The following is a 226,644-nucleotide window of genomic DNA, read 5'->3' as shown; positions in this document are numbered from 1 at the left end:
ATGCGTTTGGTGGCGATGGCGGAGGGGTTCCACACGTACCCATCCCGAACACGACCGTTAAGCCCTCTAGCGCCGATGGTACTTGGACCGCAGGGTCCTGGGAGAGTAGGACGCCGCCAAGCGAACTCTTTCATCATACATAGAAAACAAGCTCTGCATGTGGACGTTGTACGATGGATTGCATTTGCCCTGCAAATGCATATTATTCCCTGATAGCTCAGTTGGTAGAGCACTCGACTGTTAATCGAGTTGTCACAGGTTCGAGCCCTGTTCGGGGAGCCATTAAGGCCCGTTGGTCAAGGGGTTAAGACACCTCCCTTTCACGGAGGTAACAGGGGTTCGAATCCCCTACGGGTCATATAAGATGGAGGCTTAGCTCAGCTGGGAGAGCATCTGCCTTACAAGCAGAGGGTCGGGGGTTCGATCCCCTCAGCCTCCACCATAGTAACTTTATAACGACGCGGGGTGGAGCAGCCCGGTAGCTCGTCGGGCTCATAACCCGAAGGCCGCAGGTTCAAATCCTGCCCCCGCAATTATACTTTCCTTTGAGAAAGTGATCTGGAACCGTGGTGTAGTTGGCCTAACATGCCTGCCTGTCACGCAGGAGATCGCGGGTTCGAATCCCGTCGGTTCCGCCATTTTTAAATTTATTAATACCGTATGCGGAAGTGGCTCAGCGGTAGAGCATCGCCTTGCCAAGGCGAGGGTCGCGGGTTCGATTCCCGTCTTCCGCTCCATTATTTGCGCCCTTAGCTCAGCTGGATAGAGCGTTTGACTACGAATCAAAAGGCCGGGAGTTCGAATCTCTCAGGGCGCGCCATTATAACTTCAAATTTGCCGGCGTGGCGGAATGGCAGACGCGCTCGACTCAAAATCGAGTGGGAAACCGTGGAGGTTCGAGTCCTCTCGCCGGTATATATAACGGGATGTAGCTCAGCTTGGTAGAGCACCTGGTTTGGGACCAGGGGGTCGCATGTTCAAATCGTGTCATCCCGATCTCGAAAAAGTACTATCTTTAATTAGATAGTACTTTTTTTATATTTATCATTACCAACTTCTATAGACTCAATGTAATTTTCAGTATTACGATGACAGGTTCTTTAACCGAACACATGTGGGTTCCCTCTTCAGACGACAAGTTAGTTGTGCATAAAGCCTCGTTCTTTAGGTCACAATAGGTTTAAAAAGTGATAGAAGGGGTTCATGTGAACACGTTTAACTTCAGGAAACAATTCAAGAGACGCTGGCGACGATGGAAACGAACAGTATGGATGACGGCGGCTTTGCTTGCAGTTACGATATTGGCTTACAGCGGGTTGTCTATCTCATCCGCGATTGAGCGTTTGCTGACAACTAATTTCAGTGAGGCAACTAGTGTGATGGGACCTGTTACGCAAGAAACAAGATCTGAACAGGAGATTCAGGCGTTAGTAGAGCAACTTGATTCTGATCCGGATCATTTAACGAGTGTGGTTTTGGAAACACAGTACATCTGCGGAGTGGAGACAGAGCAGTTAGGCAAGATGGCTAGACCGCAGTTGAAGATGCTGCTGGCTCAACATCCGGAATGGGATGCTACCGTTGGAACATCAGATGAGTTGCATTTGAAGCAACGTGTAGATGATCTTTCACCGCTTTGTAAACAGCAGGCGTATATCAGCATAGATGCTGTAGGGAACCTTAATTTGTATGAGGGTAAGCCTGCAGAAGAGAAGGTTATTCGTACGTTTTTTCAGCTGGATGTTGGGACGTTAGAGAGTTCTTTACCTGAAGGAGTGCTGGAGCAATTGCAGCAGGGTATTCGGATTCAGGACAAAGATGAGTATGATAGTGTAATCTCTACGTTTAGTGACTATGCGGTGGATGAAGATCATCATTTAATCCGTAATGGTGGATAATCCCCTTGTCCTAACTTCAACGTTAAGAGGCTGAAGTACTAAAAAGATGGTGGGCAAGACCAATCTCATTGGTGTTTTGCGAAACTAAGCGATAGAAACCAAAATACTTTTAATGTGGTGAAGGACATCGAAGAGATGTCCTTTTTGTCGTTTGTACCGAAGTACACGAAAATACGAATAAACATGAAAAAAATCACGAATAAAGACGAGTAATGGGTTAGACAAAGTTTTTCCTGCCGCAGGGTCTATCTTTTGTTATAATGAAATGAACGATACATATGTTCGCTTTTGTGAGGGAGAGATGGTTTTGCGCTTTTTGGGAATTGACCCGGGGATTGCGATTGTTGGTTTTGGTTTTGTGGATAAAATCGGCAGTAAGGTGGTACCCGTACAATATGGATGTATTCAGACGGAAGCTCATACTCCTGAAGAGGAAAGGTTGCTTCACGTATATGAAGGTATGGTGCAATTAATTGATAAATACAAACCGGACGCAGTAGCGTTGGAGAAACTTTTTTTCAATCGGAACGTTACAACAGCGATGTCTGTCAGTCAGGCTAGAGGAGTCATGGTACTCGCTGCGGCACAGAAGGGTTTGCCTATTGCAGAGTATACACCAATGCAGATCAAGCAGGCCGTCGTTGGGTACGGTAAGGCGGAGAAGAAGCAAGTACAGGAGATGGTCAAAATGTTCTTGCGTCTTCAAGTCATTCCTAAACCGGATGACGTAGCGGATGCGTTGGCTGTAGCCGTGTGCCACGCACACTCTTATACATTAAATTCCAAGTTGAATGAGGTATTGCGAAAATGATTGATTTTCTAAGAGGACAGTTCATTCATGTAGAGAATGATTATATTGTGCTGGATGTTCATGGTGTGGGGTATCGCGTATTCTGCCCGAATCCGTATGCGTTCGCTAAGCAAGAAGGCGAAATTACAGTGTACACCCATCATCATGTGCGTGAGGATGCGATGTTGCTGTTTGGATTTGTTACACGGGATGAACAGCGTTTGTTCCGTAAACTGATCGAAGTATCTGGTATTGGTCCAAAAGTGGCTCTGGGCATACTCGCTGGAGGCACGCCAGAACATGTGGTTACGGCGATTTACCAAGAGAATTTGACGTTCTTGACCAAATTACCGGGTATCGGCAAGAAGACTGCGCAACGCATGATCCTGGATCTCAAGGATAAGCTGGATAGTTTTGGCGCGGCAGCGTATGCAACAGGTTTGTTCGCTCCTCCATCGGAAGAGTCGGGAAGTGGTTCAGCTTGGGATGAGGCACGCGAAGGTCTCAAGGCACTTGGGTATACTGACAGTGAACTTGATAAAGTATGGCTTAAATTGAAAAAGGATGTTACTACAGCGGATTCTGTAGATGTGTTGATGAAAAAGGCGCTGCAAATGCTGTTTACGGGATAATACAATTTGCATATTATAATATAGCTGTAGCCTGCAAAAAAAGGTAGGGATGAACATGGATGATCGGATTATTTCCGCGAACCTGATGATGGAGGACCAAAATGTTGAGTTGAGTCTTCGTCCCCGGTATCTGAATGAATATATCGGACAAAATCAGGTGAAGGAAAATTTAAAGATATATATTGAAGCTGCCAAATTTCGTAATGAGGCATTGGATCACGTTTTGTTATATGGACCACCTGGACTGGGTAAAACAACACTTGCCAATATTATTGCCAACGAGTTGGGCGTTAATTTACGAACTACGTCAGGCCCGGCCATTGAACGCCCGGGCGATCTTGCAGCACTGTTAACCAATCTGCAGGAAGGCGATGTCCTGTTTATTGACGAGATCCATCGTTTGCATCGTACCGTTGAAGAAGTCATGTACCCTGCTATGGAAGATTCGGCATTGGATATTATGATTGGTAAAGGTCCAAGTGCACGTTCTGTTCGGCTGGATCTGCCGCCATTCACTCTGATTGGGGCTACAACGCGCGCTGGCTTGCTGTCTGCTCCACTTCGAGACCGGTTTGGTGTTATCAGTCGCTTGGAATTCTATACGGTTGATGAGCTGGCTTATATCGTCTCACGCTCTACCGAAATTTTGGGTGTGGAGATTGTGGGAGATGCTGCGCAAGAGATTGCATTGCGCTCACGTGGGACACCGAGGATCGCGAACCGTTTACTAAAACGCGTACGCGACTTTGCACAAGTGCGCGGGGATGGAATTATAACACAGACACTGGCGGAAGAAGCGCTGCAACGTCTCCAGATAGATCCGCGTGGCCTGGATGAGATTGATCATAAGATGCTTAAATCGATGATCAACAGCTTCCGGGGAGGCCCGGTAGGGTTGGATACCATTGCTGCTACGATCGGTGAAGAAAGCCAGACGATCGAGGATGTTTATGAACCGTATCTGCTTCAGATTGGTATGATTCAGCGTACACCAAGGGGCAGGATCGTAACAGATCTCGCCTATCATCATTTGGGTCTGCCTGTTCCACCAAGAGACGGGAAATAATCGAGACTATTGAACATTCACGATTTGAACATTAACCATACACATTGAAATAATTACGTGTTAACCCGATATAAAGTGAAGGAAATGCATGGAGAGGAGTCTGAATGTGGGAAAAGCAATACGAACGAAGAAGTGGAGTCGTCGATTGAAGGTACTGGCGGCAGCTCTTTTGACAGTGGGTTGTCTTCAAGTGCCTGCGTATGCAGCAGGTAATGATGGACAGACAATCCGGGTAGCCATGTTTGCAAATCTGGGCAGTACGTATAAATCAACTACACCCCTCATTACAATTGAATCGACGGGACAATGGAGTATCCAATCGGAAAGTGGTGCAAATGTAAGTCTTCCGGCTGGACAGGTCCGTTTCAGTGCAGATGGATTCAGAGTGAAAGTGTTGGAAACAGCGGACTTCAAGGCAGCATCTGCAGCAGCAAAATTGTTGCAGGCAACCGCGGATAAGCCGTTGTTGTTTACAATGTCTGTGAATGGAAATGCCATCTACCAGCTCTACACAGGCAATTACGCAACAGAGGCACTGGCTGGACAAGCTGTTACACGGGTACAAAAGGTAGCAGCAGCTCAATTGGCTGGTCAAAAGCCAACTGTGACCGGAAGTAAGCGCCTGTCTGCTGGAACATATGGTTCGATTCAAGAAGCAGAGGCAGCACAAGCGAACCTTTTATCAACAGGAGTTAGTAGTGCTTATCCAGTCCTTCAACTGAGTGGAGGAAGCCAAGCATATGCGGTATGGATAGGTGAAGCTGCAACAGAAGCGGAATTATCCACATTGAAGAAAAGTGTGGAGGCCAAAGCTCCAGGGGTAAGCCTTTCACCTGTTAACAACAGTGCAGGGCTCATCATCCGTCAGGATGCGGGATTAAGTACGGATGCACTCAAAACAGCTCCGCATTACACGATTGCCGGTACTGATTCCAAAGCATTGGTACATGGGAATAGCAATGGCATCAAAGTAGTGGAACGTTCCCAGCGAACGTATCGTGGAGATATGGAAATCAGCATCGTGAGCGGTGATCTGGCGTTGGTCAATGTCGTTCCACTGGAGCAATATCTGTACTCTGTCGTAGGGGCAGAGGTATATTCCTCCTGGCCTGCTGAGGCTCTGAAAGTTCAAGCTGTAGCTGCTCGTTCTTACGCGCTTCAACAGGGTGAGCGTTTCAAAATTGCCAATGTCGTGGATACGACACTCAGCCAAGCCTACAACGGGATTGGTTCGGAGAACGACAAAGTAACCAGCGCAGTGGATGCAACTGCTGGAGAAGTGGTCAAGAGCGGTGGTAAAATCATCGAAGCTGTGTTCTCCTCCAATGCGGGCGGCCAGACGGCTCACCCTTCTGAAGTATGGAACGGCGGAGCAGGTGTGTTCACCAATGTAGTTAGCTCGGGGGATGCATCAGCCCAGGCAGGATTACATACGTGGTACCATGTGCTGCTCAGTTCAGGCGTTAGCGGGTACATTCGTGAGGATAACATCAAAGAATTAACAACCAAGACCAATGCGGGTCTGGCAAAAGTGACGGTAACGGCTCAAAACACTAATGTACGTCCTGTTCCGTTAATTCAGTCCACCGTGGAACCTGTCGCCAAAATGAATCCAGGCAATGAAGCTGTTGTGCTGGCAAAAGTGGCTCAATCCAACGACTATGCTTGGGTGAGAGGACCATTCACATCTGCACAATTGGTTAAATCCCTTCAGGGTAAAACGACAGCGTCTGTTCCTGCTTCAATCTCAACCTTGGAAGTAACCAAGCGTGGACCTTCCGGAAGAGCACTTGAAGTCACTGCCAACGGACAGGCTATGACGGTGAAATATGCTGATACCTACCGTTCTGCGCTTGGTGGATTACCGAGCACTTTATTTGATATTGCAGGGACCGGAAGTTATACTGTATTAGGCGCTGACGGCAAAACAGCCAGTAAAACCGGTTCTAATGGTGCTGCTGTAATGTCTGCCTCGGGTACAGGCTCATCATCCGGTAATGCGCTTGTAGTAATGAGTGGTGATGGTCAAGCGAGAGCGGTAACGCAGGGTCAAAACTTCATGTTTATCGGTCAGGGCAATGGTCACGGGTTGGGCTTGTCCCAATGGGGTGCCAAAGGCATGGCAGATGAAGGGTATGATTACCAGGCAATATTGAAACACTATTATCAAAATGCGACTATTGTTAAGGAATGAAACTAAAATGAATGTGAACTTATATGATTTTGAATTACCAGAGCAATTGATAGCACAGACGCCGTTGCTTGATCGCACGGCTTCCCGTTTGCTTACCTTGAACAAAGATAGTGGTGAGATTAAACATCAAACGTTTCCTGATATTATCGATTTTCTGGAGTCTGGCGATACATTGATTCTGAATGATACACGCGTTCTTCCAGCCCGTCTTTTTGGTACAAAGGAAGATACCGGAGCAAAAGCGGAAGTGTTATTGCTTAAAAATGTGGAAGGCGACAAGTGGGAAGCACTGGTTAAGCCGGGTAAAAAGCTGAAAGCTGGTTCGGTTATCGTATTTGGCGATGAACTGAAGGCGACCATTGAGGAAGAAGGCGAGATGGGGGCACGTACACTTACGTTTACGTATGATGGAATCTTCCAGGAGATTCTGGACCGTCTGGGTGAGATGCCGTTGCCACCTTATATTAAAGAGACATTGGATGACCGCGAACGGTATCAAACCGTGTATGCAAAGCATGAAGGATCGGCGGCTGCACCCACAGCGGGACTACATTTTACGGATGAATTGTTGGATCAGATTCGTGCCAAGGGCGTTAATGTCGCTTTCATTACGCTTCATGTAGGACTGGGGACGTTCAGACCGATGTCGGTAGACGTTGTAGAAGATCATGTCATGCATGAGGAGTATTACTCCTTATCGCAAGAAACAGCAGATCTAATTAACCAGACCAAAGAGAGCGGTCATCGTGTTTTTGCAGTCGGTACAACAAGTTGCCGGACTCTGGAAACAGTGGGCAGCAAGTTTGAAGATGGAATACTGCAAGCTAGCAGCGGATGGACAAGTATTTTTATCTATCCAGGATACTCCTTCAAAGTGATCGATGGGATGCTTACGAATTTTCATCTTCCAAAATCCACGTTGGTTATGCTGGTTAGTGCACTTGCAGGCAGGGAACATATTATGCAGGCATATGAGGAAGCCATTCAAGAGCAATACCGATTCTTCAGCTTCGGCGATGCCATGTTGATATATTAGTATAATAACGATTAACTTTTAGAGGATGATTAAAACCAATGGCAGCAATTACGTATGAACATATCAAAACTTGCAAACAATCCGGCGCACGTCTTGGACGTGTGCATACACCTCATGGTGTTATTGAGACACCGACCTTTATGCCTGTAGGTACACAGGCGACCGTTAAAACAATGAGCCCTGAAGAGTTAAAAGCCATGGATGCTCAGATTATTTTGAGTAATACCTATCACCTGTTTCTGAGACCAGGACATGAAATTATTCGTGAAGCTGGCGGATTGCACAAGTTCATGAACTGGGATCGTCCAATTCTGACGGACAGCGGCGGATTCCAAGTGTTCTCGCTCAGCGAGATGCGCAAAATTACGGAAGAAGGCGTTAACTTCCGCTCCCACCTGAATGGAGACAAGAAGTTCCTTTCTCCTGAAGTGGCCATGGAAATCCAGAATGCACTTGGCTCCGATATTATGATGGCGTTTGATGAATGTCCACCGTATCCGGCCGAATATGAATATGTCAAAAAATCACTCGAAAGAACGAGCCGCTGGGCAGAACGTTGTCTGGAAAGTCACGCTCGTCCGCATGATCAAGGTCTGTTTGCCATCGTACAGGGAGGCATGCATGAAGATCTTCGCCGTCAGAGCGCCGCAGATTTGACTTCCATGGATTTCCCGGGGTATGCTATTGGTGGACTGAGTGTTGGAGAACCGAAACATTTGATGTATGGAGTATTGGATTATACATTACCTTTGTTGCCAACCAATAAACCACGTTATTTGATGGGGGTAGGTTCGCCCGATGCGTTGATTGAGGGATCCATTCGTGGAGTGGACATGTTCGATTGTGTTCTGCCTACTCGGATTGCCCGTAACGGAACAACGATGACCAGCCAAGGACGTCTGGTAGTTCGCAATGCCAAGTTTGCAACTGATTTTGGGCCTCTTGACCCAGAGTGTGATTGCTACACTTGTCGTAACTATTCTAGAGCTTATCTGCGTCATTTGATCAAAGCAGATGAAACATTTGGCCTGCGTTTGACAACGATCCATAATCTTCATTTCTTGCAGAATTTGATGCGTAACGTACGTAAAGCCATTATGGAAGATCGTTTGCTTGATTTCCGGGATGAATTTTTCGATCAATATGGTCTTCATGACAATGACAAAGGTTTCTGATTGAGTTTTTGAGGAAACCGGCGTAACAAGCAATATCTGTACGTATAGTCGATAAGGGGGAGTTTGAATGTTTCAGGGAATGACTCTAGCAGGAACACAAGCGGGCGGAGGCATTGTATCTTTGATCGTACCGTTGGTACTCATGGTTGCGATCTTCTACTTCTTGATGATTCGTCCACAGAACAAAAAGCAAAAGCAACGGAATTCCATGCTGAGCCAATTGAAAAAGGGCGATAAAATTGTAACGATTGGTGGCCTTCACGGTACAATCGCTGAGATTACGGATGATGTAGTTGTATTGCGTGTAAACGATGTAACTAAACTGACGTTTGATCGTAATGCAATCAGCAGTGCTGTAACTCGTGATACGGCTGTTGAATAGTTACTGTAACATAGAATAACGAGGGTGCGTTTATGTGGCGTATTCCCTAGCAGAGAACCGGATCTCCTGGAGACCCGGTTCTCTTTTTTTGTTTTTATGAGGGAAGGTCGATATTCTTATCTAGTTAGCTAGGAACGATGCGTATTAACGCCGAACATGCCACCGAGAGCTGAAATGAAGAAAGCGCTGAGCAGTTGCAAACTATCTTTCCAATTAAACGAAGCATCAAGCGCGAGAAATCCGATTAATAGCACGAGTAGTCCATATACGATTCCGGTAATTCCTCCGTAGTACCATCCTTTTTCACCAGAACGTTTGCCTGCCACAAAACCACCAACCAATAACGACAAGCCATGAACAACATAAGTATACAACGAGAGGTCCTGTTCCCGCATTCCGCTCACCCAGAGAAAAAAGGAGAGGATTAATGCTCCGATAAACATCCATACAAAAGCCTGACAGAGGCCTGACAGAATCGGATTGGACACTCGAAACGAAACCAAGCGGCGGATCAATTGCATGAAGCAACCCCCTTGTACAAGTTTGAAGTTAATACAGTGTATGGTCAAGCCCTCTGACTTATGAACTGATTTCCATTAAATGAACGGATTATTTCTGCATGAGCCTGTAAGGTTCAGGTCAAAATAGGGATTGCACCACAGCCAACTGTCAAAAACTCAGTTTCGAAGGAGGACCCCTATTGTGAACTTCCCAGATGTCGGAGCACATATCTTTCGAACCATTCTCATGTACTTTCTTGTGTATTGCGCTATTCGAGTTATGGGTAAACGTGAGATCGGCAAGCTATCCATGTTTGATCTGGTTGTGTCAATTATGCTCGCAGAGATGGCTGCCTTTGTCATTGAAGATATAGATAAACCTTTGTCTCATGGCATTGCACCTATGTTGACGGTCATCATCGTGCAAATTGGGATGGCCTTTGTCGGTTTGAAGAGTCGGAGGCTGAGGCTAATGATTGATGGCAAACCAACGGTATTGATCTCCAAAGGCGTTCTTCATCGGGATGAGATGCGGAAGCAGCGATATAATCTGGATGATCTGTTGTTACAGCTCCGTGAACAGAATGTAGACAGTATTGGTGAGGTGGATTTCGCCATTTTGGAGACCACAGGTAAGCTGACCGTTTTTCCCAAAGATCAAAATACTTCCGACGACAGAAGTTCTTCCCGTTCTGACACAGAAGAGTCTTCTTCCAATAAATCCAAAATAGGAAAAAACCAAATCGACGGATTTCCAAATATCAAATACGAAGGTCTGCCGCTGCCCTTAATTATGGACGGTAAGGTCCAGGATCAGAATTTGGAACTCATTCAGAAAACGAGATTTTGGCTAAAAAATCAAATTCAGCAGAATGGTATCCTGGATTTCAAAGATGTTTTTATATGCTCCATCGACCATAACGGTAAGATTTATGTAAGTCCAAAAGATGATAAAAAATGAAATTCATTTGCCTCACCGACGCTTGAACCATGAACCTATTAAAGGAGCACGGGACAGATCATGGAAATCAATCATTTTGGTCCAGCCCATGACGATGAAATACACAATAAGCCCGACAAATGGAGCGAGAAGCATCCGGAGCCAAAAAGGCAATATCATGGCAGTCTCTTCGTACACGAGTAGGGTTGCTGCTCCCATAATAAACATTCCTGCACCCGTCTTGACCCAATCCATAAGTTTGAAGCGGAACTGTAGCAGACTACGTACGCTTTGGGCATGTAACAAGGTAACTACAGTTGAATTCACACAGATGGCGATGACTGCACCGAAGATGCCATATTCGGGCCGGGAAGCGAGCGTTAAAATCAATGTGATTTTGATAACAGCACCGATGAATGTATTTAGCAGTGCTTTACCTGGACGGTCAAGGGCTTGCAACGCAGCTTGAAGAGGAGCTTGAATATAAATGAACAAAGCAAAAGGAGCCATTAGCTTCAGCATGCTTCCGATCGATGCATCATTATACAGAACAAGACACATCGGTTCGGCAAGCACATACATAAACACAGAAAACGGAGCACCTGTCACGAGTGCCAAACGTAATGCCTGATGCATTCTCTTGTGAATGAGTGCGCGATCTCCCTGAGCAGAAGCTTCTGACAGTGAAGGCACAAGTGATGTCGCAAGCGATGAAGTCAGTGCCCCCGGCAGCAGAAGCAAAGGAATAATCATACCCTGTAGTGCACCATATTGTGCTGTAGCGAGTCCTTTGGATATGCCTGCCAGAGCCAGACTTTGGGCAGTAACGATGGTTTCGGCCAGATAGGATAGAGAACCAACCAATCGGCCTGCTGTAACAGGAACCGAGATTGCAAGCAAACGCCGGATTAATCCGGGCTGTGGAGTACTCGTTTCTTTCAGAACCGAAGGTATTGGGTTTAAAGGTTTGGCTGAAGGTTTGGTTGTGAGATTGGACATGTTCTGTTGCATAACGAGCGGTAACTCTTTCTTCTGTCTGTTATACTTCCACAAGAGTACAAGCATACCGCCAAATTCTCCAACGAGCGCTCCCAGCATGGCACCAGCAGCAGCCTGGGCAATACCGTGGGGGAGGAGAAGCCAGGCAAACCAGATGACACAAACGATCCGTATGATGGTTTCAACAATGGATGAAATGGCAGTAGGCATCATGTTTTGCTTGCCCTGGAAGTACCCTCTGTAGACGGCTGATACGGCGATAATGGCAATCATGGGACTCATGCTAACGAACGTATGATACACCCGCTCATCCGTGAGCACGTACTTGGTAACCCAGGGTGCAAAAAGGATGCACAAAAACATGAATACCACACCAAGGGTCAACGTAAAGCTTAAGCTTACTTGCAGGATTCGCTGGGGGGAATAACGATTGGCGCCAGTGTCAGCTTCGGCTACGAGCTTGGCTACGGCCAGCGGAATACCACCCGTAATTAATGTCACCAGTACGATAAAAAAGGGATAGCTCAATTGGTAGATGCCAACACCTTCTGCACCGATGACTCGTGGCAGCGCAATGCGCGGGATGAAACCAAGTATTCGATTAATTATGCCTGCCGCGAGCAGGATCATGGCCCCCTGAATAAATGTCTGTTTCTTCAAGACTACCCCTCTTTCCCGGTTGAAAGTACAGGTTATCATCATAAACGGGACAAAGCCGTTGTTCTTCATCCTATGCCAGTCCTTCATCTTCTCATGACAACTTGGACACGATTAACAAAAAGAACCATAACCAGCAAGAAGGAATATGATCAGGCGAAGTCGAATGATGTAATATTGATGCCGCATAAAGGCTTGGATGTACGAAGGGAGGCTCCCCGTTGGAAGAAATGAATGATGTGGAGTTGGAACAGTCAATAGAGATGCTCTGCCGAAGTAAGGCGGAGGAATTAAGGCTTGTCGGTTACGAATATGTCACCAGCAAAGATGTCTGGAATTGCGTCAGTCATAAATATGAAAAACAGGGCATTCCACCGCTTCACCAGCTGGTGAACGACATTTTGTCACTGAAAGCAACAAGCTTTATGAACTTTATGACCGTGTCTGCATACCGGGGGTCCTCTTTCTAGACGAAAGGGATCTTTTTTGTTGAAAATTGACTGCTTTTTACGGCATCGCTATAATAGGAATATTGAGAACGAAAGGGGATCTAGGAACGGCATGAAAAGAATTATCAGTTTCATTCTGGTCGTGCTTGTCACCACAGGGGTAATGGTGGGAACAAGCCCGGAGCTGCTCAAAAATATACGCTTGGGCCTTGATTTAAAGGGAGGCTACGAGATCTTATATGAAGCAGAGCCGCTCGAAGCAGGACAACAAGTCACCAAAGCATCTTTGGTGCAAACGGCCAAAAGTCTTGAAAGCCGCGCCAATGCGCTCGGAACAAGCGAACCGGAGGTAACCACTGAAGGAAGCAACCGGATTCGATTGAAGTTGGCAGGGGTTACGGATGAGGCTGAAGTTAGAGCTAAAATGAAAGAACCGGCTGTTCTGACCTTCCGTAGTAAAGCTGAGAACGACAAGGAAGGCGAATACACCAAAATCGAACTTCGCGGAAATGAATTTGTTGAGAATGCAGCCAAAGTTGTATTCACTCAATTGAATGAGCCGATGATTGACATTCAAGTGAAAGACAAAGCCAAATTTTCCGAGATTACCAAACGTTTGATCGGACAACCTCTCGCTATTTATTTGGACGATGAGTTGCTCTCTGCTCCAACCGTTAGACAACAGTTGACAGATGGTTCCGCTCAGATTTCGGGTGCCTACACTCGTGATGAAGCAAACCAGCTTCGAGACACCATTAACCTGGGTGCATTGCCACTGAAACTTACAGAGAAGTATTCACAAAGTGTTGGTGCAACACTCGGTAAGCTTTCTCTGGATCAGACTATTAAAGCGGGATTGATTGGTTCCGTTATTATTCTAGTGTTCATGATCGGGCTTTATCGCATTCCTGGTATTATCGCGAGTTTTGCCTTGATTACACATACGTGGCTGGTACTTGCAATCTTCTATTTAGGAGAATTCGTGCTCACCCTTCCAGGTATTGCGGCGTTTATCCTGGGTATAGGGATGGCGGTGGATGCCAATATCATCACGTACGAACGGATTAAAGAAGAGATGCGTAGTGGTAAGTCGATCTTGTCTTCGGTTAAAGCGGGTGGTAAGCATTCCTTCCGAACAATCATTGACTCCAACATCACAACCATTATTGCTGCGGCTGTTATGTTCTTCTTGGGAACAGGTGCGGTTAAAGGTTTTGCACTCGTGCTGATTTTTGATATTGTCACCAGTATTATCACGAATATTTTCTTCTCCCGCTTCCTGTTAACCCTGCTTGTACGGGGTAACGTGTTGAAGAAGCCTAAGTACTTCGGAGTAAAGGAGAGTGAAATTCGTGCGCTTTAATTGGAATTATGATTATGTTAAAGGCAGTAAGATTGCCTATATCTTCTCGATTATTCTGACGATTACGGGCATCATCAGCATTCTGGCTTTGGGTTTGAACTACGCAGTTGATTTCCGTGCTGGATCGAATGTGGATATCACGGTATCCAAGGCGATTACAGCGGAGCAGATTAAACCTATTGTTAAGGACATCGGTGTTGATGAGGGTGATGTTACCATTACACCGGGGGCTGACCGTGTAAATGTTCGTTTCTCCAATGAATTGGATGAGACCCAAGAGAGCAAATTTAAACAGGAATTTACCAAACTGGATGCATCGGCTTCCTATGAAGTAAATACGGTTGATCCGGAGATGGCCAAAGAATTGGAGCGCAATGCGATCTACGCGGTACTTATTGCAAGTATCGGGATCATGATCTATGTTGCAATCCGATTCGAGTGGCGCTTTGCTGTGGCAGCAGTGGTTTCATTGTTCCATGATGCATTTGTCGTCATAAGCGTATTTTCGATCTTCCGCTTGGAAGTAGATCTGACCTTTATTACCGCTGTATTGACCATTGTCGGATTCTCAATTAACGATACCATCGTTATCTTTGACCGTATTCGTGAGAATTTGCGATTTGCTAAAAAGTCTTCTAAAGCAGACTTGCGTGAAGTAGTTAATCACAGTTTGTCACAAACAATGACTCGTTCACTAAATACAACATTTACGGTTTTTGTTGCTTCACTTTGTTTGTTTATTTTTGGCGGAGAATCCATCCGCATGTTCTCACTTGCAATGGTGATCGGAACACTGTTCGGCGCTTACTCTTCAATCTTTATTGCGGCACCATTATGGCTCACGCTCAAAGGTAAACAAGTTAACAAGCCAAAAACAACAGTAGCCAAAGAATCTAACTAAACATCTTATTGTGAAGCCGCGTCTGCCAGGCGCGGTTTTGCAACTTTATGTACAGAAATAAGGGGGAATATTCATGACCAGAGAACATATCCCATCTGCTCAGGCTGCCACATGGAGTGGTATTGCTGGTAATATGGGACTTGCGGTAATCAAAGCGGGAGTCGGTTATATGGCAAATAGCAAATCATTGCTCGCTGACGGCTTGTATTCTGCTTCTGAAGCTGGTTCTGCCCTGGCAGGTCTCTTTCCCTCCAAGTCTGTACGTGATAAGAGCAAGGCTCGCAGGGAACGGTTTAAAGAACATTCACGTGTTGCTAGACCCGGAATCTCCGTATTGTTATCTGTGCTGATCCTCATGGGTGGATTACAGCTTGCCATCTCCGCATTGGGTAGTCTCTCCGGAAGTGAACCGGAAGCACCTGGCAAGTCAGTACTTTTGGTAGCTGTTGCAGCTCTGGCTGTGAAAGAAGCGATTTTTCAATTTCAGTACAGATATTTTCGTAAACGAAACCAGTCTCAGGCGCTAGCCTATGCACAGCAACATCGTCGTGCGCTCTATTGCTCTCTCACCGTGTTAATCGGCATTATAGGATCGATGGCTGGTGAGGAGACGGGTCTGAGCATGCTGCTCTACCTGGACCCTACGTCTGCGTTGATTGCTTCCTGTTTTGTGCTTCACAAGGGTTACCGAATGATTGTGGACACAGTATATGGTTCACTTGTTCAAGAACTGGAGCAGGAGGACGCGTCAGATTTCAAAGAGACTGTACAGCGAGTATACGGCATCATTACCATTGAGCATTTGGTTGCTCGTGAACAGGAGCATGACGTTACGATTGAGTTGGTCATTAGCGTGAATCCAAGAATCTCCATACTGGAAGCACAGGAAATTGCAAATCGGGCCAAGACACTATTACTAACCCGTTTCAGTCATGTGAAAGAGGTACAGATTCAAGCGGTACCTTATGATCCAGGCTATCCCTATAAATCCAATCATGAACTGCCCGATCACGAAGCGACATTAATTCAGTAGTGAAGCGCGGGTCCAGTAGATCAGGAAAGGAGCGTTATCATTGCTTTATTCGCAATACCGGTGGAATACACCAAATATCGATTTGGAGGCGGCTGCGGGACTCTCGCAGGCGCTTTCCGTTTCCCCACTAGTGGGACGTTTGCTTGTGAGTCGAGGAGTGCACAATGAGAAGGAGGCCGAACGTTTTTTGCATCCTGATCTGAATCAGATGCACGATCCCTATCTGCTACTCGGCATGAATGAAGCTGTGCCTCGCATCAAGCTGGCTTTGGAGCGGGAAGAACATATTTTGATTTACGGGGATTATGACGCCGATGGTGTATCCAGTACATCGCTTATGATCCATTTGATGCGTCATCTTGGGGCCTCGTACGATATCTATATCCCTCATCGCTCGAATGAAGGGTATGGGTTGCACAACCATGCGTTGGATTGGGCCCATCAACAAGGCGTTTCATTGATTATTACCGTGGATACCGGAATCAGTGCTGTTGAACAGATTGCCTATGCGGCAACACTGGGCATCGAAGTCATTGTGACAGACCACCACGAGCCACCTGAAATTTTGCCAGAAGCCTTTACTCTTATTAATCCAAAACTTCCGGGATGTCCATATCCTTTTAAAGGTTTGGCCGGAGCGGGAGTAGCCCTGAAACTCGCTCAGGCACTAATCGGAGAAGTACCCGGTGAATGGATGGAGATTGCCGCCATCGGTACCGTAGCTGATCTGATGCCTTTGGAAGGGGAGAACCGGGTTATCGTCAGTTATGGAATAGAATCGATGCGTGGTTCACGTCTTCCCGGTGTGAGTGCATTGCTGGAAATCAGTGGAGTGGATCAGAGTCAGGTGACTTCAATTAATATTGCCTTTGCCATGGCACCTCGTATTAATGCCAGTGGACGTTTGGATCATGCCGGGAGAGCGGTATCACTTCTCACTACCGAGAATCTGGATGAAGCTCATACGCTTGCGGGCCAGCTTGATCTATTGAATAGGGAGCGGCAGCAAGTCGTAGAGGGCATATTACAAGAAGCAACTGCACAGCTGGAACAAAAGATACAGTTACGTTCAGGATCTGTTCCAGATGTAATCGTATTGGCTGGTGAGGGCTGGAATGTTGGAGTGGTTGGTATTGTGGCTTCCAAATTGCTGGAGCGTTATTACCGACCTACGCTTATTCTTGGGATCGATCCAGAGAGCGGTGTCTGCAAGGGCTCTGCGCGCTCCATTGAGGGTTTGGATATCTATGAGGCGCTCACAGTCAATAAACACACCATGGACCATTACGGGGGACATCCGGCTGCAGCGGGTATGACCTTGCATCGGGATCAGCTGAAAGAACTTGAGGATGGCTTGAATGAGTTTGCTGCATCTGTGTTGACTGAAGAGGACTTTGTACCTCAGCGTCTTGCAGATGATGAATGCAGAATCAGTGATGTTCCACTGAAAGTGATCCAGGAGATCGACAGATTGCAGCCTTTCGGGATGAGCAATCCTTCGCCACGGTTTGTCTTGAGAAGCGTGACTGTGAAGGAAACCAGAACAATGGGACGAGAGAAACGCCATCTGAAACTGGTTCTGGAACAGGATGGTCAGCAACTGGAAACCGTCGCTTTTGGCAAGGGAGCGTTAGCAGAGTTCCTTCTCCCAGGTTCCGTTATTGATGTGATGGGAGAACTGTCCGTTAATGAATGGAATGGGATGAGAAAACCTCAACTGATGCTTCAGGACATTCATGTTCCACAGGTTCAAGTGTTTGATATGCGCGGTAATGCCGAGCCATTGAATGCCATGAAGCATTTCTTGAGCTCACTTGAGGTGCATCTGCGATACAAATCAGGTTCTGTTGGCGCTATTGTTCGGAAAGAAACAGACGTTTCCGAGGGAAATTCATTGTATGAACCTTGCCTTTGGGTATATGATAGAAAGGTCGGGTTATTTCCGTGTAATGCTGCTGCACAGCATTATGGACAGGAACAAGTCCGGACGTTATTTGTGTTTGATACGCCGGAAACCCCGGAACAACTTGATGCCATGCTGGCTTTGTTCAGTGGAGCTGAGAATATCATCCTTCTGCACGGATCAGGCAACCGCCGAGATCGCCTTCAGATGCCTTCCAGAGATCTCTTTAAGCGTATTTATATGCAGGTGTTGAAATGGAAAGCTGAACCCGTGGAGGAACAAGAGATTACTCCTGTGCTCAGTCGTCAGTGTGGTTGTTCGCCGCGCATGATTACAATGATGTTGGATGTATTCGAAGAATTATCCTTCATTACCCGTGATAACGGCAAAATTGCGTTTGTGGATAACCCGCCTAAGCGTGAACTAACCGCTTCACGTCACTATCAGGCGCTCGAAAATATGGCCGAGATAGAACAGGTGATGCTGGATGCAGCTACACCGCAACTGACACAATGGATGATATCCCGGATGAAGGGCGTATCTTAGATGGAAGTTTGTGTATTTATTTTAGGAGGAGATTATTTTGGATTTTAAAGATTATATTCGTGTCATTCCTGACTTTCCACAACCGGGAATCAGCTTTAAGGACATTACGACATTGTTGAAGGATGGAGAAATGTACCGCAATGCGATCAATGAACTGAAAATGATGGTTTCTGATCTCAAAATTGACGTCATTGCTGGACCTGAAGCACGTGGTTTCGTTGTGGGCGCCCCTCTGGCGTACGCTCTTGGTGTCGGTTTTGCTCCGATCCGCAAAAGTGGAAAACTGCCTGGAGAGACGATTGAAGTCGGTTATGATCTCGAGTATGGCAAGGATACACTTGCGATGCACACAGATGCGATCGAGAAAGGTCAAAATGTCCTGATCGCAGATGATCTGCTCGCAACGGGTGGAACGATTGCGACTTCCATCAACTTGATTGAACAATTAGGTGGGAACGTTGTTGGTGCTGCATTCCTGATCGAGCTGTCTGATCTGAATGGTCGTGCTAAGTTGCCTGAAAAAATCGATGTATTCACATTGATGAACTATTAAGCTGAAATCTCCACATGTATTGCTGCGATGAAACATGAATTGCTTTTTCCGTTTCCCGGGAAATAATATACAGCATTAATGATTATAAAAAAGCCTGTTCTATCCAACCGTTAAGGTTGGATAGAACAGGCTTTTTTTGATTTATATACGATACGGTGAAATTAATCAGGCGTTTTTTCAGTGATAGGCTGTTTCCTCGAATCGTCATTCAACCAGCCCAGTACTTCAAACAGTTTGAACAACAAGCTCATCAGGATTCCGACGATGGTTGCCAGTGCCATCCCTTTTAGATGAACGCCATAGAAAGTAACTTCTGTACCACTTAGTCCGATGACCAGTACAAGTGTAGTAAGCAGCAGATTGGTCGGTTTGGCAAAATCGACTTTCTGTTCAACCAGAATACGCAGACCGGATGCTGCAATAACCCCGAAGAGAAGTAGTGATACTCCACCCATAACAGGCACAGGAATGTTAGCTACAAGAGCCGAGAATGTTCCTGAGAAGGAGAGTACGATGGCAATAACTGCTGCCCCACCAATGACATATGTGGAGTATACGCGAGTCAGTGCCATAACACCGATGTTCTCACCATAGGTTGTATTAGGAGTAGATCCTACAAACCCGGAAAGAATGGTAGAGACCCCATTACCAAGCAGGGAACGATGAAGGCCAGGGTCTTTTGAAAGATCTTTGCCCACAATGCTGCTCGTTACAAGCAAATGTCCAATATGCTCTACGATAACGACAAGCGCTACAGGTAAAATGGTGAAAATAACGGACCAGTCGAATGTAGGTGTTGTTACGGTAGGCAGTGAGATGAAATCTGCGTTTCCAATAGCTTGTTTATCAACCAGACCCATAGAGTAGCCAAGAACATAACCGATTACAATACCGATTAGAATATGAATGATTTTGGGAAATCCACGGAACGTTACGGCCCCAATGACCGTGATACCAAGCGTAGCCAAGGATAAAATAATGGGTTTGGCTTGAGGCACCCAATTGGGGTTAGCCACGGGATCAGAATTAATCAATCCAGCCATACCAGCCGCAACAGGTACAAGCTCAAGACCGATCAGGGCAACAATGGCGCCCATAACCGCTGGTGGGAATACCACGTTGATCCATCCTGTTCCAGCATATTTGATAATAAGAGCCACGAGGCAAAACACAAGTCCTGTAATGATAAAAGCTCCGAGTGCCATGGAGTAGCCGTTCTCTGGATGTGTTTTCAATACTGAAGTGACAGGAGCAATAAAGGCAAAACTGGAACCCAGATATGCGGGGATCTTTCCTTTACACATCAGTATGTACAATAGTGTTCCAATCCCGTTCATCAGCAGGATCATACTTGGATCGACACCGAACAGGTTAGGCACAAGCACCGTACTACCAAACATGGCGAACAAATGCTGAAGGCTAAGCAGTGAACCTGAGCCAAGTGGCATCTTTTGATTAACCTGAATTTCGCGTTGCAATGAATTTCATCTCCTTTTCCGAAACACAAACTTTCAATAGATTACAGAGTTTCTCTTAATTAAGCAATAACATTTTTGACGTAGCAGAGCGATGGAATTTATATTTTCATGAATTTTCCTTCTATTTCAGCAAATAACGGCAATAATACATAAGAATTAAAGAAATACATTCAATCCCCTGTGAAGCATAGGGAAACGGGTTAACAGTAATACAGATCACCAATATAAAAATTGGATAAGCGCTCTTATTCGTCAGCAGTTGACGGGAAACGGGCGAAGCGTCATAATTATAGGAAATTACTTTTACGGGGAACCTGTGTTGCAGCAATGTCACGGGTTCCATTTGGTATAGAAAGGACACGGAACAGATCAGAATGGGCATAGAGCAATTACTCGAGAAGGCCGGGGCATATATCAAAGAACCCGATCTGGTGCGCATACGAGAAGCTTACGAATTTGCTGATCAGGCCCACCATGGACAGACGCGAAAATCGGGAGAACCGTATATTCTGCATCCGCTTGCGGTTGCCGACATTGTTGTGAACATGCAGATGGACACCATCTCCATAATAGCAGCGCTTCTTCATGATGTAGTAGAGGATACTACGGTCTCACTTGAAGAGATCCGCAATCATTTCGGCAATACGTGTGCCATGCTTGTTGACGGCTTGACGAAGCTGGAACGTATTCAGTTCCGCTCCAAGGAAGAACAGCAGAACGAGAACTACCGCAAAATGTTCATCGCCATGGCGCAGGACATCCGTGTCATCGTGATTAAATTGGCTGACCGTCTGCATAATATGCGGACACTCAAGTTTCAGTCGGAAGAAAGCCAGCGCCGGATTTCATATGAGACGCTGGAAATTTTCTGTCCGATTGCCAACCGCTTGGGTATCTCTGCGATCAAATGGGAAATGGAGGACATCGCCCTCCGTTATTTGAATCCGCAGCAATATTACCGCATTGCGAACCTGATGCACAAAAAGCGTGCGGAACGTGAGCAATATATTGATACGGTTATGGATGGAATTACGAACAAGCTCGATGAGATGGGCATTCAGGCAGACCTTTCGGGCCGCCCGAAACATATCTACAGCGTGTTTAAGAAAATGACCACCAAAAACAAGCAGTTTAACGAAATTTATGATCTGCTTGCTATTCGTATTATTGTGGATAATATCAAGGATTGTTATGCTACCTTGGGAATTATACACACGTTATGGAAACCGATGCCTGGACGCTTTAAAGACTACATTGCGATGCCGAAGGCTAATATGTATCAATCGCTGCATACAACGGTAGTTGGTCCCAATGGCGAACCAACGGAAGTACAGATCCGGACATGGGATATGCACCGGACTGCTGAATTTGGTATTGCTGCCCACTGGGCCTACAAAGAAGGCGCTGCGAACGGAAATCATTTTGAAGATAAGATTACATTCTTCCGTGAAATTCTTGAACTTCAAAACGAAGCACAGGATGCATCAGAATTCGTAGAGTCACTCAAAATGGATTTCTTCTCGGATCTGGTATTTGTATTTACACCAAAAGGTGAAGTCATCGAATTGCCAATTGGCTCCGTTCCTTTGGATTTTGCTTATCGAATCCATACGGAGGTTGGTAATCGGACCATCGGTGCCAAAGTGAACGGTCGAATTGTTCCGCTTGACTATCATCTGAAGACAGGCGATATCATTGAAATTTTGACGTCCAAACATTCTTACGGACCTAGCCAGGACTGGCTGAAAATTGCGAAATCTTCTCATGCACGAGCGAAGATCAAACAATGGTTCAAGAAGGAACGCCGTGAAGAAAACGTTGAAAAAGGTCGGGAGAGCTGTGAGCGTGAACTGAAACGCATGGGGCTTGATCCTTCTGCGTGGATGACGGATGACAAGTTGATGGAAGCTGCCAAAAAATATGCCTTTAACGATATTGAGGACATGCTTGCAGCTGTTGGCTTCGGTGGGATTACTGCTGCACAGATCGTAACCAAAGCAACTGAAAAACTCCGTAAAGAGCAGGAAGAGTCCAGTTTGCTGGAATTAAATTCCGAGATGCGCGAGCTGAAACCTGCACCTGAACGGAGAAATCGACCAACCAACGGCATTCGTGTCAAGGGCATCGATAACCTGCTTGTTCGATTTGCACGATGCTGTAATCCTGTGCCTGGGGATGACATTATCGGATACGTTACACGCGGACGCGGCGTTTCCGTACACCGTAGTGACTGTCCGAATATTCCAACAAGTGCAGACGGAGAAGAAGCTGCACGTGTGATTGAGGTCGAGTGGGAAGAGAATATCGAAGCGAGTTACAGTGTGGATATTGAGATTACAGGCCATGATCGGAATGGCTTGCTTAACGAGGTACTTCAGGCTGTATCGGAAAGTAAAACCAATATTTCTGCCGTTACCGGGCGGACAGATAAAAATAAATTAGCATTGGTGCACGTCACAATTCTGATTCGTAATACAGATCATCTGCAATCCGTTGTAGATCGGATCAAACGGGTGAAAGATGTCTATTCGGTGCATCGGATTATGCAGTAAGGAGCCTGTAAGATGAGGGTGCTTGTTCAACGCTGTAAAGAGGCTCAGGTGACTGTGGGAGACGAACTGACCGGTAAGATCGAATCCGGATTAATGTTGCTCGTAGGTATTACCCATGAGGACACGGAGAAGGATGCTCAGTATCTGGCTGACAAAATTAGCGGGTTACGCATATTTGAGGATGATCAGGAGAAGATGAACCTCAGCCTGCTTGATGTAGGCGGTGCTGTACTGTCCGTTTCCCAGTTCACCCTGTACGGAGATTGTCGCAAAGGAAAGCGTCCTAGCTTTGCAGCTGCGGCCCGACCTGAAGCGGCAGAACGGTTATATGAAACGTTTAATCAACTTTTACGGGATAAAGGTATTCAAGTTGAAACCGGCCGTTTCGGAGCGATGATGGATGTAACATTTACCAACTGGGGACCCGTGACTTTGATGCTTGAAAGTCCGGTTCGTCAGGAACCACGTGCATAATTTCTTCGGGTTCAGGCCATAATGAAGGATAATTCGTTGATGACTATTTCATGATCAAAGGAGTATCCATCCAATTATGCGCCAATCTGCGAAAGAAACACGTATCCGTACAGAACCTTTGTTACTCCCTGGCAACATGTATGAATCATTGCATCTTGCCCGTGCGGCTGCTGAGTGTGTTGCAACGATCTGGGCACTTGAGGATTCCGACAAAGGGAAACAGAGTCATCTTCCGCGATCTTGAATGTTTAGACATGTGTATTGAACATCTGAAATTTGGATTATACAGATTCTGAAAAAGTCCTGATTCCTTACCGAATCAGGGCTTTTTGTCATGAGTTGATCCTTCTAAGTATTTGTTTAAACAACTTGGTCACAAAATGAAATTACATCGAATTGTTATAAATTGCTCTGGTGAGGGTAATAACAAAACGAGGCACAACGAAGTGCCAATGTACTGCAAGGCCCGATTCATAAAGAAAGTTCGAACACGGAAAGGAGAACATACGTTATGAGTAAAGTTGCTTTTTTATTGGCGAATGACTTTGAAGATTCGGAGATGCAGGTTCCGTATGACGAAGTAAAAAAAGCTGGACACGAAGTGGAGATTATCGGATTAAAAGCCGGTGAGACCCTTAAAGGTAAAGGAGGAAAAGCCTCCTATACCACAGATAAGGCGATCTCTGACGCATCCGCTTCAGAGTATGATGCAGTCGTGATTCCTGGTGGATCATCCCCTGAGAATTTGCGAAGTGATGCCCACATCTTGAAGTTTGTCACCGAGATCAACAGTGCGAAGAAACCAATCGCAGCGATATGCCATGGTCCGCAGATTTTGGCTAGTGCAGGTCTGTTGAAAGGCCGTACCATTACATCCTATCCACCACTTAAGGATGACATGGTAAACGCAGGAGCAGAATTCAAGGATCATGAGGCTGTTGTGGATGGAAACTATATTACATCCCGCACGCCTGATGATGAGCCAGCTTTTGTGCGTGAACTGCTAAAAGTGATTTAACTTCACCTGGTTTTAACTGACATACATTGATGTATTGTAACTACGTTACATCGTGACGTTTATAAACTTCACGTTTGCATTTCATTCCGAAAAGGAGGGTTTGACATGACAAAACATATTCAGGCGTATTTTCGAACCGAAGACGAGGCCGAGGGAGCAAGAACTTCACTTCAGACGTTCCGTACAGAGCATTTGGAAGTAGGTCAACTCGATAGTGCGATAGGTAGAGACACGCGTGTTATGGTACCACTGGTGCCATATAATACTGCGGGTGGTGTAGGCACTAACGGAGCAATGGGTGTAGGTGCAGCCCCAGGCGTTCCAGCAAGTGAAAATGTGATCCCCGTGGTAGCCAATGTGGATCGTGACGCAGATCGTGATTCTCGTGACAGAGTGAATGAGGATGGAGACCTGCTGAATGCGGCGGATGTGTCTTCGGCCGATTATGATGATCTGCACTATGTTCTGTCTGCCAAAGTAAGGGATGAGGATTATGATGAAATTGTTCATAAGCTTCGTTCCAACCATGCCTATGTGGAAGAATTGAATTAACGTGTAGATACCTTTTGCCCTTGCACTGCTTGACTACGGAGTCGAGCAATGTGCAAGGGCTTTTAATTATAAATATATTAAAAAAACAAAATATAAAGCGCTATCATTTTTGTAATATTACTGTAATATTAGTTACATAAGCCTTTAACATAGTGGGCTTATAATAACACACATGACCCCCTTTTTTTATATATCTTTTGAGCCTGCACACCGTGTGCAGGCTATTTTTTTGGGATGAAAATGTATATGTTTTGTGTAAAGCTTACCCCTTTATATAAATTTTGCTAGAATAGAGGAATGGATTCGAATATATTAAAGCCAGTTGTTTCATAGCTAAGCTTCATTGGATGGTACATCAAGCATTTAACGTTTGGGCTCAGGCGAATGCAATCCAACGACAGCGTGTATGAGGAACACATCGCCAGAGAGATCGTCTTATTCCACATGAACAGTATAAAAGGAGTTTCAGGTTAGTCTTAAATCCTTCTAATACTCGTAGATACGCCCCCGTCCTTATACAAGGGCGGGGTAGCCGTTCTGCTTGCTCGCTGGAAACTGCAAGTTATATAGAATGCCTGGTACGAGAAATGGCACCTAAATGTTAATGCAACTGTGTTCTCATACAACTGGCTAGTGACAGATTTAAGGGGGAATTAGTTTTGAGTAAGGTTGGAAGAAATGAGTTATGCCCTTGCGGAAGCGGGAAAAAATATAAGAAATGCTGTCTGAATAAGGAGTCCTCACCCGCAGAATCTATACTGCGCCTTATATCAACGGAGCAGCCTGTCCAAGAAGCTACAGTTCAGCCTGAGAGCAAGCTGACTCTGACCAAACTGAACAGGATGGTAACGAAAGAACTGAAATGGGAACATCCGGCTCACGAACAGCTGGCCCTGGAGCTGATTGAGAACATGCGGAACCAATACGAGGGAGAGCTCATTTTGGAAGCTCTGATGTTATGGAACGGTTATTCACGCCAGACTCGCCCCACTGTGAAGAAGACAGGCTCCTTCTGTGCTGCAATTGAGTATTTGCTGTCCGAGGAATACGGCTTCAATGTCTCAAAAGCTGAAATGGCCACTAAATATGAGGTGACGACAGGTACGATCTCCCGGAAGGTCAATGAGATGTTCAGTTACATTGAAGAATACGGAATGGGCGGCGAAACGGACGAGCTAATGGTGCTGAACGGTCCAGGCACACCGAAGGACAAAGCGGAGGCTCTGCTACATAAGGCGCGGGAAGCCAGTTCTGCCAAACGCAGAATACAACTGGCGAAAACAGTGCTGGAGGTGTATCCCGACAGCTCAGATGCATATCTTATTCTGGCTGAGGAATCTGACAATGAGTCAGATGCACGGGCTTACCTCAAGGACGGAATCGCTGCTGGTGAACGCGAACTGGGTGAGTTGTTTTTTGAGAAGAACAAAGGGGACTTCTGGGGGCTTCAAGAGACTCGTCCATATATCCGGATATGTAAAAGCTACGCGGAATCTTGCTGGTTTGGTGGAGATACCCAAGAAGCGGCACAAATCCTGGAGCATATGCTGGAACTTAATACGGAAGACAATACCGGTGCACGTTACCTGCTCGCTGCTGTGTATTTGTACAGCAACCAATTGGAGCAGGCACAACAATTGATGACGAAGTATGGAAAAGGTGGCGCCTCAACTGCCTTTGCCTATGACCAGATCATTCTGGAGTATAAGAAGAATGGAATCACCTCCCAGCTCAAAAAGCTGTACAGTGTGGCTAGGGGGATGAACAAGCATGTGCCGGATTACCTGCTGGGTTTGAAACGCCTGCCGCATAACCTCCCTGATTTTGTCGGAATGGGCGATTCCAACGAAGCGATTGAATATGTTATTATGCACTCCCGTCTGTGGGCGAGCATGCCGGATCTGCTGAAGTGGATGCTTAAACAATAGAGTTATGTAGCGATTGGAGTTGGAATTCACTTGATGAATCCAGCTTCTTTCAGCCATAATTTAAGTGGTACTCCCCATCCCGTGCAGCGTGTGAGTAAAATTTTTTTAATGCTATCTTTTCATGTTAACCCTTGACTTTAGCACTGCGGTTCATTACAATCAGAAAATAATACGTTGACTATAGTCAATACAAGTCGATTTTTGAACTATATTACTGATTTGATGACGGGACCAAGTACTCCGTGCCCACATGACCAGAGAGGAATCCCCAGGCTGTAAGGATTCTCTTGATGAGCGGACGAATGACTTCCCCGAGAACAGACGGCGAACATAGCAGACATGATCTGTTGACCAGTAGCCGGCCTGCGCAGGACGTGCGTTACACGTAGAGCGGAATATCTGCTTGATCAGGGTGCACTAGGCAATCCTGAATCACCAGAGATCACCTGAACGGCTAAAGTGTCAGGTTTCCGGAATGTGGGTGGTACCACGGGTGAATGTATATTACACAATCTCTCGTCCCTTTGTTTGCTGTTTACACAGCGACAGGGCGAGGGATTTTTTTGTTATATAAGTTGATTCTAACATTTATACCATAACGGAGATTGTAGAACCAATCTGTAGAAGCGAAGCGTTCGCCTTTATCCCCGGATTTTCACATTGAAAAAAATTAATTCAAAAAATCTGGGGATAACAGCGATCAAAAGATGGTACTACAGTCGGAGAGTCCAGGTGTAACATTTCTGGATTAACTTTTACAGAAAAAAATCTATGCTGGAGGGATCAAGATGGCTTTTCAAAAACCGACGGGAACGCAGGACTTACTTCCTGGAGTTGTCGAGAAATGGCAGTACGTAGAAGAAAAAGCACGAGATCTGTGTCGACGGTTTAATTACCGCGAGATTCGTACACCGATCTTCGAACAGACTTCTTTATTTGTACGCGGTGTAGGAGAGACTACCGATATCGTTGAGAAAGAAATGTATACCTTTGATGACAAAGGCAATCGCAGCATGACTCTTCGTCCAGAGGGAACAGCCGGTGTTGTCCGTGCGTATGTAGAGAATAAAATCTACGGGGAACCGGATGTGAGCAAGATGTATTACATCGGTCCGATGTTCCGGTATGAGCGTCCGCAGGCAGGCCGTCAGCGTCAGTTCCACCAGTTTGGTGTAGAAGCCATCGGTGCGCTGGACCCGGCGATTGATGCCGAAGTTATCGCACTGGGCTACCAGTTGTGTGTAGAGCTCGGCTTGAAGGATGTTAAAGTGGAGATCAACTCCGTTGGTAATTCGACCAGCCGTGCAGAATACCGCGAGACATTACTTGGGTTCCTCAGACCGATGAAAGACAGCCTGTGCAAGGATTGTCAGTCCCGCATGGAGCGTAATCCGCTGCGTGTACTCGACTGCAAAGTCGATCAGGACAAATTCGTAGGGGCACCGTCCATATTGGATAGCTTGGATGAAGAGTCTTTGAATCACTTTGCCAAGCTACAGGCATACCTGGATGATTTCGGAGTAGATTATGCTGTGAACAATCGTCTGGTACGGGGCTTGGATTATTACACGCTAACTGCGTTTGAATTAAAAGCCCAAGGGATTGGAGCAATTGATACGGTTGGTGGCGGTGGCCGGTACAATGGTCTCGTTGGAGATATCGGCGGACCTGATCAGCCGGGCATCGGCTTCGGTATTGGATTGGAGCGTATTCAACTGATTCTAGAGCACCAAAATATTGAGGTGACTACGCTCGCTCCACTGGATGTGTACTTTGTTGCTCTGGGAGAGGCCGCTGATCGTGAAGTGAACCGACTGTTGTTCAAACTTCGTCAGTCTGGACTGTCTGGTGAACGTGATTATCTGGGTCGCAAGATGAAAGCACAGATGAAATCAGCTGATCGTTTCAAATCCCGCTATACCGCCATCCTCGGTGATGACGAGCTGGAGCGTGGTGAGATCGCCCTCAAGTCGATGGATACGGGAGAGCAACAAACTGTGAAGCTTGATGATCTGGTAGCAGCCATTCGCGAAGGTAAATAAGCACGAACTGTAACATGAAGATTAAAACTTTCGAGTACACAATTGATCCGGCAAAATTACTGAGGTTCACCGACGATTCCAATTAAGCGGAAGTTGGCGGGCCAGAGGTAACATGCCTTTTTGAATACATGGTCTACACGTAACCGGACTGTTGAAGAGCAGGTGATAACTGCCCATACAGAACGGAAATTCACATAATGAGGAGTTTGGTTATGAAAAGAAGTCATCATTGCGGCGCATTAACACCCGCACACATCGGTGAAACAGTAACATTGAACGGTTGGGTTCAAACCCGCCGTGACTTGGGGGGCGTACTTTTCATCGATCTGCGTGATCGCAGCGGAATTGTACAAGTTGTCTTTAACCCGGCTTATTCCGGTGAAGCTTTGCAAATCGCAGATCGCGTACGTAGCGAGTATGTTATCGCTGTAACGGGTAAAGTCGTTAAACGTGATGCAGAAACAGTGAACAAAAACCTGCCTACCGGCGAAATTGAAGTTCAAATCACTGAAATTGAAGTGCTGAACGCAGCCAAAACACCTCCATTCTTCATTGAAGATGGTGTTGAAGTGGATGAATCCCTTCGTTTGAAATATCGTTACCTGGACCTGCGTCGTCCGGAAATGTTCGAAACACTGAAACTGCGTTCCAAAGCTTCCAAAGTGTTCCGTGACTATCTGGATGGTGAAGAGTTCGTTGAAGTGGAAACACCAATTCTGACGAAGAGCTCCCCGGAAGGTGCACGTGATTATCTCGTACCGAGCCGTGTGCATGAAGGTGAATTCTTCGCCTTGCCACAATCCCCGCAAATCTACAAACAATTGCTGATGGTGGGTGGCGTTGAGCGTTATTATCAGATCGCTCGTTGTTTCCGGGATGAGGATCTGCGTGCAGACCGTCAACCAGAATTCACTCAAGTCGACATCGAGACTTCCTTCCTGCAACAGGATGACCTGCTGCCAATGATGGAAGAACTGATGGCCAAATTGTTGCGTGAAACAAAAGGCATTGAGCTGGAACTGCCTTTCCAACGGATTACGTATGCAGATGCAATGGGTAAATACGGTTCAGATAAGCCAGATCTGCGCTTCGGTATGGAACTGGTTGAAATGAACGATATCGTAGCGAACAGTGGTGTGAAAGTATTTGCTTCCGTCATCGAAAAAGGTGGAGAAGTGAAAGTGCTGAACGCTAAAGGCTGTGGCACATGGAGCCGTAAAGAGATCGATGATCTCGGACCATTTGCTGCACGTTACGGTGCAAAAGGTCTGGCTTGGATTCAAGTGAAAGACGGCGAGTTCAAAGGGCCAATCGTGAAGTTCTTCACGCCTGAAGAAATCGAAGCTGTCAAAGAACGCACAGGTGCTGAGGATGGCGACTTGTTGCTCTTCTCCGCAGACACGAAAAAAGTGGTTGCTGATGTACTGGGTGCATTGCGTCTGAAAATCGGCCGTCAACTCGGACTGATCGATGACAGCAAATTCAAATTCGCTTGGGTTGTGGACTTCCCACTCCTCGGATATGATGAAGATGCAAAACGTTATGTGGCAGAACATCATCCGTTCACACGTCCAAAAGACGAAGATGTACATCTGTTCGACACAGATCCGGGTGCTATTCGTGCTCAAGCCTATGACCTTGTTCTCAATGGTTATGAAGTAGGTGGCGGTTCGATGCGTATCTACAAACGTGACGTTCAGGAGAAAATGTTTGCTGCCCTGGGACTCTCTACAGAAGTAGCGAATGAGAAATTCGGTTACCTGCTGGAAGCATTTGAATACGGAACACCACCACATGGCGGAATTGCCTTTGGTCTTGACCGTTTGGTGATGTTGCTGGCAGGCCGCACAAATCTGCGTGAAACGATTGCCTTCCCGAAAACGGCAAGTGCAACGGATCTGCTGATGAATGCACCTTCCGAAGTGGATGACTCGCAATTGGAACAACTTCATATCCGCGTAGCCCGTAAACCGGTAGCGGAAAAGAAATAAAGGAGGCATCGATTCTCAATGCTCCATCAATTTTCAAGAACAGAACTTGCGATCGGACCTGAAGGTCTGGACGCATTGAAAAATAGTACAGTCGCTGTGCTCGGTATTGGCGGCGTAGGTGGAATTGCTGTAGAAGCTCTTGCCCGTAGCGGTGTGGGGCGCATCATCCTGATTGATAAAGACGTCGTGGATATCACCAACATCAACCGCCAGATTCATGCGCTGACCACGACAGTGGGACAGAAAAAAGCGGACCTGATGGTGGAACGTGTGAAACTGATCAATCCTGAATGTGATGCCATTGCATTGAATATGTTTTACACGGAAGAAACGTATGAGGAACTGTTCAAATATGAACTGGATTATGTGCTGGATGCATCCGACACGATTATCTACAAAATCCATCTCATTAAAGAGTGCCTGAAACGTAAAATTCCGATGATCTCCAGCATGGGTGCGGCGAATAAAATGGACCCAACGAAATTCCAGGTTGCGGATATTTCGAAAACAACCATGGACCCGATTGCCCGTGTTGTGCGTACTACACTTCGTAAAGACGGCATTAAAAAAGGTGTGAAAGTGGTCTTCTCGACTGAAAAGCCGATGAAACCGCGTGAGGACGTAACACAAAAAATCGTTCCCGAGAATGCTCCGGAAATTCGCAAGGCCAAACAGCCACCTGCGAGTAACTCATTCGTGCCTCCGGTAGCCGGACTGATTATGGTCAGTGTTGCGATTAAGGATTTGTTAGAAATTGCAGAGAACAAGCAGCAATAACTTGCTGCCAACGGAAGAAGCGTGGATGCCCATAAGGCATCTACGCTTTTTTGTGTGATCATACGTAAGACGGAGCGGATGGAACGTCAAACGTCTATAATAGACGAACTGCATTCCCTGAGAAATGTAAGAGTTACGTCATGTACTTCAAAGTCAAAACCGTGTATGATATTCACTGCTGCGCGAAATGATGATACATACATAATGAATTTGCGGCATATAGGTTCAACTTAACTTTTTACACGAGAACGGAGAGGACAGAAAAAGCTGGAGAAGCGTTCGCCTTTATCACCGGATTTTCCCACTGGAGAAGGAAATTCAAAAAAATCTGGGGATAACAGCGATCGGAAGATTATTCTGTCATCGGAGTGGCAAGTGTAAACATTCTTTAGTTGAATTTATATAGAGAGGGGAATAGAACGAAATGAAACACGGATGGATGGCCAGACGTCTTGGCATGGAGCCGGGAGACCAGTGGAAAAAGGAAGTTGTGGCGGGAGCCATTTCCTATTTTGCCGTAGTCTATATCGTTATGGTCAATGCTACAATACTTTCCGATGCCGGAATGCCCTTGCAGGCAGCTATGGTTGGAACCCTGCTGACATCCATTGCAGGCTGTTTGCTCATGGCATTTGGCGGAAAATCACCGATTATCGTTGTACCCGGAATGGGGATTAATGCATTTTTCACGTATACACTCGTACATTCCATGAAATTAAGCTGGCAAGAAGCGCTGGCTGTTGTAACCGTTACAGGTATACTGTTTGCCATTGTTGCGTTTACGTCACTATACAAAATGATCAGCGAAGCCATTCCCAAAAATCTGCAGCATGGTATTACGGTGGGGATTGGTTTGTTCCTCACATTTATTGGTTTGCAAAAAAGTGGAATCGTTATCGCGCATCAGACGACGTTTGTCGCGATTGGTCACTTTAATGATCCGAATGTCATTACAGCCTGCGTTACGCTGGTGCTGGCCTTGATTTTATTTATCCGTAATGTGCAAGGCGGACTTTTAATTAGTATTCTGGTCGGGACAGGCCTTGCCTATGTACTTGGGGCAGTGAACCCGGGGGAATCCGTATCAGCGATGGATGCGCTGCGTCAATATGGCGGTTTGTTTGGTGAATTGTCCTTGATGAAGCTGGCTGATGTCGCGTTCTGGATTGCGGTATTTTTGCTGCTGCTGATTGTGGTGTTCGAAAATATCGGTTTAATCACAGCTCAGACACAGATGATTGGTCGTCCGGAGCGATTCAAGGGAAGTCTGCGAGCACTATCAATTAGTACCGTGCTGGCAGGCATATTCGGAAGCAGTCCTCCAGTTGCCGCCGCCGAGACGACAGCTGGTATTGCCGCAGGTGGACGCACAGGGTTAACTCCGCTTGTTACAGCCGTGTTGTTTGGGGCAACCTTTTTCTTCATCCCGCTGCTTGGTTATATTCCAGACAGTGCGATAGCACCCATTTTGATCATTATTGGTGGCCTGATGGTGCAAGGTGTGAAAGATATGGATTTTGGTGACTTCACAGAGGCCTTCCCGGCATTTCTGATCATGGTCATGATTCCATTTACATATAGCATCGTGGACGGGATGGCGTTTGGATTTATTGCCTATCCTCTCGCGAAGCTGGCAGCAGGTCAAGGTAAACAGGTGCCTGTGGTCATGTATGGCATATCCATCCTCTTTTTAGCCAATTTTGTGCTGCATGGCATCTTGTAAAGTTGTGTTATATAACAAAAGGCAACGTCATGTAAGTTCATACGTATGATCTCTGGTGAGCAGATGGAGAACGGGAGGAACGGGAATGGAAGAACAGCAACAAGCAGAGCAGAAGGAACCGAAGGTAGGAAAAAAGGGATTTAAGGATTTCGTCAAGCTGATCGCTTCCACGAACCCGCCAAAATTGATCCTGATTCTGGCTCTCATCTTGACCTTAATTCAGACGACGGCTGGACTGATTGTGCCACTGATGACCAAAGGTCTAATTGATGGACTAACCACTTCGGCACTGAACAAATCTGTTATTTTATTGTTGCTCGGTGCATTTGTGATTCAGGCGATTGCCTCGGGCATCAGCATTTATATGTTAAATTACGCAGGACAACGTGTGGTCGCCACACTTCGCACCAAGCTGTGGAACAAGGTATTGTCGCTGCGAATGCCATATTTCGATCGCAATCGGACAGGCGATACGATGAGCCGGATTACGAATGATACAAGCCAGATCATGACATTGATTGCAGATTATCTGGTTTCCTTTGTGTCGAACATCGTTGCTGTTGTAGGTGGTGTGGCATTACTTTTTTATTTGGATTGGGTGATGTCGCTCATTATTCTGAGTCTGGTGCCACTTACGCTGTTGATCCTGTTGCCGGTGGGTAGAAAGATGTATAAAATATCGAAAAAACAGCAGGATGAGATGGCAGGTCTTACGTCCGTACTTAGCCAAGTCATCGGTGAGATCCGATTGGTAAAAGCCTACGGCACGGAGAAACAGGAAGTGGAAGCAGGGGATTCCCGGATTCGTAAAATGTTTGCTTTTGGCTTGCAGGAAGCACGCATCCTTGCACTGATCGGTCCCTTGTTTACATTTGTCATGACTGCCGTGTTGGTCGTTATTCTGGGTGTGGGGGGAATGCGCGTAGCGTCTGGCATGCTGTCACCTGGTGAACTGGTCGCGTTCATATTACTGTTGTTCCAGGTCATTATGCCAATGGGGCAATTCACAACACTATACTCCCGTTTGCAAAAAGTTGTAGGTGCAACAGAGCGTATACAAGCTATTCTTGCTGATGAGGAAGAGCCGCATCGCAGCACCAAGGTAGCTCCAAAAGGGAATGAGACAATTGCATTCCATGATGTACACTTTTCCTATGTCACAGGTGAGGAAGTGTTGCACGGAATCAATCTGACGGTACCTACACGTAAAGTGACGGCGATTGTTGGTCCAAGCGGTAGCGGTAAGTCAACACTGTTCTCTTTGATGGAGCAATTCTATATGCCCGATTCAGGCCATATTTCGTATGGGGGACAAGCGATAACGGAATATTCTTTGTCTTCTTGGCGCAGCAAGATCGGGTATGTGTCTCAGGAAAGTCCACTTATGGCGGGTACGATCAAAGACAATATCACGTACGGATTGGACCGTGAGGTCACGATGGATGAGATCCGTCGAGCTGCTGAGATGGCTTATTCTGCCGACTTTATCGACAAGTTGCCACAGGGATATGAGACGGAAGTGGGCGAGAGAGGAATCAAGTTATCCGGGGGACAACGTCAGCGGATTGCTATTGCCCGTGCCTTACTACGCAGTCCGGATATTCTCATGTTGGATGAAGCAACATCTAGTTTGGACAGTACATCAGAATACGAAGTACAGCAGGCATTGTCCAACCTGATGGAAGGCAGAACCACGATTGTAATCGCGCACCGGTTGTCCACAGTGGTGGACTCCGATCAGATTGTTGTATTGGAGCACGGACATGTTACGGGAACGGGAACTCATGCAGAGTTGATCAGTACCCATCCGGTATACCGTGAATTGGCACAGAAGCAGTTTGTGGCACAGGAAGGTCAAAATTGAAATCAGAACTAGATCAATTACTGTTTTTCAAAGATAAGGTTCAAATATAGTTTTACTTAAGACTGTTGTTCATTCGTTCAGTACGAGCGTGAGCAACGGTTTTCTTGTATGAGTTCATTCAGGTTGCTGTAGCTTTTTCCACATCAATATGATATAGTGGGTATCCTTTTGCGTCGTCAGTGATTGGCGATGCAGAGCAAAACATATTCTTAGGAGGTAACTGAAACATGTCAGACAGCTTTCAAAGTGCCTATCAAGAAGAAGAGTACAGGTTAGAGCGAACGATGGAGGAAGTGGACAGTCAGCTGGAACGACTGCAAAATATTCCGGTGTATACCGGCCACGACTTCACAGAACAAGTGCTGGAAGCCGGACGCGAAGAGCGCCGCACCGCCTTGTCCAAGAGCGCGCAGCAACCCTATTTCGGACGCTTGGATTTCGAAGAACAGGGCAGTGGTGCACGGAAACCGCTGTATATTGGCAAAATCGGCGTAGACCGCGAAGAGGTGGGAGAGCATCCGCTCGTCATCGACTGGCGTGCTCCTGTCGCCAGCCTGTTTTACTCATTTACAGGAGGCGAAGCCTCCGCTACGTATGAAGCCCCGGAAGGGCTTATTGAAGGTCTGGTGTACCTGAAACGAAACGTTGTCATTCGGCAGCGGATATTGGAACGTGTGGCGGATACATACAACCGTGACAGCGACCAGCCAGCGGTATCTGATGAATTCCTTGTTTATCGTCTGGGAGAGAACAAGGATAACAAGCTCCGTGACATCGTATCGACGATTCAGGCGGAGCAGGATCTGATCATTCGTGCGGCGAGAAACACCGCATTGATCATTCAGGGTGTGGCTGGATCCGGGAAAACAACGGTTGCCCTGCATCGGCTGGCCTTTTTGCTGTATCAGTACAAGGAGCAGGTATCTGCGGAGAAGATGGTTATTTTTGCACCCAACCACATGTTCCTGGATTACATCTCGGATGTGCTCCCGGAACTCGGAGTAGGGGACATCCAGCAGCGGACATTCCCGGATTGGGCGATGAACCTGCTGGGGCTGGAGATGCCTTTGGCGAATACGTCGGATACGCTCAACACCTGGTTCGAAACACCAGATGCACGGCCTGAATTGAATGATGATGTACCTGGACGTTACAAAGGATCGATCCGTTTCATGGAGCTTATTCGAGAGTGGCTATCGGGGATGGAAGCGGATTCCGTACCGGATATGGACTTCAGTCCATGGGATGGTAAGGTGCTTAGCAAGACGGAGATTGAGAACTGGTTCGGTGAGGAATACAAACATTATCCGCTGGCCAAACGCAAAGAACGGGTTATGGCGCGGGTTCACCGCTGGATTGAGATGGAACTTAAGAAACCGATGCCAGAAGCTGTGCGCAAAGAACGCAAGAAAAAAGGATCTACTCGTGAGAAAGCCTATGCCAAAAAATGGCCTCAATACGAGCCGCTTACTTTATACAAACAGCTGTTCAAAGCGGCAAAGGGTGGCTCAGTGCCAGCCTCGCTCGGCGGGCTTATTCCAAAATTAGTCATGAAACAAACGGCAGCAGATCTGAAGCAGGATATCGTCCGTGAAGAGGATCTGCCTGCATTGGTATACATTCATACATTGGTTCATGATATTGAGGGTTCGGAGCGGTTCGATCATGTCGTGATCGATGAAGCGCAGGACTTTTCCCCTTTTCATGTGGCGTTATTGGATCAGTTCGTCAAAGGGCACTCCTTCACCATACTGGGTGACTTGTCCCAAGGGATTCATGAGTACCGTGGTGTTCATGCGTGGGATGAGATGAGTTCTCTGTTTCCTGAGGAACAGAATGCATACTTTGCATTGACCCGAAGTTATCGTTCAACGATGGAAATTATCGACTATGCCAATACGATTCTGGAACGTGGTGTCAAGAGCGGAATTACGGCGATTCCTGTTTTCCGTAGTGGTGATCCGGTTCGGACATTGGCTTATGGAGGCGAAGGGCGGACGGCAAGTCTGGATCAGGCTTTGAAGGTGCTAACTGTCAAAGACTACCGAACGGTCTCCATCTTGACTCGTACACTGCATGAAGCAGAGGAACTTCATCGTGAATTACAGGCCGCAGGCTGGGATCTGAACCTGATCGACGGTGGCAAAAAGCAGTACACGGGGGGACACTCCGTTTTACCAGTTTATCTGTCCAAAGGGTTGGAGTTTGATGCCGTTATCGTGGCAGACGTAGATCAGAAGCATTATCTGCCGAATGCCGGTGATGCAAAGCTGTTGTACGTGGGTTGTACACGGGCCTTGCACGAATTGTGGCTCTTCCATGATGGTGATTTGCCAGAATACGCGGCTGCAACACATAATCCCGACGGCGAGTCCGTAACCATTCAGGGTTGGCCAGAGCTTGGGTGAATAAAGTTTGCTATACAAGAAAAGGCATGATGTTCATGGGATATTGTCCCATAAGCGCATGCCTTTTTCTGCTTTTGTGCAAGAATGCTTAAGCTTCCGAAAAAGAACGACGGTGGAAGTTCAGGGTTATGTTACTCTATTTCTCATTCTGGACGAGCGACGGTTCACCAGGAATATGCCAACACCAATGAGTAAACCGCCTGCCAATGCAAACCACTGAACATGTTCTCCCAGTAAAATCCAACTCGACAATACACCAAAGAATGGTGCTAGAAACAGATAGGAACTGGTTTGTGCCGGATCACTATGTTGCAGCAAATAAAACCAGAGCGAGAACTGGATGATGGAGCAAACAAGCGTTAACCAGAGCAGCACGATAACTGAGGTGGTATTCACTATAAAGTGAGTATGTTCAGTCCATACGCTCAGTAGAAGAAGTGCAGCACCTCCCGCGAGCATCTGATAGGCTGTTAAGACAAAAGTATCGTATTCATCGCCCCAGCGTTTGATGAGCAATGTAGACACGGCAAAGGAGATCGCACCAGCGAAACCAATCCAGGTTCCAGGGCTAAAACTCATCTGCCATCCAAAGGTTAACATAATCCCCATGAAACCGAGCATAACACCGATCCACTGACTGAAGCGGTAGGTCACGCTATATAAGAGTGCACTGAGGATAATGACCAGCAACGGATTGGTAAATGTAATAATGGCCGATTCGCCAGATGTAATCCAGTTCATGCTGTAATAGGCGCAGCCCATTACTCCTGCGGATTGGAACAGGCCAATGAGGATTATTTTCAACCATGACTGCCACTGGGTAGGTAATGGACGTTTGCGTAGATACCAGGCCATCAAGCTGCCTGCCAGTACATAACGTAGACCCATGAGCAGGAAAGGTGGAGCATATAACATACCGATCTTGCCGACTGGAAAAGAAGTACCCATGATTAGCGTTGTCAAAATGATCAAAATTGTATACTTCAAGGGTTGGATGGTACGGGTACCTGCGTCATGGCTGGAGTTCATAACGTCTGTCCGCTATCTACAGTAATGAGCTGCCCGGTCATGGATTGCTGTTCAAGCGCAGCACAGATCATGTGTGCGATATCCTCAGGTGAGGCAATATGCTGCAATAACACTTCTCCACCGAGACGATGCATTCGCTCCTCATTTCCAGCCCACCACCTTGTAGCAACTGCGCCAGGGACGATAGCATTCACCCGAATATGTGGTGAGAGTGCGTGCGCAAGTGATAAAGTTAGACCGTGAACTGCCGCTTTGGAGACGGCGTAAGGGAGGGATGAGCCAGAACCCGTACTGCCTGCAATGCTGCCCAGATTTACGATGGAACCCCCGCCAGCCTGTCTCATACCTTCCGTCACCGCACGAGCGCAATGAAACATGCCTTTCACATTCACATCAACCAGCTCATTCCAGACGTCATCTGTAACAGACTCCAGATCGTGCATGGGGATGTGATGCGTGATTCCAGCGTTATTTACAAGTACAGTGATCGGGCCATAGGTTTCAGTTACTGTAGTGACCATCCGCCGGACATCAAGATCATTGGCAACATTAGCTTGAACGGCGAATGCATGGCCTCCCGTATCCAAAATGTGTTGAACAGTCTCGCTTGCTGCATCTTGTGAGCGAGAATAGTTGACAGCGACCAAGGCTCCGCGTTCAGCGAGCATCTCACTTACAGCACGGCCTATACCTGTTCCACCACCTGTGATCAAAGCAACTCTATTTTTCCAGTATGTCATGCTGAACACTCCTTATCATCATCCAGTCAGAGGACTGGTTAGGGATCTACATGAATTGTAGTCCGGTTTACACATGAAGTATAATGATTGGTAATGAAGCGGATATCATTTTGAATGATGTCAGAGTGGGGGGACCATGGAGAGCGGGGATCTTAGAATATTTCAGTGTGTTGCACAGGAAGGGAATCTGACCAAAGCTGCTTCTAAACTGGGGTATGTGCAATCCAACGTAACCGCACGAATCCGGCATCTGGAAGTAGAAGTAGGTACAACGTTGTTCATTCGTCATAACCGAGGCATGACGTTATCTCCAGCCGGAGAGATGCTGTTGACTTATGCGGATAAAATTATTGGTTTGCTGAATGATGCTTCCAATGCGCTTCGGGCGACGAGCACACCATCGGGTCCAATGCGAATAGGGTCTACGCAAACCGCAGCGGCCGTGCGACTACCTGAACTTTTCGTCAGATATTATAAACAGTATCCAGATGTCTCCTTGTCACTGGTTACTGGCAATTCGCAGATGCTTATGGATCAGGTTATTGGGTATGAATTGGAGGGAGCATTTATAGGCTGTCCCTGTGAGCATCCTGATATCGTTTCTATTCCCGTATTTGATGAGGAACTATTTGTTGTCTATTCTGGTATGGGTCCTACGGATGAAGATCTTAAGAGTAAACCCATTCTTGTCTACAGCATGGGGTGTTCCTATCGTCAGATTTTGGAGGAATGGTTAGAGGTGGGTGGTGTTACCCGCCCAGTAATAATGGAATTCGGAACCCTTGAAGCGATTATCAGTGGGGTTACGTCCGGCATGGGAATTTCCTTATTACCTGAGATTGTGATTAGAAATCAGATCAAAAATGGATTACTGCTCACGCATACACTTCCCGTAGGTATGAATCGCATGATGACTCATTTTATTACTCGCAAGGATGCCTTTGTCAGCAGTGCACTTCATGCATTTATGGCTATGTTACCGCGAGAGTATGATATGATAGAGAGTGGAGAACCATCAGAAGTGTAATTGTAATCAAGGCAAGGCAATCCGTTAAGGAAGTGATGAGCAATGGATTTATTTTCGTTTCAGCAGGACTCAAAACCACAAGCCAGATTGCTTGCGGACCGCATGCGGCCAGAGCATCTGGATGAATATATTGGACAGGAACATATTATTGGACCCGGGAAATTGCTCCGGCGTGCCATTGAGGCGGATCAAATTTCGTCCATCTTGTTATACGGCCCTCCGGGATGCGGCAAGACCACCCTGGCACATATTATTTCTCAGCAAACGCAGGGACAGTTCGTTCGTCTGAATGCAGTGGAAGCTTCCGTCAAGGATGTGCGTGAAGTCATCGAACAGGCGCAAACGAACAAACAACTGTATGGAACCAAAACCATTCTGTTCCTCGATGAGGTACACCGGTTTAACAGTTCACGTCAGGATGCGCTTTTGCCAGCGGTAGAGAAGGGCACGATTATTTTTATCGGCGCGACAACAGAGAATCCCTTTCATTATGTCAATGGGGCCCTAATGAGCCGTTCAACTCTGTTCCAGCTGGAATCGCTGAACAAGGATCATTCCCTTATTGCGATGCGCAGAGCATTGAGCGATGCGGACAAAGGTCTGGGGTTCATGGAACTGCAGGCAGACGATGAGGCGCTTGAACATATTGCCACGATGGCCAATGGGGATATTCGGCGTGCGCTTAACGCACTTGAACTGGCTGCATTGACGACGCCACCGGAGAAGGATGGATCCATTCATATTACGCTTGGTGTAGCTGAAGAGTCTATTCGGCGGCCTATTGTGAAGGCCGATGAATCTACCCAGTATGATGTGCTGTCTGCTTTTCACAAGAGTATCCGGGGTTCTAGTGATGCGGCGCTGTTCTGGTTTCTATACGCGGTGGAGAAGCTCGGTATGGACCCAATGACCTTCATTCGGCGTTTGATTGCAGCAAGCAGTGAAGACATTGGACTTGCGAACCCGCAAGCCATGACCCAGGCCATTGGAGCACTTGATGCATACCGGAATAACGGTTGGCCTGAAGCCAAGCTGAACATCGCACAAGCGATTCTGTTCGCGGTCGAAAGTCCAAAATCCAATGCGGTATACACCGCCATTTCCAAAGCCATGAACGCTATTGATGAAGTGAAATCGGCAGAAGTTCCGCTTCACTTGCGAGATACGCATTATTCGGGTGCCGTGAAACTTGGACATGAGGGCTACCAATATCCGCACAATTACCCGGGGCATTATGTGAAGCAGGAATATTTACCAAAACAGCTTTCACGTAGAGTATTCTATGAGGCAACGGAGCAAGGCAACGAATCGAAGATCAGGCTGAACCAGCAGCGGCGCAGGGAATTTTAAGAACAGACAGATCATTCGGGAGATGCACACAACATGAAAGAGCTTTTGTATATAGGGGCGGGTGGATTCCTCGGAACATTAACCCGATATGCCATACAGTTAGCGATACCAACTGTCCATGGGGGGTTCCCTTGGGCGGTGCTGCTAATTAATGCAATCGGCAGTCTTTTTTTAGGGTGGTTCTTTACCATAGCTGTTCCAGGCAAAATAACACCACAACTTCGACTGGCCATTGGCACTGGTTTTACTGGCGCATTTACAACATTCTCCACGTTTACACTGGATATTGTTCGTTTATCCGAAGGGGGCGAGTGGGTCAATGCCGCCCTTTATATGATCGTAAGTCTGTTGGCAGGATTAATACTTTGTGCGTTGGGAATGAGCATCGGACAGCGTATGTTGGGAGCGCCAAGACAAGAGGGTGATGCCTCATGATCTTATGGATTGGTTTGGCGGGTGTACTGGGTGCGGTACTGCGTTTCAGTCTGGGCAAATGGGTCTCGGGCTTGCTGGGAACGGCTTTTCCATGGGGGACATGGATCATTAACATCAGTGGTTCACTATTGCTTGGGTTGTTATACGGGGGGCATCTATCTGGAATGATCTCAGATGTAATTTGGGTGATCTGGGGAACCGGTTTCTGTGGTGCGTACACCACATTCTCCACTTTTGGTTATGAAACGTTAGGACTTATGGGTCGACAACGATACGCAAGCGCGGCGCTCTACGTCGTCAGTTCGGTTGTAGTTGGGGTGTTAGCCTCCTTGGTAGGAGTCTGGTTGACTGCATAACGAACTATTTTTATTTTTTTTGCAAAGAAAGCAGGAAAAAAGCCATCCTTCATGGTATACATGAAAGACGGCTTTTTTAATAGGGATACACGGTATTGTGTATAATCCGCATTTTAATGGACAAGCTCTATTATTGCATTGCGGGTACAGGTACCTTTTGCACCTGATCGATCGTACCCCCACCCAGACAGATTTCTCCGTCGTAGAAAACAACGGCTTGTCCTGGCGTAATGGCTTTTTGCTGCTGATCAAATTGTACATCCACACTTCCATCTTCCTGCCAGGTCAGTGTAACACCTTGATCCGGCTGACGATAGCGGAATTTGGCAGTACAACGGTATGGCACATTCGGCATGTGCTCTGTACCAGCAATCCAGTTTACACCCGTTGCGGTTAGACCAGTAGAGTAGAGGCTTGCATGGGCATCGCCCTGAACAACAAGCAGTTGATTTTTCTCCAGATCCTTGTCAGCCACGAACCAGGGTTCACCATTGCCGGAACCACCAATGCCAAGACCTTGGCGCTGTCCAAGTGTGTAGTACATCAGACCGTCATGGCGGCCTTTGACTTCACCGGTCGCGATATCAACCATGTCTCCACCTTTGGCAGGCAGATAGTTACTCAGGAACTCTTTGAAATTACGCTCACCGATGAAGCAGACACCTGTACTGTCTTTTTTCTTGGCAGTATACAAGCCAGCCGCTTCTGCGATTTTGCGTACTTCCGGTTTGGGCAGATGACCAATCGGGAACATGGCTTTGGACAACTGGTTCTGATTGAGTGCGTTAAGGAAATACGTCTGATCCTTATTGTTGTCCACACCACGCAGCAGCTTGAATGTGCCATCTTCTTCAATCAGACGAGCATAGTGTCCTGTAGCTACATAATCTGCGCCGAGATCCAGAGCTTTGTTCAGGAATTCACCAAATTTGATCTCACGATTACACATGACATCCGGATTTGGCGTGCGACCCGACTTATATTCATCAAGGAAATAGGTAAATACTTTATCAAAATATTCTTTCTCGAAGTTGACAGTGTAGTAAGGAATGCCGATCTGTTCACATACGCGGCGTACATCCTCTGAATCTTCTTCAGCGGTACAGTGGCCGAACTCGTCGGTGTCATCCCAGTTTTTCATGAAAATGCCGATGACATCGTAACCTTGCTCTTTCAGCAGCAACGCGGTAACGGAAGAATCGACACCTCCGGACATGCCAACGACGACCCGTGTATTTTCAATTGTTTTGGACATCGTTATCACCATTTCTATATATAAATGTGTTTCGTTTCTTATTCTAGCATAACCGGACTCAAGATACGATACACCCGGCCAATTTTGGATAGTGTCCACCACAGACGCACATTTTGGAATATCGTCAATCTTTCTTTTCCATAAAGCATGCAGATATGTTAACATTAGCTGAGGGTTATGATCGGAATACGGAGAATTAGAAAGTTAAAAATGAGTTCTATGAATCTCTGCTGTGGACAGATCGTGAAACAAACGGTCATGGACTGCAGGATAAAATATAAAGTTTCCAATCGTTACTGAAAATTGAAAGAGGTGACTCCTTTGAAAATATCGACAAAAGGCCGTTACGGCCTCACAATCATGATGGAGCTTGCTGCCAGAACAGGCGAAGGCCCTACATCACTTAAAAGCATTGCCGAGCGCAACCAGCTTTCGGAGCATTACCTGGAGCAACTGATTGCTCCACTACGTAATGCAGGACTGGTGAAGAGCATTAGAGGTGCTTACGGCGGTTATATCCTTGCAGGTGATCCTGCAACCGTAACTGCAGGCGATGTCATCCGTGTACTGGAAGGGCCAATCTCTCCAGTAGACTTCACAGAGGAAGATGATCCGGCGAAGCGTGACCTATGGTTGCGTATCCGTGACGGCATTGCCGAAGTGTTGGATTCCACAACACTGAAAGACCTGATTACATTCCAGGATCAAGAGAAAAAAGATAGCTACATGTTCTATATTTAACAATGACTGCGCTAGCATGACATGCTAACTTACTTGAGCCCCCATTTGGGGGCTTTATCCATGCCTTAACATATGTTCATACAAAGGCTTGAGGTTGGTTAGCATTATGAGGCTGTGAAACAGATATCGTAACAGCAAAATAAGATAATTTAACATATAACGGGGTGGAGATAAATGAAACGAATTTATTTGGATCACGCCGCATCGACACCTATGCATCCACAAGTCGCAGAAGCGATGATGAACGTCATGACAGGACAATATGGCAATGCATCAAGTATTCATGCCTTTGGGCGTGAAGCCAAACGGACTGTCAGCGGAGCAAGGGATGTCATTGCGGCGTCTTTGGGCTGTTTCCCGGACGAATTGGTATTTACCGGTGGCGGTACGGAGAGCGACAATCTGGCCATTTTCGGAGCAGTCTCAACAAGGCAGGATAAGGGGAAACATATCATTACGACCGCCATTGAGCACCATGCTGTTTTGCATACGTGTCAAGAATTGGAGCGGCAAGGTTATGAAGTAACCTATCTATCTGTGGATCATCAAGGACGAATAAATCTGGACGAGTTGCAAGAGGCCATTCGGCCGGATACGGTGCTGATTACCATGATGTATGCCAACAATGAAGTGGGCACTATTCAGCCGATACGTGAGGTCGGTGAGCTTGCACGTAAGCATAATATTCTGTTCCATACCGATGCAGTTCAGGCTCTGGGCAGCCAGGATATTTATTGTAAGGAATTGCCTGTGGACCTGATCAGCTTTTCAGCGCATAAAATTAATGGACCTCAGGGTGTGGGTGTACTCTATGTACGGAGAGGAATTGTGCTGGAAGCAAGAGCTCACGGTGGGTTGCAAGAGCGTCAGCGGCGAGCTGGTACGGAAAATATCGCAGGTATTACCGGATTTGCCGAGGCTCTCAAGATTGCATCAGCACAAAAGGAGACGCATCGTCAGCATGATTTGGAATTGCGCAACCTTTTGTTGGAACAGCTTGAAATCCATGTGGGGACGGAGCACTTTCATGTGAATGGACACGCGGAGCATACGCTGCCGAACATCCTGAATATCAGCTTTCCGGAAGTGTCCACAGAGACAATGTTAATGAATCTGGATATGGAAGGGATTGCTGTTGCAAGCGGTTCGGCCTGCACTTCCGGTTCACTTGAAGTCTCTCATGTGCTCAAAGCGATGAAACTGCCTGAAACATTTTTACACTCTGCGATTCGATTTAGCTGGGGATTGGGTAATACTACGGAAGAAATCATGATAACCGCCGAAAAAATTGGAACCATTCTTGGACGACTGCGTAATAGACCCTAAGGGGAACTTTACACATGGAACAAAAGGAGGGAAGAAGTTCCATTTCATCGGTTGGATAGAAGCGGTTTTGATGATCGGCGTCTGATTGCCACTCATCAACTTTGGGCATACCTAGCAATAGCGCCGCGCCTATTTAATGATAAGAAGATGAGGGGGACCCAGCGATGAAGCTTCAGGAAATGATCGGACTTGCCGTTTTTGATGTTGAGGACGGGAAGCAGGTCGGTAAAATCCAGGATTTCATTGTGAATGATGATTGGGAGATCGAAGGCATTGAGCTTGAGAACAAAGGTCTGTTTACCAATCATGTCAAAATCGTGCAGTGGCAAGATATCGTTGCCTACGGCGAAGATGCCGTCATGATCCGTAATCAACAGGCTGTCCGCAAGACGGGAGCCGACGACATAAAATACACGTACCTCCTCGGTCGGTCTAAATTGAAGGAGATGTCCGTGCTCACCGAAGAAGGTTTGCTGCTTGGGCGTGTCTCCGATGTTTATTTTGACCAAGAGTTGGGAAATACAATAATAGGGATTGAAATTACGGACGGTTTTGTGTCCGATCTGATCGAGGGCCGCAAATGGCTGCCATGTACAAGCGATATGTCCATCGGGGAAAGTGCCATCATGGTGCCGTCTCTGAGTGAACAACGCTTGGAAAATGCCATTCATTCTGTTAATGGATAGGTGAATGAATTATGAAATGTCCAAACTGTAGTTCCAAAGATATCGGGAAAATTGGTTCCCACCAGTTTTATTGCTGGGGATGCTTTATCGAATTAACGGTGAACGGTGAGAAAATGTCTGTATATCAGGTGGAAGAAGACGGTACGCTGAGCTCCCTGGATGATCTGTTTTTCGGGGACGAGCTGCCACAAGACTTCCCTCATCTTCACGCTTCTTCTTAATAAGCAGAATAACTTCCTCTATATGCGGTTTCATGACAATGCATGTCATGGGATGCTGTCGTTATATGTTGGCAGATGTATATAGATGTGGTTACATAATGGTTCGGGTAGCACATGAATGATTATATGCTACTCTGTACTGCAAAATGCGCTTCCTTCTCTGATGAAGGAGGCGTTTTTTGGTTTAAGAAAAAATGTTCGGATTGCTCCTTCCACTTCTGCGCTGTGTTAATAAATATTACCTTTCCTACATATACTGACTCTCAGAGCCAGTCCAAAAGGAGAGATACAAGTGGAGCAATTAACCAAAAACAAGCTGTTCCGTTACGCGATCTGGCTGCTGCTCGGATTGATTATTCTATATTTTATCTGGTTGCTGCGGCCTTTACTGCTTCATATATATGCTTTCCTGAAAACAGTGCTGGCACCCTTTATCGTAGCCCTTATCATATCCTATGTACTTAATCCGATTGTCAGCATGCTAGGAGGGCGCAAGGTGCCGCGCACGATTGCGGTACTGCTCATATATGCCTTTTTCCTGACCTGCATCGGTGTCATTCTGATGAATGTGATTCCGGTATTGATTGAGCAGCTGGAGGAACTCAATGAACATATGCCGGAGCTGTCCATGCGTGCCCAGAGCCTGATGAACAATATGGATCACAAATTAATGCCGCCAAGTGTGCGAACAGGCATGAACAGTTGGTTCTTTCAGATGGAGGATCGACTAACTCAGGGCATTACCGTACTAATGGACAATATCGGGGCGACCATTAATGTGTTATTCAATGTGTTCATCGTGCCATTTCTGATATTTTATATGTTAAAAGACTTTGAGGTGTTTGAGCGCACCATTGTGGCATATCTTCCGCGTTCACGCCGTAAAGCGATTGTCTCCGTGATGAAAGAGATTGATACTGCACTGGGGAACTACATTCGGGGCCAGTTTATTGTCTGTGTCATTGTTGGCATCTTTGCCTATATTGGTTATATCGTCATTGATATGCCGTATGCCCTGCTGCTTGCAAGTATTGTAGCTGTGTTTAATATTGTGCCTTACTTGGGGCCGTTCCTTGGTGCTGCTCCTGCTGTGGTTATGGCATCAACCGTATCTTTTAAAATGGTGCTGCTTGTTGTCATTGTGAACACATTGTGCCAAGTGCTGGAGAGTAACGTTATTTCTCCTCAGGTGGTGGGACGTACGTTGCATCTGCACCCACTGTCAATAATATTTGCCCTGCTCGTCGGAGGCGAACTGGCAGGCATTGTAGGTTTAATTCTAGCAGTACCCGTTTTTGCCGTACTGAAGGTAATTGTGCAACACTTTTTCGCCTATTACATCAAACGAAGGATCGACTAATTAGGAGGGGGAAAACATCAGCTAGCCCGCGTTGACACCCGCTTATGCTACCGATATAATGAGTGTGTATGTTTAGAACATGAAATCGATGATGAAATAAAGTACGCCGAGGGTTCCTTTCCTCAGAGAATAGACTTCTTCGGATCAGGGTGAGCCTGAACTGATGGCTGGAAGAGTCTTGAAAGTTGAAACGGCGGAAAGCTAATTTCGGAGTGCAGGACAACCCTGCCGGGAGCGACCGTTATTTCGCATGAACGAGGAGATTGTTTGTTTGTCCGCGCAGCAAGGGATGAACAGCAATAACCAGGGTGGTACCGCGATAACATCGTCCCTGATTATTCAGGGGCGTTTTTTGTGTTTATTTTTACCAAAACAATGTTGACCAACCGGAGCGAATACGCAACGGACTATTATAATTTAATGGGGGCATCCAGTATGAAAGCCAGTGAAATCCGGTCCAAATGGATAGAGTTTTTTGCAAGTAAAGGTCACAAAATCGAGCCGAGCGCATCGCTCGTGCCTCACAACGATCCTTCCCTTCTATGGATCAATGCAGGTATGGCGCCGCTCAAGCCTTATTTTGACGGACGTGAGAAGCCGGAGAACCCGCGTCTTGCGAACTCCCAGAAGTGTATCCGTACCAATGATATCGAGAATGTCGGCAAAACGCGTCGTCACCATACATTCTTCGAAATGCTCGGCAACTTCTCTATTGGAGATTACTTCAAGGAAGAGACCGTAACATGGGCGTGGGAGTTCCTGACCAGCAAAGAGTGGATCGGTTTTGATCCGGAGCGCCTGTCCGTAACGGTATATCCGGAAGATGAGGAAGCATTCAAACTGTGGAACGAAAAAGTGGGACTGCCTGCTGAGCGTATCATTAAATTGGATGAAAACTTCTGGGATATCGGCGAAGGCCCATGTGGACCTTGTACCGAGATCTTCTATGACCGCGGCGAAGCTTACGGTAACGACATGAGTGATCCTGAGATGTATCCAGGTGGGGAAAACGAACGTTATCTGGAAGTATGGAATCTGGTATTCTCCCAGTTCAACCATAACAAGGACGGCAGTTATACACCTCTTCCTAACAAAAACATTGATACAGGTGCAGGTTTGGAGCGTTTTGCTTCCATTCTGCAAAATGTGGATTCCAACTTCGACACAGACCTGTTCCAACCGATGATTCAAAGAACAGCCGCTCTTGCCGGTGTGAAATATAACGACAGTGTCGAAATCGATGTTGCACTGAAAGTCATTGCCGATCATATCCGTACCGTTGCCTTTGCAGTAGGTGATGGCGTTCTGCCAAGTAATGAAGGACGTGGATATGTTATCCGCCGTTTGCTCCGTCGTGCAGTTCGTTATGGAAAAGTCCTTGGACTTGACCGTCCATTCCTGTATGAACTGACTACAACCGTTGGTGAAGTGATGGGCATGTACTACCCTGAGGTCGTAGACAAACAAGAGTTTATCGCCAAAGTGATTAAAACCGAAGAAGAGCGTTTCCACGAGACACTCACAGATGGTTTGGCTATTCTGGCTGATATCAGCGGCACAGCCCAATCCGAAGGACGCACGGTTATTAGCGGACCTGAAGCTTTCAAACTGTATGATACGTACGGTTTCCCGTTTGACCTGACAGAGGATTATGCTGCAGAGCATGGTCTGACTGTGGATCGTGAAGGGTTTGATGCTTCCATGCAGAAGCAACGTGAGCTTGGACGTGCTGGGCGTCAAGAGAGCGAGAGCATGAAAGTTCAAGGTGGACCACTTGCTGAGCTCGAGGTTAAAAGCGAGTTTGTTGGTTATACTGACCTGTTGACGGAAGCAAAAGTGGTAGCCATCGTAACTGGTGACGCCCTTGTTGAAACCGTAGGCGAAGGACAAACGTGTCAGGTTGTTCTGGACAAGACTCCGTTCTACGCGGAAAGTGGCGGCCAAGTGAGTGATCAGGGCTTGCTGCGTGGTGCTAGTGTAACAGCAAAAGTACAAGGTTTGTTCAAAGCTCCACTCGGACAACACGTACATCTGGTGACTGTAGAGTCCGGTGAACTGCGTGTAGGCGATGTGATTAACGCTGAAGTGGATGCAGCCAAACGTGGCGACATTATCAAAAACCATACGGCAACACACTTGCTGCACAAGGCACTCAAAGATGTGCTTGGCACACACGTAAACCAGGCAGGATCGCTCGTAGAACCACAGCGTCTACGGTTTGACTTCTCTCACTTCGGCAGCATCACGCCGGAAGAGTTGACAGAGATTGAGCGTCAGGTGAACGAGCAGATCTGGAATCGTCTGAACGTGAACATCGAGCTGAAAGCTATTGATGAAGCCAAAGAAATGGGTGCGATGGCCCTGTTTGGCGAAAAATATGGAGATATTGTACGTGTTGTTCAAGTCGGAGACTACAGTTTGGAACTTTGTGGCGGCTGTCACGTAAATAATACTTCAGAGATTGGAATCTTCAAACTGGTGAGCGAGAGCGGAATCGGCTCCGGCGTTCGTCGGATCGAAGCTGTAACTGGCCGTGGCGCATATCTGTATGTGGAAAGCCAGTTGGAACTGCTCAAGCAATCAGCAGCACTGCTCAAAGCAAATGTGGCTGATGTACCTAAACGGATTGAAGGTCTGAACCTGCAACTGAAAGAAGCAGCAAGAGAGACTGAATCCCTGCAAAGCAAGCTGAGTGCCATGGAAGCTGGTCAATTGACCGATCAAGTGGTACAAGCAGGAAATACGCAATTGCTGGCAGCACGCGTAGATGCTCCGAACATGGATGCACTGCGTACAGTGGCAGATGAGTTGAAAGTGAAATTGCCTAATGCGGTACTCGTATTGGGTGCTCCAGCGGACGGCAAAGTGAATTTTGTTGTAGCTGTACCTGCTGAACAAGTAAAACAAGGACTGCACGCAGGTAAAATCGTCAAAGAAGTCGCAGCAGTATGCGGCGGCGGTGGCGGTGGACGTCCAGATATGGCGCAAGCCGGAGGCAAGGATGCTACCAAGCTGGATGAAGCGCTGAAACTGGCGGTTTCATTGGTTAGCGGGCATACTGCATAATCCATTGAGCAGTTTATCATCGTCAAAATATAAATCGAAATGGTTCTGTTCGTTTGTATTTTGTACCTGAGAACGTCTGAAATCCAATGATGCAGTATGCTGAAGCCAGTAAAGGACAAGCAAAAAACACAATTGCCTTATCCTTTGTTTACTTGTGGCAGTCAGAATATGTTATTATATAAACAGAAATCAATTCGGCAGGACATGGTCCCCATGTTCATGCAGGAGCGAGGTGTCATCAATGGACTCCATGGATAAGACGGTTAAATTTAATGTGAAAGGTGACGAACAGGAAGCATCATCCAAAGAGATTCTTCTCACGGTATATGATGCATTGGTCGATAAGGAGTATAATCCGATCAACCAGATTGTTGGGTATCTGATTTCAGGAGACCCGGCATACATTCCTCGTCACAACAACGCACGTAGTCTGGTCCGTAAGAAGGAGCGCGATGAGCTGATTGAAGAGCTTGTACGTTCCTATCTGGCCAATCACCGGTAATGTACGCCGCTTCCGCTGTGTTGCAGCCATGCAGGCAGCGGGAAATGAACCGACAGAAGACAGCCTGAAGCTTGATAAGGCGATGTTGAATCGACCTGAGCAGGCCCAGGATGGGAGAGCATGGATGAAAATATTAGGTTTGGACTATGGGGACCGAAGAATCGGAGTTGCCGCGAGTGACGCCTTCGGTTGGACTGCCCAGGGATTGGAAGTACTTGAACGCCGCCGTGATGAAGGCGAGTTCGCTCGGATTGCCGAACTTGTGCGTGAGCATGAGATTAGTGAGATCGTAGTCGGACTTCCCAAAAACATGAACGGCACCGTAGGACCGCGCGGTGAGATATGCATTGCTTTTGCCGATCGCCTGCGGGATGAACTGAATTTACCTGTTCACCTTTGGGATGAACGACTGACAACCATGGCAGCAGAACGTACGCTGATTGAAGCGGATGTCAGTCGGAAAAAACGCAAACAGGTTGTGGACAAAATGGCCGCAAGCTTGATTTTGCAAAATTATTTGGATGCCAATAGTAGAAGGTGAGGGGGATCAACAATGGCTGAAGATCAACTGGGTATGGAAGAAGAAGCGGAAATTATTTACATTGCGGATGACGAGGGTAATGAAGAGGAATTCGAAGTCATCATGAAGTTTGAAGTAGACGGTTCGGAGGCCAAGTACATGATGGTTGCTCCGGTTGAACCTGAAGATGGCGAAACGGATGTATATGCATTCCGTTATGAAGAAGAGGGCGACGATATCAAACTTTTCGTTATCCAAGATGATGCCGAGTGGGATATCGTCGAGGAGACGTTTAATACATTTCTTGCTGAAGATGAAGAGGAAGCGAACTAAATGACGGAATATAGCCGCAAAGACCTGAAATGGACAGATTCACTGCGTCTGGCATTCGGTGCTCATGTTGAGCTCGAGGAAGAGAACGGTAAATCACAACCGTATGACTTGTTGGCTGAGTTCGAAGTGAACGGTCAACAGTACGCGGTGCTCCGCAGTTCGTTGCGACCTTATGACGAGGTTGAACTTCTGCGGGTATCACCTGGAAGTGAAGGCCAGATCATGCCAGAGTTAGTTACGATCGACGATGATGATGAGTGGGAGAACATCTCTGAACTGTATGATGAATGTACACTCCCCATTGACGAAGATTAATCAGCTTCAAATTGAAGAAACCGGGAGGGCGGAGAAGTCCGCTCTTTTTGGTTGTGTAAAGGAGTTGTTTCTTTTTTGAAAGGGAAAGCAATAGTAGTCATACTGCTTATCATTGTAGTTCTTGCCGGAGGCGCAGGCGGTTACGTATGGAGTATGATGCGTCCTGTGGAAGCTTCTACAGAACCGGTCGTATTCGAGATTAAGAGCGGATCGGGAACTTCAAAAATCGCGGATCAGCTTCAAGAAGAAGGCCTCATTCGAAGTGGGTTAACCTTCAAAGGGTATTTAAAGTGGAAAAAACTAGGGTCTAATTTCATGGCGGGTACATATTCTATGAATCCTGGCGTGACATATGATGAGATTGTTAGCAAGCTGAGTAGTGGTGAAGTAGTACCGGAGGAAATGGTGAAATTTACGATTCCGGAGGGTTATACTGTTCTGCAAATGGCGGGTAAGCTTTCTTATGAGCATGTTGTCGATCGGGATGAATTCATCAAGCTGGCCAATGATCCTTCGGCCTTCGATGTAGATATCCTCAAAGATATTCCAGTGGATGAAGAACTTCGCTACGTATTGGAAGGGTACCTGTTCCCGGAGACCTACGAGCTGAAAAAGGGAAGTTCCGCGCATGATGTGATGCAACGGATGCTGGAAGAATTCCAGACCAAGATCAATTCTATCCCGGATTTGGAAGCCAAGCTCCAAGAGAAGAATCTTTCACTGCACGAGCTGCTGACCATTGCTTCACTGGTGGAGAAAGAAGTTGTAGTGGACGAGGAACGTGCTCTGGTTGCAGGTGTAATCTACAATCGGATCAATCAGGATATGAAGCTGGAGATCGATGCTACCGTGCAATATCTGCTCGACAGGCCAAAGGAGCGATTGTTCTACAAGGATCTGAAGGTGAAAAGTCCTTATAATACGTATCTGAATAAAGGCTTGCCACCTGGTCCAATTGCCAGTCCAAGTCTTCCGTCCATTGAAGCAGCGCTAAATCCGGAAGCTTCGGAGTATCTGTTCTATGTGACGAAAAAGGACGGCTCGTCTGGACATCTATTTGCCAAAACGTATAAGGAACACCAGCAAAATATAGCCAAAAGTAAGGCTGCGCAATAAGCGGAGGGGATTATATGAGTAAGAAACATGAACTGCTCGTTACAGCAGCGAATGTGAAAGAGGCAGAAGTGCTGCTCCAGGCTGGAGCAGATGCTCTGGTCATTGGAGATGATCGATTCGGCATGCGTCTTCCAGGTAGCTTCAGCGTGGAGGAGACAGCAGAGGTGGTTGCCATTGCAGCCAAACATCAGGCGCGTGTATATGTATCCATGACTAATCTGATGTCCAACGAGCTGTTGAAAGAATTGCCTGAGTATGTTCAAGCACTTGGCAGAATCGGTATTGATGGTGTGGAATTTAATGATCCATCCGTATTGGCTGCGATTAAGGAGTACGCTCCACACGTGAAGCTGCACTGGAATGCGGAGATGACTTCAACGAATTATGCAACGGCCAACTATTGGGGAACCAAGGGAGCGAGTCGCGTTGTGCTTGCCCGTGAGTTGAATATGGACGAGTTGACGGAAATGGTTCCTTTTCTGAAGGTGGAAGCGCAGGTTCAGGTGCATGGCATGACGAATATATATCATTCCAAGCGCAGTCTGGTGCAAAGTTATATGGCTCATCAAGGACGGCCAGTCGAGGGACATCTAGGGAAAGAACGTGGATTGTTCCTGATCGAGGCTGAACGCCGGGATGAGAAATTCCCGATCTATGAGGACATGAATGGCACGCACATTATGAGTTCGGAGGATATATGTATCCTCGAGGATCTTCATCTGTTGATGGAGGCGGGTGTGCACAGTTTCAAAATTGAAGGTATCTTAAAATCACTAGCCTACAATGAAGCTGTTGTACGTGCATATCGGACAGCGATTGACAGTTATGTTGCCGATGCTGATGCATATGCGTTCTCTGAAGAGTGGCTCAATGAGGTGCGGGAGTTACAGGACCCAGAACGTGAAATGTCATTTGGATTTTTCTATAAAGAACAAGTGTATTAATAGACGAGGTGAACAGAATGGAAACAGTGGCGGTACAGCGGAAGTTCTCGGGTAAACGTAACCGTCTGGACAAACCGGAGCTGTTAGCTCCGGCGGGTAATCTGGAAAAACTGAAATTTGCGATCCATTACGGTGCAGATGCCGTATATATCGGTGGGCAGGCCTATGGACTGCGTTCCAACGCGGATAACTTCAGCTTTGAAGAGATGCGTGAAGGTGTAGAGTTTGCCAAGAAGTATGGAGCCAAAGTGTTCGTAGCGACGAACATCTATGCACATAATGAGGATATTGAGGGTATCGAAACATACCTGCAAAACCTCTATAATGCGGGAATCTCTGCGATCATCGTAGCTGATCCAGCTATTATTGAAGTAGCCCTACGTGCTGTGCCAGGTCTTGAGGTACATCTGAGTACGCAACAATCCACACTCAACTGGCAAGCTGTGAAGTTCTGGAAAGATGAAGGACTTCCACGGGTTGTTCTTGGACGTGAGACCAGCTTCGAAGAGATTGAAGAGATCAAGGCAAATGTGGACATTGAAATTGAAGCCTTTATTCACGGGGCGATGTGTTCCTCGTATTCCGGACGTTGCGTGCTCTCCAACCATTTTACGGATCGGGACTCCAACCGGGGCGGCTGTTGCCAGTCTTGCCGCTGGAAGTATGATTTGTTTGAAGATGTGAGAGAAGATACGGTGTGGGTTAGCGAAGAGGACTTGCAGATGAAGGCACCTGCGCCATTCAAACTGGGTGAGAACCAGCTTCCCCTGTTCCAGGAACAGGATAATTCATTCTCCATGGGATCAAAGGATCTGTGCATGATTGGCCATATTCCCGAGTTGATTGATGTGGGTGTGGACAGTTTCAAGATCGAGGGACGTATGAAATCGATTCACTACGTGGCAACCGTGGTTAACGTATACCGTCAAGCCATCGATGCCTATATGGCAGATCCGGAGAATTATGTTCTGAAACCTGAATGGGTTGAAGAAATGAACAAAGCGGCGAATCGCCCGCTGAATACCGGATTTTTCTATGATACACCAGACCATGAAGATCATATCTATGAACCGGAAGAAAAGGCTGTGCCTTTTGACTTCGCTGGATTGGTCATGGGGTATGATGCTGAAACAGGCATGGCAACCATTCAACAGCGCAATCACTTCAAACCAGGACAGGAAATCGAATTTTTTGGTCCGGGTGGTCACTTTTTCAAACAGGTGGTCGGCGAAATACAGGATGAAGAAGGCAATGTTCTAGATGCTGCTCGTCACCCTTTGCAACTGGTTAAAATGAAAGTGGATCAGCCGGTTTCGTATTTTGATATGATGAGAAAAAAGAAGTAGGCTCAAATACCTACAATGTGCCAATATTGTATTATGATTTAACAAAATAGTGTTATGAAATCAACATGTAGGGCCTCCGTTTATCGGCATATGGGGGTCTTTTTTTTATAGAAAAATAGGAATAAAGTTGTAAAATATTTCTGGGATATGAAAGGGGAACGAAGAAAGCTGTCGAATACTACATATTTATAGGGGAGAGAAAGAAAAATCCAACAAGTAAATAACTGGCAGGTGAATGGGAATGGTTCAAAAGAAGCAGAAAGACAGTGGGGAGCAAGTGACAAAATCCGATCAGGTTAACCCTGAGCAGGTTCAGAAAGTAAAGAAAGAAAAAGTAGGTAAAAGTAAAATTACAGGGAATGGGAAAAAATTACTTAAGTTTGACCGTAGTAAATTAAAGCTGGGCTGGATCAAGACCGATTGGGTAAAAAAACAATTCAAAAACCGGGATTGGAAAAACCTTGGAGGGTCTTCTTTCAAACAAATTAGGAAGGCAAATCCGGTTAAATCCGTAGGGGTTAAACTGTTCTTGATCTTTTTTGCGGGGATCATGATTTTTGTAGTGAGTTTAGGTCTATTATCCTATTCAAAAGCCAAGGGTACGATAGAGAAAAATGCTTCGCGTGCCAATCAGGAGACCATTGATCAGACCAAACAAAAAATGGACATCATTTTGGAGAGATTTGTGGATACATCCACACAGATTTTCTTTGATCCAGAGATGCAGTCCTTGCTACAAAAAATGTCAGATAAGAATCTGACTGCGTATGATACATTCGTAAATTCAAGTTCGATCAACAAACAATTGTCCAATATTGCATTTACGAATAAATCCATGGAAGCGATTTATTTGGTACCTACGGACGATACGAAGTCCATTATGGGTACCGGTAGCAACAGTTCATCCATGGGCAGCATTCGCCAGGAAGCATGGTACAGTGAGTTGATTGAGGCGGGCGGTTATCGCTGGCTTCCAACAGAGATTAAGGAAGATGGCTCAACGCCAACATTCAAAATTGCACGTTCCATGAAAAACCTGCAAGGTACTACTCAGTCGTATGTTCTGGTTATTGAACTGAAACTGGAAGTTTTGGAGGAACAATTGAAATCGCTTGATCTGGGTCCGGGAGCTGTTCTTCAACTGATCGCTCCGGATAATAAAGTGGTGGCATCCTCCATCTCGGATGGTACGGGACAAGATACAGAGCTTGCATTTGTCAAAGAGTTGACCGAACCAGCAGGTAGTACGAATACGGAGTATATGGTAGATGGCAAATCTACGGAAATGCTGGCTGTATATAGCACGATGGATACATCCAATTGGAAACTAGTTGGTATGATACCTACCTCTGTTTTGGTTCAGGATGCAAAAGGCATTCTGACTCTGACCCTGTGGATGGCGCTGATTGATGCGGGGATTGCAGTATTGATCGGGGTTTGGATGGTGCGTATGATCGCTCGTCCACTCGGCAAATTGAAAGACCTGATGCAGGAAGGTTCTAAAGGTAATCTTAAAGTTCGTACACCATACAGCTCCCAAGATGAAATCGGTCAGCTCTCAACCGCCTTCAATCTGATGATGGAGCAGATCACGAAGCTGGTTGAACAAACGAATCGTTCTGCGCAGGAAGTATTGGATACGGCCTCTGAGCTGAGCAGTGCATCCAAGAAAACGGCTGTATCTGCCTCGGAGATCGCCGTAGCTACAGAAGAGATCGCAGGCGGTGCAGGCAGTTTGGCGACCGAAGCGGAACGTGGTAATGAATTAACTGACAATATCTCTCGTCAGATGCAGAGTGTAATTGCTGCTAATGAACAGATGGGTGATTCTGCTCGTCATGTAGAGAAGTCCAGTCAGACAGGAACACAACATCTGAACCAGTTGATGACCAAAACCCAGAAGACAGAAGAAATGATTGGTGCACTGGTGAATAAAGTTGATTCGCTGAAAGAGAGTACGTCTTCTGTTCTGAAAGTGCTTGAAGTGCTGCAAAACATAACGAAACAGACGAATATCCTTTCCCTGAATGCGACCATTGAAGCAGCACGTGCCGGTGCAGCCGGACGCGGATTCATGGTGGTGGCTGATGAGGTTCGTCAGCTTGCGGCTCAATCCAGACAATCCATTGAGATGGTTGGAGAGATCACTGACAAAATCATGACCGAAATGAATGAGACCGTGGATGCTTTGTCTGCAGCCTATCCGTTATTCAAGGAACAGATGGATGCGGTTAAAGATACCAACGTCATCTTCGCTTCCGTACAGGAACAGATGGGGGCATTTGTGGAACGTTTGGGCATGGTGACAGGTTCTATTGGAGATTTGAACAAATCTCAAGGTACGTTGTCTGAAGCCATGAGCAATGTCAGCGCTGTAGCTGAAGAATCTTCTGCAACGTCCCAAGAAGTAGCTTCCTTGAGCAGTGAACAGCAAAATATCAGTAACCAGCTGGTAAATCTGTCTGGCAAACTGGAGAATGTGTCCACTGAACTGAAAGAAACCTTGTCACGCTTTACGGTGTAACAAGCCAACATTGAAATGAGGAGAACCTGTCCCGTACATGGGACAGGTTTTCTTTTGGTTTACCGGATAATTCCAAGCCTTATCAGCAATAATATGTCAAAACGACAAAAGGTGAGATTTGGATGCATCTCCTTGCGAAACGGCGAATCTATATAACTTGTATTCTTCTAACTCTTGTCTTTGGATTGCTTATATTGCGATTGGGATGGGTCCAGATCGTTCAGGTGAATCAGACCATGCCTGGATTTCACCGAACGGTACGTGAAATGTCCGTATTGCAGCGTGAACGCGGGGTGATGCTTGATACGGGCCGGGGGCAATTTACAGATTACAAGGGTGAGGCGTTGACCGGTAAGCTGCAATGGGGCTTAGTTCTTTTTCCACAGGCAGTGCCATTAGAGAAACTACGCAAGCAAGGAGCATTAGAAGGCTCAGAGATGACACAGTTGGCAGCTATATTACATACCGATCTGAATCAATTGAAGAAGGAATGGAATCAGGAAAGTGTACCTCATTTCTGGACAGCAGGTGCAACTCAGCCTGTTCATTTGACCCCTGCTCAGGTGGAGCGCCTACGTAGTTTGCACCTGCAAGGAGCTGGCATCTATCCAATGATGACACGGTATCTTCAGGGGCAGACGGGAATGCAGTGGATGGGATATCTGGCTGAACAGCCTGAGTTCTCCAAAGTTCTAACTGGGCATCGAGATGAAGTGAAACAGCCATTTGCCATGAAATCAGGGGCAGCTGGACTGGAGAGGACACTCGAACCCCTGTTGAGGGGAATTGGTCCTACGCTTGTATCACGTATGGTCTCGGGTGGTGGGGAGATTATCCCTGATCTTCAGCCGCACGTCATTGCACCGGCTAATAGCCATTATCCTTTACGTGTAGAAACCACTGTGGATGCCGGGTTGCAGCGTGGGTTGGAGCAGTTGACAGAAGAATCTGGATTACAAGAAGGGGCCGTTGTTGTGTTAGATGCGGCTAACGCAGATGTTCGCGCCATGATCTCCCGCCCTTTCTATCAGCCACAACATGTGGACCCCAAGCAATCGGCCTGGGGAAATCGTGCAGTACAGGGAGCCGTCCCGGGTTCCATTTTCAAAATTGTCACTGCGGTTGCTGCGTTGGAATACCATGCGGTTTCTCATGAAGAAGAATTTCATTGTGGTGGTGAGTATGGAAAGTATGGTTTGTCCTGCTGGAAAGAGCATGGGCATGGAAACCTGAGTCTGGAACAGGGCTTCGCGGAGTCTTGCAACATCGTATTCGCGGAAACGGCGCGCAGGCTTAGTATGGAGCAACTGGAGAACACGGCAGATCGTCTGGGACTGGCACGTCCTGTTGGTTGGGAGGGGAAACAGATGGCCGGGATGCCCGTGTTACGACATTTTGATCATGAAGATTACGGACGTGTGCGAACAGAGGCTGTTTCTTCTGGTGATGAAGGTGCGAAAATACAGACAGCCATCGGTCAGCGAGACGTCTTGGTCACACCGCTGCAAGCCGCCAATCTGATCGTGACACTGTTACATGATGGAAAGGTTAGTGCCCCACGCCTCGTTGAACGGATCCGATATGCGGATGGTGGCATCATGTTGGAGATGCCCTTGCATGATTCACCTTCAGCCGCAGGACAGATTGCTCCCGCAACTGCGCATAAACTGTTATCCTGGATGAATAAGGTAGTCCGTGAGGGAACAGGAAAATCCCTGCAGCGTGCTCGGTGGCATGTTGCAGGGAAATCAGGTACAGCTCAGGTACAGAAACATGGGGAGAAGCGTAATCATCAATGGTTCATCGGTTATGGACCGATAGAAGAACCCAAGTACGCCGTAGCTGTTCTTGTTCAGAATGTCTCTCCAGACAGCCATCATCAGGCGACAGCTCTCTTCAAGAAGGTCATGGACTATTTGGCTGGGTCCTCGTGATCCTTCACAGGAACAGGCGTATGCATCGCGGACTCGGCAGAACTCGCTGAGGCCGTGCTAACGGGTGGGTCCATAACCAATGGAGAAGATTCAAATTCATCTTTTGGCAGGTGAATCCACTTTTGCAGGTACCCTTGTTGTAACAGTTCTTTCAGAAGGATCAGAAGCACTGGAGATAACACTACACCAGCCAGGCCGAAGATCGAAAGGGAGATCAGCATAAACGAAAGCATTAAGTACGCCGAAGATACGCCAATCGAGTTACCCGATATTTTTGGTTCCAGCAATTGTCGTGTCAGCATCGTCACTGCAAGAATCACAATCAGACCGATGGCCAGGCTACTATTGCCTATAATGAACAGGTAGACGATCCATGGAATGAATACAACAGGAACGCCAAGCAATGGTACCAGATCAAAAACCGCACAGACCGCTGCAATGGTAAAGGCGTTAGAGGTTCCCAAAATCAACAAACCTGCATAGATCAATACGAACGTAATGAGCATCATGATCATCTGCGCCTTCAGATACGAACGGATCGTCTTGAACACGTGATTACGCATGAATTCAATAGCTAACTTCAAGGTTTTGGGTGTCTTCGCACGGGCGAACTTGCGCCAGGATTCAATCTCGATACTGAGAAAGAAGGCCAGAATAATCGCAATTCCGAAGTTCGTAATAAACGAAGAGAATGAACTGAGGAAACCTACAATGAATTGCGCTCCGCTCGTTACCCATTTGGATAGGAAGCCGGTCAGTGTTGCAAAATACTCATTCGCTTTATCCATAATCCCATCAGGGAGAGCATCTGACTTGTCCTGAATGAATAACACCAGATTGGTAAATTCACGCTGTATCATTTCAATGTATACAGGAAAATTATCTTGAAGATTGGATATCTGTGAGATAATAATCAAGCCCACACCAAAAAAGGCCGCGATAATTATCGCGAGAAATAACAGGACGGATATGGCAGCTCCAAGCGTCTTGGGCAGCCCTTTGCGATGTAGAAATTTGGCTAATGGCTCAATCATCCAGTACACAATAAATGAGAGAAAAACCGGTGCAGCGATTTGATATAATTGGCTAAAACTGTACATGATTACGTACACGGTTAATACGAGCAAAGCGATATCAAAGACAGTTCGCCCGTATTTTTTGTAAAGCGGTAGCATGGACATGGCTCCTTTGCAGGCAGATCATTATAATGTATATATTGTACACGATAGCTATCTTTTTGGGAAAACAGGATTCAAGAAAAGTCTAAACTATGATAAAATTAAAGGCGGTTTATTTTGGATAGTGACATAGCGCACCGTAATTCAGCAGGAGAAGTGGGGAGCTTGCAACATGACAACGATACTTCAGAGTATTTTACTGTGGTTATTGTATCTTTCATCTTTTTACGCCTTTATTCCAAGTTTGATCAGCAGGCTTTTCGGTTTTCGTGTATTCCGACGGGGGAGAAGTGATACACAATTTGCATTAACGTTTGACGATGGGCCAGATCCACACTATACGCCGAGATTGCTCGATCTGCTTCGTCAGCATCAAGCAAAAGCAACATTTTTTGTCGTTGGAGAACATGCCGCGAGTCATCCTGAACTCATTCAGCGCATACATGACGAAGGCCATCTTATTGGCATTCATAATTATATTCACAAAACGAACTGGCTCATGCGGCCGCGTACGGTTCGTGACCAGATTCAGCGTACAGGTCAGATTATCCATGAAGTAACCGGCGTGAAGACTTGTTATTATCGTCCACCATGGGGGATTATGAATCTGTTTGATTTTTTCAGCAAGAAAGAACGAAAGATTGTACTGTGGTCTTCCATGTTTGAAGACTGGAGAAGCCGAGTAGGTGCCGAGAGATTGACCGAACGGATGCTGAAAGAGCTAAGAGGCGGAGAGGTTATGCTGCTGCATGATCGAGGAACAACCCTTGGTGCTGATGCACACGCGCCGGAGCAGATGCTTCAGGCGCTGGAAGTCGTATTGGAGGAAGCGGAAAGGCTAGGTCTGCATAGCGTACGTGTCGATACGTTGATGGGAGGTGTTACAGTGAGCGAATCTCAGAACAAGAATCAACGACAGACAACGTTGAAGTTATGGAAGCGAATCGTTGTTGCCTTATGGCTGGGCTGGGAGAAGTTGTTCCACTGGGTATATCATCTGCGGACGGCTTCGCCAGAAAATCCAATGTTACACTTTCGATCTCGTGTATATCACGGAGCACGAATGGAGATGAGTGATGGCCATGTCATTCAAAACGGAGATCCGGTCATTGAACTGCATTTTGACAATCAGAAGCTGTTCGAACTTGGGGTGACTTCGCGTTCCAGTATGCATCTGGCTATTCGCATGATTCGGACGATGGAACAGCAATTGCCGGATTTGGCACGCATGGTAGCACTCGAACCTGAGTTACGCTCTGCCAAAGCCATATACGGTGTGAGTATGATTAACAGAGGCCCGGAAAAATTCGGATTTACCATACAAGAATTGCCCCCTGGACCGTTCAGCGCTGCATCCAAAGTATACCTGAAACTGCTCTTAAGTGTGATCCATCCGGCAGGAACCAAACGTCTGAAACAGCGTACAGAACAATTGGTACCCAAGATGATTGCCATGCCGCTGGATATATTGTTGGAGCGTTACGGTCAACATACGACGAAGGTGGCAGCAACGATGGAAGAATCCAGAGATGAATCGTTGTTAATTGACCAAGAGATATTGCCAGAGCGAAACTAAACGGACTAATTATACCAACTAGCAAAAGAAAAGGGTTGCCCTTCGCCAGATTTGGCAGAAGAGCAACCCTTTATTTATTAGATTGTTTCTAATAGCTCCAGTAAGGGATAACGTAAATTAGATACTCAGTACGCCACCGTTGCTTGCATTGGTAACCAGTTTGGAATAACGAGCCAGGTAACCGGTTTTTACTTTCGGTTCAAAGCCTTTCCAACCTGCGCGACGACGTTCAAACTCTTCGTCACTGATGTGCAATTCGATGATACGGTTGTTCAGATCCAGCTCGATGATATCTCCTTCTTCAACAAAGGCGATTGGACCACCTTCAGCTGCTTCTGGTGAGATATGTCCGATACTGATTCCGCGGGATGCGCCAGAGAAGCGTCCATCGGTGATCAGACCAACTTTGGCACCCAACCCCATACCTACGATCTGGGATGTAGGAGCTAACATCTCAGGCATACCTGGTCCGCCTTTCGGTCCTTCATAACGGATAACAACAACATGTCCTTCTTTTACTTTGCCGTTAGCAATGCCTTCGAGCGCTTGCTCTTGGGAGTCAAAGCAGATGGCAGGACCTTTGTGGTATCCGCCAACTGATGCATCAACCGCACCAACTTTGATGATAGCTCCTTGTGGTGCAAGGTTACCAAACAATACAGCCAGGCCGCCTTTTTCGGAATGCGGGTTATCCAGATGGTGAATGACATTTGTATCCTGGATTTCTTTTCCTTCAACGTTCTCACGGATTGTTTTACCAGTAACCGTAATACAGTCTCCATGAATCGCGCCTGGTTTCTTGAGCAATTCGTTAAGCACTGCGCTTACGCCGCCTGCATTGTGTACGTCTTCGATGTGAAGATCGGAAGCAGGTGCAAGTTTAGCAAGATGCGGAACACGGTTAGCTACTTCATTGATGCGTTCGATTGGATACTCAATGCCCGCTTCATGAGCCAGTGCCAGCGTATGCAGTACTGTATTTGTAGAGCCGCCCATCGCCATATCGAGTGCAAACGCATTATCGATCGCTTCTACAGTAACGATATCACGCGGTTTCAGATCCATTTTGATAAGTTCCATCAGTTGTTTAGCAGATTGTTTAACAAACTCACGACGCTCAGGAGCAACAGCCAGGATGGTTCCGTTGCCTGGCATAGCCAGTCCCATCGCTTCAGCCAGACAGTTCATGGAGTTTGCTGTGAACATACCGGAGCATGATCCACAAGTTGGACAACCGAACTGTTCAAGTTCAAGCAAGCTCTTATCATCGATTTTACCTGCTTGGTAAGCACCCACGCCTTCAAATACGGAAGTCAGGGAAAGAGCTTTACCATTGCTGTCACGACCGGCTTTCATTGGTCCACCGCTGACAAACACGGTAGGGATATTACAGCGGAGTGCACCCATCATCATGCCGGGTGTAATTTTATCGCAGTTCGGGATACATACCATGCCGTCGAACCAGTGAGCAGATACAACGGTTTCCACGGAATCCGCAATAATGTCACGACTTGGCAGCGAGTAACGCATACCAATGTGTCCCATGGCAATTCCGTCATCTACACCGATGGTGTTGAACTCGAATGGGACGCCACCGGCTTCACGAATAGCATCCTTTACAATTTTACCGAATTCCTGCAGGTGAACGTGGCCGGGTACGATATCAATGTAAGAGTTACATACGGCAATAAATGGCTTGCCGAAATCCTCTTCTTTAACGCCCGCTGCGCGGAGCAAACTCCGGTGCGGTGCACGGTCAAAACCTTTTTTGATCATATCGGAACGCATCTTCTTGGCTGACATGGTGTGTTTCCCCCCAAATATATAATATTGAGCAACATGAATGGAAAAGTAAATGGCAGTGCATCTGTCGTTTAATTTCATCCGTACTCTAAAAAAAAGATCGGTTTGCCGGTGTCGAGCTCCCCGTAGTTTGTGAAATTCTTTGCTGCTTTAAACCCGTGAACACCCGGTTTTTCTATTGAGTCTATCACAACCATCGTCATATTTCTACAATCAATAGAAAGAAGCCTCAAACCATTTTCATGGAATCAGACTTCTTGATTTGCGGGAAAACTATGATCATGTTTCGATGTGGTGAGCGGAAATCATTAGTTGCTTCCGCCTTTGCGTCCAATCTCACGATAGAATTCCTTATTATGGGTTTCGGAGGTTGCTTCGCCGCCCTTGCGTCCAATCTGCTTGTAAAAGTCAGTGTCATGGGCATCTGAAGTCGCTTCTCCACCTTTTTTTCCAATCATCTGATAGAAGCTTCGATCATGGTTCTTGGAAGTGGCTCTACCACCTAATCTACCGGCTTCCTCACGGCTCATCTTGCGTTCTGACGTCGGTTGACGTGCCATTACAAATCACTCCTTACAACAATAAGTTGTTTTTTGTAGCGCGTATCCCTAAATTACCACATCATTTCCAGCCTGAAACAACAAACCAGGATAGAATCGATGATAAAGAGATCCGTCAGAGTGTTAGGCCGACCGTTTAAACACCTCATGCCGATTGAAAGAAAAGCGGGATATATCCGGTTCAATCAAGGGTTTGAACGTGTGACGTACAGCCGGCAGGGCCAGTGTGACTGCGAAGAGTACGGCGATGACAAGTATGATTGGAATATACGCCGAGCTTCCCATATAACTGTAGACCCCAGACCAGATCGCGAGACGAACGAGAAAACCATGCAGCAGGAATACATAGAGTGTGCGTCGTCCAAGGTCCGTTAGTCTGGAAGTCAAGGATGGTACCCAGGCCAGGAATAGTGCTGCCGATGTGATTTCCAGCAAGTAGATGCCAAGTCGGAAGAAGCCTGCATACCATTCGTGGTGGCCCAATTCGGCGTATGTCATGCTGCCGAGTAACCATCCTGATGTAATATTCAAACCGCCATACCCAATCCACACCAGCAGTGCAGCGGAGAGGATTGCTGCGGTTCTTCGCCCCCAACCGGATAATAAACGAGAACGGATGGATGCCCCATAGTCATAACCGATGACAAAGAACGGCAGGAACACAAACGTACGGCTGAAGCTGAGCCAGAATCCGTCTATGGGCAAATACCCGGCAATTACACCGAGCGCAATCGATCCAATCAGCCGATATATCGGTTTCCATGAAATCGTGAGACGAAGCAACAGTCGCCAACAGAAATGACTCGCGAGAAACCATAATAGCAAGTAAGGTGCAAAGAAGGATAGCCGCATATGGGGTGTGTGGAACACAGTAAAGTCCATTAATGCGTATAAGGACTGAAATAGCACATATTGCAAGGCAATCTGCTTCAGGACGTTTCGCCCCGAGGCCCCTTGAAGTGAGTGTGTCGCAAAATACCCGGTCACCCATACAAAGAGTGGCATGTGAAACGTATATATCCACAAGAACAGAGCTTCTGCTCCTGCAAAGCGTGTAATGAGTGGTTCCAGTGCATTACCGGCAAGGACACAGACGATAAGCATAAAGCGGAGATTGTAAAAGAAAGATTCCTGATCATCCCGGATCAGTGTCTGATTTTTCATGGTGTAGCCCCCTTATAGACCCTAGCTGCAAGGTCATTTGCATCTGTAATAAGGGTAATACGGATGTACATTATCTATTGTGATTTAATTCACATTAGTAAGCGTTATCTTTTCTCAAAGCTGTGACAACAAAATGAACGCTCCGGGATTGACAACGGTTGCATAGAGGATGACAATAGTAACAGAAGATGAGGAAATGTAACGATAAGGAGGGAAGAAATCATGTCAACGAGTCCCAATCCAAGCCCGGAAATTATTACGTTTGGGGAGAGTATGGGTTTGCTGACTGCCAAAGATACAAGAGGGCTGGAATATGCAGCCACACTGGACAAGTCGTTTGGGGGTGCCGAGAGCAATCTGGCTATTGGGGTATCCCGGCTCGGGCATACCAGTGGCTGGTTTGGACGTTTGGGCAATGATCCGATCGGCAACATGATTCTGAAAGCCATTCGCGGTGAAGGCGTAGATGTATCACGGGCAAGGTTAAGTGATCACGAGCCCACTGGTTTGATGATTCGTGAGAACGCTTCCGGGAAAGCCTCGGTACATTATTATAGGAAGCTATCGGCAGCAAGTGCGATTACACCAGATGATCTGGATCCCGCATATATTGCCGGAGCTAAGATATTGCACGTTACAGGAATTACAGCCGCGATTAGTTCGTCTGGACTTGAAACGGTAGAAGCTGCCATACATATTGCCAAACAGGCAGGTGTGAAAGTAAGCTTTGATCCAAATCTGCGTCTCAAACTGTGGTCAGCGGATGAGGCTCGTCCGGTTTTACTGCGTCTGGCTGAACTGGCGGACTACTTTTTACCGGGTCTCGACGAGATGAAACTTCTATACAACGAAGAAAATGATCAAAAAGTACTTGAGCGTTTATCTTCCATGAATGCTGTGTGCATCGTGAAGGGTGGCCCTGATTTGACCTACGTATTGGCGAATGGTACCCTAACGGAAGTTCCGTACTTTAAGGCGGATCATGTTCTGGATACGGTAGGAGCAGGAGATGGATTCTGCGCGGGATTTTTATCGGGGTTGTTAAAAGGATACTCCCCGCAGGAAGCAACCCGTCTCGGCAATTTGACCGGTTCCATGGTTATACAGGCTGTTGGCGATTGGGAGGCGCTCCCGACGTGGGGGCAGGTCGAGGCCAAGCTGAACAACGTTGCCCATGTTGAGCGCTAGTCGCTGCTGAAATCATATATGGCTCATCTTCGTTCTTCAAATGTAAGGCTTGTATACACAACCACCACATTGACAAGGGAGAGAATGAAATGAAGAAGCTTCAGCTGTTGCAAAAGATTACGGACAATGGGGTTGTGGCAGTTCTGCGTGCAGATTCTGCGGATCAGGTCATTGCCATGGCCGAGCAAGCGATTGCGGGTGGTATTAAAGTTATCGAGATTACGATGACCGTACCCAGTGCACTCAAAGCCATTGAAAAATTAAGCCGTGTATACCATTGGAACACACAAGATCCAGAGAAATTCGCGATTATTGGTGCGGGAACGGTGCTAGAACCACAAACGGCAAGAGCGGCCATCATGTCGGGTGCCGAGTTTGTTGTCGGTCCTTCCCTGAATCCGGATACCGTTCAGATCTGCAACCTGTATCGAATTCCGATTCTGCCCGGTGTGATGACGATTGCTGATGTTCAACGCGCATTGGAACTTGGTGTGGACATCGTGAAGTTGTTCCCGGGTAATCTGTACGATCCTTCAATTATCAAAACAATGAAGGGTCCTATGCCGCAGGCGAATTTTATGCCAACTGGCGGAGTATCTTTATCTAATCTGGGGGATTGGATCAAGGGTGGAGCAGTGGCTGTAGGTATCGGCTCTGACTTGACATCGGAAGCTGTGAAGACGGGTGACCTGAGTCATGTCCGTCGCAAAGCGGAACAATATATGGATGCTTACCGTAAGGCCAAGGCTGAATAATATTTTTTCAATTCGGAGAAGGGGAGCCTGATTAACGAAGGCTCCCAATTCTGTGAGCCGCGGCACCTGCGGAAGTGGAGAAAGGTGATTAACGTTGAGAAATCGGTATAATACAGGGCGCAAGAAGAGGGGCATCGGGAAATTCCTGCTCGTACTTCTGGCGCTCATTGTCATTGGATGTGGATTTGTTGCGTGGAAATTATTCACACCCTACGGTCCACAGGAAACAGCTCAAACGGCCATGGAAACAGCCAACCAGGTGACGGTGAGCGAACAAGAGAACTGGATTGATTTTGTGCCAGAAAAACCGGTTGGCAAGAGTGTTCTTTTCTACCCTGGCGGACTGGTGAAACCGGAGAGTTATGCACCACTTGCCCATGAGCTGGCTGCTGCCGGTCATCACACGATTATTGCCAAGATGCCAGTTAATCTGGCAGTGCTCAAGCAAAACCTGGCAGATGAGATTCTGGCCGCATATCCAGATGAACAATTCGTCATGGGTGGACATTCTCTCGGTGGGTCCATGGCTGCACGTTATGCAGCATCGCATCCTGATGCACTAAAGGGCATCTTCTTCTTGGCATCATACCCGGATGAAAAAGGAAGCGTAAAGTCACTTGGAATACCTGCTTTATCTATTCTGGGTACCAAAGATGAGGTTGTGAATGCCACGAAGTATCAGAGTGGACGGATGTATCTTCCGGAAGACACGGTATATTACACCATTGAAGGTGGTAACCACGCCCAGTTTGGTGATTATGGTCATCAAAAAGGGGATGGCGAGCCGGAAGTGAGTGGAGAAGAACAACTGAATCAGACCGTCAAGACGGTTCTGGGTTGGTTAAGTACCATTAAGTAGAGTTTGATTATTCTGCATTAAGGGCTGTATGCATTTATAGCATAACTTGATGGAGGTGATGCGGATGACCATGCTTCAAGTGAATGGAGCGCAGATCCCATGTAAAGGTATCCTGTTGGATAAAGATGGAACACTGCTGGAATTCCTCCAGTTATGGGGGCCATGGGCAGAGACGTTACTGGATCAGTTACAATCACGTATGAATGAACTTGGTGCTTCATTTACGGTTGAACGGGAGCACGTTCTGGGCACCACCCATAATTCACAAGGTCATATTATTGGATATGATCCGCAAGGCCCGCTGGCCATTGCAACTGTGGATGAGTGCACGGGATTGCTTGCCGGGCAGCTATACGCAGCAGGCATGCCGTGGAATGAAGCGATCACAACGATACGCCAATTTTCAAGTGTAGCCATGCGAGAGGTACGAGAGCGCAAGTCGGCTGAACCAATGCCAGGATTGCTGGCTTTTTTGCAGAGTTGCCGGGCAGCGGACATACCTCTGGCGGTCGTCACTTCAGACAGTACAGCGGCAGCGGAAACACATCTGGATTGGATGGGGATCCGTTCCTTTTTTACATCCATCGTGGGCTGTGATCGGGTGACCCAGGGCAAACCGGATGGAGAAGCAGCACTCTTGGCTTGCCGTGAATTACATATCGATCCTGCGGTGGCCGTTGTAATTGGAGACAGTAATGGGGATATGCAGATGGGACGGCATGCTGAGGTATCCTATACGCTGGGTTACTGTCCGCAGTTAGATCAAGGATCGCACCTGGTTGATGCCCATACCATTATCCGTCATTATAATGAGCTAAGCGTTATTATATAAGTCACTCTGGCCAGATTGAACTATATAAATTGAACAACTAATCATTTACACAAAACGGAGAGGACAGAAAGAACCTGAAGAAGCGAAGCGTTCGCCTAAAAGCTTTCTAAAAGAAAGCTACATCGGAAGCATATGCTATCCGGATTTCCCCTTTATAAAAGGAATCAAAAAATCTGGGGATAACAGCGATCAGAAGGTTGTTCTGTCATCGGAGTGGCCAGTGTAAATATTCTTTAGTTCAATTTATATTGTATATAAAAGGAGGAGAGAGGATGAACGCAACAGAACAACTGGCTGCCTGGATTCAGGAAAGTTCCCGTATTGTTTTTTTCGGAGGGGCCGGGACTTCAACGGAAAGCGGGATTCCCGACTTCCGTTCGGCTGCGGGTCTGTATCAGACGGAGCAGCATTCGCCTTATCCACCGGAAGAGTTGTTAAGCCGGCATTTTTTTGATCAACATGCCGATATTTTTTATGATTTTTATCGAGGCAAAATGCTTCATCCAGATGCGGAACCGAATGGGTGTCATCGACTGTTAGCCCGTCTGGAGCAGGAGGGCAAACTTCAGGCAGTGATCACGCAAAATATCGACGGACTGCATCAGAAGGCAGGCAGCAGCACTGTCTTGGAGCTACATGGCTCAGTTCATCGTAATGCCTGCATGGATTGCAAGCAGTTTTATGCACTGAATGATATTATACAATCCCAAGATACCGTACCTCGCTGTACCGCATGCGGTGGTGTTATCAAGCCGGATGTGGTGCTATACGAGGAGGAGCTGGACCAGACGACATTGTATCGCTCCATTGATGCATTGTCTTCGGCAGACCTGTTACTCGTGGGCGGCACGTCACTGACGGTATATCCAGCAGCCCAGTTAATTACGTATTTTCAGGGAAAACATACCGTTCTGCTCAATGCTACACCGACCGCTTACGACAGCAGGGCGGATTTGCTGATTACAGAGCCGATTGGTGAGGTAATGAATCATGTGGACCAGCTTCTTGGTTAAACGTATGGACTGAATAACCGCATTCTCCGGTGTTGACCGGATCAGGAGGCGGAACCTGGGGAAAGAAGGGATTCATGATGGTCTACGTAGCAAGCGATACTCGCTATGAAACGATGAAATACAACCGCGTTGGACGTTCAGGTTTGAAACTGCCAGCGATTTCACTGGGGCTGTGGCATAATTTTGGTGGTATCAATAACGCTGAGAATGGCCGTAATATGATCACTCGATCATTTGATCTGGGTATTACCCATTTTGACCTTGCCAACAATTATGGCCCACCGGCAGGTTCGGCAGAGCAGTTGTTTGGACAGGTGCTTGCCCAGGATCTGAAACCTTATCGGGATGAACTTGTGATCTCCACCAAAGCGGGATATTATATGTGGCCCGGGCCGTATGGCGAGTGGGGCTCACGCAAAAATCTGGTATCCAGTCTGAATCAGAGCTTGAAGCGTATGGGCCTGGATTATGTGGATATCTTCTATTCCCACCGTTATGATCCCGAAACGCCTTTGGAAGAAACGATGATGGCACTGGATCATATTGTTCGCTCGGGTAAAGCCCTCTATGTAGGAATCTCCAACTATCCCGCAGACCAGACGAGAGAGGCCGCTGAGATTCTCAAAAGTTTGGGTACGCCGCTGTTGATCCATCAACCGAAATACTCGATGCTGGATCGCTGGATTGAAGATGGTTTGCAGGACGTGCTGGATGAGTATGGAACAGGCAGTATTGCTTTCTGTCCACTGGCACAAGGTGTACTCACGAACAAATACTTGAATGGTATCCCGGAAGACTCACGTGCCAAAGGACCGTCAGTATTTCTGAATGAGAGCAACATCTCTCCAGAGACGCTCCGCAAAGTGCGTGCGCTGAACCAGATTGCAGCAGCCCGTGGTCAGAGCTTGGCCCAATTTGCACTTTCATGGGTTCTGCGTAATGGCAGGGTAACATCTGCGCTGATTGGCGCGAGCCGACCTTCCCAGATTGAAGAGAATGTGGCTGCACTCAGCCAATTAGACTTCTCTACAGAGGAATTGGAACGGATTGAGTCCATTCTGTCTCCGAAGTCTGATGACAAATAAATAAAGTGTAAAAGGTGCATCTTAGCCATAATGGCGGAATGCACCTTTTTTGTCGTATGTGGTTCTTTGTCCGTTATGTTGATCACCACCCGTTATATTGCTTACCGTTTGTTTGGTTGATCATTCTTCTGTAACCCCTGCTGTCGTGGACGAGAGAGGATTTTCTCTCGATACAAGCTGGGCGCTTCACCGTGAAATCGTTTGAACTGTTTGGAGAAATACAGCGCGTCTGGCAGTCCGACCGATGCAGATACCTGTTCGATGGACAGATCTGGGCGTTCTCTTAGGAGTTGGCGCGACTTGTCGATCCGCAGTTTTAGCAGATAAGTGACTGGCGAAAGTCCGGTTTCCTGTTTGAAAATGCGGGAAAGATACGCACGATTATACCCGAGACTCGCAGACATCTGTTCAATGGAGACAGGATAGGCATATTGGGTGGACATATATTGAATCATCTGTTTCACCGTACGTCGGATGGATGATTCACCTGGAATTAAGGTTTGCCCCTGCGAAAGGTGATTCTGTGCTTCGGCTAGAATCATATATAACGTACCCAGTGATGTGAAATGGGAGCTTTCTTTGCGCTCGGCAAAAGCATCCTGCATCACGGATAACCAATCAGATATTCCACAAGAGGGTCCGGCATGAAAAACGGACTTCTCCGGGCGGAATCCTGCCTCCTCGGCATGCTGGGCAGCCTGGCTGCCCGTAAAGGCGATCCAGCGGTATTGCCATGGGTTACGGGCATGTGACTGGTAGCTCACCAGTTGCCCGGGGTGAATGAGGAAACAATCACCTGCGGATAACTCGTAGGTGTGCAGTTCGGTACGGAACGTACCCGCCCCTTTTTCTACATAATGCAGCAGATAATAATCAAACAATTTAGGTCCAAGGGCGTGACCCGGAAGGGTCTGGCTTGCTCCGGCAAACAGGACATGCAGTGCGCCTTGCTCATAATAGACCGGATTGGAGGCAACCGAATAACTGAGTGCTCCACTTTTACCGGAAGGAGTTTCCTGTATTTTTTCTATTGAAGATGCAAGCGGGTCTTTCTTGGCGTTGGATTGATCTGCCATAGTTGTTTCCTTCTTTCCGGGATGCTCTGATCATTATACGTCTTAAGGTCACATTTATCCATATGAAACACACATGGTTGCATTACATGAGGCACCGCTTTCTTATATAATAACATTAAGAAAAACACAACAACGAGGCGAGGTGCAGCAGCAGTGAACGTAACTGAATTGAAACAAAAGTTTATTGAGAAGTACGGAGAGAGTGGAGCGGACATCCGTGTATTTCATGCCCCTGGGCGTGTGAATCTGATCGGTGAGCACATTGACTATAATGGTGGATACGTGCTTCCGGCAGCACTTGAATTCGGAACAACATTAATAATCCGTGAGCGTCAGGACAACAAGTTGCAACTGGCATCCACGAACATGTCTTATGAAGGAGCACTGGATACTTCCACTATTGGTAAGGAGAAAACGGGTGAATGGACCGATTATCCTGTTGGTGTCATGGTTGAATTGCAAGGCAAGGGTGTGAATGTAACGAAAGGGTACGACTTCCTGTACCACGGAGAGATTCCAAACGGGGCAGGACTTTCATCGTCTGCGTCTCTGGAGGTACTTACCGGATTTGCGATTCAGTCTCTGGAGGGCGTGTCGGATATTGATACGGTTCAATTGGCACTTCTGTCCCAGAAAGCGGAAAATGAGTTCGTAGGCGTCAACTGTGGAATCATGGATCAGTTCGCTGTGGCAAACGGTGCGCAGGATCACGCAATCCTGCTGATGTGTGACACACTGGAGTACGAAAAGGTTCCTTTCCGTACAGGCTCTTACAAATTAGTCATTGGGAACACAAACAAACGCCGCGGTTTGGTGGATTCGGCGTACAATGAACGTCGCTCCCAATGCGAGCAGGCACTTGCCATCTTGAAGGAACAGCTGCCTGCACTGAATTATCTGGCTCAATTGACGCCAGAGCAGTTCGTCACACTACAGGATCAGATCAAGGATGAGAAAGTTAGACAGCGTGCGCAACATGTTGTGGAAGAGAACGCGCGTGTGCTCGCATCTGTCGAAGCATTGCAGCGTAATGATCTGGAAACCTTCGGCCAATTGATGAACGCTTCTCATGAATCGCTTCGCGACTTGTACGAAGTAAGCTGTGATGAGCTGGATGTTATGGTTGAAGAAGCTCAGCGGATTCCTGGCACACTTGGTGCCCGAATGACTGGCGCGGGATTTGGCGGGTGCACCGTATCGCTGGTGCATGAAAATGATGTCGAGCGTTTTGTAAGCGAAGTGGGCGCTGCATATGAAGCACGTACCACTCTCAAAGGTGATTTTTATGTATGCGGCGTAGGTGACGGTGTTAAAGAATTGAAGGAGGCGAAGTAAAATGGCAATTTTGGTGACAGGTGGAGCAGGGTATATTGGATCTCATACGGTAGCGGCTTTGTTGGAACGTGGAGAAGAGGTTGTCGTACTAGATAACTTGCAGACAGGGCATCGTGAGGCGCTGCTCGGCGGTAAATTGTATGAAGGAGATCTGCGTGACAAAGAAATTCTGGCGAAGCTATTCGCTGAAAATTCAATTGATGCAGTCATTCATTTTGCAGCCAACTCACTCGTAGGCGAAAGTATGAAAGACCCGGTTAAATATTATGACAACAACGTGTTTGGTACACTGTGTCTGTTGGAAGCGATGAATGCAGCAAATGTACGTCGCATCGTCTTCTCTTCCACGGCAGCGACCTATGGTGAACCTGAGAAAGTGCCAATCGAAGAAAGCGATCGTACAGAGCCGACCAACGTATATGGTGAAACGAAACTGATGATGGAACGCATGATGTCATGGTTCGATAAAGTACAGGATATCAAGTACGTTTCCCTGCGTTACTTCAATGCAGCCGGTGCTCATGAGAGCGGCAAAATTGGTGAAGATCACCAGCCAGAGAGTCACCTGATCCCACTCGTACTGCAAACGGCTTTGAAACAACGCTCGCATATCGCAGTATTTGGTGACGACTATGCAACAGAAGATGGAACATGTATCCGTGACTATATCCACGTGAGCGACTTGGCTGATGCACATCTGCGTGCAGTAGATTACCTTCGCAAAGGTGAGAACAGTAACGTGTTTAACCTGGGTAACGGTACAGGGTTCTCGGTAAAACAAGTGATTGAAACAGCTAAAAAAGTGACTGGCCTCGATATCCCGGTTGTACAGGAGCCACGTCGTGCAGGTGATCCGGCTGTGCTGGTAGCTTCATCTGCGAAAGCGAGATCCGTCCTGGGCTGGAATCCGAAATGGACCAATCTGGAAGATGTCATTCAAAGCGCTTGGAGCTGGCACCAATCACGTCCTGACGGCTACGGAAAAAACTAGGAGGCGAACACCTTATGTCACAGACTCATATTGCAGCAGGTGCCACAGAGCGGACACCGGAGCAGCAGGAAGCACTGCATGCCATTGAACGTCTGGTTGCATTTGCCTTGCAGAAACAATTAATTGAGGAAGCGGATTGGGATTATAGCCGCAACCTCCTGCTTGAACAATTCGGATTCTCCGAGCCTTATGCCGGCGAGTTGGACACAACTGTGCCCGCTGGTCCACAGGCGATGCTGGATACATTGATCGATTATGGATTTACCATTGGACTCATTCCTGAAAATAGCGATACGTTCCGTGATTTGCTGGATGCCAAAATCATGGGTCATTTGATGGCACGCCCATCCGAAGTGGTACGCGCATTCCGCCACACCGAGCAGACGGAAGGCATTGAGGCGGCCACATCCCAATTCTATGACTTATCCATTAACTCCAACTACATTCGGATGGATCGCATCTCGAAGAACGCCTATTGGACGCAGGATACGGCTTATGGGGAGATGGAGATTACCATTAACCTCTCCAAGCCGGAGAAAAGCCCGAAGGAAATTGCCATGGCGAAATTGCTTCCGCCACCGGTATATCCAAAATGCCAGCTGTGTCGTGAAAATGTAGGCTACGCTGGTCGGGTGAATCACCCGGCCCGCCAGAATCTGCGAGTCATTCCGCTGAATCTTAACAACGAGCCTTGGTTGTTCCAATACTCGCCATATGTGTACTACAACGAGCACTGCATCATTTTCCATCATGATCATGTGCCGATGAAACTGACCAAAGATACGCTGCGCAGGCTGCTTGCCTTTGTTGGGGAGTACCCGCATTACTTTATCGGGTCTAATGCAGATCTGCCGATCGTTGGCGGTTCTATCCTTACACATGACCATTTCCAGGGCGGACGTCATACGTTTGCGATTCAAAATGCACAGCCAGAGGCGGTATTCCGCCATGCGGATGCACCTGGACTTACATTGAGTCTTGTGAAATGGCCAATGTCCGTAATGCGTCTGGCCTCACACGATCCTGCAGAGCTGCTTGAAGCGGGTAACGCAGTGTATGAGGCGTGGAAGGTTTACAGTGATTCGGCTGTGGATATCGAAGCATTCAGTGAAATAGACGGCGAGCAGGTACCACACAATACGGTAACACCAATTGTTCGTCGTAGTGCGGACGGTGGCTACGAGATGGATCTCGTATTGCGTAACAATCGCACGAATGATGTGCATCCTGAAGGGATTTTCCATCCTCACCGTGAAATGCACCATCTGAAGAAAGAAAACATTGGTCTGATCGAAGTGATGGGACTTGCCATCCTGCCTGGCCGTTTGAAGGAAGAGCTGGACAGTATCGCAGATATTCTCGCTGGAGATGCCAAACTTGCTGAAGCCGCCAAAGCTTCTGATCATGTGTTGAACAAACATCTGGGCTGGGCGGAAGAATTGATTGAACGATTTGGTCCTAATTTGGACAAAGAACAAGCTATTTCCATTGTACAGCAGGAAGTCGGCTTAAAATTTGCCGAGATTCTGGAACATGCAGGTGTCTACAAATATGATGAAGCAGGACGCCAGGCTTTCCGTCGTTTTGTAAGCAGCATGGGATACACGGAATAACAGTCAACCAACAAGAACACCCGCCCATTCATGAGCGGGTGTTCTTGTTGTTCCTGACATTTGTGTGCATTGGAATGAACTTCCGAGCCAGTTATAATGGGAGTGAAGTCCTAGAGTACCACAATGAATTGAGGAAATGGGGTTAATATCTTGGAAAAGCAGGCATTGGATATTCCGTTGATTACAGATGCTGAGGAACTGCGAGGCATGGTAGGTGAACCGCATGAACATGTGCGTAACAAGGCAATCTCATTTGTGGATTCACATGTTCAGAACTTTATATCCATGTCACCATTATTTTTCCTCTCCACGTCCGATCATGATGGAAAAAGTGATGTGTCACCACGGGGCGATGGAGCGGGATTCGTAAAAGTGTATGATACATATCGACTCGTTTATCCTGAGCGCCCAGGTAATCGGCGGATAGACTCGTTGTTGAACATGTTGTCTAACCCTGGCATCGGTATGCTCTTTTTGATTCCGGGAATGAATGAAGTGCTGCGTATCAATGGTACAGCATCCATCACCAAGGATGAAGAATTCATCGCCAGCATGGGTTGGAGTGGTAAAACCATAGGTGCAGCTGTCATTGTGGATGTGGAAGAGTGCTTTATTCATTGTCCGCGGGCATTCAAACAGGCTGGGTTATGGGCCCATGAAACATGGGTAGATGCTGAGGATTTGCCTTCAACGAGCGAGATGTTTAGAGCACATTTGGAGATTAACGGATTGTTATAAAGTGAGTGGCTATCGATTTGTTTTTCTATAAACGGGGTACTATAATTGGAGTTGCACTAAAAATTCTAAACTCCCTTGGAGGCGACAATAGATATGAGATCTTTCCAATTCTATAATCCAACCCGTCTGATATTCGGTAAAGGACAACTGGAAGCATTAAAGACAGAAGTACCGAAATACGGTAAACGGGTTCTGCTTGTATATGGTGGCGGTAGTATCAAACGTAGTGGGCTGTATGATCAAGTGATCGGATTGCTTAAGGAAGCTGGAGCAGAAGTGACTGAACTGGCAGGCGTGGAACCGAACCCACGTCTTTCTACGGTGCACAAAGGGGTAGACCTTTGCAAAACGAATAACATCGACTTGATCCTCGCTGTAGGTGGCGGTAGTGTACTGGACTGCTCCAAAGCGATTGCTGTAGGTGCTAAATATGATGGCGACATGTGGGATTTTGCTCAGCGCAAAGCTGTTGCACAGGACGCTCTTCCCCTTGGTACCGTATTGACGATGGCAGCAACGGGTTCGGAGATGAACTCCGGTTCAGTTATTACAAATCAGGATACACAAGAAAAATTGGGCTGGGGTAGCGCATATTCATTCCCTGCATTCTCCATCCTGGATCCGGTGAATACATACACTGTTCCACTGGACCAAACGGTATACGGTATGGTGGATATGATGTCCCACGTATTAGAGCATTATTTCCATCTGGATGAGAACACGCCGGTTCAACTCGGCTTCTGTGAGACGATTCTGCGTACCGTGATGGAAGCAGCCCCTCGTCTGGTTGAGGATCTGGAGAACTATGAACTGCGCGAAACGATTCTGTATTGCGGAACGATGGCATTGAATGGTGTGCTGAATATGGGTCTCGCTGGAGACTGGGCAACACATAATATCGAACATGCAGTATCCGCAGTGTATGATATCCCGCATGGTGGCGGACTGGCGATCTTGTTCCCGCACTGGATGAAGCATAATCTGGATGTCAATGTGGATCGATTCAAACGTCTGGCAATTAATGTATTCGAAGTGAATCCTGAAGGCAAGTCAGACAGACAGATTGCTGAAGAAGGTATCGATGCGCTCAGCAAATTCTGGACATCCATTGGTGCCCCTAACCGTTTGGCTGATTACAATATCGATGATAGCCAGATCGATGTAATGGCTGATAAAGCTATGCTGTTTGGCCCATTTGGTAACTTCAAGAAACTGCAACGGGAAGATGTTGTATCCATCTACAAGGCTTCTCTGTAATTCTATAATCACTGACAAGTGAACGGACACTTTTTGTTGTCCAAAAACCGCAAGTCTCCTTTATGGGGGCTTGCGGTTTTTTCTATGTCTAGGATGCGTGCATGAATGAGGGAGGATCTTGAAGCATGAACTAAAGAATGTTGTGATAATATCCATTATCGGCTCCAGAATACATTTGAGGAAAGATTTTGAAACATTTTGATGTTAGCTACGTATTTATTTACATGTGGAATGCCCAGTTAGGATGAATTTGCGGCAGAGAGAGGAGGAACAGGGGATGGAGACGATTTATTGGGGGTGTCTGATCGGAGGGGCCATATTTGCGGTTGTCAGCCTTGTGCTGGGTGACTTGATTGACGGCTTGCTGGACGGAGCTTTTGAGATGCCAGGTCTTGATTTTTTCAAACCCGTTGTGTTAGCTGGTTCCATTACAACCTTTGGTGGGGCAGGCATTATGCTGACACGTTATAGTTCATTAAGTGCAATGTCCGGTCTAATACTATCCCTGCTTATAGGTATTGCTGCAGCCATGCTGGTATTCTTCGCATATATCAAACCGATGCGTAACAGCGATGTCTCGATTGCATTTTCAATGAAAGAGTTATCTGGAAAAATTGGGGAAATTACCATTCCGGTGCCGGAAAAAGGTTTTGGCGAAGTGATGATCCGTTTTGCATCCGGTAGTACGATTCAAACGGCATCCAGTTTTGAACACCTCCCCATTGCGGCGGGAGCCCGTGTTGTTGTGGTGGATGTTGTAGATGGCGTACTGCGTGTGTCGGAATGGGATGAAAATGTACTTAAAGATTTATAAAGTATTCTTATCACCTAAGTAGCTTAAGCACTCATCATGAATGAATAAGGGGAGAGATGTGGAATGAATTTAGATTGGGATGTGTTGTTGATACCTGCCGTTGTTGTTGGTGTGATTCTGATATTGGGATTGGCTTTTTGGGCGAGATACAAAACGGTTGGACCGGATGAAGCGATGATCGTTACGGGGTCGTTCCTAGGTAGCAAGAATATCTCCGATGATGATTCTGGCCGAAAAATTAAGATTGTTCGTGGTGGCGGTGCATTTATCCTGCCCGTGTTCCAGCAATCCGAGTTTATCTCCTTGTTGTCCCACAAGCTGGATGTCTCCACACCTGAAGTGTATACGGAGCAAGGTGTTCCAGTAATTGCAGACGGTGTCGCTATTATCAAGGTTGGTGGCGCAGTAGAGGACGTTGCTACGGCAGCTGAGCAATTCATCGGTAAACCTGTAGAAGCGCTGAGAAGCGAAGCACAGGAGGTACTGGAGGGGCATTTGCGGGCCATCCTCGGTACAATGACGGTGGAAGAAGTATATCGGAACCGGGATCGGTTTGCGCAAGAGGTTCAAGGCGTAGCCGCTAGAGATCTGAAGAAAATGGGACTGCAAATTGTCTCCTTTACCATCAAGGATGTTCGTGACAAACAGGGCTACCTGGATGCTCTCGGTAAACCAAGAATTGCGGCTGTGAAGCGTGATGCCGAGATTGCCGAAGCGGAAGCGATGCGTGATGCACGTATTCAGAAGGCCAATGCGGAAGAGCAGGGTCAAAAAGCAGAGTTGCTGCGTGATACCAATATCGCTGAGGCAGCCAAAGAGAAGGAACTGAAAGTAGCCACGTTTAAGCGGGATCAGGATACAGCCAAAGCGGAAGCCGATCAGGCATACCATATCCATGAAGCGCGTGCGAGACAGACCGTGGTGGAAGAAGAAATGAAAGTTGAACTCGTTCGTAAAGAACGTGAGATCGATCTCCAGGAAAAAGAAATCGTCGTACGTGAGAAGCAATATGACGCTGAAGTGAAGAAAAAGGCAGAAGCGGATCGTTATGCGGTGGAACAGGCTGCCGAGGCGGATAAAGCCAAAAGAATGCGGGAAGCCGATGCTGTACAGTATTCCATCGAAACACATGCCAAAGCAACAGCTGAGCAGAAGCGACTCGAAGGTCAGGCCATGGCGGATGCAGAACTTGCCAAAGGTACAGCGGATGCAGAAGTTATTCGTTTGCGTGGTCTTGCCGAAGCAGAAGCGAAGGAAAAACTGGCCGAGGCGTTCCAGAAGTTTGGTGAAGCTGCTGTACTCGATATCATTGTCAAAATGCTGCCTGAACTGGCTGGCAAAATTGCAGAGCCAATTGCCTCTATTGATAAACTGACGGTGGTAGATACAGGTAAAGGTGAAGGTGCAGCGCGAGTGAGTAACTATGTTACCGAACTTATGGCGACGGCTCCAGAGATGCTTAAGAGTGTATCCGGCATCGATGTAGAGCAACTGATTAAAGGCCTTACCAAGTCCAAAACACCTGCGCCAGTTGCCATTCAACAGAGCGAGGCTGTTACAACTCCTTCTATAATCGACAAGATTGTGGAAAGAGCTGGAGTTGACGAGTAAAGAAGTACTTAAATCTTGCAGGGTTGCTCTATTGACCTTAAGACGAATTTTTGTTACTTTTTAAGCGAGACGTCCGGCGCGGATTGCCCGCTCCGGGTGTCTTTTCGTTCGTAACAGGGTGTGACTTAATCACACCTAAGATGGTGTGAAAAAAGAGGTGCAAACAATGAGCAGCCTGCATGTAGATAAAGCGCTAAATAATAATGTAATCATTGCACAGCATCCTGAACACGGGGAAGTCGTTGTTATTGGTAAAGGCATTGGCTTTAACCGAAAACCGAGTGATCACATTCCATTGATGGCTGTGGAGAAAATGTTCATTTTGAAAAACCAGCAGGAGCAAGAGCAGTACAAACAGCTTCTTCCACAGGTGGATGAAGCACTGATCGAGATTATTAACGAAGTTATTACGTATATTGCAGAGCGTACGGATGTTCCTCTGAATGAACATATCCATATTGCATTAACCGATCACATTTCTTTCGCGTTAAAACGCAAGGAGCAGGGCATTGTCATACAAAATCCTTTTTTATATGAGACTCGCGAAATTTATCCGGAAGAATATCGAATGGCAGATTACGCGGTTCGTCTGATCAAGGAGAGAATGGGTGTAGATCTCGGGATGGACGAGATTGGTTTTGTTGCGCTCCATATCTATAGTGCAATGACCAATCAAAATATATCCCAGGTACGTGAACATTCACAATTGATCACGGATTTGGTGAACCTGGTGTCCAATCAACTCGAGTATTCGTTTGAAACGGAATCGCTTGATTACTCTCGTTTGTTGACTCATCTTCGTTTCGCCCTTGAGCGTGTTCGCCGTGGAGACAAAGTGGAAGAGCTTCATAAGTTGGATTCCCTGCTGAAGTTGGAGTATCCTGAAATGTACTCGCTTGCATGGAAACTGACCAAAGTGATGGAGAAAAGACTGAATCTGCCTGTTTATCCTGCGGAGGTAGGCTATCTGACCATTCACCTGCAACGGCTGAATCAACGGAAGGAAGAAGAGAGTAAGTGAGATCATTCCAGTGATAGAAAGCGGAATTTATTTTTTTGGTGTAAAGGCTTGCAATAGATTAGAACTGGTGCTACAATGATTTCCGTAATCAAGCAACTGAATAAACATAAGTGACGTGTTACTGACTCGATCAGGCATGAGTTAATTAAAGTGTGATTGTTCTTTCCTTGTACAGGGTATGCTATACCCCAAGGTTGGCACAGTTTACTTTATTAATTCATGCCTTTTTTGTGTTCCCTTGCTTGCATCACAACATATAACTTAGACGAAAGGGAGATACGACGCGATGTTTAAAAAGCTTTTTGGTGTATTGCAAAGAGTAGGTAAAGCCCTCATGTTGCCTGTAGCCATTCTACCAGCGGCAGGATTGCTGCTCGGAATCGGTAACATGCTGGTTAATCCAGATTTCTTGCAATATGTAACGGCGCTCGACACCCCTTGGGTGAACTCGATCGCAACAATTATGATGAACGCGGGTCAGATCGTATTCGATAATCTGGCATTGCTGTTCGCCGTCGGTGTAGCCGTCGGATTGGCCGGTGGCGAAGGGGTTGCGGGACTTGCAGCCATCATCGGTTATCTAGTCATGAACGTCACATTGGGTACAGCCGTAGGGGTTACACCAGCAATGATCGGCGAAGTACCGGGTTATGCCAGCATCCTGGGTATCCCAACATTGAGTACAGGCGTATTTGGAGGTATTATCATAGGTATTGCCGCCGCGCTCTGTTACAATCGATTTTTCAAAATCGAACTGCCGTCCTACCTGGGTTTCTTTGCAGGTAAACGTTTTGTTCCGATTGTCACTTCGGTTGTTTCCCTCTTGCTGGGGTTAGTTCTGGTGATTATCTGGCCACCAATTCAAAATGGATTGAATGCTGTGTCTCACTTCATGGTCGATACAAGCCCGACGTTGTCGGCATTTATCTTCGGAGTCGTGGAACGGTCATTAATTCCGTTTGGTCTTCACCACATTTTCTACTCCCCATTCTGGTTTGAGTTTGGTGAGTATGTGAACAAAGCTGGAGATGTCATTCGTGGTGACCAACAAATCTTCTTCAATCAATTGCGTGATGGTGTTAACCTCACAGCGGGAACATTCCAAGTTGGTAAATTCCCGTTCATGATGTTTGGTTTGCCAGCGGCCGCTCTTGCGATGTACCATGAAGCAAGACCGGAACACAAAAAGTATGTTGCAGGTATCATGGGTTCAGCTGCACTGACCTCATTCCTGACAGGGATCACAGAACCACTTGAATTCTCGTTCCTGTTTGTAGCACCAATCCTGTTTGCAGTACACTGTATCTTTGCAGGTTTGTCTTTCATGACCATGCAAATTCTGGGTGTGAAGATCGGTATGACCTTCTCCGGTGGGTTCATTGACTTCCTGATCTTTGGTATTATTCCAAACCGTACACCATGGTGGGACGTAATTATTGTCGGATTGATTCTTGCGGTAATCTATTACTTCGGTTTCCGGTTTATCATCCGCAAATTCAATCTCAAAACACCAGGACGTGAAGATGCAACACCTGAAACCGAATCTGGCGGAAGCTCCGGTTCAACGGATGACCTGCCCCATAACATTCTCGAAGCTTTCGGTGGCAAGGAAAATATCAAACATCTGGACGCTTGTATTACTCGTTTGCGGATTGAAGTCAATGAGAAATCCAATGTGAAAAAAGATCGTTTGAAACAATTGGGTGCATCCGGTGTGCTTGAAGTGGGTAATAATGTTCAAGCCATCTTCGGAACACGTTCCGACACGATTAAATCTCAAATGCAGGATATTATTGCAGGACGAACACCAGCACCAACGCCAGTAGCAGCCAAACCAACTCCTGAAGAGGAGAAGGCACAAGGTGAGCAAGGCGATCGTATCGTTCCTGAGGACATCGTAATGCCAGTCAATGGTGAGTTGATGGACATTACGAACGTACCTGATCCAGTCTTTGCTGAGAAAATGACAGGTGATGGATTCGCAATTTTGCCACATGATGGTACAATAACTTCTCCTGTGTATGGTAAAGTGTTTAATGTATTTCCAAGCAAACATGCCGTGGGCATCATGTCCGACGGAGGCAAGGAAGTGCTTGTTCATATAGGTGTCAATACGGTGAAGCTGAAGGGTAAGGGCTTTAACGTACTGGTACAGGAAGGTGATCTGGTATCGGCTGGTCAGCCGATTATGGAAGTGGATCTGGAGTATGTCAAAGCAAACGCTCCATCCATCATCTCGCCAGTTATTTTCACCAACCTGCCAGAGGGCTCCACGGTAACCCTGAAGAAGAGTGGAGTGCTGAAAGTTGGCGATCAGCCAATCATTGAGATAAAATAAGAAGTGTTACGACGATGGCAAGCTAGTGTAAATATATGCAATGCCAAAACCAAATTACTGAAAGTGAGATGATTGTAATGCAACAAACATTCAGAATTACAGACGAAGATGGTATCCACGCACGTCCGGCGACAGCCCTGGTTAATACAGCAAACAAATTCAAAGGTGCAGAATCCTTTGCAGAAGCTAACGGTAAAAAAGTAACGTTGAAATCCATTCTGGGTGTTCTTTCCCTCGGATTGGAACAAGGCGACACAATCAGCATTATCGTTGAAGGCGAAGGCGAAGCTGAAGCTCTTCAAGCTTTGACTGACGTTATGGTTAACGAAGGGTTGGGCGAAATTAATGCTTAATGTCTCCGGGATCGCGGCTTCGGCGGGTATTGCTATCGCCAAGGCGTTTATCTTGGAGCATCCTGACTACTCTGTAGAAAAACGCCAAATTAACGACGTTGACGCAGAGATCGCAAAACTCGACTCAGCTCTGGGTAAATCCCAGGCTGAGCTTGAGGCGATCAAAGAGCGTACTTTACAAGAGCTTGGCGAGAAAAAAGCTGAGATTTTTGCTTCGCATTTGCTCATTCTGAATGACCCGGAACTGATTGATCCGGTTAAAGCTAGAATTGCAGATGACATGATCAATGCAGAATTTGCTTTGAACGAAACGGCATCGCAATTTATCTCCATGTTTGAGAACATGAAGAGTGCATACCTGCAGGAACGTGCAGCAGATATGCGTGATGTTACCAAACGTGTGCTAAATCACTTGCTTGGTATCGACTTCATGAGTCCGGCTGAGATTAATGAAGAAGTGATCGTGCTTGCGGAGGATCTGACGCCTTCCGATACGGCTCAATTGAATCGCCAATTTGTTAAAGGTTTCGCAACGAACATTGGTGGACGTACTTCTCACTCAGCGATCATGGCTCGCTCTCTTGAAATTCCTGCTGTCGTTGGAACCAAGGACATCTTGGCTCAAGCGAAACAAGGCGATATGATCATTGTTGACGGTCTGGATGGTCACGTGCTGGTTAACCCTACTGATGAAGTTATTGCTGAATACCGTGCCAAACAGGAACAGTATGATGCACAACGTGCAGAGTGGAGAAAACTGCGTGATGAGCCAACGGTAACCGTGGACAACGTTCATGTTGAACTTGCAGCCAACATTGGTACACCAAATGATGTAACGGGTGTTCTGGAGAATGGCGGCGAGGCTGTAGGTCTGTACCGTACCGAGTTCCTGTACATGGGCAGAGACAAGCTTCCTTCCGAAGACATTCAGTATAATGCTTACAAAGCGGTACTGGAAAAAATGGAAGGCAAACCTGTTGTTGTTCGTACACTCGACATCGGTGGAGACAAAGAGCTTCCATACCTGGATCTGCCAAAAGAAATGAATCCCTTCCTCGGCTTCCGCGCAGTTCGTCTGTGCCTGGACCGTCTGGATATCTTCCGAACACAATTGCGTGCATTGCTGCGTGCAAGCGTACATGGAAACCTGCGTGTCATGTTCCCAATGATCGCAACACTGGGTGAATTCCGTGAAGCAAAAGCTGTCTTGCTCGAAGAGAAAGAGAAGCTGGTTGCTGAAGGTATTGCTGTTTCTGACAGCATTCAACTCGGAATCATGGTCGAAATTCCTTCGACCGCAGTTCTGGCGGATCAGTTTGCCAAAGAAGTGGATTTCTTCAGTATCGGAACGAACGATCTGATTCAATACACAATGGCTGCAGACCGTATGAACGAACGAGTAGCTTATCTGTACCAACCTTACAACCCAGCCATTTTGCGTTTGGTTAAAATGGTTATCGATGCAGCACATCGTGAAGGCAAATGGGTTGGCATGTGCGGTGAGATGGCAGGAGACGAAACAGCAATTCCATTGCTGCTAGGCCTTGGATTGGATGAGTTCAGCATGAGCGCAACATCCATTCTGCCAGCTCGTAGTCAGATCACCAAGCTGTCCCGTACGGATATGCAGGAACTGGCTGCTAAAGCTCTGGATATGCAAACAGCTGAACAAGTCGTTGAATTGGTTCAAAGCATTCAAGCGTAATGTAATTTTACGGGGTTTCCACCCGATTTTAAGGGTTTCTTTTTCCGATAAAAAGCTGCAGTCGTGCAGCAATTTTGCCGGTATCCGCGATTCATTGTGGATATCGGCTTTTTTTGTTATCAACAGGATAATGTGATTCGGAGGGAAGGCAACTCGAAAAGCTCTTGCTGATTGGAATGTCAGCAAGAGCTTTCGTGATGACAATGATTTGATTAACTACAAGCACAGTTCAGTACAGGTTTGCGGGCGGCGGTGGTCTCATCCAGACGAGTGACCGGTGTTCCGTAAGGTGCGTTTAGGACCAATTCAGGTGTCTCTTCCGCCTCTTTGGCAATCCGTATCATCGTATCAATAAACCCATCCAGTGTTTCTTTACTTTCGGTTTCCGTCGGCTCGATCATGATACATTCCTCAACGTTGAGCGGGAAGTACACCGTAGGCGGGTGATATCCAAAATCAAGTAATCGTTTGGCAACATCCAGTGTACGCACACCATATTGTTTCAATCCCCGACCAGACATGACGAATTCATGTTTGCATACCCCTGGATACGGAATCTCATAGTAAGGTGCGAGACGGGCCATCATATAGTTGGCATTCAGTACCGCACACTCAGATACACGGCGCAAGCCTTCCGGTCCATAGGTGCGAATGTAGGCATAGGCACGTACCAAAATACCGAAGTTGCCATAATACGCTTTGACCCGACCAATGGATTGATCTCCTTCACGGTCCAGTGAATACACACCATCATCATTCTTGATCACCATCGGTTTAGGCAGGAACGGGATCAGACGTCTCTTCACCCCGACGGGGCCGGCACCTGGTCCACCGCCGCCATGAGGCGTGCTCATCGTTTTGTGCAAGTTCAGATGCACCACGTCAAAGCCCATATCACCCGGACGGGTAATGCCCATAATGGCATTGGAGTTCGCGCCATCGTAGTACAGCAAGCCACCAGCCTGATGTACGATGGATGCAATCTCCTGAATGTCTTTCTCGAACAAACCAAGTGTATTCGGGTTCGTCAGCATCAATGCTGCTGTATCCGAACCGACGGCTGCACGGAGTGCGTCCAGATCGACCAGTCCGTCTGCACGGGATGGAATTGTCACAGTCTCAAATCCTGCAACGGTTGCACTTGCCGGGTTGGTACCATGAGAAGAATCGGGCACGATGACTTTGGTACGTTGTTCACCACGACCTTCGTGGTAGGCACGAATCATCATAAGTCCAGTCCATTCTCCATGGGCACCAGCGGCTGGTTGTAAGGTCACAGCGTCCATGCCTGTCAGCCCCGCAAGGTCATTTTGCAACGTATATAACAGTTCTAGTGCGCCTTGAATGCTGGATTCATGCTGGTACGGATGGATTTTGGCAAAACCATTATAACGTGCAACATCCTCATTAATCTTGGGATTGTATTTCATCGTACAAGAGCCCAGTGGATAAAATCCATTATCTACCCCGAAGTTACGACGGGACAGGGCTGTATAATGTCGAATAACATCTACCTCGAATACTTCCGGCAGTGCCGCTGCTTCCGAACGGAGCATTTCCCGGGGAATCAACGTATCGGCAGCCTGGCGAGGAACGTCACATTCTGGCAAGGAATAAGCGACACGTCCAGGGCTGCTGAGTTCAAAAATCAATGATTGTTCCGGAGCAGGAGATAGGGTCTGTGTACTGAATGTTGTATCCGTCACAGGTTGAGCCGAAGTGGAGAAAGAGGTACCTTCTTCAGAGTGTCCTTGTACCGATGTTGTCGTTGTTGTCGTTTCCTGAGTCACAGCGATCCCTCCAATACTCGTGCGAATTCGTCGATCTCTTCTTTGCTTCGTCGTTCGGTTACGGCGATCAACATATGTCCGGCAAGCTCCGGATAATCACGTCCGAGTTCATAGCCACCAATAAAGCCAGCATCCAACAGTTTCAACTGAAGAGCATCCACGTCTATTCCTTCAGGAAGTTTAATCACAAATTCATTAAATGTTGGCGCATTAAACGTCAGGCTAACACCGGAAATCGCAGTTAATGTATTCAAGGTGTAATGACTCTTTTGCAGATTCAGATCCGCGACATCGATCATGCCTTGTTTACCCAGGATGGACATATATACAGATGCGCTGAGCGCAAGCAGAGCCTGGTTGGAACAGATGTTGGATGTCGCTTTTTCGCGGCGGATGTGCTGTTCACGCGCTTGCAGTGTGAGTACAAATCCACGCTTGCCGTTGCGGTCCGTTGTCTGGCCTACAATTCGGCCGGGAATTCGGCGCATATGAGGCTGGGATACGGCGAAATATCCGCATGTCGGGCCGCCGAGTGAAGCGGCGATGCCGAGGGGCTGCGCATCGCCAACGACGATGTCGGCACCCAGCTTGCCTGGGGCTTCCAGCAGACCCAGCGATAGCGGGTTAGCACTTACGACGAGCAGGCCTTTGTGCGCATGCACGAGGTCGGCAGCTTGCTTTACATTTTCCACGGCACCAAAGAAGTTCGGACTCTGGATCATGACAGCTGCGGTATCATCCGATATGGCGGCTTGCAGGGCATCCCAGTCCGTGACTCCATCCTTATAGCCAATCTCGACAATCTCCAGACGGAGTCCGTGCGCATACGCCTGCAATACCTGACGAGCTTCCGGATGAACGGTGCGGGATACGATGAGCTGTTTGCGACGAGTTGCCGCTGCGGCCAGATTACCTGCTTCAGCAAAGGCAGTTGCGCCATCATACATACTGGCATTGGCTACAGCCATGCCAGTTAATTCACAGATGTAGGATTGAAATTCGAAAATGGCCTGCAGTTCACCTTGGCTGATCTCAGGCTGATAAGGTGTGTAGGCGGTGTAGAACTCGGAACGGGAAATGACATGATTGATGACGGAAGGAACATGATGATCGTATATGCCTGCGCCGAGGAAGCTGGCGTGTGTTTCAAAATTGGCGCCGGCGCCGGCTTGTTTGGACATATGACGTGTCAGCGCATATTCATCGAGTTTGGAGGATACGGGCAGCTCACCCTGATAACGAATCTCTTTGGGAATGTCCTGGAACAGTTCCTCCAGCGAATCCACACCGATGGTGGCGAGCATGGCGCTCTGATCCTGCTCGGTCATGGGAATGTAACGGTGCTTGCTCATGCTTGATCAGCTCCTTGAGTAGGTGTCTTTGACGTTCGTGTCCGTTTATGAAAAGGGGTCTTCACGACCTCGGCCTTCAGTTTCTTACCTCGGATCTCAATCTCAAGCGGGGTTCCGAGCGCAGCGTATTTGCTGTCGATAAGGGCAAGCCCCAGATTACGCTTCAATGTAGGTGATTGCGTACCTGTTGTCACTTCGCCAATCTGTACGCCTTCTGCGTAAATCGGATAGTGCGGGCGGGGGATACCGCGTTCCAGGACTTCGATGCCAACCAATTTGCGGGCAGGCCCGTCATTTTTTTGCTGTAACAAGGCTTCGTGTCCGATAAAAGGTCCGGCATTCAGCTTCACAAACATGCCAACACCAGCTTCGAGCGGAGAGATGGTTGCCGACAATTCCTGTCCGTACAATGGGAGCCTCGCTTCAAAGCGCAATGTATCCCGGGCACCAAGTCCGGTTGGCACCAGTCCGTGACCTTCACCAGCTTGCATTAATCCATTCCAGACCACAGCGGCCTGATCTGCAGGAACATATAGTTCAAAGCCATCTTCTCCGGTATAACCCGTACGGGACAACAGCAACTCTACACCACATACTTCGGCATTCTGCACAAAACGAAACGGTTCAATCGCCGATACATCTGTATTTGTAACTTTTCCGATAATATCTACAGCCAGTGGACCTTGCAGGGCGAGTAGCGCCGTCTGCTCCGAATCGTTGGTCATGCTCACGCCAGGGATCAAGTGTTCTTGCAGCCACGCCCAATCCTTGTCGATGTTGGAGGCGTTAACGACGAGCATGTAATGCTGATCTTCCAATTTATACACGAGCAGATCATCCACCACACCGCCATCTGGATAACACATCAGGGTATACTGGGCTTGACCCGGAACCAGCGTAGTCACGTCATTGGTCATCATTTGTTGCAAAAATGTTTCGGCTTGCTCACCTCGTACGGTGAATTCGCCCATATGGGATACATCGAACAGTCCAGCACGCTCACGCACCGCTTCATGTTCTTTCTGGATTCCGCTGAATTGCACTGGAAGCTCCCAGCCTCCAAAATCAATGCACCGTACGCCTTCATATTGCTGATATAGGGGAAAGAGTGGTGTTCTAAGCAAATCGGACATCAAATCACCTCGTCTTGGGCCGTCAAACGGCCGAATATGCAATCGTGGATCAATGAACCAGGGTATTTTTTAATTTTTCAGCTAGAAGTCATTCGTAGATAAGTATGGTAAGGCAGCTATGGCAGCGCCGATTGAAATCCTGCTTTTCGTTTTTTTGGGAAAAAGGAAAAGGACAGGCCAAAGAATCGGCATGCCAAGTAGCACGCTGTATTCTAAGGCTCTGTCCCTTGTACCTGAGAGTTACCCCGCTGTGTTGTACAACAGGTTTCCCCTTGGGTGATCATAACGCCCGCACAGGGCGAATAGATGCTCTCCAGAGTTGCGTCCCGTAAAAGTCCTTTTGCCTGAGAGATTCACCCCCGCTTATCGGTGGTTTACTCCTTCGGCGTTACCTCATGTACATCCCGAATCGGGTGTCATGGGTAATCTCTCCCTTTACATTCATCCGCGGGTATAACATAGTCCAATAAACACATTTACTCCTCTCATTAAAACGTGAATCCACTGCCAATGTCAAGAACGATATCATCAAAAATAATTAAAAACCGAATATTTATTGTTTAATCAATATAATCGTTCGTGTATTTAAAAAGACTGCGCTTACTATTCTAATATTCACCAGTATATGTAGAAAGAGTGTATTCAGGTTACGGTTTGAGGAGGCGATTATCAAATAAATTGTGAGGTATCTTGACATTTGAATCCGAAATATCATACGCTATGTTTTGGGAAAAAGGTTAAGGTCAAAGAACGCATGCACTCATTAATGAAAAGCGAGGCGGATATCGATGAGCGAATTGAAAAGTGATTTCCTGTACAGTGAAGAGCACGAATGGGTGCAAACCGTAGGGGAGGATACTGTACGTATTGGCATTACCGAGTTCGCTCAGCATCAGCTGGGTGACATTGTGTTTGTGGAATTGCCTGACCTTGAATCCAATGTAAAAGCAGAAGACAGCATTGGAACGATTGAATCGGTCAAAACGGTGTCGGACTTGTTTTCTCCCGTCACAGGTTCAATTATTGCAGTCAATGATTCGTTGCAGGACTCACCTGAACTTGTGAACAGTTCTCCTTACGAGGAAGGTTGGATGATTGAGATCCGTGTTGAGGGAGATCTGACAGCAGCGTTGTCTACATTGATGAATGCAGACGCGTATCGTAAACATACGGAAGAATAGGATCAACGAACTTGTACTTATTAACATATATTTGATAACAAAATGAAATATGCTTCTTATTGTTTCGACCTGTGTGAGCCGGATGCTTGCACAGGTTTTTTGTGTTTTCCAAGAATGATGTTGGATGAGGATTCAAGCAGATTGAGGATGTAAATCACCTGCTTGGACCAAACTATAGGTTAGAAAATGATTTTGGAAATGACAAAAGTCATAGGCGGGAAAAGCCTTGTGTACCAATGGGTTCAGCCATTATGCATCGGTTAAAACGATTACATAACCTAATGTTGTCATCATTGTTCATGACGAAAGTACGCTTTCATTTCATTGAACAGGAGAGCATTCTCGCTTAGGATTACAGCAGGGGAGAAATGATACCCCTTTCATAAATCATAATCACTTGATCCAAGGAGGATAATACAATGAGTAATTTGGACCAATCGTCCAATTCCAAAGGTGGGCTACGGGTAGGTGTGCAGCGTTTTGGCCGATTCCTGAGTGGTATGGTCATGCCGAATATGGGAGCGTTCATCGCCTGGGGATTAATTACGGCCATGTTCATTCCAACAGGCTGGTTCCCTAACGAGACACTAGCACAGCTAGTCGATCCGATGATTAAATATTTGCTGCCACTGTTAATTGGTTACACCGGGGGTACGATGGTGCATGGTCAGCGTGGTGGTGTCGTAGGTGCCATTATGACCATCGGGGTCATCGTGGGTAGTGATATTCCGATGTTCCTCGGTGCCATGATTGCCGGACCACTGGCAGCATGGATTATCAAAAAATTCGATAAATCAATCGAAGGTAAAGTTAAAGCCGGATTTGAAATGCTGGTTAATAACTTCTCAGCCGGTATTATTGGCGGCATCTTGGGGATCATTGCTCTACTAGGCATCGGGCCTGCTGTAGAAGCGATTAGCAAAGTATTGTCTGCCGGGGTACAAGGCTTGATGAATCTGGGCTTGCTACCGCTGGTCAACCTGATTATCGAACCAGGTAAAGTATTGTTCCTGAACAATGCAATCAACCACGGGATTCTGACACCAATTGCAACAGATCAAGCAAGAGAATTGGGGCAATCCGTATTATACATGCTTGAATCGAACCCAGGTCCGGGACTTGGAATCCTGCTTGCTTACTGCTTCTTCGGACGCGGAATGGCGAAATCTTCTGCACCAGGTGCCGTTATCATTCATTTCTTCGGGGGAATTCATGAGATCTACTTCCCTTACATTCTGATGAGACCGATTCTGATTCTTGCTGCAATCGCGGGTGGCGTTGCAGGTACATTAACATTCATGCTCACCGGAGCAGGACTTGTTTCGGCACCATCACCGGGTAGTATTATCGCGTATTTCCTGTTAACACCAAAAGGTGGATACCTGCCGATGCTCGCAGGGGTGCTTGTAGCAGCAGTCGTTTCATTCCTGATTGCAGCAGTGTTGCTGAAAACGGGTAAACAAAAGGACGAAGATCTGGAGTCCGCATCCAGTCGGATGAAAGACATGAAGAGTCAAGGAACTGTGCCAAACGCAGGCATTACGGCTAATAATCATCGTGAAGCAGACAGTGCTTCAAATAAGGCTTCTTCTACAGTGAAAACAGATGTGAAGAAGATTGTCTTCTCCTGTGATGCAGGTATGGGATCGAGTGCCATGGGCGCTTCCATTCTTCGCAAGAAGATGAAGGCAGAGGGGATTGACGTTACGGTGACCAATACGGCCATCAGTGATATCCCTCCGGATGCAGATGTGGTAATCACACAACAAATATTAACGGATCGTGCCCGCTCTGTTGCGCCGAACGCAGAACATATATCCATCGACAACTTCCTAAAAAGCCCGGAATACGATGCGCTCGTTGAACGTCTAAAGTAATTGCATGCATTCGTTTTCCCTGAGCCGGAGGCTGAGATATGAGTATTACCAAAAGACAACGTGAGATCGTGGAGTTTCTGCTGGAGCATCCACATGAAGTCACTGCCGGCGAAATCGCCGTTGAAGTCAAGGTTAGTACCCGAACGGTTCACCGGGAGCTTCAAATGATTGAACAGTGGCTGGAACCTTTGGGCATGAGGCTGGAAAAAAAATCAGGAACCGGTATCCGAATTGATGCCAGTTCCGATGATCTGGCTGTATTGCGCCAGCAACTAGAGGGTAAAGAATATGTAGAGTTTACGCCGGAAGAGCGTAAGCTCTTCATGCTTTGCATCCTGCTTGATGAAGCGGAGCCTGTAAAGTTACTCGCTCTGGCTTCGGATCTGAAAGTGACCGTATCCACCGTAACCACGGATCTGGACGATCTGGAGTCACGAATTCGTCAGGCGGGACTGAAGCTGGTTCGCAGACGTGGATATGGCGTCAAAATTAACGGAAGTGAGACGATTCATCGCACAGCCATAGCTGCACTTGCTTTGGAATTTCTGGATGAATCCGACCTGTTCGGAAGACAACCTGAACAAGGCGGCTCCATCGTAAACCAAAAATTGCTGGATATGATTGGACACGGTGATGTGCTTACGGTCGAAAATGCGTTATGGCAACCAGATATCGAATGGCTGGAGAACATTCCGGAACGTCAATACATGAAGCTGCTGATTCAATTATCCGTCGCAGTTGTACGTATTCGTAAAGGCTTTGGCATTGGCCGTATTTCTCCACGAGAGAACACCGAAGATGCAGCTGTAGAGCAGGATGAGATAAAGGTTCCACCTTATATGGCTTCCCGCTTATGTGGTGTGTTATCCACCCAGCTGGGGCTGTCATTCTCCCAAGATGAGCAAGCTTATTTTCACAGACTATTAGTTGAGACAGAGCAGCGGATTCACTCTTCGCGGCTGTTGCCAATAGACGACTTGATCTTACTAGACAGGGTGCATTCACTGATTGATCAGATGCAGGCAAGAACGCATTACACCTTTCATGAGGATCGATTGCTTCGTGAAGGTCTGCTTGGTCATATGCAACCTGTTATGGAGCGAATTGAAGGGCAACAGATCATTCGTAATCCGCTACTGCAGCAGATTCGCAAGGATTATGACTCCCTGTTCGAAGAGGTCAAACAATCTGTTGGGCAAGCTTGGCCAGGCACAGACGTTCCGGATGAGGAGATTGGTTTCCTGGTCATGCACTTTGGGGCTTCCATCGAGAGGTTACGTACATTGAAGCGGGAGATCAGGGCGATCATCGTGTGTACAAGCGGAATTGGATCATCACGCATGCTATCCAGCCGATTGTCCAAGGAGATTCCCGAGATTCGAATCATGGATAGCGTGTCCTGGTATGAAGCTGCCCGGATACCTACAGATCAATATGATCTGGTGTTATCGACGGTCGATCTGCCGATGGATGAGCATCAGTATTACAAAGTGAGTCCACTGCTTACGGCAGAAGAGAGCGAACGTCTGCGTCATTTTATCCGAACAACAACATTACAACGACAGCATAATAAGCCCCGTGAAGCAGAGGTTCAGACAACAAGTCGTTACTCGGACCCTGATGGAATGGAAGCTATTCTAGTTGAAATCGTCCGAATTATTGGCAAGTTTCAGGTGTACCCGCTGGATAATCAGGATATCGGGTTCTATAAAACGGCGTATGCGATGTGCAACGTACTCCATGGTTCTGGTGTGTTGAAGGAACCAGAGGAGATCGCAAAACGGTTGGAGGCACGTGAAGCAGTGGGGAGTCAGAAGATTCCCGGCACAAGACTTGCACTGTTTCATACACGAAGTGAGGGGATATACAGGCCGTCTATCAGTCTGTTTCAGCTCACGGAGCCACTCCTTCGTACGCCGGATGATCCGGCAGGAGTTACCCATGTTCTTTTGATGCTGGGTCCTCGAGAATTATCCAAGGAAAGCTTGGAGGTTCTCAGTGAGATAAGCGCTCTGTTATTGCAGGAAGAAATGATTACATTGCTGGAAAAGGGAATCAGGGATGAACTCATTCATTACCTGTCCCAGGAACTTGTTGGATTTTATCGCAGTAAAACCGAAATTGGAGGTCAACCATTATGAGTATGTTAACAACAGATAAAGTCATCATGAATGCGACGGCTCAGGACAAATACGAAGCGATCCGTATGGCAGGACAGATTCTGAAGGATGCGGGACATATTACCGCTGATTACATTGAGAAAATGATTGAACGTGAAGAGATTGTCTCGACCTATGTAGGGAACGGTCTTGCGATTCCACACGGTACGAAGGAATCGAAAGCATTCATTTTATCCACAGGCATCTCCGTTATTCAGTACCCACAGGGTGTTGATTTTGGCGATGAAAAGGCTTATATGGTCATTGGTATCGCGGCTCAAGGCGGGGAACATATGGAGATCTTGACTAGCATCGCGGTGATCTGTGCTGAGGATGAGAACATGGAGGCCCTGCGTCTCGCGAAAACAGCTGAAGAAGTTATCGCTATTTTGGAAAGTGAAATGGAGCTATGAAGGCCCTACACTTTGGCGCAGGTAACATTGGACGCGGATTTATCGGATTAATCCTCTCCCGGGCAGGGTATGAGGTGATTTTTTCAGACGTGAATCAGACCTTGGTAACAGCTCTCCAGCAACGGGGTCAATATACGGTGGAACTGGCTAACGAGAGCAAGGATCAGGAGACCGTGACAGGTGTAAGTGCGATCGATGGAACCCAGCTGGAGACGGTTGCCCAAACCGTTGTGGAAGCTGATCTGATTACAACCGCGGTGGGCGTGGGCGTGCTAAAACATATTGCACCAGGTATTGCGAAGGGACTTGAGAAAAGACTGAATTCCGGTCCTGCTCAAAACCCTCTTCACATTATTGCTTGCGAGAACGCAATTGGAGCCAGTACGCAATTGAAAGAGCATGTATATGCTCTGCTTGATGAAAAGGTACGTACACTTGCTGATCAGTACGTTTATTTTCCAGATTCGGCCGTAGACCGGATCGTGCCTATTCAGCATCATGAAGATCCCTTACATGTACAGGTGGAGCCTTTTTACGAGTGGGTGGTGGATCGTTCCCAGATGGCACCTGCATTCAAACCGGTTGAGGGCATTCTATATGTCGATGATCTGGAGCCGTATATCGAACGGAAGCTGTTCACGGTTAATACAGGACACTGCGTTGCAGCATATATCGGTCATGTGCACGGGTATGACACGATTCAGAAGGCTATTGCCGACGAGAAGGTGAAATCGATTGTCTACGGTGCTTTGCAGGAAACTGGAAAAGTTCTGGTGAAGCGTTTTGCATTTAACCCGGAAGAGCATGAGCAGTATATTGTCAAAATATTGGGACGGTTCGTCAACCCGTATCTCACCGATGAGGTTACTCGTGTTGGTCGTTCCCCACTGCGCAAATTGTCTCCGAATGATCGTCTGGTTCGCCCGGCCCTTCAGGCATATGCGGATGGAGCCGAAACCACCTATCTGGCTATGGGCATGGCAGCAGCCTGCAAGTTCGATGTCTCCGATGATCCGGAAGCAGTGGAACTACAGGACATGATTCGTCAGAAGGGAATTACAGCTGCGCTCCACCATTACACGTCCATGGATGAGCATCATCCGGTGCTTGAACAGGCTGTTGCCCAGTATAACCAAATGTAAGAGCAGTGGTAGCCAGCTAACAGTATAGATGAGGCATAATGAAGAAGAGCCATACAGTTGTTAACTGTGTGGCTCTTCTTTTGGTTGGCGTTTATCGGCATATTCATCCAAACAGCGTTGACATATGCACGATTTTCGGCGCTGTTCTGCCGGAATGCGGTCGAATACACCTTCGGGGAAAGTAGCCCGGTTACACCAACATTCCGAATGAGGACGTCCTGCGGCATAGGAACAGCGATTAGCTTCCCCGCATAACGGGCAGACAAGAACATCGATAGGGATGTGCTCTTGATCGTCTTGTTCTGCAGACATGGGGTTCTTCCCTCCCTGTGGAATAGCTACGAGCTTAATTTTGAACATACTGGTCCCAGTATAACAGAAATGCGCCGGTGATTATGGATTTCACTCTGTATATATGACTTCCAGTTCACCACATCTGTTTCTCCCATCGGCTATTCTTCAGGCGGTAATTCGATCTGTAGGCCTTCCACATGTTTGCGTCCCATCAACTTACGTTTCTTTCGATTTTCCTTTGTTTCTAGCACAATGTCCAAGTCATAATCGTCACCTGGATATAGCTCATTGGCAGATATATGCAGGGCCAGGCGTTTCTTATGGATTTTGACTTTGCGTCCTCGTAGCATGACCCCGATATTTCCACGGCTATCCTCCACATCACATACGATACCCGACTGATTGAGATAGGCCGCATACACCCGATCTCCTTTGCGAAACGTTTTGGCAGGAGCAGGAGAATCCGACTCTCTATTTGTTGTCTTTTTGTGGAAACCGATTGAATCCTTTGACTGCTTCTTCATCTGATTCCGTTTGGATAACTCTACCGGGTCGTCTGCCTCCTTAACGGAACGCTCAGGCGTCAGGGTCGGAGTTTCCAAAGGAGGTGACGTGAACACGAATGTACGATCTCTCGAAGTACTATGATCTGACAGGGACTTGGATCGCTCAATAATTCGCCGTGGCATGCCCAGCTTTAATGCGATGGAATAAGCATAACTCTCACCTGCTTCTCCGATACGCAATCGATACAGCGGTTGGAGAGAAACGGTGTCAAATTCCATACGGGCATTTTCGAATCCTGGCGTGGCAGCTGCAAAATGTTTGATTTCACCAAAATGCGTTGTCGCCACAACGGTTGCTCCGCGGCTGTGCAGCTCCTCCAGCATGGCGATGGACAGTCCGACGCCTTCACCGGGATCTGTGCCGGAAGCCATCTCATCGATGAGCACCAGAGTTGATGTATTGGCCTGTTCCAGTATGCCAATCATATTGCGAATATGTGCTGAGAATGTACTGAGCGCTTGTTCCAAACTCTGCCCGTCACCAATATCAACCGCTAACTCGGTATAAACAGCCATCTCGCCGCCTTCATCTACCGGAATAAGCAAACCGGATTGCATCATCAGGGTTAGTAAACCAAGTGTTTTGAGTGCGACCGTTTTCCCCCCGGTATTCGGGCCAGTAATAATGAGTGACGAATACGTTCTGCCGATTGCAAAATCAAGGGGAACCATGGAAGAACCCATGAACGGATGACGTGCACGTTGAAGGCTGATATGGCCTTGAGTATTGACTCGAACGGTATGTCCGTCCATGGTGGCCGCATATTTGGCTTTGGCAAAGAGGAAGTCTAGTACACCTACCGTTTCGGTGTTCAGGGCAATTTCACGGTTATACGATTCAGCCAGTGAGGTTAAATCACCGAGAATTCTCATCTCCTCTCTGGACTCCTCCGCTTGTAGAGCGGCCAATTCCATCTGTAAACTTACTAACTCAACAGGTTCGATATATACGGTTTGCCCGCTCCCGGATTCATCCAGCACACTGCCTTTCACCTGTTTGCGGAACTCTTTCTTAATGGGCAGAACTGTTCTTCCTCCGCGTTGACTGATGACATGCTCCTGCATAATGGAGCGATGTTTGCTAACCAGAGAATCCAGCTTTCGTTTCATGCGTTCTCCATTCACCGTCATTTTTTTGCGAATTCGAATCAGTTCCTTGCTTGCTTGGTCCTGAATGCGTCCACTATGGATGCAGCGCTCGATCTCACGCAGTAAAGGTTCGATCAGAATCATGGATGCAGCGTAGCGACTAACGGTGGGAGCGGCCCCAGATTTGCCCTCCATGTACTTCATGAGTTGTGCACAGCTCCGCAGGAACTGAGCGAGATGACTGAAATCGCGTTCACTGAATAGATAACCGGTGCCAAGCAGATCCATAATTGTTTCCATGCCGTCCAGTGAAGGGAGGGGGATACTGGCCCCGAAGCGAATCAACGCAGCCGCTTCTGCTGTTTCTTCCAGCCGCAGCTGGATCAGGTGAGCATCTACCATCGGTTTTAGTTCTCTGGCATAACGTTTACCCAGATAAGACAGGGCGCAGTCTGCAACATTTTTTTGAATTTGTGGATAACCCAGACTGTTTAATGTGTTCTCATTCATGCGTAATCTCTCCTTGAATTTGAATTGGGATTGCAGTTGACACGCGAAACATATTCCTGAAAACGCAAAAAGGGCGGAGAATGAACAAACGTCATTCTCCGCCCTAAATATATGGGAAAGCAAAGTCCACTACAGGTCTATAATAAAAAATCCGCGCTGAACTCAGCGCGGAAATAGACCCGGACAATGACAATCCCGGAGGCGATTTATGATATCCGCTGTTCTTAACTAAGTACAGGGATCTGGCGCATCATGAAATACACGTATGCCATATGGGCACAAACGCAATGAAAGGCCAAACTCCTGAATATGAAACTTGGTTAGTTAAGAACATTCACCGACATTAAAAATCTCTCCTTTGATTGAGGAATATGCAACCAATATATACTGGAAATTGGTTTGAAGTCAACCTTAGAATAAATGAGTGGACTTGAATAAGAATGGGTTTTAAAATAACAATAGTAAAATAATCCAATGAAAGCGATTTAATTTAATAAACATACGTATAAAGGAGGATGCTCTTCTTGCCTAAGTATTTACTGCGTTTGCTCTGCTTTACCCTGATCCTCGGAGCCCTTCCAGTCATTGTTATTGGTTCGGTCTCGTATACGATTGCATCACGTGACATTGAACAGAAAGTACGTGAAAGCAACCTTCAGATATTGCATCAGACCCAAATGCGGGTAGAACAAGTTCTGCGCAGCCTGCAATTATCATCCATCCAGTATGTCAATTCGCCCTTGGTACTTCAAGCGATGAAGAAACCGCTGGATAGCAGCGAATTTCAAGAGATTCGTGACCTGACGTCAGGCTTTAACAACTTGCAAGCGGTTACGAACATTGACCAAGCCTATCTGGTTAATCTGGACGAAGATTGGGTTGTTTCGATGCGTTCTTTTGGCAAATTGGATGATTTTAGCATTCGGGACCGGATTGGTTCTTATCTGACCTACACTAACAGCCTGTTCTGGGTTACTCAGAATGCCAGTTCAGCTAAAGAAAGTGTACCCGTTTCAGCTGGCATGGGTGAACTGACACCCGAACAGGCACCTGCCCTTATATCATCGGATAATGTGGTCAGTATGGTATTCAAAATTCCGATGATACCAACCAATGTGAAACCAAAGGGATTTCTTGTGATTGATATCGCCGATACGGAACTGAGTACGTTTTTGAGCCGAAATACGAATTCCGGAGATATGTATGTTCTGGATCGGGAGCAGAAGTATTTTCTGAACGATATGCAGCAAGACGGGAAGTATGACACGCTGAATAAGGAAATTCATGAAATGGTGCAAACGACGGGGGAGCCAGAAGGTTTCTTCAGTGCAGAGGTGGAAGGTAACCAAGTGGCGGTTAGCTATAGGCAATCTCCACTCAATGGCTGGTTATACGTGTCCGTTGTATCTCTTGGACAGATCACGGCCCAGTCACAGAAAATTGCATTGGTTACCGGTGTTGCTACACTGGTCATGTTATGTGTAACGGGATTGGTCGCCATATACGGCAGTCGGCGGATGTATTCACCGATCTCCAGACTGCTGCAATTTACGAAGGGGTTGGATTCTCCAGTTACTCCATCAGGACGCCGTCAGGATGAATTTATCTATATTGAGGAGCAATTGTCAACACTGTTCAGTTCGGAGAAAACGATGCGTGAGCAGATGAAGGGGCAGCATGTGCATCTTCAAGAGTTTTTTATGACCAAACTGCTAACAGGTAAAATCTCGGAAGAAGATTTCAGATATCAGGGAGAATTGTATGATTTCCCTACAGGGTGGGCGAGTCTTGGCGTACTCATGCTCCAGATGGATACCTTGGAAGGAACCCGATATGAGGAACAGGATCGGGACCTGCTTCTGTTTGCTATCAACAATATGGTAGGTGAACTCCTTCCTTCGGCAGTTCGGTTCACCCCGGTCATGCTGGATGATGCACAGGTCACCGTACTTGCCTCCGAACTCACGGATGAGGTGAAGCTGAAGGAGTGGATGCACACCCAGGCAGACTGGATTCGCGAACGTGTCGTAACCTATCTGAATCTGCCCGTGAGTATTGGTATCAGTCGTTCTTATACTTGTATTGGTGATACGCCCAGAGCGGTTCAAGAGAGCCGCGAGGCTCTGCAAGGCCGGGTAAGTCTGGGCAGCCGTATTATTTTGCATTATGAGGATATACAGCCACGTGGTCAGATGGAGGCTGCGTTGTATACTCAGTTACGCATGATTGAAGATCAGCTGGCTTCGGCGCTCAAACAAGGGGATGAGGAGAAGTCAGACGCCTATTTTACGCAATATTTGGGGCTGCTTGCCGACAAGAAGCTTCATTTCAGTGAATATCCCGTCATTATGGTTCAGTTATTATCTCGTGTATATCAGCTTGTGCAGGAGCAAGGTGGAGATGTGGCTGAAGTACTGGGTGAAAAAGCATCCATGTCCCATTTGCTGAAATTGTCCACATTGGACGAAATGACCAATTGGTTCCGCAAACGGCTGTTCCAGCCCGTCATCCGTTTTTGGCGAGAGCAGGAAGAATCTCAATACATGAATATTGCAAGGCGCATGATTCGTTTGATCGAGGAACGTTATGATCGTGAATTGTCGCTGGAAGCCTGTGCCGCTGAGCTTAATTTTCACCCTGTCTACCTAAGTCGGGTATTCAAGAAGGAAGCAGGAGTCAATTTTACGGAATATCTTGCAGAGTACCGTATGGAAAAAGCGAAGACCTGGCTGCAAACAACCAATCTTAAAATATCGGAGATTGCGGAGAAATTAAACTATACCAATCCAACCGCATTTATCCGAACGTTTCGCAAAATCACAGGAACTACCCCCGGCAAGTACCGGGAGCAGCAGCGATAAAACAAGCCTGCTCTGCCTGCCATGGCAGGCAGGCTTTTTCATGTCCAGGTGCAGGGAGAAGACCGTATTAATCCATGAAGTTAAGACAGGAATATGGAGGTTGAAAGCAGTTCATTGCGTTGTCAGATTATATGAGGGGAATGAGCTAAACCCTTGCTACATAAGGAAAAACAAAAGGCTAAAAGGAGATGATAGCCAGTCATTCGTTTATCCTCCACAATGAAGACATGAATTCAGGAAGTGATATTTTGTAATCGTTTCCAATGTGGGGAGGAAGACAATATGAAAGCCGAAACGGCGGCTCGAACACGGCCCGCTACCCGCAGTGACAAAAACCTGCTGTGGAGGGACATTATCAAAAACCGGTGGCTGTATATCATGTTAATACCGGGAGTGCTTTACTTTGTTATTTTCAAATACATACCCATGTATGGCATCACGATGGCTTTTCAGGATTACACGCCTTACAAGGGCATCTTGGGAAGTGACTGGGTAGGCTTCAAACACTTCCAGCGTTTCTTCGGAGAACCGCAGTTCTGGACATTGTTTCGAAATACATTTTTACTTGCCATTTATAACATTGTGTTCTTTTTCCCACTGCCAATTGTACTGGCACTCATGATGAATGAGGTTCGCCGTGAACGCTTCAAACGATTTGTACAGACTCTTGTTTATGTTCCACACTTTGTTTCTTGGGTTGTTGTTGTCGGTGTATTCTACATGCTGTTCACAACCGAGGGTGGTGCGATTAATGAATTGCTCTATAACCTGACTGGTCAAAAAGTGGCGTTCCTGCTTGAACCAGGTTGGTTCCGAACCATGATTGTCGGACAATCCATCTGGAAAGAAGTCGGTTGGGGCACGATTATCTTCCTTGCTGCACTTTCCGGTGTTGATACCCAGCTCTATGAAGCTGCACGGATTGATGGTGCCAATCGCTGGCGCCAAACCTGGCATATTACGTTGCCGGCCATTCGCAGTACAATCGTCATCTTGCTGATTCTGCGTCTGGGCAATTTCCTGGATACAGGCTTTGAACAGATCTTCCTGATGCTGACTCCGACGAACCGGGATGTGGGCGAGGTATTTGATACCTACGTGTACACGAAGGGTCTCACACAGGCACAGTACAGTTATAGTGCTGCTGTCGGGTTGTTCAAATCGGTTGTCGGGCTGGCGCTTGTCCTTGGTGCCAATACGATGGCCAAAAAATTCGGGGAGGAAGGCGTTTACTAACCCTCGGGAGCAGACGTTCTTCACCAGACAGGAGTGAACATTAAGATGCAACAGGATAAAACGTGGGGCAACCGGATCTTTGATTTTGTGAATCACGGCTTGCTGCTGTTGATTGGAATTGTGACGGTCATCCCGTTCATTTATATTTTGGCCGTCTCGTTTACCAGTCCACATGAAGTGGCTAAGGGAGGTTTTATTCTTTTTCCAAAAGAGTTCTCTCTGGCTGCGTACCGTTACATTTTCTCTACGGATACCTTGATTCGCAGTCTGGGTGTATCGGTCTATATTACGGTGATTGGTACCTTCATTAACCTGCTGTTTACGTCCCTTATGGCGTATCCGCTCTCCAGAAGATATTTGCGTGGGCGCCAGCCCATTTTGCTGGGTGTATTGTTCACAATGCTCTTCAGCGGCGGGATGATTCCAACATACTTTGTCGTGAAATCCTTGCACCTGACGGATACGTTATGGTCGCTGATGCTGCCTACTGCTATTAGTGCATTTAACTTGATCGTACTCAAAAACTTCTTTCAGGCCATTCCCGACGAACTGGAGGATGCAGCCAAAATTGATGGATGTAACGATGTCAGCGTATTGTTCCGGATTGTTCTGCCTTTGTCCATGCCAGCCATGGCGACATTTTCACTCTTTTATGCAGTGGCCCACTGGAACAGTTTCTTCAGCGCTGTGATCTATATTAACGATAGTGAGAAGTGGCCTGTCCAAGTCTGGCTGCGTGAGATTGTCATTCTGGCACAGAGCCGAATCGGAGACACGAGTATCGAAGAGACTGAGATCCAGCCGCTCACCATTCGTATGGCGGTTATCGTATTCTCCACAATCCCGATTATGCTGGTGTACCCATTCCTGCAAAAGCACTTTGCAAAAGGAGTGATGCTGGGTTCGGTGAAAGGTTGAGTCGTCACATGCTTCAAAGCCAGTACATTTTGACCATATAACTGCATAAAAAAGGGAGGTTTTCATGTTATGAAAGCAACAAAAAAGAAAGCCGTAGCTGTCTTGAGCACACTGGCACTTGTGACAGGTTTGCTGGCAGGGTGCGGATCAGACGAGGGTCAGGCTGCTGAGGGCGGCGTACAAAATGTGTCCATAGCCATTGCACAGGTGGGTGATGTGCCAAGCAAAGGCAATGAAATTCAGCAAAAGATTGAAGCGTATACCAATACCAAGCTGGATATCCAGTGGATTCCGGCTTCGGCCTATAATGACAAAATTAATGTGATGATCGCTTCAAGCGATATGCCGAAAATTGTGAAGGTGCAGTATAACCCTACCGTGACCAGCGCAATGCGTAATGACGTGTTCTGGGAAGTAGGGCCTTTGCTGAAAGACTACAAAAATCTGTCGGCACAGAACGAGCGTTTTTTTGACAACATCAAGGTAGAGGGCAAAATCTATGGGGTTCCAGTTTTCTCGGATATCGCACGGGCTACGGTGATCTATCGCAAGGACTGGTTCGAGAAGCTGAATCTTAAGGTGCCAACCACACCGGATGAATGGTATGAAACGATTAAAACACTGGCAACCTCCGATCCGGATGGAGATGGTCAGGATAATACGTTTGGGCTGATGCTTTTCAAAAAATATAATGAGGACCAATATTCCTTCACGACGCGCTTGGGCGTAAGTTTTGGTGCACCTAACAAGTGGAAAGTCGAAGAGGATGGCAGCTTCACGCCTGAATTCATGACGCCGGAATATATGCAGGTGCTGGATCTGTTGAAACGGTTGTATGATGAGAAACTGCTGAACCAGGACTTTGCCGTATTCGACTCTACGGAAGCGGAGAAAAAGTATGATTCCGGTGTTGTGGGTATCCGTGTTGGTGTCGCCCAGAACGGAAAAAGTCAGCAAGAGCGTCTATCCAAAAACAATCCGGATGGTGTGGTAGACATCGCTGGTTTGCTTGGACCAAACGGAGATCGTGTTGCAGGACAGACGGGTAATTCGGGAATTCTGGCATTCCCTAAATCGACGGTGAAATCGGAAGAAGAACTCAAGAACCTGCTCTCTTTCCTGGATAAACTGATGGACCCTGAGATGGCTACCCTGTTGATGCGTGGTATGGAAGATAAACATTACACCAAAGTGGGCGAAGATCAGGTGGAGATGAGTGACTTCGATGCATTCCAGCGTGAAGTGAAGCCTTACCGTGACAACCTTCCTTATGTCGAAGGGTATAACGTACCGAAATTGAAGGATACGGAACTGGGTGAAAAAGGTACGGGGCTTGCCAAGGAACTGGCTGAGCACGCTGTGCCAAACCCTGCGCTGACGTTATATTCTCCAACATATGGTGACCGCGGGGCGGATCTGGATCAGGTCATTGCAGATGCGCAAACCAAATACATTATGGGCAAGATCGATCAAAGTGGCTGGGAAAAGGAAATCGAGAATTGGGGCAATGCGGGTGGAAACCAGATTCGTGAGGAATATGCCGAAGATTATAAAAAACAGGCTCAATAAAGAGCCGGAAGCGGAGGCTTAATCATGAAGGAAACATTGCAATTCACATCGGTGCGCATGGCACAGCAATTCATGGAAAGTTATCGCAACCATGAGCTGTACTCCACATGGCATTATGAGAATGGTTGCTTTCTGAAAGCACTGGAGGAGCTGTACACGCACACCGGGGAGCAAAAGTATTTTGACTACATCCGTGAGCTAATGGATCACTTTGTTCAGGAAGATGGCTCGATTCGTTCCTATACGGTTGAGGAATATAATCTGGATCAGATCAATCAGGGAAAATCACTGTTCCTGCTGCATGAGAAAACGGGTGAAGAAAAGTACCGCAAAGCTGCGGATTTGCTTATGATTCAGCTCAAGGGACAGCCACATACGAGTGAAGGTGGGTTCTGGCATAAGAAGATTTACCCTTTCCAGATGTGGCTGGATGGATTGTACATGGCCACTCCCTATCTGACCCAGTATGGCGCGGTGACGGGTGAAGAGAAGTGGTTCGACAAGGCGGCTCTGCAGCTCTTGCTGGTGGAGCAACGTACACGTGATCCGCGTAGTGGTCTCTTGTACCATGCCTGGGATGAGAGCAAAGAGCAGCGTTGGAGTTCGGGGGATACGGGATGTTCTCCACATGTCTGGAGTCGTGCGATGGGCTGGTATGTGATGGCGGTTGTGGATACATTGGATCATCTGCCGGTAGATCATCCGCAGCGCGGGCAGATTGTGGGCATCTTCGAACGGGTAGCAAACGCACTAGTGCATGTACAGGATCAACAGACCGGATTATGGCCACATCTGCTGGATCAGCCGGGACGTGAGCGGAACTATCTGGAGGCTTCCGGCACCTCAATGTTTGTCTATGCATTGGCCAAAGGTGTACGTAAAGGATATCTAAGCGGCAAGTTCAAAGCGGTTGCGGAAAAAGGGTATCAGGGTCTGCTGCAGCATCTGCTGCAAACGGACCGTGAAGGCGTGCTGTCCTTGACGCAGTGTAACGGCGGAGCCGGTCTTGGAGGAAGCCCGTATCGTGACGGGTCCTATGAGTATTATGTGACCGAATCCATTCGGATTAATGATCCGAAATCGGTCGCTCCGTTCATTTTGGCAGGGGTGGAGATTGAACTTTACAAGTCCAACTAACATGTACATGAGAACGGAGAGGGCAGAAATAATCTGAGGAAGCGAAGCGTTCGCCTTTATCCCCGGATTTTCCCCTTTTAGAAGGGAATCAAAAAATCTGGGGATAACAGCGATCGGAAGGTTGTTCTGTCATCGGAGTGATCTGTGTACATAACCATATCCAAAAGGAGAGATGGTTCATGAGTCCAAAAGGTCCAATGTCCCGTTTAGGCGGAATCGTTGTAATTGGTGCAATGTCCGCTGGATTGCTTGCAGGTTGCGGGGGAGAAAAAGCGCCTGCTGCAGGGGAAGGTAAACTTCCCATTTCCATCTCTTTAATGCAGGTAGGTGATATACCGGCCAAGGAGAACGGGATTGAACAGAAGATTGAGGAATATACCAATACGGATGTCAATGTACAGTGGATTCCGCAGTCTGCTTTTGATGATAAAGTGAACGTTATGGTTGCTTCAGGCGAGATGCCGACCATTATGCGTGTGAATTATGTGCCGACAACGTTTAATGCCGCCAAAACGGGACTGTTCTGGGAACTGGGGCCTTACTTGAAGGATTATAAAAACCTGTCTGCCCAATCCGAAGCTTATTTTAACAATATCAAAATTGAAGGCAAGGTCTACGGTATTCCGAACTTCCGGGATATTGGACGGACTGCGATAGTATATCGCAAGGACTGGTTCGATACATTGAAGCTGGATATACCCAAGACGTTGGATGACTGGTATGAAGTGATGCGCTCGATTCGTAAGGATGATCCGGATGGGAATGGTAAGGAAGATACGTACGGTGCACTGTTATTTAAGAAATATAACGAGGGTGTCTCTTCGCCGCTGACGCGGATTGCTGTAAGTATTGGCGGTGTCAACAAATGGGGTGTGGATGATGCTGGGAAACTGACCCCGGAGTTCTTGACCCCGGAATATGTGGATACGATGAAACTTTTCAAGCGACTGTTCAGCGAGGGTCTGATTAACAGTGACTTCCCTGCCCTTGATCCTTCTGATGCAGACAAAAAAATGGATTCGGGCCTGGTAGGCATGAAGCTGAATGGTGTGGCTCAGAACGGAAAATCTTCTCAGCAACGGCTTACGCCAAATGCACCGAATGGAGAGATTGATGTAGCTCCGTTCCAGGGGCCCGATGGTATTCGCATCGCCGGAGAGCCTGGGAACTACGGAATGTTGGTCATCCCCAAAGCATCCGTTACGGATGAGGAGCAATTGAAGCAAGTTCTTACGTTCCTGGATCAGTTGATGGATGAGGAACTGAGCACGTTGCAGCTCCGTGGATTGCTCGATGTGCACTATACCAAGACTGCGGATGGGAAAACCGAACTCAAAGATTTCGACGCTTATCAGCGTGAAGTGAAGCCATATCGGGATAATTTGTTAAGCATTGAAGGATATAACGTGGCTGAACTGATCGATGTTCCCATTGGTATGAAAGGTACAAAGATGGCGCGAGAGAATGAGCAGTACGCCATTGCCAATCCAGCACTCACCTTATCTTCGGCGATCTATACCGAGCGTGGTCAGGAGCTGGATCAGATGATCTGGGATGCGCAGACCAAGTACATTATGGGTAAAATCGATGATGCAGGTTGGGAGCAGGAAATCGCTAGCTGGAGAAAAGCCGGTGGTGATCAATTGATTACGGAATTGGAAGCTTCCTATAAAGAATTGAACGGAAAATAAAGCTGAGTGAAATAAAAAAAAGGTTGATCAAATGGAATGATATGGTTTATTCTATGAGTGAGTTTATTTTCCAATATCATAAGAAAGACCACACCCTTAAAGCATAAGGCTATGAATCTGCGGATTCATGGCCTTTTTTTGTGTTTTAGGCGAATGAAGTGGGTCTATGGAAGGAGGGACGCACGCCTTGAAGTGATGGGGATGGACGAAAAATAATACCAATAGCCTAGTACAACATGGTAGAATATTGATTATTATGGCAAATTTAGGTTTCGTTTATGAAGAGAAGTGACTAGGTTGACCAAGTAAAGCATCCCCATACTAAGGTACATAGGAGCGTGAGTAGATTGAAGAAACAAATTGAAGGACACGAGAAGAAGAAAAAGCGGAATGTTTGGATCGTCGGGTTGGTAACGACAGCTGTATTGGCAGCAACACTATTACCGATTGGCCCCGTACATTTGACGTCAACAGCGAATGCGGCGTCGGTAACAAGTGACACTGCCCTTAGCAAGTTGAAGGATATCAAGGGGCATTGGGCTCAAGCGACAATTGCCAAAGCTTATGAAAAAAATCTGATCTCTGGTTACCAGGACGGAACGTTTCGTCCCAATGGCAAAATCACGCGTGGGGAATATGCGACAATACTTGCCCGCGCGACTGGACTAGAAGAGGTACAGGGGCAGAACCCGTTTTCTGATCTCAAGGGGCACTGGTCTGAAGCAGCAGTTAGCCAGCTTGTAGGACAAGGATTCATTAACGCTGGCGATTATGCCAAAGGCTTCAATCCAAATGCGGAGCTAACGCGTTACGAGATGATGAAATGGATTGCCAATGGACTGATCAAGTCCGGAGCCAGCTTCCAAGATGCGTTTAACGATACGACAAATACGCTACTTCCCACGCCGGAAGTGAACCGAGGAACCATTCGTAGCGAGCAGATTCCGTATCTTGCCCTTGTTCGTGGGACAGGCATTGTCGGTGGATTCCAGGATGGCACATTAAAACCCGCGGATTCTACCACTCGTGCAGAAGTATCGGCTATTTTGCTGCGTTATATGGACGTGGAGGGCACGGATGCCGGTAAGTACAGTGACCTGAATGAAATGAGAGAGGTCGGCACGACGGGTACGAATTTAACGACAATTAGTAATTATAAGTATAGTTCAGGTTCGATCATGATATCCGATTTATCCAAAGGAAATATCAATTTAAGCAATAAATCCGGTGTATTAAAAATTCATCGTTTTATCGTTGTAGATGCTACTCAAAATAAGCCGAAGGGTATTTACGCGAAGCTCTTTCTTCCGGATAAGTACGCAAGTGGCTCCTATAGGACTTTTGCAGATGTGTCATTTACATCTAACTTAGAAACCTCGAATTTAATTACATTTAACCAAGGTCTTTCGGATTCCTTAATACAATTTAATCGTCTTGATTTAGACTTGGCTAAGAAACAAAGTAATGTGACAATTCCTATGGACTCAGGAGAACTTATAAAAAAAGGATTACAGCAAAGATTTTGGACTACATCGACTTTAAGGAATAAATCTTGGTCTTATTTTTTGAAATCAGATACAGAAGGAGAATTTAAAATTCAAAGGTAGCCTTATCAGGATGGTGAGCAAGTTGTAATGAAAAAGCTTAATTATTTTTCAGCTATTATTTTAGTGAGTATATTTATTTCACAAATATTATTATTGTTAGCATTGTACTTACCTATGGAAGTTGTTCATGCTGCTACAGATGAGTATGGACCTAAGTCTATGAAAAACCCTCGGAAGGTTACAATATTAGCGACTCCTACTGTAGGGAGGCCAGGGGTATATTGGTACCAAGTGGATAGCGGACAATTTAGAGCTGACCATGCTGGGGGACCAACTTATGCAAGTAATGCAGGGAGTTGTTCCAGTCCATTTCCTGCTGCTACAGAAGTTCCGGATAGTGTAGATTTCAGTAGATGGCCTGCAGAAAACTGGCCTGATTATAATTCCAGACGAGTCGAAGACTCAAGTATCTTTAATGTCCGAATCCATGATGTTAATTATCAGGGGAGAGCAGATCAAGATTCATATACTGGTGTGGGAGACCCTAGCCCACCTTTTCCTTCAACAATTGTTGCAATAAGAACAATTACTGGAGGGTACCATATACCAACCGAGAAGAGCCCTTTCGCAAATGGTGGTCAAACAACTGCGGGCTGTCCTAAATACAATGCTTCTTATTTTACACCCATGGATATCATCTGGGAAGGTGATTTGGAAGAAGAAAAAGAGATAACTGTAGAAGAGGATTCAACCCTCACAATAGGGCAAACCCAGCAGATGGTAGCAAAGGTAAAGACGAAGGGCTATGGTGCGGTAGCTTTTGGTGAGGGCATCGACGTATCCCGAAGAGAAGCAGAGATCAAATGGTTTTCTTCTGACGAGACAATTGCGAGTGTAGAGTTGAAAACAGGGATGTTAACGGCCGAAAGTCCAGGCACGGTCACTGTGCGTGCGATCTGGAACAATGGTACATACTTGATCTCGGATACCGCTACCATAACAGTTACGTCTGAGCCAGGACTCGTTGTGAATCTGCCGAATGCATGTAAAGCCAATACGACACCTCTACAGGCAGAAGCAGTTCTAACCAAACCGGATCGCTCTATTCATAAACTGACGGCTCATCCCAAATTGACGTGGCAGAGCTCGAATCCAACTATAGCCACGATCGGTGCTAATGGCAAAATCACGACAAAAGGGATCGTGGGTAACACTACGATAAAAGCCCATTTTCTTGATACTGCTCAGCAACTGGATGAACAAGGGACTCAGGTGCTTGAAGTTAAGGATTGTACGGATAATGGAGAAGGGGGGAATGATGGCGATCCGGGGGGCGACCCTGCAAACGCTTGCCCTGTGACCATCAGCCCACCTAGTAGAGGCACGATTATCGAAGCATCGGTTATAGACCCATCTGTTCGCGGTGTGTTGAAGGCAGACGAGCGTGGATCTGAGAAGTTCGATGTTACCCGTGGTATTCCAACTTCGGAAGATCTCTATGCTAATGTCTTGGCCAAGGAATATCTGTTTCAGCACCGTTGGGTTAACATGACAGGAACGGTGACTTACACGGTTCCTGTCAAAAGGGTTTATCATAAAACCTGGACGATTCCGGGAAGAGCGTCTAGTGGTGAGGGGGATCCAGGAACACCTCCTGAGCCCAGAGAACTTGACGTCCCTGGGGATAAAATCATGCAAGTAACAAGGACATATAGCTATTGGCAGATCGATAACCTGGAGGTATACAAGTTAAATGAGGCCAAGGTATCTAACTATGCACTAGGTGGTTATGGTGAAACCGTGACCCTGATGCCCAATGCATATACACCGCCGACTTTGCAATCGGCTATGGATACTGCGGTTACCAATCATGTGAAACCTGCGCCATGTCAAGAAATTGATCTTGGCATCCAAGGGGTTCCGGGTGGTTCTGCTGAACCGCCTACGCCGGATGAAACGTCATTGTTTCAATCTGAAGCTGAAGCGAAGGTTAGAGAGAACACTGTTAATAACGACAAGGTGGCCTTTAATGGAGCGACAATTATGGATCCTGCCCCATTGGAGAAAACCGCTCCAAGACCTGGGACGATCCCGCAACCTGGCGTGATTGGAGATGATGTTCTGTACCAGAACCGTCTGACGATCAAAAACACATTGATGAACAAAGCTAACCAGCCAACCACGGGTGAGATTACGTATGGACTTCTCCCTGGCAATGTTAACGGAGGGCAGGATCAGAAGTTCCCCATTGTGGGCATCAACTCGGTGACAGTACATACTCCAGTTGTGAACTATGCTTGGGTATCCGATGATCAGCCGCATAATCAGAAGACTACACCCGATCCGACCAGAGCTGCACTTATTTTAGAGCGTCCGTTTATTGTACGAATCCCAACTTCAGGGCAGCATCTGGATGTAGCGAGTTACCCTGGTTATGGAAACCATGATTATGCGAAATATTTCCGGATCAAACAGGTTCGTTTCCCATTCGATGTTTATAACGGTGCCAGAAGTCAGTTTATTCCGGCCATGACATGGGTGGATATTCCGGTAAATCAGTTGGACACCCCTTTTTATCTTCCTGTATGGGTAGATGAAGGAAATTACCAGATTGAGTTTCGTAATATCGCTGAAAATGCACCAGCAAACTTGACAGAACAACAGGATGCCAACACGAATCTGACCCATCATGTCGCAGCAGATACCGTTGCTGTAGAGGTTATCGGACGGTTGTATGATTTTCACATCACCGATATTTCAGACTACAACTGGGAAAATGTGTTCCGCAAGCGGATGGGCAGCCCCGAACCAACGGGTGTGAGCTACTGGACCGGTAGAAACAGTATCGACGGAGATCCCCGAGGTAATTTGGCTCCCTATGTCCTGCCTATTCGTCCCGGCAGTCATCCGGTACAGGGTTTCCGAAATGCAGCGGTGAAGACGGGTTACCATTTCAAGTTTGATCTGAAGACTAAAGGCAATATGTTTGGGAAACAGGATGGTATCCGAATCACGCCAACGTTCTCTTTTGTGAGTAAAGATGGCACCACCCGACAAGAAGTGGATTTATACTACCATCGGGGACAGGAACGACTCATTCGTATTGGATCCGCACAAGATTTAGAAAAACGCTTTGTTGTCCTGAACTCACGGTTGCGGAATGTACTTGGTACAGAGTTAGGTGATACAGCGCGCCACCAGTATACTTATGAACTGTCGGAGGAGGAACGCAATCAGAGTACAATGGCTGAGCATATGGTTCGTTTCGTGGATCAGACCTCTCATCATAAAACGTGGGTAGGTCGTTATGACTGGATGATTCTTCCTTCACAGATCCGCACACTCATTGGCCCAAAAACAGATATTCCCTCCAGTGTTAATGTGGATCGGGCGAATGCAGCGATTCAGCGTTGGTATGGGGAATATAGCTTGCCAGCGGATGTATATGCAGTGTCCAAAGGAACCGATCTCGAATCCCTTTCCAGACAAAATCGGTTGGATGACAAGGCAACGGTATTTCTGAGGGATGGTTACATTGTAGTTAACTTCAATATCGAAACTTTGCGCAGTGGCAATACGAATGCACCCCATCTGCAATATATTCATGCGCCGTTGATGAATCAATGGCAAATGGAAGGTTTTGATAACAGCCCGGTAGATGGCCAGGGAAGAAGTTGGCCGATGCAAGATGGGGACGTGGTCTTGTACCACGCCGATCAATCCAGCCGGAATGATTTCCAATCCCAGGTACCACATTAGAGAGAAGTCGTTTTACCCATAAAGAAGGCAGGCGTAATGTGAATCTACATGACGTTTGTCTTCTTTTGTTCAATTCGGATTATGGTTGGGCAGCAGAACGGGTATAAAGAGTAAGGAGCACTCGTTCCGTCCAATTCATTAATTTTCTCAACGAGAGGGGAACAATACACATGATTGAAGAGGGTAAGCAGGAACTATTGATTTTAGAAGATACATACAAAGGAAGAGACTTAGGTGTCACATTAGAAGCACAAGCCTGTCGCTTCAAAGTCTGGTCACCTTTAGCCGTTCAGATGGAACTACTTCTGTATCCACCTTTGACAGGGGGGACCCCGGAGGATGAGCCCAATCAACGGAAACAGCAGGCGATACCTATGCAAAAGAAAGAACAAGGCACCTGGGTTCTGGAACTGGAGGGCGATTTAAGCGGCTACCGTTACATGTACATGCCTACTTTCGAAGATGGACATTCAACCCAGGCAGTAGATCCCTACGCACGAGCCGTGACCATGAATGGAGAAATGGGTGTAATTGTCAGACTGGAGCAGACACATCCGAAGGGATGGAGTGAGGATATTCGCCCGAAATTGACCAGTCCTGTAGATGCAGTCCTGTACGAACTGCATGTACGTGATTTTTCCATTCACCCATCATCTGGTATTACGAATAAGGGCAAATACATGGCTTTTACCGAGACGGGTCTGCTTGATTCGGGGGGCAACACATTGGGAATCGATCATTTGGTTGAACTCGGGATTACCCATGTGCATTTGCTACCCGTATTTGATTTTGCGACGGTGGATGAATCCAGAGTAGATGGTGATACGACGGATTCATCCAACTATAACTGGGGATATGATCCGCTCCATTATAATGCCCCGGAAGGTTCCTATGCATCACGTGCAGACGACCCGGAGACACGAATTCGTGAATTCAAATCCATGGTGCTTGCCCTTCATAACAAAGGAATAGGTGTCATTATGGATGTGGTATACAATCATACGTTTGATACGGCAGGCAGCTCTTTTGAAAAACTTGTACCAGGGTACTACTATCGTCAAAACGCCGATGGGACCTATAGCAATGGTTCAGGTACAGGCAATGAGGTGGCTACTGAACGCGCCATGGTTCGCAAGTTTATCATCGACTCGGTCCGTTACTGGGCAGAGGAGTACCATGTGGACGGTTTTCGCTTTGATCTGATGGGCCTGATCGACACCACTACGATGAAACAGCTTGCAGCGGAATTACACACCGAAGTGTCACCTTCCATATTGTTATATGGTGAGCCATGGGGCGCACTGGATTCGCCTCTTGGGGATGATATGACCCTAAAAGGAACGCAACGCGGGGCGGGTTTTGCTGTGTTTAACGATAATTTCCGCGGAGTGATCAAGGGAGACAGCGATGGAATGGGTACGGGATTTGCGACGGGGGCGGACGGGAAAGAAGACGAATTGTGGACTGGCGTCCGGGGAGCCGTTCAGGATTTTACGGATGGTCCATCCGAGACGATCAACTATGTAACGGTGCACGATAATCTCAACCTGTGGGACAAAGTCGCACGTACACAAGGACTCCACGATACCTTGAATTTCCTCACCTATGACGAGGATGGACGTATTCGTGGTTGCGAAAGTGTGGAAGAGGCTGTGGAGAAGGCTAAGCCTTACCTGCAGATTGATCCGGAACACATTCTGGAGAATGAGACCGTTAGGCGTTGTCTGCTTGCCAATGGTATTGTTCTTACCTCCCAGGGTGTTCCCCTGATCGCGGCTGGAGATGAGCTGCTTCGCAGCAAATATGGGGATGCCAACAGCCACCAGAGTGGAGACGCAGTCAATGCCATTCTTTGGGAGCAAAAACAGCTGTTCAAGCCGGTATTTGACTATTATCGTGGGCTGATTCTTCTTCGGCGAGAGCATCCAGTATTTCGGTTTCGTACACGGGAAGAGATCGAGAAGAATGTTCGTCTAATTGAAAAAAATAATGGGCTGCTGGCGTATGAACTGAATGGTACAGAAGCCAAAGATTCGTGGGACCGCATTGTTGTGATCTATAACGCGGCAAAAGAAAACCGCGACATCTCTGTTCCCACAGGGACATGGAATGTGATTGTAGAAAAAGGACAAGCAGGCGTGGATACGATACGTACCGTACAGGACGGACAGGTAAATGTGAACGGGTTATCCATAACGGTGATGTATTCCAATTCCTGACCGCCCCTAATCCCCAAGCAAGGAAATGTAGTGTACTCGTAAGAGAAAGAGTGCTTACAAAGGCATGTCCAAATGTCCTACAGCTTGGGTGAAAAATGAAAATGAGTCGCCCTTCCAATCGGAAGGGCGATTTTTTGTCGAGTTAAAGTGCAATATATTCTTGAATTTTTCGAACTTTTTTTGTCAGGACAGGTACAAATGCTGTCAATCTATGGCGCATGTTTTCATATCTATATTTTGAAAGCGATTGCTAATTGAATACGCAAATTGAACCGATATGATGAGTACAGACAACCCCGGGTTGACAAATCACGTCCCGCTCCGTAACATCGGGACAACACGAAAACAATGGATATAAAGGCGGTGGGAACGATGCCGGAATGGACTTCTTTTCGTTACGAAGGCAACGATCTTGGCTTAACATATACTCGTGCTGCAAGTACATTTAAATTGTGGGCACCTACGGCACAACAGGTTTATATATTGATTTTTGAAGATGAAGGGCATTACAACGAGGAAGGTAAGGTGCAAGATCATAAGGGTGGAAGGGAACATTCCTTGACACGTGATGCGGACGGAATATGGACTTTAGAGCTTTCAGGCGATTGGGCAGGACATTATTATATGTACCGAATTATCCATGATGATCAGCGGATTGAAGTAGTTGTTGATCCTTACGCCAGAGCGGTAACAGCTAATGGTCAACGAACGGCTATTATAGATCCTGAGACCACCAATCCGGTCGATTGGGACCTGGATGTTAAACCTGCTTTTCTGCGTCCTGTCGATGCCGTGTTATATGAGTTGCATGTCCGTGATTTCTCCTCGGACCCACATGCAGATATTCCGTATAAGGGAAAATATCTGGCATTCACAGCATCCGGTCTGACGGATCAAGCAGGCAATAGCATTGGCGTAGACCATCTTGCCGAACTGGGAGTCACTCATGTACATCTTCTGCCTGTGGCGGATTATCAGACGGTGAATGAACTCGCTACAGCGGATGCTGGTTCGAATGTCAGAGCACCATACAACTGGGGATATGATCCACAACATTATAACGTTCCCGAAGGTTCTTATGCTACCGATCCTCGTGATCCGGCAGTTCGAATTCGGGAGCTCAAATCACTCGTACAGTCGCTGCACAGACAAGGCATTCGTGTTGTACTTGATGTTGTCTATAATCATACGTACAGCGTGGAAGAAGGACCGTTTGAACGGATTGTACCAGGCTATTATTACCGTTATCGGGAGGATGGCACCCTCAGTGATGGTTCCGGTGTAGGCAATGAATTGGCGACAGAACGTCCAATGGTGCGAAAATATATATTGGATTCTCTCCGATATTGGGCGGAAGAATATCATGTGGACGGATTTCGATTTGACCTTATGGCCCTGATCGATACGGAAACGATGAATGAATTGACACGCGAATTGCGGGAGCAGATCGATCCGGCATTTCTGATCTATGGGGAACCTTGGACGGGTGGAGATTCACCTTTGGTCAACAAAACATTAAAAGGAACCCAGCGTGGTCAGGGATTTGCAGTATTTAATGATCATTTTCGCAGCGCAATCAAGGGGGATAGTGATGGAAGTGGCAGAGGGTTTGTCACGGGTGCCGGAGGACAGGAATATGAGATTCTCAGAGGATTGGCAGGAGCACTGGATGATTTCACATCTTCACCTGTGGAAGTTGTCAATTATGTAACTGCCCATGACAATCTCAATCTGTGGGATAAAATTGCCACAACCATGAATCTAAGACATGAATTAGGATATCCCGTATGGAAGGACGGACAGCCCGTGGGTGGTGGGAGTGCTGAGTCCGCTGTAAAAGCAGCAGATCCTTATCGGTATGTGGATGCAGATGATGTTTTGGATCATGAGATGGTTCGTCGCTCGTTACTGTCTTCCGGCATTCTGCTTACTTCTCAGGGAATTCCGTTTCTGCATTCTGGGGATGAGATGCTCAGATCCAAAGCCGGTGACCATAACAGTTACCGGAGCGGGGATGCGGTAAACGCCATCACATGGGCGAACAAATCACGGTTCAGACCGGTGTTCGACTACTATCGTGGTCTTATTCATCTGCGTCGCACACATCCCGCTTTTCGTATGATTGATGCTGAACAGGTACGAAATCACCTTCGTGTAATTCGTGCGGATGGCAATGTAGTTGCCTTTATACTTCAGGATGGTGCCAATCAGGACACCTGGAATCAGATTATGGTCATCTATAACGGAACGGAACATGAGCAGCATGTGGATTTGGGAGAAGGGGACTGGCATGTCGTAGTCAATGATCATCAGGCAGGTACAGATCTGATCGAGACGGTTCGTGGTACTGTGCAGATAGAACGATGGTCATTAATGGTACTGTATGACACAGAGCGTGCTGGAGGAGCTGAGCCGTCAACAGTGGAGATTAGTTTTCCTCGCCAGGTATATAGTCCGAAGGAGACCACTCAACTGCGAGCGATCGTACGGGACAGCATTGGCAATGTGGTAGAAAAAGCTCCGGTTACCTGGACTTCTTCTGATCCGGATATTATTCAGATCCAGCCTGATGGAACAATCCATGCACTGGAACGAGGGGAAGCTTTGATTACAGTCCACTGTGGGGACATAACGGCAAGCTGTATGTTACAAGTGGATTATCGTCATGCTGAACGAATCGAAATTGTGGGCGAACCAGTCATGTACATGACTCGAATCAGTCGCTTCCGTGCCTTGGTCCTTGATCAATTTGGTCAGCCGCTTCAGGATTCGAATGTACGCTGGAGCTCTTCTCATCCAGAACTTGCAGCGGTGAGTGCAGCAGGGATCGTACGTGCGATGACACCTGGAGTAACTCATATTATTGCTGAAGCTGGAGGAATTCGGGCAACTCTTGCCGTGACGATTCATAGACAGATTTCGCGAACGGTCACGCTTCGATACGAACGGGAAGACCAGCATTATGAAGGTTGGGATGTCTGGGTGTGGGGCACCGGTATGGAGGACGGAGCAGTACAGCTGGAACGAGTCGGAAATGCCGCTGAAGCCCGCTTCCGCGTTGCTCCGGGTCTGCATCATCTGGGATTGATCATTCGATTGAACGAATGGGAAGCTAAAGATACGTGCGGAGACCGTTACGTGGACATTGTACCTGAAGATGGGGACGTCCACATTATTGTCCGTAGCGGATCAGATGAGATGCAGATCATTCGCGAAAGCGAAAAAACGGAGGATCGTGATAGCGCATAGTTTCTTTATTTATAACTTTGAACAAAGTTCGTCAAACCCTTGATAAACCAGCAGTTGGAAGAGATTCCGACTGCTTTTTTGGTCTGATTATACGAAGCATAGCTTAGCCAAAAATAAAGAATTGTCCTGTTTCGTGTTTGAGATCCTCTATCATTGGGGTAAATATAGATATGGCCCACGATTCGGCCAAAGGAAAAAAGACCATTATGGTCTATAAGCGAAGCTCTAGCGCTTTCCAACAAATATAATGTAGTGATCCCTTGAAGGAGGATGTTCAATCATGAAATCCAACGGAAAAATGGCTCAACTTACAGCAACGCCAAGAACGGAAAAGAAAGGTGCAGCACTGCGCTTGTTAAGACAAGGCGGACGAGTTCCTGCAGTCGTTTACGGCCCAGGACTTGAAGGTGCTTCAATACATGTAGATGAAAAAGAGATGCTGAAAGTAGCACGCACAGGCCGCTCCGAAATGTTCAACCTGAATGTTGAGGGTGGTAAAACGGTTCCCGTACTGATCAAGGATCAGCAAGAGCGTAACGGACGTTTGCTGCATGTAGACTTTTTGCAAATTTCCAAGAACAAGCCTATCAGCGTAAGTGTATCGATCGACTTCCAGGGTACAGCGGCCGGTTCGAAAGCTGGCGGTGTATTCCAGACACAGGAGACACAGCTGGAAGTAGAAGGATTGCCTGCGGATCTGCCCACGTCCATTGAAGTTGATGTTAGCGGATTGGATATTGGTGATCGCTTGACTGCTGCGGACATCAAACTGGATAAAGGTTTGACACTCGTAACATCACCTGATTCGATCATCGCGTCCGTCATGCCGCCACAAGCGGCTGAGGAAGAGCCAACTGCTTCTGCTGAGGAAGCTGAACCGGCAACTGAAGAAAAAGCTACAGAAGAATAAGCCAGGCTTAGGGATCTATCAGATCCCATGCTTAGTCGAAGCCCAGTCCTAGTGACTGGGCTTTTTATATTTCCAGAACAAGAAGTTACAATAGTCGCATGAAGAAAAAGAATGTACTACAATACATGTTAAAGGGTAAGAAAGTAGGTATATTTCAATGTTTGATCCAACGGTGTATGACAATCTGAAAGTCGGGTTTGAGAATTATCTCTATGATATGGATAACCTGGATGAACGTATTCAGATTACGGGGCGTAAAGATCGGCTGGAGATGGCAGTGATGTCCCGAGAGTTCACATTACAGTTCTGTCTCAGGGATCATCCGGAAGTAACAGGAGAGGTCATATTAAGCAGTTCCCTTGAGGAGCTTGCAGCGGAGATACTGGAGACGCCTGGTGCGCATCCGGGTTGCCGTTTGGAAATACGCTTTGGTATGGTTGTGAAGGAGCCTGAGACGCAGTGCCCGGCTATTCATTCGATATTGCAGACGAGCTGGCCTGAGCAGAGGATGTGCCTAAACATCCGCTATATCTTTGATGAACAGCCAATCAATTACAACGTCACGGCTCATGTGTACTTTGACCGTAGTGTGAATGAAGACCAGATGGGTGATATTCCTGAACTATGTGAGCATATGGTGAATGTGATGAATCAATTATTAAAGTTTCATAACCAGTAATTCCAAGAAAGCCTTGTCTCTTTGAAGAGATTAGGCTTTTTTTTATATTTTTTTAAAAGTCTATGTAGGCTTTCAGGCTTAGGTTTAAGGTCTTTTGGGTTAATATTTTACGCAAGCAAGTAAGAGAATGTATATTAAAAGGGGGTAAGAGTGCAATTGGACTATACAAAAACGGTGAAATTGCGAAAACAATATTGGGACTAAAGATTTAGTTCTGTACTAAAGGAACTAGTTTTCCTTGCCGATAAAATATCGAAGGGGAGAAACTACATGACAGAGAAATTAATTCGTCTGCTGCGTATACTTCAGGCTATACAAGCAAATCCTGGAATTTCGGCCAAGGAGTTGGCGCTGAAATGCGGTACGACTGTACGCACAATATATCGTGATCTCCGGATTTTGGACAGGGTTGCCCCGATTATGAACGAAGGATACGGCAAGGGTTACCGATTTATTGGTGATTTTGCGTTGTATCCATTAGATTTTACTGAACAGGAGGCAATGGTCTTTTCCATGCTTCCGTCCGTAGTTGATACCTCCAAGTTACCTGCTGAGTTCGATTCGGCTTTTGACAAGGTCATGTCGGCTCATACCAAATTAAAATCAAGAAACAGTGACATTGTAGAGAATATTGCGGGAATTATTCGCATGGGCACGCCAGCTTATCGTGAGGAAGGAAAAGACCCTAATTTGCTGATTCCCATCATCGAAGCTATTCTAAGCCAGCAAACCATTCGTACTCAATATCATACGCTGACAAAAAATGAGATCACAGTTCGCGATATCGATCCTTATTATCTCATTCCACGTGATCAACGTTTTTATCTGATCGGATACTGTCATTTGCTGCAAAAAGTTCGATTGTTCCGAATTAGCCGGTTTTTGGATGTAACACGAACAAATGTCGGTTTTGACAAGGGTGATTTCAACATAACGCAGTATATGAAGAACACATGGTCCATTGACCGTGGAGACGAGCATATCCATTTCAAGGTAAGATTCTCTGAGAAAATAGCCCCCTACATAAAAGAAGAAGAAATGTTTGTTCGCCCGCGAATGACGAATATGTCGGATGGGGGATTGTTATTTGAAGTGACACTGAATAGCAGCCGGGAATTTTTGAAATGGTTGTATCAATTTGGGCCCGAGGCAGAGGTACTTGAACCTCGTGAGTTTCGTAGAGAGATACGCAGGCAACTTGTCGAGTGGTTGGAACATTATGAAACCGATGTATCTTTGTAAAAATTTAATCATGGAGAAATATATGAAAAGGAGCAGGTAATATGAGCACTAAATTATTCGCAGCTATGTATGGGATGGACCACTACCATGGAGTACAGGTTTTACATGTGGGGGATACCGTGTATCTCGTCAAAGATCCAGATAATCGTTTGGATCAACAAGCAATTAAGGTTGTTATTCCACCGATTGGAGCCGTAGGCTATATCGTTAATGATCCGCTTGTCGTACCTCATGGATGTTGGACCGGGACGGCATTCTACGATGTATTTCATCAACTAACGTGTGCCAAAGTACGATTCATGATGAAAGATATGGTTATTATGGAGTTAATTGAGATGAGTTACATTCCTGTTCCGCAGATGGATTCTTTGATTACCGGATGGCAATTTCGTGAAAAAGCTTGATCATCTTAAAGAGCAGGTTGACATGGATCAAAAAGATCCTCATAACAGAAGAAGGCTCATTGACGGATGAGCCTGGTATAGGTGGCTTCCAGATGCATGGCAGTCCTGGCCCAACTGAAATGTTCAATTGCACTGTCTCGGCCAGCCTTCCCTAACGTCTCGGCGAATGTGGGATTGCTTGCAAGTTTGTACAAGCAAGAGGTGAAACGTTGGGGACGCTTATAATCGGTGACAAGGTATCCATTGATACCTGATTCAATAATCTCACGAATGCCTCCGTTATCAGAAGCAATGACGGGTAATCCTGAAGCCATAGCCTCAACATTAACCAGGCCAAAAGCTTCATGTTCTTGGGATGGACAGACCAGACAATCGACGGCCCGATACAACTGATCGATATGCTCGTGGTTTATCTGACCACGGAAGGAAACATGGACTTTTTGTTTATGGGCAAGTTCGCGAAGTTTACGCATGTAATGCGGAGGGCCTTTGCCCGCAACTACCAGTTGGACAGGCATCTGTCGCTGAAGGAGGACAGTCGCACGAATTAATACGTCTACGCCTTTACCAGGGATGAGCCTGCCGACATACAGAATAGAGAATGGTTTAGTCACTCCAAATTGTGTACGCAGATGAATCTGTTCTTCGCTGGATTCAGCAGGCCTGAAGCGGCTTAGATCTGCACCCAATGGAACCACACTCATCCGGCGTTTTACCAACGGAAATCTGCGGCCAAGCCTTTGTCTCAGAGATTGGCTGTTGACGGCAATCCAATCCGCTTTTTTCATCAATGTGAGTCTGGAAGTTCCAGGCTGAGCAAATGTTAACGAGTGAAGATAGAGTACAACGGGAGTGCTTGGAAAAGCTCGTTTGATGGTCGCCATACTTCGTGGCCTGTTGTCCACTTGAATTACATCGTAGGGTTGTTTGGATAACAGACGTATGACGGCTTTGGTGTACCTGAGAGGGCTCAATGCAGGGACACGTTGAATGGTGATGCCATCGATCTGTTCTGTGGTAGCTAGACCTTCCATTTGACGAGTTATGATGGTCACCTGATGGCGGTGTGCAAGTTCACGGGCGATCCCCAGTATACAGATTTCCACGGAACCATTACCAGGCAAAGGTAATTTCTCGGGTGCTACCATAGCAATTTTCATTAACTGGCTCCTCCTTGTCCGACATCGGTAACAATCTTCGTCGTATATCTTATGAGAAGCTGAGACGTTTGGCTCCTGCAAAAAGGTAGGTAAAACACCCATATCACATGCAGGAATAATCTGCTGCATGGAAGGAAGCGGAGATATTCGGCTTTTGTGATATACTGTACGGGAATAATTGAATTCGTTACATGTAGAGAAGCAGGAGGAAAATAATGTTACATTCTATGCTGGGGCGCTTCCGGCTGATGTTGTGGTTGCAAGGCATTTCGTATGTGTTGTTACTGTTTGTTGCTTTTCCGTTGAGAGATGCCGGGGTTATGCCGCAGGCTGTCACATGGTTTGGGAATTTGTACGGTTTTTTATTTTTAATGTACTTGTTATTTATGGTGAGTATGTACACCTCACAGAAGTGGCGTTTGCGTCGTCCAATTGCTCTGTTCTTCGTTTCTTTCATTCCACTGGGGAATATGATCTACGATCTTATCGTATTCCGTAAGTTGTACCGTCAACGAAATAAAGCTTGACTTTATTTAATGTTATGAAATATGATGAGTACAGGTTAAACAACCCGTTCCAACTAAAACTACATATTCCTGTTAAAGGGGAGTAGCTTTTACAGTAAAGTCGTCAATTCGGGATCATATCCCCGGCTTTATTGGCAGCAAATTTGTTGTTAGCGAGACCTTTACCAAGTTTTCATGCTCGGTAAAGGTCTCTTTTTGTGGATATAAAAGGACCTTACCAGCGATGGTAAAGGTCCTTTTTTTTGTACATCATAAGGATATTAAGGAGGAGTCAACGTTGGAAGTTTCATTACTATTGGAATATGGGTGGGTGCTGGCTGTCTTAGTAGTTCTAGAAGGACTACTTGCAGCAGATAATGCATTGGTACTTGCAATTATGGTCAAACATCTACCTGAAGAGAAGCGCAAAAAAGCATTGTTCTATGGTCTGATGGGTGCATTTGTTTTCCGTTTAGGTTCATTGTTCCTGATCTCTTTCCTCGTCGATGTGTGGCAAGTACAAGCGATCGGGGCCTTGTATCTCCTGTACATTTCGATTAACCACATCGTTAAAAAGATACTGGGTAATCGCAATAAAACAGATGAAGCTGCTGATTCGACGCCAAAGAAACCGAAAAAACAATCTGGTTTCTGGATGACCGTATTCAAAGTCGAAGTAGCCGATATCGCATTCGCAGTCGATTCCATTCTGGCTGCAGTTGCCTTGGCAGTGGCGTTGCCACCAAGTGGATTGCCTGCAATTGGTGGACTTGACGGAGGACAGTTTATCGTTATCTTCCTCGGTGGATTCATCGGGCTTGTGATCATGCGTTTTGCAGCCTCATACTTTGTAAAATTGCTTCATTCCCGCCCAGGGCTTGAAGTTGCGGCTTTTGTGATCGTAGGTTGGGTAGGGGTTAAACTGGCAGTTATTACACTCGCACACCCTTCATTGGGTGTTCTGGATGAGCATTTCCCGGAAAATAAAATTTGGAAATTCGGATTCTATATTGTACTGATCACCATTGCGGTATGTGGTTGGTTCCTGTCTTCCAAAGTTCCTGAAAAAGAAGACGAAAATCCGGTTGAAGAGTTGGAAAAACAAGCAGGACTGTAATAATCATGTTACGCTAACAACATCATTATTATTAAGAAAAGAGGGGACTGTCCTAGGACGGTCCCCTCTTTTTGTTTATACGTAAAATCTGCACCATGGACCAATTTCCAAGAAAAGGGTTGACACATGAATTTCAGTCCCTTTATTATAAGACTTAACATTAACGAAGGGAGGCCGAGAGACATGATGTTTGCTTATGATCTGAATCAAACAGCGCGCAAGGTAGATACAACTGCATATCAGGCTCATCGTCTCATTGGCCTCATACGGTCGACATAGGGGATAGGCATATCGTTTAGCGGGTTTTATAATCGATATGCGTTCTTCGCTTATATTATAGCGATGGATGACAGACACACAGCATGTTTACGCTGTTCTGTTCTCCGTTATTGTCATTCAGTAGAAGTCATGGGCGACTAGCCTATGGCTTTTTTTAGTTTTATTTTATAGATGAATCAGCAAACCGAATTTGCTGAACGTACAGGAAGGATAATACACTTTTATGAATCCAGACTTTAATTTATTTACTAATCAAAATGAAATCGCAGGTGGCTACCGCCATGAAGTGAAATTGCCTGCAGGCGACCTAACCGTATATGCAGCGCAACAACTCTTTTCCTCGCTCGATTACAAGGTATTCGAGATGGCGAACAATAATCTGCAGATTCCGGGAATCTCTTATATGAGTTACACGCCAGACGTACACGTCGGTGTAGGTACATGTATTGGAACGACAGCCGTGTGGGATGCACAGAGCGGATACGTTTCTCCCTCCATCGTTGGCAGTGACATTGGCTGTGGCATGCGAGTGCATATGACGAACTTGCACAAGGACGAATTGAAAGACATCAAGCTTCGCCGTAAACTCGTCAAAGCCATTGAGAAAGTATTGCCAATGGAGGCGAACCAGCGAGGTCATTACTCGGATATCAGACTGGAGCATATTGTTCGTAAAGGGCTGCATGGTTTACCCAAAAAGTATATCCCTGACAGCTATACACCGAAAAAATCAACCTCGATGACCCATGTGGAAAGCAGCAAATTCAGTTACGATGAGGATGTGTTAAATCACGTTCCTGATATGACGTGGCATCGTTCGCATCGTCAGCTCGGTACACTGGGCGGAGGGAACCATTTTGCCGAGATCCAGGCGATTGAGATCGCTGAAGAGAATCGTGAAATCGCCGAAGCTTGGGGATTGTACGATGGACAGATCGTGGTCATGATTCATTCCGGCTCGCGTGCATGGGGCGGATATGTAAGTCAGACAAGTTCTTCAGCGATTACCAAAGTCATGCAGCGCCTTAACCTGGGCACATCCGATCCGAGACTGGTATTTGCACCGCTGGAGCATGCGGAAGGTCGTCATTATGTGAACATGATGTATTCTGCATTGAATTATGCAGTTGTCAATCGGCACCTGATTGCGTATGCTATTCGCGAAGCATTCCGGGATGTGTTTGGCTCCAAATGTGAATTCCGCACGTTATACGACCTGATGCACAACTATGCCTGGGAAGAATCCCATGCAGACCAAGATTCCGTTTTTGTACATCGAAAAGGGGCGACACGTGCGTTGCCGGCAGGTCACCCGGACAATCCCAAGCCTTATCTGGCAACTGGACATCCGGCGCTTATTCCCGGTTCGATGGGAACTGCTTCATATATCATGGTGGGTCAGCCACAGGGTGCGGATAATTATTATTCAATATGTCACGGTGCGGGTCGCATACGTTCCCGGACAGCAACGAAACGACTGGTTTCTGTAGAGGATTTTGCTACGGCCCTTGGCGTCGGCACAGAAGATGAAATTGTGGTAAACCAGCGCTCACTTGAATCCATTATTGATGAATCACCACAGGCTTATAAAAATGTAGACGAAATCATAGACAGTATAACCGGCGCAGGCCTGGCTCAAGTTGTAGCCAAATGCAAACCGCTTGCTGCGGTAAAGGGAGCGAAATAATGACAATACACGAACAACAAGTAGATCCTACCCGGGCAATCTATAGCTACGACGAACAACATGATACCCGTATTCGAGTAGAAGGGTACGCCATCTATTCAAGGCTGATTCGTGGAATCAGTGAGGCACTCAATCAGCGCTATGGAGTTGAATACAAACTGTATGCCAGTTCTGACCCGAACAATGAATATTGGGAGTTACTCCGGGAAGACTTGCAAAATGGCAGTGCCGAAGTGGAATTGGTAGCCCGCATATTCGAGGATCTGGAGCTTCAGACGTTGCATTACGATGATGATGGTGATGTGCCTACTTATGGTGTGCATTACTCCATTCGCAACAACGTATTTGCCTATCCGAAATGGGGCGTTGCACTTGTGCGGGTTCCATTTTTCAGAGAGAACGGCATCTATAGCGAAGACTTCGTATTTGCTGTCGGGGATGAGGAGATGAAGCAATTTCTGGGAAGTGTCCGGGAACGGGAACGTCAGCAAAATATGAAAAAAGTGACGGTATATACCGATGCCCGCAATGGCAGCGATCGTCATGTTGAATCCATTACTCGCTCCGTAGGAAGAGAGGATGTTGTTCTCTCGGCACAGATCAAGCAGGATATTTTCCGCTCGTTGGATCAGTTCTTCGAAGCGGATCGTTCCTTTTACAGAGATTATGATATCCCGTACAAACGGGGCATTCTATTGTATGGACACCCCGGAAACGGTAAGACCACATTGGTGAAATCCATTGCAGGAAGTATTCCGGGACCGGCTGCCTATTGGCAGATAACGGAGTATACCAACAGTGAATCAGTGCGTGAAGTGTTCGAAGCTGCCAAGCGGCTCGCACCGATGGTACTGATCATTGAGGATATCGATTCGATGCCGGATGAAGTCCGTTCCTTTTTCCTGAATACACTGGATGGAGCTACGTCCAAAGAAGGCATTTTCCTGATCGGTACAACGAATTATCCTGAGAAAATAGATCCTGGCCTTATGAACCGTGCTGGACGGTTTGACCGGGCTTACGAAATTCCGCTGCCAGATGAAGCGCTGCGCCTGCAATATTTACGCCAACGAGGCTTCACAGTATTCGCGGGTGAAGAGGGCACGGTAGAAGCAGCTCGTCTGACCGACACGTTTTCTCTTGCGCAGCTAGGTGAGTTGTATGTGAGCGCTGCGCTGGAATGGCATCAGAATGGACAGACAGACATTGTAAAAGTCATTCAGTCGATGCGTGGCGAGCTGGACAAGAGTCACAAACATACGTGGCTGGCGCAGCCAGGTAAGGGCCGTGCAGGCTTTTATTGATCAGATCTAACCCATCCATCCTATAATATGACGCAAACTTATAAATAATCCTACCTCAATTGGTGATACTAACCTTGTCTGCTCTAACATACAATGACTTTCGGGAGGTACATAACGCAGCCCTGAGCTGGTGAGATGCCGGAAAGTAACGCGATCTGTTTCCATACCTGGCTATGGCTTGTTTTGCAGAGAATGATGCATCGGGACAAAAGGTAATATGCAAAAATTTTTATGCCAATTGTTTAAATGCTTCTGTAGCGGTTAATAGTAGACAGACAACAACAAAAACTTTTAATTAGAGGTGAATGATATGGGTTGGTTATGGTCATTAATTATCGGTGGTATCATTGGTTGGTTGGCAGGTTTGATCGTTGGTCGTGACATTCCAGGTGGTGTTATCGGTAACATCATTGCGGGTTTCATCGGTGGATGGTTAGGTGGAGTAATCTTGGGCGATATGGGTCCTGAGATGGGCGGATTCCACATTGTGCCTGCATTGATTGGTGCGATCGTTCTTGTAGCCATCGTAAGCTTGATCTTCCGTTCGATGGGACGTAGTCGCGGGTAACTCATTCAAGATCAGTTCTTGAATAAAGTTGTCAGCTAAATTGCTTTACCAAATGAATAAAATGAATTACCAATGAAGAGGTTGATTGAGAGCCATAACGATGGCTTTCAATCAACCTCTTGTTGTTTTAAAATATAAGAAGGTATGCGTAATAGCTATCTATATTCATATGTAGTTTAGATAAGAAGGGATGAACGGAATGGAAAAAGCTACATTCGCCGGCGGATGTTTCTGGTGTATGGTTACACCGTTTGAAGAACAACCGGGCATTCATGGCATTATATCGGGTTATACTGGCGGTCACGTCGAGAATCCAACATATGAGCAGGTCAAAACCGGGGAGACCGGTCATGTCGAAGTGGTTGAAATTACATTTGATCCGGATGTATTTCCTTATGAACAACTGCTAGAGCTATACTGGCCTCAGATTGACCCAACGGATGACGGAGGGCAGTTCCAGGATCGGGGGACACAGTATCGTACGGCGATCTTTGTGCATAATGAACGTCAACGTGAGCTTGCTGAACAGTCAAAGCAGGGACTGGCAGCCAGCGGACGATTCAGTCAACCGATTGTTACGGAAATTCGTGATGCAGCTGTGTTCTATCCGGCTGAAGACTATCACCAGGATTACCACAAGAAAAACGAGAAACACTATAAGGAAGACCGTGCGTCATCCGGACGGGACGAATTTATAGACGAGAATTGGAAATAGGATAATTCTATCCTACCAATGCAATAAGCCGGGCGAGCTCCTTATGGAACTCGCCCGGCTTATTATTAAATCGAGATTTTAGTTTGGTTATTAACCTACGATAAAGAGCCGGAAAGTCTCTTTTATTATTTTGCAGGATGGGACTTCAGTACATATTTGGACAATGTCTCATCGTTCATGGAATAGATGACATCATCCACATAGGTAGACACACCTTCTAATGAAGGAACTGAGGCACTGGTCGTGTAGATATGCACGTCTTCCAGTGTCTGCGGATCAAGAATGTATCCTGTTTTGGCAAAATCAAGTTGGTACTGACCATCCTGTGTCTGGTCGACATGCATCAATGCAGGCTGTGCGTCCTTGAATGTACGCTCGGTCACTTTGCCTTTCATCGTGTACAATTCCAGCTTCTGCCCTGTAAAGACGGCATAACCGTTGCCAGCTGTCTGAATGTAGGCATCCCCAGCAATGGCACGTCCCCAAGCAAGCTTGCCATCGATGCCAAAGCCAATCAAACGGTTACCCGTGTTCTCAAAATTGGCACGCATAATAATGGAACCATCGTCCAGAATAGCCAGTGATTCACCGCCGCCATCTCCCAGTGTATTGGCATTGGCAGGGAATTGGTAGAAGGACAGACGATTCAACGTACGATCATAGATCTCCACTTTGGGATTCGCAGCTTGCTGCCAGAAGTTGCCTACCTTGGTTTGTTTACTGGCATCCACTACAATTCGACCATGGTCAGCCTTAAGCACGTTACCGTTAATGGTCTTTTCTGTAATCAGCTTGCCCTTTTTGTCATATAACGAGATGGCTGAGCGAACGGAACCATTCGATTGCACGCCCTGACTTGAAGCAACCATCAGCGTATCGTTATCCAATAGGGATATGTTTGCAGGTGAATTCACCGATTTGATCCAGTTGGTCTTACCAGATGTATTGAATGAGTACAATTTTTTGGTTTTGTCCGAATATTCCATATACACATAAGCTGTACCGTTGCTGGCATATACCGAATCGGAGTAGGTGGTATAAGGACCACTTTTCTCATGAAATATCGTATTCCACTTCAATTGTCCAGTTGTAGCATCAAATGCTTGGAGAGAGTCCAGTTGCCAGTCCAATGTTGTTTTGCTGCTTGTTTTCGTTACGGGCTGGGAGGCATGTACATATACAAGATTTTTGGATGGCACGGCATGGATTCCCTTGATCAGGACATCTTTTTCCGTATTGGCCTCAGATAACATCAGAGAAGATGACGTCCACGCCGGTTTGGGCATGGATTCGGTTGAGGCAGCGGCGTAACCTGTTGTATTCATGGTGAAGAGGAGCATGCCGCTAAAAATGAGGGCAGCCCATGTTTTGGACTTGTGTTTGGTCAATGTATGCAAGTGATAAACCACCTTTCTTCTTCGATTCAAAAGAGAACCGATTGTTGAATTTTACCATTGAAGTGAAGTGCAATTCAACCGAACACACTGTAACCTTTTATCATGGATTTGTCGAAATAACCATGTTTGGAGAAGTGTGAGGGTTACAGGGAATTCATCTTCTTTCGATGAAGGTGGAAGTCTGATATATTTAGTGCGGTGATAAGCCATATCTGCGTAAGATGTTGGATAGAACATAGGGAAAAGAACAAGGAGAAGAGCTATGAACTGGAGTGAAAATGTGACCCTATGGGTCATAGGAATTATTGTTATATTACTACTGCTGGCCTGGATTATTCGGCGCGTTATCGGGCGCGGGCAGCGGATACGAAGTGAAGCCAATCCCAGGAAGATTACGATAAAGGACATCGACAAGATGGAGGATGGTTCGGAATTTGAATTATATCTCTATCATCTATTCGAAGAACTCGGGTACGATGAGGTTCATAAGACGACGAGCAGCCGGGATTTCGGTGCGGATCTTGTATTTGTTGATAGACTCGGCAGACGAAGTGTTGTACAAGCGAAGCGATACGGTGCGAACCATCCGGTAGGATTGAGTGCAGTGCAGGAGATATATACATCCATGCGTTATTATGAAGCTGACCGATCAATTGTATTAACGTCCGCCCGTTACACCGAAGCTTGCCGGACGCTTGCAGCAGTCAATGGAGTGAAGCTGCTGGACCGGGAAGACCTGATGGAATTAATCCTTTTATTCAAGGCGAGAAGAGTAGAAGAAGCATTGGAACTGATCGAAGAAGATGATCATGAACCAATCGAAACGTGGCAGTCTCGGCGAAAGCGTCAATCCCGCTAGATAGCATGGTATTACTGTGCTTTAACGTAGATTTTTTTTAATATAATCGAAAGTAGTAATGTAGTCTGGATTAACGTTTTAAACCGTGGAGGCTCCCTCAAAAAAACTGATGACTGCAAAAGATGCAGATTTTAAAACAATTATAACCAATCGCTAGGTAAATATAGGCGACTGGTTATTTTTCTGGAAGATATTTCGAGCTCCGTTTGTTCATCTGTTGGTTTTAGCATTCTGAATATTTGATTCAACCCCCCTGGTATCGACAATGTTCACCGCAAGACCATGACATTTAAAATTGTGGTTAGGATTTTTCCTAACCTCATCTTTTTGAAGTTCATACATAGCTAATTTATAATTTATTTCTTCCATATGTTTCAAACTTTCTTCGATTTTCTTTTGTAATTCAATTTTATGTTTCTTTAACATTTCCTCTCTTTCTGAATAGGTGGAGTTCCCCATCTCATAAGATTCCTTGTAGTCTTTAATTTTAGAAAGTGGCATTCCTGTTTCTTTGAGACAAAGAATAAAAGAAATCCAATCGATTTGTTGTTCGGTATAAATTCTATTCCCTTTTTCGTCGCGCGAAATATTTGGTAATATCCCTTGCTCTTCATAAAATCGAAGTGTCTTTGCAGTTATATTATAATTCTCCACCACATATTTCATTGAAAAAAACATTTGATCGCCTCCATAGTTACAGTTACTGTAACTGTTATTTTATCACAATAGAAAATTATTAAAAGTAAATCGTCTTAAATTACGTGTCAAATTCCTGCTTTACTTCCCCTTAGGTTAACCTGATATTCTTGAGTAGAACTTGTTGTTGGGATGAATGAGCGTAGGGTTACCTTCATCTGTTTCATAAATAAGCACTTAGAAATCAAAATATAAAGGAGAACGTACAATGAGTAAATTTAATAACTTGTTTGAACCCTTTACATTCAATAAAGGGATTACCTTAAAGAACCGAGTGGTTATGTCTCCGATGACGACATGGTCAAGTAATGATGATTACACGATTTCCGATGAGGAAGTTGCATATTATAAAAAAAGAGTGAATGGTGTAGGTTTAGTTATCACGGGCTGTACTCATGTCCTATCCAATGGGATTGGATTTACACATGAATTCGCCGCATATAATGATTCATTTATTCCTAGTCTAAAAAAATTGGCAGATGCTGCTAAGAGTGGAGGAGCTCCAGCAATTCTTCAATTGTTCCATGCTGGAGATAAAGCGATTGCTGAATTAGTTCCTAATGGTGACGTGGTAAGTCCGAGCGGTGTTGCTCTGACTGAAGCAGTATCCCCTAGAGAACTCACACATGAAGAAATTCTGGAAATTATACATGCGTTCGGTGAAACTACAAGACGTGCAATTGAAGCTGGTTTTGATGGTGTTGAACTTCATGGAGCCCACGGTTTTTTACTTCAAAGCTTTTTATCTCCATTCTTCAACAAACGTCAAGACCAATGGGGGGGATCACTGGAAAAACGTCTGAGTTTTCCACTAGCTGTTATTCGAGAGGTGAAAAAAGCTATTGAGAGATATTCGACAAAACCGTTTATTTTAGGTTACCGAATTTCCCCAGAAGAACATCAACAAGATGCCCTTAGAATGAAAGATACGTACGCGCTGATCGATAAACTGATTGAAGAAAATGTTGATTATGTTCATGGTTCCTTGGTTCAAGCCCTTACATCAAAACCGAAATATAACCAAGATAACAAAAAAACGTATCTTGAGCTGATTGTTGAACATGCCAATAATCGGATTTTTGTAATTGCAGCGGGTTCCTTGGAAAGCCCAGAGGATGTCTCTGAAAGCTTGGAGAAAGGACTTTCGTTAGCGGTAATTGGACGTGTATTAATCTCCGATCCAGAGTGGATTGAAAAAGTTCAACAAGGAAGGGAGGCGGAAATCCAAAACGTGATTAAATCATCTAACGTTAGAGATCTTGTGTTGCCAGCGAAACTATGGGGTGTCATACAAAATGCAGGTCCATGGTTTAAAGTTGAATAATAAAGAAATTGAATGATCAAAAAGGGACGTTAATATTAGCGTCCTTTTTGATTTTAAGAACTTTTGTACTAATTTATATATTGCATCAGGTTTACTCAGTCTTCTTTAAGAAAATGGACAATTTGCGTCGGAGTTTCTCTTTGCCATGGTTTAAATAATTATAATTTGATGACACAGTCTAATTATCCGCTTTATGTCTCTTTTATTGAAGCTTCACCTTCACTTGCGTAGCTGCACATGATATATTGAGTGTATATCAACCAAAGGAGTGTGTAATCCATTATGGCACGTACACAAACACAAAAAGCATTACGCAAAGCAGAGCGATCAGGTCAATGGTGCTCGGAACAGAGCCGAAGAGTTAACGGAGATTATGGTGCGTTATCACAACATGTACGGCTCATGCCTACGAAGCAGGAAAAATTGCAAAAGGTCAAACACAAGAAGCAGATCATCCAGGATGGTGGTGCTTCTTTTTATTTTGTCTATGAGAAACGGATTGCTGGTTAAGTAAGACGAATAGAATCCTTTCTTTGGTTGTAAAGTAATCATCTGGACTGTTAGAATCAATCTTATAAGTTGGACTATAATTCTTGTATATTTAATGAAGGGAAGAACCCATACATATGACAACAGCGCTGCACATGAATAAAAAAATCGTTCGGCGTTTTTTGCTGCAAACACAAGCTTTACTGGGACGTTGGCCCGCAGTTTCCTTACCTTCGGGCCCCGATCAAGTTTTGAGTTTGATTCGCTCCCTTGGTTGCGTGCAGATCGATCCTGTGGCTGCTGTAACCGGAAACCAGCATTTGGTGCTGGGTGCTCGTGACCCGGGTTATACTGCTGACAGCTTAAATTCGCTACTGAGTGATCACAAGGTGTTTGAATATTTTGCAAATGCTGCTTGTGTCATTCCGATCGAGGATTATGCTCTCTTTGAACCTGTTCGTGCCCGGTTAAGGGAGCGTCTGGCTCCGTCCTTGCAAGGTCTGGAGAAAACAGTACAGCATGTGTTACAGCGTTTGAAGGAGGAAGGCCCGTTACCTTCAAGAGCCTTCCGTGCTGTAGAACGGGTAAGTGGTTATTGGGACAGTGCAGATGTGCCGAAGACGAAGGATACCACACTTGCACTGAATCTACTGTTAGACTCTGCTGTGATTCGTGTGGTGGCGAGGCAGGGGAACGAACGTTATTTTCATATTACCGAATCCGTATTGCAGCAACAGGGACTTCCATTGGAAGAAGATATGGATATGTTGGTCCAGAGGCAGGCTCTGCTGGATAAATACATTCATGCGTATCGTATCGTAGATGCCCGTGATCCCCGTCTGGGTTGGCTGAAATCTACAGCGGCTGAACGACGCGCCGATATTGCTGCCCGTGTGTCAGATGGGAGAATGATCCCGCTTAAGGTGGAGGACGTGGCGACGCCTTATTATATTCGAGCTGAAGATGAGGATTTGCTATTGCACATGGAGAGGGAAGAGCCACACTATGATCCATCAGGCCCGGTACGTTTCCTGCCGCCACTGGACAACCTGTTATGGAGAAGAGAACGGATTGTCGATTTATTCGATTTTCATTATAAATGGGAGATATATACGCCAGAGGTGAAAAGAACCTACGGTTATTATGCCATGCCGATTCTTCACGGTGATCGGTTGATCGGACGTATGGACCCGCGACTTGATCGTAAAACTGGAGTACTTACCGTTCGTTTGTTATCAATGGAAGAGACTGCTCCACCTGTGGAGGAATGGATTACGGATTTTCGGGATGGGCTTCAATTCTTTGCGTCCATGCATGGAGCGCGTTCTATCACTATTGAGAAGACGGTACCAAAAGAGCTGAAAAAACAGCTTAAATCGATTTGATTAGGGGATAGACATGAAATCATGAAGAGGTAAAAGAAGTAATAAGAAGCAAAAAAAGAGGAGCCAATGGCTCCTCCCTCATTGATAGTACAATCAGATCTTTAGCATGACATCAGAAGTGCTAACGAAAACCTAAGTTTACATCCACGCCAAAACTTCTTCAGTTCACCAGATGGGGCACTTCAACGTTTGGATCAACGTCTGCTTCATAATCCACACCATCGGTTTCAAAACCAAACAGTTGGAAGAATTCGCGACGATAACCATCCAGATCGGACAGATCGTAGATGTTCTCTGTGGTCAATTCATTCCAGAGCTTCGCCACTTCTTCCTGAACATCAGCTCTCATCTCCCAATCGTCAATGCGAATGCGTCCTTCGGCATCGGTTGGAACTTCTCCTCCCGCATACAGGCGTTCAGCGAACAGACGCTGCAATTGCTCGATGCATCCCTCATGCAAGCTTTTTTCTTTCATGACTTTGTACAATGCTGAGATGTACAGTGGCACCACTGGAATCGCGGAGCTGGATTGAGTCACCAGCGCTTTGGCTACAGTTACGTAAGCACGTCCGCCTTTGGCACTTAGACGATCATTCAGCTTGAGTGCAGTCGCTTCCAGATGATTCTTGGCCTGACCGATGGAACCATCACGATAGATGGCATGGGTAAGTTCAGGACCGATGTAGGAGAAAGCAATCGTTGTTGCATCATCCGCAAGTACGCCGCCTTGTTGCAAGGCATCCATCCACAGTTCCCAATCGTCTCCACCCATAACCGTTACCGTCTGACGAATTTCCTCTTCGGTTGCCGGCTCCAGCGTAACGGAACTGATTTCACCTGTGTGGAAGTTTACTGTTTTATTCGTGTAGGATTGTCCGATAGGCTTCAGCACAGAGTTGAATACTTCACCCGTGTTTGGATCGGTACGGCGTGCCGAGGCTACGCTGTATACGACCAGATCCACTTGACCAAGTTCACTGCGAATCAGTTCAACGGCTTTGTCTCGTGTTTCGTTTGCGAATGCATCACCTGTGATGCTGTACGATTTGAGGCCTGCTTCTTCAGCGGCTTTTTCGAATGCAGCAGAGTTGTACCAGCCTGCTGAAGCTGTACGTTTTTCTGTAGAACTGCTCGGACGGTAAATTCCGATCGTATTCGCTCCTGCTCCAAAAGCAGAGACAACGCGTGACGCCAATCCGTATCCGGTGGAAGCACCGATCACGAGCACATTACGCGGTCCTTTCAGTTCCGGCTGTGATTTTACATAATCAATCTGTTCCTGCACTTGCGCAGCGCAACCTACAGGGTGGGAAGTGGTACAAATAAAACCACGTGTTCTTGGTTTAATAATCATTTATTTGCATCCTTTCATATTCAGCTCATGTTTCAGCATTTCGATAAAATGCTCGTATACATACCTCCTTATTGTAAAACAATTACCTCGGAAACGGAAACCGTTTCGTTTGATTTCGCCGGAAGGGTGGCGTTATCTCTCTAATTTTGCGATGATGTGAATAGAATGTACTCGCTTGTTAGGATAGAAAGGATAGGGATACCATGCTGAAGGAACGCATTGAACTGCTAAGCAAAAGAAAACAGATCTCCCGTAAAGACCTTGTGGATGGTCTGGTCACGCAGGCCCATTTTGCAAATATCCTGGCGGATCGTTATCCGCTCCCTGAGGACTTGGCAGAAGCTATCGCCGGGCGTCTTGGGGTATCCCCTTCCTATATTATGAAGGCTGCGGCTCAGGACGAGGAAACACTCGAACGGGCAGAGGCCATCTTCGAACAAATGTCTGTTCCAGCGTCGGCGATATCCGAAGATACGGTGCATGCACTGGCAGATCGGGATGACACGCTGACTGTAGAGCTGACAACGGCTTTGATGAAGGCAGTCTATTATCAGCAGTTAAACGATGCAACGGCACATGAATATATACATACGTCCTACCTTAATTTTTACCTGGAGAAGTATGGTCGCCCAGACGATATTGATCTGCCGCGCCCGTTAGTCAAGGCACTTTTATTCTATAAAATACAATATTATCGCTCCAAAATGGCCTTTGTAGATGTACTAACTCACGCAACAAGGCTCAGTGAGCTGGCGCTTCCTGGCAGTGAATTCTGGCTGTCTGTGCAAAATATCAAGATGGAAGCCTACATCCAGGTTAAACAGTATGAAGAGGCGAAACAGGTATTTGAGCTTACGATGCGGCATGTATATGATCAACGGATGTTTCATCGGTTGTCCGGGTTATATGTGGCATATAGTGGCTATTGCTTCGCAATGGGGCTGGTTCAGGAGGCACTCTCGGCATTAACCATGGCAGAGGCAAACCTCGTGTATGCCGGCAACCAGGGAGATCTGGTGACGGCGATTGCCAACAATCGGATTGTCATGTTAACGATGACAGGTGAACTGGAACAGGCACAGGCTGAGATTGAACGATTTGAGTCGCTATTGCAGCAGGAAACCGAAGAAACACAGCTCGCGATGCGGCCGCTCGTCAATGTATATCAATGCGAAGTGGCTCTGGCGCGGAAGAACTGGGGCGTGCTCGCGCAAAGTGTAGATCAACTCTTGAAATGTGCATCAACACAGGATCAGCAGATGAGCGCAACCTTCTACCAGAGCCATCTGGCTCTTGCGCATGGAGATCGCGAAGTTTTCATGGAGCGGGCGCTTGCCTGTCTGCCTTATTTTGAATCCGCACAGCATGTCATGCGACTTGAACCGTTATATGAGGGGATGGCTGTAGTATCCGAGGATCAGCGGAAATACAAGGAAGCCGCCATGTATTATCGGAAGCTGGTGTATCTGTTACGCAAAAAATAGAATGAATCAAAAGTAATTTTAGTATGAAATGGTATTAACCAGGAGGAGTACAAATGTTGAATAACGCTACTGACATACTGTTGTCAGTAGCGTTATTTTATCATCACTTAAGTAAACATATTTGAAGTAAATATAAAGGGATAGAAGGCCGATTCAGGCCCCACACAATGATCGGGTACTTTTATTCTATAACAGGAAGGGTGTATTTTATGTATTTTGCTTCTGTACGCATTATTACCGACGACGTGAATCGTCTTGTTGAGTTTTATGAGAAAGTCATGGGTGTTTCGGCGGTACGTCCCGCGCCTGTCTTTGCCGAACTCGTCATGCCATCGTGCACCCTGGCAATTGGCCACTCCCAGACGGTGCCCCTGTTTGGCGTTGATTCTGCCGTGGCAGCCAACAATCACACGGTCATCCTCGAGTTCCGTGTCCACGATGTTGAAGCCGAATATGAGCGCTTGAAGCCGTTTGTGGACGAGTGGGTAAAGGAACCGACCACGATGCCGTGGGGGAATCGCGCTGTGCTGTTCCGTGATCCTGATGGAAATCTCGTTAATCTATTCCAGCCAGTGACCGAGGAAGCGATCAAACGTTTCAGCGGTAGGGGCTGATTCCGGGGAACAGCTCGCTCAGTGTAAAAGGTTGAAAAAGTGTGTATTCGTAATACTTATGCTTATGGGCTAAAATTCTACTGTTTTTGGCATGATGTTGTGCGTTGCTAACGCACTTGGTACAAAAAATGGCTCGCAATCGTGAAATGAAGATCAGATTAGCGGATCTTTTTTTGTGAAATTGGCTTCGATCCTTACTTAAGAAACGATTATCCGGTCATTCAATTACCGGATTTTTCGTTTTTTTTGTATGCCGCCAGAAGGGTATTCAAGGACAAGCCGCAGTGTTTATAATTTAACTATAAATAAAAATAAAACAAATGAGGTGCTTACTATGGGATGGTTCGGTAAAAAGAACAAACAGGAAGATGCGATTGCTAAAGCGGATAAAATGATGAATAAAGGACTCACTGGCATGATGATGAAAGGTTTCGTATCCAAGGAACATCGGGAGGCAATCAACCAAAGTCTGGATTCGGCAAAGCAGGCACAATTGGCCGCGAGTGGTTCGCTTCCATTAACGGCAACAGCAACGGTGGTGACGATCACCGATACAGGCAAACTGATCAACTTTGATCCGATTGTTGTGCTTGTATTGGATGTGACAGAGACAAACGGTAACCAGTATCAGCGAACATTGGAGACACTGGTGTCCAAAATGCAGATTCCACGAGTTGGAGATCGGGTGGGATTGGGTCAGAATCCAGCGAATCCGTCCGAACTGATCTATATGGGACTGGTGTCCATCTAGAAGGTATATGCTTATGAGACAGTGAAACTCCATTTATGAAATACGTATAACAACGGTGAATAGATATATCGTTAGAGGTATGGATAGAGATAGTAAGAGAAGGATTAAGAGAGGGTGGATCATATGGTAGGTTTCCTGAGATTCATTGGCGTATTAACTGTGTTCGGAGTGGGGTTCTCCCCATTTCTGGCACAGAAGATGTGGGATGATCCGTTTATGATTATGCAGGCATGGTGGTATACTCCGGCGATCTTTGCTGGGTTTGCACTGATCTTTGTTCCTGCGATTTTGAGCAACATTTTCGGCGTAGGTCGAGTCAAGACAGGTTTACCGGCAGTGGGGGTCATTAAGAGCGTACAACAGACAGGCACGTATATTAATGAACAACCGGAGGTTCGATTGGGTCTGACAGTTTCACGTAAGGGGCGCGAGAAATACGATACGGAGATGAAAACCGTTATTCCACTGACCTCCATGGCGCAGTTCCAGCCAGGCAGTTTCATTCCTTTAGTGGTCTCTGTGAAAGATGAGCGCAAGGTAGGGCTTGATATGAAAGGGCAATTATCACAGGAGGATATGCAGCAATTGCTGGATGAAAAGATGGTACAGCAAGGCGTATCCCCTGAGATGATGGATATCGCAAGAACAGGTGAAAAAGCGATGGCCAAGATCCTCGATGTCACTCCACTTGGCAGTGGAGGCAGTAATAAGATCAAGCTTCAACTCAAACTCAGCATAACAAAGACGAATGGTGAAACCTTCAATGTGACAACGCAAAAAGAAATTTTGTCATCTGCGCTGCCGCAGGTGCAGCAAGGCCATATCATTAACGTCATTTATTCAAGACAAGACCCGACAAAATTGGTGTTGGCATTGAATGTACAAGAGCGACAATTAAGTGACCTATTCTCTTCATGAGGATATAGACAAAAGGAGGTCGTACAGGTCATGGTTATGACGTGTACGACCTCCTACGGCATTTGGTATGTAGAAGAGATGCAAGCGACGTACTACTTTTAGACAATACCGAGGCGCATGCGATAAGAAAAGAGGACTCTTCTGGATTCTCCGTCAAATACACGATTAGCCAGCGCTCTGAACTCGTCGGCAGCAGTTAATAGATCATCTGCTCCGAGCTTCAACGCCGTTTGCAAGCCGCCTTGGCTCAAGGCCAGGTTCACGTATCGGTCTGCATCAAAGGTCTCGTGGTGATGAAACACGATTTCCCGGACATATCGGAACAGACCCGACTCCTGAATCTGCTGCAAATGTCCATCCTTGCTCCATTTGTGTGCCTGACTATCCTTGGGAGCCAGACTGGCTGCTCGTTGATCTGCTTCCTTATTCAGCTTCAGATAGGCTTGTTCCAACTGCCAGTTCAGCATTGGTGGCCAGTCACAATCGTAGGCAGCAAATATGCCCCCTGTACGAAGTACTCGTGCAAACTCACGCAGTGTGGGTTGCGGCTCCATCCAGTGAAATGATTGGGAGCAGGTCAGCACATCAACACTGCCATCTGGTAGTCCGAGGTCGTGAGACAAGCCGGACACAAACCGCAAGTTATCCGGCTTCCCGGCAGATTCCCACTTGGATTCTGCTACAGACCTCATGTCATCGCTGGGTTCGAAGCCGATGATGCGTTCTGCCTCATTAAGCCAGATCCACGAAGATAAGCCGGTGCCACAGCCAACATCTGCGACCATGCGCAGAGTGCCGCCAAGATATGTCGTTAGAATATCCACCACTTCAGTGGGAGCAGCTGGTCGGTTCTGATCGTATAACGTACCAAAACCTTTGAAACGTTCCACATTGTTGCGTCTAATGTCTTGCATGGATAAACCTCCTTCGGTCGGATGGATGATGGAGAGTCAGCTGTGATCAAAAGTTGTATAGGCCTATATTATATCATTCATTGTTGGGTAGTTTGTTCATGACGTTCTGCAAATGTTCAACGGCTAGGATATGACGTCTGAGCAATTCCTGTCCAACATGAACAGGCTCGATTACGGTCAGCTCTGAACCAAACGACAGCAGGAAAGAGTAGAGCCATTCCCCTACATTCAGTTCGAGAGACACACGGAGCCTGCCATCAGGCTCTTTTTTAATGAGGGAAGGTTCGAAAAAATCATACACCCGGTATGCAATATTACTGGAGAATGAGAGTGTCAGAGGAGTCAGGATAGGAGCTGCCTCTGATTCAGGATGTGTTGACCCCACATCAACAGGGTGATCGAATTTTCTCGTTAGAAAGGTCAATTGGGTGATCCGTTTCATCTTGAATGTCTCGAATTCTCTCCGATCAGGATCATCATGGATATATCCTTTGAAGTACCATGTACTGTTTTTGAATATAAGCTTCTGTGGCTCCACCGTTGGAATGCTCTTCTCCCCATCCGAATTAACATAGTGAAACGTAATCAGTTGATTGGTTAAAATGGCTTGTTTCACTTGATTAAAAAGTTCTCTCTCTTGCAGGGGGATGCTGCCCCATGGTGAGAAATTGAATTCGATCCAATCCAGCTTATGATCAAACAGGGCGGTCAGTCGTTGCAGCATATGAGCACTATTAAGGTGTGGGATTGCACTGATGCTGTATAGTCCCATCAAAATTTCATTCTGGTCTTCTTCCGACAATAGGGACTTGTCCATGACATAGTTGTCCATCAGATGAATACCGCCATGCTTTCCGGTCGTGGTATAGACGGGAATGCCCGCAGCGCTTAGCCGGTCGATATCACGGTACACCGTACGTACAGAAATCTCGAACATACGGGCGAGTTCGGGCGCAGTGGCCTTCTTTTTCTCCAATAACAAAAGCAACATTCGAAATAATCGGTTATTTTCCATGCTCTGATTATACCATGACAATAGGTGTCAGGGTATGGGTGGTACACTGGTTACATAGTCTTGTTGAGATATGAAGGAGGAACTGGTCATGACAATGAAAGAAGGATTTTACTGGGGTGGCGCAACGGCTGCCAATCAATTCGAAGGTGGATGGAACCAGGGTGGCAAGGGGCCAAGCACGTCTGACATGATGACAGGAGGAACCCACACGATTCCACGCCGGATTACGCCTGTACTGGAAGAGGGCACGTATTATCCAAGCCACGAAGCGGTTGATTTTTACGGGCACTACAAAGAAGACATTGCCATGATGGCAGAGATGGGTTTCAAAATGTTCCGCATGTCCATCAACTGGTCCCGGATCTATCCGAACGGTTACGAACTGGAGCCAAACGAAGAGGGATTGCAGTTCTACGATAATGTCTTTGCCGAGTTGAAAAAATACAATATCGAGCCGCTCGTAACGATCTCCCATTATGAAACGCCATTTGGTCTGACACAGAAGTATAACGGCTGGGCTTCCCGTGAAGTTATCGACTGTTATATCCGTTATTGTACAACTCTCTTCAACCGCTACAAAGATCAAGTGAAATACTGGCTGACATTTAACGAGATCAACTGTCTGACGATGCCGATGGGTGCTTATATGGCTGCAGGTATTCTGTTTGAAGGCAAAGAGACGCTGGTCGACGGAGTGGATGATCCACAGACTCGATTCCAGGCATTACATCACCAATTCGTTGCTAGTGCCAAAGCGGTGAAGCTGGGACACGAGATCAACCCTGATTTCCAGATCGGCTGTATGGTTGCGTTCATGACCACATATCCAAACACATGTAACCCGGACGACATGCTGCTTGCACAGAAGAAAGACCAAATCTCCAACATGATCTGTGGTGATGTTCAGGTTCGCGGGGCGTACCCTGGATTCGCTAAACGTTTCTTCGCCGAAGAGGGCATTAAAATCGAAATGCAACCAGGAGACGAGCAGACACTGCGTGAAGGTTGCGTAGACTTCTACTCCTTCAGTTATTACATGTCTCTGGTAGAAAGTGCAGATGAGTCCCTAGAGAGAGCTGAAGGCAATCTGCTGGGCGGTATCAAAAATCCATATCTCGAAGCTTCCGACTGGGGATGGCAGATCGATCCAAAAGGATTGCGTTACACGTTGAATCATCTGTATGATCGTTACCAGATTCCACTGATGGTCGTTGAGAATGGCCTGGGTGCTGTCGATGTGGTTGAGGAAGATGGCTCCATTCAAGATGACTATCGCATTGATTATCTGAAAGGTCACATTGAACAGATGAAAGAAGCGGTAGCGGATGGCGTAGACCTCATTGCCTACACGATGTGGGGATGTATCGACCTGGTTAGTGCATCCACTGGAGAGATGAAGAAGCGTTATGGCTTCATTCATGTCAACAAGGACAACGACGGTAACGGAGACTTGAGCAGAACACCGAAGAAGAGCTTCCACTGGTACAAAAAAGTTATCGAATCCAATGGTGAAGTGTTATAATTTGGTATAAAAATCAAGACCCGTCTGTTCCTTGAAATAGGACAGGCGGGTTCTTATAGGTTCTGAACTCGTTCAGGATGGATTCAGGATCAAATATAAGAATATAAAAATACCCGGCAATCCTTCAGTTAAGGAAAGCCGGGTATTTCTATAGGTGCGTGGGCTGTAGGAGATTATGCCAGCCTTCTGCTTTGCAGTTGGGACATGCGCTCCAAATGCCGCCCATAAAACCATATGCATGTGGAGAGCCAGCATCCACTTAAGAAGTATCCGCCAACGATATCACTTGGATAATGAACACCCAAGTAGATACGACTTATACCAATGGTCAGTATAAAGACGGCACTGGCAATGATCATCAGTACACGTCCGGTGACGGTGGGTACATGTTTCCAGATGAGAAAGGCCAGTCCGCCATACAGGCTAAATGCGGCCATGGAATGTCCACTGGGGAAGCTATATCCGCTCACTTCAATAATTCGGTTAATGGTAGGTCTGGCACGTTGGAATACCAGCTTGAGCAATGCATTTAACAGGGTTGAACCGGCGAGCACACAAGCGAGGAAGAGTAGTTCGCGTTTGTGTCGCAGGCAAACGTATAACACAATCATTGAAATGATTGTAATGATAACTACAGGCATTTCACTGCCGATCCAGGTGAAAAACTGCATGAATTGTGTCATGCCGGGGGATTCCAACCCCTGAATCCAGCCGATCAGCGTATCATCAAATCGATGAATCTGGTTATCGCTGATGGATAGGGCGATGCTTATAAAAGCGATCATGCATAACGCTGCAACGAGCAGCGGGAATGAGATGTTCTTTTTCCAGTTGTGCATCAAATGTTGAGATCCTCCGTGATCGTTAATTTCGTATGTTGTCTCCTTGCGTATGTTGGACATAACGATATTTGTATTGTGCTATAATTTTACAATAAATATAGCAACAATAAAAATATGTAACCTTTACAACGTTTGTTCAAGCAGAAGATGTAGGAGGGGAGCAGACGGAATGAAACGATGGTTCGTGATGTTTATGTTGGTCTTACTGTTGGTTACATCTGGGTTAGCTCTATTTCCCGGAGAGAAAGTGTACGCTTGCAGTTGTGCCGAGAGTGATGTTCAGAAGAGGTTGGAAACGTATACAACGGTATTTACAGGAGAAGTGGTGAAAAAAGGCGGATCGCAGATATACCGGTATAATGGGGTGAGAGAGTATACCTTTGATGTAGATTCTGCATGGAAGGGAGTCAGTGCCAAAAAGATGAAAATTGTGGGGAAGGGCGGAGGGTCTGACTCCTGTGGCATCCAATTTGAAAAGAATCAGTCTTACCTGATCTTTGCCAGTCTGGATGAACGAGACAACAGGCTGCATACGAATCTGTGCAGTGGGAATGTTCCAATTGAACAAGCTGGAGACGATCTGAAATTGCTGGGTGCGGGAAAGCTTGTAAGTAAAGAAGATTTTGGAGAAACCAATGATGGTGGTGGTGGGCGAAGTGGGCCTTTCTATCTTATCTTATACAGTGCAGTCATTTTATTAGCAGCATTGGCAGTACTGTGGGTCTGGAGACGAAAGAGAAGAATCTGATTGCCCAATGAAAAAAGAAGCCAATCCCGTATAGAGCGTTAAGGAACATTGACGTTCTATACGGGGATTTTCAAGGTGAGGGTCAAAACTGTATCCCATTGGAGTTGGACTATCGTTCCGATAGATCTAATTCAATTGCAACATGTATTCATAAGCTGTGACACCAAAGACCCGTTTGAAATGCCGGTTCAGATGGGTCAGATCAACGAATCCGCAATCGGCAACAGCAGCGTAGACGTCCTTCTGCATTTCGATGGATTGACGGGCACGCTCCACCTTGCAGTTTAAGAAAAACTGGTAGGGGGAAATACCTGCTTGTGACTTGAATTCACGGATAAATTGAAACTTGGACATGCCAAATTCGGCGCTCAGGTTGTCCAGCTTGAGCACATCTTCGGTGCTGCAAAACATCATTTCCTTAGCTTTTCGAACCAGGCTGTCCTGAGGCACCCAGAGCTTGGGATGCATCTCCTTCTGAGCCAGAAGGTGAACCAGATCGAAGACCCGTTCGCTGCACTCGGCTTCGTCCTGTCTGTGCTGAACGGCATCGTTCAGCAGCAGGATCTTCCGCGCAAGCTCGGGATCATAGACGATGGGACTTCCAAAACGCAATTCCTTTTTGCCTATAATCTCCTCTACTAAATCCGGCTTCAGATACAGCATCACGTAATCAATGCCTTCTCTATCATAGGAGCTACCATCATGGGACTGCTCACGATTGAACAACATGACACCATTTTGGTGAGATGCCTGATATCGTCCGTCCAGGTTGTATTGTTGAATGCCACGCAGGGTTACGCCAACCGCGTACTCTTCGTGGCAATGTTTTTTGTATGCAAAATCAGTAAAGCTGGCGGATAGTGCCAGCACGTCTTGTGACTTTTTATAGTTGAACCGTTCCATGCAGCACACCTCCCAAGCTTTAGATCAATCCGGATACTATAATGGCTGAGTATAACAAAAAAAGGGCCATGAGAATACTCAGTAATTTTTGGTGGCGATTCAGCAACGTTCTGAAAACCGTGCCAAACACAACCCAACTGGAGTAGGCCAGAAAACCAATGAAGGTAATGAGCAATACGAACAGGAACGATGAAAATGAGCTTTGGTAAAAGGGAAATACATAGCTTGGAAGGACTGTGAAGGTAAACAAGACCACCTTGGGATTGACAAATTGCATGATAAAACCGTTCCCAAATCCGGTAACTTGTTTCGGTGCATCCTCAGTGGTACCCATCTTGTAGATCTGATACGCCAGATATACCATATAGATGCCGCCGACAATCTGCATCACCTTCAGAATTCCGGGCAACACGTCGGCAAGAAGATGATTAAGGAAAGCTGATGCGGTAAGCAGCAGACCAAATGCCAGCGTAGCTCCCCACACATAGTTCATCGTTTTTCGCGCGCCTACCTTCTGAGTGGACGATAGAATGACGATATTGCTAGGCCCGGGGGTAAAGGTAACGACGATGCAATAGATTAAAAAAGATGCAATATTCATGACGAAGCGCTCCTCTGGTTGTAGTCTAGTTCCATGATCATACGTCCAGTGGGAAAAACCATATAGTACATTATTGCAGCAGGTACACGGATAGCAGCAGGGCTCCGTTTAAAAGATAAGGAGTAGTTTTCTTTTTTTATGATTGCGTTTACAATTTAAACGGAGCATAAGATGATCAGACCACTTGAGGAAGTGAACGTAATGAAGAAAATGCTGCTAGTCTATATTTTGCTAATCTCGGCATTTGCGCTGTATGTGTTGAGATTCGAATATACCAGTCAGGTTAACAGTTCATGGGAGGACCGGGGGCTGCGCGGTGATATCGGAGAGACGTATATCATGATTACATTCCAGTCCGGGCTGGAGTATTGGAAGAGCCCGCTTAAAGGCTTCGAGGATGCCGCGGATGCGCTTGGTGTGACCGTAGAATATCGCGGAGCTACCCGGTATGATGCGAAGGAGCAGACGATGGTGATCGAGCAGGCCATCGCTCGCAAACCCGCAGGCATTGCCATATCTGCGATCGATCCGCAATCGCTAGTTCCAGCGATTAACAAGGCAATCGACGCAGACATCCCTGTTGTATTATTTGACGCGGATGCACCTGATAGCCAGGCCTATTCTTTTCTTGGGACAGATAATTACAAGTCGGGTGTAATGGCTGCCGATAAAATGGCTGAACTGCTGGGTCGTGAAGGGAAGGTTGCAGTTGTAACCCTGCCAGGGCAACAAAATCATGAAGAGCGCACAAAGGGCTTCCGCGATACAATCAAGGCGAGATATCCTTCCATGCAGGTCGTTGAAGTTGCAGACGGACACGGTGATGCGATGGTATCCAGAGACGAAACCCTGAGAATGATGAAGGAACATTCGGATCTGGCAGGAATTTTTGTGACTGAAGCTACCGGAGGAGCAGGAGTGGGAGAAGCCGTTCAGACTTCGGGGGACAGACATCCATTGCAGATTATTTCGTTTGATACCAATAAGGATACATTGGACATGATCAAGAATGGTACAATCTCAGCTACGATTGCACAGGGAACCTGGAATATGGGGTATTGGTCACTCCAATATTTGTTCCATCTGCATCACCAATTAACGGTTCCTGCCCCTTCCTCATCCGGTGAGAATGCACCGCTTCCGGTGATGGTAGATACAGGAATCTCTGTGGTGACACGCTCCGATGTGGATGATTACTATGCCAAATAACATGGGGGATGTTAAGGGTCCAAGGCCTTGGAGCAGGAGAGCGATCCGTTCAACCTTCAGGAATGGAATTCGGCGTTTACGCTTGCGTAATATGCCCCTTCGCTACCAGCTGATGCTGCTTTTTCTGCTATTTGCCATTGTACCTTCCGTAGGACTCGGGTTGCTTGTGAACTGGACGGTGGAGCGGGTTGTTGAACGACAGGTTGAAGGGCATACCATGCAGCTGATTGGCAAAGTGAATGAAGCGTTGAACAGCAAAATGGAGAATTTGCAGAACATGACCTATTTGATTGCATTTGACCCGGATATTGCTGCTTTTATGGACGATAAAATGCCGTTGAATGATGATGATGCAGACAGTGAACCGATGAACATGGGCACAATTGCCGAAACGGAGCAAAATCGGTTATATGGTATCAAGCAAACCTTACAGGGGTTCACAACGTTGTATCCTGAAATAGCCGGAATTGTTCTCGTCAATGGAAGTGGTGACTATATTAGCAACGAGATGTATCCCCGAGCAGAGCAGAGCCTGATCCAGGAAAATTGGTACCAAGAAGCCGCAGCCAATCCGGGCATATTCATGGTATTGGGTCAGCCCAAAGAGCGTAATATCACGACACATGTACGGTATAAGGATGATGAGATTGTATCGGTTGCGCGTTCCATCACGGATGAAGCGTCAGGGCGTGTGCGAGGTGTTATTATGATTGATCTTAAACTAAGGTCCGTCTCTCAGGCTGCTCGCAATGTAACCTTGGGTAAATCTGGTTATGTGATGGTGACGGATGCGCAGGGTCAAAGTGTATACAAGCCGGAGCATCCGTTAATCGAACACATTCCCGCAGATTGGTTCCCCTCCGGGGAGAGTGGCACGTTTACCGCCGAAACCAAGGGTGGAGCGTTATTATTCATGTATCAGTCGTCCACCTTTACGGGGTGGAGAACGGTAGGGGTATTTCCCACAAGAGACTCGATATCCGAAGTACGCCAAATCCAGTTTTACGTGGTTAGCTTTGTATTTGTGGTGTGTTTATTCGGACTGAGCGCCTCTTTATGGTTCTCGCGTTCCATTGCCCAGCCGATCTTCCGGCTCATGTCCTATATGCGCAGGGCGGAGACCGGTAATCTCAGACCAGGCCGGTGGAGCGATCGGGCGGATGAGATTGGTATGCTTGGCAACAGCTATAACCGAATGCTGGCACAGATTCGAGAACTGATATCGCTGAATGAATTGCGAGAACGGCAGAAGCGAGATGCTGAAATGCGAAGTTTGCAGGAGCATATCAAACCACACTTTTTGTACAATACCCTGGATACAATTCATTGGATGGCACGCAAAGAGGGTGCAGACGATGTATCCGGCATGGTTGGCGCGCTATCTCGATTATTTCGGATCGGGCTTAGTAAAGGACAGGATTACATTCCGCTGCACTCCGAGCTTGAGCATATGACCAGTTATCTGCAAATTCAGCAGACACGATACCGCGATCGTCTTCAGTATACATTGAATATTCCAGAGGAACTGCGGGACCTTTTTGTGTTAAAGCTGCTGCTTCAACCCCTGATAGAGAATGCAATTTATCATGGAATCAAGGGCAGGCGTGGGCCGGGACACATTCGGGTGGAGGCCAGATCGGAACATAGCAGACTGCTGCTGACCGTTCAGGATGATGGAGCAGGGATGTCCAACGAAAGGCTTGCCGAAATGTTGCATCTGCTCGAAGCTCCTTTGGCAAGTCTGGAAGCGTCTTCGCCTGGGATCACAGGCAAAAGTTATGGGATGTTGAACGTGCAAGCCCGTCTCCGGCTGTCCTTTGGCGATGAGTACGGTATTGTGCTGGAGAGCGAAGAGGGTCAAGGGACGAGTGTGACCATCATTCATCCGTTGATGCGAGAGCTGCCACCAATCCAGCAAATCAATATCAAAGAGAGGCAGGAGAGTGAATGGGAAAATTCATAAAACCGATAGCGATGACTTTCGCTGAAACGGACGAGACATCTGCATCGAACACGGTAATGGAGATTACGTCGGATAGCCACGTCGCGAAGAAGTATCGCGTGCTCATTGCTGATGATGAACCGATTATTCGGGAGGGGATTCGGGATGCCATTGACTGGACAACGCTCGGGATGGAGGTTGTAGGTGAAGCGGAAGATGGCGAGGAAGCGCTGGAACGGGCAGATGACTTGGATGTAGATATTGTTCTCGTTGATATGAATATGCCATTTCTGAACGGAATCGAACTCATTCGTGCCCTTCAGCAGAAGTGTCCAGGCTGTCGTTACCTTATCATTTCGGGACATGATGAATTTGCATATGCGCAGGAGGCGGTTCGTCTTGGCGTAGAGGATTACATCTTAAAGCCTGTACAAGCAGAACAATTACATGCTGCGCTTGAGCGATTACATCAGCGACTTACGGAAGAGCACCAGAGGACGGTCTATGTACAACAGGCAGCCCATCAGATTGAACGTAATATCCCGCTGCTTCGCCAGCGATTTATGCTGGAGTGGCTGGAAGGGCAGGCTGCAGGGAAGGTTCTGACGGAACAGCTTGAGTTTTTGCGTCTGCCCGCAGTTCCACCTGTGCAGATAGGGATTGTGCGGTGGCCTGCCGCTGAAGCACGTCAGACGATACTGAGAGAGAATGATCGTCAGTTGTTTCTGTTTGCAGTGGAAAATATAATCAGTGAACTGCTGGCAGACCTGCCACATGTTCTGTTTCGGGACGTAAGCGGGTTGATTGGCATATGTCTGTGGCAAGAAGCTCCCGAAGAAATAGAGTCCCTTCTGGAACAGCAGATCAGTTCATGCCTGAATATTGCCATTCATGCTCATCTGGAGATACATGCAGGGACACTGGAAGAAACGCCGGATACGTACCGTCATTGCCGTGAACAGGTATACGAAGAAGTGCAGTTGTCCCCTCTGGTTCGCCGGGCAAAACAACTAATTCAAGAAGAGTATGCTGAGCGGGAACTAACGTTGGAATCGCTCGCTTCCCGCCTGCAAGTATCTGCCGTATATCTTAGTCGTGTGCTGAAGAAAGAGCTGAATGATTCTTTCGTCACGCTTGTCACGCATGCTCGCATTCGCAAAGCCATACAGCTGTTGGACTCCACAACATTGCCGATGCACACCATAGCCGAGCGTGTAGGTTATGACACCCAGCATTATTTCAGCACCGCGTTCAAAAAAACAATGGGTATTTCGCCAGTACAGTATCGAAAGAACGGAGGAACAGCTTATCGTCCTTCGGCGAATTGATTATGGTTGTACAGTTGTTCATTCAGCCATGTGGTACATGAGATGGATGTGTTCTACTTCGTGTGAAGCGAAGCGGAGCATGTCCTTTTTTTAATCCTAAACTGATTCTTTATGGACCAGGCTTACAACTGAAAGTTCCATCAAAAGTTAAATTTTTATAAAAAAGGTTCAAAACGTGCAAAGACCTTGGGGCTCCTGCAATGCTACCATTGGTTTCAGACAGGAACAGCAAGGAACAGGATGACTACATGTATTGTAAGCGTTATCTTATAACTCATTTAGAACCGTATGACGTGAGGAAAGGGGAACTTCATATGAAAAAAGGAGCAATGCTCATCTGGCTTCTGGTGATGACTCTGATGCTCTCGGCCTGCAATCTGGCAGAGAGTGGTCCAGGCAGCAAGGAAAAGGGATATGTCGGTATATCGATGCCGACCAAATCATCAGAGCGATGGGTGGGAGATGGGGAGAATATGGTCCGTCTCTTCCAGGAGCAGGGGTACAAAACCGATCTCCAGTATGCTGAGGATGTAGTCGAGAATCAGATTTCACAGATTGAAAACATGATCACCAAAGGTGTGGATGTGATGGTCATCGCGTCTGTGGATGGCAACACACTGACAGATGTAATCAAGAAGGCGCATGATGAAGGGATCCAAGTGATCTCGTATGACCGGCTCATTCGCAATACGCCTTATTTGACCTATTATGCTACGTTCGACAATTTTAAGGTGGGTGTGCTTCAAGCCTCCTACATCGAACAAAAGCTTGGACTCAAGGATGGAAAAGGACCGTATAACATTGAGTTGTTTGGCGGCTCCCCAGATGATAATAATGCCTATTTCTTCTTCGACGGCGCGATGTCTGTGCTTAAGCCGTACATTGAATCCGGCAAACTGGTTGTACGCAGCAAGCAGATGACGATGTCTCAGATTGCGACCTTGCGCTGGGACGGTGCACTGGCCCAGTCACGGATGGATAACCTGCTGAGTGCCTATTACTCAGGTGATCATCTGGATGCCGTGTTATCTCCTTATGATGGAATCAGTATTGGTATCATCTCATCTTTGAAAGGGATCGGTTACGGTACTTCGAACAAGCCACTGCCTGTTATTACAGGACAGGATGCCGAACTTGCCTCGATCAAGTCGATTGTGGCCGGGGAACAGACGCAGACCGTGTTCAAGGATACGCGGAAGCTAGCCGAGAAGACGGTGGAGATGGCCAATAGTATTTTGCAAGGGAAACAGGCGGAAGTTAATGATGAAAAATCATATAACAACGGAATTAAGATTGTTCCAGCGTATCTCCTAGATCCTATCTCCGTGGATCGTACCAATGTGGAACAGGATATCGTGGGTACCCAGTATTACACGAAGGAAGAAATCGGACTGAAATAATAAATGAAAGGAGCACATCCCATGGCCGGAATCATTCTGGAAATGAAAAACATCACCAAGACCTTTCCTGGCGTTAAAGCGCTGGAAAATGTCAATCTGAAAGTCCGTGAAGGCGAAATTCATTCGATATGTGGTGAAAATGGTGCAGGTAAATCTACGTTGATGAAGGTGTTGAGTGGAGTATATCCACATGGCACGTATGAAGGCGACATTTTATTTCAGGGCAAGAAATGTGAGTTCAAGGATATCAAGCAGAGCGAGGATCTGGGAATTGTCATTATACATCAGGAGTTGGCCCTGATTCCCTACCTTTCGATTGCGGAAAATATATATCTGGGCAATGAACGGGCCCACAGAGGCATTGTGGACTGGAAAGAGACATTTGTGGGTACACGGGAGCTGCTCTCGAAGGTGGGGCTGAGCGAAAATCCGAATACACTCGTATCCAGTATTGGGGTAGGCAAACAGCAACTGGTCGAAATTGCGAAAGCGCTATCTAAAAAGGTACGGCTGCTCATCCTGGATGAGCCAACCGCTGCGCTGAACGAGGACGATAGTGAGAATCTGCTGCAATTGATGCTGGAATTCAAGAAGCAGGGCATCGCCTGTATCCTGATCTCGCACAAGTTGAATGAGGTATCCAAGGTGTCTGATTCCGTGACCATTTTACGGGACGGCAAGACGATTGAGACGTTGGATATGAAGAAGGAGAAAGTGACGGAGGACCGGATTATTAGCGGGATGGTAGGACGTGATCTCACCAGTCGTTACCCGGAGCGTCATGCCACCATAGGTGAAATTATCCTTGAGGTGAAGGACTGGACGGTATATCACGAACATCATGCCGAGCGAAAAGTACTGGATCAGATCCATATGAATATCCGACGTGGTGAGATTGTCGGGATTGCCGGGCTGATGGGGGCTGGGCGTACCGAGCTGGCCATGAGTATCTTTGGCAAATCTTATGGCCGGAATATTACGGGACAGCTTATCAAGAATGGTAAGCCGATCCAGAACAATACCGTCACGGAGGCCATCCAGAACGGGTTTGCTTATGTGACAGAAGACCGCAAGGAATACGGACTCATTCTGATGGATGACATCAAGCGCAATATTTCACTGACGGGTCTCAGCAAGTTGACGCGAAACGCGGTAGTGAACGAGCGCGAAGAAGTGCTGGTAGCGGAAGAGATGAAGAAAAGCATGAACATCAAAGCCCCAAGTATTTTGCAGAAGACCGGTAATTTGAGTGGTGGCAACCAGCAAAAAGTGGTGCTCAGCAAATGGATTTTTGCGGGACCGGATATTCTTATTCTGGATGAACCTACACGTGGGATTGATGTGGGAGCGAAATTCGAAATCTATACCATCATTCATCGGCTTGCTGCGGAAGGCAAGGGCGTACTGGTAATCTCATCCGAGCTTCCGGAGGTTCTTGGCCTGTGTGACCGGATCTACGTAATGAATGCCGGACGAATCACCGGTGAAGTCAGCCGGGAGCAAGCATCGCAGGAAACATTGATGAGATATATGACCAAGTCTGGAGGCGGCAAGCATGGAAATGATAACTAAACTGTTTAAAAATAATATTCGTCAATATGGCATGATTATTGCCTTGGTTGTAATTATGCTTTTGTTCGAGGTACTCACGGGTGGATTATTACTCAAGCCGATTAATATAACGAATCTGATCTTGCAGAACAGCTACATTTTGGTGCTGGCGATCGGAATGGTGCTGGTCATCATTACCGGACATATTGACTTGTCTGTTGGTTCCATTGCAGCCTTTGTCGGTGCTGTTGCCGCAATTATGATGGTAGATTGGCAGCTTCCGGCCTGGCTTGCGGTCATCGCATCCTTGCTGGTGGGCGCTTTGATCGGGGCATGGCAAGGCTTCTGGATCGCATATGTACGAATTCCGGCATTTATCGTGACGCTGGCAGGGATGCTTCTGTTCCGCGGTTTGACGATGATTGTGCTGGAGGGACAGTCGATCTCTCCTTTTCCGGGTGGATTCCAGAAAATAAGCTCGGGTTTCCTGCCGGACATTCACTTCTCAGGCTTCGGTCTGGTATCCATTATTGTAGGTCTTGTACTCACCGTCTGGTACATTGTCAATGAACTGCGTGAACGCCGTTCCCAGCGAAAATATGGCTTCGAGGTTGTGTCACAGGGACTATTTCTGCTCAAATTGATTGTGGTGGCTGCCGTGACCAATCTGTTTACATTTGTACTCGCGAGTTACGCGGGGATTCCGAATATTCTGGTCCTGCTGTTTGTCCTGATCATCGTATACTCCTTCGTAATGAACCGTACCGTTATGGGACGGCATGTGTATGCGCTTGGAGGTAATGAGAAGGCCGCGGGACTGTCCGGAGTCAAAACAAAAAAAGTAACCTTCTGGGTTTTCGTGAATATGGGTACGCTTGCCGCGGTATCCGGGTTGATCTTCGCCGCACGTCTGAATGCCGCTACGCCAAGGGCGGGTACCAACTTTGAGCTGGATGCCATTGCGGCCTGCTTCATCGGGGGTGCTTCCGCAGCAGGGGGCATAGGTACTGTATTTGGTGCCATCATTGGTGGTTTAGTTATGGGTGTGCTGAATAACGGGATGTCCTTGATTGGTCTCGGCATTGACTGGCAGCAGGGAATTAAGGGATTGGTACTGCTGCTCGCTGTGGCGTTTGATATCTATAATAAAAATAAAAGATCGGCGTAACACTGGACAAAATGAAAAAACAGACCTTGATCTCAGGATCAGGTCTGTTTTGCTGTATGCACCACTTATTTACATCAAGGCATCGAGGAAACGTGTGGCGATTCCAAAATAGATAAACAGGGACAAGATATCATTCAATGTGGTGATTAACGGACCAGAAGCGACAGCAGGGTCAACCTTGAAACGACTAAGCAGAAGCGGAATACATGTGCCGGTCAGTGTACCAATCACCAGAGTGAAGAATAGAGAAACCCCAATAATGGCGCCGAGCAGCCAATCCCCTTGCCAGAAATAAGCAATGACGGTGATCAGTAATCCACAGACCAATCCAATCATGATGCCCACTTTGATTTCCCGACCAATCAGTGCGAGTACGGTGGCCTTGTCGAGTTTGCGTCCGATTAGTCCTCGTACCACGACAGCCAGAGATTGTGTTCCTGTATTACCGGTCATACCCGCGATCATCGGCATAAAGAATGCCAATGCGACAACCTGATTCAGTGTGTCCTCGAAGAAATCCACGATGCTTCCCGAGATTAAACCAATCAGCAGAAGCAGAATGAGCCAGGGGAGTCTGCGTCTCACGGCAACGAGTGGTTTGGTATCAAAGTCGATATCTTTACCGCCACCCCCCATCTTGGCCAAATCTTCACTGGCTTCATCCATAATAATATCGATGACATCATCCATTTGGATAATCCCGCATAACCTGTGATTCTCATCTACCACTGGAAGCGCCATAAACTCATAGCGTTGCAGAAGCTGTGCTGCTTCTTCCTGGTCCATATCGACCGTTGCGTGGATCACCCGCCGGGTCATCAGTTCTTCAACCTGGGTCTTGTCGTCAGCCAAGGCAAGGGATCGATAACTCACGACACCGACCAGTTTACCTTCATTATCGGTCACATAGAGGTAACTGGAGGCGGAGATATGCATGGTGCCTTGCGATTGTCGCAAGGCTTCCTTGGCTGTCTCATGGGCGAGCAAGGTCCGATATCGGTCTGTCATGATGCGTCCAGCCGTCTCCGGCGGATAATTAAGCAGGGACCGGATAATGGCAGAGTGGTCCAGATTCATGGTGGACAGCAATTCTTCTCTGCGTTTGGCAGGCAAATCGTGCATGAACCGGATCAGATCACTTTTGTCCATCTGCTGCATGACTTCAAGCGTTCGTTCCGGCCCGAGCCGTTCAAACAGTTGGATCTGTTCGTGCAGCTTCAGGGTCTCGGCGAGATCCGCCAGAGCATCGGGTTTGAACAGGAGCAGAAACCGATTGGTTTCTTCTTCAGGAAACTTTTTATATACGAGTGAGAGGTCGTAGGGATGCAGTTCTTTCACCAATTTATAGAAATCGGGAAGGTTCCGGGATTGCACATGTTGCACGAGTTGTTCGGTGATCTCCTCCACGGAGAAATCTTTCTTGGTATGAGATCCGTTCATATCGACACTCCTTTCTAAACGATCAGCTTCATATTTTTAAACGAAATGGGTTGGCGGTTAAACAAATGGAGGGAAAAGAGAGTAGCCAAAATGATATTGTAATCTTGCTCAAACATTCGATATGGGCTTACAAACAGGCGCTGCAAGGATATACTTGTTATATAGCAACAGACGAGGAGGACGTGTGCGGGTGGAAGCAGAAAATATAAGAACACAATTGCTCAGTCTGGCTGAGCCGGAGTATCAGAAATTCTCGGCTGCGCTTATTCCCAACATCACAAATGTGTTAGGTGTAAGATTGCCAGCCTTACGAAAGATTGCCAAACAGATCGCCGCCGGGGATTGGCGCACGTATCTGGACACGGCAGCGGATGAATACTTTGAAGAAGTGATGCTGCAAGCCATGGTCATTGGACATGTCCAGGCCGATCTGGACGAACTGCTGAAGGCCATTGAAGCATTTGTACCCAAGATCGATAACTGGTCGGTGTGCGACAGCTTCTGTGCGGGATTGAAATATACGAAGGTGCATTCGGAGCCGATGTGGGCATTCTTGCAGCCGTATCTGAGATCAGATCAGGAATATGAAATTCGGTTTGGCGTGGTCATGCTGTTGAATTTTTATCTGGATGAGAAATATATTGATCGGGTTCTAATCGCATTGGATCGGATTCGACACGAAGCGTATTATGTGAAAATGGCGGTTGCGTGGGCGATCTCCATGGCTTATGTGAAACAACCTGAGGTGACTCTGCGTTATCTGAAACATAATACGCTGGACGACTTCACGTATAATAAGGCACTTCAGAAAATCACGGAATCGTATCGGGTTGATCCGGAGAGCAAGCAGATGATCCGCAGTATGAAACGTAAGGTGAAGAAGCAGGTCATCTCCTAGTCCTAGCATGAAGCATTCCACCGGAGAGAGGACAATAAACGGATGAGAAAAAAGTTGATGTACACTACGATGCAGTTGGACGGTCGACCATGGGTGCTAATCGCTACGGAACAAGGATTGTGCCGAGTGGTCATGCCTAACGAAACACTGGAAGACTGGAGCGGCTGGATACAGAAAGTTGCACCTGGCGTGGAACTGGAAGAGAATGAGCATGCGCTGAAACGAACAGGCATGATGGACTGGTTGCAGTCCTATTTTGCAGGGAAACCGATGGCTTATACCAATGAAATTCCACTGGACTTGATTGGAACGAACTTCCAGCAGGAGGTATGGAGAGAACTGGGCCGCGTCCCCTACGGTGAAATTCGGACCTATGGTGACATTGCCACTGCGATTGGAAGACCTTCGGCTGTACGAGCAGTTGGTGCTGCAAATGGGGCCAATCCGATTCCGGTTCTATTACCCTGCCACCGTATTATTGGGGCTAATCGCAAGCTGACCGGGTTCCGTGGAGGGTTGGAGATGAAGCGCAGACTGCTGGATATCGAACAGATTGAAGGCGTGACCGATGGAGGGCATGCACGGTTTCATTTTTAGTAGCTTGGCGTAATCTAGAAGATTAAAGTGATTGGACAGGGCAGGCACGTATTGTGCCTGTTTTTTCGCATGTATTAAGGTAGAGTAATACAAACGTTCCGCATATGGAACACCAACGTTTTACGTATTTTTGCCCGATGAAACGGTATGGTACCATGGATCATAGATCAATCGGTATCCGGGGGACGTAATGCCGGGTAAGAAAAGAGGGATGATATGATGAAGCAGGCTTATTGGTTAACAAACGTGACTATGGAGCGGGGATATGTTCGGGAAGAGGAGCAAGTGACAGGCACACGGACAAGCCCCGCTCATCTGCAGATTGAAGATGGACGGATTGCGGCGATTGTGGAAGGAAACAACCCACTGTCTAACGATCTGCCACAAGTAGATGGCAAGGGACTTTTATTGCTGCCTTCGTTCGAGGAGGCACACATTCATCTGGATAAAACCTACTACGATGGACCATGGACAGCGGTTAAACGGATATCCAGTATTTTCGATCGCATTGAAGAAGAGAAGGTTCTGTTGCCCAAGCTGCTACCAGATGCAAAGCGTCAAGCGGAGCGTATTCTGACCTTGATCCAGGGATACGGCTCCACTCATGTACGTAGTCATTGCAATATTGAACCTGTCAGTGGGTTGAACAGACTGGAAGCGACGCGGAAGGCTCTGGAATCATTTTCAGGGAAAATCTCTTCGGAAATCGTGGCTTTCCCGCAGCATGGACTACTTCGCTCGAATTCAGTGGAGCTAATGGGAAAAGCGATGCAGGAAGGTGCAACGCATGTGGGTGGGCTCGATCCCCATACCGTGGACGAAGACATCGAGAAATCACTGAATGCCATGGTTGAACTGGCTGTTCAGCACCAGGCGGGCATTGACATACATCTGCATGATGGAGGGCAGGCCGGCAAACAAACGCTGCTGGAACTCGTCAATCTGACCGAAGCAGCAGGGCTTCAGGGCAAAGTTACCGTGAGTCATGCGTTCTGGTTCGCCCGTGCAGAACAGCAGGAAGCGAAAGATATGGCGCAGCGAATGGCTTCGCTCGGGATGAGCATCGCTTCCACGGTGCCCATTGGCAGAACGATGATGCCTCTTCCCATGCTCCAACGTATGGGCGTGAACGTGAAGCTGGCCACAGACAGCCTGACGGATCATTGGTCTCCTTTTGGCAATGGAGATCTGCTTGAGAAAGCGGGACGTTTCGCGGAACTGTATGGATATAGCGACGAACTGTCCTTGTCTCAATCTCTGGCATTCGTAACAGGGGGGATCACACCGCTGGATTCAGAAGGAGAACAGGTGTGGCCGAAGGTGGGAGACACAGCGAGCTTTGTATTGGTGCATGCAAGTTGTTCGGCGGAAGCCGTTGCGCGGCGATCGGCGCGGCAGGCTGTATGGTACAAGGGGCAATTGGTGAGCGGATCGACATCGGATTGAGAAAAATAGAGCGGGTACAGCCACGGGGAACCGTGGTTTTTTGGCATGGAAAAAAAGAGGAAGGAACTGTTCGCAACTGCCACATTTTGGGTTATGATGGACGTAGTTATTGAAGGGAGCAATACGAATGAAGATTGAATATGCAACGGAAGCTGACTACGACTATATCATGGATAGAGATCGGCATATCCATCATGCACTTGTGAAAACGAAGATCAATGAGAAAGAAATATTCATCCTATGGGACGAGGACGAGGGATCAAGAGTTGGATGGATGAGGTACGGTTACTTTTGGGACAACCTTCCCTTCATGAATATGATCTGGATAGATGAACCCTATCGAAACGGCGGATATGGCAAAAAAGTAGTGCATCACTGGGAAAGTCTAATGAAGCAACAAGGCTTCGATACCGTGATGACTTCAACGCAATCAGACGAACATGCCCAACACTTCTATCGGAAGCTGGGGTATGTTGACGCAGGGGCTCTCTTGCTGGATACACAACCTTTGGAGATTATATTGATCAAGAAAATATAGTAAATAAGCTGCAAGGAGAGATGATTGTGGATATAGAGCAAGTAACCCTACAACCCATAACCAAAGAAAATGAACTTGAGTGCATCCGCCTTAAACCACGGGAAGATCAGCTGGAGTTGGTCGCAAGCAATGCGGATTCATTGATTCATGCAACGAAGGAAATTACGTCCAAGCCATACGGTATTTTTGCAGAAAATCAGATGGTCGGGTTTATTTTATTTGATAATGAGATCTACAATGACGGGTATTACTGGATTCTGCGCTTCATGGTTGACGAGAAGTACCAGGGGAAGGGTTACGGCAAACTTGCTATTCAAGAAGTGATTCGTATGTTGCAAGAGAGAAGTGATTGCCAGCAAATCAGGGTATCTCATGTTCCGCATAACATTGCGGCAAATGCGCTGTATAAGCGGTGCGGATTTCAGGACACGGGTGAACTCGAGGACAACGGTGATATCATTTTAAGTTATCAAGTGAGGTAACAGGGAGGGCAAGCTCTGATGATTAGAGAGGCAGAGGCTAGGGATGCATCGGTGATTGAAAGGTTGTACACAGAATTATTGCCTAATAACTTAAACACAAAGGTACTGGCAGAACGGATTGAAGAGGTTCGGAATAATCCAAACAGTTTCTTGTTCGTTTATGAACTGGGTGATCAGGTGATCGGCACGGCTCATTTACATATTTGTCTGGATGCTTTGGTGGAAAATAGACCCTTCGGCGTCGTTGAGCGGGTTATTATTACGGAACATGTGCAGAGCAAGGGATATGGTTCTGAATTGATGAAATATGTGGAAGACGTATGTGTACAGAAAAGTTGTGTGAAGGTGTTTCTTACCAGTGGATCATCCAGAAACGAAGCACATCATTTTTATACGAAATTGGGGTACAACGGAGAATCCAGCAAGGCATTTAAAAAGTATTTATAACTTATAACATTCATAAGGAAAAGGAAGTAGAAGCAAAGAAATGAAAGATAACAAACATCCGGTGCAAGATCTCCGACTCATCGTTACCTTGTTCGTGGCTACTTGTTGTTGTTTAGGTGTTGTGATGTATTTACGGGCCCAAACAGATACGAATATGTATCGCTTTTTAAGTTGGGATATGTTTCTGGCGTGGGTACCATTCATTATCTCATCCTGTATTAGATACATATTCAATAAGAAATCAACCACAACAAGCGTTATATGTATGTGGTTGATGTGTGCAGTATGGCTCTTTTTTCTGCCCAATGCGGCCTACCTTTTTACAGAGATTCTGCACTCATTCAGATATTTTGATGCTCAAGGGGAGGTTAGATTTTGGGTTAATATTGATTTTTGGTATGGACTCACCCTGACGTTTGCCGTAGCGATCATCGGATTGCTGCTCTCGACTTGTTCGATTATTCAAATCCACGGAATGTTAAACCAATTAATAAATAAGTACATTAGTATGATGGTTGTCGGTGTTATTTTGCTATTGAGCAGTATAGGGGTCTACATTGGCAGATTTAATCGGTGGAATTCGTGGGATATATTATCCCGACCGGGGAAGATCTTTGTGGATCTTGTGAATGATTTTAATGCAGCGAACAGCATAATGGTTAAGTTTGTCGCCATTGTATTTACGGTTCAACTTTTTGGATACGTTATCTTCTCTTTGCTAACCGCAAGGTCTAGCAGTTCATCTTCATTGGAAAGGACAAAGGATCTGAAATGATAAAATCGATAACACAGGAAATCAACGAAAAATTATTAATGGCAATGGATATGTACCAAAAAATTGCGCGGCAATTGATCGACCAACTGATATTGGAAACCGATCAGCCTGATCGAACGGCAATTCTCGCAGGGGCGTACCATCTGCTGTCCAATGCGGATGTAATCCATGGAGAAGAAGAATTAACGGGAAACTGGTATTTTGATGTTCATGGCGAGCACTGTATGTTCAAGAATACGGAAACAGGGCAGACATTGGAGGTTTTCCTTGGTAGTCCAGAGGATGTGGGCAACATGGACCCCTACTTTTTTTACAATTTCATCAAAACAACACCTGAGCTTGCATACTTGACTTCGTATTTCGAGAATCCGTTTAAGGACATGTTGGATTTCTTCGAACGTTTGGAAGCGGAGCATTTGTTAATTCATGTTCACGGGGTGGCATATAGAAAGGTTCTTTGATTGCTGTACATGTAATTAGAATTAAGGAGGAATGACGTATGAGTATAACGGAATGGTCCACAGATATACTTCAATATGATCTGTCGGATGAATATTCGATTCGCAGAGCTGATTTTGCCGAATGGGGATTATTTTGCACGGTTTATTATGATATGCGTTATGTCGGATTTTTCAGGGAAGAAGAGTTCAGTTCTTCCAAGATCAGTGCCTACTGGATTTACAAAGGGGAAAGCAAAATAGGTGGCGTGAGAATGGAGCCTAACCGGATGTATCATTTGTTTTTTATCCCGCCATTCCAGCAGTGCTTTGAGGTATTGAAACTTCTGAAGCATACATTAGTAAAGTGGTCGGATCGCACGAAACGCATTCTGACCTTTGAGATTCTCCCGGACCAAGTCGATCTGTTCGCCAGAGCTGGGTTCTGGCCAGTGGAGTTCAGATGTCGCTGGATGCAGCGGCCTACTGATCATTTTGACATCGAATGGGACAGCAGGGTAACTGTGAAGAGTCCAGAGATTATCGAGAGCGAAACCGGCAACAGAAGATATGTGAATGAAGATGAGATTGCCAGATGTGACATGGAGAGTTTTGCAGGAAGTCTTGAAGCTACGCGAAGAAAACATACCTCTCTTTCAGATTTTATACCTAGCGATGACCCTAATTATACGAATGAAATGCTGACCCAAGCTTCCACGCTTGTATACGATAAGGAAACGGGACAGCTTATTGCCAATTGTCGCTTGTGCTTGCAGGATAATCAGGCTGCCGTATATAGCATCGGGGTTCGGCCGGCATATAGGGGCAGAGGGCTTGCTACACTGATGTTACAGAGAGCATTAAATGAACTTAAGGGTAAATATCCTGTTCTGCGATTGTATGTGATGCAAGGGAATGATGCGGAGTCCGTATATCTGAATCTGGGGTTTATTCCGGGCGTACAGGAGATTCAGACGATGTACATTCCAGAGGAGGAATCACAATGAAGGTTGCCATCTTAACCGATATCCATGGGAATGTTCCTGCGCTTCAAGCGGTATTGGCTGATATGGATTCCAGAGGAGACATTGAGCATACATTTTGTTTGGGGGATATGATCGGCATTGGCCCTTACTCTAATGAAGTGATTGAGATGTTGTACAGCCGTGAAAATATGATAGCGATCTCCGGGAATCACGAAGAGGCCGTATTGAGTTTGCTCAAACATAAGGGACCATTAGAAGGGCACAAAGGCATGGCTGAACACCACGAATGGATAGGTCAACATCTAAGTGTAGAGTCGATCAAGAGAATTCAGGCTCTACCGAAGTTTGTTGAAAAAGAGGTCGAAGGACGTCGGTTCCTTTTGACTCACTATCATATGAGCAACGACAAGCTGGATGTCATCGATAAAGAATCATCCGGAACCAAATTGGATGCGAAGTATCAAGGGACGGCCCATGATTTGGTTTGTTTTGGTCATCATCATATTCTTCATTATTATAGGACAGATCAACGAATCTATATGAATCCGGGAGCTTTAGGCTGTAATGATCTTGCCATTGCCAGATATGGCATTGTGGATCTCCAAGAGGGGAACATTGATGTGAAATTCATTGGCGTTCCATATGACAACAGGGAGTATCTGCAATCGTATGAACGGTTGAACGTTCCGGATCGGGCTTTTATTTTGAAGGCATTTCATGGGAATCAGTTGGAGAGAGAGTACATGGGAGAGTGATTCTCGTAACAGCGTTTTGTTTTTTGGGAAGGAGAAATGCACATGGGAATGATCATTATGTTGGTGGTTTATCTGTTCCTCGGTATTTATGTTGTGAAAGTTGGAATAGATAACTCAAAAAATAGTCAGCACACAAAAGAAATATTATCAGAGTTAAGGGAAATAAAAGACTTATTGAAAGAGCGAAGGTAAAGGAGGAGTGATGACTATGATTCACGACCTACAAGGGGAAGCCAATATGACACCTGTTGTTGGGATGTTATTATCCGCTGTAACAGAAAATAGCCAACGACTTAAATCAATTACAGAAGGTATGTCGCAAGAAGAAGTGGATTACAAAGGGGAAAACAACCAGTTTAATAGTACAGCTCAATTAATCCGACATATTACGTTCGTTGATATGAATTGGGTTTATAGAATAAAGGGAGCTGTCCTTCCTCAGCGTTTAATAGAGCAATATGGCCCTATGATCGATGCAAATAATAGACTCCCGCTGGTTCAAGGTGTGGCACGTGACACACTTATCTCTCAATATGAGGGTGTATTAACCCTTCTAAAAGAGACATGCACACATTTAGCGGATGCTGATCTAGATCGAGTCGTTACTTTTGGACATCAGAACGAAAAGCAAGCTACGATCCGTTGGGGATTATGGCACATGGCTGACCATAACCGTTATCATCAAGCTCATATTAATCAGTTAAGAAGATGGTTCCAAACATAAACTGATTACTAGTACAAAAAGGGGGAGGGCGATTAAGCACTTGGAAAATAAAATGGTAACTGTCATAAAAGGACTAATCGAGAATGAAGGCAGAGTGTTAATTGTAAAGCGCTCACTAGTGGATGAGGTAGGCGCGGGAAGTTGGGAGACAGTAGGGGGGAAACTTCACTTCGGAGAAGAATTGGAAGAGGCTCTGATTCGTGAAGCTAGAGAGGAAGTTGGCATTAAAGTTCAAATAGATGAATTACTGTTTGCTAATACGTTCTTTACCGATCCTCATCGACAGGTCATTCTTCTAATGTATTTGTGCAGAACCAAAGATCATCAAGTGAATCTTTCAGAAGAACATAGTGAATACAAGTGGGCAACCAGATCTGAATTATATCATTACCTGCCCTATGCAATTACTTCAGATCTGGAGAAATATAATGTTTTTGAGAAAATCAAGTTAATCGATTAGGTGAAAAAATTAACCCAATACACGAATAACAATATCCTGATCATGATTACCAAAACCGGCACCATAAATCGTTAATCCGCCTACGTTGGGGCTTTCCTCGTCAACTGTAAATCGAAGCGTCCAGAATGGCTCATCCAGCTTAATATCCGCAAGTGTGATGTCAGACATCCGCTCTCCATCCATGTAAGTACCGGAGGTATCGATACGGATGGTCTTCAATAATCCATACTGATTCACATTGCGATGCCACCATTCTGGTGTATACTTGCCTCGCGCTGCTCTGCCGAAGTCGGCAGGGCTTGTCCACGTTCCAAGCGGAATACCGTTAAAGGTGAATTGAATATCTGAAGGCCAATGGTCCCGCAATCCCGGAGCTTCAGATGCCAGTTCCATTGAAATCTCTATTGCATCTGTAGTCTCGTCAGGAAGTAAGAAATTAGATGTTTTATACTCAACATAACCTTTCCCAAACCACAGAATTGCAGCGTGTACCCGCTCGGGATCAAGGAAGTAACGCGGATCATCCCACACGCCGATCTCTTTCTCAAGTGTGCCTAGCCCACAGGTAGGGTGAATATCAAAAGCAGTATAGTGACCGACGGATATCGTCTGCTCTCTGGTTCGTGAAGTTCGATTGACGGATGGCAGCTCAATCTCAATATGATTTTGCTTGAGGTAACATAATTTGTGTGTTCCTCCGTTGATCCGAACGCGTCTGCTCCCAATGAGACCCGCATCCTCCAGTTTACGAATGTGCATCGTGACAATGGACGGGCTAAGCTCTAATGCTGCCGCAATATCTTTCACATTCTTCTCACGATCTGCAATCATATCCATGATTCTCCATCTGACTTCGCTTGCCAGCGCCTCATATAAAGGAAGGAACCGGGGCTCTCCATTTGCTTTGATCATCTGTACAACAACTCCCTACTCTCAATCTTCTAAAATCACATATATATTAATTTAATTAAATTAGCTCGAAGATGCAATCCAGATTCATTGCAAGTTTATGGCTAATGGTGTTTAATTTTTTTTAGTTGCTACAAAGTTAAATTCTTATATTTGTGAATTATAAAATAAGAGATGGAGTGGAGTAATGAGATACAATAACCCTGTTGTAAAAGGTTTCTATCCAGACCCTAGTGTGATTAAAGTCAACGATACGTACTATATGGTGTGCAGTTCTTTTCAATACTTTCCGGGCGTGCCGCTCTTTGAAAGCAAGGATTTGTTGAATTGGAAGCAGATTGGTCATTGCCTCACTCGTAAAAGCCAGATTCAGCTCGAGACGGTGAATAGCTCCGGAGGCGTATTTGCTCCAACGATCAGGCATAATGACGGGCGTTTTTATATGGTCACAACCAACGATACGACGCATCAGAATTTTTATGTCTGGACGGACGATATCTACGGAGAATGGTCTGAACCTATCTATGTGGATCAAGGTGGAATCGATCCGGATTTGTATTTTGAAGACGGAAAGACCTTGTTTATGAGTAACGGGGTTGATGATCAAGGCATTGGCGGGATTGTCCAGAGTGAGATTGAGATTGAAACAGGTCGCAAATTGACGCCAGGTCGGACCATCTGGAACGGAACAGGTGGACGATATCTGGAAAGTCCGCATCTGTATAAAATGAACGGCTACTATTACCTGCTTGCAGCCGAAGGCGGCACCGAATATGGTCATATGGTTACGTATGCTCGAGGCACTTCTTCTTCAGGTCCATTTGAAGCTTATGCGCACAATCCGGTTCTGACCAATCGCAATCTGGGCGGTTATGAGCTTCAGGGTGTGGGGCATGGTGATCTGGTTCAGGATGATCGGGGGAACTGGTGGCTCTTTCACCTGGGATTCCGACAGATTGGCAGATGGGCTACGTACCATCATCTGGGCCGTGAGGTGTTCCTGACGCCAATTACATTTGATGAAGACGGATGGTTTACAGCCGGGCATGAAGGCACGACACTGACGAGTTTTGAGACTAATCGTATTCCTGAAACGGTGATCCAGCAGGATAAGAAGCATTATACGTTTGAAAATACAAACTGGAACCTCGACTGGTGTTACCTTCGTCATCCGAATACAGAGCATTATCAGCTTGAATCAGACAAGCTTACGCTAACAGGGACCGATGTAACGCTGGACGTTCCAGCATCTCCGACGTTCATCGGGTTACGTCAGAAAGACTTTAATGCCACCATCTCAGTCGATGTTAGTCTGACAAGTGGAGAAGCCGGTATCACCATCTATATGGATGAAAATCATCATTATGAAGTGGCTATTCGTCAGGAGCAGGATGGCTATAAGGTGATTGAGCGTCTGAATATCGGTGATATCAAATCCATTGAACATGGAGTGGATCTGGGAAATAAACAGCATGCAACGCTGGTCATCCGCTCAAGTCAGGAACGCTACAGCTTCTTGTTTCAAGCAGAGGATGAAGAGATTCTGCTAGGTACGGCACAGACGAGATATCTTTCCTCGGAAGTAGCAGGAGGATTCACAGGCGTACTTATTGGTTTATACGCGAGTGGACAAGATGCTTCGGCTGAGTTTACCAATTTCAAGTGTGAATATCATTAAGAAGTGAAGAGGAGGGCCTAAGGGACCTTCCCTTTTTTTTGATTTATGAGAAACTAAATATTATCTATATGGCATCACTAAATAATCTAACTGTAACAAAAGGTTGAAAGAACGTGTTATTTAATTATATGGCTTGATTGAATAACCAAGGAGGAGTTGTATGGAGGATCAATGGAGAATTGCAAAGTATGATCCGGCATGGCGTGATTTGTTTCTCGAAACGGGTTCGAAATTAAGAGCAGCATTAGGAGAAAAGGCTGTGCGGATCGATCATGTTGGCTCTACTTCAATTGTCGGAATGGACGCTAAACCTATTATCGATATACAAATATCTGTTTCTAATTATGAGAATCTGTTGGACTACAAGCGTGAGATCGAAACCGTCGGATTTGTATTCAGAGCAGATAATCCAGATCAGACCAAACGTTACTTTCGGGAAGTGCCAGGGAGTAGAAGGATACATACGCACGTTAGACAGGCAGGAGGTTTCTCCGAGCAGATGACCTTGCTGTTCAGAGACTATCTAAGGGAGCATCCAGAAGATTGTTTGAAATATGCGGAAGAAAAGCACAGACTCATGTCATTGTATAAAGATCAGCGTCCCAAGTATGTTGAAGGAAAAGGACCGACGGTGTGGAGCATATTACAGAAAGCACATATTTGGTCTCAAGAAATTGGATGGCAACCGGCAAAATCTGATGCATGAGCACATCCAATGAATAGAGATAACTCTATTGGAGTGATCACATGAGCATGGGAAGGAAGCTGATAACAACCGTTCTAACCATCATTTGTTTTACTTTGGCTGCAAGTCTCATATCAATGAATGAATCATACAGTTTTGATTTTTACATTATTATTTATCTGGTATACGCGACTCCGCTGATCCTATTGATCGGGCTGCCGTTATCGATATTGCTGGACTATCTTCTCAGCCGAATACAATTCGTTAATCATGTGTTGTATCTAAGTACAAGGATATTAGGTTATGCATGTGCTGGAGTTTTAGGTATGTATATCTATTATGTGCTCATGGGGGCAGGGGAAGAAATACTGAATATCAAAGAGACGTTAGTTCTGACCTTATTCGGCGTCCTTGCTGCTATTCTATTTGTACTGATTGATATGGGATTGGAAGTTTGGTTAAAGATGCGAAGCAGAAAGAGTTGAATTAAATTGATTCGTCAGGAGGAGAGGTATTGGCAATTAACAAAAGAATAATGAATCTATCAGCCTGGCTTGCTGTATTAGCCGTCATATGTATTCCTGGAACTTTATATACAGATGATGGACCGCTCCGAACAGAGTATGGTTTCCCGATCCGATTCTTTACGGATTATCATGATGCCAACTCGGACGGAACAATCTGGTTTATATCTGGCATCTCTTTAAATGTACTTCTATATTTGTTCAATGTCCTGTTTATTTATGCAGGTATTCATGTAATCTTGTATATAAAAAAGAAATTAACTAGAACGTAAAGATGGAGTGATGACGATGAAACAACTTCCAGTAGAATGGAACTCAGACAGGCTCATGATTTCGGACGTGAAAGAGTCTGATATTCCTGAACTTGAGTCCATATATGAGACTAGTCGGTACCTACATCAATGGGATGGACGAGAGCATGATCTGGATTATGTGAAAAAATGTTTTGAAGAAGGCCACCTTCCGCCGGGAGGCAGGCTGGAGAATTATCGAATTCAATCCATTCGCACGAATGAGGATGACCGCTATATTGGTTTGTTAAGTGTGTACCATGGGTATCCCTCCGAGGATTCAATCTATCTCGAATTTTTATATATCCAGAGCGAGATCCAGAAGCAGGGATATGGACAAGAATTAATTCAGGCACTGACTCTCCATTGTTCCGAGCTAAGTTACAAGGAAATTCGAATTAACGTGGCGCTCAAAAATTGGCCTGCATTACGCTTCTGGATCAAATCCGGATTTAGTCAGATCAGCGGAATTTATGGTGATCTTGAACATTCTACTGATACCTTTGCCAATACAGAATTGATCAAATCTCTCTGAAAGCACAAATGAAAAGGGGAATATACCAATGGAAACTTTCTTTCGTTACAACTGGATCGTGCGTGAGCAATGGTATGTCTGGTGTGAAGATGTACCGCTTGAAGAATTGCTTCGGCCTCGTACGGGCGGAGTAGGTAACATATTACAAACGTTGTTTCATATCATTGATGTAGAGTGGAGCTGGCTTCAGTTGCTTCAGGGCAAACCGGATGTTGCGGAAGATTTTGCAAACTACCAGAACCTTGAGGCGGTAAGGCGATTCGATCACAAGTTACGTCCGGATGTGGAGGCATTTGTAACAGCATGGGAGCCGAGTATGGAAAAACGAGCTTATATTGATCATCGCTCAGGTGGCAATGTCGCTACAGATTCATGGGGAGAAGTCATGCGACATGTGATCGCCCATGAGATTCACCATATGGGACAGCTATCGGTATGGGCCAGAGAATTGGGCAAGCAGCCGGTATCCGCCAATGTCATTGGCAAAGGACTTATTCTACCTGACTAAATGGAAAGATCGGCAGGAGATGGAAGGATGGAGGGGAACGATGATTACCGGACTTAGCCAGATAGATTGGATACAACTGGATGATCGTGTCCAGCAGGTGATTGAACAGGAGCTTCAGATCATTCCCTTGTCACCTGGACTGGAAGCTAGTGTAATGAGAATTGAAATGGGTGAGCAGCGGTACGTATTGAAGGTCTGGGACAAGGATTCCAAGCCGGATATCGCCAAACAATATCGATTATTATCCAAGCTCTATCAAAGTGGAATTGGTGTTTCTCAGCCCTGCGGTTGGGGATTAGACGACCAACAGAATCAGGTGCTGTTAACGAACTATGATGGAGAGCCGGTTACCCAATTAACACAACCCAAACTGACACAGTTGGCTGAGCGATTAATGGAGGTTCATCGTTATCCGGTGAATAGAATGGGTGCTGGAGAAGATGAAGCATACATATCCAGATGCGATTTTGTTGAATACTTTTTTCCTCAGATTGAGTCACATGGAGATATAAATGATCTTCTAGCAAACTTGACCCAGCATGTCCAGATCAGACAGGAATGTCTGATTCATGGCGATTATAATCTGGGAAACATTCTTGAAATGGACGACCACTACACCATTATCGATTGGACCAATGGGCAATACGGTGATCCAAGGTACGATATGGCATGGTCTGTTTTTCTTATCACCATCTATAATGGGGTAAGTTACGGCGAGATGTATCGGGCTGCATTTGCATGTTCTGCAAGTTACACGTATACGCAGGAAGAAGGGCGGGTCTTTGAAGCCATAGCATGCCTGCGCTGGATTCTGTTAAGGCGCGTTGGGCATGTACCCATGGGGCCAGATGTAATGGAAAGGGTTCACAGCATGGCTGTGCATAATCCATATTTGAATGAACACCTGCTGTAATCATAGTCACGGAATATCAATGACGACAGTATACGATTGAATGAGAGTAAGACCGCATTTGTGTGAATAAAATAAACAGCCCCTGTCCTAAATTAGCGATCCTCGCATACCTATGTTAATAGAGGAGCGTGATCGATATGGAGCAGAAAGTACAAACCTACTTTGACCTGAAGCAGCAGCAAAAAGATATTGAGCAGCAGTTGTCTGTACTACGAGATGAGATTGTCGCGTATTGTGCAGAACAAGGGGTCTATGAGACGCAGGTTGGTGGTTACACCGTGAAAACAGTGCTGCAGAACCGGAAGGAATACGATGATCAGAAGCTGTATGCTTCTCTTCCAGACCCGGACATCTGGCGATTGTTGTCCAAGGTCGACAGCCATAAGCTGAAAAGCCTCATCAAGCTGAACATTCTGTCCGAGGAGCAAATTAACCCGGCATGTACAGTGAAACAGGTGACCTTATTACAGGTGGACAAGCTGTAACGCTTCATACTATCTTCGTATAGCAGTTGAATTTAAATAACATCACGATCACAAAGCACCTTCGAAGAAATGTTCTGTTGCGATGAGCAGCGGAACGAACGTGGAGGTGTTTTTGTTTTGCGAACAGGGCCCAGGATTCATAAATAGTTAAATATGAGGGGGAAGAAGTATAATTTGTTCATTGTAAGCGCATTCAACAAAAGATATGATGAATAAAACTGGGCAGGGAGGAATTGTAAATGCCAACAGAAATTCCATCACTACATGCTGCGTACGCTAATACGTTCAAAATAGGTGCTGCTGTACATACAGGCATGTTGCAATCCGAAGGGGAATTTATCGCCAAACACTTCAATAGCATCACGGCTGAAAATCAGATGAAATTCGAAGAAATTCACCCGGAAGAGGAACGTTATACATTTGAGGCGGCAGATAAAATTATTGATTTTGCTGTTGCACAAGGAATTGGGGTTCGCGGACACACCCTTGTTTGGCACAATCAGACATCGAAATGGGTCTTTGAGGATAGCTCCGGTGCTCCCGCTTCCAGAGAATTGTTATTATCTCGCTTGAAGCAACATATCGATACGGTAGTAGGTCGGTATAAGGGGCATATATATGCGTGGGATGTCGTCAATGAAGCCGTTGAAGATAAGACTGACCTATTCATGCGGGACACGAAGTGGCTAGAGATTTTGGGAGAAGACTATCTGCTGCAAGCATTCAGTATGGCTCATGAAGCAGATCCCAATGCGCTTCTTTTCTATAATGACTACAATGAGACCGATCCGGTAAAACGGGAGAAGATATACAATCTGGTTCGGTCTTTGCTGGACAAGGGAGCGCCTGTACATGGAATAGGCATGCAGGGACATTGGAATATTCATGGTCCTTCGATTGAGGAGATCCGAATGGCTATTGAGCGTTATGCTTCACTCGATGTGCAATTGCATGTTACCGAGCTGGATATGTCGGTGCTCCGTTATGAGGATCGTCGAACCGATCTTACTGCACCAACTTCGGAGATGGCTGAGCTACAGGAGCGTCGATATGAAGAAATCTTCGATCTGTTCCGTGAGTATAAATCATCCATTACCTCTGTGACGTTCTGGGGAGTGGCCGACAATTATACTTGGTTAGACCACTTCCCAGTTCGCGGACGCAAAAATTGGCCCTTTGTTTTTGATCAACAGTTGCAGCCTAAGGAATCATTTTGGCGCATCATTAATCCTATGTCCTGAACATTAGGTAAGTGGAGAAAATCGGTCACGATGTGGCCGATTTTTTGCTGTACTCAATATACATTATAAAGACGGCTATTCCGTGTGTGATTGAACACCATATTCGTAGCTAAATCAAAATATGGTTCTATATGGAAATATATGATAGAGTAAGGTAAGAAATGGCGACCAAATTCTGTCCTGAAAAGAGATGAGAAGATGGATTACATCCGCAACTATTTAATTACTTTTGCCGGGAACTTTACATTTAGTTATTATATCTTTGAAGAGGGCACTTTTGCCAAACCGCTGATGTTTGCTACATTCATGCTGTTGCTGATCATGACAATCGATTACATGAAAAGTAGAAACAAATATACATTGGAATAGGGTATGTCCATGTTTTTAAACGATTCTGGAGCGCAGGGTCGTTTTTTTATTGCAGATAGAACAGCTTCCATTTACATCAGGACCATTGTTCATTACACTTGATAAGTAAGACCTCATTAACTCAATTGAGATCATCAGGAGGATATCATTATGCATCAATCCGAACATATTCAGGAAGCAAGAGATTACATATTAAACCGAATCCATTCCAAACCGGCCATAGGCATGATTCTGGGTTCGGGGCTGGGAGCGCTCGCGGACGAGATTGAAAATGCGACGGTTATTCCTTACACAGAAATTCCTTATTTTGCACAATCCGAGGCAATCGGTCATGCCAATGAATTGGTTATTGGTGAACTGATGGGCAAAACGGTTGTAGCGATGAAAGGCCGCCTTCATTACTATGAAGGGTTTACATTGGATGAAGTGACTTTCCCTGTTCGTATCATGAAGGCGCTGGGTGTCGAGCAGTTGCTTATCACCAATGCCTGCGGAGCCATCAACACAAGCTTTGAGCCGGGACAACTGATGCTGATTACAGATCATATTAACTTGGTGGGCAACAACCCGTTGATGGGACCGAATAATGCTGAACTGGGTGTGCGCTTCCCGGACGTATCACAGGTATACAATCGCGAGCTTCGCAGCATTGCGCTTAAGGTTGCAGAAGAGCAAAATGTTGGTCTGCAGCAAGGTGTCTATGCATGGTGGAGTGGTCCGGCATATGAGACACCAGCAGAGATTCGCATGATTCGTACGATGGGTGCGGATGCAGTGGGGATGTCTACGGTACCTGAAGCCATCGTTGCCATCCATGGCGGTATGAAGGTACTGGGCATCTCCTGTCTGACCAATATGGCCTGTGGCATTCTGGATCAGCCGTTAAGTCATGACGAAGTCATTGAAGTGGCTGCCCAAGTGAAAACAACCTTTATTGGTTTGGTAAAAGGCATCTTGAAAGAAATCTAATCGCGAGATGATTTCTATTCTAGGCCGCGCTGGATAGGATAGAGTTTCCATCCAGCCAAGTCGAAACCACAAAAAAACGTATGCTTCACGAGCTGTTACTCGTGAGACATACGTTTTTTTTTATTTTGCAGAACTATGAACCATCTGAGAAGGATCGGCCATGATTGCTGGCGTAGACTCCCTGATGATGGGATTGGTTACAATATGGGAGACCTGATACGGCTGTGTCGGGCTATTAATCCGGGATAACAGCATCTCCGCAGCCTTGATGCCCATCTCATTGCTGTAAATATGAACTGTCGTTAATGCAGGCTCAATAATTCGGGATTGGGGGGCATTATCGAATCCGCATATCGCAACATCCTGTGGTACAGCGACATTTCTGGCTTTCAAAGCCCTAATCAGATCGACTGCTAAAAAATCATTAGCGCATACGTAAGCGGAAGGTAAGGAAGTCAGCTCTGCGACCCGCTGGTTCAACCATCCTGGCTTGGAGAAGCATAGGCGATCATTATCTACAATGCAATGAGATAGGTCTACCTGCAACCCCGATTCGAGCATAGCCCGGTGATATCCAACCCATCGTTCATTAAAGCTCTTGCAGTGATTGTAATCTCCAACGAATCCGATACTTGTGTAGCCGCTCTCAATTAATTTTGTGGTTATCTGATAGATGCTGTGTTCATTCTCCATAAGGAGCAAATCTGCCTGAAATTCGGGATAACATATGTTGGAAGCGCAATCGATAAAGATCGTGGGGATGCCCAGATCGGTAATCAGCTGAGTGTATTCCAGATCAAATAATTCAATGCAAATGATGCCGTCTACTTTGGCAATATCAAAATTGTTGGGAAGTGTAAGCGCATCTTGATCTTCTTCACGCACGATATGAATCGAGAGATTGTATCCCTCCGCACTGATTCTTTTCTCCAAACCGCTGATTAACAACGAACCAAAGTGAGATGTATTAGGCAGATTTTCAGTTAACAAGGCGATATTGCCCGGGGCCTTGGTTAGAACAAGCTCATTTTCCATATAGGCGAACTGTTTATATTTAAGTTCAATTGCTTTTTTAATTACACGGTTTCTAGTCTCATCCGGGATGTTTCCGCTATCGTTCAATGCTTTGGAAGCCGTATTCCTGGAGATCCCCAAAGCATCAGCAATGTCTTGTATCGTGACTTTTTCCTTTGCCATCTCATGCTTCACCTCTACTAATCAATAGTCATCCATATTCTTCTCTAAGTCAAATGTATAATAGAACGGGACAAATAGCAATCTTTACTTTACAAATGCACAATTTTGTTTACAATTCGAAACATACATCTCATTTACATGATTATTCCAAAATTTTTGTTACAAGTGTAATGTGATTGGATGAATATCAGCGGTGATAAAGAAATATCTATGTTTATATCACCGATTCAGTGCGAATTATATGCAATTTCAGTGCGATTTAGTTACATTAATGCAAAGATAAAATAATCAAATGCACAAATATTTTTTACAAAACGTATTGACTAAATCCGTTGAAACCTGATAAATTGTAAATTATTAAATAGGCAATTGTAAATGTTGAAAGCCCTTACCGAAAACAATTGTCAACTTCTAGAATGAACGGGGGTATCGTGTTGGATAACATAGCCGACAGCAAAAAGGGCGAAGGAAGGGTACTGAAAGTGAGGACGACAAGCGGTCATAGGTTGCAGCAACTCAAAAAAAATTACTTTTTATATATGTTGCTTGCACCAGCCTTAATTTTGACTCTTATCTTCAAGTACATTCCGATGTACGGAGCCATCATTGCGTTTAAGGATTTCAGTCCGATCAAAGGCATCATGGGAAGTGATTGGGTAGGACTGAAGCATTTTGAGAAATTTATAGCTTCACCCAATTTCGATATCATTTTAATGAATACGCTTAAACTCAGCTTTTTGGGATTGATATTCAGTTTCCCGGTGCCCATTTTGCTGGCACTCATGCTGAATCAGGTACGCAAAGCTGGCGTGAAGAAAAATATCCAGTTGTTTCTGTATGCACCTAATTTCATCTCGGTTGTTGTCGTGGTAGGTATGTTGTTCATCTTCCTCTCACCGACAGGCCCAATTAATCAATTAGCCACATGGATTACAGGTCAGCCGATCATGTTCATGTCTGAACCGGAATATTTCCGCTGGATCTACATTTTGTCCGATATCTGGACCGGAGCCGGCTGGGCTTCCATCATATACGTTGCGGCTTTGGCCAATGTTGACCCCGAGCTTCACAATGCGGCTAATCTGGATGGAGCCAATCTCCTTCAGCGTATTCGCCACATTGATCTTCCAACGATTCGCCCGATTATGGCCATCGTCTTTATCCTGGCAGCTGGGGGCATTATGTCCATTGGATTTGAGAAGGCCTATCTGATGCAGACATCGATGAACCTGCCTTCCTCCGAGATTATTGCCACGTATGTCTACAAAGTGGGGTTGCAGTCTGGAGACTACGCTTATTCTGCGGCTGTGGGATTGTTCAACTCGGTTATCAATGTGATTTTGCTGGTGACGGTGAATCTGATCGTGAAGAAATTGAATGAAGGCGAAGGCCTCTATTAGGAAAGGAGTATTATCCATGGTTGTTAAACACACAGGGATGGATCGATTGATCCTCACACTCAATGCCATTTTTCTCACTTGTGCTGTACTGGTTGTGGTTGTTCCCCTGATTTATATTGTTATCGCCTCATTCATGGACCCCACTGTGCTATTGAATCGTGGACTGTCCTTCAATGTATCGGATTGGAGTCTGGACGGATATCAGATGATTTTGTCTAATCCAGCCATGATCCGGGGGTTTGCAAATGCGGTATTGTACTCGGTTTCTTTTGCACTGATCACTGTGACCGTATCCATATTTGCAGGTTATGCATTGTCGGATGATAGGCTCGCGGGACGTGGTTTTTTCATGATTATCTTTATCATTACGATGTTTTTCGGCGGGGGATTAATACCGACCTATCTACTTATTCGTAATCTCGGCATGCTGGATACGGTGTGGGCGATCATTATCCCTGGAGCCGTTAACGTCTGGAACATCATTCTCTCCAGAACCTTTTTCAAAGGAGTCCCTCGAGAACTGAAAGAAGCCGCAAACGTGGATGGCGCTTCCGAGATGAAGATTTTCTTCCAGATCGTCATTCCGTTGTCGAAGCCCATCATATTTGTACTCGCCCTCTATGCGTTCGTTGGGCAATGGAATTCCTACTTTGATGCGATGATCTATCTGGATAATCCGAATCTCCATCCGTTACAGCTCGTCCTGCGCTCCATTCTGATTCAGAATCAGGCTGCACCAGGCATGATCAGTGACCAACTCGCGATGGCGGAACTGAAAAGGCTCTCCGAGATGATTAAATATTCAGCCATTGTCATTTCGAGTCTGCCCCTCATCATCATGTACCCGTTCTTCCAGAAGTACTTCGAAAAAGGTGTCATGGTCGGTTCCCTCAAATAGTGAACAGCCTGCGATACAGTAAGTTGATCCAATCCAACTCATGGAGGTCATTAATATGAAAAAAGTGAACAAGTCCAGAAAAGCCGTTACAACGGCATCCATTTCCATGTTATCTGCAATGCTCTTTCTAACCGCCTGTGGCGGGGGTGGAGGAGGCGCAGCAAGTGAGGCGCAATCACCTGATGGCAAGGTGACATTGAATTTTATAACACAGAGCTCTCCGCTGGCTCCCGCTGATCCAAACGACAAGCTGATTAACAAGCGACTCGAAGAGAAAACCAATGTGCATATCAACTGGAAGAACTATACGAGTGATGTGTTTGCAGAAAAAAGAAATCTGGCGGTTGCCAGCGGTGATTTGCCGGATGCCATTTTTGATGCAGGTTATGGGGATTATGATCTCCTGAAACTGGCGAAGGACGGGGCGATCATTCCACTTGAAGACATGATTGAACAACACATGCCCAATCTGAAAAAGGTGCTGGAGGAAGCTCCTGAATACAAGAGCATGATTACAGCTCCGGACGGACATATCTATTCATTCCCATGGATTGAAGAACTCGGAAGTGGCAAACAACGAATTCAGGCAGTGGATAACTTGCCCTGGATTAATGTGGAATGGCTGAACAAGCTCGGACTGAAGATGCCGACGACTACCGAAGAGTTGAAAGAAGTACTGATCGCGTTCAAAACCCAAGATCCTAACGGCAACGGCAAGGCTGACGAAATTCCACTGTCTTTTATTAACAAACCAGGCGGAGAAGATCTGACATTTCTCTTTGCCGCATTTGGACTCGGGGAGAACTGGGATCATACCGTAGTAACGAATGAAGGGAAAGTAGTCTTCACAGCAGCCGATGCAGGTTACAAGGAAGCAGTTAAGTACATTCACGAACTGGTTCAGGAAGGTCTCATCGATGTTGAATCGTATCAGCAGGATTGGAACACGTATCTGGCAAAAGGCAAGGACAACAAGTACGGTATGTACTTCACATGGGATAAAGCCAACATTACAGGCATGAATGATACGTATGATGTTCTGCCTCCAATTGCCGGACCTGATGGAGAGATTAATGTCACAAGAACAAATGGCATCGGTCTTGATCGTGGTCGCATGGTCATTACCAGCAGCAATAAAAATTTGGAATCCACAGCAAAGTGGGTAGACCAATTGTACGATCCGCTCCAATCTGTGCAGAACAACTGGGGTACGTATGGAGACGAGAGTCAGCAAAATATATTTGAATTCGATGAAGCCAAGGGCATGTTGAAGCATCTTCCGCTGGAAGGCTCTGCACCTGTGGAACTCAGACAAAAGACAAGTATCGCGGGACCATTGGCCATTCTCGACAGTTATTATGACAAATACACCACCAAACCGGAAGATGCTGCATGGCGTATGGAACTGCTCGATAAATATATGGTTCCACACATGAAAGCAGATAACGTCTATCCAAGCGTGTTCTTCTCAATCGATGAACTCGACCGCCTTTCCACCATTGAGACTGATTTGTTCGCCTATGTGCTGCGTCTGCGTACAGAATGGTATCAGAACGGGAAAGTAGATCAGGAATGGGATGCTTATCTGAAAGAGCTGGATCGCCTTGGATTGCAAGAATGGCTACAGATTAAACAAGCGGGATATGACCGTAATAACCAATAAAGAAAAGTACGGAGGAGAAACCATAATGTCGACGATTCAACAACAAGATTACCGAAATGAATACCATTTTTCACCGAAAGAGAAGTGGATGAACGACCCTAACGGCATGGTGTTTTTCAATGGAGAGTATCATTTGTTCTATCAGCATCACCCACATGGAACCACATGGGGCCCCATGCACTGGGGCCATGCAGTGAGCAGGGACCTGATCTCCTGGGAGGAACTTCCGATAGCCTTACTCCCCGATGAGAATGGCACTATATTCTCGGGAAGCGCCGTAGTGGATTGGAAGAATACGACTGGATTCTTTCAGGGTGAGCCAGGACTGGTTGCTATTTTCACCCATCATCTTGAAGTTAAAAACCAAGATGCCATACAAACCCAGAGTCTGGCATATAGCAAAGACAGCGGCAGAACCTGGACCAAGTACGAGGGTAATCCGGTATTGAAGCATGAGTCCTTTGTTGATTTCCGTGATCCCAAAGTGTTCTGGCATGAGCAGACCAAAGAGTGGATTATGATTATCGCTTGTGGTCAAACGGTATGTCTGTATCGTTCTCCCAATCTGAAGGATTGGACGTTAGGAAGTGAATTTGGCGCCGGGATTGGTTCACACGATGGCGTGTGGGAATGCCCCGACCTGTTCCCACTTGCAGTGGATGGAGATTCAGGGCAGGAGAAATGGGTGATGCTCGTTAGCATCGGTGCAGATCCTGCTTTTATTGAAGGCTCCAGAACACAATATTTTACCGGAGATTTTGATGGAACTACATTTGTCCCAGACGAGGCATCCCATACGGTTCGCTGGATTGATTATGGTCGGGATAACTACGCAGGAGTTAGTTGGTCTGACGTTCCTGAGGAAGATGGAAGACGCCTCATTATCGGCTGGATGAGCAACTGGATGTATGCTAACCAGACGCCAACCAATAATTACCGTGGAGCAATGACCATTGCCCGGGAGTTGACACTGGAGACAAGAGCGGGAGAAGTTATATTGATTCAACGTCCTGCACGTGAACTTGAGCAAGCCCGTACGCCAGTATTGTCCCTACAGGATGCTTCGATTCAGCAAGTGAGTGAGCAGTTGAACGCTTTGCAACTAGTGAACTATGAGATCCATGCAGAGTGGGCTCAGGATCAGTCGTTCCATTTTGCGCTAAGAAGCGGCGCAGATCACGAGACGGTCGTTGGTGTAGACTCGATCCGAAGTGAAGTGTACGTTGATCGTAGTCGATCGGGCATCGGCAATTTTCATGAACTTTTCCTGAGCCGTCATACAGCTGAATTAAAAGAAGTGAATGGAAATCAAAGTTTGCGTATCTTTGTAGATCATTCATCTGTGGAGGTATTTGCAAATGATGGTCAGGCCGTTATTACGGATCTGATCTATCCCGATGTGGATTCCAAGGGCATCTTTGCTCATGCCGAAAATACTGATCTGGTATTCTCTTCACTTCATATCTATGAGATATCATCGCCTAAGGCTAAAGGTTAATTGTAATGAAGGGAAGGAGTGCAGAACGATGCGTATTGGAGCCATAGAAGCGGGCGGAACGAAGTTTGTATGTGGTGTAGGGAATGAGCATGGACACATAGAAGATCGGATCAGCTTTCCAACAGAACACCCTGAGACAACACTTACCAAGGTAATCGACTATTTCAGGGATAAAGGTGTGGAAGCCATGGGGATAGGCTCCTTTGGTCCGATTGATCTGCAACCGGATAGTCCGACCTATGGTTATATTACAACAACACCTAAGCCTGGGTGGGGGAACTGCAATGTGGTTGGAACCTTGAAGCATGAATTTCCGGTTCCTATCGGATGGGATACGGATGTGAATGCTGCCGCGCTGGGAGAAGTGACGTGGGGAGCAGCGCAAGGACTGGACAATTGTGTATATTACACGATTGGCACAGGCGTTGGTGTCGGACTTGTGGCAGGGGGCCAACGAGTACATGGGTTGTTACATCCCGAGGGTGGACATATTCGCACAAGACGCCATCCGGACGATCATTTTAATGGATTATGCCCTTATCATGGCGATTGCCTGGAGGGAATGGCAGCAGGGCCAGCCATTGAAGCTCGATGGAAGATCCCTGGTAGTGAACTGCCGGCAGATCATCCGGCGTGGGAGATCGAATCCTTTTACATTGCGGAGTCGATCACCACGGCCATCCTGTTTCATTCGCCGCAGAAGATCATCTTGGGTGGCGGTGTGATGCAGCAAGATCATCTGTTTCCACTGATCCGGGAGAGGGTTATACGGAATCTCAATGGTTACGTGAATGCTGCTCCAATCACGCAACATATTGACCAATATATCGTCCAGCCCGGATTAGGCCAACATGCAGGTCTATGTGGTGCGCTCGCATTGGGTCTGGAAGCATTGCAACATGCGGCACAAGTTTCACATGCTTCGTAGTTTTATTAAATAATGTGCATCCCGGAAGGGACGGCTGCGGATTCGCTTATTTGTATAAGCAAGACTGCACTGTCCTTTTTGGGCTTTTTTTTATTTTTTGAGGAGTTAATGAAGTTTGAAAAATATAATACATTCTAAAATCCGATGTTGCTCAAGTCAGCTGCCAAAGGTATGATTTTGAGTGTCTATCCCTATCGTGCGATAAGACATTCAAAATTTAGCGTGTCTTCAATGGAAAGGAACCCAATCTATGAACCAAATAATAATGCGTCAAGCTGTGCAGGCAGACCAAGAGCAACTCGCTGATTTAAGGGCGTTGGTATTATACGATGATCTAACCAGGTTGGGAAGGTACGATGATGTGAAAGTGCGTGAACGTTTCCGAAATACCTTCGACCCTGTCCATACGCGGATTATTGAAGTAAAGGGTTCAATGGTAGGTTGTGTCGCCTTGAAGCCCAAGGCTGAGGTATATCTATTGGAACATTTCTACATACATCCCGATTATCAGGGTCAGAGAATAGGAACTCAGGTGCTGAACATGCTGTTGGAACAGGATGAAGTTCAGGGGAAACAGGTTGTTTTAAATGTTTTGCAGGGAAGTCCTGCTCGGCGATTGTATGAACGATTTGGATTTATATTGGATAGTGAAGATGAGATCGATGTATTTATGTCGGTTCAATTGCAGTAATTTTTACTGTACATCTATATAAGTTGAACTATTCTTTTACACAGAAACGGAGAGGGCAGAAAAAAATCTGGGGATTACAACTTATCTAACAGACCCATTCATTTAATTGTTGAATGGGTCTATTGAACTTTTCTATTATACTTTCCGATGACGGTACCCTAATATGGATAATAACCTACTTTTTATATAGGAATTATATATTATGGAGAATGCCATGATGCCACAATGGAAGCGAAATCTGTATATTCTGTGGTTCGGCCTGTTTTTCAATCATATGGCGTACTCGCTGTCCGTTCCGTTCTTTCCTATATTCCTTCAAAATGATCTCGGTATCCAGAGTGGTCTGGAAGCTTGGTCCGGTATTTCGATCTCCATCAGCTTTCTGATCAGTGGATTATGCGCCCCCTTCTGGGGATCCATGGCTGATCGATATGGCAGTAAACTGATGCTGGTTCGTTCAGGAGTTGGGCTAGGCATTGCACATCTGGCTAACTTCTTTGTTTACGATCCATATACGTTTATTGCGGTGAGGGTCTTCCAGGGTCTTATGGCTGGTTTTCATCCCGCCTCGATTACACTGATCGGCACCAATACTCCGGAGAAACATGTGGGTTATGCACTTGGGGTGATCTCCACGGCCAGTGCTGCGGGCGGGATTCTTGGTCCTCTTGCCGGTGGTGTGTTGAGTCACTGGATTGGACTGCGGGGGTGTTTCATTGCATCGGCTGTCATTACATTGATCGCGGCTCTGATGGTCCTCGGTGTTAAGGAGGCACGACAAGCTCGTACAATCGTTCCAACGAAGATCATGGGGGATTTGAAAAGAGCAGCTTCCACGTCCGGCTTGATGCGAATCTACGGTTTGATTCTCCTAGTCTCGACCTCCGTGCTTATCATCGAACCGGTGCTAACGCTCTATGTCGTCCAGATTGGGGGAGATGTTGGCAGTGCAACACTTAGTGCGGGCATTGTCTTCTCGGCGATTGGTGTGGCTACCGTCATTATGGGACCCCGATGGGGGAAGATTGGTGGCAGGATCGGATACGAGAAAACGCTGTTTATCGGTCTGATCGGCGGTGGAATTGGCAGCCTGCTGCAAATGACAGCAACGAATCTGATTTATTTTGGCAGCCTGCGATTTGTCTATGGTCTGTTCTTTGCCGCGGTTTATCCTGCGCTTAATGCGCTGATCATCAAGTATGCTGATCACGACTTTCGTGGGAGGGCTGTCAGTCTGAGTCAGACGGCGAGTCAGTTCGGTATTGTACTCGGACCGTTAATCGGTGGTTTTCTGGGTGGATGGATCGGCATTCCGTTTATTTTTCTCTTCACAGGGATTGTGCTGCTGGGAGCGGCTTGGGCAGTCCGGGTAAGTGATGTGAAACCGGCGGATGCACCGGGATTAAGCATGGCAACATCAGAAGCTGGCGGAAACGGCATAAAGAAATGATGAAATGACTCTATAGATAAAAAGGATATTCGAACTGAATGGTCATTACCACAACTTAGGGAGGGATATATATGTCGCAACGACAATTGAAATTGGGAGCCAATCTGAACGGAGTGGGTAACAGCATTTCCTTTTGGCGTCACCCGGATATTCCCATTAACGCGAGCGTTAGTCTGGAGTTCTACAAGAAGCAGGTACGTATCGCGGAAAAAGGGAAGTTCGATTTGCTCTTTATTGCAGATGGCCTCTTCATCAATGAGAAGTCCAATCCTCATTTTCTCAATCGCTTTGAACCTTTGACACTTCTGTCCGCACTCGCCGGAGCCACTTCCCATATTGGGCTGGTTGCTACATTGTCTACTTCCTATAGTGAACCGTTCACGGTTGCGCGGCAATTTGCTTCGCTGGATCAATTGAGCGGCGGGAGGGCTGGATGGAACGTGGTTACTTCACCTTTGGAAGGATCGGCACTGAACTTCGGCAAAGGCGAACATCCAAACCATGCGCTGCGCTACGAAATTGCGGAAGAACATCTGAATGTGGTCAAAGGCCTCTGGGATTCCTGGGAGGACGATGCCTTTGTTGGGGACAAGGAACAGGGCGTATTCTTCGACCCTGCCAAGCTGCATACGCTGAATCACAAGGGAAAGCACTTCTCCGTACAGGGTCCCCTTAATGTGGGACGTTCGAAGCAGGGTCATCCGGTGATTTTCCAAGCAGGCTCATCCGAATCTGGTAAAGATCTGGCTGCCCGCTCGGCGGATGCCGTCTATACAGGACATGAGACGCTGGAGGAAGCAATGGAGTTCTACCGGGATGTGAAGGCAAGAGCAGTGGCATATGGACGTCAGGCAGCGGATATCCTGATCTTCCCTGGCATCGGCCCCATTGTTGGTAGAACAGTGGAAGAGGCTGAGCAGAAGTATCAGGAGATTGCCGAACTGGTGAGCATAGATCAGGCGCTGAATTATCTGGGACGTTACTTCGATCATTACGACTTCTCCCAGTTCCCGCTGGACGAACCTTTCCCCGAGATTGGGGAGATCGGCAGCAACAGCTTCCGCAGTACAACAGATAAGATCAAGCAGCAGGCACGGGAACAGGGTCTGACCCTGCGCCAAGTAGCATTGTTAGCATCTACCCCGCGTACATCGTTCATTGGTACACCGGATCAGATCGCTGATCAGATTCAGGAATGGTTTGAAGGCGAAGCGGCAGACGGATTCAATGTTCGTACTGTGGTGCCTAATGGATTGGAAGATTTCGTGGAGCTCGTTGTTCCGGTTCTGCAAGAACGAGGGCTGTTCCGTACAGAGTATGAGGATGAGACACTCCGGGGAAATCTGGGGCTTAAGATTCCACGTAACCGGCATACGTTTGAAGCTGTGAAATAGAGAATTTAGAGCGGTAATGACGTTAAATTAACGTTGTTGCCTCTTTTTTTTATCAGTAGAGGATCAGATGTTAGAAAGGGCTGTAATAGCGTGCTTTATTATACAAGAATGAGATATGATGGTTTCTTTTTGAGAGAGTACTGTTATTATAAAATGATAGCCTGTTCAAGCCCGAGTGTTGGTTAAGGGAGACAGGAAAGGTTGGACAAGCTGTAATTCCAGACGAGTCACAGGAGGAGATTGGGATGATTAGAGGGTTAACGAATGCGGGACTGGGCAACATCAAGTCTGATGAACAATATATCACAGATGCGGCCAAGCACGGATTCGGATCTGTAGATTTGAATCCGCTCTCATTGATTGAAACGTATGGCAAAGAACAGGCACAACATCTGCTGGAAAGCAATCAGGTGATCATCGGTTCGTCGGGCCTGACGGTGGAGTGGCGGACAACAGATGAACAATTCCGTGAGGGATTGCAATCGTTGGTCGCTATGGCCGAAGCTTCTGCTTCGCTGGACTGTTACAGCTGTTGTACGTATATTTTACCGTCAACGGATCAACCGGCAGCGCAATTTATGGCAGCGGCTACCAAACGCCTGAGACTCTGCGCAGACATCTTGGATGCATACGGGATTAAGTTGGGTCTGGAGTTTGTAGGATGCCATCATTTGCGGACGCAATGGAAGAATCCGTTTATCTGGCGTGTAGAGGATACGCTGGACTGGATCGAGACGATCCATGCGCCTAATGTAGGCTTGCTCGTAGATTCTTATCACTGGCATACGAATGGTTTACCGATGGAAGATCTGTTGAAGCTGAAGAAAGAGCAGGTTGTACATGTGCATATCAACGATGCTTATGATCTTCCTGTTGAAGAATTGCTGGATTATGAGCGTTTGTATCCCGGCGAAGGGGTCATTGATCTGGGCGGATTTCTGAGAAATCTGCAGGCGATTGGTTACAATGGTGTCGTGGCTCAGGAAGTACTGGCACCGGCATCAAATCTTGGTACGAATGAACTATTTGCCAAGTCGAAGGCTGGGTTCGATAAGGTGTTTGCGACAATATAATGTGTGAGAAAATGTGCGAAAAAAGCAAGGGCCCATACATTACGTATGGGTCATTTTGATGTATTTAATCATATGAATGTGTTGATATGAAAACATTGACAATTTGTTAACGATTCCAGGAATTCCCGTTTACAATTCGCTCCTATAATTACAAACGTAATAGGTCATTTTTACTATGAACGTGGAAGTTAAGGGGGATGAGACGGACAAGCTCTCATATGGATGATACATGCAGCATACCAGACAGCAGGGCACGGCATACAAGGCAAATTATATGGAGAAAAGAAGGGTGACCAAAGCCAATGTCAATGAAAAAGGTGTTAGTAGTGTCCATGGTAGCCACAGTGTTAACCACTTCTGTGGTCAGTGCAGTATCAGCTGCTCCAGCAGTGAAACCTGCGGCTAGTACAGCTCAGGTGCAGAACTCCACGCTTACAATAAACGGAAGTAGCGTTATCGTTCGTTCCATCGTGAAGAATGGCGAGACACTGGTATCGCTTCGTGATGTGATCAAGGCCATCGGTGCGCAAGCGGAAGTACATAGTGGAACAACGGTGATCAAGCTAAATGGTCACACGGTCACACTCCAGAATAATGCCAAACAACTTCTGGTTGATGGCAACCAAGTCAATTTGAATCAACCGGTTACAATCATTGGAGGTACAAGCTACGTTGCGCTCCGACCATTGGTATCCAGCGTTGGCGGTACAATCGTCAAGAGAAGCGGACTGCTTGAGGTTAGCACGGTCGCGTTGCTCGAAGGCGCGGAGAATCCCCGTTTTGCCGGAGCGGACAGGCTGATCGCTTCCAAAAGTGATGACAATGGTCGAACGGATTATCTCGTGAATACGACGAGTGGTAAATATGAGCTGTTGTTAACGACAGATGGCGGATCGGATCTGGTGGTTTCCCCGAGTGGCGATCAAGCGGCGTATACGAATGCGGAAGGAGCCGTCTACGTTATCGATCTGAAGACAAAGGCTTCGAGATTGATCACAAATGACACGAGCATCAAACCGGAATTGGTATGGTCTGCGGACGGAAGTGCAATTTATTTCCTGCAAGGAGATAAGGGATCCGTGATTGCGAGTCTAAATCTGGCTGATGGCACAATTAAGAAACTGGTTGAAGATAAAGTGGATTACAAAGAAAACCTGAATGTGTCTGCGGATGGCAAAAGATTCATCTACACGGTGACGACACTTGGCAAAGTAACCTCAGATGTTACCAACGTAGATGAAGACAACGTGTCTATCGACTTTTCAGCCAATCAACAGCAAATATTTTCGTATAACAACGGTATATCAAAGCCAGAAGCGGTGCAGTTAACGACTTCAACGGATGACAAAGTGTTTGTATGGTCCGTTGACGGGCAGAAAGCCTACTACGTAAGTGTACCGTCCGAGGACAGCAATGCTTCGCTGCAATCGGTGGATTCATCCCAGAAGGCAACAACGGTGTATGGCGATCTGGATGTAGAGCAAGTGATTCTGTCGGGCGGCGTCTTGTACGTACTGGCTGCGCAGGATGACAGCAATAGCGTCATTCTTTCCATCGACACAGTGACAGGCAAACAAACCAAACTATACACGGTATCCTCCGATGTATCCTCCATTACCGTTGCTGGATCACAAATCGCCGTGATTGAAAACGACCGGGTTTTGGTTCAAGCGGGTGGTAGCTGGAGAGCCGTTACGAAGTGAGATTTTGATCCATGAGTGATAAGTACGTGTTGATATTAAATAATGATTTATAATTCGAGAGGAGTTTCAACGAACATGAAAAAATGGATCAAACCCTTCACGGCCATGCTTATGGCTGTATCGCTAATTGGTGGACTTGGAGGCGCAACGACGGCATCTGCTGCCAAGAGCACGGAGAAAGGTAAAATTGTCATCAACGGTTCCTCGGCATTGCTTCCTTTAACCCTTCAAGCTGCGAGTGAATTCAAGAAAGATCATCCCAAAGTCAAAATCTCGGCTTCTGCCGCAGGTTCCATCACAGGCCCTCAATCTGTACGTAAAGGAATTGCCGACATCGGTGCTGTGGACTGGGACGCATCCAAGGATGTGCCTGGCTTCAAGAAATTTGATGGAATGGTTGCTAATCCAGTAGCAGTGACAGTATTTACGGCTGTGGTTAACACCAATGTGGGTGTAAGCAGTCTGACGACGAAACAATTGCAGGATATCTTCTCTGGCAAAGTGACCAACTGGAAAGACGTTGGCGGTGCGAACGCCAATATCGTGGTTGTTAACCGCAAGTTCGGTTCTGGCACACGGGTCAACTTCCAGCAAAAAGCGCTCGACGGTAAAGATTTCATGAGCAAAGGTGACAACTACAAAGAAGTTGGCTCCAGCGGCGATATGAAAACAACCATTGAAACGACACCGAATGCGATTGGTTATATTGACCTTCCTTATGTAACCAGCAAAATGAAGGCTGTATCCATCAACGGCGTTGCACCAACAGAGAAAAACGTATTGAACAAAACTTACAAAGTATGGGGTATCGGATATTACATGACCAAAGGTCAACCAACCGGTGCAACCAAAGCGTTCATCGATTACATCCAAAGCAGCAAGTTCCAGAACGGTTCCCTGAAAAAGCTGAAATTCATTCCGCTTGCGGCTGTAAAATAACGGAGTTTCAAACGTTCGTCATTCTCACATTTCATAAGAAAAGGGATAGCCAGCTTCTGCGCACGGTCGCGAGCTGGCTTCTCTATGTGAAAGGAAGAGCCTTCATGATCGATTTGAATCCCTCCCCGAACAGCCCTGCCCCCAGTGAGCTTGGTACAAGCATTGGTAAGGCCGCTCAATCGGGCACGCGGTTTAACCGTAAGGCGCGTTTAAGGTGGTCTAATAACCTGTTTCGCATGGTATGTATCGGCAGTACGATTTTTGTATGTCTGGTCCTCTTATGTATCTTGATCCTTATGCTGCGCACGGGTGTGCTTACCTTTGCGGATGTGTCGCTGCGTGAATTCTTTTTCTCCACCAACTGGGACCCGGAAAATGAACACTATGGCGCACTGACCTTCATCCTCGGCACACTGGCTCTTACGGGTCTCACCATGTTGTTCGCCATTCCGCTCTCTGTCATCATTGCCGTATTCTTGGCTGAAATGACACCCAAATGGCTTCGCCATATTTTGCGTCCCGTATTGGATCTGCTGGTGGGTATCCCTTCTGTGGTATACGGTTTCTTAGGGTTGACGATCCTCATCCCTTGGCTAAGGGATATCAGTGGACGTGATCTGGCTGACGGCTTACTCGCTGCGTCCATTGTGCTGACTATTATGGTGCTTCCGACGATTAGCCGGATCAGTGATGATGCCATATCTGCTGTGCCGAACAAATACCGTGATGCGGCCTATGCACTTGGTACGAACCGATTCCAAACCGTGACTCGTGTGGTCTTACCTGCTGCAAAAGGCGGGATTATGTACGCCGTCATTCTTGGCATGACGCGTGCGATCGGTGAGACGATGGCGGTGGTGATGGTCATTGGTAATACAGCACAGCTCGCGAATAGTCTGTTTACGCCAACAGCCGTGCTGACCAGTAATATCGTTATGCAAATCTCTAGCGTCGAATTCGATTCCACCTGGAATCATGGTCTGTACATGATGGGCTTTATCCTGCTCGCGATTTCGATCCTGATGATTGTTATCGTAAGACTGCTTCAGAAGAGAGGGGACCGCAACGTATGAGTGTGAAGAAGCAGGCGAACGCTATCGTCCCATCGTATTCTTTTGGCAAACGGAGAAGTTCATCCATGCTGATGGATCGGCTCTTTACAGGTATGGTATGGGGCGTTGGCATTGTCGTCATTTTGTTTATTGTTGGACTGTTATTTCTGTTGCTGAACAAAGGATTGCCTCTGCTCAGCTGGGATTTCCTATACGGTGTTCCTAGTGAGATTGAAGAAGGGGGAGGGATCGGACCGGCGCTATTCAACTCGTTCTATGTGTTAATTCTGTCCTTGCTCATCTCCATCCCTATTGGTATGGCGGCAGGCATATATCTGGCAGAGTTTGCACCAAACAATAAGCTAATCGAGACCGTTCGTATTTGCGTGGAGGGATTGTCATCTGTGCCATCCATCATCTTTGGATTGTTTGGTATTGCCCTGTTTGTGGAGTTTTTCGAAATAGGTCTTACCATTCTGGGCGCAGCCGTCAGCCTTGCTTTCCTGAACCTGCCTGTGCTTACCAGGGTAACAGAGGAATCCGTCAGGGCGGTTCCGGTGGAACTTCGCAATGGATCATTCGCACTGGGTTCAACGCATCTCCAGACGATCCGCCAAGTGTTGTTGCCGGTGGCTATTAACGGGATAATGACAGGCATTTGCCTGACCGCAGGCCGGGCATTTGGTGAGAGTGCTGTCATTATTCTAACCGCTGGGGTGTCTACCTCCGGGGAGATGTGGGACTTTAATTTGCTCTCGCCGGGAGGAACCCTTGCGGTACATCTCTGGTACATTCAATCGGAAGCCATTGTACCGGATGCGCAGGAAATTGCGCAGAAAACAACAGCGGTGCTGATCTTTGTAGCGTTACTCATTAATGTGCTGTTCCGTGTGCCCCTGTGGCTGAATGCTCGCAAAAATCAAGCATGATGAAAAGAGGTACTGTTAATCGGTATCGTCTCTGGATCAACGCCAACTGTCTAAGCTGAATCTGCAAATCAATCCATTTCAACCGGGGAGGGCACCTTGTGCAACCTATTATCGAGATCAACAAATTGAATTTGTACTACGGTCAGTTTCAAGCGTTGAAGGAAGTGTCCATTGAAATTCCCGAGCGTGCAATTACTGCTTTTATCGGACCCTCGGGTTGTGGCAAGTCGACCCTGCTGCGTACGCTGAACCGCATGAATGACCGGATACCCGGCACACGGATTGAGGGTAAAGTGGCCGTAGGGGGAACCGATATCTACAGTGGTGAAGTTCATGTGGAGACCCTTCGCAAGAAGATCGGCATGGTCTTCCAGCAACCGAATCCTTTTCCGAAATCCATTTACGACAACGTGGCCTTCGGCCCCAAACAGCATGGTATTCATGGCAAAAAGAAGCTGGATGAGATCGTAGAGCAGAGCCTGCGTTCCGCAGTCTTGTGGGATGAGGTAAAAGACAACCTGAAACGCTCCGCGCTAAGTCTGTCCGGAGGTCAGCAGCAACGTCTCTGCATTGCGCGTGCGCTGGCAGTAGAGCCGGATATTCTGTTGATGGATGAGGCAACCGCTTCGCTTGATCCCGTCTCAACCTTCAAGATTGAGGAGCTGACGCATGAATTGAAGGAGCGTTATACCATTGTGATGGTGACTCATAACATGCAGCAAGCCGCTCGCGTATCCCAGCAGACCGTGTTCTTCCTGAACGGTGAAGTCGTGGAGTATTCCGCTACCCAGAGCATGTTCGCAGAGCCAGTCGATGTGCGTACGCAGGATTATATTAGTGGCCGGTTTGGTTGATTGTTTTATCGTTGAGAAGTGTGAAAGTCTTTCAGATCTGATCTGAAAGACTTTTTTGCTGTTTGCAATTAATCCAGTAACCCCCGTTGTTCCATCAATTGTGTCGTAACCATCCACAGTTTGTTTTGCATGGCCTCATCTCCGCCAGGATGTATAGGAATAATAGATGCTCCATTTCCCACATTGAAATACCCTCCCGAAACCTCTCCATACTTCGGTTCCACCGCCAACCGAGTTATGATATCCGCACCCCGTCGTGGGTTGCCGATGTGCAAAAAGGTTAAAATGCGCTCAAGAACACTTGCAAACCATAGTTCTCGTCCAAGACCTGTCACATTAAAGCCTGGATTCAAGGCATTTACACATATCCCGGTTCCGCGCCATTGCCTAGCTAGTTCACCAGTAAACATAATATTGAGCAGTTTGGTTTTGCCATAGATTGCAGAGGAACCGCGTGCAGTAAAAGGAGTGATATCCGTCAAGTCATCAGGCAGCAACAGTGTGCCATGATTCCGCGAAGCTTCAGATGCAACATTGACGACTCGGGCATGGCCTGACTGGGTCAGGGAAGATTGTAATGTGTGCGTTAACAGCCAAGGTGCCAAATAGTTCACGGCAATCATCTCGGCATATCCTTCGGACGTGACTCTCTGTTCAAAAGCATGAAGTCCGGCATTATTCAAAAGTACGTCTATACGCGGATAAGCGGCTGCAATCTCAAGCCCCACACGTTTTACATCACTAAGTAAGGACAAGTCTCCAAAGAAAAATTCGATGTTGGCAGAAGGCATGATTTCCTTGATTTTGTACCTGGTAGCTTCTGCACGTTCCTTGCTTCGAGCTGTGAGTATAAGGTGTGCACCGCGTTTCGCGAGTTCGATTGCAGCGAGCTGCCCTAAACCACTTGTTGCTCCGGTAATCACAATAATGGGTTGTGGTGTTTTCATGATTAGATCTCCTTTTGACACGAATAGAGTCGAAATATATAATGGACATAAATCAACTATAATAATTAATTGATATTTGTCAACTATATTTCCGGAAGTCTACTTTCGTGCATTGGGGAAAGGGAGTTAACAGTAATGAGTGAAAATCCAATCAAAACCAAAGACAGAGAAACCCTGGAGCTAGCGCTGGGTGAGCAGATTCATGCACTGATCAGTGCTTCCCATGCGCTTAACGTTCGGTCTGCCGAGCGTTTTGATGCGAACCTGCAACCTGCCGCCTTTCACCTGGTCCGGTGGCTTTACTCCTATGGCCCAACAAGCGCCGCTGCTTTGGCAGACGCTACTGCGATGGACCGCAGCTCGGTCAGCCGGTTAATCAAACAACTCGAAAAGTCGGGATATGTAAGCAAAGAGCCAGACCCCGAAGATCGGCGTGGGGTTCTACTGGCTCTTACAGAACTTGGTCAACAATCGACGATTGGTGCGCTCAAGGAGAAGGAATCAGCTTTTTATGACCGTATATCCAGATGGGATGATAAGGAACTGGAGCGTTTTACCACCATGCTTCGGCAGTTTAACGGATTGGATGGTTAGTGAGAGGTTCTATGGTGGATTGTATTCGATACGCGAACTAAGTGGGATATGTCACCATTGAGCGAGAAAGGCTATAAAATCATAGCAAAAGCGGACATCTTGTGATGTCCGCTCGCGATTGTAAATCAAATTTAAATCATTTTATAGTTTCCAAGGGAGCTGAGGGACCATATAACGGTATCCCTGATTGTTTTCTTTTCTCACATATACCCAAGGTGGTGGGACAGGGGTGCCTTGTGCTTTATACAAAACCGTCCCTTCATCGCTTAGAGAATATTCTTCGATACTACTTTGGATTTCCTCCCAATGAATCTTACCTTGGTAAGACAGTGTCTGCCCTTGAACGATAACATGAGGTGCACCTGAAATAACTCTCTGCGTTATGTTGAGAACCCCAACCTTCCCTGAGTACAACATCACGAATTCGCTCATGAAAAGTATGATAATCAAACTGATTATGCTCATAATCCATCGCTTTTTTCTCATTTTGTGACCTCCACTACCTAGGGGATCATTCCCTCGTAGTTAATGTCTTTTAATGACATAATCTCGTCAGAGATGGTATTGATTTTGACTGAATAGGGCTTAATAGCTTGCAGGAATTCATTTATGATTTTCTTGCGATCTTTATCAAAGACAGCAGATGTTATGTGATTCTCCTTTAATACGTTATCGTTCATTATGACTTGTTTAGAATAACTAACTGAATTACTATAATCGATTAGATGTGTAACCCCCGTGAATTTGCCACTAGTTAATGTACCTTTGGAGAATTCGGATGGTTTAATCCCAATATATTTTTCAGAAGAACCGTGTTTCTTTTTATAATTGATAATCGTGTCAAAAAAGTCCTTATCCCCGGTTAACTTTTCGTTGAAATAATCATTTTTGAGAGCAATCGTAGTCGTATGATCAGTATATCCTAGTGAGACAGTATCTGAAGAGTGGATTGCGTAATATCCCTGAGACATCTTGCCCTGATTGAATGTTCCATCGTTAATGGTGTTGTTGTAATGGTCATGTACAGGGTAAACCCTGCCATCAGAAGTAAGATACTGTACTTCTAACCATTGCGTAATTTCTTTTCCTTTACCATGATATGTATCATTAATCCATGATCCGGTGTAGGTTTTTGTAGTGAATTCACCTGTTCCATGGCCCATATTAGATTCATTGTAATCCTCAAAGGGGACACCTCCACCTTCAACTAATGTATATGTATACTTGCCTTTTCCTTGCCGCGTACCACTCACCCAATCTCCAGAGTAAACTTCGGTTTCTCCCCATCTTGCGGTTCCTTTACCATGAGGTTTCCCGTTTAAAACTTCACCATAGTACGTCCCTCCATCTGACAATTTTAAGTTTACTTTCTTCGATGCTGCTTCTGTTGGAGTAGAGCTTGATAATAGTCCAATGATAATGGTGATCGTTAATCCAAAACCTAGATAGAATCTTTTCAAAAGTGTGCAACTCCTTCAATGAATAATGATCTTTGCGTTGTTAGCCATCTTCAACATTATCGGTTTATGAATCGTATTATTCCAGTTTAAGTATAAAGTGGAGATCGGTCTGATTTCACAAACAACTCGTCCCTAGTTCACAAAAGTAAAGATGTAAAGGCTGAAAGAAAATCCTGCTTAACCCAAATTACCTGCGGCTTCAGAGCATATTATGCCTATGGTTCGTGAGTGCTTTTTTTATACTCAGCATATGCGTAACCCTGATCTTTTTTACAAAATCCACTATGTTCTCCGCTTGATGATTCCTCCTACGCGTGTTCTCCTCCTAATGATGCACAGCAGTGGTGGAACTTTCCTGAATCGTGAACAATCTCTGAATTTTGTATCACCTCCTAATTGCTGCGTTATCCCTGGATTCACTATCCCAATATGGAGCAGCGCAGAGTATGACTCTGTTAGAAAAAGCTTGAGAAACCTTTAACGGAATATGAAAGAATGCAGCTATATGTAAAATTTTAAATACACGCTCCCAGGTCGTTGACCCTGCCCCCAAAAGTCTCTTATATTTACTCCCGACACAACAACTCAGAACGGGTGGTGGGACGATTTTGTTCACTAATAAACGCAAGAAGATACTCGCTATGCTTACACTTATACCCTTGGCTACAGGGATGGTCATGGGAGCTTTCCCTGCTGCAATAACGTATGCAGATGCAGGAGAGAACACACCGACCAACAGCCTGGCAACAGGTTCTTGGCAAACGGGAGATTTGCATGTACATACGTTTGAGTCCGATGACGCACAGGTATCACTGGAGAACGTGCTCGATGCGGGTTTAACGAAATATGGGCTGGACTGGATCGCGCTTACGGATCATTTGCGGTTATCCAAGCGAGATCACAACGGTAACGACATTTCGGGTGGACCAATACCCATGTCCCAAGGAATGAATGAATATCAGGTACCACAGATCAAGGCCCTTCAGGATGCAGGCAAATACGCAGGTAAAACAATCTTCTCCGGTTTTGAATGGGACATGCCAACACATGAACACGTTGGGGTGGGGATTCTCACGGATGAGCCTAACTCAACCGAAGCGCTGAACGCTGCCAAGGAATTCGAGTACCGTTTCACGAATCGCGCAGCGAACCTGTTTAATGCGGCAGAGGTAGCGAATTGGGATCAGGACGGAGGTCGTGCCTACACGACTCATCAGGATGCGCTAACCGCCATCAATTGGCTCGCAACGAACTATCCAATGACCAGTTATGCGATGATCAATCATCCTTCACGCGGGAAAAACAAATATACGGTCGCAGACTTCCGTGAGTTCAACGATCTGGCTCCGCAAGTGGTATTCGGTATCGAAGGCATGCTGGGTAACCAGATGGAACCGGATCGTGGAGGGTACAACTCAAGCTACAATGTAGCTAATCCGACCGCTGATGATGGATACAAATATCGTACATACGGCGGTGTAGACTATATGGTCGCCAAGGTTGGCGGACTATGGGATGCATTGCTTGGAGAAGGACGTCACTTCTGGAACTATGGCAATTCGGATTACCACTTCAAGACGATTGGCACGAATTCCAGTGGTTATTTCCCGGGCGAATATGCCAAGACGTATTCCTGGGTTGAGGGTACAGGTATGCAGGCTGTTCTGGATGGACTGCGTTCGGGGAAATCATTTTCCGTATTCGGTGACCTGATCAACGCACTGGACTTCACAGCTTCCGGAGCGGGTGCTCAGGTTGAGATGGGTGGAGACCTTAATGTGACCCAAGGCGATGAAGTAGAGCTGAAGATTCGTTTCAAGAGTCCAACGACGAGCAACAACTATGAAAATCCAATCAACAGTGGTACGTCCGCTGGACAAGTACCCGTGGTGGATCACGTCGATCTCATCGCTGGGGATGTGACAGCTAAAGCCCAGAAGGGTACAGCCGCTTATACCAAAGACACCAACGACTCTACCAAAGTACTGGCTACCTTCACATCCAACGATTGGACGACAGATGCCGAGGGCTATAATGTCATCACGTACAAGATCAAAGCTACAGACCAGGACAAGTATTTCCGCCTGCGCGGTACGAATCTGGGCATGAACGTGACAGGTGAGACTGTCAATGGTGAACCGCAGCTTGATCCGAAAAATACGACAGCCGATGCAACGACACGTTTTAATCAAATTAACGATAGCAACTATCGCGATCTGTGGTTCTATTCCAACCCAATTTTCGTGAGTGCCACACCGTACAGTGACGCACAGGCGGTAACCGATACGCTTCAAGCAATCGATCTGGGCGATCTGAACGCGGTTCATTCCGATCTTACCCTTCCTGTTGAAGGGAAGCATGGTGCAACCATTAGCTGGTCCAGCTCCAAACCGGAATTAATGAATAACGAGGGCAAGCTGCTATTGCAACCGGACAATAATGAGCGACTGGAACTGACGGCAACCGTACAACGTGGCACGGAGTCTCAACCCAAAACGTTCACTGTCATTGTGGAAGGCACGAATAATCAGGTGCTAGTGTTAAAAAGCAATATGACAACCGCTGACGGCCAGCCGTATCACACGGATACATGGACGAACCAGTCCGTAACGGTTAGTGTAATCAGCGCAGTATACGCACCTGCTACTTCTGCGATCATCGAGTTGTCTCGTGATGGGGGACAGACGTATGAACCATATACAGAGAATACGCCTTTGGAGGTAACGGAGCCGGGAGAGCATAACCTTTTATTCCGGGCAACCGATGATCTGGAACAAACGTATACTTTACCTCTGGTCATTAAAATAGACCGTGAGATTCCCGTCATCACCCTGCAAGGTAGCAGCCAGATGACGCTGAATGTGGGAGACGCGTACAATGAGCCTGGAGCACAGGCTTCTGATAATGTGGGCATCCGTGGTTCCGTGCAGGTGGATGGCACGGTGAACACACAAGCAGCAGGAATCTACACCCTTCGGTATAACGTGAAGGATATCGCTGGTAATGTAGCACAGGAAGTTATCCGTACCGTGACTGTACAAGCCCGCTCGGGCAATGGTGGCGGGGGTTCAGGTGGAGGTAATGGAGGCAACTCTGGTGGGAATTCAGGGGGAAGTACATCAAGTGTGCCAACAACGCCTACCGTTCCAACCACACCAACGAACCCTGAAACGGGATCAGACTCATCCACTGAAGTGAAGGTTGAGGTGGAAGCGAATCAGCCGGTGCAAACGGGATTGAAAGACATCGTACAATTCAACGCTCCAGCGGGAGCCATTGGTTCCAAGGATACGTTGCAAGTGTCCGTGGTTGCCAAGGACAAGTTGCAGAATACAGCTTCCCTGAATGTACTTGGACAAGCTGTACAGATCAGCCGCAGTGGCGGAAGAACGTTGAATGATCAGGCGGCATTGAGCTTGAAAGTGGATTCGGCAGAACTGCCGAATGGCACTCAACCTGCAATCTACTATTATAATGAAGCTCGTCAGAGCTGGGTATTTATCGGTGGCAAGATGAATGCAGCAGGAAGCATAACGGCCAATGTGAATCATCTGGGTACATTTGTTGTGTCCAGTTACACACCGGTGAATCTGTCTGACCTGAATGGACACTGGGCTTCCGACTACGCAGATCGTTTGCTGGGCATGAACGTGATTCAAGGTTACACAGATGGTACGTTCCAACCATCGAAGAAGATCACACGGGCAGAGTTTGTTACGTTGCTCAGCAAGGCGCTGGCATTGAAGTCCGTGGAGTCAGATCTGACATTTGCAGATCAAGGTAGTCTGCCAGACTGGGCAAAAGGTGATATTGCCGCAGCCGTGCAAGCCGGAATTGTGAAAGGCTACGGTGATAATACATTTAAGCCCAATCGGACGATTACGCGTGCCGAGATGGCAGTCATGATGGCGAATGCGCTGAAAGTAAGTTCAGATGCACAGGCCGGCATGTCAGGCGATACATCCGTTAAACCAAGTTTCACGGATGCATCGCAGACGCCATCTTGGGCACAGGAAGCACTGGATGCAGCGGTGCATGCCAAAATTGTGAGCGGATATACGGACCATACGGTTCGTGCAGGAAGTGAAACGACCCGAGCGGAAGCTGCGACGATGATTTATAACTTGTTGCTCGCCATATACGTGTAAGAAGTGTAGAAAAGATTTAACTGTATGTAAATTAGATGGGAATAGATGGAAATAGACGAAAAGTAGCTAAAAAGTAGAAGAAAAACTGATATCCTTTTGGGGTGTCAGTTTTTTTTCGGATAAAGACTGTCTCATCTTGGTGGCATGTAAGGCATTCCATTGCTGTAATTCACGAAACGAAAGGACAAGTTAATGTGATAGAATGAGTTAAGTCTGGATGATGAAACGGTGGGGGCTAGAAAATGAACAAAACGGAGCGGCAGCTTGCGATTACGCTTGAATTGCAGCGAAGAAAGATGTTAAGAGCAGAAGATTTAGCGGCTCAATTGGAGACAAGTGTACGTACAATATATCGAGATATTCAGGCATTAAGTGAGGCTGGTGTTCCGATTATGGGAGCGCCTGGTCATGGGTATTCCCTCATGGAAGGATATTTTCTGCCCCCGGTAAGCTTCAGCGCAGAAGAAGCGGTATCCCTGCTTATGGGAGCTGATTTTATTGAACAGAGATTGGATACGGAATACGCGATGCAGGCTAAATCGGCTCAACGGAAAATTGAAGCCATCTTACCTGAATCCGTTCGTAACGAGTCCACACGTGTCCGGGAAACGATGCGAACGCTTCATACGCTTGAACCCTTAACCCGAGTGAGGGTGAAGACATACCTTAACCAGATTCGTAATGCCATTTTGGAGCAACGTAAGATTAGCTTTATGTACCTGAAGAAAATGCCGGGAGCGGATGGCACTCGGTATAACATGCGTGAGGTTTCACCCTATGGACTCTCGCTTGTCCAGGAGAATTGGGTATTAATTGCACGTTGTGATTTGCGACAAGACATTCGTCATTTTCGTTTGTCACGCATGACTGAACTTTCAGAGCTTGAGGATCACTTCACTTTACCGCCGGATTTTGATCTGAACAGTTATCGACCTCCTGACAACCGTAACGAACAGGTATTAATTCGGGCTAAACCTGAGATTGCTGACAAAATTATGGAAGCCCTTCATTTCTATATGGATGCATTTGAGGAGCAACAGAAAGGTGTCATTTTTCATTTTCGTGTCCGCTATCCGGAGGAAATATTGCATTATTTGCTGGGCTGGGGTGGAGATATCGAGGTCCTGGAGCCGGAATCTTTACGCTTTCGAATGCAGGAAGTAGCCAAAAACATCTTAAAACACTACTGACATACACCTGTCAGTAGTGTTTTTTTATACTTGGATATATCACAGATCAAAAGGAATTGGAGTTGGTTGAAGGATGAGAAGTACAACGGAAGTATTGGAATCATTGGAAACGAGTGTAGAGAGATATTTGGCAGAACTAAGAAAATTGGATATGGATAGCTTACATAGAAAACAGAGTGAGGAGGAATGGTCCATTGGACAGATGTATGTACATTTGATTCAATCAGCGCTTTTCATGCAGCTTCATAATATTGAGCAGTGTTTGAGCAGCAAGGATTCGACATTAAACTCGGATGAGAAAAAAACAGAATTAGGTAGGCAAGTGTTTGAATTAGGACAATTCCCTCCCGTCCCTGTTAAAGTACCTGCTTCCCCGCAGTACACCCCGCAACCACCCGAGAGCAAGGAGTCCTTGAGCGAGGGGCTTCACATGGTCGTGGAACGGATGAGGAATACAGAACCCCTTTTACACCAAGCGTCCGAAAACAACAAAATACTTCATCCAAGGCTTGGCGCTCTAAATGCTCAGGAGTGGTTTTTGTTGATAGAGATGCACTATAGACATCATTTTTTGCAATTGAATCGATTGATATCGAATCTGGAGATGTATACGAGAGAAGGGGATGGGATGTATCTATGAAACCAAATCAGGACAGTAGATATTGGATTGGTGTTGTATCAGCTTCTCATGTGAATGTAGCCGTAGAGGGAGGGTTTGCGCAGCTGTGCCATGGCAAGTCAGCGATGTTGCGGCAGATGTCCCCGGGTGACTGGATGATATACTATTCTCCACGTACAGAGATATCAACAGGCAAGCCACTTCAGGCTTTTACCGCTATTGGTCAGATTATCGACGACAGGGTTTACCAATATCAGATGTCGGAATCATTTGTACCCTTTCGCCGAGATCTCCGTTATCTTCCATGTCGAGAAGTCAAGATCGCAACGTTGTTAGACCAACTCAGTTTTACGCGCGGGAATCGCAATTGGGGGTTTCCATTTCGTAGAGGTCACTTTGAAATTGGGGCTGAAGACTTCATGATGATAGCTTCCTCCATGTTGGAAGATGAGACACAGTCACTACTGGATATTAGCTTAAGCCAGAAATGTTAACCAAAGCAAAAGGCCCATAGATTGTCTATGGACCTTTTTGCTTTATGGATAATCATATCCTCCTCCATTGTTATCGCATTTCTGAAGAAGTTGGTCTTTGTTGTTCTTAAGGTTTAAATTCAAGTGGAAAGGTCAATAAAAGCTCTGTAAGCAACGCTGTACAATCCACTGAAAACCAGTACAATTGAACCTATAAGAACATGAGATAAAGAGAGGTACTTCTCCATGACAGAAACAAGTGGAAATCGCAAAGTTGACGGCTATATAAAGAAACTTAAATCGTGGCAGGAAGAGTCCGCGAAGCTGAGAGAGATTATTCGAGATTTTGACCTAACAGAGGATATGAAATGGATGCATCCTTGTTATATGCTCGATGGGAAAAACATCGTTCTCATCCATGGATTCAAAGAGTACGTCGCGATCCTGTTCTTCAAAGGTGCTCTGCTGAAGGATACACACGGCATTTTGGTTCAGCAGACGGAGAATGTACAGGCAGAACGCCAGCTTCGCTTCACCAGTCTGGAGCAGATTGTGGAGCAGGAGGCTTGGATTAAAGCCTACATCCAGCAAGCGATTGAAGTGGAACAGGCCGGACTGCAAGTGGAAATGAAAAAGACTGCCGAATATAGCGTTCCTGAGGAACTTCAGCAGCAGTTCGATGAAAATCCTGCTTTCCGAGATGCATTTGAAGCACTCACACCCGGACGGCAGCGGGCCTATCTCTATTATTTCTCACAACCGAAGCAATCCAAAACGAAAGTATCACGAATCGAGAAGTACATGCAGCCGATCCTGGAGGGTAAAGGGTTGAATGATTAATCTTATAACAATGTATTTGAGGGAAATGAAAAGTTAAACGAATTGAGAGCCTTTCAGATATTATCCGAAAGGCTTTTTGCTGTTTTTGCTAGAAGTTTAGATAACAGGAGGTGTCCCATATGATTCGAACTTACCAATACTACGCAATTTTTAATTTTGCTGAGGATGGAATTAATGTTACATTTCCTGATTTGCCTGGATGTATCACCTGTGGCGATTCAGTTGAAGAAGCATTATTGATGGCGAAAGAAGCACTTGAATTATTTTTGGATGGAGAACCTGTTGAAAATATTCCGCCACCTCAAAGCATAATGCCTGAATTATTGAAGCCTAAAGATAAAGCATATTTAATTGAAGCCAATATTACGTAGTACTGATCGACTCTATGTTTATATATCTGAATTCACCAAACTGAGTTTAGAACATCGTCGACTTCTTTGATTTTGGTGACAGATGGTGTTTGAATTAGATTTCCTTTAACCATGACCATAGAGATGTCCGACAAGGCCTCGATATGTTCCAGCGGATTTTGCTCCATGATAATCAGATCGGCATGTTTGCCGATATCCACCGTCCCTGTTACATCATCAACGCCCAGGATCTTTGCATTGGTTCGGGTCACCATGTCGATGACCTGTTTGTTGTTCAGGTTGGCCTGTCTCATGTAGTGGTCCATCTCTCTCCACATATCATAGTGAGTCACGTAAGGCATGGCGGCATCGGTGCCTATACCAATGATGATGTCGTTTTCGATCGCTTGCTTCACACCTTTGAGCATGGAATCGTAGACGAGTCTGGAATTCTCTTTTACCGTTGCACTTACCTTCGTTACGCTGATATCCAGTGAGGCGGATGGATAAGCGGCTTGCAGGGTGGGGATGAGTGCGGTGTAGCCATTCAGGGCATTGGGATTATTTTTGTACAAACGAATGATTTCGTCATCCATCTCCGAACCATGCTCGATTGTATCGACGCCACCTTGTAACGCAACGCGTACACCTTCCGTGCTTTCCACATGGGCTGCCACCCGCAAACCAATCTTATGCGCTTCATCGCAGATCGCCGCAACTTCCTCCACCGTCATCTGTAAACGACCAGCTTCGCCCACCATTTTCGCATCCGTCACGCCACCCGTCACACAGATTTTGATCAGATCCACACCGTGTTTCACATTGATCCGCACATTCTTTCGTGCTTCCCACGGGGAGTCGCCAACCAGAGCCAGGAATGGAGCACCATGTCCGCCCGTGACACTTAGGAAAAACCCAGAGACAAGCAGATTAGGACCGACAAAGTCGCCGTTATTAATCTCGTCCCGCAGCTGGACGTCGGTGTAAAAGAATTCCCCCACACTGCGCATCGTTGTTACACCCGCATGAAGTGCGGTCAGTGCGTTGCGTTTCATGCGTTTTTTCAAAACGTTTCTGCCGAGTTTGGTATTCAGGATTCGATCATATGCGAACTTCAACATACCTTCGCTGACCGAAAGACTGAATGGTTTACCATCTGCAAAGAGGTGCACATGGGCGTTGATCAGTCCTGGCATTACGTATTTTCCTGAGAGGTCGATGGTTGTGTAGTGACTTGGGATATTGAGTTCATGATCTCGGCCGATATCCTGAATAAGACCTTGTTCATTGACGAGAATCGTCATGTTTTTTTGCAGATTGCGGCTTGAGTCGCCGTGGATCAGAAGGACGTTTTTTAATGCGTAAGCGGTGTTCATATTGTGTTCCTCCTTAGAATTGTGGGTGAAGCGAGTAGATAGGGTATATAAGATACCTGATTCAATAATGAATAATTAATTCATTTTTAAGTTAAAAAAATAGGCTGATTTATGATGAAGTTTTTTTGCGTGCAAACCAATTGGAGTTGATATGATCTGCACGCTTTGTCTACCCGGCATAAATGATGAGATGGAGCGTTATTCGTTGAGACTCTTCATGCCGTACAGTCTGTAGACATACAAAGCTTCGAAAATTTGCTTCCGGCTGTCCTCACTCATATCCCGCTTCAATAGATCTAAGTTCATGTCGATCACGTTGTGTGCGAGGATGTTCAACAGGATCATGTTTTCCTCCGTGCCAATCTCATAACGTTTATATTGATTCTTCAGATAGGCCTTCTTGGTTTCAATCATCAGCTCGACAAGCTCATTCTTTGCGTTGGTGTAGATGGTGCCTTTATTCTTTTCGAAGATGATGACAATCTGATTCCGGTATTTACGTAATACATCCACCTGTTCCTGCAATAACGCTGACTTTCGCTCGCTATCCGTTTCCTCGAACAAGGTCTGGTTATCAAAGTGAATCGTCTCCACCAGCACATTTTTCAAATAATCCACCAGATCCGGCGGCACGACAGCGTAGAATAATTCTTTCTTGTTCTTGAAATAAGTATAGATATTGCCTACGGAAATATTGATCTCATCGGCGATATCGCTCATCTTGGCATCCACATAGCCTTTTTCAAAAAAGACCTTGAGCGCCGCGTATTCAATCTCTTTCCTGACTTCGTCTTTCTTGGCTTGCACCATAGGGAACGACTCCTTAATAGTGAATGGGTGGTTCGTTATTAGGATAGATCTTTTTGAGGTGGGTGTCAAATAGGGGGAGGAAATGCCAACAATAATGTAACAAATATGCTATCTAAGTTGTAGCTAAGTGGATATTTTTTATATTGTGGGACTCGAATACAAGAAAAATTAAGCAGCTTTATAAGTGAAACTTGAAGAACCTTGATGATTGTTACAATCAACAGAGTATCCAGAAGATTCTCCATTCGAGTGACAAGTATTAGGAGACTTATGTGCATATGCATTTATAGGAACAAGAGTTGATAAAAGAAGAGAAGTTATCGACAACTTTACTAGGAATTTTCTCATATTCTATAACCCATTTCTTTCTCTTTGTTAATAATTATTTAGTTACTGATTCTATTTTCTTAATGAATGCTTCTTCGTTGAGCACTTGTGTGTTAGTCGTTTCATTGAGATTTAAAGTATGGTTGTTCTCAACATCATAAAGTTCTTTGTCAATATACCCTAATTTTTCAACAGTGTTATTTCTAATATTTTTATACATATTAGTCTCTTCACCCAGTATCCAATAAAGGTTTGGATATTCTTCTGCCACAGAACCAACAGCTTTTTTCAGGAATAGAATATATTCTTCATTTTCTTGGAATAGCGGATTATCATTAAACAAGACTTCACGATTACCTTGTTGCATGATACTAATAGTTTCTGATACTAGTGTAGGGTCACTTTTTTGTGTACTTAGAATTTGAGCATTAAATATACTTTTAGGCACGGGTTCGGTAAGTTCACCAAGGTTTTCACGTAATACTACTTTGACAATTAAATCTGCTTGTTTAACCCCATCCTCGAAGGGAAATACCTCTAGTTGACCTTTGAAGGTTTTCTTTTCATCCGTTTCTTGATTATTTATAGGTCCTGAAGTCTGAGCATCCCCATTAACGACTGACCCTGAATTCCTTTGATCAAGTGTACCTGAGTAAATCATTCCACCTGCCATTAAAGAGAGTATGACTGTTGAAAAAACTAATTTTTTATTCATAAAGCTAACCTCCAATCTAAATATATGTTCTTTCCAATAATTAGACAGTGGAACTTCTAGGAATGTTTCACATATTTATATAAAAACTGAATTAATGATTCTTATGTTGGAAATCTATAATAATAATACTTCATAAAGCCGCATGTGTAGCAGGCAAAACTTAAAGATTACTATAAATTCAGTCAAATATATGATTACTGTAAATAAACAATGATGCGAATAGGAATACAATGGTACGTTCTCACGTACCACATCTTTTCTAGTGATATGTTACCCTCTCATTAAAAAAGGAGAGGTTAACATGCCAAGTACCAACAGCGAAGACCTGTCTTCCCAGTACGCACAACTAGTCCGACAAGAAGACGATTACATCGATCAACTGGTCACATGCAACAAACTCATCCTAGACGCTATGGACATCATTGCGAAGCAGGCAGGTGTGCTAGACATGGATACCGTGAAACAAGCAGCATATCACCTTCATTCCATGGAACAGGATCTAAACCGAAAGTTATTTGAAGTCCGACTGGAGAAGAGCATCTTGGCAAATCATATGAGTCAGTCTACATAAATTTACCTTAACTAAAGGACAGTGCAGGATCACACAAGATGATCTTGAACTGTCTTTTTGTCTTTCCATCCAAACGATTCCCGCTTCCAATTAAGCATTGACTTTCCCCACAAATCCCCCTACACTTCAATTATTAAAATACTTTTAAAAACATTCATTGAATGGTTCGAAATGAACGAAAGGAGGCATATAACTAACGATGTTACCTACATCACACAACACCCACCAGGTTAAGCGCATTAACGTTGAATTGGTAAAGAACACACTTAGATCCATGGGCGTAGGCACCAAGGCTTCCATCGCGAACCTGACCAAACTCAGCGTTGCGACATGCGGCACGATCCTTAACGAATTACTCCAAACGGGTGAAATTATCGATCTGGGCCCAGATGAATCGAGTGGGGGAAGACCTGCGAGTCGGTATCAGTTTAATGCGGAGTACGCCAGTGTGCTGTGTCTGATTATTCGGACAGAGGGCGGCATTCACTCGATCACACATACATATGCCAATCTGAACGGAGAGATGGCTGACGAACAAACACTCTTTTTGGATGAGATTAATGTCGCGGTGGTAGAGGATCTGATTGCGAACCTGATCGAACAACACCACAATGTGCAGGCGATTGGTATTGGCATACCTGGGGTGGCGCACAACGGTGTGATTGGAATTTGCGATGTACCGGAGCTGATGTATCAACCGCTTGGGCCAAGGCTCAAGGAGCAATATGAAGACGTGGAAGTGGTCATTGGCAACGATATGAACCTGACGGTCTACGGACTTTATAACCAGCAGCAATTTGAGGAAGAGAAGAACTTTGCGGTGGTTACGTTTCCGGAGAACCATTTTCCGGGTGCGGGCTTTATCATCGACGGTCGTCCATTGACCGGGAATACGCAATTTGGGGGAGAAGTATCCTTTTTACCTTTTGGCGTGTCACGGGAAGAACAGCTGCGCATGTTGAAAACGACAGAAGGGTTGCAGGAACTCGTCACAAAGACGCTGATCTCCATCATTGCGATTATTAACCCGGCAGCGATTGTCGTTACGGGCGATACAATGGACCCGGCTATGCGGGATGACCTGTTACAAGGCTGTCGGGATCACCTGATCCCACAGGAACATATGCCGGAGTTAATCATCCAAAGAGACACTCGGCGGGAGTATGTGACTGGACTAGTCGCTGTTACACTGGAGAGCCTGACCTACCGCATTCAGGTGGTTGAAAAGCAGTGGTAAAGCTTAACCATGTTACCTATTTCAAATGTACAAATTATTGACACGGTAACGGAGAGGGCAGAACCAATCTGAAGAACGCCTTTATCACTGTATTTCCACCTTTAGGAACGATTCAAAAAAATACAGGGATAACAGCGGTCGGAAGATGGTAATGCAATCGTAGTTATAACGTGTAACCATTTTTCCGAACACAATGGAGGAACTTATTTTGAATCAGCAAGCAGGTACACAAGGGAACAAACGAAAGTTCAATAAGCTGTACGCCATGCAACTGGCAACGATCTTTCTGGGATTTATCGTATTTGGGATATCGGAAAATATTAAGGGGCCGGCCATTCCGCGCATTCAATTCGATTTTAATCTGGATGAGAAACAGCTCGGGACATTATTGTCTCTTAACGCACTGGGGTACCTGATCGCCTGCTCGTTCACGGCTATTCTTGTTCGCAAATGGGGCATCAAGGCCGTCAGCATCATATCTTTTGCATCGATGATCTTATCGGGTGTGTTCATTTACATGTCTCATAACTATCCGCTCTTTGCTTCATCGTACTTCTTCATGTACATCGGAAACGGCATGCTGGAGATTGCTTTGGCGATTCTGGGTGCGCGGATCTTTGTAAAAAACACAGGTACGATGATGAACCTGTCCCATTTCTTCTATGGGTTAAGTTCAACGGTGGCACCTTTGCTCGCGACAGGGGTGATGTCCTTGAGTGTGTTCGGACACGTACTGGACTGGCGCGGCATGTATCTGGTCATGTTGTCGCTCTGTCTTCTGCCAATCATTGCGGCGCTGCGCAGCAAATTCCCGGGAGACGATCTTCCACATGAAGATCGGACCTCGCTCAAGACGTTAACACGTGATCCAGCCATCTGGCTGATGGTGCTCATTCTTTCTTTTGGCGTGGTATCGGAGCTGGCGGTTGGGGGTTGGCTCGTTAACTTCCTGGAGAAAGCCTACACGTGGGACACGGTGAAAGCTTCGGGGTTACTGTCAGCATTCTTCCTCACGTTCTCGCTTGGACGTTTGCTGCTGGGTCCTCTAACGGACCGGATCGGATTTGTACTGTCGCTGATAATCTTCTCTGCGTTCTCGGCCATTTGTACGTTTATTGCGCTTGCCGGAGGAGAGAGTCTTGCATTCTTCTTTGCGGTATCCGGTACAGGTATAGCGATGATCTATCCAACAGTAATGGCGTTTATCGCACGCAGATATCCGAACGGCAGTGACACTGCGATTACATTCACGGTTACGCTCATGGGTGTGGGCAGTGTGATCGGTAACTATGTGATTGGCTGGGTCATTGAAGGTGTGAAGAATATATACGGTTCAACGACTCAGTTGGGGTTGCTGCGCGGACTTCAGGCGGGATATGGATTCATTGGTTTATGTGCGGTAATCTGTGCGGCATCTGGCGTAGTGTTGTATGTGTATTTGAAAAGAAGGCAGGAATTGATTTAGTTATTTGAATTACTAGCAATAAATTAATCTAAGGACTTTAAACTTGATTTTTTTACTTGTTCACATTTTTTGACGAAAACAAAAGAAGAGAGGGAAACATTCCCCCTCTTCTTCGTTGACTACTGGAACAGTCTCTGGATAAGGATCAGTATTAGACCCGCACTTACGCTCGTAAGCACTCCCATCACATATTGCTCCAGCCTGTCTTGCTTTTGTTGTCTTCTCTTTCTGCGTTTTCTCATACGCTACCTCCGTAAAGAGGCACGTATCCAAACTGGGCAGAACACGATTTTCTTTCCACGTAGTTTTACAGGTTCCTAATGTTACTTATAAATTACGAATTTTTAATTTCTTACATTTGATCAGCCTAGAGCTAATCATACTTTTCATTCATGACGAGTGCATTACCAATTTCTTGGTTTTTTATTGTCCGTTTCGGAATACATATTAGTGTCCTAGTGGACTTTCTCCTCTGTGCTGCAATAGTTAAGAATACTTGCCTTGAGTTAGAATCAGTGGCCACTAATTCTTCTATAGTTTATACTAAATTCCCCAGTTAAACAATGACTCTCGATCGTTTCTTTATGCTCAGATACAAACTAACAAATGGAATACAATGTTCTACTGAAATTAGATATAATAAATTCAATTAACAATGGAGCAAGGGGGAGAATGAATGCCACAATGGCAGCTAAAACATAGCAGTGGCGAATTATATCCAGCTAAATTTGAGGTTTTGAAAGTAAACGAAACAAGAGCACTTAAGGATCAAGGATGGGAGCAAGAGTTTGATTGGTCACTATACATAGGTTCACAACATCCAGCTACTCCGTATAAACTTCTCGTAGTTGGTAATAACAATATCCAAGGAGCAATTGCTTATCAGATTAAAGATGATCATATCTTTGTTGATCTTTTGGAGAACGCCCCCTTTAATCGCTACAACCATCCCAATCGTGAATTTGTAAACTCCACTGATGTACTTCTTGGGGAAGCTTGTTTGCAGAGCTTTTTACATAAGAAAGATGGTTTTGTTTCCTTCATTCCCAAATCAAGATTATATCCTTACTATGCTCAAAGGTTTAATGCTAAACGTGGTGGGCTGGGTTTAATGTATCTGGATACTGTTGCTGCGTTACGATTAATTGAGTTATACTATGTATAAGGAGATGATCTAATGGAAAGACAAGTCAAAAAAACTTTCAGAAGTCTCTCTCCACAAAAGAAGCGACTTTATGCTTCACGTACTGCCTTAGGCATTCGAAGAACAAGAAAGATTTCAGATAGTGTAATGATTGTACCACCACCGATGGGGTCAGAACGCTCTATAGAGCTTGAAATGAAAAGGATACGTGAGGCTTACAGGGGTGACCTCGGTACGGTAGGTTACGAAAAACATATAAATAAAGTAAATCAAGACTTTAAGTCGATAATGGCTAAAAAAGGAATCCGCATATAGTGGATTCCTTTTTTTCTAAACCAAAGCCCTGTTGATCCTTTACGATCGCAGGGCTTTACATGTATTCTTATTGGTCAGTGAGTAACAAGCACCTCGGACTTCTCATCTCATTTCCTTACCTCACCAAGCCTATGACTCGCTTTGAGCCGCTCTTCTTTTCCAACGTTTCAAAAGCACATACAATCCAAATGCGCCCAAGAAAACCACCGCTGCTGGAACGATATAAGGTTTAACAATTTCGTCCACGTGCTCCCATTGAGCGCCTAATTTGAAGCCTAAGTAAATGTACAATGATGTGATCGGAAGCATGGCCAAGAATGTAAAGATACTGAATTTAAACACATTCATTTTCGCCATACCACATGGGATCGAGATCACGGTCCGAATGCCAGGTACAAAACGGCCATAGAAAGCGACCCCGCTGCCATATTTCTCGAAGAATGTATCGGAAGCGTCCAGATGGTGGGGGCGAATCAAGAAATACTTGCCGTATTTTTCGACCATCGGTCTGCCGCCGTAACGTCCCAGGGCATATAATGTCAGAGGTCCAAACGTTCCGCCTATGGTACCCGCTAGTATAGCCAGCCACAGCTTCATATCTCCAAGATACACCCAATAGCCCGCCATGGGCAGTACGAGTTCAGCAGGTACGAATTCAAACGACAAGGCAAGAACGAGACCTGCGTACGACAAATCTTTGAAAAAAAGTATAAATTGCGTGATCCACTCCGTCATGCTTTCCCTCCACGAATCTATCTATTTTTTATAGTTAAGAAACACTCCTCTACAAAGAGTAACAATAGCGAATAGAGCTTGTCAAAACTCACATGCATATCCGATTTAGCCCGTCACAGCGGGATATGTTAGACCATACATAAGATAACTGATCGCCCCTAACAATCTGACACCAATATAACACTCTGAAAATGTTTCCAATTATAGTATGATAAGACTATCACTAGCTTCTTCACCATCCTATACATACAGAGAAGGAGATCCGAACATGACCGTAACTTCGATTATCGATCAAATTCACATTATTGAATACGATCCCTCTTACGCTGCCGCACTCGCGGATATGTGGAACCGTAGTAATGAGAGCTGGGGAGGTGGCACCAACCTTAGAACAGAGGAAACAGTTCGCCGCGAGATGGAGAGTTCGTCCAATCTTCATGCATTTCTAGCCGTTCATGGGAAAGAGGTAGTTGGCTTCTGCAGTTTTGCTCATTACCGTTATGACGAGAGAGCGTTATATGTACCGCTGCTTAACGTACGCCCCGATTATCACGGTTACAAAGTCGGACGCAACCTGATCCTGAATGCTGTGCGCAAGACCGTAGAGGCCGGATGGCCCCGTCTGGATCTGTTCACATGGGCAGGCAATACGAAGGCTGTACCGATGTACAAGAAGTGCGGATTCTTCTGGGAGAAAAAAGATGAGAATGTGCATCTGATGAATTTCATTCCCACCATCTTGCAGACCGAAGCACTCGCTCCATATTTCGAGGAGCTGGATTGGTATGCAGACAGCACGCGTGAACTCGTCGTCGAGCCGGATGGCCGACGGGAGCGTGGGTTTGATTTCTTTGACTATACGTGGAAAAAGGGAGAGGTCTCCCTGAGGGCTGAGTTTGAAAAGTCGGGTCGCGGGCTGACTGCCCTCGAAACACCGGATTACGAAATCGCTACAGAGGTCGATGATCATGATTTGGTTTTCGGTTCCAGCTATAAGGTTCGCTATCGCATTAAGAACACTTCTGCGTCTGAACTGGCGATCGAAATCAAGGGTCAGGATAACAAAAACATTCGATTTGCGCTAGACGTTGCACGAGCAGTTGCTCCGGGAGAAACCATTACCGTGGAAGGTGAGTTTCACCTTGATCCGATTACAGAGGAACAGAATAACAATAAGACCCATCCCGTTGTTGCCAGCACATGGTTGATCGGTGGTAAGAAAGCGGAGTTCAGATTGGGTGTCGCCCCGAAATTCCCAGCCAAGATCAAGACCGTTTTGCCCGTGAAGGAGCTCTATCCAGGTATCCCGGCGGAGTTAATTCTGAATGTGGAAAATAATGTGGATGCAGAAACGGAGTTCAGCCTGAACCTGCCTGAGGATGAATTCCTTGAATGGGCGGAGCGTTCGATACGCTTTACGGTGCCTGCCAAAGGCAAAGTGTCTGTGCCAGTACGCTTCACCTTGCGTTCATATGGTCTATATTTCCAAGAAGTAGAAGTGACGGCTGTCCCCGTGGGGAGCCATGCGATCTCTTTTACAAGCAAAATTTCTGTCCTGATGAAGGGGATCGAGGGCAAATATGGCGGGCAGATTGAGGATCAATGGGTGGCTGTCAACGGCGCATTCTCCATTCATATGAGCAAGCAAGATAATAACATGTGGGTTGAATACCCGGGCTCCCGTCATTCATTCTGGTGGACTTATCCGAAGCTGGGTAAGCCGTTTGCCGAAGAGTTATCCAAGAAACAAGCCAAAGAAGTGAATATTTATCCCGAAGGGGAACGTCAGGTTCTTGAAGCGCTGTATGACTCTGAGGATTTCCCTGGCCTACAGATTAAGTCCGTGGTCAAGCTGTCTGCGAATGGAATCGCCGAATTCCACCACGAGGTGGAAAATACACGAGACACTGCTTGGGAAGAGGACCTGTATCTAATGAATAACTTCGGGTTCTATGGTAACAGGTTAATCCTTCCTTATCAGGGGCGCTTCGTGGACATGGGCGATGATTATGCGGGTGATCCGAACCATTGGAATAGCTCACAGATTACGGAGAACTGGCTGTTCTGCAAAGAAGAGTATGGCGCGTGCGGCATCTATTGGGACCCATCCCTGAAGCTTCTTCGTCCGGAATACACGCTGGGGTTGCAGCATGAACTGGGACGTTTGGAGGCAGGGGCTGTAGCACGAACCAAGGAAACGGTGTTTGCTCTGAACACGTTCGCCAAATGGCATGATTTCCGTGCGTTTGCACGGAAACAGCGTAACCCGGTCATTCCATTGCTGGACAGTCATCTGGATCTGACACTGAGTGAGGGGAATCCATTTGCCCTGGATGTGCTGCAAGCAACGTTGACTGAACATAAACTGGTTCCGCTTGCGGGCAAGCTGGAGCTGTATGTACAGCTGGGTAGCGAACCGGAGGTTATGGTAAAAGCGAAGGAATTCAATCCGGAGCAGAATCTAAACTCCGCCAAGCTGACATTTTCACCAGACGAAGTGGACCGCCACCAGCATGTGAGTGGTTGGAAAGTTCGTGGGCTATACCGGGGCGAAGATCGGATTCAGGAGCGAACGGCTCTTTGGTTCCCGCAGAGCGGAACAGAGGTGAAGCAGAAGATTGAAGAAGGTTCTTCGGGACCCGTATACACTGTAGACAATGGCGTATTGTCGATCGCCGTTGCTCCAGAATTCGGCAGTGTAGTACACTCACTGAAAGTTGCAGGCGAAGAATGGCTGGACAGCTCGTACCCTGAACCGGCTCCACGCTCATGGTGGAATCCGTGGTACGGCGGGTTGGGAATGGGAGTTCCGGGCATGAATGGTTTCAGCCGCCAGTTGGAACAGAGAGTCGCTTCCTGGACAGAGCAGAAGGATCAATACGGCAACGTCTGGAAGGGGATTAAGCTGACTACACGAATTGAGAAGCATGAAGCAAATCGGGGAATCACGATCCACCAGCATTATCTGATGCTGCCGGGTGTTCCTGTGCTCTGCACGCTGCTTGCGGTGACAAACGAAAGTGGCCTGACGCTGACGGATTACTCGCTTGCGGAGGAACGTTTCCTCCAGCCATCCTCTGTATATACGGAAGGATGGATAGAGCAACCGGGTAAAGATCGATTCCCACTAGGCAAGGTGGATGTGGGCCTGCCACTTGAAGACCTTTTGCGAGTCGGATCGGTTTCGCGTGAGAACATGCTGCATGCGGTCCATCGTTACCCGAATCAGAGTGCATGGGCTTTTGCCAACAATCAGGTGACGGGTCTGCACGTGAATCATCATCTGACACTTTATCACGGGGAGACGGTCTGGACGGAGCCGACCTATCTGGTTCTGGGACCCATCCCGCTGAGTTCAGCGGATGTGCATGACCTTCTCAAACTGAATTTTGTAACTTCTACCGATAAAAAGGAGGCTTCACATGCCGATCATTGATATTCATATTCATCTGTCGGACATCGACAGCTTTCACCGAACAGCGATCGATCTGTCCAAAGTGGATTACTCAGCCGCAGGTCTTAAGGCGGAATTCGATAAAAACGACGTCATTCTGGGCATTGGAATGGGGGTTACGGAGCAGACGAAGGGAGCGTTCCCGGATTCCAGTTCCCCCAACCCGATGGGGCTTGATTTGGAAGTGAAGGTTCCGTCATTCCTCATGGAATGCGTGGGCATTAATCCCAATGCGCTGGATGGAAAAAATGCTCAGGACGAACTCGACCGGATTGAAGCTAGACTGCAATCCCCTGAGGTAGCCGGAATCAAACTCTATGCCGGATACTATCATCACTATGTGTATGACAAAATCTATACCCCTGTCTATGAACTTGCAGCCAAGTACAACCTGCCTGTCGTGATTCATACAGGAGACACGTACTCCATGAACGGGCTGCTCAAGTATTCGCATCCACTGACCGTGGATGAATTGGCCTTTCAGCAGCGCGGTGTGAACTTCATGATCTGTCATCTGGGTGATCCCTGGGTGATGGATGCAGCTGAAGTGGTGGCGAAGAATCCGAACGTGTATGCGGATCTGTCTGGTCTGGTGGTGGGGGATCGGCCTCATTTTGAACGCTTCATGAACGAGCCTTTGTTCATGGATCATTTCCGCCGGGCTCTGGTCTATTCGGATCATTACGAGAAAATGCTGTTTGGCACGGACTGGCCGCTTGCCCCTATCGACCTGTATGCCGAATTTGTCCGTCGACTTGTACCGGAGCAGCATCATGATAAGGTGTTCTACGAGAATGCCTTTGGGCTGTTTCCGCGAATTGCACAGCGGATTACCGAGTTGGGTTAAAAGGGAAGTAATGAAATTTTAATATTTGAGGTAATATCATCCGTGTATGTCATTCAAGAAAGTATGCGATGTTCACGCTGAATTCCTGCCGTATAAGCTCCTGCCACTTTGCTGGCAGGAGCTTTTTGGTTTCAGGATGACAGTGAATTCATCTTACGTCTAATCTTAAATGAAGGGCTCAGGAGAACAAAGGTTCAGTCACCATTTTCATATATTTTTTTAAGTCGTCTTTGGCTTGGGGGGAGTGTTGCCAAACTCCAAGGTTCCAACTCATATAACGAATTCCGAGATATCGGGATGCCGAGGAGAAGTACTTTTCAAATTGATTTTGTGGAATATCGTATCCTTGAGAACTAAGAGCCTCACGATAGATCTCAACTTGTCTCATATGTGCACAGCGCAGAGGGATATCGAAGAACAGGGAGCCATACCTTGCTTCCTCCCAATCGATAAAATAAACGTCCTCATTGTTGTGTACCAATACATTGCCGGGATTCAGATCATTATGAATCAGCGTATGCGTATGTTCGTCCTCGATAAGAGTTTCAAGATCATTTGCGATGCTACTTGCTACAGCTTCAATCTCCCCAATGAGCGTTGAGCCAAATTCCTCAATGAAGTATGGACTTTCTATGGCGTTTTTCCAAGAAGGTCTCCAACGAGTTTCTATCATATCAACGATATGAGATCGATCCACATTAGATATCCAGGGCAATTCTTTTTTTGCCCCCATATTCGTTTCGTGTATGTAAGCCAATGCTCGTAATTCTTTATTCTGAAGCAGATTTATATCCAAATGACTATAATCGGTTTGGTAGTCCACATCCTGGATACTGATCAGGCTGCGATCCTTGTTATTGGGTTCATTTGTTAGACTATAAGGTACATTTGCTCCTTGTAAAGATAATCTGGACAAGGCAGAGCGTTCAATAAACGTGGCCTTCTTGGTCACGAGAGAAATATCCCTGTTCACTCCATTTACAAGGAATTCAATATAATGTCGAAGCAATTCAACGGCTTGAGATCCCGTCCCGGAGGGTTACTTTTAATACTTTGAATGTGAACATCCGAGGATACATATTGATGAATGGTTTGTTTTATTAATTGTTGTAATGTGAGAGACTCCATGCTCATCTGTTATCTCCTTTTTGCCTGTATTTGTTTTTACGAATAAAGAGAACTATAATGGTGGATGCACAAAATTTCAGACTTTTTTGGAGGAACATACGTAATGAGATCTTTTCAGTTTTATAATCCGACCCGGCTGATTTTTGGCAAAGGGCAACTTCAAGCACTACAAACCGAAGTTCCAAAATACGGAAAGCGTATTTTGCTTGTATATGGTGGTGGAAGCATCAAGCGCAGCGGCCTGTACGATCAGGTGATCAGCCAGTTGAATGAGATTGGAGCAGAGGTGACGGAACTGGCTGGGGTAGAACCGAACCCTCGTCTGTCTACGGTTCATAAAGGTGTAGAGTTATGCAGAACACATAATATTGATCTCGTTCTTGCGGTTGGCGGCGGCAGTGTACTTGACTGTGGTAAAGCCATCGCAGTAGGGGCCAAATACGATGGTGACATGTGGGATGTTGTTGTGCGCGAAGCAACTCCGCAAGGCGGACTTCCACTAGGTACAATTCTGACGATGGCAGCAACAGGTTCCGAGATGAATAACGGTTCAGTGATTACGAATCAGGATACGCAGGAGAAATGGGCATGGTTCAGCGAGTATTCATTCCCAGCGTTCTCGATTCTTGATCCGGTAAACACATTTACCGTACCACTGGATCAGACTGTATACGGCATGGTGGACATGATGTCGCATGTGTTTGAACATTATTTCCATCTGGATACGAATACACCGGTTCAGCTTGGGTTCTGTGAGACGATTCTTCGTACCGTTATTGATACGGCCCCTCGCCTGATCAAAGATCCGGAAAACTATGAACTGCGCGAAACCATTCTCTACTGCGGAACAATGGCGCTTAATGATGTTCTGAATATGGGGCTTGCTGGAGACTGGGCATCTCACAATATTGAACATGCCGTGTCGGCCGTGTATGACATTCCTCATGGGGGTGGCCTTGCCATTCTGTTCCCACACTGGATGAAGCATAATCTGGATGTGGATGTAGATCGATTCAAACGTATGGCCGTTAATGTATTTGATATCAATCCTAATGGAAAATCAGACAAACAAGTGGCTGAAGAAGGCATCGAAGCACTGCGTAATTTCTGGACTTCGATCGGTGCCCCTAGCCGTCTGGCTGACTATGACATCGACGACAGTCAGATTGACGCGATGGCTGATAAAGCGATGCGATTCGGCCCGTTCGGATTCTTCCAAAAATTGCAGCGTGAAGATGTCGTGCAAATCTATCAAGCCGCACTGTAATTGGAAATTCACTTATATAGTGAATGTAGTAAACAAGGACCTTCCTGTACTTCTGAGGAAAGTCCTTGTTTTTATTTTAACATCATTTATTGTACCTTCAACGGTATATTCCAGATCATGTCTTGCGAGCACTTTAAGATTGTTCAACGGCTGCCTCATTGCCACCAGTATACATCCGTTTCAGATACAACTTGCTTGGACGGTGCACGAGCACGATGAGCAGGGCGAAGAGATGAATCAGGATAAACAGGTTACTTTCATTGGGAATAGCGACAAGTAGCGCCAAACTTAGAAATGTGACGGTGAGCTTGAACTTTCTCTTGGTAATGAATATAACGGCGAGCAGGCTTGGTCCAATCATAAACAACATTCTGCCTACGATTACGCCAGAGGCGTAAGCCAGATCATCTCCTTTGCGTGAGAAAGCAAGATAGGCCTCCATGTTCTGGTTAAAATCGATGAGGAACACAATAAAGGACACCATCACGTAGATCAATTTTACACTCAATAAAATGCGCACGACATTTAAAAGTGTGGGTAAAGCTGTTTTTACCATACCACTTCTCCTCTTCTACTTCGAACCTATAACCTCAGATTCTCCTGGTTGTCATCTCGCGAAGGAGCTTCCTGCTTAAGATACACCTTAGAGCCTGGCTCATGAACGTAATGGTTAGCTTATAGCTTCGTCTTGTGATCCATACGATGGTCAGAATCGGAGGACGACATGTATTACAGACATTAACCGATGTTGATGTCATATTTTGTATTAACCCAAAGTCTACATTTTCCAATCGTCAACACCGGCCTTGGACCTACAGTTATCCGCTTCATAAGAATAAGGAAAATATTTTTGAAAGCGTTTTCTGTACTGGACGTTTATTTAATAACAACCGATATAAAGTTATCCCATATTATATGGGGCCCAACAAGAATGAGGATGGATGGTGAATGTATTCATGTTATTTGCAAAAGCGAGGCAACGCTTGACCAACATGTCTTTTCGGTTCAAATTGCCAATGATGATCAGTATTCTGGTCTGCATCGTACTGGCCGTGACGGCTGTGCTGTGTTACAAAGTGGCAGAAGAGATCACACTGGACAAAAGCAAGGATGAGATCCAGTCAACTTCTGACCGGATTGGAGCAGGTTTATTTACTTCACTAAGTCTGGAGGAGCAGTCCGCGTTTCTAATCACAACACATCGGACCTTCCAAGATTTGCTGGAGATTCGAGATACAGCAGGACAGAGTGATGACGCGTTTTTTTCGGAAAATAGCGAACTGGTGAACAAGGCCAATGGCATATTGGCAGACAGCCTGACAGGAATGGAGGGCAGTAGCGTTATAATTCTCCTGGATCGGGAAGGCGTTGTAGTTGCAGCAAACAATCCCGAAGTGGTCGGCGGGGAACGTGCCACACGCACGTATTTTCAGCAGGCACTTCAAGGGCACAACTATGTCAGCGAAGGTGTGATCTCTGAATCTCTGGGAACGCTGGGGACCGTCTTTGCGATGCCGATCTACGGTGATAACAAGGAAGTGAAAGGCGTGCTTGCGACGACTGCCTCGACCTCATTTTTCGTCAACCAGTTACAGAACGTCAAGATTAATGAAGAAGGAAAAGTTATTATTCTGGATCGTTTAGGCCTGGTTATTTTTAATTCAGCAGATGAGAAAATGATTGGTCAGAAGATGGATTCCTCTGAGTATCAGTCGCTGATTGATCTGCCTGCCAATGAGCAGTTGCAACAAGGGGAGGCGAGCACGGAGGAAAAAGTGGTGTTCTACTCCAAAATTCCGAAATCCGATTGGACTGTCATTGTGGAGGATACGTATGAAGATGTGAAGAAGCCGCTGACAGGTATGGCGAATCAAATGTACATTGTTCTGTTCAGTGCTATTGCGGTGTCGATCATTGCAGGCATCCTGATCTCGCAACTGGTAACCAGACCGATTAGCCGAATCACACTGTTGTTTAAACAGTTGGCTGGAGGAGATCTTACTGTACAGGCACAAGGGAAGTATAGTGGGGAATTTAAAGTATTGGCAGATAGCTTCAACACGATGGCCGAGGGGAACAAACAACTGATCTCCAGCATGAACCATTCCATCGGCATCCTGAAAACAAGTACATCCGAGCTGGAAAAGTCCACTCAGCAAACCTCGACCACTATTGCTGAAACAACGACAACAGCATTTGAGATTTCACGAGCTATGGAGTCCCAGGCGAACGATACCGAATCCATTGTTGATAAATTCATGAATGTCGGCAACAAGATTGAGAACGTGAATGAGATGTCGCAGTCCGTTATGCTCAAGGCAGATGAAATTACGGATGCATTCAAAAATAATCATGAAGTTATTGATGCGCTCATTGCGGTAAACGGGCAGAACGAAATCGAAGTTGGCAACATCTCCAAAATTACAGTGCAACTCGCTGAAAGCTCCTCGGGCATTCACCAGATTACAGGTACGATTGCCGAAATTGCGAATCAGACGAAATTACTTGCGTTGAATGCTTCCATTGAGGCTGCAAGAGCGGGTGAGCAAGGGCGCGGCTTCGCCGTGGTTGCTTCCGAGATTCGCAAGCTGGCAGAACAGACGACAGCGCAATCGGAGGATATCAACCGAATTGTCATGCAGACCATTAATCACGTGGAGCAGAATAACCGAAGTGTTCAGGCTATTGAGGAGATTGCGGAACAGCATAAGAGCAGTGTTAGCCAGACCAAGGAGACATTCAATTTTGTCACAGAGAATATGAATGAGATGATGAGCCAGGTTCAGGCCATTGCCACTGAGATCCAATCCATTGAACGTGATAAGGATGACGTCATTGGAGCTGCACAGAATCTGTCCGCTTCCGGTGAAGAAGTATCCGCTTCTGTGGAAGAAGTCACAGCGACGATGCAGGAGCAGTCCGGTATGACAGAACACTTGGCGGATATGGTGCAGAGAATTGATGGACTGACCAAAGAACTTGCCGAAGAATCATCCCGCTTCAAAATAAAGTAGCATAACAGCCTGCGTAGTGAGGGGCAGTATAGCTAGTCTGTGTGAGACGCAGCGTAGAGTTTCTTCAGTTTGCACAGTTAAATGAATACGAAAGAAACCCGTTTCTCAAAAGAGAACCGGGCTTTTCCAAAATGTGAGCACCTGTAGCCATTTATGGCTTCAGGTGCTCTTTTGTGATGTGCTACTCTCCTCGAATGGAAGGCGCATACGCCAGCACTTCCATCTCAATTAAATAAGGGCCTAACCCGCTGAATACGGTAATGCGGGCGGGATAGGGCTGCTTAATCATTCGCGCATACACTTCGTTGTATTCGGGCTGATCCTCCACTCGTGCCAGATGAGTCGTTACCTTCACGATATGATCCAGTGTAAGTCCGGCTTCTTGCAGGATAACCTCGATATTGCGAATGCACTGCTCAGTCTGCTCCTTAATGCCGCCGATAGGCTCAAGGGTCTGTGGATCAACGCCTACCTGACCTGCGACGTAGACCATATCTCCTGCACGGACAGCGTGGGAGAAAGGAAGTGGGAACTTGGGTGCTGTACTGGCATGTATGATGGTAGACATAGAAGTTATCATTCCTTTCCTAGTGAGGGTGTATATTGGGTGTTAACTGATGCCAGTTCGTAGCCTGCTGATAATGATGGGCGATGCAGAACAAGCGGTCTTCTCTCAGGAGTGGACCAGCAAGCTGCATGCCGATAGGCAATGGCTTTCCTGAGGAAGGATCAAACCCAATGGGAACGGTAATGGAAGGTAGCCCTGTATTGGTAAAAGGTCCGTTGAAAATGGGACTACCGGTCTTGTAGCCATAGGGGGCCACATATGGCGTGGATGGAGTCAATAACACATCCACTTCATCGAAAAGCATCATCATCTCGCTGCGGAATATCGTTCGAATGCGCTGTGCCTGCAAATAATCAACAGCACTCGTTTGAAAGCCGAGTTCAAGCTGCTCCCGCATCGTGTGACCGTAGCGATCAGAGACTTCCGCAAAGCGTTCCTGATGGAAGGCGGCTGCTTCTGCCCGCATAACTGTACGATGAGCAGCAATGGTCTCTTCCATATAAGTAGGCAGATCAACTTTCTTCCATTGCATGCCCAGCTTCTCAAGTACAGTGAGTGCCGACTCTACCGCTAACAAGATCGCCGGTTCATCGGTCTGGAAGAAGTTGCTTGGTAGCCCGATCACCATTCCTGAAACAGGATGCTCAAGAGCGCTTATTAAGTCCGGTTTGTCGTGAGGCAGTGTGAAGGAGTCCAGCTCATCCTGCCCGGCCATCGCTTCCATAACGATTGCGTTATCTTGTGCGGATCGAGTGAAGGCGCCAATATGATCCAGACTCCAACTGGCTGTGATGACACCGTTACGGCTAACCCTGCCGTAAGTTGGCTTCATACAGGTTAATCCATTGTAAGCTGCGGGTCTGAGCAGAGATCCAAAGGTCTGAGTTCCGAGAGTGAAGGAGGCCATACCAGCAGCTACAGCAGCGGCGGAGCCTGAACTGGAACCACCTGGGGTGTGCTCCAGATTCCACGGGTTGCGGGTTGGTGGTTCTCCTCCCTGGAAGGCATATTCCGTCGTTGTTGTCTTGCCGAGCAGGATAGCGCCCGCAGCGTGTAGCTTATCTATCACAGTAGCATTCGTCTCTGGTACGAAGTCAGGATAGGTATTTGATCCAGCCGAGGTGCGTATGCCAGCGGTATGGATAATGTCTTTGGCTCCATAGGGAATGCCATGCAGAGGGCCGAGATAGTTGCCATTCATTAGCTTACGCTCAGACTCTTTTGCGGCCTGCAAGGCTTGTTCCGTGGTGACCGTAACGAAGGCTTGCACAGCAGGCTCTACGTGCTCAATGCGATTCAAATAGGATTTCGTAAGCTCAACAGGAGATATCGTCTTGTTTTTAATCAATGTTGCGGCTTCCGTAATCGTCAGCTCGTTCAGTGGTTTCGTAATCATCGCCGAGGCACCCTCCTATGCGGAGCATTGGGGCCGACTTCTTCTGGCAATTTGAAACCTCGAATCAACTTCAAGTCGGCTGTATATAGGGCAAGCTCCTCGCTGGTAATAACTCCGTTCGTGTATTTCGCATTTTCCGTACGGCGGTGTGTGAGATAGTCGTCTTGGTTCAGAGTAATCACCCTTTCTCTCTCTATTTGGTGAAGCTTGAATCGATAATATCTTCGTAAGCGAGTTCTTCCTTCAGATTGCCGATGAAGCGCTGCATATCGATTGCGGTGTTAAAAGCTGATTCGTTGATGAGCCCCTCAGCAGGGTATACCTTGCTGTCAATCATACGTTGTACGGCTTGTTCCACGACTTCTTTGTCCAGATTGGGGAACTCCTTCACAGCGACTGCTT

General features: G+C 46.4%; 199 protein-coding genes, 9 tRNA genes, 1 rRNA gene, 1 pseudogene and 2 riboswitches (1 of these 212 only partly in view). Of the genes and pseudogenes, 169 read left to right on the top strand and 41 right to left on the bottom strand.

Features of this window, described 5'->3' with window-relative positions; translation table 11 throughout:
* Positions 1 to 5: 5 nt before the first annotated feature.
* The 18 genes from rrf to yajC all read left to right on the top strand — a co-directional run bounded on the left by rrf (position 6) and on the right by yajC (position 9,173).
* Positions 6 to 122: ribosomal RNA gene (gene rrf / locus AB4111_RS18985) — 5S ribosomal RNA — on the top strand.
* A gap of 84 nt (positions 123 to 206) precedes the next feature.
* Positions 207 to 282 (top strand) — tRNA-Asn (locus AB4111_RS18980).
* 4 nt (positions 283 to 286) lie between these two features.
* Positions 287 to 358 (top strand) — tRNA-Glu (locus tag AB4111_RS18975).
* 8 nt (positions 359 to 366) lie between these two features.
* A tRNA-Val gene (locus tag AB4111_RS18970) sits at positions 367 to 442 on the top strand.
* Positions 443 to 459: 17 nt separating this feature from the next.
* A tRNA-Met gene (locus tag AB4111_RS18965) sits at positions 460 to 533 on the top strand.
* A 27-nt stretch (positions 534 to 560) separates the two neighbouring features.
* Positions 561 to 638 (top strand) — tRNA-Asp (locus AB4111_RS18960).
* 24 nt (positions 639 to 662) lie between these two features.
* Positions 663 to 737, top strand: a tRNA-Gly gene (locus AB4111_RS18955).
* A 6-nt stretch (positions 738 to 743) separates the two neighbouring features.
* A tRNA-Arg gene (locus AB4111_RS18950) sits at positions 744 to 820 on the top strand.
* A gap of 16 nt (positions 821 to 836) precedes the next feature.
* Positions 837 to 915: transfer RNA gene (locus tag AB4111_RS18945), tRNA-Leu, on the top strand.
* 7 nt (positions 916 to 922) lie between these two features.
* Positions 923 to 996: transfer RNA gene (locus AB4111_RS18940), tRNA-Pro, on the top strand.
* Between the two features lie 209 nt (positions 997 to 1,205).
* Positions 1,206 to 1,898 carry a BofC C-terminal domain-containing protein gene (locus AB4111_RS18935; protein ID WP_076320342.1) on the top strand — a complete coding sequence of 231 codons (693 nt, stop codon included), beginning with the start codon at positions 1,206 to 1,208 and terminating at the stop codon, positions 1,896 to 1,898.
* A 307-nt stretch (positions 1,899 to 2,205) separates the two neighbouring features.
* Positions 2,206 to 2,709: a crossover junction endodeoxyribonuclease RuvC gene (ruvC, locus tag AB4111_RS18930; RefSeq protein WP_076252971.1), complete on the top strand. Its 504-nt coding sequence runs from the start codon at positions 2,206 to 2,208 to the stop codon at positions 2,707 to 2,709.
* Complete coding sequence (gene ruvA / locus AB4111_RS18925; protein ID WP_442032749.1) at positions 2,706 to 3,320, top strand: Holliday junction branch migration protein RuvA; 615 nt, start codon at positions 2,706 to 2,708, stop codon at positions 3,318 to 3,320. Before ruvC ends, ruvA begins: the two co-directional genes overlap by 4 nt.
* 55 nt (positions 3,321 to 3,375) lie before the next feature.
* The gene (gene ruvB / locus AB4111_RS18920) at positions 3,376 to 4,386 is read left to right on the top strand and encodes a Holliday junction branch migration DNA helicase RuvB (RefSeq protein WP_091020485.1); all 1,011 of its coding nucleotides are present in this window, start codon (positions 3,376 to 3,378) and stop codon (positions 4,384 to 4,386) included.
* Between the two features lie 106 nt (positions 4,387 to 4,492).
* Positions 4,493 to 6,580 (top strand): SpoIID/LytB domain-containing protein, encoded by a 2,088-nt coding sequence (locus AB4111_RS18915; protein WP_442032748.1) that lies wholly within the window; start codon positions 4,493 to 4,495, stop codon positions 6,578 to 6,580.
* A gap of 7 nt (positions 6,581 to 6,587) precedes the next feature.
* Entirely contained in the window at positions 6,588 to 7,616 is a 1,029-nt protein-coding gene (gene queA, locus AB4111_RS18910; RefSeq protein WP_442032747.1) for a tRNA preQ1(34) S-adenosylmethionine ribosyltransferase-isomerase QueA, read from the top strand.
* 38 nt (positions 7,617 to 7,654) lie between these two features.
* Positions 7,655 to 8,791 carry a tRNA guanosine(34) transglycosylase Tgt gene (gene tgt / locus AB4111_RS18905; RefSeq protein ID WP_253440252.1) on the top strand — a complete coding sequence of 379 codons (1,137 nt, stop codon included), beginning with the start codon at positions 7,655 to 7,657 and terminating at the stop codon, positions 8,789 to 8,791.
* Positions 8,792 to 8,858: 67 nt separating this feature from the next.
* Positions 8,859 to 9,173 (top strand): preprotein translocase subunit YajC, encoded by a 315-nt coding sequence (gene yajC, locus AB4111_RS18900; protein ID WP_339237038.1) that lies wholly within the window; start codon positions 8,859 to 8,861, stop codon positions 9,171 to 9,173.
* A 128-nt stretch (positions 9,174 to 9,301) separates the two neighbouring features.
* Here yajC and AB4111_RS18895 read toward each other — a convergent pair whose 3' ends face one another.
* Complete coding sequence (locus tag AB4111_RS18895; protein ID WP_339237035.1) at positions 9,302 to 9,694, bottom strand: TIGR04086 family membrane protein; 393 nt, start codon at positions 9,692 to 9,694, stop codon at positions 9,302 to 9,304.
* Between the two features lie 226 nt (positions 9,695 to 9,920).
* On the opposite strand from AB4111_RS18895, the gene AB4111_RS18890 reads away from it, so the two are divergent.
* Positions 9,921 to 10,634 carry a YetF domain-containing protein gene (locus AB4111_RS18890; RefSeq protein WP_442032797.1) on the top strand — a complete coding sequence of 238 codons (714 nt, stop codon included), beginning with the start codon at positions 9,921 to 9,923 and terminating at the stop codon, positions 10,632 to 10,634.
* A 12-nt stretch (positions 10,635 to 10,646) separates the two neighbouring features.
* Here the strand turns inward: AB4111_RS18890 and spoVB are convergent, their stop codons facing one another.
* Positions 10,647 to 12,272 carry a stage V sporulation protein B gene (gene spoVB, locus AB4111_RS18885; protein ID WP_442032746.1) on the bottom strand — a complete coding sequence of 542 codons (1,626 nt, stop codon included), beginning with the start codon at positions 12,270 to 12,272 and terminating at the stop codon, positions 10,647 to 10,649.
* Between the two features lie 227 nt (positions 12,273 to 12,499).
* On the opposite strand from spoVB, the gene AB4111_RS18880 reads away from it, so the two are divergent.
* The 6 genes from AB4111_RS18880 (at position 12,500) to AB4111_RS18855 (ending at position 19,017) form a co-directional block, all read left to right on the top strand.
* Positions 12,500 to 12,739, top strand: coding sequence for a post-transcriptional regulator (locus AB4111_RS18880; RefSeq protein ID WP_036617497.1), 240 nt, complete (start codon positions 12,500 to 12,502; stop codon positions 12,737 to 12,739).
* 91 nt (positions 12,740 to 12,830) lie between these two features.
* Complete coding sequence (gene secD / locus AB4111_RS18875; RefSeq protein WP_051447453.1) at positions 12,831 to 14,081, top strand: protein translocase subunit SecD; 1,251 nt, start codon at positions 12,831 to 12,833, stop codon at positions 14,079 to 14,081.
* Positions 14,071 to 14,982, top strand: a complete 912-nt coding sequence (gene secF, locus AB4111_RS18870; RefSeq protein ID WP_253440239.1) for a protein translocase subunit SecF — start codon at positions 14,071 to 14,073, stop codon at positions 14,980 to 14,982. Before secD ends, secF begins: the two co-directional genes overlap by 11 nt.
* 73 nt (positions 14,983 to 15,055) lie before the next feature.
* A complete protein-coding gene (locus tag AB4111_RS18865) occupies positions 15,056 to 16,015 on the top strand; it encodes a cation diffusion facilitator family transporter (protein WP_442032745.1) in 960 nt (319 codons plus the stop codon).
* 40 nt (positions 16,016 to 16,055) lie between these two features.
* The gene (gene recJ, locus AB4111_RS18860) at positions 16,056 to 18,464 is read left to right on the top strand and encodes a single-stranded-DNA-specific exonuclease RecJ (RefSeq protein WP_442032744.1); all 2,409 of its coding nucleotides are present in this window, start codon (positions 16,056 to 16,058) and stop codon (positions 18,462 to 18,464) included.
* A 37-nt stretch (positions 18,465 to 18,501) separates the two neighbouring features.
* The gene (locus tag AB4111_RS18855) at positions 18,502 to 19,017 is read left to right on the top strand and encodes an adenine phosphoribosyltransferase (protein WP_442032743.1); all 516 of its coding nucleotides are present in this window, start codon (positions 18,502 to 18,504) and stop codon (positions 19,015 to 19,017) included.
* Between the two features lie 161 nt (positions 19,018 to 19,178).
* Here the strand turns inward: AB4111_RS18855 and uraA are convergent, their stop codons facing one another.
* Complete coding sequence (gene uraA / locus AB4111_RS18850) at positions 19,179 to 20,495, bottom strand: uracil permease (RefSeq protein WP_442032742.1); 1,317 nt, start codon at positions 20,493 to 20,495, stop codon at positions 19,179 to 19,181.
* 374 nt (positions 20,496 to 20,869) lie between these two features.
* Between uraA and AB4111_RS18845 the strand changes: the two genes are divergently transcribed.
* From AB4111_RS18845 to AB4111_RS18790, 12 genes are all read left to right on the top strand, one after another.
* On the top strand, positions 20,870 to 23,047 hold the full coding sequence (locus AB4111_RS18845; RefSeq protein ID WP_421891949.1) for a RelA/SpoT family protein: 2,178 nt from the start codon (positions 20,870 to 20,872) through the stop codon (positions 23,045 to 23,047).
* Positions 23,048 to 23,059: 12 nt separating this feature from the next.
* Positions 23,060 to 23,521 carry a D-aminoacyl-tRNA deacylase gene (dtd, locus tag AB4111_RS18840; protein WP_342570881.1) on the top strand — a complete coding sequence of 154 codons (462 nt, stop codon included), beginning with the start codon at positions 23,060 to 23,062 and terminating at the stop codon, positions 23,519 to 23,521.
* Between the two features lie 76 nt (positions 23,522 to 23,597).
* Positions 23,598 to 23,765 carry a hypothetical protein gene (locus tag AB4111_RS18835; protein ID WP_442032741.1) on the top strand — a complete coding sequence of 56 codons (168 nt, stop codon included), beginning with the start codon at positions 23,598 to 23,600 and terminating at the stop codon, positions 23,763 to 23,765.
* Between the two features lie 267 nt (positions 23,766 to 24,032).
* Positions 24,033 to 24,539, top strand: coding sequence for a type 1 glutamine amidotransferase domain-containing protein (locus AB4111_RS18830; protein ID WP_442032740.1), 507 nt, complete (start codon positions 24,033 to 24,035; stop codon positions 24,537 to 24,539).
* A 105-nt stretch (positions 24,540 to 24,644) separates the two neighbouring features.
* Entirely contained in the window at positions 24,645 to 25,091 is a 447-nt protein-coding gene (locus AB4111_RS18825) for a hypothetical protein (protein WP_442032739.1), read from the top strand.
* A gap of 659 nt (positions 25,092 to 25,750) precedes the next feature.
* Positions 25,751 to 27,019: an SEC-C metal-binding domain-containing protein gene (locus AB4111_RS18820; protein ID WP_442032738.1), complete on the top strand. Its 1,269-nt coding sequence runs from the start codon at positions 25,751 to 25,753 to the stop codon at positions 27,017 to 27,019.
* A 788-nt stretch (positions 27,020 to 27,807) separates the two neighbouring features.
* Positions 27,808 to 29,061 (top strand): histidine--tRNA ligase, encoded by a 1,254-nt coding sequence (gene hisS, locus AB4111_RS18815; protein WP_442032737.1) that lies wholly within the window; start codon positions 27,808 to 27,810, stop codon positions 29,059 to 29,061.
* Positions 29,062 to 29,273: 212 nt separating this feature from the next.
* Entirely contained in the window at positions 29,274 to 31,052 is a 1,779-nt protein-coding gene (gene aspS, locus AB4111_RS18810) for an aspartate--tRNA ligase (RefSeq protein ID WP_036616911.1), read from the top strand.
* Between the two features lie 18 nt (positions 31,053 to 31,070).
* On the top strand, positions 31,071 to 31,829 hold the full coding sequence (locus AB4111_RS18805) for a tRNA threonylcarbamoyladenosine dehydratase (RefSeq protein ID WP_091020457.1): 759 nt from the start codon (positions 31,071 to 31,073) through the stop codon (positions 31,827 to 31,829).
* Between the two features lie 424 nt (positions 31,830 to 32,253).
* Complete coding sequence (locus tag AB4111_RS18800) at positions 32,254 to 33,552, top strand: NCS2 family permease (protein WP_442032736.1); 1,299 nt, start codon at positions 32,254 to 32,256, stop codon at positions 33,550 to 33,552.
* 85 nt (positions 33,553 to 33,637) lie between these two features.
* Positions 33,638 to 35,416 (top strand): ABC transporter ATP-binding protein, encoded by a 1,779-nt coding sequence (locus AB4111_RS18795; protein ID WP_442032735.1) that lies wholly within the window; start codon positions 33,638 to 33,640, stop codon positions 35,414 to 35,416.
* A 227-nt stretch (positions 35,417 to 35,643) separates the two neighbouring features.
* On the top strand, positions 35,644 to 37,824 hold the full coding sequence (locus AB4111_RS18790) for a HelD family protein (RefSeq protein WP_442032734.1): 2,181 nt from the start codon (positions 35,644 to 35,646) through the stop codon (positions 37,822 to 37,824).
* Between the two features lie 126 nt (positions 37,825 to 37,950).
* Here the strand turns inward: AB4111_RS18790 and AB4111_RS18785 are convergent, their stop codons facing one another.
* Positions 37,951 to 38,853, bottom strand: coding sequence for a DMT family transporter (locus AB4111_RS18785; protein ID WP_442032733.1), 903 nt, complete (start codon positions 38,851 to 38,853; stop codon positions 37,951 to 37,953).
* The gene (locus tag AB4111_RS18780) at positions 38,850 to 39,593 is read right to left on the bottom strand and encodes an SDR family NAD(P)-dependent oxidoreductase (RefSeq protein ID WP_442032732.1); all 744 of its coding nucleotides are present in this window, start codon (positions 39,591 to 39,593) and stop codon (positions 38,850 to 38,852) included. Before AB4111_RS18780 ends, AB4111_RS18785 begins: the two co-directional genes overlap by 4 nt.
* A 136-nt stretch (positions 39,594 to 39,729) precedes the next feature.
* Here AB4111_RS18780 and AB4111_RS18775 point away from each other — a divergent pair, with 136 nt between their 5' ends.
* The 4 genes from AB4111_RS18775 to crcB (AB4111_RS18760) are packed head-to-tail and all read left to right on the top strand — an operon-like array spanning position 39,730 to position 42,761.
* Complete coding sequence (locus AB4111_RS18775; RefSeq protein WP_442032731.1) at positions 39,730 to 40,620, top strand: LysR family transcriptional regulator; 891 nt, start codon at positions 39,730 to 39,732, stop codon at positions 40,618 to 40,620.
* A gap of 42 nt (positions 40,621 to 40,662) precedes the next feature.
* Positions 40,663 to 41,970 (top strand): replication-associated recombination protein A, encoded by a 1,308-nt coding sequence (locus AB4111_RS18770; protein WP_339236977.1) that lies wholly within the window; start codon positions 40,663 to 40,665, stop codon positions 41,968 to 41,970.
* A gap of 33 nt (positions 41,971 to 42,003) precedes the next feature.
* A complete protein-coding gene (crcB, locus tag AB4111_RS18765; protein ID WP_442032730.1) occupies positions 42,004 to 42,405 on the top strand; it encodes a fluoride efflux transporter CrcB in 402 nt (133 codons plus the stop codon).
* On the top strand, positions 42,402 to 42,761 hold the full coding sequence (gene crcB, locus AB4111_RS18760; RefSeq protein WP_442032729.1) for a fluoride efflux transporter CrcB: 360 nt from the start codon (positions 42,402 to 42,404) through the stop codon (positions 42,759 to 42,761). The genes crcB (AB4111_RS18765) and crcB (AB4111_RS18760) overlap by 4 nt, the downstream gene beginning before the upstream one ends.
* Positions 42,762 to 42,891: 130 nt before the next feature.
* Here the strand turns inward: crcB (AB4111_RS18760) and mnmA are convergent, their stop codons facing one another.
* Complete coding sequence (mnmA, locus tag AB4111_RS18755; protein ID WP_148089736.1) at positions 42,892 to 44,016, bottom strand: tRNA 2-thiouridine(34) synthase MnmA; 1,125 nt, start codon at positions 44,014 to 44,016, stop codon at positions 42,892 to 42,894.
* A gap of 321 nt (positions 44,017 to 44,337) precedes the next feature.
* On the opposite strand from mnmA, the gene cymR reads away from it, so the two are divergent.
* The 15 genes from cymR (at position 44,338) to AB4111_RS18680 (ending at position 60,950) form a co-directional block, all read left to right on the top strand.
* Positions 44,338 to 44,757: a cysteine metabolism transcriptional regulator CymR gene (gene cymR, locus AB4111_RS18750; protein ID WP_062835876.1), complete on the top strand. Its 420-nt coding sequence runs from the start codon at positions 44,338 to 44,340 to the stop codon at positions 44,755 to 44,757.
* Positions 44,758 to 44,931: 174 nt separating this feature from the next.
* Positions 44,932 to 46,083 carry a cysteine desulfurase family protein gene (locus AB4111_RS18745; RefSeq protein ID WP_442032728.1) on the top strand — a complete coding sequence of 384 codons (1,152 nt, stop codon included), beginning with the start codon at positions 44,932 to 44,934 and terminating at the stop codon, positions 46,081 to 46,083.
* A gap of 164 nt (positions 46,084 to 46,247) precedes the next feature.
* The gene (locus AB4111_RS18740) at positions 46,248 to 46,769 is read left to right on the top strand and encodes a PRC-barrel domain-containing protein (RefSeq protein ID WP_017686814.1); all 522 of its coding nucleotides are present in this window, start codon (positions 46,248 to 46,250) and stop codon (positions 46,767 to 46,769) included.
* Positions 46,770 to 46,780: 11 nt separating this feature from the next.
* Positions 46,781 to 46,990 (top strand): hypothetical protein, encoded by a 210-nt coding sequence (locus tag AB4111_RS18735; protein ID WP_017686815.1) that lies wholly within the window; start codon positions 46,781 to 46,783, stop codon positions 46,988 to 46,990.
* Positions 46,991 to 47,282: 292 nt separating this feature from the next.
* On the top strand, positions 47,283 to 48,350 hold the full coding sequence (locus AB4111_RS18730; RefSeq protein ID WP_253440170.1) for an AI-2E family transporter: 1,068 nt from the start codon (positions 47,283 to 47,285) through the stop codon (positions 48,348 to 48,350).
* A 435-nt stretch (positions 48,351 to 48,785) separates the two neighbouring features.
* On the top strand, positions 48,786 to 51,416 hold the full coding sequence (gene alaS / locus AB4111_RS18725) for an alanine--tRNA ligase (protein ID WP_442032727.1): 2,631 nt from the start codon (positions 48,786 to 48,788) through the stop codon (positions 51,414 to 51,416).
* Positions 51,417 to 51,657: 241 nt separating this feature from the next.
* On the top strand, positions 51,658 to 51,918 hold the full coding sequence (locus AB4111_RS18720; RefSeq protein ID WP_036616950.1) for an IreB family regulatory phosphoprotein: 261 nt from the start codon (positions 51,658 to 51,660) through the stop codon (positions 51,916 to 51,918).
* Positions 51,919 to 52,042: 124 nt separating this feature from the next.
* The gene (ruvX, locus tag AB4111_RS18715) at positions 52,043 to 52,459 is read left to right on the top strand and encodes a Holliday junction resolvase RuvX (RefSeq protein WP_036616953.1); all 417 of its coding nucleotides are present in this window, start codon (positions 52,043 to 52,045) and stop codon (positions 52,457 to 52,459) included.
* A gap of 12 nt (positions 52,460 to 52,471) precedes the next feature.
* The gene (locus tag AB4111_RS18710) at positions 52,472 to 52,771 is read left to right on the top strand and encodes a DUF1292 domain-containing protein (protein WP_017686820.1); all 300 of its coding nucleotides are present in this window, start codon (positions 52,472 to 52,474) and stop codon (positions 52,769 to 52,771) included.
* Positions 52,772 to 53,086, top strand: coding sequence for a DUF1292 domain-containing protein (locus AB4111_RS18705; RefSeq protein ID WP_253440164.1), 315 nt, complete (start codon positions 52,772 to 52,774; stop codon positions 53,084 to 53,086). It abuts the gene before it with no gap.
* A gap of 75 nt (positions 53,087 to 53,161) precedes the next feature.
* Entirely contained in the window at positions 53,162 to 54,202 is a 1,041-nt protein-coding gene (gene mltG / locus AB4111_RS18700; RefSeq protein WP_442032726.1) for an endolytic transglycosylase MltG, read from the top strand.
* 14 nt (positions 54,203 to 54,216) lie between these two features.
* Positions 54,217 to 55,146, top strand: coding sequence for a peptidase U32 family protein (locus tag AB4111_RS18695; RefSeq protein WP_442032725.1), 930 nt, complete (start codon positions 54,217 to 54,219; stop codon positions 55,144 to 55,146).
* 17 nt (positions 55,147 to 55,163) lie between these two features.
* The gene (locus tag AB4111_RS18690; RefSeq protein ID WP_442032724.1) at positions 55,164 to 56,492 is read left to right on the top strand and encodes a peptidase U32 family protein; all 1,329 of its coding nucleotides are present in this window, start codon (positions 55,164 to 55,166) and stop codon (positions 56,490 to 56,492) included.
* A gap of 235 nt (positions 56,493 to 56,727) precedes the next feature.
* Entirely contained in the window at positions 56,728 to 59,016 is a 2,289-nt protein-coding gene (locus AB4111_RS18685) for a methyl-accepting chemotaxis protein (protein WP_442032723.1), read from the top strand.
* 194 nt (positions 59,017 to 59,210) lie between these two features.
* A complete protein-coding gene (locus AB4111_RS18680; protein WP_442032722.1) occupies positions 59,211 to 60,950 on the top strand; it encodes a peptidoglycan D,D-transpeptidase FtsI family protein in 1,740 nt (579 codons plus the stop codon).
* Here AB4111_RS18680 and AB4111_RS18675 read toward each other — a convergent pair.
* Entirely contained in the window at positions 60,929 to 62,125 is a 1,197-nt protein-coding gene (locus tag AB4111_RS18675; RefSeq protein WP_442032721.1) for an AI-2E family transporter, read from the bottom strand. The two genes, AB4111_RS18680 and AB4111_RS18675, sit on opposite strands and share 22 nt — an antisense overlap.
* A 175-nt stretch (positions 62,126 to 62,300) precedes the next feature.
* On the opposite strand from AB4111_RS18675, the gene AB4111_RS18670 reads away from it, so the two are divergent.
* Positions 62,301 to 63,704, top strand: a complete 1,404-nt coding sequence (locus AB4111_RS18670) for a polysaccharide deacetylase family protein (protein ID WP_442032720.1) — start codon at positions 62,301 to 62,303, stop codon at positions 63,702 to 63,704.
* A 117-nt stretch (positions 63,705 to 63,821) separates the two neighbouring features.
* Here AB4111_RS18670 and ilvD read toward each other — a convergent pair whose 3' ends face one another.
* The 3 genes and pseudogenes from ilvD to AB4111_RS18655 form a co-directional block, all read right to left on the bottom strand.
* A complete protein-coding gene (gene ilvD, locus AB4111_RS18665) occupies positions 63,822 to 65,507 on the bottom strand; it encodes a dihydroxy-acid dehydratase (protein WP_074096200.1) in 1,686 nt (561 codons plus the stop codon).
* 317 nt (positions 65,508 to 65,824) lie between these two features.
* Positions 65,825 to 66,067: pseudogene (locus AB4111_RS18660) on the bottom strand (KGG domain-containing protein); the annotation flags it as partial.
* Between the two features lie 123 nt (positions 66,068 to 66,190).
* Positions 66,191 to 67,231 (bottom strand): acyltransferase family protein, encoded by a 1,041-nt coding sequence (locus AB4111_RS18655; RefSeq protein ID WP_442032719.1) that lies wholly within the window; start codon positions 67,229 to 67,231, stop codon positions 66,191 to 66,193.
* A 222-nt stretch (positions 67,232 to 67,453) separates the two neighbouring features.
* Here AB4111_RS18655 and AB4111_RS18650 point away from each other — a divergent pair, with 222 nt between their 5' ends.
* The 6 genes from AB4111_RS18650 to mgrA all read left to right on the top strand — a co-directional run bounded on the left by AB4111_RS18650 (position 67,454) and on the right by mgrA (position 72,963).
* Positions 67,454 to 68,419, top strand: coding sequence for a sugar kinase (locus AB4111_RS18650; RefSeq protein ID WP_442032718.1), 966 nt, complete (start codon positions 67,454 to 67,456; stop codon positions 68,417 to 68,419).
* 89 nt (positions 68,420 to 68,508) lie between these two features.
* Positions 68,509 to 69,174: a bifunctional 2-keto-4-hydroxyglutarate aldolase/2-keto-3-deoxy-6-phosphogluconate aldolase gene (locus AB4111_RS18645; RefSeq protein WP_017686833.1), complete on the top strand. Its 666-nt coding sequence runs from the start codon at positions 68,509 to 68,511 to the stop codon at positions 69,172 to 69,174.
* A 94-nt stretch (positions 69,175 to 69,268) separates the two neighbouring features.
* Positions 69,269 to 70,033 carry an alpha/beta fold hydrolase gene (locus tag AB4111_RS18640; protein ID WP_442032717.1) on the top strand — a complete coding sequence of 255 codons (765 nt, stop codon included), beginning with the start codon at positions 69,269 to 69,271 and terminating at the stop codon, positions 70,031 to 70,033.
* 64 nt (positions 70,034 to 70,097) lie between these two features.
* Positions 70,098 to 70,865, top strand: a complete 768-nt coding sequence (locus AB4111_RS18635; protein ID WP_442032716.1) for an HAD family hydrolase — start codon at positions 70,098 to 70,100, stop codon at positions 70,863 to 70,865.
* Positions 70,866 to 71,137: 272 nt separating this feature from the next.
* Positions 71,138 to 71,878, top strand: a complete 741-nt coding sequence (locus tag AB4111_RS18630) for an NAD-dependent protein deacylase (protein WP_442032715.1) — start codon at positions 71,138 to 71,140, stop codon at positions 71,876 to 71,878.
* Between the two features lie 77 nt (positions 71,879 to 71,955).
* The gene (gene mgrA, locus AB4111_RS18625; protein WP_339243184.1) at positions 71,956 to 72,963 is read left to right on the top strand and encodes an L-glyceraldehyde 3-phosphate reductase; all 1,008 of its coding nucleotides are present in this window, start codon (positions 71,956 to 71,958) and stop codon (positions 72,961 to 72,963) included.
* A gap of 101 nt (positions 72,964 to 73,064) precedes the next feature.
* Here mgrA and AB4111_RS18620 read toward each other — a convergent pair whose 3' ends face one another.
* Positions 73,065 to 74,039: an AraC family ligand binding domain-containing protein gene (locus AB4111_RS18620; protein ID WP_442032714.1), complete on the bottom strand. Its 975-nt coding sequence runs from the start codon at positions 74,037 to 74,039 to the stop codon at positions 73,065 to 73,067.
* A gap of 153 nt (positions 74,040 to 74,192) precedes the next feature.
* On the opposite strand from AB4111_RS18620, the gene AB4111_RS18615 reads away from it, so the two are divergent.
* The 11 genes from AB4111_RS18615 to ptsP all read left to right on the top strand — a co-directional run bounded on the left by AB4111_RS18615 (position 74,193) and on the right by ptsP (position 87,815).
* A complete protein-coding gene (locus AB4111_RS18615) occupies positions 74,193 to 75,374 on the top strand; it encodes a galactokinase (protein ID WP_253440133.1) in 1,182 nt (393 codons plus the stop codon).
* A 1-nt stretch (position 75,375) separates the two neighbouring features.
* A complete protein-coding gene (gene galE / locus AB4111_RS18610; protein WP_091020409.1) occupies positions 75,376 to 76,365 on the top strand; it encodes a UDP-glucose 4-epimerase GalE in 990 nt (329 codons plus the stop codon).
* A gap of 14 nt (positions 76,366 to 76,379) precedes the next feature.
* Positions 76,380 to 77,978 (top strand): UDP-glucose--hexose-1-phosphate uridylyltransferase, encoded by a 1,599-nt coding sequence (locus AB4111_RS18605; protein ID WP_442032713.1) that lies wholly within the window; start codon positions 76,380 to 76,382, stop codon positions 77,976 to 77,978.
* Positions 77,979 to 78,128: 150 nt separating this feature from the next.
* Positions 78,129 to 78,716, top strand: a complete 588-nt coding sequence (locus tag AB4111_RS18600) for an MSMEG_1061 family FMN-dependent PPOX-type flavoprotein (RefSeq protein ID WP_442032712.1) — start codon at positions 78,129 to 78,131, stop codon at positions 78,714 to 78,716.
* Positions 78,717 to 78,809: 93 nt separating this feature from the next.
* Positions 78,810 to 79,973, top strand: coding sequence for an iron-containing alcohol dehydrogenase (locus AB4111_RS18595; protein WP_442032711.1), 1,164 nt, complete (start codon positions 78,810 to 78,812; stop codon positions 79,971 to 79,973).
* Positions 79,974 to 80,250: 277 nt separating this feature from the next.
* Complete coding sequence (locus AB4111_RS18590; protein WP_017686844.1) at positions 80,251 to 80,787, top strand: hypothetical protein; 537 nt, start codon at positions 80,251 to 80,253, stop codon at positions 80,785 to 80,787.
* Positions 80,788 to 80,850: 63 nt separating this feature from the next.
* Positions 80,851 to 82,398 carry a flotillin family protein gene (locus AB4111_RS18585; protein WP_253440120.1) on the top strand — a complete coding sequence of 516 codons (1,548 nt, stop codon included), beginning with the start codon at positions 80,851 to 80,853 and terminating at the stop codon, positions 82,396 to 82,398.
* Between the two features lie 166 nt (positions 82,399 to 82,564).
* On the top strand, positions 82,565 to 83,419 hold the full coding sequence (glcT, locus tag AB4111_RS18580) for a glucose PTS transporter transcription antiterminator GlcT (RefSeq protein ID WP_253440117.1): 855 nt from the start codon (positions 82,565 to 82,567) through the stop codon (positions 83,417 to 83,419).
* A 286-nt stretch (positions 83,420 to 83,705) separates the two neighbouring features.
* Positions 83,706 to 85,757 carry a glucose-specific PTS transporter subunit IIBC gene (gene ptsG, locus AB4111_RS18575; protein WP_442032710.1) on the top strand — a complete coding sequence of 684 codons (2,052 nt, stop codon included), beginning with the start codon at positions 83,706 to 83,708 and terminating at the stop codon, positions 85,755 to 85,757.
* 77 nt (positions 85,758 to 85,834) lie between these two features.
* Positions 85,835 to 86,110 carry an HPr family phosphocarrier protein gene (locus AB4111_RS18570; protein WP_036617010.1) on the top strand — a complete coding sequence of 92 codons (276 nt, stop codon included), beginning with the start codon at positions 85,835 to 85,837 and terminating at the stop codon, positions 86,108 to 86,110.
* Positions 86,103 to 87,815 carry a phosphoenolpyruvate--protein phosphotransferase gene (gene ptsP, locus AB4111_RS18565; RefSeq protein WP_442032709.1) on the top strand — a complete coding sequence of 571 codons (1,713 nt, stop codon included), beginning with the start codon at positions 86,103 to 86,105 and terminating at the stop codon, positions 87,813 to 87,815. Before AB4111_RS18570 ends, ptsP begins: the two co-directional genes overlap by 8 nt.
* 212 nt (positions 87,816 to 88,027) lie before the next feature.
* On the opposite strand, the gene gcvPB is transcribed toward ptsP, so the two are convergent.
* From gcvPB to gcvT, 3 genes are all read right to left on the bottom strand, one after another.
* Positions 88,028 to 89,521, bottom strand: a complete 1,494-nt coding sequence (gene gcvPB / locus AB4111_RS18560) for an aminomethyl-transferring glycine dehydrogenase subunit GcvPB (protein WP_442032796.1) — start codon at positions 89,519 to 89,521, stop codon at positions 88,028 to 88,030.
* Between the two features lie 80 nt (positions 89,522 to 89,601).
* Positions 89,602 to 90,957 (bottom strand): aminomethyl-transferring glycine dehydrogenase subunit GcvPA, encoded by a 1,356-nt coding sequence (gcvPA, locus tag AB4111_RS18555; protein WP_442032708.1) that lies wholly within the window; start codon positions 90,955 to 90,957, stop codon positions 89,602 to 89,604.
* Entirely contained in the window at positions 90,954 to 92,090 is a 1,137-nt protein-coding gene (gcvT, locus tag AB4111_RS18550; protein WP_442032707.1) for a glycine cleavage system aminomethyltransferase GcvT, read from the bottom strand. The genes gcvPA and gcvT overlap by 4 nt, the downstream gene beginning before the upstream one ends.
* A 218-nt stretch (positions 92,091 to 92,308) precedes the next feature.
* Positions 92,309 to 92,409: riboswitch (glycine riboswitch) on the bottom strand.
* Positions 92,410 to 92,412: 3 nt separating this feature from the next.
* A riboswitch (glycine riboswitch) is annotated at positions 92,413 to 92,535 on the bottom strand.
* A 343-nt stretch (positions 92,536 to 92,878) separates the two neighbouring features.
* On the opposite strand from gcvT, the gene gcvH reads away from it, so the two are divergent.
* The 5 genes from gcvH (at position 92,879) to AB4111_RS18525 (ending at position 98,862) form a co-directional block, all read left to right on the top strand.
* The gene (gene gcvH / locus AB4111_RS18545) at positions 92,879 to 93,271 is read left to right on the top strand and encodes a glycine cleavage system protein GcvH (protein WP_145150142.1); all 393 of its coding nucleotides are present in this window, start codon (positions 92,879 to 92,881) and stop codon (positions 93,269 to 93,271) included.
* Positions 93,272 to 93,690: 419 nt separating this feature from the next.
* On the top strand, positions 93,691 to 95,148 hold the full coding sequence (locus tag AB4111_RS18540) for a PTS mannitol transporter subunit IICB (RefSeq protein WP_442032706.1): 1,458 nt from the start codon (positions 93,691 to 93,693) through the stop codon (positions 95,146 to 95,148).
* Positions 95,149 to 95,186: 38 nt separating this feature from the next.
* Positions 95,187 to 97,289: a BglG family transcription antiterminator gene (locus tag AB4111_RS18535; RefSeq protein ID WP_442032705.1), complete on the top strand. Its 2,103-nt coding sequence runs from the start codon at positions 95,187 to 95,189 to the stop codon at positions 97,287 to 97,289.
* Entirely contained in the window at positions 97,286 to 97,720 is a 435-nt protein-coding gene (locus AB4111_RS18530; RefSeq protein WP_339236891.1) for a PTS sugar transporter subunit IIA, read from the top strand. The genes AB4111_RS18535 and AB4111_RS18530 overlap by 4 nt, the downstream gene beginning before the upstream one ends.
* Positions 97,717 to 98,862 carry a mannitol-1-phosphate 5-dehydrogenase gene (locus AB4111_RS18525; RefSeq protein ID WP_442032704.1) on the top strand — a complete coding sequence of 382 codons (1,146 nt, stop codon included), beginning with the start codon at positions 97,717 to 97,719 and terminating at the stop codon, positions 98,860 to 98,862. Before AB4111_RS18530 ends, AB4111_RS18525 begins: the two co-directional genes overlap by 4 nt.
* 60 nt (positions 98,863 to 98,922) lie before the next feature.
* Here the strand turns inward: AB4111_RS18525 and AB4111_RS18520 are convergent, their stop codons facing one another.
* Complete coding sequence (locus AB4111_RS18520) at positions 98,923 to 99,174, bottom strand: cysteine-rich CWC family protein (protein WP_442032703.1); 252 nt, start codon at positions 99,172 to 99,174, stop codon at positions 98,923 to 98,925.
* 140 nt (positions 99,175 to 99,314) lie between these two features.
* Positions 99,315 to 101,321 (bottom strand): endonuclease MutS2, encoded by a 2,007-nt coding sequence (locus AB4111_RS18515; RefSeq protein ID WP_442032702.1) that lies wholly within the window; start codon positions 101,319 to 101,321, stop codon positions 99,315 to 99,317.
* Positions 101,322 to 101,845: 524 nt separating this feature from the next.
* Here AB4111_RS18515 and AB4111_RS18510 point away from each other — a divergent pair.
* The 14 genes from AB4111_RS18510 (at position 101,846) to AB4111_RS18445 (ending at position 124,742) form a co-directional block, all read left to right on the top strand.
* Positions 101,846 to 104,182 (top strand): AraC family transcriptional regulator, encoded by a 2,337-nt coding sequence (locus AB4111_RS18510; protein ID WP_442032701.1) that lies wholly within the window; start codon positions 101,846 to 101,848, stop codon positions 104,180 to 104,182.
* Positions 104,183 to 104,464: 282 nt separating this feature from the next.
* On the top strand, positions 104,465 to 105,418 hold the full coding sequence (locus tag AB4111_RS18505) for an ABC transporter permease (RefSeq protein WP_076212382.1): 954 nt from the start codon (positions 104,465 to 104,467) through the stop codon (positions 105,416 to 105,418).
* A 45-nt stretch (positions 105,419 to 105,463) separates the two neighbouring features.
* Entirely contained in the window at positions 105,464 to 106,336 is an 873-nt protein-coding gene (locus AB4111_RS18500; RefSeq protein WP_062835838.1) for a carbohydrate ABC transporter permease, read from the top strand.
* A 69-nt stretch (positions 106,337 to 106,405) separates the two neighbouring features.
* Positions 106,406 to 107,905, top strand: a complete 1,500-nt coding sequence (locus tag AB4111_RS18495; protein WP_442032700.1) for an extracellular solute-binding protein — start codon at positions 106,406 to 106,408, stop codon at positions 107,903 to 107,905.
* A gap of 24 nt (positions 107,906 to 107,929) precedes the next feature.
* The gene (locus AB4111_RS18490; RefSeq protein WP_442032699.1) at positions 107,930 to 109,042 is read left to right on the top strand and encodes a glycoside hydrolase family 88/105 protein; all 1,113 of its coding nucleotides are present in this window, start codon (positions 107,930 to 107,932) and stop codon (positions 109,040 to 109,042) included.
* 179 nt (positions 109,043 to 109,221) lie between these two features.
* A complete protein-coding gene (locus AB4111_RS18485; protein WP_442032698.1) occupies positions 109,222 to 110,733 on the top strand; it encodes an extracellular solute-binding protein in 1,512 nt (503 codons plus the stop codon).
* A gap of 347 nt (positions 110,734 to 111,080) precedes the next feature.
* Positions 111,081 to 112,340, top strand: coding sequence for an S-layer homology domain-containing protein (locus tag AB4111_RS18480; RefSeq protein WP_442032697.1), 1,260 nt, complete (start codon positions 111,081 to 111,083; stop codon positions 112,338 to 112,340).
* 114 nt (positions 112,341 to 112,454) lie between these two features.
* Complete coding sequence (locus tag AB4111_RS18475) at positions 112,455 to 116,039, top strand: DUF5704 domain-containing protein (protein ID WP_442032696.1); 3,585 nt, start codon at positions 112,455 to 112,457, stop codon at positions 116,037 to 116,039.
* A 170-nt stretch (positions 116,040 to 116,209) separates the two neighbouring features.
* A complete protein-coding gene (pulA, locus tag AB4111_RS18470; protein WP_442032695.1) occupies positions 116,210 to 118,258 on the top strand; it encodes a type I pullulanase in 2,049 nt (682 codons plus the stop codon).
* Positions 118,259 to 118,630: 372 nt separating this feature from the next.
* A complete protein-coding gene (gene pulA / locus AB4111_RS18465; protein WP_442032694.1) occupies positions 118,631 to 121,507 on the top strand; it encodes a type I pullulanase in 2,877 nt (958 codons plus the stop codon).
* 280 nt (positions 121,508 to 121,787) lie between these two features.
* Entirely contained in the window at positions 121,788 to 122,417 is a 630-nt protein-coding gene (locus AB4111_RS18460; protein WP_442032693.1) for a 50S ribosomal protein L25, read from the top strand.
* A gap of 157 nt (positions 122,418 to 122,574) precedes the next feature.
* Entirely contained in the window at positions 122,575 to 123,096 is a 522-nt protein-coding gene (locus AB4111_RS18455; protein ID WP_442032692.1) for a hypothetical protein, read from the top strand.
* 270 nt (positions 123,097 to 123,366) lie between these two features.
* Positions 123,367 to 124,338, top strand: a complete 972-nt coding sequence (locus AB4111_RS18450) for a helix-turn-helix transcriptional regulator (protein ID WP_442032691.1) — start codon at positions 123,367 to 123,369, stop codon at positions 124,336 to 124,338.
* Between the two features lie 41 nt (positions 124,339 to 124,379).
* Positions 124,380 to 124,742: an HIRAN domain-containing protein gene (locus tag AB4111_RS18445; protein WP_442032690.1), complete on the top strand. Its 363-nt coding sequence runs from the start codon at positions 124,380 to 124,382 to the stop codon at positions 124,740 to 124,742.
* 56 nt (positions 124,743 to 124,798) lie between these two features.
* Here the strand turns inward: AB4111_RS18445 and AB4111_RS18440 are convergent, their stop codons facing one another.
* Positions 124,799 to 125,902 (bottom strand): glycosyltransferase family 4 protein, encoded by a 1,104-nt coding sequence (locus tag AB4111_RS18440; RefSeq protein WP_442032689.1) that lies wholly within the window; start codon positions 125,900 to 125,902, stop codon positions 124,799 to 124,801.
* A 215-nt stretch (positions 125,903 to 126,117) separates the two neighbouring features.
* Between AB4111_RS18440 and AB4111_RS18435 the strand changes: the two genes are divergently transcribed.
* The 6 genes from AB4111_RS18435 to msrA all read left to right on the top strand — a co-directional run bounded on the left by AB4111_RS18435 (position 126,118) and on the right by msrA (position 132,078).
* On the top strand, positions 126,118 to 126,429 hold the full coding sequence (locus AB4111_RS18435) for a DUF3817 domain-containing protein (RefSeq protein WP_442032688.1): 312 nt from the start codon (positions 126,118 to 126,120) through the stop codon (positions 126,427 to 126,429).
* 277 nt (positions 126,430 to 126,706) lie between these two features.
* Positions 126,707 to 127,525 (top strand): TerC family protein, encoded by an 819-nt coding sequence (locus tag AB4111_RS18430; RefSeq protein ID WP_253440029.1) that lies wholly within the window; start codon positions 126,707 to 126,709, stop codon positions 127,523 to 127,525.
* Positions 127,526 to 128,027: 502 nt separating this feature from the next.
* Entirely contained in the window at positions 128,028 to 129,491 is a 1,464-nt protein-coding gene (locus tag AB4111_RS18425; protein WP_442032687.1) for an RtcB family protein, read from the top strand.
* On the top strand, positions 129,491 to 130,795 hold the full coding sequence (locus AB4111_RS18420) for an AAA family ATPase (protein ID WP_442032686.1): 1,305 nt from the start codon (positions 129,491 to 129,493) through the stop codon (positions 130,793 to 130,795). The genes AB4111_RS18425 and AB4111_RS18420 overlap by 1 nt, the downstream gene beginning before the upstream one ends.
* A 310-nt stretch (positions 130,796 to 131,105) precedes the next feature.
* Entirely contained in the window at positions 131,106 to 131,363 is a 258-nt protein-coding gene (locus tag AB4111_RS18415; protein ID WP_062835823.1) for a GlsB/YeaQ/YmgE family stress response membrane protein, read from the top strand.
* A gap of 199 nt (positions 131,364 to 131,562) precedes the next feature.
* Positions 131,563 to 132,078 (top strand): peptide-methionine (S)-S-oxide reductase MsrA, encoded by a 516-nt coding sequence (gene msrA, locus AB4111_RS18410; protein ID WP_442032685.1) that lies wholly within the window; start codon positions 131,563 to 131,565, stop codon positions 132,076 to 132,078.
* Between the two features lie 125 nt (positions 132,079 to 132,203).
* On the opposite strand, the gene AB4111_RS18405 is transcribed toward msrA, so the two are convergent.
* Positions 132,204 to 133,475, bottom strand: coding sequence for a hypothetical protein (locus AB4111_RS18405; RefSeq protein WP_442032684.1), 1,272 nt, complete (start codon positions 133,473 to 133,475; stop codon positions 132,204 to 132,206).
* 262 nt (positions 133,476 to 133,737) lie between these two features.
* Here AB4111_RS18405 and AB4111_RS18400 point away from each other — a divergent pair, with 262 nt between their 5' ends.
* Positions 133,738 to 134,334, top strand: a complete 597-nt coding sequence (locus AB4111_RS18400) for a restriction endonuclease (RefSeq protein ID WP_440390332.1) — start codon at positions 133,738 to 133,740, stop codon at positions 134,332 to 134,334.
* Between the two features lie 210 nt (positions 134,335 to 134,544).
* On the opposite strand, the gene AB4111_RS18395 is transcribed toward AB4111_RS18400, so the two are convergent.
* On the bottom strand, positions 134,545 to 135,012 hold the full coding sequence (locus AB4111_RS18395; RefSeq protein WP_442032683.1) for a MerR family transcriptional regulator: 468 nt from the start codon (positions 135,010 to 135,012) through the stop codon (positions 134,545 to 134,547).
* Between the two features lie 226 nt (positions 135,013 to 135,238).
* On the opposite strand from AB4111_RS18395, the gene AB4111_RS18390 reads away from it, so the two are divergent.
* The 3 genes from AB4111_RS18390 to AB4111_RS18380 all read left to right on the top strand — a co-directional run bounded on the left by AB4111_RS18390 (position 135,239) and on the right by AB4111_RS18380 (position 138,228).
* Entirely contained in the window at positions 135,239 to 136,354 is a 1,116-nt protein-coding gene (locus tag AB4111_RS18390) for an NADH-dependent flavin oxidoreductase (protein ID WP_442032682.1), read from the top strand.
* Between the two features lie 282 nt (positions 136,355 to 136,636).
* Entirely contained in the window at positions 136,637 to 136,864 is a 228-nt protein-coding gene (locus AB4111_RS18385; protein WP_442032681.1) for a hypothetical protein, read from the top strand.
* Positions 136,865 to 136,980: 116 nt separating this feature from the next.
* Positions 136,981 to 138,228, top strand: coding sequence for a DNA glycosylase AlkZ-like family protein (locus tag AB4111_RS18380; protein WP_442032680.1), 1,248 nt, complete (start codon positions 136,981 to 136,983; stop codon positions 138,226 to 138,228).
* A 160-nt stretch (positions 138,229 to 138,388) separates the two neighbouring features.
* Here AB4111_RS18380 and fabV read toward each other — a convergent pair whose 3' ends face one another.
* Positions 138,389 to 139,582 (bottom strand): enoyl-ACP reductase FabV, encoded by a 1,194-nt coding sequence (gene fabV, locus AB4111_RS18375; RefSeq protein WP_442032679.1) that lies wholly within the window; start codon positions 139,580 to 139,582, stop codon positions 138,389 to 138,391.
* A 203-nt stretch (positions 139,583 to 139,785) separates the two neighbouring features.
* Between fabV and AB4111_RS18370 the strand changes: the two genes are divergently transcribed.
* The 4 genes from AB4111_RS18370 to AB4111_RS18355 all read left to right on the top strand — a co-directional run bounded on the left by AB4111_RS18370 (position 139,786) and on the right by AB4111_RS18355 (position 143,349).
* Entirely contained in the window at positions 139,786 to 141,066 is a 1,281-nt protein-coding gene (locus AB4111_RS18370; RefSeq protein ID WP_442032678.1) for an XRE family transcriptional regulator, read from the top strand.
* Between the two features lie 209 nt (positions 141,067 to 141,275).
* Positions 141,276 to 141,680, top strand: coding sequence for a VOC family protein (locus AB4111_RS18365; RefSeq protein WP_442032677.1), 405 nt, complete (start codon positions 141,276 to 141,278; stop codon positions 141,678 to 141,680).
* A 334-nt stretch (positions 141,681 to 142,014) separates the two neighbouring features.
* Positions 142,015 to 142,431, top strand: a complete 417-nt coding sequence (locus AB4111_RS18360; protein WP_074096159.1) for a hypothetical protein — start codon at positions 142,015 to 142,017, stop codon at positions 142,429 to 142,431.
* A gap of 123 nt (positions 142,432 to 142,554) precedes the next feature.
* Complete coding sequence (locus AB4111_RS18355; protein ID WP_366349390.1) at positions 142,555 to 143,349, top strand: hypothetical protein; 795 nt, start codon at positions 142,555 to 142,557, stop codon at positions 143,347 to 143,349.
* A 98-nt stretch (positions 143,350 to 143,447) separates the two neighbouring features.
* Here the strand turns inward: AB4111_RS18355 and AB4111_RS18350 are convergent, their stop codons facing one another.
* Together AB4111_RS18350 and AB4111_RS18345 are read right to left on the bottom strand one after the other, a co-directional pair.
* Complete coding sequence (locus tag AB4111_RS18350; RefSeq protein ID WP_442032676.1) at positions 143,448 to 144,263, bottom strand: class I SAM-dependent methyltransferase; 816 nt, start codon at positions 144,261 to 144,263, stop codon at positions 143,448 to 143,450.
* Between the two features lie 73 nt (positions 144,264 to 144,336).
* Positions 144,337 to 145,278, bottom strand: a complete 942-nt coding sequence (locus AB4111_RS18345) for a helix-turn-helix transcriptional regulator (protein ID WP_442032675.1) — start codon at positions 145,276 to 145,278, stop codon at positions 144,337 to 144,339.
* Positions 145,279 to 145,366: 88 nt separating this feature from the next.
* On the opposite strand from AB4111_RS18345, the gene AB4111_RS18340 reads away from it, so the two are divergent.
* The gene (locus tag AB4111_RS18340) at positions 145,367 to 146,800 is read left to right on the top strand and encodes a glycoside hydrolase family 1 protein (RefSeq protein WP_442032674.1); all 1,434 of its coding nucleotides are present in this window, start codon (positions 145,367 to 145,369) and stop codon (positions 146,798 to 146,800) included.
* A gap of 173 nt (positions 146,801 to 146,973) precedes the next feature.
* Here AB4111_RS18340 and AB4111_RS18335 read toward each other — a convergent pair whose 3' ends face one another.
* On the bottom strand, positions 146,974 to 147,639 hold the full coding sequence (locus tag AB4111_RS18335) for a phosphatase PAP2 family protein (RefSeq protein WP_442032795.1): 666 nt from the start codon (positions 147,637 to 147,639) through the stop codon (positions 146,974 to 146,976).
* A gap of 172 nt (positions 147,640 to 147,811) precedes the next feature.
* Between AB4111_RS18335 and AB4111_RS18330 the strand changes: the two genes are divergently transcribed.
* On the top strand, positions 147,812 to 148,390 hold the full coding sequence (locus tag AB4111_RS18330; protein WP_442032673.1) for a hypothetical protein: 579 nt from the start codon (positions 147,812 to 147,814) through the stop codon (positions 148,388 to 148,390).
* A 126-nt stretch (positions 148,391 to 148,516) separates the two neighbouring features.
* Here AB4111_RS18330 and AB4111_RS18325 read toward each other — a convergent pair whose 3' ends face one another.
* On the bottom strand, positions 148,517 to 149,293 hold the full coding sequence (locus AB4111_RS18325; RefSeq protein WP_442032672.1) for an AraC family transcriptional regulator: 777 nt from the start codon (positions 149,291 to 149,293) through the stop codon (positions 148,517 to 148,519).
* A gap of 19 nt (positions 149,294 to 149,312) precedes the next feature.
* Positions 149,313 to 149,894: a LysE family translocator gene (locus AB4111_RS18320; protein WP_442032671.1), complete on the bottom strand. Its 582-nt coding sequence runs from the start codon at positions 149,892 to 149,894 to the stop codon at positions 149,313 to 149,315.
* A 201-nt stretch (positions 149,895 to 150,095) separates the two neighbouring features.
* On the opposite strand from AB4111_RS18320, the gene AB4111_RS18315 reads away from it, so the two are divergent.
* The 6 genes from AB4111_RS18315 to mmsB all read left to right on the top strand — a co-directional run bounded on the left by AB4111_RS18315 (position 150,096) and on the right by mmsB (position 158,492).
* Entirely contained in the window at positions 150,096 to 151,103 is a 1,008-nt protein-coding gene (locus AB4111_RS18315) for a substrate-binding domain-containing protein (RefSeq protein ID WP_442032794.1), read from the top strand.
* 91 nt (positions 151,104 to 151,194) lie between these two features.
* The gene (locus AB4111_RS18310) at positions 151,195 to 153,066 is read left to right on the top strand and encodes a cache domain-containing sensor histidine kinase (RefSeq protein WP_442032793.1); all 1,872 of its coding nucleotides are present in this window, start codon (positions 151,195 to 151,197) and stop codon (positions 153,064 to 153,066) included.
* Complete coding sequence (locus AB4111_RS18305; RefSeq protein WP_442032670.1) at positions 153,051 to 154,373, top strand: response regulator transcription factor; 1,323 nt, start codon at positions 153,051 to 153,053, stop codon at positions 154,371 to 154,373. The genes AB4111_RS18310 and AB4111_RS18305 overlap by 16 nt, the downstream gene beginning before the upstream one ends.
* A 314-nt stretch (positions 154,374 to 154,687) precedes the next feature.
* Positions 154,688 to 155,773 (top strand): multiple monosaccharide ABC transporter substrate-binding protein, encoded by a 1,086-nt coding sequence (gene chvE / locus AB4111_RS18300; RefSeq protein WP_301290116.1) that lies wholly within the window; start codon positions 154,688 to 154,690, stop codon positions 155,771 to 155,773.
* Positions 155,774 to 155,794: 21 nt separating this feature from the next.
* Positions 155,795 to 157,345, top strand: coding sequence for a multiple monosaccharide ABC transporter ATP-binding protein (gene mmsA / locus AB4111_RS18295; protein WP_442032669.1), 1,551 nt, complete (start codon positions 155,795 to 155,797; stop codon positions 157,343 to 157,345).
* On the top strand, positions 157,329 to 158,492 hold the full coding sequence (gene mmsB, locus AB4111_RS18290; RefSeq protein ID WP_442032668.1) for a multiple monosaccharide ABC transporter permease: 1,164 nt from the start codon (positions 157,329 to 157,331) through the stop codon (positions 158,490 to 158,492). The genes mmsA and mmsB overlap by 17 nt, the downstream gene beginning before the upstream one ends.
* Before the next feature lie 69 nt (positions 158,493 to 158,561).
* On the opposite strand, the gene mgtE is transcribed toward mmsB, so the two are convergent.
* On the bottom strand, positions 158,562 to 159,932 hold the full coding sequence (gene mgtE, locus AB4111_RS18285) for a magnesium transporter (protein WP_442032667.1): 1,371 nt from the start codon (positions 159,930 to 159,932) through the stop codon (positions 158,562 to 158,564).
* Positions 159,933 to 160,122: 190 nt separating this feature from the next.
* Between mgtE and AB4111_RS18280 the strand changes: the two genes are divergently transcribed.
* The 13 genes from AB4111_RS18280 (at position 160,123) to AB4111_RS18220 (ending at position 168,477) form a co-directional block, all read left to right on the top strand.
* A complete protein-coding gene (locus AB4111_RS18280) occupies positions 160,123 to 160,830 on the top strand; it encodes a DNA alkylation repair protein (protein WP_442032666.1) in 708 nt (235 codons plus the stop codon).
* A gap of 42 nt (positions 160,831 to 160,872) precedes the next feature.
* A complete protein-coding gene (locus AB4111_RS18275; protein ID WP_442032665.1) occupies positions 160,873 to 161,427 on the top strand; it encodes a methylated-DNA--[protein]-cysteine S-methyltransferase in 555 nt (184 codons plus the stop codon).
* A gap of 219 nt (positions 161,428 to 161,646) precedes the next feature.
* Positions 161,647 to 162,873 carry an amidohydrolase gene (locus AB4111_RS18270; protein WP_442032792.1) on the top strand — a complete coding sequence of 409 codons (1,227 nt, stop codon included), beginning with the start codon at positions 161,647 to 161,649 and terminating at the stop codon, positions 162,871 to 162,873.
* Positions 162,874 to 163,000: 127 nt separating this feature from the next.
* On the top strand, positions 163,001 to 163,411 hold the full coding sequence (locus tag AB4111_RS18265; protein ID WP_442032664.1) for a GNAT family N-acetyltransferase: 411 nt from the start codon (positions 163,001 to 163,003) through the stop codon (positions 163,409 to 163,411).
* Between the two features lie 26 nt (positions 163,412 to 163,437).
* Complete coding sequence (locus tag AB4111_RS18260; RefSeq protein WP_442032663.1) at positions 163,438 to 163,893, top strand: GNAT family N-acetyltransferase; 456 nt, start codon at positions 163,438 to 163,440, stop codon at positions 163,891 to 163,893.
* Between the two features lie 18 nt (positions 163,894 to 163,911).
* Positions 163,912 to 164,340, top strand: a complete 429-nt coding sequence (locus tag AB4111_RS18255) for a GNAT family N-acetyltransferase (RefSeq protein WP_442032662.1) — start codon at positions 163,912 to 163,914, stop codon at positions 164,338 to 164,340.
* 40 nt (positions 164,341 to 164,380) lie between these two features.
* The gene (locus AB4111_RS18250) at positions 164,381 to 165,115 is read left to right on the top strand and encodes a DUF1361 domain-containing protein (RefSeq protein ID WP_442032661.1); all 735 of its coding nucleotides are present in this window, start codon (positions 164,381 to 164,383) and stop codon (positions 165,113 to 165,115) included.
* A complete protein-coding gene (locus AB4111_RS18245) occupies positions 165,112 to 165,576 on the top strand; it encodes a DUF6896 domain-containing protein (RefSeq protein WP_442032660.1) in 465 nt (154 codons plus the stop codon). The genes AB4111_RS18250 and AB4111_RS18245 overlap by 4 nt, the downstream gene beginning before the upstream one ends.
* Positions 165,577 to 165,614: 38 nt before the next feature.
* Entirely contained in the window at positions 165,615 to 166,559 is a 945-nt protein-coding gene (locus tag AB4111_RS18240) for a GNAT family N-acetyltransferase (RefSeq protein WP_442032659.1), read from the top strand.
* Positions 166,556 to 167,293 (top strand): metallophosphoesterase family protein, encoded by a 738-nt coding sequence (locus tag AB4111_RS18235; RefSeq protein WP_442032658.1) that lies wholly within the window; start codon positions 166,556 to 166,558, stop codon positions 167,291 to 167,293. The genes AB4111_RS18240 and AB4111_RS18235 overlap by 4 nt, the downstream gene beginning before the upstream one ends.
* A 42-nt stretch (positions 167,294 to 167,335) precedes the next feature.
* Complete coding sequence (locus tag AB4111_RS18230) at positions 167,336 to 167,485, top strand: hypothetical protein (RefSeq protein ID WP_167483655.1); 150 nt, start codon at positions 167,336 to 167,338, stop codon at positions 167,483 to 167,485.
* Positions 167,486 to 167,501: 16 nt separating this feature from the next.
* Positions 167,502 to 168,017, top strand: a complete 516-nt coding sequence (locus AB4111_RS18225; protein ID WP_442032791.1) for a DinB family protein — start codon at positions 167,502 to 167,504, stop codon at positions 168,015 to 168,017.
* A 40-nt stretch (positions 168,018 to 168,057) separates the two neighbouring features.
* Entirely contained in the window at positions 168,058 to 168,477 is a 420-nt protein-coding gene (locus tag AB4111_RS18220) for an NUDIX hydrolase (protein WP_442032657.1), read from the top strand.
* 9 nt (positions 168,478 to 168,486) lie between these two features.
* On the opposite strand, the gene AB4111_RS18215 is transcribed toward AB4111_RS18220, so the two are convergent.
* Entirely contained in the window at positions 168,487 to 169,389 is a 903-nt protein-coding gene (locus AB4111_RS18215; protein WP_442032656.1) for an ArsR/SmtB family transcription factor, read from the bottom strand.
* A 184-nt stretch (positions 169,390 to 169,573) separates the two neighbouring features.
* Here AB4111_RS18215 and AB4111_RS18210 point away from each other — a divergent pair, with 184 nt between their 5' ends.
* The 11 genes from AB4111_RS18210 (at position 169,574) to AB4111_RS18160 (ending at position 177,583) form a co-directional block, all read left to right on the top strand.
* Positions 169,574 to 171,064, top strand: a complete 1,491-nt coding sequence (locus AB4111_RS18210; RefSeq protein ID WP_442032655.1) for a glycoside hydrolase family 43 protein — start codon at positions 169,574 to 169,576, stop codon at positions 171,062 to 171,064.
* Positions 171,065 to 171,224: 160 nt separating this feature from the next.
* Positions 171,225 to 171,770 (top strand): GrpB family protein, encoded by a 546-nt coding sequence (locus AB4111_RS18205; RefSeq protein WP_442032654.1) that lies wholly within the window; start codon positions 171,225 to 171,227, stop codon positions 171,768 to 171,770.
* Between the two features lie 41 nt (positions 171,771 to 171,811).
* The gene (locus AB4111_RS18200; RefSeq protein ID WP_442032653.1) at positions 171,812 to 172,234 is read left to right on the top strand and encodes a hypothetical protein; all 423 of its coding nucleotides are present in this window, start codon (positions 171,812 to 171,814) and stop codon (positions 172,232 to 172,234) included.
* A gap of 29 nt (positions 172,235 to 172,263) precedes the next feature.
* Complete coding sequence (locus AB4111_RS18195; protein WP_442032652.1) at positions 172,264 to 172,545, top strand: hypothetical protein; 282 nt, start codon at positions 172,264 to 172,266, stop codon at positions 172,543 to 172,545.
* A 16-nt stretch (positions 172,546 to 172,561) separates the two neighbouring features.
* The gene (locus AB4111_RS18190) at positions 172,562 to 173,098 is read left to right on the top strand and encodes a GNAT family N-acetyltransferase (RefSeq protein WP_442032651.1); all 537 of its coding nucleotides are present in this window, start codon (positions 172,562 to 172,564) and stop codon (positions 173,096 to 173,098) included.
* Positions 173,099 to 173,126: 28 nt separating this feature from the next.
* A complete protein-coding gene (locus AB4111_RS18185; RefSeq protein WP_442032650.1) occupies positions 173,127 to 173,606 on the top strand; it encodes a DinB family protein in 480 nt (159 codons plus the stop codon).
* A gap of 40 nt (positions 173,607 to 173,646) precedes the next feature.
* Positions 173,647 to 174,519, top strand: coding sequence for an aminoglycoside phosphotransferase family protein (locus AB4111_RS18180; protein ID WP_442032649.1), 873 nt, complete (start codon positions 173,647 to 173,649; stop codon positions 174,517 to 174,519).
* A gap of 137 nt (positions 174,520 to 174,656) precedes the next feature.
* Positions 174,657 to 175,004 carry a hypothetical protein gene (locus tag AB4111_RS18175; protein WP_083657139.1) on the top strand — a complete coding sequence of 116 codons (348 nt, stop codon included), beginning with the start codon at positions 174,657 to 174,659 and terminating at the stop codon, positions 175,002 to 175,004.
* Positions 175,005 to 175,243: 239 nt separating this feature from the next.
* A complete protein-coding gene (locus tag AB4111_RS18170; RefSeq protein WP_442032648.1) occupies positions 175,244 to 176,245 on the top strand; it encodes an endo-1,4-beta-xylanase in 1,002 nt (333 codons plus the stop codon).
* Positions 176,246 to 176,443: 198 nt separating this feature from the next.
* Positions 176,444 to 176,614: a hypothetical protein gene (locus AB4111_RS18165; protein WP_347397592.1), complete on the top strand. Its 171-nt coding sequence runs from the start codon at positions 176,444 to 176,446 to the stop codon at positions 176,612 to 176,614.
* Positions 176,615 to 176,764: 150 nt separating this feature from the next.
* Positions 176,765 to 177,583, top strand: coding sequence for a purine-nucleoside phosphorylase (locus AB4111_RS18160; RefSeq protein ID WP_442032647.1), 819 nt, complete (start codon positions 176,765 to 176,767; stop codon positions 177,581 to 177,583).
* A 120-nt stretch (positions 177,584 to 177,703) separates the two neighbouring features.
* Here AB4111_RS18160 and AB4111_RS18155 read toward each other — a convergent pair whose 3' ends face one another.
* Positions 177,704 to 178,780, bottom strand: coding sequence for a LacI family DNA-binding transcriptional regulator (locus AB4111_RS18155; protein WP_442032646.1), 1,077 nt, complete (start codon positions 178,778 to 178,780; stop codon positions 177,704 to 177,706).
* Between the two features lie 539 nt (positions 178,781 to 179,319).
* On the opposite strand from AB4111_RS18155, the gene AB4111_RS18150 reads away from it, so the two are divergent.
* The 14 genes from AB4111_RS18150 to pstB all read left to right on the top strand — a co-directional run bounded on the left by AB4111_RS18150 (position 179,320) and on the right by pstB (position 195,252).
* Positions 179,320 to 180,180, top strand: coding sequence for an ABC transporter permease (locus AB4111_RS18150; protein WP_339243173.1), 861 nt, complete (start codon positions 179,320 to 179,322; stop codon positions 180,178 to 180,180).
* Positions 180,181 to 180,196: 16 nt separating this feature from the next.
* On the top strand, positions 180,197 to 181,078 hold the full coding sequence (locus AB4111_RS18145) for a carbohydrate ABC transporter permease (RefSeq protein WP_036617174.1): 882 nt from the start codon (positions 180,197 to 180,199) through the stop codon (positions 181,076 to 181,078).
* A 55-nt stretch (positions 181,079 to 181,133) separates the two neighbouring features.
* Complete coding sequence (locus AB4111_RS18140) at positions 181,134 to 182,741, top strand: ABC transporter substrate-binding protein (protein ID WP_442032645.1); 1,608 nt, start codon at positions 181,134 to 181,136, stop codon at positions 182,739 to 182,741.
* A gap of 25 nt (positions 182,742 to 182,766) precedes the next feature.
* Positions 182,767 to 184,239, top strand: coding sequence for a glycoside hydrolase family 32 protein (locus AB4111_RS18135; protein WP_442032644.1), 1,473 nt, complete (start codon positions 182,767 to 182,769; stop codon positions 184,237 to 184,239).
* A 28-nt stretch (positions 184,240 to 184,267) separates the two neighbouring features.
* Entirely contained in the window at positions 184,268 to 185,167 is a 900-nt protein-coding gene (locus AB4111_RS18130; RefSeq protein ID WP_442032643.1) for an ROK family protein, read from the top strand.
* A gap of 250 nt (positions 185,168 to 185,417) precedes the next feature.
* Positions 185,418 to 185,858, top strand: a complete 441-nt coding sequence (locus AB4111_RS18125; protein ID WP_442032642.1) for a GNAT family N-acetyltransferase — start codon at positions 185,418 to 185,420, stop codon at positions 185,856 to 185,858.
* Between the two features lie 214 nt (positions 185,859 to 186,072).
* The gene (locus AB4111_RS18120) at positions 186,073 to 187,308 is read left to right on the top strand and encodes an MFS transporter (RefSeq protein WP_442032641.1); all 1,236 of its coding nucleotides are present in this window, start codon (positions 186,073 to 186,075) and stop codon (positions 187,306 to 187,308) included.
* 71 nt (positions 187,309 to 187,379) lie between these two features.
* The gene (locus AB4111_RS18115) at positions 187,380 to 188,702 is read left to right on the top strand and encodes an LLM class flavin-dependent oxidoreductase (RefSeq protein WP_442032640.1); all 1,323 of its coding nucleotides are present in this window, start codon (positions 187,380 to 187,382) and stop codon (positions 188,700 to 188,702) included.
* A gap of 245 nt (positions 188,703 to 188,947) precedes the next feature.
* Positions 188,948 to 189,775, top strand: coding sequence for a sugar phosphate isomerase/epimerase family protein (locus AB4111_RS18110; RefSeq protein ID WP_442032639.1), 828 nt, complete (start codon positions 188,948 to 188,950; stop codon positions 189,773 to 189,775).
* Positions 189,776 to 190,077: 302 nt separating this feature from the next.
* Complete coding sequence (locus AB4111_RS18105) at positions 190,078 to 191,478, top strand: stalk domain-containing protein (RefSeq protein ID WP_442032638.1); 1,401 nt, start codon at positions 190,078 to 190,080, stop codon at positions 191,476 to 191,478.
* 75 nt (positions 191,479 to 191,553) lie between these two features.
* Entirely contained in the window at positions 191,554 to 192,417 is an 864-nt protein-coding gene (locus tag AB4111_RS18100; RefSeq protein ID WP_124115738.1) for a phosphate ABC transporter substrate-binding protein, read from the top strand.
* Positions 192,418 to 192,521: 104 nt separating this feature from the next.
* On the top strand, positions 192,522 to 193,490 hold the full coding sequence (pstC, locus tag AB4111_RS18095; RefSeq protein ID WP_442032637.1) for a phosphate ABC transporter permease subunit PstC: 969 nt from the start codon (positions 192,522 to 192,524) through the stop codon (positions 193,488 to 193,490).
* A complete protein-coding gene (gene pstA / locus AB4111_RS18090; RefSeq protein WP_124115740.1) occupies positions 193,487 to 194,398 on the top strand; it encodes a phosphate ABC transporter permease PstA in 912 nt (303 codons plus the stop codon). Before pstC ends, pstA begins: the two co-directional genes overlap by 4 nt.
* Before the next feature lie 98 nt (positions 194,399 to 194,496).
* On the top strand, positions 194,497 to 195,252 hold the full coding sequence (gene pstB / locus AB4111_RS18085; RefSeq protein WP_253439865.1) for a phosphate ABC transporter ATP-binding protein PstB: 756 nt from the start codon (positions 194,497 to 194,499) through the stop codon (positions 195,250 to 195,252).
* Between the two features lie 68 nt (positions 195,253 to 195,320).
* On the opposite strand, the gene AB4111_RS18080 is transcribed toward pstB, so the two are convergent.
* The gene (locus AB4111_RS18080; RefSeq protein ID WP_442032636.1) at positions 195,321 to 196,199 is read right to left on the bottom strand and encodes an SDR family NAD(P)-dependent oxidoreductase; all 879 of its coding nucleotides are present in this window, start codon (positions 196,197 to 196,199) and stop codon (positions 195,321 to 195,323) included.
* A 135-nt stretch (positions 196,200 to 196,334) separates the two neighbouring features.
* Here AB4111_RS18080 and AB4111_RS18075 point away from each other — a divergent pair, with 135 nt between their 5' ends.
* The gene (locus AB4111_RS18075) at positions 196,335 to 196,793 is read left to right on the top strand and encodes a MarR family winged helix-turn-helix transcriptional regulator (protein ID WP_442032635.1); all 459 of its coding nucleotides are present in this window, start codon (positions 196,335 to 196,337) and stop codon (positions 196,791 to 196,793) included.
* Between the two features lie 141 nt (positions 196,794 to 196,934).
* On the opposite strand, the gene AB4111_RS18070 is transcribed toward AB4111_RS18075, so the two are convergent.
* Both AB4111_RS18070 and AB4111_RS18065 read right to left on the bottom strand, forming a co-directional pair.
* Complete coding sequence (locus tag AB4111_RS18070; protein ID WP_442032634.1) at positions 196,935 to 197,279, bottom strand: hypothetical protein; 345 nt, start codon at positions 197,277 to 197,279, stop codon at positions 196,935 to 196,937.
* A 17-nt stretch (positions 197,280 to 197,296) separates the two neighbouring features.
* Positions 197,297 to 198,253 (bottom strand): hypothetical protein, encoded by a 957-nt coding sequence (locus AB4111_RS18065; RefSeq protein WP_442032633.1) that lies wholly within the window; start codon positions 198,251 to 198,253, stop codon positions 197,297 to 197,299.
* A gap of 608 nt (positions 198,254 to 198,861) precedes the next feature.
* Between AB4111_RS18065 and AB4111_RS18060 the strand changes: the two genes are divergently transcribed.
* The 6 genes from AB4111_RS18060 (at position 198,862) to AB4111_RS18035 (ending at position 205,894) form a co-directional block, all read left to right on the top strand.
* The gene (locus tag AB4111_RS18060) at positions 198,862 to 202,401 is read left to right on the top strand and encodes an S-layer homology domain-containing protein (protein ID WP_442032632.1); all 3,540 of its coding nucleotides are present in this window, start codon (positions 198,862 to 198,864) and stop codon (positions 202,399 to 202,401) included.
* Positions 202,402 to 202,643: 242 nt separating this feature from the next.
* Positions 202,644 to 203,591, top strand: coding sequence for a helix-turn-helix transcriptional regulator (locus tag AB4111_RS18055; protein WP_442032631.1), 948 nt, complete (start codon positions 202,644 to 202,646; stop codon positions 203,589 to 203,591).
* Positions 203,592 to 203,664: 73 nt separating this feature from the next.
* Positions 203,665 to 204,231 (top strand): DinB family protein, encoded by a 567-nt coding sequence (locus tag AB4111_RS18050; RefSeq protein WP_442032630.1) that lies wholly within the window; start codon positions 203,665 to 203,667, stop codon positions 204,229 to 204,231.
* Positions 204,228 to 204,704 (top strand): EVE domain-containing protein, encoded by a 477-nt coding sequence (locus AB4111_RS18045; protein ID WP_442032629.1) that lies wholly within the window; start codon positions 204,228 to 204,230, stop codon positions 204,702 to 204,704. Before AB4111_RS18050 ends, AB4111_RS18045 begins: the two co-directional genes overlap by 4 nt.
* Positions 204,705 to 204,929: 225 nt before the next feature.
* Entirely contained in the window at positions 204,930 to 205,523 is a 594-nt protein-coding gene (locus AB4111_RS18040) for a YdeI/OmpD-associated family protein (protein ID WP_442032628.1), read from the top strand.
* A gap of 119 nt (positions 205,524 to 205,642) precedes the next feature.
* Positions 205,643 to 205,894 (top strand): type II toxin-antitoxin system HicB family antitoxin, encoded by a 252-nt coding sequence (locus AB4111_RS18035; protein ID WP_442032627.1) that lies wholly within the window; start codon positions 205,643 to 205,645, stop codon positions 205,892 to 205,894.
* A 32-nt stretch (positions 205,895 to 205,926) separates the two neighbouring features.
* Here AB4111_RS18035 and AB4111_RS18030 read toward each other — a convergent pair whose 3' ends face one another.
* The 3 genes from AB4111_RS18030 to AB4111_RS18020 form a co-directional block, all read right to left on the bottom strand.
* Positions 205,927 to 207,249 (bottom strand): amidohydrolase family protein, encoded by a 1,323-nt coding sequence (locus AB4111_RS18030; protein ID WP_442032626.1) that lies wholly within the window; start codon positions 207,247 to 207,249, stop codon positions 205,927 to 205,929.
* Between the two features lie 198 nt (positions 207,250 to 207,447).
* Positions 207,448 to 208,059, bottom strand: coding sequence for a TetR/AcrR family transcriptional regulator (locus AB4111_RS18025; RefSeq protein ID WP_442032625.1), 612 nt, complete (start codon positions 208,057 to 208,059; stop codon positions 207,448 to 207,450).
* A gap of 382 nt (positions 208,060 to 208,441) precedes the next feature.
* Positions 208,442 to 209,101 (bottom strand): hypothetical protein, encoded by a 660-nt coding sequence (locus tag AB4111_RS18020; protein ID WP_442032624.1) that lies wholly within the window; start codon positions 209,099 to 209,101, stop codon positions 208,442 to 208,444.
* A 301-nt stretch (positions 209,102 to 209,402) separates the two neighbouring features.
* Between AB4111_RS18020 and AB4111_RS18015 the strand changes: the two genes are divergently transcribed.
* The 3 genes from AB4111_RS18015 to AB4111_RS18005 all read left to right on the top strand — a co-directional run bounded on the left by AB4111_RS18015 (position 209,403) and on the right by AB4111_RS18005 (position 212,374).
* A complete protein-coding gene (locus AB4111_RS18015; protein WP_442032623.1) occupies positions 209,403 to 209,672 on the top strand; it encodes a hypothetical protein in 270 nt (89 codons plus the stop codon).
* Positions 209,673 to 209,871: 199 nt separating this feature from the next.
* Positions 209,872 to 210,909 (top strand): ROK family protein, encoded by a 1,038-nt coding sequence (locus AB4111_RS18010; RefSeq protein ID WP_442032622.1) that lies wholly within the window; start codon positions 209,872 to 209,874, stop codon positions 210,907 to 210,909.
* 265 nt (positions 210,910 to 211,174) lie between these two features.
* Positions 211,175 to 212,374 carry an MFS transporter gene (locus tag AB4111_RS18005; RefSeq protein WP_442032790.1) on the top strand — a complete coding sequence of 400 codons (1,200 nt, stop codon included), beginning with the start codon at positions 211,175 to 211,177 and terminating at the stop codon, positions 212,372 to 212,374.
* A 119-nt stretch (positions 212,375 to 212,493) separates the two neighbouring features.
* Here the strand turns inward: AB4111_RS18005 and AB4111_RS18000 are convergent, their stop codons facing one another.
* Complete coding sequence (locus AB4111_RS18000; protein WP_278298672.1) at positions 212,494 to 212,616, bottom strand: hypothetical protein; 123 nt, start codon at positions 212,614 to 212,616, stop codon at positions 212,494 to 212,496.
* 434 nt (positions 212,617 to 213,050) lie between these two features.
* Here AB4111_RS18000 and AB4111_RS17995 point away from each other — a divergent pair, with 434 nt between their 5' ends.
* Together AB4111_RS17995 and AB4111_RS17990 are read left to right on the top strand one after the other, a co-directional pair.
* Entirely contained in the window at positions 213,051 to 213,539 is a 489-nt protein-coding gene (locus AB4111_RS17995) for a hypothetical protein (protein WP_442032621.1), read from the top strand.
* 12 nt (positions 213,540 to 213,551) lie between these two features.
* On the top strand, positions 213,552 to 213,833 hold the full coding sequence (locus tag AB4111_RS17990) for a hypothetical protein (protein ID WP_442032620.1): 282 nt from the start codon (positions 213,552 to 213,554) through the stop codon (positions 213,831 to 213,833).
* Between the two features lie 129 nt (positions 213,834 to 213,962).
* Here the strand turns inward: AB4111_RS17990 and AB4111_RS17985 are convergent, their stop codons facing one another.
* The gene (locus AB4111_RS17985; protein ID WP_442032619.1) at positions 213,963 to 214,568 is read right to left on the bottom strand and encodes a DedA family protein; all 606 of its coding nucleotides are present in this window, start codon (positions 214,566 to 214,568) and stop codon (positions 213,963 to 213,965) included.
* Positions 214,569 to 214,836: 268 nt separating this feature from the next.
* Here AB4111_RS17985 and AB4111_RS17980 point away from each other — a divergent pair, with 268 nt between their 5' ends.
* Positions 214,837 to 218,004, top strand: coding sequence for a GNAT family N-acetyltransferase (locus tag AB4111_RS17980; protein WP_442032618.1), 3,168 nt, complete (start codon positions 214,837 to 214,839; stop codon positions 218,002 to 218,004).
* Positions 217,991 to 218,869 carry an amidohydrolase family protein gene (locus AB4111_RS17975; RefSeq protein WP_442032617.1) on the top strand — a complete coding sequence of 293 codons (879 nt, stop codon included), beginning with the start codon at positions 217,991 to 217,993 and terminating at the stop codon, positions 218,867 to 218,869. Before AB4111_RS17980 ends, AB4111_RS17975 begins: the two co-directional genes overlap by 14 nt.
* A 178-nt stretch (positions 218,870 to 219,047) precedes the next feature.
* On the opposite strand, the gene AB4111_RS17970 is transcribed toward AB4111_RS17975, so the two are convergent.
* A complete protein-coding gene (locus tag AB4111_RS17970; protein WP_442032616.1) occupies positions 219,048 to 219,821 on the bottom strand; it encodes a phosphotransferase family protein in 774 nt (257 codons plus the stop codon).
* A 279-nt stretch (positions 219,822 to 220,100) separates the two neighbouring features.
* Between AB4111_RS17970 and AB4111_RS17965 the strand changes: the two genes are divergently transcribed.
* Complete coding sequence (locus AB4111_RS17965; RefSeq protein WP_442032615.1) at positions 220,101 to 221,264, top strand: iron-containing alcohol dehydrogenase; 1,164 nt, start codon at positions 220,101 to 220,103, stop codon at positions 221,262 to 221,264.
* A 133-nt stretch (positions 221,265 to 221,397) separates the two neighbouring features.
* On the opposite strand, the gene AB4111_RS17960 is transcribed toward AB4111_RS17965, so the two are convergent.
* Entirely contained in the window at positions 221,398 to 221,820 is a 423-nt protein-coding gene (locus AB4111_RS17960) for a hypothetical protein (protein ID WP_442032614.1), read from the bottom strand.
* Positions 221,821 to 222,220: 400 nt separating this feature from the next.
* Between AB4111_RS17960 and AB4111_RS17955 the strand changes: the two genes are divergently transcribed.
* Positions 222,221 to 224,278: a methyl-accepting chemotaxis protein gene (locus AB4111_RS17955; protein ID WP_442032613.1), complete on the top strand. Its 2,058-nt coding sequence runs from the start codon at positions 222,221 to 222,223 to the stop codon at positions 224,276 to 224,278.
* Positions 224,279 to 224,459: 181 nt separating this feature from the next.
* Here the strand turns inward: AB4111_RS17955 and AB4111_RS17950 are convergent, their stop codons facing one another.
* The 3 genes from AB4111_RS17950 to AB4111_RS17940 form a co-directional block, all read right to left on the bottom strand.
* Positions 224,460 to 224,846, bottom strand: coding sequence for a RidA family protein (locus AB4111_RS17950; RefSeq protein ID WP_442032612.1), 387 nt, complete (start codon positions 224,844 to 224,846; stop codon positions 224,460 to 224,462).
* Between the two features lie 19 nt (positions 224,847 to 224,865).
* Positions 224,866 to 226,242: an amidase gene (locus tag AB4111_RS17945; RefSeq protein WP_442032611.1), complete on the bottom strand. Its 1,377-nt coding sequence runs from the start codon at positions 226,240 to 226,242 to the stop codon at positions 224,866 to 224,868.
* A gap of 193 nt (positions 226,243 to 226,435) precedes the next feature.
* Positions 226,436 to 226,644, bottom strand: the end of a protein-coding gene (locus AB4111_RS17940; protein ID WP_442032610.1) for an ABC transporter substrate-binding protein. The gene runs 820 nt beyond the window's last position; the window shows 209 of its 1,029 coding nt (coding positions 821–1,029); the start codon falls outside the window, past its right edge — the gene reads right to left on this strand; it ends in the stop codon at positions 226,436 to 226,438.

It is taken from the genome of Paenibacillus sp. 2KB_22, from assembly GCF_052115745.1.
Classification (GTDB): Bacteria; Bacillota; Bacilli; order Paenibacillales; family Paenibacillaceae; genus Paenibacillus.
This window is presented reverse-complemented; position numbering and strand designations above follow the sequence as displayed.

What these genes read in the sequence shown, in the direction of transcription:
- ruvA (WP_442032749.1), top strand. Translation starts at nt 2,706, where the DNA reads ATGATTGATTTTCTAAGAGGACAGTTCATTCATGTAGAGAATGATTAT.
- ruvB (WP_091020485.1), top strand. Translation starts at nt 3,376, where the DNA reads ATGGATGATCGGATTATTTCCGCGAACCTGATGATGGAGGACCAAAAT.
- queA (WP_442032747.1), top strand. Translation starts at nt 6,588, where the DNA reads ATGAATGTGAACTTATATGATTTTGAATTACCAGAGCAATTGATAGCA.
- tgt (WP_253440252.1), top strand. Translation starts at nt 7,655, where the DNA reads ATGGCAGCAATTACGTATGAACATATCAAAACTTGCAAACAATCCGGC.
- yajC (WP_339237038.1), top strand. Translation starts at nt 8,859, where the DNA reads ATGTTTCAGGGAATGACTCTAGCAGGAACACAAGCGGGCGGAGGCATT.
- AB4111_RS18895 (WP_339237035.1), bottom strand. Translation starts at nt 9,694, where the DNA reads ATGCAATTGATCCGCCGCTTGGTTTCGTTTCGAGTGTCCAATCCGATT.
- AB4111_RS18890 (WP_442032797.1), top strand. Translation starts at nt 9,921, where the DNA reads ATGTACTTTCTTGTGTATTGCGCTATTCGAGTTATGGGTAAACGTGAG.
- AB4111_RS18880 (WP_036617497.1), top strand. Translation starts at nt 12,500, where the DNA reads ATGAATGATGTGGAGTTGGAACAGTCAATAGAGATGCTCTGCCGAAGT.
- secD (WP_051447453.1), top strand. Translation starts at nt 12,831, where the DNA reads ATGAAAAGAATTATCAGTTTCATTCTGGTCGTGCTTGTCACCACAGGG.
- AB4111_RS18865 (WP_442032745.1), top strand. Translation starts at nt 15,056, where the DNA reads ATGACCAGAGAACATATCCCATCTGCTCAGGCTGCCACATGGAGTGGT.
- AB4111_RS18845 (WP_421891949.1), top strand. Translation starts at nt 20,870, where the DNA reads ATGGGCATAGAGCAATTACTCGAGAAGGCCGGGGCATATATCAAAGAA.
- dtd (WP_342570881.1), top strand. Translation starts at nt 23,060, where the DNA reads ATGAGGGTGCTTGTTCAACGCTGTAAAGAGGCTCAGGTGACTGTGGGA.
- AB4111_RS18835 (WP_442032741.1), top strand. Translation starts at nt 23,598, where the DNA reads ATGCGCCAATCTGCGAAAGAAACACGTATCCGTACAGAACCTTTGTTA.
- AB4111_RS18830 (WP_442032740.1), top strand. Translation starts at nt 24,033, where the DNA reads ATGAGTAAAGTTGCTTTTTTATTGGCGAATGACTTTGAAGATTCGGAG.
- AB4111_RS18825 (WP_442032739.1), top strand. Translation starts at nt 24,645, where the DNA reads ATGACAAAACATATTCAGGCGTATTTTCGAACCGAAGACGAGGCCGAG.
- hisS (WP_442032737.1), top strand. Translation starts at nt 27,808, where the DNA reads ATGGCTTTTCAAAAACCGACGGGAACGCAGGACTTACTTCCTGGAGTT.
- aspS (WP_036616911.1), top strand. Translation starts at nt 29,274, where the DNA reads ATGAAAAGAAGTCATCATTGCGGCGCATTAACACCCGCACACATCGGT.
- AB4111_RS18805 (WP_091020457.1), top strand. Translation starts at nt 31,071, where the DNA reads ATGCTCCATCAATTTTCAAGAACAGAACTTGCGATCGGACCTGAAGGT.
- AB4111_RS18800 (WP_442032736.1), top strand. Translation starts at nt 32,254, where the DNA reads ATGAAACACGGATGGATGGCCAGACGTCTTGGCATGGAGCCGGGAGAC.
- AB4111_RS18795 (WP_442032735.1), top strand. Translation starts at nt 33,638, where the DNA reads ATGGAAGAACAGCAACAAGCAGAGCAGAAGGAACCGAAGGTAGGAAAA.
- AB4111_RS18790 (WP_442032734.1), top strand. Translation starts at nt 35,644, where the DNA reads ATGTCAGACAGCTTTCAAAGTGCCTATCAAGAAGAAGAGTACAGGTTA.
- AB4111_RS18785 (WP_442032733.1), bottom strand. Translation starts at nt 38,853, where the DNA reads ATGAACTCCAGCCATGACGCAGGTACCCGTACCATCCAACCCTTGAAG.
- AB4111_RS18780 (WP_442032732.1), bottom strand. Translation starts at nt 39,593, where the DNA reads ATGACATACTGGAAAAATAGAGTTGCTTTGATCACAGGTGGTGGAACA.
- AB4111_RS18775 (WP_442032731.1), top strand. Translation starts at nt 39,730, where the DNA reads ATGGAGAGCGGGGATCTTAGAATATTTCAGTGTGTTGCACAGGAAGGG.
- AB4111_RS18770 (WP_339236977.1), top strand. Translation starts at nt 40,663, where the DNA reads ATGGATTTATTTTCGTTTCAGCAGGACTCAAAACCACAAGCCAGATTG.
- crcB (WP_442032730.1), top strand. Translation starts at nt 42,004, where the DNA reads ATGAAAGAGCTTTTGTATATAGGGGCGGGTGGATTCCTCGGAACATTA.
- crcB (WP_442032729.1), top strand. Translation starts at nt 42,402, where the DNA reads ATGATCTTATGGATTGGTTTGGCGGGTGTACTGGGTGCGGTACTGCGT.
- mnmA (WP_148089736.1), bottom strand. Translation starts at nt 44,016, where the DNA reads ATGTCCAAAACAATTGAAAATACACGGGTCGTCGTTGGCATGTCCGGA.
- AB4111_RS18745 (WP_442032728.1), top strand. Translation starts at nt 44,932, where the DNA reads ATGAAACGAATTTATTTGGATCACGCCGCATCGACACCTATGCATCCA.
- AB4111_RS18740 (WP_017686814.1), top strand. Translation starts at nt 46,248, where the DNA reads ATGAAGCTTCAGGAAATGATCGGACTTGCCGTTTTTGATGTTGAGGAC.
- AB4111_RS18735 (WP_017686815.1), top strand. Translation starts at nt 46,781, where the DNA reads ATGAAATGTCCAAACTGTAGTTCCAAAGATATCGGGAAAATTGGTTCC.
- alaS (WP_442032727.1), top strand. Translation starts at nt 48,786, where the DNA reads ATGAAAGCCAGTGAAATCCGGTCCAAATGGATAGAGTTTTTTGCAAGT.
- AB4111_RS18720 (WP_036616950.1), top strand. Translation starts at nt 51,658, where the DNA reads ATGGACTCCATGGATAAGACGGTTAAATTTAATGTGAAAGGTGACGAA.
- ruvX (WP_036616953.1), top strand. Translation starts at nt 52,043, where the DNA reads ATGAAAATATTAGGTTTGGACTATGGGGACCGAAGAATCGGAGTTGCC.
- AB4111_RS18710 (WP_017686820.1), top strand. Translation starts at nt 52,472, where the DNA reads ATGGCTGAAGATCAACTGGGTATGGAAGAAGAAGCGGAAATTATTTAC.
- AB4111_RS18705 (WP_253440164.1), top strand. Translation starts at nt 52,772, where the DNA reads ATGACGGAATATAGCCGCAAAGACCTGAAATGGACAGATTCACTGCGT.
- AB4111_RS18695 (WP_442032725.1), top strand. Translation starts at nt 54,217, where the DNA reads ATGAGTAAGAAACATGAACTGCTCGTTACAGCAGCGAATGTGAAAGAG.
- AB4111_RS18690 (WP_442032724.1), top strand. Translation starts at nt 55,164, where the DNA reads ATGGAAACAGTGGCGGTACAGCGGAAGTTCTCGGGTAAACGTAACCGT.
- AB4111_RS18685 (WP_442032723.1), top strand. Translation starts at nt 56,728, where the DNA reads ATGGGAATGGTTCAAAAGAAGCAGAAAGACAGTGGGGAGCAAGTGACA.
- AB4111_RS18675 (WP_442032721.1), bottom strand. Translation starts at nt 62,125, where the DNA reads ATGCTACCGCTTTACAAAAAATACGGGCGAACTGTCTTTGATATCGCT.
- AB4111_RS18670 (WP_442032720.1), top strand. Translation starts at nt 62,301, where the DNA reads ATGACAACGATACTTCAGAGTATTTTACTGTGGTTATTGTATCTTTCA.
- ilvD (WP_074096200.1), bottom strand. Translation starts at nt 65,507, where the DNA reads ATGTCAGCCAAGAAGATGCGTTCCGATATGATCAAAAAAGGTTTTGAC.
- AB4111_RS18655 (WP_442032719.1), bottom strand. Translation starts at nt 67,231, where the DNA reads ATGAAAAATCAGACACTGATCCGGGATGATCAGGAATCTTTCTTTTAC.
- AB4111_RS18650 (WP_442032718.1), top strand. Translation starts at nt 67,454, where the DNA reads ATGTCAACGAGTCCCAATCCAAGCCCGGAAATTATTACGTTTGGGGAG.
- AB4111_RS18645 (WP_017686833.1), top strand. Translation starts at nt 68,509, where the DNA reads ATGAAGAAGCTTCAGCTGTTGCAAAAGATTACGGACAATGGGGTTGTG.
- AB4111_RS18635 (WP_442032716.1), top strand. Translation starts at nt 70,098, where the DNA reads ATGACCATGCTTCAAGTGAATGGAGCGCAGATCCCATGTAAAGGTATC.
- AB4111_RS18630 (WP_442032715.1), top strand. Translation starts at nt 71,138, where the DNA reads ATGAACGCAACAGAACAACTGGCTGCCTGGATTCAGGAAAGTTCCCGT.
- mgrA (WP_339243184.1), top strand. Translation starts at nt 71,956, where the DNA reads ATGGTCTACGTAGCAAGCGATACTCGCTATGAAACGATGAAATACAAC.
- AB4111_RS18620 (WP_442032714.1), bottom strand. Translation starts at nt 74,039, where the DNA reads ATGGCAGATCAATCCAACGCCAAGAAAGACCCGCTTGCATCTTCAATA.
- galE (WP_091020409.1), top strand. Translation starts at nt 75,376, where the DNA reads ATGGCAATTTTGGTGACAGGTGGAGCAGGGTATATTGGATCTCATACG.
- AB4111_RS18605 (WP_442032713.1), top strand. Translation starts at nt 76,380, where the DNA reads ATGTCACAGACTCATATTGCAGCAGGTGCCACAGAGCGGACACCGGAG.
- AB4111_RS18595 (WP_442032711.1), top strand. Translation starts at nt 78,810, where the DNA reads ATGAGATCTTTCCAATTCTATAATCCAACCCGTCTGATATTCGGTAAA.
- AB4111_RS18590 (WP_017686844.1), top strand. Translation starts at nt 80,251, where the DNA reads ATGGAGACGATTTATTGGGGGTGTCTGATCGGAGGGGCCATATTTGCG.
- AB4111_RS18585 (WP_253440120.1), top strand. Translation starts at nt 80,851, where the DNA reads ATGAATTTAGATTGGGATGTGTTGTTGATACCTGCCGTTGTTGTTGGT.
- glcT (WP_253440117.1), top strand. Translation starts at nt 82,565, where the DNA reads ATGAGCAGCCTGCATGTAGATAAAGCGCTAAATAATAATGTAATCATT.
- ptsG (WP_442032710.1), top strand. Translation starts at nt 83,706, where the DNA reads ATGTTTAAAAAGCTTTTTGGTGTATTGCAAAGAGTAGGTAAAGCCCTC.
- AB4111_RS18570 (WP_036617010.1), top strand. Translation starts at nt 85,835, where the DNA reads ATGCAACAAACATTCAGAATTACAGACGAAGATGGTATCCACGCACGT.
- ptsP (WP_442032709.1), top strand. Translation starts at nt 86,103, where the DNA reads ATGCTTAATGTCTCCGGGATCGCGGCTTCGGCGGGTATTGCTATCGCC.
- gcvPA (WP_442032708.1), bottom strand. Translation starts at nt 90,957, where the DNA reads ATGAGCAAGCACCGTTACATTCCCATGACCGAGCAGGATCAGAGCGCC.
- gcvT (WP_442032707.1), bottom strand. Translation starts at nt 92,090, where the DNA reads ATGTCCGATTTGCTTAGAACACCACTCTTTCCCCTATATCAGCAATAT.
- gcvH (WP_145150142.1), top strand. Translation starts at nt 92,879, where the DNA reads ATGAGCGAATTGAAAAGTGATTTCCTGTACAGTGAAGAGCACGAATGG.
- AB4111_RS18540 (WP_442032706.1), top strand. Translation starts at nt 93,691, where the DNA reads ATGAGTAATTTGGACCAATCGTCCAATTCCAAAGGTGGGCTACGGGTA.
- AB4111_RS18535 (WP_442032705.1), top strand. Translation starts at nt 95,187, where the DNA reads ATGAGTATTACCAAAAGACAACGTGAGATCGTGGAGTTTCTGCTGGAG.
- AB4111_RS18530 (WP_339236891.1), top strand. Translation starts at nt 97,286, where the DNA reads ATGAGTATGTTAACAACAGATAAAGTCATCATGAATGCGACGGCTCAG.
- AB4111_RS18525 (WP_442032704.1), top strand. Translation starts at nt 97,717, where the DNA reads ATGAAGGCCCTACACTTTGGCGCAGGTAACATTGGACGCGGATTTATC.
- AB4111_RS18520 (WP_442032703.1), bottom strand. Translation starts at nt 99,174, where the DNA reads ATGTCTGCAGAACAAGACGATCAAGAGCACATCCCTATCGATGTTCTT.
- AB4111_RS18515 (WP_442032702.1), bottom strand. Translation starts at nt 101,321, where the DNA reads ATGAATGAGAACACATTAAACAGTCTGGGTTATCCACAAATTCAAAAA.
- AB4111_RS18505 (WP_076212382.1), top strand. Translation starts at nt 104,465, where the DNA reads ATGAAAGCCGAAACGGCGGCTCGAACACGGCCCGCTACCCGCAGTGAC.
- AB4111_RS18500 (WP_062835838.1), top strand. Translation starts at nt 105,464, where the DNA reads ATGCAACAGGATAAAACGTGGGGCAACCGGATCTTTGATTTTGTGAAT.
- AB4111_RS18495 (WP_442032700.1), top strand. Translation starts at nt 106,406, where the DNA reads ATGAAAGCAACAAAAAAGAAAGCCGTAGCTGTCTTGAGCACACTGGCA.
- AB4111_RS18490 (WP_442032699.1), top strand. Translation starts at nt 107,930, where the DNA reads ATGAAGGAAACATTGCAATTCACATCGGTGCGCATGGCACAGCAATTC.
- AB4111_RS18485 (WP_442032698.1), top strand. Translation starts at nt 109,222, where the DNA reads ATGAGTCCAAAAGGTCCAATGTCCCGTTTAGGCGGAATCGTTGTAATT.
- AB4111_RS18475 (WP_442032696.1), top strand. Translation starts at nt 112,455, where the DNA reads ATGGAAGTTGTTCATGCTGCTACAGATGAGTATGGACCTAAGTCTATG.
- pulA (WP_442032695.1), top strand. Translation starts at nt 116,210, where the DNA reads ATGATTGAAGAGGGTAAGCAGGAACTATTGATTTTAGAAGATACATAC.
- pulA (WP_442032694.1), top strand. Translation starts at nt 118,631, where the DNA reads ATGCCGGAATGGACTTCTTTTCGTTACGAAGGCAACGATCTTGGCTTA.
- AB4111_RS18460 (WP_442032693.1), top strand. Translation starts at nt 121,788, where the DNA reads ATGAAATCCAACGGAAAAATGGCTCAACTTACAGCAACGCCAAGAACG.
- AB4111_RS18455 (WP_442032692.1), top strand. Translation starts at nt 122,575, where the DNA reads ATGTTTGATCCAACGGTGTATGACAATCTGAAAGTCGGGTTTGAGAAT.
- AB4111_RS18450 (WP_442032691.1), top strand. Translation starts at nt 123,367, where the DNA reads ATGACAGAGAAATTAATTCGTCTGCTGCGTATACTTCAGGCTATACAA.
- AB4111_RS18445 (WP_442032690.1), top strand. Translation starts at nt 124,380, where the DNA reads ATGAGCACTAAATTATTCGCAGCTATGTATGGGATGGACCACTACCAT.
- AB4111_RS18440 (WP_442032689.1), bottom strand. Translation starts at nt 125,902, where the DNA reads ATGAAAATTGCTATGGTAGCACCCGAGAAATTACCTTTGCCTGGTAAT.
- AB4111_RS18435 (WP_442032688.1), top strand. Translation starts at nt 126,118, where the DNA reads ATGTTACATTCTATGCTGGGGCGCTTCCGGCTGATGTTGTGGTTGCAA.
- AB4111_RS18425 (WP_442032687.1), top strand. Translation starts at nt 128,028, where the DNA reads ATGAATCCAGACTTTAATTTATTTACTAATCAAAATGAAATCGCAGGT.
- AB4111_RS18420 (WP_442032686.1), top strand. Translation starts at nt 129,491, where the DNA reads ATGACAATACACGAACAACAAGTAGATCCTACCCGGGCAATCTATAGC.
- AB4111_RS18415 (WP_062835823.1), top strand. Translation starts at nt 131,106, where the DNA reads ATGGGTTGGTTATGGTCATTAATTATCGGTGGTATCATTGGTTGGTTG.
- msrA (WP_442032685.1), top strand. Translation starts at nt 131,563, where the DNA reads ATGGAAAAAGCTACATTCGCCGGCGGATGTTTCTGGTGTATGGTTACA.
- AB4111_RS18400 (WP_440390332.1), top strand. Translation starts at nt 133,738, where the DNA reads ATGAACTGGAGTGAAAATGTGACCCTATGGGTCATAGGAATTATTGTT.
- AB4111_RS18395 (WP_442032683.1), bottom strand. Translation starts at nt 135,012, where the DNA reads ATGTTTTTTTCAATGAAATATGTGGTGGAGAATTATAATATAACTGCA.
- AB4111_RS18390 (WP_442032682.1), top strand. Translation starts at nt 135,239, where the DNA reads ATGAGTAAATTTAATAACTTGTTTGAACCCTTTACATTCAATAAAGGG.
- AB4111_RS18385 (WP_442032681.1), top strand. Translation starts at nt 136,637, where the DNA reads ATGGCACGTACACAAACACAAAAAGCATTACGCAAAGCAGAGCGATCA.
- AB4111_RS18380 (WP_442032680.1), top strand. Translation starts at nt 136,981, where the DNA reads ATGACAACAGCGCTGCACATGAATAAAAAAATCGTTCGGCGTTTTTTG.
- fabV (WP_442032679.1), bottom strand. Translation starts at nt 139,582, where the DNA reads ATGATTATTAAACCAAGAACACGTGGTTTTATTTGTACCACTTCCCAC.
- AB4111_RS18370 (WP_442032678.1), top strand. Translation starts at nt 139,786, where the DNA reads ATGCTGAAGGAACGCATTGAACTGCTAAGCAAAAGAAAACAGATCTCC.
- AB4111_RS18365 (WP_442032677.1), top strand. Translation starts at nt 141,276, where the DNA reads ATGTATTTTGCTTCTGTACGCATTATTACCGACGACGTGAATCGTCTT.
- AB4111_RS18360 (WP_074096159.1), top strand. Translation starts at nt 142,015, where the DNA reads ATGGGATGGTTCGGTAAAAAGAACAAACAGGAAGATGCGATTGCTAAA.
- AB4111_RS18355 (WP_366349390.1), top strand. Translation starts at nt 142,555, where the DNA reads ATGGTAGGTTTCCTGAGATTCATTGGCGTATTAACTGTGTTCGGAGTG.
- AB4111_RS18350 (WP_442032676.1), bottom strand. Translation starts at nt 144,263, where the DNA reads ATGCAAGACATTAGACGCAACAATGTGGAACGTTTCAAAGGTTTTGGT.
- AB4111_RS18345 (WP_442032675.1), bottom strand. Translation starts at nt 145,278, where the DNA reads ATGGAAAATAACCGATTATTTCGAATGTTGCTTTTGTTATTGGAGAAA.
- AB4111_RS18340 (WP_442032674.1), top strand. Translation starts at nt 145,367, where the DNA reads ATGACAATGAAAGAAGGATTTTACTGGGGTGGCGCAACGGCTGCCAAT.
- AB4111_RS18335 (WP_442032795.1), bottom strand. Translation starts at nt 147,639, where the DNA reads ATGCACAACTGGAAAAAGAACATCTCATTCCCGCTGCTCGTTGCAGCG.
- AB4111_RS18330 (WP_442032673.1), top strand. Translation starts at nt 147,812, where the DNA reads ATGAAACGATGGTTCGTGATGTTTATGTTGGTCTTACTGTTGGTTACA.
- AB4111_RS18325 (WP_442032672.1), bottom strand. Translation starts at nt 149,293, where the DNA reads ATGGAACGGTTCAACTATAAAAAGTCACAAGACGTGCTGGCACTATCC.
- AB4111_RS18320 (WP_442032671.1), bottom strand. Translation starts at nt 149,894, where the DNA reads ATGAATATTGCATCTTTTTTAATCTATTGCATCGTCGTTACCTTTACC.
- AB4111_RS18315 (WP_442032794.1), top strand. Translation starts at nt 150,096, where the DNA reads ATGAAGAAAATGCTGCTAGTCTATATTTTGCTAATCTCGGCATTTGCG.
- AB4111_RS18310 (WP_442032793.1), top strand. Translation starts at nt 151,195, where the DNA reads ATGCCCCTTCGCTACCAGCTGATGCTGCTTTTTCTGCTATTTGCCATT.
- AB4111_RS18305 (WP_442032670.1), top strand. Translation starts at nt 153,051, where the DNA reads ATGGGAAAATTCATAAAACCGATAGCGATGACTTTCGCTGAAACGGAC.
- chvE (WP_301290116.1), top strand. Translation starts at nt 154,688, where the DNA reads ATGAAAAAAGGAGCAATGCTCATCTGGCTTCTGGTGATGACTCTGATG.
- mmsA (WP_442032669.1), top strand. Translation starts at nt 155,795, where the DNA reads ATGGCCGGAATCATTCTGGAAATGAAAAACATCACCAAGACCTTTCCT.
- mmsB (WP_442032668.1), top strand. Translation starts at nt 157,329, where the DNA reads ATGGAAATGATAACTAAACTGTTTAAAAATAATATTCGTCAATATGGC.
- mgtE (WP_442032667.1), bottom strand. Translation starts at nt 159,932, where the DNA reads ATGAACGGATCTCATACCAAGAAAGATTTCTCCGTGGAGGAGATCACC.
- AB4111_RS18275 (WP_442032665.1), top strand. Translation starts at nt 160,873, where the DNA reads ATGAGAAAAAAGTTGATGTACACTACGATGCAGTTGGACGGTCGACCA.
- AB4111_RS18270 (WP_442032792.1), top strand. Translation starts at nt 161,647, where the DNA reads ATGAAGCAGGCTTATTGGTTAACAAACGTGACTATGGAGCGGGGATAT.
- AB4111_RS18265 (WP_442032664.1), top strand. Translation starts at nt 163,001, where the DNA reads ATGAAGATTGAATATGCAACGGAAGCTGACTACGACTATATCATGGAT.
- AB4111_RS18255 (WP_442032662.1), top strand. Translation starts at nt 163,912, where the DNA reads ATGATTAGAGAGGCAGAGGCTAGGGATGCATCGGTGATTGAAAGGTTG.
- AB4111_RS18250 (WP_442032661.1), top strand. Translation starts at nt 164,381, where the DNA reads ATGAAAGATAACAAACATCCGGTGCAAGATCTCCGACTCATCGTTACC.
- AB4111_RS18245 (WP_442032660.1), top strand. Translation starts at nt 165,112, where the DNA reads ATGATAAAATCGATAACACAGGAAATCAACGAAAAATTATTAATGGCA.
- AB4111_RS18240 (WP_442032659.1), top strand. Translation starts at nt 165,615, where the DNA reads ATGAGTATAACGGAATGGTCCACAGATATACTTCAATATGATCTGTCG.
- AB4111_RS18235 (WP_442032658.1), top strand. Translation starts at nt 166,556, where the DNA reads ATGAAGGTTGCCATCTTAACCGATATCCATGGGAATGTTCCTGCGCTT.
- AB4111_RS18230 (WP_167483655.1), top strand. Translation starts at nt 167,336, where the DNA reads ATGGGAATGATCATTATGTTGGTGGTTTATCTGTTCCTCGGTATTTAT.
- AB4111_RS18225 (WP_442032791.1), top strand. Translation starts at nt 167,502, where the DNA reads ATGATTCACGACCTACAAGGGGAAGCCAATATGACACCTGTTGTTGGG.
- AB4111_RS18215 (WP_442032656.1), bottom strand. Translation starts at nt 169,389, where the DNA reads ATGATCAAAGCAAATGGAGAGCCCCGGTTCCTTCCTTTATATGAGGCG.
- AB4111_RS18210 (WP_442032655.1), top strand. Translation starts at nt 169,574, where the DNA reads ATGAGATACAATAACCCTGTTGTAAAAGGTTTCTATCCAGACCCTAGT.
- AB4111_RS18205 (WP_442032654.1), top strand. Translation starts at nt 171,225, where the DNA reads ATGGAGGATCAATGGAGAATTGCAAAGTATGATCCGGCATGGCGTGAT.
- AB4111_RS18200 (WP_442032653.1), top strand. Translation starts at nt 171,812, where the DNA reads ATGAGCATGGGAAGGAAGCTGATAACAACCGTTCTAACCATCATTTGT.
- AB4111_RS18190 (WP_442032651.1), top strand. Translation starts at nt 172,562, where the DNA reads ATGAAACAACTTCCAGTAGAATGGAACTCAGACAGGCTCATGATTTCG.
- AB4111_RS18185 (WP_442032650.1), top strand. Translation starts at nt 173,127, where the DNA reads ATGGAAACTTTCTTTCGTTACAACTGGATCGTGCGTGAGCAATGGTAT.
- AB4111_RS18180 (WP_442032649.1), top strand. Translation starts at nt 173,647, where the DNA reads ATGATTACCGGACTTAGCCAGATAGATTGGATACAACTGGATGATCGT.
- AB4111_RS18175 (WP_083657139.1), top strand. Translation starts at nt 174,657, where the DNA reads ATGGAGCAGAAAGTACAAACCTACTTTGACCTGAAGCAGCAGCAAAAA.
- AB4111_RS18170 (WP_442032648.1), top strand. Translation starts at nt 175,244, where the DNA reads ATGCCAACAGAAATTCCATCACTACATGCTGCGTACGCTAATACGTTC.
- AB4111_RS18165 (WP_347397592.1), top strand. Translation starts at nt 176,444, where the DNA reads ATGGATTACATCCGCAACTATTTAATTACTTTTGCCGGGAACTTTACA.
- AB4111_RS18160 (WP_442032647.1), top strand. Translation starts at nt 176,765, where the DNA reads ATGCATCAATCCGAACATATTCAGGAAGCAAGAGATTACATATTAAAC.
- AB4111_RS18155 (WP_442032646.1), bottom strand. Translation starts at nt 178,780, where the DNA reads ATGGCAAAGGAAAAAGTCACGATACAAGACATTGCTGATGCTTTGGGG.
- AB4111_RS18150 (WP_339243173.1), top strand. Translation starts at nt 179,320, where the DNA reads ATGTTGCTTGCACCAGCCTTAATTTTGACTCTTATCTTCAAGTACATT.
- AB4111_RS18145 (WP_036617174.1), top strand. Translation starts at nt 180,197, where the DNA reads ATGGTTGTTAAACACACAGGGATGGATCGATTGATCCTCACACTCAAT.
- AB4111_RS18140 (WP_442032645.1), top strand. Translation starts at nt 181,134, where the DNA reads ATGAAAAAAGTGAACAAGTCCAGAAAAGCCGTTACAACGGCATCCATT.
- AB4111_RS18135 (WP_442032644.1), top strand. Translation starts at nt 182,767, where the DNA reads ATGTCGACGATTCAACAACAAGATTACCGAAATGAATACCATTTTTCA.
- AB4111_RS18130 (WP_442032643.1), top strand. Translation starts at nt 184,268, where the DNA reads ATGCGTATTGGAGCCATAGAAGCGGGCGGAACGAAGTTTGTATGTGGT.
- AB4111_RS18125 (WP_442032642.1), top strand. Translation starts at nt 185,418, where the DNA reads ATGAACCAAATAATAATGCGTCAAGCTGTGCAGGCAGACCAAGAGCAA.
- AB4111_RS18120 (WP_442032641.1), top strand. Translation starts at nt 186,073, where the DNA reads ATGATGCCACAATGGAAGCGAAATCTGTATATTCTGTGGTTCGGCCTG.
- AB4111_RS18115 (WP_442032640.1), top strand. Translation starts at nt 187,380, where the DNA reads ATGTCGCAACGACAATTGAAATTGGGAGCCAATCTGAACGGAGTGGGT.
- AB4111_RS18110 (WP_442032639.1), top strand. Translation starts at nt 188,948, where the DNA reads ATGATTAGAGGGTTAACGAATGCGGGACTGGGCAACATCAAGTCTGAT.
- AB4111_RS18105 (WP_442032638.1), top strand. Translation starts at nt 190,078, where the DNA reads ATGTCAATGAAAAAGGTGTTAGTAGTGTCCATGGTAGCCACAGTGTTA.
- AB4111_RS18100 (WP_124115738.1), top strand. Translation starts at nt 191,554, where the DNA reads ATGAAAAAATGGATCAAACCCTTCACGGCCATGCTTATGGCTGTATCG.
- pstC (WP_442032637.1), top strand. Translation starts at nt 192,522, where the DNA reads ATGATCGATTTGAATCCCTCCCCGAACAGCCCTGCCCCCAGTGAGCTT.
- pstA (WP_124115740.1), top strand. Translation starts at nt 193,487, where the DNA reads ATGAGTGTGAAGAAGCAGGCGAACGCTATCGTCCCATCGTATTCTTTT.
- AB4111_RS18080 (WP_442032636.1), bottom strand. Translation starts at nt 196,199, where the DNA reads ATGAAAACACCACAACCCATTATTGTGATTACCGGAGCAACAAGTGGT.
- AB4111_RS18075 (WP_442032635.1), top strand. Translation starts at nt 196,335, where the DNA reads ATGAGTGAAAATCCAATCAAAACCAAAGACAGAGAAACCCTGGAGCTA.
- AB4111_RS18070 (WP_442032634.1), bottom strand. Translation starts at nt 197,279, where the DNA reads ATGAGAAAAAAGCGATGGATTATGAGCATAATCAGTTTGATTATCATA.
- AB4111_RS18055 (WP_442032631.1), top strand. Translation starts at nt 202,644, where the DNA reads ATGAACAAAACGGAGCGGCAGCTTGCGATTACGCTTGAATTGCAGCGA.
- AB4111_RS18050 (WP_442032630.1), top strand. Translation starts at nt 203,665, where the DNA reads ATGAGAAGTACAACGGAAGTATTGGAATCATTGGAAACGAGTGTAGAG.
- AB4111_RS18045 (WP_442032629.1), top strand. Translation starts at nt 204,228, where the DNA reads ATGAAACCAAATCAGGACAGTAGATATTGGATTGGTGTTGTATCAGCT.
- AB4111_RS18040 (WP_442032628.1), top strand. Translation starts at nt 204,930, where the DNA reads ATGACAGAAACAAGTGGAAATCGCAAAGTTGACGGCTATATAAAGAAA.
- AB4111_RS18035 (WP_442032627.1), top strand. Translation starts at nt 205,643, where the DNA reads ATGATTCGAACTTACCAATACTACGCAATTTTTAATTTTGCTGAGGAT.
- AB4111_RS18030 (WP_442032626.1), bottom strand. Translation starts at nt 207,249, where the DNA reads ATGAACACCGCTTACGCATTAAAAAACGTCCTTCTGATCCACGGCGAC.
- AB4111_RS18025 (WP_442032625.1), bottom strand. Translation starts at nt 208,059, where the DNA reads ATGGTGCAAGCCAAGAAAGACGAAGTCAGGAAAGAGATTGAATACGCG.
- AB4111_RS18020 (WP_442032624.1), bottom strand. Translation starts at nt 209,101, where the DNA reads ATGAATAAAAAATTAGTTTTTTCAACAGTCATACTCTCTTTAATGGCA.
- AB4111_RS18015 (WP_442032623.1), top strand. Translation starts at nt 209,403, where the DNA reads ATGCCAAGTACCAACAGCGAAGACCTGTCTTCCCAGTACGCACAACTA.
- AB4111_RS18010 (WP_442032622.1), top strand. Translation starts at nt 209,872, where the DNA reads ATGTTACCTACATCACACAACACCCACCAGGTTAAGCGCATTAACGTT.
- AB4111_RS18005 (WP_442032790.1), top strand. Translation starts at nt 211,175, where the DNA reads ATGCAACTGGCAACGATCTTTCTGGGATTTATCGTATTTGGGATATCG.
- AB4111_RS18000 (WP_278298672.1), bottom strand. Translation starts at nt 212,616, where the DNA reads ATGAGAAAACGCAGAAAGAGAAGACAACAAAAGCAAGACAGGCTGGAG.
- AB4111_RS17995 (WP_442032621.1), top strand. Translation starts at nt 213,051, where the DNA reads ATGCCACAATGGCAGCTAAAACATAGCAGTGGCGAATTATATCCAGCT.
- AB4111_RS17990 (WP_442032620.1), top strand. Translation starts at nt 213,552, where the DNA reads ATGGAAAGACAAGTCAAAAAAACTTTCAGAAGTCTCTCTCCACAAAAG.
- AB4111_RS17985 (WP_442032619.1), bottom strand. Translation starts at nt 214,568, where the DNA reads ATGACGGAGTGGATCACGCAATTTATACTTTTTTTCAAAGATTTGTCG.
- AB4111_RS17980 (WP_442032618.1), top strand. Translation starts at nt 214,837, where the DNA reads ATGACCGTAACTTCGATTATCGATCAAATTCACATTATTGAATACGAT.
- AB4111_RS17975 (WP_442032617.1), top strand. Translation starts at nt 217,991, where the DNA reads ATGCCGATCATTGATATTCATATTCATCTGTCGGACATCGACAGCTTT.
- AB4111_RS17965 (WP_442032615.1), top strand. Translation starts at nt 220,101, where the DNA reads ATGAGATCTTTTCAGTTTTATAATCCGACCCGGCTGATTTTTGGCAAA.
- AB4111_RS17960 (WP_442032614.1), bottom strand. Translation starts at nt 221,820, where the DNA reads ATGGTAAAAACAGCTTTACCCACACTTTTAAATGTCGTGCGCATTTTA.
- AB4111_RS17955 (WP_442032613.1), top strand. Translation starts at nt 222,221, where the DNA reads ATGTTATTTGCAAAAGCGAGGCAACGCTTGACCAACATGTCTTTTCGG.
- AB4111_RS17950 (WP_442032612.1), bottom strand. Translation starts at nt 224,846, where the DNA reads ATGTCTACCATCATACATGCCAGTACAGCACCCAAGTTCCCACTTCCT.
- AB4111_RS17945 (WP_442032611.1), bottom strand. Translation starts at nt 226,242, where the DNA reads ATGATTACGAAACCACTGAACGAGCTGACGATTACGGAAGCCGCAACA.